Origin of the sequence: Methanolapillus ohkumae (assembly GCF_032594355.1) — an archaeon.
In the GTDB taxonomy this organism is placed as follows: Archaea; Halobacteriota; Methanosarcinia; order Methanosarcinales; family Methanosarcinaceae; genus Methanolapillus; species Methanolapillus ohkumae.
Map to the genome: position 1 here is coordinate 57,672 of NZ_CP131061.1, position 230,686 is coordinate 288,357.

193 protein-coding genes, 2 tRNA genes, 3 pseudogenes and 1 CRISPR repeat array are annotated in these 230,686 nt (G+C 41.0%); of the genes and pseudogenes, 100 read left to right on the forward strand and 98 right to left on the reverse strand.

What is annotated here, in order from left to right:
* Positions 1-225 precede the first annotated feature (225 nt).
* Positions 226-1,224, reverse strand: a complete 999-nt coding sequence (locus MsAm2_RS00200; protein ID WP_338097817.1) for an ABC transporter substrate-binding protein — start codon at positions 1,222-1,224, stop codon at positions 226-228.
* Positions 1,225-1,746: 522 nt separating this feature from the next.
* Here MsAm2_RS00200 and MsAm2_RS00205 point away from each other — a divergent pair.
* Positions 1,747-2,265, forward strand: coding sequence for a transcriptional regulator (locus tag MsAm2_RS00205; protein ID WP_338097818.1), 519 nt, complete (start codon positions 1,747-1,749; stop codon positions 2,263-2,265).
* A 276-nt stretch (positions 2,266-2,541) separates the two neighbouring features.
* On the opposite strand, the gene MsAm2_RS00210 is transcribed toward MsAm2_RS00205, so the two are convergent.
* The 4 genes from MsAm2_RS00210 to MsAm2_RS00225 form a co-directional block, all read right to left on the reverse strand.
* Positions 2,542-6,348: an S-layer protein domain-containing protein gene (locus MsAm2_RS00210; RefSeq protein WP_338097819.1), complete on the reverse strand. Its 3,807-nt coding sequence runs from the start codon at positions 6,346-6,348 to the stop codon at positions 2,542-2,544.
* Positions 6,349-6,589: 241 nt separating this feature from the next.
* On the reverse strand, positions 6,590-7,912 hold the full coding sequence (gene thiL, locus MsAm2_RS00215; protein ID WP_338097820.1) for a thiamine-phosphate kinase: 1,323 nt from the start codon (positions 7,910-7,912) through the stop codon (positions 6,590-6,592).
* Positions 7,913-8,962: 1,050 nt separating this feature from the next.
* On the reverse strand, positions 8,963-9,793 hold the full coding sequence (locus MsAm2_RS00220) for an anaerobic ribonucleoside-triphosphate reductase activating protein (protein ID WP_338097821.1): 831 nt from the start codon (positions 9,791-9,793) through the stop codon (positions 8,963-8,965).
* A 264-nt stretch (positions 9,794-10,057) separates the two neighbouring features.
* Positions 10,058-10,375, reverse strand: a complete 318-nt coding sequence (locus MsAm2_RS00225; RefSeq protein WP_338097822.1) for a ribbon-helix-helix domain-containing protein — start codon at positions 10,373-10,375, stop codon at positions 10,058-10,060.
* Between the two features lie 267 nt (positions 10,376-10,642).
* Between MsAm2_RS00225 and MsAm2_RS00230 the strand changes: the two are divergent.
* The 3 genes and pseudogenes from MsAm2_RS00230 to MsAm2_RS00240 form a co-directional block, all read left to right on the forward strand.
* Positions 10,643-11,374, forward strand: a pseudogene (locus tag MsAm2_RS00230) (4-phosphopantoate--beta-alanine ligase); the annotation flags it as partial.
* A 193-nt stretch (positions 11,375-11,567) separates the two neighbouring features.
* Positions 11,568-12,248, forward strand: coding sequence for an HD domain-containing protein (locus MsAm2_RS00235; RefSeq protein WP_338097823.1), 681 nt, complete (start codon positions 11,568-11,570; stop codon positions 12,246-12,248).
* Between the two features lie 270 nt (positions 12,249-12,518).
* A complete protein-coding gene (locus MsAm2_RS00240) occupies positions 12,519-13,589 on the forward strand; it encodes an endonuclease/exonuclease/phosphatase family protein (protein WP_338097824.1) in 1,071 nt (356 codons plus the stop codon).
* Positions 13,590-13,757: 168 nt separating this feature from the next.
* Here the strand turns inward: MsAm2_RS00240 and MsAm2_RS00245 are convergent, their stop codons facing one another.
* From MsAm2_RS00245 to map, 4 genes are all read right to left on the reverse strand, one after another.
* Entirely contained in the window at positions 13,758-14,480 is a 723-nt protein-coding gene (locus MsAm2_RS00245) for a Bax inhibitor-1/YccA family protein (RefSeq protein WP_338097825.1), read from the reverse strand.
* Positions 14,481-14,637: 157 nt separating this feature from the next.
* Positions 14,638-14,964: a DUF167 domain-containing protein gene (locus MsAm2_RS00250; RefSeq protein WP_338097826.1), complete on the reverse strand. Its 327-nt coding sequence runs from the start codon at positions 14,962-14,964 to the stop codon at positions 14,638-14,640.
* Between the two features lie 120 nt (positions 14,965-15,084).
* On the reverse strand, positions 15,085-15,411 hold the full coding sequence (locus MsAm2_RS00255) for a YunC family protein (protein WP_338097827.1): 327 nt from the start codon (positions 15,409-15,411) through the stop codon (positions 15,085-15,087).
* A gap of 94 nt (positions 15,412-15,505) precedes the next feature.
* The gene (gene map, locus MsAm2_RS00260; protein ID WP_338097828.1) at positions 15,506-16,411 is read right to left on the reverse strand and encodes a type II methionyl aminopeptidase; all 906 of its coding nucleotides are present in this window, start codon (positions 16,409-16,411) and stop codon (positions 15,506-15,508) included.
* Position 16,412: 1 nt separating this feature from the next.
* On the opposite strand from map, the gene MsAm2_RS08330 reads away from it, so the two are divergent.
* Entirely contained in the window at positions 16,413-16,592 is a 180-nt protein-coding gene (locus MsAm2_RS08330) for a pentapeptide repeat-containing protein (RefSeq protein ID WP_420846988.1), read from the forward strand.
* Here the strand turns inward: MsAm2_RS08330 and MsAm2_RS00265 are convergent.
* The 4 genes from MsAm2_RS00265 to MsAm2_RS00280 all read right to left on the reverse strand — a co-directional run bounded on the left by MsAm2_RS00265 (position 16,537) and on the right by MsAm2_RS00280 (position 19,198).
* Positions 16,537-17,247, reverse strand: coding sequence for a M24 family metallopeptidase (locus tag MsAm2_RS00265; protein WP_338098535.1), 711 nt, complete (start codon positions 17,245-17,247; stop codon positions 16,537-16,539). The genes MsAm2_RS08330 and MsAm2_RS00265 overlap by 56 nt on opposite strands.
* Entirely contained in the window at positions 17,248-17,745 is a 498-nt protein-coding gene (locus tag MsAm2_RS00270) for an aminopeptidase P family N-terminal domain-containing protein (RefSeq protein WP_338097829.1), read from the reverse strand.
* Positions 17,746-18,095: 350 nt separating this feature from the next.
* Positions 18,096-18,806, reverse strand: a complete 711-nt coding sequence (locus MsAm2_RS00275) for a nitrite/sulfite reductase domain-containing protein (protein ID WP_338097830.1) — start codon at positions 18,804-18,806, stop codon at positions 18,096-18,098.
* A gap of 128 nt (positions 18,807-18,934) precedes the next feature.
* The gene (locus tag MsAm2_RS00280) at positions 18,935-19,198 is read right to left on the reverse strand and encodes a UPF0058 family protein (protein ID WP_338098536.1); all 264 of its coding nucleotides are present in this window, start codon (positions 19,196-19,198) and stop codon (positions 18,935-18,937) included.
* A gap of 440 nt (positions 19,199-19,638) precedes the next feature.
* On the opposite strand from MsAm2_RS00280, the gene MsAm2_RS00285 reads away from it, so the two are divergent.
* On the forward strand, positions 19,639-20,190 hold the full coding sequence (locus MsAm2_RS00285; RefSeq protein WP_338097831.1) for a ferredoxin domain-containing protein: 552 nt from the start codon (positions 19,639-19,641) through the stop codon (positions 20,188-20,190).
* Between the two features lie 138 nt (positions 20,191-20,328).
* Here MsAm2_RS00285 and MsAm2_RS00290 read toward each other — a convergent pair whose 3' ends face one another.
* Positions 20,329-21,513 carry a tetratricopeptide repeat protein gene (locus MsAm2_RS00290; protein ID WP_338097832.1) on the reverse strand — a complete coding sequence of 395 codons (1,185 nt, stop codon included), beginning with the start codon at positions 21,511-21,513 and terminating at the stop codon, positions 20,329-20,331.
* A 331-nt stretch (positions 21,514-21,844) separates the two neighbouring features.
* Here MsAm2_RS00290 and MsAm2_RS00295 point away from each other — a divergent pair, with 331 nt between their 5' ends.
* From MsAm2_RS00295 to MsAm2_RS00315, 5 genes are all read left to right on the forward strand, one after another.
* The gene (locus MsAm2_RS00295) at positions 21,845-22,693 is read left to right on the forward strand and encodes a fumarate hydratase (protein ID WP_338098537.1); all 849 of its coding nucleotides are present in this window, start codon (positions 21,845-21,847) and stop codon (positions 22,691-22,693) included.
* A 1-nt stretch (position 22,694) separates the two neighbouring features.
* Complete coding sequence (locus MsAm2_RS00300; RefSeq protein ID WP_338097833.1) at positions 22,695-23,315, forward strand: FumA C-terminus/TtdB family hydratase beta subunit; 621 nt, start codon at positions 22,695-22,697, stop codon at positions 23,313-23,315.
* Between the two features lie 161 nt (positions 23,316-23,476).
* Entirely contained in the window at positions 23,477-24,577 is a 1,101-nt protein-coding gene (dinB, locus tag MsAm2_RS00305) for a DNA polymerase IV (protein WP_338097834.1), read from the forward strand.
* Positions 24,578-25,336: 759 nt separating this feature from the next.
* On the forward strand, positions 25,337-25,750 hold the full coding sequence (locus tag MsAm2_RS00310; protein WP_338097835.1) for an HNH endonuclease: 414 nt from the start codon (positions 25,337-25,339) through the stop codon (positions 25,748-25,750).
* Between the two features lie 6 nt (positions 25,751-25,756).
* Positions 25,757-25,888: a hypothetical protein gene (locus tag MsAm2_RS00315; protein ID WP_338097836.1), complete on the forward strand. Its 132-nt coding sequence runs from the start codon at positions 25,757-25,759 to the stop codon at positions 25,886-25,888.
* Positions 25,889-26,009: 121 nt separating this feature from the next.
* Here MsAm2_RS00315 and MsAm2_RS00320 read toward each other — a convergent pair whose 3' ends face one another.
* From MsAm2_RS00320 to uvrB, 8 genes and pseudogenes are all read right to left on the reverse strand, one after another.
* Positions 26,010-26,609, reverse strand: a complete 600-nt coding sequence (locus tag MsAm2_RS00320; protein ID WP_338097837.1) for a hypothetical protein — start codon at positions 26,607-26,609, stop codon at positions 26,010-26,012.
* Between the two features lie 46 nt (positions 26,610-26,655).
* Positions 26,656-27,864 carry a chymotrypsin family serine protease gene (locus MsAm2_RS00325; protein WP_338097838.1) on the reverse strand — a complete coding sequence of 403 codons (1,209 nt, stop codon included), beginning with the start codon at positions 27,862-27,864 and terminating at the stop codon, positions 26,656-26,658.
* A 284-nt stretch (positions 27,865-28,148) separates the two neighbouring features.
* On the reverse strand, positions 28,149-28,484 hold the full coding sequence (locus MsAm2_RS00330) for a hypothetical protein (protein ID WP_338097839.1): 336 nt from the start codon (positions 28,482-28,484) through the stop codon (positions 28,149-28,151).
* 35 nt (positions 28,485-28,519) lie between these two features.
* The gene (locus MsAm2_RS00335; RefSeq protein ID WP_338097840.1) at positions 28,520-28,693 is read right to left on the reverse strand and encodes a hypothetical protein; all 174 of its coding nucleotides are present in this window, start codon (positions 28,691-28,693) and stop codon (positions 28,520-28,522) included.
* Between the two features lie 348 nt (positions 28,694-29,041).
* Positions 29,042-29,374, reverse strand: a pseudogene (locus MsAm2_RS00340) (UvrB/UvrC motif-containing protein); the annotation flags it as partial.
* A 31-nt stretch (positions 29,375-29,405) separates the two neighbouring features.
* Positions 29,406-29,666: a chymotrypsin family serine protease gene (locus MsAm2_RS00345; protein WP_338097841.1), complete on the reverse strand. Its 261-nt coding sequence runs from the start codon at positions 29,664-29,666 to the stop codon at positions 29,406-29,408.
* A 23-nt stretch (positions 29,667-29,689) separates the two neighbouring features.
* A complete protein-coding gene (locus tag MsAm2_RS00350) occupies positions 29,690-30,652 on the reverse strand; it encodes a chymotrypsin family serine protease (RefSeq protein WP_338097842.1) in 963 nt (320 codons plus the stop codon).
* A 430-nt stretch (positions 30,653-31,082) separates the two neighbouring features.
* A pseudogene (gene uvrB, locus MsAm2_RS00355) lies at positions 31,083-33,059 on the reverse strand (excinuclease ABC subunit UvrB); the annotation flags it as partial.
* A 532-nt stretch (positions 33,060-33,591) separates the two neighbouring features.
* Between uvrB and MsAm2_RS00360 the strand changes: the two are divergent.
* Complete coding sequence (locus tag MsAm2_RS00360; protein ID WP_338097843.1) at positions 33,592-33,909, forward strand: ribbon-helix-helix domain-containing protein; 318 nt, start codon at positions 33,592-33,594, stop codon at positions 33,907-33,909.
* Positions 33,910-33,934: 25 nt separating this feature from the next.
* Positions 33,935-39,706: a CRISPR direct-repeat array (repeat unit 30 nt; unit sequence CTTTCAATCTCTCTAAGATCTGATTTTAAC).
* Between the two features lie 190 nt (positions 39,707-39,896).
* Here MsAm2_RS00360 and cas2 read toward each other — a convergent pair.
* From cas2 to cas8a1, 15 genes are all read right to left on the reverse strand, one after another.
* Positions 39,897-40,160 carry a CRISPR-associated endonuclease Cas2 gene (gene cas2, locus MsAm2_RS00365; RefSeq protein ID WP_338097844.1) on the reverse strand — a complete coding sequence of 88 codons (264 nt, stop codon included), beginning with the start codon at positions 40,158-40,160 and terminating at the stop codon, positions 39,897-39,899.
* Position 40,161: 1 nt separating this feature from the next.
* Positions 40,162-41,175: a type I-B CRISPR-associated endonuclease Cas1b gene (gene cas1b, locus MsAm2_RS00370; protein WP_338097845.1), complete on the reverse strand. Its 1,014-nt coding sequence runs from the start codon at positions 41,173-41,175 to the stop codon at positions 40,162-40,164.
* Positions 41,172-41,717 carry a CRISPR-associated protein Cas4 gene (cas4, locus tag MsAm2_RS00375; RefSeq protein ID WP_338097846.1) on the reverse strand — a complete coding sequence of 182 codons (546 nt, stop codon included), beginning with the start codon at positions 41,715-41,717 and terminating at the stop codon, positions 41,172-41,174. The genes cas1b and cas4 overlap by 4 nt, the downstream gene beginning before the upstream one ends.
* A gap of 33 nt (positions 41,718-41,750) precedes the next feature.
* Complete coding sequence (locus tag MsAm2_RS00380; protein WP_338097847.1) at positions 41,751-42,581, reverse strand: RAMP superfamily CRISPR-associated protein; 831 nt, start codon at positions 42,579-42,581, stop codon at positions 41,751-41,753.
* Positions 42,582-42,585: 4 nt separating this feature from the next.
* On the reverse strand, positions 42,586-43,002 hold the full coding sequence (locus MsAm2_RS00385; RefSeq protein WP_338097848.1) for a hypothetical protein: 417 nt from the start codon (positions 43,000-43,002) through the stop codon (positions 42,586-42,588).
* Positions 43,003-43,866 (reverse strand): type III-B CRISPR module RAMP protein Cmr4, encoded by an 864-nt coding sequence (cmr4, locus tag MsAm2_RS00390; RefSeq protein ID WP_338097849.1) that lies wholly within the window; start codon positions 43,864-43,866, stop codon positions 43,003-43,005.
* Positions 43,867-43,879: 13 nt separating this feature from the next.
* Entirely contained in the window at positions 43,880-44,320 is a 441-nt protein-coding gene (locus tag MsAm2_RS00395) for a hypothetical protein (protein WP_338097850.1), read from the reverse strand.
* A 27-nt stretch (positions 44,321-44,347) separates the two neighbouring features.
* On the reverse strand, positions 44,348-45,391 hold the full coding sequence (locus MsAm2_RS00400; protein WP_338097851.1) for a hypothetical protein: 1,044 nt from the start codon (positions 45,389-45,391) through the stop codon (positions 44,348-44,350).
* 192 nt (positions 45,392-45,583) lie between these two features.
* On the reverse strand, positions 45,584-46,771 hold the full coding sequence (locus MsAm2_RS00405) for a hypothetical protein (RefSeq protein ID WP_338097852.1): 1,188 nt from the start codon (positions 46,769-46,771) through the stop codon (positions 45,584-45,586).
* Positions 46,764-47,984, reverse strand: a complete 1,221-nt coding sequence (locus tag MsAm2_RS00410) for an RAMP superfamily CRISPR-associated protein (protein ID WP_338097853.1) — start codon at positions 47,982-47,984, stop codon at positions 46,764-46,766. The genes MsAm2_RS00405 and MsAm2_RS00410 overlap by 8 nt, the downstream gene beginning before the upstream one ends.
* Before the next feature lie 2 nt (positions 47,985-47,986).
* The gene (gene cmr1 / locus MsAm2_RS00415; RefSeq protein ID WP_338097854.1) at positions 47,987-49,096 is read right to left on the reverse strand and encodes a type III-B CRISPR module RAMP protein Cmr1; all 1,110 of its coding nucleotides are present in this window, start codon (positions 49,094-49,096) and stop codon (positions 47,987-47,989) included.
* 125 nt (positions 49,097-49,221) lie between these two features.
* Positions 49,222-51,453: a CRISPR-associated helicase Cas3' gene (cas3, locus tag MsAm2_RS00420; RefSeq protein WP_338097855.1), complete on the reverse strand. Its 2,232-nt coding sequence runs from the start codon at positions 51,451-51,453 to the stop codon at positions 49,222-49,224.
* Positions 51,454-51,540: 87 nt separating this feature from the next.
* The gene (gene cas5b, locus MsAm2_RS00425; RefSeq protein WP_338097856.1) at positions 51,541-52,218 is read right to left on the reverse strand and encodes a type I-B CRISPR-associated protein Cas5b; all 678 of its coding nucleotides are present in this window, start codon (positions 52,216-52,218) and stop codon (positions 51,541-51,543) included.
* Positions 52,219-53,286, reverse strand: a complete 1,068-nt coding sequence (gene cas7i, locus MsAm2_RS00430; protein WP_338097857.1) for a type I-B CRISPR-associated protein Cas7/Cst2/DevR — start codon at positions 53,284-53,286, stop codon at positions 52,219-52,221.
* A 66-nt stretch (positions 53,287-53,352) separates the two neighbouring features.
* On the reverse strand, positions 53,353-54,753 hold the full coding sequence (gene cas8a1 / locus MsAm2_RS00435) for a type I-B CRISPR-associated protein Cas8b1/Cst1 (protein WP_338097858.1): 1,401 nt from the start codon (positions 54,751-54,753) through the stop codon (positions 53,353-53,355).
* A 168-nt stretch (positions 54,754-54,921) separates the two neighbouring features.
* Between cas8a1 and MsAm2_RS00440 the strand changes: the two genes are divergently transcribed.
* The 6 genes from MsAm2_RS00440 to MsAm2_RS00465 all read left to right on the forward strand — a co-directional run bounded on the left by MsAm2_RS00440 (position 54,922) and on the right by MsAm2_RS00465 (position 59,994).
* The gene (locus MsAm2_RS00440) at positions 54,922-56,028 is read left to right on the forward strand and encodes a tRNA dihydrouridine synthase (protein WP_338097859.1); all 1,107 of its coding nucleotides are present in this window, start codon (positions 54,922-54,924) and stop codon (positions 56,026-56,028) included.
* Between the two features lie 659 nt (positions 56,029-56,687).
* On the forward strand, positions 56,688-57,242 hold the full coding sequence (locus tag MsAm2_RS00445; RefSeq protein ID WP_338097860.1) for a pyruvate ferredoxin oxidoreductase subunit gamma: 555 nt from the start codon (positions 56,688-56,690) through the stop codon (positions 57,240-57,242).
* Positions 57,239-57,520, forward strand: coding sequence for a 4Fe-4S binding protein (locus tag MsAm2_RS00450; protein WP_338097861.1), 282 nt, complete (start codon positions 57,239-57,241; stop codon positions 57,518-57,520). Before MsAm2_RS00445 ends, MsAm2_RS00450 begins: the two co-directional genes overlap by 4 nt.
* On the forward strand, positions 57,521-58,735 hold the full coding sequence (porA, locus tag MsAm2_RS00455) for a pyruvate synthase subunit PorA (RefSeq protein WP_338097862.1): 1,215 nt from the start codon (positions 57,521-57,523) through the stop codon (positions 58,733-58,735).
* Positions 58,732-59,625: a thiamine pyrophosphate-dependent enzyme gene (locus MsAm2_RS00460; protein ID WP_338097863.1), complete on the forward strand. Its 894-nt coding sequence runs from the start codon at positions 58,732-58,734 to the stop codon at positions 59,623-59,625. Before porA ends, MsAm2_RS00460 begins: the two co-directional genes overlap by 4 nt.
* A 192-nt stretch (positions 59,626-59,817) precedes the next feature.
* A complete protein-coding gene (locus MsAm2_RS00465; protein ID WP_338097864.1) occupies positions 59,818-59,994 on the forward strand; it encodes a DUF1016 N-terminal domain-containing protein in 177 nt (58 codons plus the stop codon).
* A gap of 22 nt (positions 59,995-60,016) precedes the next feature.
* Here the strand turns inward: MsAm2_RS00465 and MsAm2_RS00470 are convergent, their stop codons facing one another.
* The 5 genes from MsAm2_RS00470 to MsAm2_RS00490 all read right to left on the reverse strand — a co-directional run bounded on the left by MsAm2_RS00470 (position 60,017) and on the right by MsAm2_RS00490 (position 67,787).
* A complete protein-coding gene (locus MsAm2_RS00470; RefSeq protein ID WP_338097865.1) occupies positions 60,017-60,409 on the reverse strand; it encodes a hypothetical protein in 393 nt (130 codons plus the stop codon).
* Position 60,410: 1 nt separating this feature from the next.
* Positions 60,411-60,914, reverse strand: a complete 504-nt coding sequence (locus MsAm2_RS00475) for a hypothetical protein (RefSeq protein ID WP_338097866.1) — start codon at positions 60,912-60,914, stop codon at positions 60,411-60,413.
* 418 nt (positions 60,915-61,332) lie between these two features.
* Positions 61,333-62,988: a TCP-1/cpn60 chaperonin family protein gene (locus MsAm2_RS00480; protein ID WP_338097867.1), complete on the reverse strand. Its 1,656-nt coding sequence runs from the start codon at positions 62,986-62,988 to the stop codon at positions 61,333-61,335.
* A gap of 144 nt (positions 62,989-63,132) precedes the next feature.
* Positions 63,133-65,127 carry a hydantoinase/oxoprolinase family protein gene (locus MsAm2_RS00485; RefSeq protein ID WP_338098478.1) on the reverse strand — a complete coding sequence of 665 codons (1,995 nt, stop codon included), beginning with the start codon at positions 65,125-65,127 and terminating at the stop codon, positions 63,133-63,135.
* A gap of 743 nt (positions 65,128-65,870) precedes the next feature.
* Positions 65,871-67,787 (reverse strand): uroporphyrinogen decarboxylase family protein, encoded by a 1,917-nt coding sequence (locus MsAm2_RS00490; protein WP_338097868.1) that lies wholly within the window; start codon positions 67,785-67,787, stop codon positions 65,871-65,873.
* Positions 67,788-68,498: 711 nt separating this feature from the next.
* On the opposite strand from MsAm2_RS00490, the gene MsAm2_RS00495 reads away from it, so the two are divergent.
* The 6 genes from MsAm2_RS00495 (at position 68,499) to hisS (ending at position 75,186) form a co-directional block, all read left to right on the forward strand.
* Positions 68,499-69,170, forward strand: a complete 672-nt coding sequence (locus tag MsAm2_RS00495; RefSeq protein WP_338097869.1) for a ribonuclease III family protein — start codon at positions 68,499-68,501, stop codon at positions 69,168-69,170.
* Complete coding sequence (locus MsAm2_RS00500) at positions 69,167-70,684, forward strand: radical SAM protein (RefSeq protein ID WP_338097870.1); 1,518 nt, start codon at positions 69,167-69,169, stop codon at positions 70,682-70,684. The genes MsAm2_RS00495 and MsAm2_RS00500 overlap by 4 nt, the downstream gene beginning before the upstream one ends.
* Positions 70,685-70,730: 46 nt before the next feature.
* Positions 70,731-71,579: a DUF5803 family protein gene (locus MsAm2_RS00505; RefSeq protein ID WP_338097871.1), complete on the forward strand. Its 849-nt coding sequence runs from the start codon at positions 70,731-70,733 to the stop codon at positions 71,577-71,579.
* A 292-nt stretch (positions 71,580-71,871) separates the two neighbouring features.
* A complete protein-coding gene (locus MsAm2_RS00510) occupies positions 71,872-72,666 on the forward strand; it encodes a 2-amino-3,7-dideoxy-D-threo-hept-6-ulosonate synthase (RefSeq protein WP_338097872.1) in 795 nt (264 codons plus the stop codon).
* 114 nt (positions 72,667-72,780) lie between these two features.
* A complete protein-coding gene (locus MsAm2_RS00515; protein WP_338097873.1) occupies positions 72,781-73,875 on the forward strand; it encodes an OBG GTPase family GTP-binding protein in 1,095 nt (364 codons plus the stop codon).
* A 45-nt stretch (positions 73,876-73,920) separates the two neighbouring features.
* Positions 73,921-75,186 carry a histidine--tRNA ligase gene (gene hisS / locus MsAm2_RS00520; RefSeq protein WP_338097874.1) on the forward strand — a complete coding sequence of 422 codons (1,266 nt, stop codon included), beginning with the start codon at positions 73,921-73,923 and terminating at the stop codon, positions 75,184-75,186.
* 176 nt (positions 75,187-75,362) lie between these two features.
* Here the strand turns inward: hisS and MsAm2_RS00525 are convergent, their stop codons facing one another.
* Positions 75,363-76,733 (reverse strand): signal recognition particle protein Srp54, encoded by a 1,371-nt coding sequence (locus MsAm2_RS00525; protein ID WP_338097875.1) that lies wholly within the window; start codon positions 76,731-76,733, stop codon positions 75,363-75,365.
* A gap of 234 nt (positions 76,734-76,967) precedes the next feature.
* On the opposite strand from MsAm2_RS00525, the gene MsAm2_RS00530 reads away from it, so the two are divergent.
* From MsAm2_RS00530 to MsAm2_RS00540, 3 genes are all read left to right on the forward strand, one after another.
* Positions 76,968-77,099, forward strand: a complete 132-nt coding sequence (locus MsAm2_RS00530; RefSeq protein ID WP_338097876.1) for a hypothetical protein — start codon at positions 76,968-76,970, stop codon at positions 77,097-77,099.
* A gap of 75 nt (positions 77,100-77,174) precedes the next feature.
* Complete coding sequence (locus MsAm2_RS00535) at positions 77,175-77,372, forward strand: hypothetical protein (RefSeq protein WP_338097877.1); 198 nt, start codon at positions 77,175-77,177, stop codon at positions 77,370-77,372.
* Complete coding sequence (locus MsAm2_RS00540; protein ID WP_338097878.1) at positions 77,369-77,758, forward strand: HEPN domain-containing protein; 390 nt, start codon at positions 77,369-77,371, stop codon at positions 77,756-77,758. Before MsAm2_RS00535 ends, MsAm2_RS00540 begins: the two co-directional genes overlap by 4 nt.
* Positions 77,759-77,826: 68 nt before the next feature.
* On the opposite strand, the gene MsAm2_RS00545 is transcribed toward MsAm2_RS00540, so the two are convergent.
* The gene (locus MsAm2_RS00545) at positions 77,827-78,357 is read right to left on the reverse strand and encodes a GNAT family N-acetyltransferase (RefSeq protein ID WP_338097879.1); all 531 of its coding nucleotides are present in this window, start codon (positions 78,355-78,357) and stop codon (positions 77,827-77,829) included.
* A 273-nt stretch (positions 78,358-78,630) separates the two neighbouring features.
* Here MsAm2_RS00545 and MsAm2_RS00550 point away from each other — a divergent pair, with 273 nt between their 5' ends.
* Complete coding sequence (locus tag MsAm2_RS00550; protein WP_338097880.1) at positions 78,631-79,932, forward strand: phospholipase C/P1 nuclease family protein; 1,302 nt, start codon at positions 78,631-78,633, stop codon at positions 79,930-79,932.
* Between the two features lie 774 nt (positions 79,933-80,706).
* Here MsAm2_RS00550 and MsAm2_RS00555 read toward each other — a convergent pair.
* Complete coding sequence (locus MsAm2_RS00555) at positions 80,707-80,961, reverse strand: hypothetical protein (protein ID WP_338097881.1); 255 nt, start codon at positions 80,959-80,961, stop codon at positions 80,707-80,709.
* Here MsAm2_RS00555 and MsAm2_RS00560 point away from each other — a divergent pair.
* Positions 80,960-81,910 (forward strand): hypothetical protein, encoded by a 951-nt coding sequence (locus tag MsAm2_RS00560; protein ID WP_338097882.1) that lies wholly within the window; start codon positions 80,960-80,962, stop codon positions 81,908-81,910. The two genes, MsAm2_RS00555 and MsAm2_RS00560, sit on opposite strands and share 2 nt — an antisense overlap.
* Positions 81,911-81,965: 55 nt before the next feature.
* On the opposite strand, the gene MsAm2_RS00565 is transcribed toward MsAm2_RS00560, so the two are convergent.
* Both MsAm2_RS00565 and arcS read right to left on the reverse strand, forming a co-directional pair.
* On the reverse strand, positions 81,966-82,118 hold the full coding sequence (locus MsAm2_RS00565; protein ID WP_338097883.1) for a hypothetical protein: 153 nt from the start codon (positions 82,116-82,118) through the stop codon (positions 81,966-81,968).
* Positions 82,119-82,164: 46 nt separating this feature from the next.
* Entirely contained in the window at positions 82,165-84,414 is a 2,250-nt protein-coding gene (arcS, locus tag MsAm2_RS00570; RefSeq protein WP_338097884.1) for an archaeosine synthase subunit alpha, read from the reverse strand.
* Between the two features lie 274 nt (positions 84,415-84,688).
* Here arcS and MsAm2_RS00575 point away from each other — a divergent pair, with 274 nt between their 5' ends.
* The gene (locus MsAm2_RS00575; RefSeq protein WP_338097885.1) at positions 84,689-86,059 is read left to right on the forward strand and encodes an FAD-binding oxidoreductase; all 1,371 of its coding nucleotides are present in this window, start codon (positions 84,689-84,691) and stop codon (positions 86,057-86,059) included.
* A gap of 33 nt (positions 86,060-86,092) precedes the next feature.
* Entirely contained in the window at positions 86,093-87,211 is a 1,119-nt protein-coding gene (locus MsAm2_RS00580; RefSeq protein WP_338097886.1) for a (Fe-S)-binding protein, read from the forward strand.
* Between the two features lie 236 nt (positions 87,212-87,447).
* On the opposite strand, the gene MsAm2_RS00585 is transcribed toward MsAm2_RS00580, so the two are convergent.
* Together MsAm2_RS00585 and MsAm2_RS00590 are read right to left on the reverse strand one after the other, a co-directional pair.
* Entirely contained in the window at positions 87,448-88,695 is a 1,248-nt protein-coding gene (locus MsAm2_RS00585) for an ORC1-type DNA replication protein (RefSeq protein ID WP_338097887.1), read from the reverse strand.
* An 845-nt stretch (positions 88,696-89,540) separates the two neighbouring features.
* Positions 89,541-89,999: a 30S ribosomal protein S15 gene (locus MsAm2_RS00590; protein WP_338097888.1), complete on the reverse strand. Its 459-nt coding sequence runs from the start codon at positions 89,997-89,999 to the stop codon at positions 89,541-89,543.
* 420 nt (positions 90,000-90,419) lie between these two features.
* On the opposite strand from MsAm2_RS00590, the gene MsAm2_RS00595 reads away from it, so the two are divergent.
* The gene (locus MsAm2_RS00595) at positions 90,420-91,931 is read left to right on the forward strand and encodes an MATE family efflux transporter (RefSeq protein ID WP_338097889.1); all 1,512 of its coding nucleotides are present in this window, start codon (positions 90,420-90,422) and stop codon (positions 91,929-91,931) included.
* A gap of 412 nt (positions 91,932-92,343) precedes the next feature.
* Here the strand turns inward: MsAm2_RS00595 and MsAm2_RS00600 are convergent, their stop codons facing one another.
* The gene (locus MsAm2_RS00600) at positions 92,344-94,257 is read right to left on the reverse strand and encodes a sodium:solute symporter family protein (protein WP_338097890.1); all 1,914 of its coding nucleotides are present in this window, start codon (positions 94,255-94,257) and stop codon (positions 92,344-92,346) included.
* A gap of 595 nt (positions 94,258-94,852) precedes the next feature.
* Between MsAm2_RS00600 and MsAm2_RS00605 the strand changes: the two genes are divergently transcribed.
* Positions 94,853-95,524, forward strand: coding sequence for a diacylglycerol/polyprenol kinase family protein (locus MsAm2_RS00605; protein ID WP_338097891.1), 672 nt, complete (start codon positions 94,853-94,855; stop codon positions 95,522-95,524).
* A gap of 212 nt (positions 95,525-95,736) precedes the next feature.
* On the opposite strand, the gene hisB is transcribed toward MsAm2_RS00605, so the two are convergent.
* The 3 genes from hisB to hisG all read right to left on the reverse strand — a co-directional run bounded on the left by hisB (position 95,737) and on the right by hisG (position 98,105).
* On the reverse strand, positions 95,737-96,324 hold the full coding sequence (gene hisB / locus MsAm2_RS00610; RefSeq protein ID WP_338097892.1) for an imidazoleglycerol-phosphate dehydratase HisB: 588 nt from the start codon (positions 96,322-96,324) through the stop codon (positions 95,737-95,739).
* 104 nt (positions 96,325-96,428) lie between these two features.
* A complete protein-coding gene (gene hisA / locus MsAm2_RS00615; RefSeq protein ID WP_338097893.1) occupies positions 96,429-97,226 on the reverse strand; it encodes a 1-(5-phosphoribosyl)-5-[(5-phosphoribosylamino)methylideneamino]imidazole-4-carboxamide isomerase in 798 nt (265 codons plus the stop codon).
* An 18-nt stretch (positions 97,227-97,244) separates the two neighbouring features.
* Positions 97,245-98,105: an ATP phosphoribosyltransferase gene (gene hisG / locus MsAm2_RS00620; RefSeq protein WP_338097894.1), complete on the reverse strand. Its 861-nt coding sequence runs from the start codon at positions 98,103-98,105 to the stop codon at positions 97,245-97,247.
* Between the two features lie 452 nt (positions 98,106-98,557).
* Between hisG and MsAm2_RS00625 the strand changes: the two genes are divergently transcribed.
* Complete coding sequence (locus tag MsAm2_RS00625; protein WP_338097895.1) at positions 98,558-99,763, forward strand: methionine adenosyltransferase; 1,206 nt, start codon at positions 98,558-98,560, stop codon at positions 99,761-99,763.
* Positions 99,764-99,947: 184 nt separating this feature from the next.
* Here MsAm2_RS00625 and MsAm2_RS00630 read toward each other — a convergent pair whose 3' ends face one another.
* From MsAm2_RS00630 to thsB, 5 genes are all read right to left on the reverse strand, one after another.
* Positions 99,948-104,660 carry a beta strand repeat-containing protein gene (locus tag MsAm2_RS00630; protein WP_338097896.1) on the reverse strand — a complete coding sequence of 1,571 codons (4,713 nt, stop codon included), beginning with the start codon at positions 104,658-104,660 and terminating at the stop codon, positions 99,948-99,950.
* A gap of 212 nt (positions 104,661-104,872) precedes the next feature.
* A complete protein-coding gene (locus MsAm2_RS00635) occupies positions 104,873-109,657 on the reverse strand; it encodes a beta strand repeat-containing protein (protein ID WP_338097897.1) in 4,785 nt (1,594 codons plus the stop codon).
* A 414-nt stretch (positions 109,658-110,071) separates the two neighbouring features.
* Positions 110,072-115,639: a beta strand repeat-containing protein gene (locus MsAm2_RS00640; RefSeq protein ID WP_338097898.1), complete on the reverse strand. Its 5,568-nt coding sequence runs from the start codon at positions 115,637-115,639 to the stop codon at positions 110,072-110,074.
* Positions 115,640-116,030: 391 nt separating this feature from the next.
* Positions 116,031-122,084, reverse strand: a complete 6,054-nt coding sequence (locus MsAm2_RS00645; protein WP_338097899.1) for a beta strand repeat-containing protein — start codon at positions 122,082-122,084, stop codon at positions 116,031-116,033.
* 470 nt (positions 122,085-122,554) lie between these two features.
* Positions 122,555-124,192, reverse strand: a complete 1,638-nt coding sequence (gene thsB / locus MsAm2_RS00650; RefSeq protein ID WP_338097900.1) for a thermosome subunit beta — start codon at positions 124,190-124,192, stop codon at positions 122,555-122,557.
* Positions 124,193-124,451: 259 nt separating this feature from the next.
* Between thsB and MsAm2_RS00655 the strand changes: the two genes are divergently transcribed.
* Positions 124,452-124,823 (forward strand): hypothetical protein, encoded by a 372-nt coding sequence (locus tag MsAm2_RS00655; protein ID WP_338097901.1) that lies wholly within the window; start codon positions 124,452-124,454, stop codon positions 124,821-124,823.
* Between the two features lie 193 nt (positions 124,824-125,016).
* Here MsAm2_RS00655 and MsAm2_RS00660 read toward each other — a convergent pair whose 3' ends face one another.
* Entirely contained in the window at positions 125,017-125,475 is a 459-nt protein-coding gene (locus MsAm2_RS00660) for a Zn-ribbon domain-containing protein (protein ID WP_338097902.1), read from the reverse strand.
* Between the two features lie 280 nt (positions 125,476-125,755).
* On the opposite strand from MsAm2_RS00660, the gene MsAm2_RS00665 reads away from it, so the two are divergent.
* From MsAm2_RS00665 to MsAm2_RS00685, 5 genes are all read left to right on the forward strand, one after another.
* Positions 125,756-125,830: transfer RNA gene (locus MsAm2_RS00665), tRNA-Met, on the forward strand.
* Positions 125,831-126,142: 312 nt separating this feature from the next.
* A complete protein-coding gene (locus MsAm2_RS00670) occupies positions 126,143-127,477 on the forward strand; it encodes a tryptophan--tRNA ligase (protein ID WP_338097903.1) in 1,335 nt (444 codons plus the stop codon).
* Between the two features lie 179 nt (positions 127,478-127,656).
* Entirely contained in the window at positions 127,657-129,180 is a 1,524-nt protein-coding gene (gene pheS, locus MsAm2_RS00675) for a phenylalanine--tRNA ligase subunit alpha (RefSeq protein WP_338097904.1), read from the forward strand.
* Between the two features lie 91 nt (positions 129,181-129,271).
* Positions 129,272-129,934, forward strand: coding sequence for a triose-phosphate isomerase (gene tpiA / locus MsAm2_RS00680; RefSeq protein ID WP_338097905.1), 663 nt, complete (start codon positions 129,272-129,274; stop codon positions 129,932-129,934).
* Positions 129,935-130,019: 85 nt separating this feature from the next.
* On the forward strand, positions 130,020-131,093 hold the full coding sequence (locus tag MsAm2_RS00685) for a GTP-binding protein (RefSeq protein ID WP_338097906.1): 1,074 nt from the start codon (positions 130,020-130,022) through the stop codon (positions 131,091-131,093).
* 348 nt (positions 131,094-131,441) lie between these two features.
* Here MsAm2_RS00685 and MsAm2_RS00690 read toward each other — a convergent pair whose 3' ends face one another.
* Positions 131,442-131,621 carry a hypothetical protein gene (locus MsAm2_RS00690; RefSeq protein WP_338097907.1) on the reverse strand — a complete coding sequence of 60 codons (180 nt, stop codon included), beginning with the start codon at positions 131,619-131,621 and terminating at the stop codon, positions 131,442-131,444.
* A gap of 100 nt (positions 131,622-131,721) precedes the next feature.
* On the opposite strand from MsAm2_RS00690, the gene MsAm2_RS00695 reads away from it, so the two are divergent.
* Entirely contained in the window at positions 131,722-132,684 is a 963-nt protein-coding gene (locus MsAm2_RS00695; RefSeq protein WP_338097908.1) for a Pycsar system effector family protein, read from the forward strand.
* A 191-nt stretch (positions 132,685-132,875) separates the two neighbouring features.
* Positions 132,876-133,178, forward strand: coding sequence for a hypothetical protein (locus MsAm2_RS00700; protein WP_338097909.1), 303 nt, complete (start codon positions 132,876-132,878; stop codon positions 133,176-133,178).
* Positions 133,179-133,276: 98 nt separating this feature from the next.
* Here the strand turns inward: MsAm2_RS00700 and MsAm2_RS00705 are convergent, their stop codons facing one another.
* Both MsAm2_RS00705 and MsAm2_RS00710 read right to left on the reverse strand, forming a co-directional pair.
* Positions 133,277-135,178 carry an Ig-like domain-containing protein gene (locus MsAm2_RS00705; RefSeq protein ID WP_338097910.1) on the reverse strand — a complete coding sequence of 634 codons (1,902 nt, stop codon included), beginning with the start codon at positions 135,176-135,178 and terminating at the stop codon, positions 133,277-133,279.
* Between the two features lie 371 nt (positions 135,179-135,549).
* Positions 135,550-140,727: a beta strand repeat-containing protein gene (locus MsAm2_RS00710; RefSeq protein WP_338097911.1), complete on the reverse strand. Its 5,178-nt coding sequence runs from the start codon at positions 140,725-140,727 to the stop codon at positions 135,550-135,552.
* 973 nt (positions 140,728-141,700) lie between these two features.
* Here MsAm2_RS00710 and rpl3p point away from each other — a divergent pair.
* From rpl3p to MsAm2_RS00835, 25 genes are all read left to right on the forward strand, one after another.
* A complete protein-coding gene (gene rpl3p / locus MsAm2_RS00715) occupies positions 141,701-142,714 on the forward strand; it encodes a 50S ribosomal protein L3 (RefSeq protein WP_338097912.1) in 1,014 nt (337 codons plus the stop codon).
* Positions 142,715-142,719: 5 nt separating this feature from the next.
* Positions 142,720-143,493 (forward strand): 50S ribosomal protein L4, encoded by a 774-nt coding sequence (gene rpl4p / locus MsAm2_RS00720; RefSeq protein WP_338097913.1) that lies wholly within the window; start codon positions 142,720-142,722, stop codon positions 143,491-143,493.
* The gene (locus MsAm2_RS00725; protein WP_338097914.1) at positions 143,490-143,738 is read left to right on the forward strand and encodes a 50S ribosomal protein L23; all 249 of its coding nucleotides are present in this window, start codon (positions 143,490-143,492) and stop codon (positions 143,736-143,738) included. The genes rpl4p and MsAm2_RS00725 overlap by 4 nt, the downstream gene beginning before the upstream one ends.
* A gap of 10 nt (positions 143,739-143,748) precedes the next feature.
* Entirely contained in the window at positions 143,749-144,465 is a 717-nt protein-coding gene (locus MsAm2_RS00730; protein ID WP_338097915.1) for a 50S ribosomal protein L2, read from the forward strand.
* Positions 144,466-144,478: 13 nt separating this feature from the next.
* Complete coding sequence (locus MsAm2_RS00735) at positions 144,479-144,895, forward strand: 30S ribosomal protein S19 (protein ID WP_338097916.1); 417 nt, start codon at positions 144,479-144,481, stop codon at positions 144,893-144,895.
* Between the two features lie 10 nt (positions 144,896-144,905).
* Complete coding sequence (locus MsAm2_RS00740) at positions 144,906-145,361, forward strand: 50S ribosomal protein L22 (RefSeq protein WP_338097917.1); 456 nt, start codon at positions 144,906-144,908, stop codon at positions 145,359-145,361.
* A complete protein-coding gene (locus MsAm2_RS00745; protein WP_338097918.1) occupies positions 145,361-146,254 on the forward strand; it encodes a 30S ribosomal protein S3 in 894 nt (297 codons plus the stop codon). The genes MsAm2_RS00740 and MsAm2_RS00745 overlap by 1 nt, the downstream gene beginning before the upstream one ends.
* Positions 146,254-146,457 (forward strand): 50S ribosomal protein L29, encoded by a 204-nt coding sequence (gene rpmC / locus MsAm2_RS00750; protein ID WP_338097919.1) that lies wholly within the window; start codon positions 146,254-146,256, stop codon positions 146,455-146,457. The genes MsAm2_RS00745 and rpmC overlap by 1 nt, the downstream gene beginning before the upstream one ends.
* Before the next feature lie 2 nt (positions 146,458-146,459).
* Positions 146,460-146,762, forward strand: a complete 303-nt coding sequence (locus MsAm2_RS00755) for a ribonuclease P protein component 1 (RefSeq protein ID WP_338097920.1) — start codon at positions 146,460-146,462, stop codon at positions 146,760-146,762.
* 10 nt (positions 146,763-146,772) lie between these two features.
* Positions 146,773-147,105, forward strand: a complete 333-nt coding sequence (locus MsAm2_RS00760; protein WP_338097921.1) for a 30S ribosomal protein S17 — start codon at positions 146,773-146,775, stop codon at positions 147,103-147,105.
* Positions 147,102-147,500 (forward strand): 50S ribosomal protein L14, encoded by a 399-nt coding sequence (locus MsAm2_RS00765; RefSeq protein WP_338097922.1) that lies wholly within the window; start codon positions 147,102-147,104, stop codon positions 147,498-147,500. Before MsAm2_RS00760 ends, MsAm2_RS00765 begins: the two co-directional genes overlap by 4 nt.
* Before the next feature lie 10 nt (positions 147,501-147,510).
* Positions 147,511-147,870 carry a 50S ribosomal protein L24 gene (gene rplX, locus MsAm2_RS00770; RefSeq protein ID WP_338097923.1) on the forward strand — a complete coding sequence of 120 codons (360 nt, stop codon included), beginning with the start codon at positions 147,511-147,513 and terminating at the stop codon, positions 147,868-147,870.
* Positions 147,871-147,875: 5 nt separating this feature from the next.
* Complete coding sequence (locus tag MsAm2_RS00775) at positions 147,876-148,574, forward strand: 30S ribosomal protein S4e (RefSeq protein ID WP_338097924.1); 699 nt, start codon at positions 147,876-147,878, stop codon at positions 148,572-148,574.
* A 2-nt stretch (positions 148,575-148,576) separates the two neighbouring features.
* Positions 148,577-149,095, forward strand: a complete 519-nt coding sequence (locus MsAm2_RS00780) for a 50S ribosomal protein L5 (RefSeq protein WP_338097925.1) — start codon at positions 148,577-148,579, stop codon at positions 149,093-149,095.
* A 1-nt stretch (position 149,096) separates the two neighbouring features.
* The gene (locus MsAm2_RS00785) at positions 149,097-149,249 is read left to right on the forward strand and encodes a 30S ribosomal protein S14 (protein WP_338097926.1); all 153 of its coding nucleotides are present in this window, start codon (positions 149,097-149,099) and stop codon (positions 149,247-149,249) included.
* Between the two features lie 11 nt (positions 149,250-149,260).
* Positions 149,261-149,653, forward strand: coding sequence for a 30S ribosomal protein S8 (locus tag MsAm2_RS00790; protein ID WP_338097927.1), 393 nt, complete (start codon positions 149,261-149,263; stop codon positions 149,651-149,653).
* Positions 149,654-149,665: 12 nt separating this feature from the next.
* A complete protein-coding gene (gene rpl6p, locus MsAm2_RS00795) occupies positions 149,666-150,196 on the forward strand; it encodes a 50S ribosomal protein L6 (protein WP_338097928.1) in 531 nt (176 codons plus the stop codon).
* Between the two features lie 13 nt (positions 150,197-150,209).
* Positions 150,210-150,677, forward strand: a complete 468-nt coding sequence (locus MsAm2_RS00800; protein ID WP_338097929.1) for a 50S ribosomal protein L32e — start codon at positions 150,210-150,212, stop codon at positions 150,675-150,677.
* Positions 150,678-151,124 (forward strand): 50S ribosomal protein L19e, encoded by a 447-nt coding sequence (locus tag MsAm2_RS00805; protein ID WP_338097930.1) that lies wholly within the window; start codon positions 150,678-150,680, stop codon positions 151,122-151,124.
* 323 nt (positions 151,125-151,447) lie between these two features.
* Positions 151,448-153,160 carry a leucine-rich repeat domain-containing protein gene (locus MsAm2_RS00810; RefSeq protein ID WP_338097931.1) on the forward strand — a complete coding sequence of 571 codons (1,713 nt, stop codon included), beginning with the start codon at positions 151,448-151,450 and terminating at the stop codon, positions 153,158-153,160.
* 246 nt (positions 153,161-153,406) lie between these two features.
* On the forward strand, positions 153,407-155,374 hold the full coding sequence (locus MsAm2_RS00815; RefSeq protein WP_338097932.1) for a leucine-rich repeat domain-containing protein: 1,968 nt from the start codon (positions 153,407-153,409) through the stop codon (positions 155,372-155,374).
* A 284-nt stretch (positions 155,375-155,658) separates the two neighbouring features.
* Entirely contained in the window at positions 155,659-157,425 is a 1,767-nt protein-coding gene (locus tag MsAm2_RS00820; RefSeq protein ID WP_338097933.1) for a leucine-rich repeat domain-containing protein, read from the forward strand.
* A 238-nt stretch (positions 157,426-157,663) separates the two neighbouring features.
* Positions 157,664-157,873: a hypothetical protein gene (locus tag MsAm2_RS00825; protein WP_338097934.1), complete on the forward strand. Its 210-nt coding sequence runs from the start codon at positions 157,664-157,666 to the stop codon at positions 157,871-157,873.
* A 63-nt stretch (positions 157,874-157,936) separates the two neighbouring features.
* Positions 157,937-158,131 carry a hypothetical protein gene (locus MsAm2_RS00830; protein ID WP_338097935.1) on the forward strand — a complete coding sequence of 65 codons (195 nt, stop codon included), beginning with the start codon at positions 157,937-157,939 and terminating at the stop codon, positions 158,129-158,131.
* 14 nt (positions 158,132-158,145) lie between these two features.
* The gene (locus MsAm2_RS00835; RefSeq protein ID WP_338097936.1) at positions 158,146-158,412 is read left to right on the forward strand and encodes a hypothetical protein; all 267 of its coding nucleotides are present in this window, start codon (positions 158,146-158,148) and stop codon (positions 158,410-158,412) included.
* Between the two features lie 276 nt (positions 158,413-158,688).
* On the opposite strand, the gene MsAm2_RS00840 is transcribed toward MsAm2_RS00835, so the two are convergent.
* Entirely contained in the window at positions 158,689-159,621 is a 933-nt protein-coding gene (locus MsAm2_RS00840; RefSeq protein ID WP_338097937.1) for a hypothetical protein, read from the reverse strand.
* 589 nt (positions 159,622-160,210) lie between these two features.
* A complete protein-coding gene (locus MsAm2_RS00845) occupies positions 160,211-160,495 on the reverse strand; it encodes a hypothetical protein (RefSeq protein ID WP_338097938.1) in 285 nt (94 codons plus the stop codon).
* Positions 160,496-160,716: 221 nt separating this feature from the next.
* Here MsAm2_RS00845 and MsAm2_RS00850 point away from each other — a divergent pair, with 221 nt between their 5' ends.
* The 9 genes from MsAm2_RS00850 (at position 160,717) to MsAm2_RS00890 (ending at position 168,731) form a co-directional block, all read left to right on the forward strand.
* Positions 160,717-161,235 (forward strand): 50S ribosomal protein L18, encoded by a 519-nt coding sequence (locus MsAm2_RS00850; protein WP_338097939.1) that lies wholly within the window; start codon positions 160,717-160,719, stop codon positions 161,233-161,235.
* 5 nt (positions 161,236-161,240) lie between these two features.
* Positions 161,241-161,870 (forward strand): 30S ribosomal protein S5, encoded by a 630-nt coding sequence (locus MsAm2_RS00855; protein ID WP_338097940.1) that lies wholly within the window; start codon positions 161,241-161,243, stop codon positions 161,868-161,870.
* Between the two features lie 2 nt (positions 161,871-161,872).
* Positions 161,873-162,334 carry a 50S ribosomal protein L30 gene (locus tag MsAm2_RS00860; protein ID WP_338097941.1) on the forward strand — a complete coding sequence of 154 codons (462 nt, stop codon included), beginning with the start codon at positions 161,873-161,875 and terminating at the stop codon, positions 162,332-162,334.
* Between the two features lie 19 nt (positions 162,335-162,353).
* Positions 162,354-162,833, forward strand: a complete 480-nt coding sequence (locus MsAm2_RS00865) for an uL15m family ribosomal protein (protein WP_338098479.1) — start codon at positions 162,354-162,356, stop codon at positions 162,831-162,833.
* Between the two features lie 473 nt (positions 162,834-163,306).
* Positions 163,307-164,788: a preprotein translocase subunit SecY gene (gene secY, locus MsAm2_RS00870; RefSeq protein WP_338097942.1), complete on the forward strand. Its 1,482-nt coding sequence runs from the start codon at positions 163,307-163,309 to the stop codon at positions 164,786-164,788.
* A 1,494-nt stretch (positions 164,789-166,282) separates the two neighbouring features.
* On the forward strand, positions 166,283-166,930 hold the full coding sequence (locus MsAm2_RS00875) for an adenylate kinase (RefSeq protein ID WP_338097943.1): 648 nt from the start codon (positions 166,283-166,285) through the stop codon (positions 166,928-166,930).
* 95 nt (positions 166,931-167,025) lie between these two features.
* Positions 167,026-167,646 (forward strand): DUF106 domain-containing protein, encoded by a 621-nt coding sequence (locus tag MsAm2_RS00880; RefSeq protein WP_338097944.1) that lies wholly within the window; start codon positions 167,026-167,028, stop codon positions 167,644-167,646.
* A 34-nt stretch (positions 167,647-167,680) separates the two neighbouring features.
* Entirely contained in the window at positions 167,681-168,223 is a 543-nt protein-coding gene (gene cmk, locus MsAm2_RS00885; RefSeq protein ID WP_338097945.1) for a (d)CMP kinase, read from the forward strand.
* Positions 168,224-168,407: 184 nt separating this feature from the next.
* The gene (locus MsAm2_RS00890; protein ID WP_338097946.1) at positions 168,408-168,731 is read left to right on the forward strand and encodes a hypothetical protein; all 324 of its coding nucleotides are present in this window, start codon (positions 168,408-168,410) and stop codon (positions 168,729-168,731) included.
* 116 nt (positions 168,732-168,847) lie between these two features.
* On the opposite strand, the gene MsAm2_RS00895 is transcribed toward MsAm2_RS00890, so the two are convergent.
* From MsAm2_RS00895 to MsAm2_RS00915, 5 genes are all read right to left on the reverse strand, one after another.
* Complete coding sequence (locus tag MsAm2_RS00895) at positions 168,848-169,636, reverse strand: class I SAM-dependent methyltransferase (protein WP_338097947.1); 789 nt, start codon at positions 169,634-169,636, stop codon at positions 168,848-168,850.
* Between the two features lie 5 nt (positions 169,637-169,641).
* Positions 169,642-169,944 carry a DUF1894 domain-containing protein gene (locus MsAm2_RS00900; protein WP_338097948.1) on the reverse strand — a complete coding sequence of 101 codons (303 nt, stop codon included), beginning with the start codon at positions 169,942-169,944 and terminating at the stop codon, positions 169,642-169,644.
* A 228-nt stretch (positions 169,945-170,172) separates the two neighbouring features.
* Positions 170,173-171,174 (reverse strand): phosphoribosylformylglycinamidine cyclo-ligase, encoded by a 1,002-nt coding sequence (gene purM, locus MsAm2_RS00905; protein ID WP_338097949.1) that lies wholly within the window; start codon positions 171,172-171,174, stop codon positions 170,173-170,175.
* Positions 171,175-171,272: 98 nt separating this feature from the next.
* Positions 171,273-172,037, reverse strand: a complete 765-nt coding sequence (locus MsAm2_RS00910) for an EFR1 family ferrodoxin (protein WP_338097950.1) — start codon at positions 172,035-172,037, stop codon at positions 171,273-171,275.
* A 54-nt stretch (positions 172,038-172,091) separates the two neighbouring features.
* Positions 172,092-173,480 carry an aspartate kinase gene (locus MsAm2_RS00915; RefSeq protein ID WP_338097951.1) on the reverse strand — a complete coding sequence of 463 codons (1,389 nt, stop codon included), beginning with the start codon at positions 173,478-173,480 and terminating at the stop codon, positions 172,092-172,094.
* Between the two features lie 559 nt (positions 173,481-174,039).
* Here MsAm2_RS00915 and MsAm2_RS00920 point away from each other — a divergent pair.
* Entirely contained in the window at positions 174,040-175,326 is a 1,287-nt protein-coding gene (locus tag MsAm2_RS00920) for a cofactor-independent phosphoglycerate mutase (protein ID WP_338097952.1), read from the forward strand.
* A gap of 344 nt (positions 175,327-175,670) precedes the next feature.
* Positions 175,671-176,129, forward strand: coding sequence for an Hsp20/alpha crystallin family protein (locus MsAm2_RS00925; protein WP_338097953.1), 459 nt, complete (start codon positions 175,671-175,673; stop codon positions 176,127-176,129).
* 41 nt (positions 176,130-176,170) lie between these two features.
* On the opposite strand, the gene MsAm2_RS00930 is transcribed toward MsAm2_RS00925, so the two are convergent.
* Positions 176,171-176,335 (reverse strand): hypothetical protein, encoded by a 165-nt coding sequence (locus MsAm2_RS00930; protein ID WP_338097954.1) that lies wholly within the window; start codon positions 176,333-176,335, stop codon positions 176,171-176,173.
* Positions 176,336-176,397: 62 nt separating this feature from the next.
* Between MsAm2_RS00930 and MsAm2_RS00935 the strand changes: the two genes are divergently transcribed.
* The 5 genes from MsAm2_RS00935 (at position 176,398) to MsAm2_RS00955 (ending at position 181,016) form a co-directional block, all read left to right on the forward strand.
* On the forward strand, positions 176,398-177,561 hold the full coding sequence (locus MsAm2_RS00935; RefSeq protein ID WP_338097955.1) for a CBS domain-containing protein: 1,164 nt from the start codon (positions 176,398-176,400) through the stop codon (positions 177,559-177,561).
* Positions 177,562-177,883: 322 nt separating this feature from the next.
* Positions 177,884-178,240 (forward strand): response regulator, encoded by a 357-nt coding sequence (locus MsAm2_RS00940; RefSeq protein WP_338097956.1) that lies wholly within the window; start codon positions 177,884-177,886, stop codon positions 178,238-178,240.
* Positions 178,241-178,404: 164 nt separating this feature from the next.
* Positions 178,405-179,079, forward strand: coding sequence for a HEAT repeat domain-containing protein (locus MsAm2_RS00945; RefSeq protein ID WP_338097957.1), 675 nt, complete (start codon positions 178,405-178,407; stop codon positions 179,077-179,079).
* A gap of 137 nt (positions 179,080-179,216) precedes the next feature.
* The gene (locus MsAm2_RS00950) at positions 179,217-180,050 is read left to right on the forward strand and encodes a sulfite exporter TauE/SafE family protein (RefSeq protein ID WP_338097958.1); all 834 of its coding nucleotides are present in this window, start codon (positions 179,217-179,219) and stop codon (positions 180,048-180,050) included.
* A gap of 675 nt (positions 180,051-180,725) precedes the next feature.
* Positions 180,726-181,016, forward strand: coding sequence for a pro-sigmaK processing inhibitor BofA family protein (locus MsAm2_RS00955; RefSeq protein ID WP_338097959.1), 291 nt, complete (start codon positions 180,726-180,728; stop codon positions 181,014-181,016).
* Positions 181,017-181,295: 279 nt separating this feature from the next.
* Here the strand turns inward: MsAm2_RS00955 and MsAm2_RS00960 are convergent, their stop codons facing one another.
* The 5 genes from MsAm2_RS00960 to MsAm2_RS00980 all read right to left on the reverse strand — a co-directional run bounded on the left by MsAm2_RS00960 (position 181,296) and on the right by MsAm2_RS00980 (position 185,791).
* The gene (locus MsAm2_RS00960) at positions 181,296-181,445 is read right to left on the reverse strand and encodes a hypothetical protein (RefSeq protein WP_338097960.1); all 150 of its coding nucleotides are present in this window, start codon (positions 181,443-181,445) and stop codon (positions 181,296-181,298) included.
* Between the two features lie 12 nt (positions 181,446-181,457).
* A complete protein-coding gene (locus MsAm2_RS00965) occupies positions 181,458-181,748 on the reverse strand; it encodes a hypothetical protein (protein ID WP_338097961.1) in 291 nt (96 codons plus the stop codon).
* Position 181,749: 1 nt separating this feature from the next.
* On the reverse strand, positions 181,750-182,808 hold the full coding sequence (locus MsAm2_RS00970; protein WP_338097962.1) for a DMT family transporter: 1,059 nt from the start codon (positions 182,806-182,808) through the stop codon (positions 181,750-181,752).
* Between the two features lie 493 nt (positions 182,809-183,301).
* Positions 183,302-184,711, reverse strand: a complete 1,410-nt coding sequence (locus tag MsAm2_RS00975; protein WP_338097963.1) for an APC family permease — start codon at positions 184,709-184,711, stop codon at positions 183,302-183,304.
* 957 nt (positions 184,712-185,668) lie between these two features.
* Positions 185,669-185,791 carry a hypothetical protein gene (locus MsAm2_RS00980; RefSeq protein ID WP_338097964.1) on the reverse strand — a complete coding sequence of 41 codons (123 nt, stop codon included), beginning with the start codon at positions 185,789-185,791 and terminating at the stop codon, positions 185,669-185,671.
* A 591-nt stretch (positions 185,792-186,382) separates the two neighbouring features.
* Between MsAm2_RS00980 and MsAm2_RS00985 the strand changes: the two genes are divergently transcribed.
* Together MsAm2_RS00985 and MsAm2_RS00990 are read left to right on the forward strand one after the other, a co-directional pair.
* Positions 186,383-186,868 carry a helix-turn-helix transcriptional regulator gene (locus MsAm2_RS00985; RefSeq protein WP_476738674.1) on the forward strand — a complete coding sequence of 162 codons (486 nt, stop codon included), beginning with the start codon at positions 186,383-186,385 and terminating at the stop codon, positions 186,866-186,868.
* A 6-nt stretch (positions 186,869-186,874) separates the two neighbouring features.
* The gene (locus tag MsAm2_RS00990) at positions 186,875-187,201 is read left to right on the forward strand and encodes a transcriptional regulator FilR1 domain-containing protein (protein ID WP_338097966.1); all 327 of its coding nucleotides are present in this window, start codon (positions 186,875-186,877) and stop codon (positions 187,199-187,201) included.
* Between the two features lie 276 nt (positions 187,202-187,477).
* Here MsAm2_RS00990 and MsAm2_RS00995 read toward each other — a convergent pair whose 3' ends face one another.
* Positions 187,478-187,810: a hypothetical protein gene (locus MsAm2_RS00995; RefSeq protein WP_338097967.1), complete on the reverse strand. Its 333-nt coding sequence runs from the start codon at positions 187,808-187,810 to the stop codon at positions 187,478-187,480.
* Between the two features lie 21 nt (positions 187,811-187,831).
* The gene (locus MsAm2_RS01000) at positions 187,832-188,014 is read right to left on the reverse strand and encodes a hypothetical protein (RefSeq protein WP_338097968.1); all 183 of its coding nucleotides are present in this window, start codon (positions 188,012-188,014) and stop codon (positions 187,832-187,834) included.
* A 96-nt stretch (positions 188,015-188,110) separates the two neighbouring features.
* On the opposite strand from MsAm2_RS01000, the gene MsAm2_RS01005 reads away from it, so the two are divergent.
* Positions 188,111-188,183, forward strand: a tRNA-Gln gene (locus MsAm2_RS01005).
* A 67-nt stretch (positions 188,184-188,250) separates the two neighbouring features.
* On the opposite strand, the gene MsAm2_RS01010 is transcribed toward MsAm2_RS01005, so the two are convergent.
* The 4 genes from MsAm2_RS01010 to MsAm2_RS01025 form a co-directional block, all read right to left on the reverse strand.
* The gene (locus tag MsAm2_RS01010; protein ID WP_338097969.1) at positions 188,251-188,937 is read right to left on the reverse strand and encodes a class I SAM-dependent methyltransferase; all 687 of its coding nucleotides are present in this window, start codon (positions 188,935-188,937) and stop codon (positions 188,251-188,253) included.
* A 179-nt stretch (positions 188,938-189,116) separates the two neighbouring features.
* On the reverse strand, positions 189,117-191,891 hold the full coding sequence (gene alaS, locus MsAm2_RS01015; RefSeq protein WP_338097970.1) for an alanine--tRNA ligase: 2,775 nt from the start codon (positions 191,889-191,891) through the stop codon (positions 189,117-189,119).
* Between the two features lie 119 nt (positions 191,892-192,010).
* Entirely contained in the window at positions 192,011-192,274 is a 264-nt protein-coding gene (locus MsAm2_RS01020) for a YhbY family RNA-binding protein (RefSeq protein WP_338097971.1), read from the reverse strand.
* A 294-nt stretch (positions 192,275-192,568) separates the two neighbouring features.
* On the reverse strand, positions 192,569-194,278 hold the full coding sequence (locus tag MsAm2_RS01025; RefSeq protein ID WP_338097972.1) for a GLUG motif-containing protein: 1,710 nt from the start codon (positions 194,276-194,278) through the stop codon (positions 192,569-192,571).
* A gap of 678 nt (positions 194,279-194,956) precedes the next feature.
* On the opposite strand from MsAm2_RS01025, the gene MsAm2_RS01030 reads away from it, so the two are divergent.
* The 6 genes from MsAm2_RS01030 (at position 194,957) to MsAm2_RS08335 (ending at position 199,193) form a co-directional block, all read left to right on the forward strand.
* A complete protein-coding gene (locus tag MsAm2_RS01030; protein WP_338097973.1) occupies positions 194,957-195,478 on the forward strand; it encodes a 50S ribosomal protein L16 in 522 nt (173 codons plus the stop codon).
* Positions 195,479-195,858: 380 nt separating this feature from the next.
* Positions 195,859-196,467, forward strand: coding sequence for a translation initiation factor IF-2 subunit beta (locus MsAm2_RS01035; RefSeq protein WP_338097974.1), 609 nt, complete (start codon positions 195,859-195,861; stop codon positions 196,465-196,467).
* Between the two features lie 74 nt (positions 196,468-196,541).
* Positions 196,542-197,786, forward strand: a complete 1,245-nt coding sequence (locus MsAm2_RS01040) for a radical SAM protein (RefSeq protein WP_338097975.1) — start codon at positions 196,542-196,544, stop codon at positions 197,784-197,786.
* A 113-nt stretch (positions 197,787-197,899) separates the two neighbouring features.
* Positions 197,900-198,184, forward strand: a complete 285-nt coding sequence (locus tag MsAm2_RS01045) for a hypothetical protein (RefSeq protein ID WP_338097976.1) — start codon at positions 197,900-197,902, stop codon at positions 198,182-198,184.
* A gap of 300 nt (positions 198,185-198,484) precedes the next feature.
* Positions 198,485-199,084 (forward strand): Abi family protein, encoded by a 600-nt coding sequence (locus MsAm2_RS01050; RefSeq protein ID WP_338097977.1) that lies wholly within the window; start codon positions 198,485-198,487, stop codon positions 199,082-199,084.
* On the forward strand, positions 199,044-199,193 hold the full coding sequence (locus tag MsAm2_RS08335; protein ID WP_420846979.1) for an Abi family protein: 150 nt from the start codon (positions 199,044-199,046) through the stop codon (positions 199,191-199,193). Before MsAm2_RS01050 ends, MsAm2_RS08335 begins: the two co-directional genes overlap by 41 nt.
* A 214-nt stretch (positions 199,194-199,407) precedes the next feature.
* Here the strand turns inward: MsAm2_RS08335 and tmk are convergent, their stop codons facing one another.
* The 5 genes from tmk to MsAm2_RS01075 all read right to left on the reverse strand — a co-directional run bounded on the left by tmk (position 199,408) and on the right by MsAm2_RS01075 (position 202,814).
* The gene (gene tmk, locus MsAm2_RS01055) at positions 199,408-200,022 is read right to left on the reverse strand and encodes a dTMP kinase (RefSeq protein ID WP_338097978.1); all 615 of its coding nucleotides are present in this window, start codon (positions 200,020-200,022) and stop codon (positions 199,408-199,410) included.
* A gap of 129 nt (positions 200,023-200,151) precedes the next feature.
* Positions 200,152-200,808 carry a hypothetical protein gene (locus tag MsAm2_RS01060; RefSeq protein ID WP_338097979.1) on the reverse strand — a complete coding sequence of 219 codons (657 nt, stop codon included), beginning with the start codon at positions 200,806-200,808 and terminating at the stop codon, positions 200,152-200,154.
* 27 nt (positions 200,809-200,835) lie between these two features.
* Entirely contained in the window at positions 200,836-201,495 is a 660-nt protein-coding gene (locus MsAm2_RS01065; protein ID WP_338097980.1) for a hypothetical protein, read from the reverse strand.
* An 86-nt stretch (positions 201,496-201,581) separates the two neighbouring features.
* On the reverse strand, positions 201,582-202,226 hold the full coding sequence (locus MsAm2_RS01070; RefSeq protein ID WP_338097981.1) for a hypothetical protein: 645 nt from the start codon (positions 202,224-202,226) through the stop codon (positions 201,582-201,584).
* 12 nt (positions 202,227-202,238) lie between these two features.
* Entirely contained in the window at positions 202,239-202,814 is a 576-nt protein-coding gene (locus tag MsAm2_RS01075; protein ID WP_338097982.1) for a matrixin family metalloprotease, read from the reverse strand.
* Between the two features lie 477 nt (positions 202,815-203,291).
* Between MsAm2_RS01075 and serB the strand changes: the two genes are divergently transcribed.
* Entirely contained in the window at positions 203,292-203,960 is a 669-nt protein-coding gene (serB, locus tag MsAm2_RS01080; RefSeq protein ID WP_338097983.1) for a phosphoserine phosphatase SerB, read from the forward strand.
* A 109-nt stretch (positions 203,961-204,069) separates the two neighbouring features.
* Entirely contained in the window at positions 204,070-204,924 is an 855-nt protein-coding gene (locus tag MsAm2_RS01085; protein ID WP_338097984.1) for a coiled-coil protein, read from the forward strand.
* A 198-nt stretch (positions 204,925-205,122) separates the two neighbouring features.
* On the opposite strand, the gene MsAm2_RS01090 is transcribed toward MsAm2_RS01085, so the two are convergent.
* Positions 205,123-206,112: a hypothetical protein gene (locus MsAm2_RS01090; protein WP_338097985.1), complete on the reverse strand. Its 990-nt coding sequence runs from the start codon at positions 206,110-206,112 to the stop codon at positions 205,123-205,125.
* A 528-nt stretch (positions 206,113-206,640) separates the two neighbouring features.
* Here MsAm2_RS01090 and MsAm2_RS01095 point away from each other — a divergent pair.
* Positions 206,641-207,627 (forward strand): hypothetical protein, encoded by a 987-nt coding sequence (locus MsAm2_RS01095; protein ID WP_338097986.1) that lies wholly within the window; start codon positions 206,641-206,643, stop codon positions 207,625-207,627.
* Between the two features lie 79 nt (positions 207,628-207,706).
* Here MsAm2_RS01095 and MsAm2_RS01100 read toward each other — a convergent pair whose 3' ends face one another.
* Both MsAm2_RS01100 and MsAm2_RS01105 read right to left on the reverse strand, forming a co-directional pair.
* Positions 207,707-208,255, reverse strand: a complete 549-nt coding sequence (locus tag MsAm2_RS01100; RefSeq protein ID WP_338097987.1) for a sugar O-acetyltransferase — start codon at positions 208,253-208,255, stop codon at positions 207,707-207,709.
* A 162-nt stretch (positions 208,256-208,417) separates the two neighbouring features.
* Positions 208,418-209,167 carry a sugar phosphate isomerase/epimerase family protein gene (locus MsAm2_RS01105; RefSeq protein WP_338097988.1) on the reverse strand — a complete coding sequence of 250 codons (750 nt, stop codon included), beginning with the start codon at positions 209,165-209,167 and terminating at the stop codon, positions 208,418-208,420.
* Between the two features lie 276 nt (positions 209,168-209,443).
* Here MsAm2_RS01105 and ppk1 point away from each other — a divergent pair, with 276 nt between their 5' ends.
* Positions 209,444-211,732 (forward strand): polyphosphate kinase 1, encoded by a 2,289-nt coding sequence (gene ppk1 / locus MsAm2_RS01110; RefSeq protein ID WP_338098480.1) that lies wholly within the window; start codon positions 209,444-209,446, stop codon positions 211,730-211,732.
* A 174-nt stretch (positions 211,733-211,906) separates the two neighbouring features.
* Here ppk1 and MsAm2_RS01115 read toward each other — a convergent pair whose 3' ends face one another.
* The 5 genes from MsAm2_RS01115 to MsAm2_RS01135 all read right to left on the reverse strand — a co-directional run bounded on the left by MsAm2_RS01115 (position 211,907) and on the right by MsAm2_RS01135 (position 218,255).
* The gene (locus MsAm2_RS01115) at positions 211,907-212,527 is read right to left on the reverse strand and encodes a hypothetical protein (RefSeq protein ID WP_338097989.1); all 621 of its coding nucleotides are present in this window, start codon (positions 212,525-212,527) and stop codon (positions 211,907-211,909) included.
* A gap of 16 nt (positions 212,528-212,543) precedes the next feature.
* Entirely contained in the window at positions 212,544-215,357 is a 2,814-nt protein-coding gene (locus tag MsAm2_RS01120; RefSeq protein WP_338097990.1) for a CYTH and CHAD domain-containing protein, read from the reverse strand.
* Between the two features lie 448 nt (positions 215,358-215,805).
* The gene (locus tag MsAm2_RS01125) at positions 215,806-216,114 is read right to left on the reverse strand and encodes a hypothetical protein (protein WP_338097991.1); all 309 of its coding nucleotides are present in this window, start codon (positions 216,112-216,114) and stop codon (positions 215,806-215,808) included.
* Positions 216,115-216,341: 227 nt separating this feature from the next.
* Positions 216,342-217,118: a fumarylacetoacetate hydrolase family protein gene (locus MsAm2_RS01130; protein WP_338097992.1), complete on the reverse strand. Its 777-nt coding sequence runs from the start codon at positions 217,116-217,118 to the stop codon at positions 216,342-216,344.
* A 21-nt stretch (positions 217,119-217,139) separates the two neighbouring features.
* Positions 217,140-218,255, reverse strand: coding sequence for an ORC1-type DNA replication protein (locus MsAm2_RS01135; RefSeq protein WP_338097993.1), 1,116 nt, complete (start codon positions 218,253-218,255; stop codon positions 217,140-217,142).
* A gap of 269 nt (positions 218,256-218,524) precedes the next feature.
* Between MsAm2_RS01135 and MsAm2_RS01140 the strand changes: the two genes are divergently transcribed.
* Together MsAm2_RS01140 and serA are read left to right on the forward strand one after the other, a co-directional pair.
* Positions 218,525-220,237 carry a glutamate--tRNA ligase gene (locus MsAm2_RS01140; protein ID WP_338097994.1) on the forward strand — a complete coding sequence of 571 codons (1,713 nt, stop codon included), beginning with the start codon at positions 218,525-218,527 and terminating at the stop codon, positions 220,235-220,237.
* Between the two features lie 116 nt (positions 220,238-220,353).
* Positions 220,354-221,928, forward strand: coding sequence for a phosphoglycerate dehydrogenase (gene serA / locus MsAm2_RS01145; RefSeq protein ID WP_338097995.1), 1,575 nt, complete (start codon positions 220,354-220,356; stop codon positions 221,926-221,928).
* Between the two features lie 29 nt (positions 221,929-221,957).
* On the opposite strand, the gene MsAm2_RS01150 is transcribed toward serA, so the two are convergent.
* The 3 genes from MsAm2_RS01150 to MsAm2_RS01160 form a co-directional block, all read right to left on the reverse strand.
* Positions 221,958-222,275 (reverse strand): type II toxin-antitoxin system RelE family toxin, encoded by a 318-nt coding sequence (locus MsAm2_RS01150; RefSeq protein WP_338097996.1) that lies wholly within the window; start codon positions 222,273-222,275, stop codon positions 221,958-221,960.
* Positions 222,272-222,607, reverse strand: coding sequence for a hypothetical protein (locus MsAm2_RS01155; protein ID WP_338097997.1), 336 nt, complete (start codon positions 222,605-222,607; stop codon positions 222,272-222,274). The genes MsAm2_RS01150 and MsAm2_RS01155 overlap by 4 nt, the downstream gene beginning before the upstream one ends.
* A 441-nt stretch (positions 222,608-223,048) precedes the next feature.
* Positions 223,049-225,616 (reverse strand): immunoglobulin domain-containing protein, encoded by a 2,568-nt coding sequence (locus tag MsAm2_RS01160; protein ID WP_338097998.1) that lies wholly within the window; start codon positions 225,614-225,616, stop codon positions 223,049-223,051.
* A 226-nt stretch (positions 225,617-225,842) separates the two neighbouring features.
* On the opposite strand from MsAm2_RS01160, the gene MsAm2_RS01165 reads away from it, so the two are divergent.
* Positions 225,843-227,165: a hypothetical protein gene (locus tag MsAm2_RS01165; protein WP_338097999.1), complete on the forward strand. Its 1,323-nt coding sequence runs from the start codon at positions 225,843-225,845 to the stop codon at positions 227,163-227,165.
* Positions 227,166-227,401: 236 nt separating this feature from the next.
* Here MsAm2_RS01165 and MsAm2_RS01170 read toward each other — a convergent pair whose 3' ends face one another.
* The gene (locus MsAm2_RS01170) at positions 227,402-228,703 is read right to left on the reverse strand and encodes a mechanosensitive ion channel family protein (protein ID WP_338098000.1); all 1,302 of its coding nucleotides are present in this window, start codon (positions 228,701-228,703) and stop codon (positions 227,402-227,404) included.
* Between the two features lie 320 nt (positions 228,704-229,023).
* On the opposite strand from MsAm2_RS01170, the gene MsAm2_RS01175 reads away from it, so the two are divergent.
* Positions 229,024-230,610, forward strand: coding sequence for a NosD domain-containing protein (locus tag MsAm2_RS01175; protein WP_338098001.1), 1,587 nt, complete (start codon positions 229,024-229,026; stop codon positions 230,608-230,610).
* Positions 230,611-230,686 lie beyond the last annotated feature (76 nt).

Here is a 230,686-nt window from a genome sequence, read left to right on the forward strand (position 1 = left end):
TAAAACCGTTTCGTTTTTTTCAAAAATGTAAAAGAAAAACGGTCGGTCGTTTTTTTGAAAATCCCAGAATTTGTTGCTGTAACGCGCGCAGGTGGCACCAAAAACAAAAAAGCAATAGAAAAATAAAAAGAAGCAGTAAGGAAAATAGAAAAACAAAAAGCAAATTCAAAAATCTGCTTTTTGCATGCGTTTATTTAATTTTTTTAATTCGATTTTTTTTGGTATTTATTTTTGTTCCGCCATGATTTCATCATAGAAACTGGTGTCAAAGAGGTCTTCTGCCGTCAATGCTCTTGGAATCAATCCTTGGTCGAATTGAGCTTGGGAATAGCTGACAACATAGTTTTCAATCAGATGCGGGTCAGAAACCCATTTTCCATCCCATTCCCCGGTGGATTTCATAACGGTGTCTTTGGAAACGCCGGTCATCTGCGCATAATATTCGGCAGCTTGCTCAGGGTTTTCGTTCGTGTATTTTGTCGCGTCGATGTGAATGCGGACGATTTCTTTGACAATATCCGGGTGCTCGTCAATGAATTTTTGGCTGACGGCAATCACACAGCAGGCATGGTCAGCTTCCATTTGGCCGGAATTGTACACCACTTTGCCGTAACCACCCTGTTCAATGACAGCCGGAGCCGGATGTGGCAAGAAAACAGCGTCAATAGAACCGGACATCAATGCCGCTTCAGCGTCTCCCTGGCTCATGGCTTTGATTTCCACTTTCTTCAAATCCACACCATTTGCGACCAACCATGATTTTAACAAGGTGTCTTGAATGGAACCCGGCGGGAATGTTCCGATTTTTTTGCCGACCAAATCTTGCGGGTCGTTGTAGGTTGTATTTTTCGGAACGACTAAACTGGAACCGTTGATTTGAACGGCGGCGATAATTTTTAAGTCGGAATTGTTTTGGGAAATTGCCGGAATCAACGGAGCGGCGCCAATGTAGGCCACCTGAATCGCGCCGGAAGACAGAGCAATGGATTCGGACGGACCGCTTTCAAAAAGTTTTTTGTCAACGGTTGTGACGCCCAATTTGGACAGATTGGTAGACCACCAGTCCATAGACTGAGCGGATGTGTATGCCATTTGGTGGGTGCTTGGCTGGTAGCCGATGGTGACGTTGGACAGATTTCCGCCGGACTTGTCGCCGATACAGCCGGATAAGATGACAGCGGTCACTAAAACGGATGCCAAGAGTGCAAATATTACTTTTTTCATTGTTAAACCTCCCCTAAATTCATCAGCAGTGATGAAAAACAAATAATAAACTAACGATGACTTGCCACAAACATGGCTGAACCATCGGAAAAATTGAAAATGTTTTGAAAAACATTGGCGGATCTCTCAAAAAAATTCAATCATCAGTCGCGTTTGCAATCACGTTTGGAATCATTCATCACGTTTGGAATCATCAATTCATCAACCGGCCGCTGACCGATTGTCGATTCGGGTGGTGATCAATTATTGATTTGAGTGTCGATCGATTGTCAATTCCTTGAAAACCGATCAGCCGCTTCTGATCATAGATTTGAAATAAATCCGATAACAATCTTTTCCTTAAAATCATATAAAAAACTATCCGGTTTTGAAAAAATAATATCCGTTTTAGGACAAAATAAATAGAATTTTGTCAAATTCGGAAAGATTATATGGGATAAATTTTATTTTTCAAATTCAAGTGATTAGATAATTCAATAAAAATAAAAAACAAATTAAAAACAAATAAAAGCAGAGGATTGCATGAATGTTTCTGACCGTTTGATGAAAGCCGCTTTTGAATCGGATGAAAAATTTCAAATTGTTCTCCAGCGTGCGATGAAAGAAGATTTGAATATGAATGCGGTGGAATTTTCAAAAGAAGCGGGCATTCCGCACAGCACGTTTTACAAAATCCTCTCCGGAAACCGTTCTCCCAATATGAAAACGTTACGCCAAATCGTGGAAACCGTCAAAAAATATGAAACGCCTGCCGAAGATTTCATCGCGGTCATCGCGGCTCGAATGGTTCTGGATACCATTACCGAATCCAAACGAAAAATCGGTGGCCGGTTGATTACGATTAAAGAGTATTCCGCCAATTCCATTGAAGAGGCCATTATTGTTTCCGTAAAAGCGGAGCAAGATGGCGCAAAAGCGTTGGTGTGCGCGCCGATTGTCAGCCACACGGTTGAAAAAATTGTTTCCATTCCGGTCACAACCATCATGCCCAAGGAAAGCATTATTGAAGCGATTGAACTCGCCGCAAAAAAAGTCGGATAAAAAAAGACGAATAAAAAAAGACGAATAAAAAAAGTCGGATAAAAAAAGTCGGATAAAAAAAGTCGGATAAAAAAAGTCGGATAAAAAAGACGAATAAAAACGGTGTGTCTGTTGTAAAATTATTATTTTTAAAAAGCGAATGATTGAGTTTTGTTGAAAATTTTAAAAATATGTTGCCGTAACGCACGCAAGCGGCGGCAAAAAAAGAATTAAAAGAAAAGGTTTGCCTGAATCGGCAAACCCTTTGTTTAATTTTTTCGTTTTTTACTTTAACATTTACTTGTTTCTCTTGAATTTGTTTTTCAAGTCGCTTGTCACCTGACGGCTGACATCTTTGTAGTTGCTGCGGGTCGCGCCTTTCACTCCAAAGAGGTAAGCGACATATCCGAGAACACCCAAGACAATCACAGCGACAATTCCAAGGGCAACATACAGAGCCGTTGAGCCGCCGCCAAATCCGGTCGACGGGCCGGTGGTCATGGAAGAGTAGCTTTGCGGCACACTGCTCACGCCATATCCGTCTTCTTTAAGAACCAAAGAATAGGTTCCTTCGTTTTTCGGTTTGACGGACAAGGTCACCGATTTGCTTTTTCCGACATCTAAGGTCACGGTTTGGGAATCTTCGTCAACAACATTTCCGGACGCATCCACCAATTGAAGCGTCACAGTATGAGAACCGCTTTCGATTCCGTTGTTGGTGATGTCAAAGGACATTTTCGCGGTTTTTCCGGCACTCAACGTTTCCGGCTTTAAGACGAAATTCGAATACACGAAATTCACTTTGGATTCGATAGTGATTGATTTTGTTCCGGGGTTGTAGCTGGGTGCAGTTGCTCGAATCGTAAAAGTTCCGGCGTCATTGAATGTATAGCTGACCTGGCCGTTTGATCCGGTTGTTCCGATGGTGTCGCTTCCAATTGTCACGGTTGCACCGGAAATGTTGGATCCGGACAGGGAATCATAAACCCGGATCGTTCCGGTCGTTCCCGGATAGATGTTGTCCGGCTCAATTGAAATCGACATGTTTCGGAGTTGTTCCTGAACCGTCAAAGAAGCGCTGCCATCTACATAACCGGTTTTGGATGCGGTGATTTTAATCGTTCCGGCGCCGCTTGGCGTGTAAGAAATCATTCCGGATGAGTTGGTTGTTCCGATTTTGGAACCGTTGGCAGTCACCGTGGCGCCTTCAAGGGTTGTTCCGCGGTCGGAAACCGTAATGTCAACCGCCGAGCCGAGAGTCACCGGATTGGGGGACGCCTTGACTTCCAAAGAGGAATTGGAGCCGACTTCACGAATCACAATTGGAGCATAGCGGAGTGTGCTGTTGTCTCCGACTTTAAAGGACATGGTGGTGTTGCCGACTGTCAGGAAATCGACAGTGTTTCCGGAAGACAGGCCAATGGTGTCCCGGTTTTTGAGTTCGATTCCGGTGGATGTGTGAGCGCTGACTTCCATTTTTCCATATCGTGCACCGTCTTCAAGTTTCACGGGGGCATCCGAGATTTGGAAAAGGCCGCGAATGACGACAATGCTGCTTTCCTGTCCTTGGAAAACGGAATCAACGTGTACACGCACAATGATGTAATTTTCGTTTCCGATTTTCCGCTCAAAGGTGGCATCTTGTCCGGATTTGGTGATGTTGGAGTCCACTTCTTTTCCATTCTTTTCAAGAAGCAGTTGGACACTGTTTCCGTTCAGATCGATTTGTGACACTTTTATGGCATAACCATCCTCAAGCGTGATGTATTGTCCCATGTTGGCATTTCTTTTGTCATCGTTGTCCACCAAGACTTTGGACAAGTATCCATCTTTGAGCATGCTTTTGCTGCTGTCATAGCCGGCAAAGTATTTTTCACCCATGAATCCAACGACCTGATAGTCGCCCCAGGAGCTGTAGTTGTAATCCGTTGTCACAACGGTGGAGTTGTAAACCAAATCGTCTTTGGCAATGGTTCTTGTGCTGGTTAAATCAGTTTTAACGGTAATGGATTCGGTGTTGACATTGTCGTCATCGATATCGTAATAGAATCCTTCAAAGTTTTGCGGGGTCCATTTGTCGATGATGTAGCTGGAGCTGTTATAATCGGAAACCGTTCCGCGGATTTCGTATTTTCCGGGGTCGGTGTACTCAATGTAGGGCGCAAACCGCAGGGTGCTGCTGTCGGCCACTTCGATTTTCATCTTTCCCATCAAGGTGACGTTGCTGCCGGCGCTCAAGCTGATGTCGTCATGGTTTTCCATTTCAATCCGGGAAGAGCTGACGCTGGTAATTTCCATTTTGTCAATTTTGGTTCCGGTTTCGAGTTTGGTCACGTTGTCGGAAATTTGGAAAATTCCGTTAATGACAACGATGCTGCTTTCCGATCCTTGGAAGACGGAATCCACGTGAACGCGGACCAAAGTGAAATTTTTGTTTCCGAATTTCTTTTCAAAGGAGGCATTTTCGCCGGAGGGAACAATTGCGGAGTCCATTTCTTTTCCATTCTTTTCCAGAATGAGACGGGCACTGCTTCCTTTCAAGTTGATTTGGTCGACTTTAATGGAGTATCCTTCTTCAAGCGCAATGTATTGTCCCATGTTGGCGTTGGTTTTTTGGTCACTGTCCATCAAGACTTTGGACAAATTCCCTTCCTTCATCATGCTTTCGCTGCTGTTGTAGCCGGCAAAGTATTTGTCGCCCATGAATCCGACCACGTCGTAGCTGCCCCATTTGGTGTAGTTGTATTCGGTGGTGGAGGGAGTTGTCACGTATTTGATGTCGCCGTCGTTGATGCTGCGGCCAATGTTGGAAATGGTCATGCTCTCATTGCCTTCGCCGGTATCCAAATTGTAATAGAATCCGGAGAAACTGCGGGCGTCCCAAGTGTAGGTGGTGGGCATTCCGTCCGACCAGATGCGGTTTCCGGTGGAGCGTTCAGTGACGGTAATTTCCCATTTCAAAGTTTTGTTATTTGCGGGTGTTCCATTTTCAGTAATGAGTAACGTTAAATTGTATTTTCCGGTTGCATTGGTCTTCCAATCGAATTTGCTGGTTTTTGCATCGGTTGCATCACCGTTGGTCTCTGTTCCCGGAACAACTGTACCATTTTCATATTTGAGCGTCCAGTCAAAATCACAATCGACAAGAGTTTTTGCTTCCACCGTTATATTTTTATTGATTTCAACGGAGAAATTTTCCTCTTTGTCTTGTGTTTTATTGTAATGGGTTACATTGTCAATAAGATCAGCGGCTGCGAGAGGTGTTTCTTTTTTAACAAACAATCCATATCCTTCCGGCGTATTTCCTGTTGGATTTACACCCCGAGCCTCAAGAACATAAGTTTTTCCTGGAACTAAATTTGAAACGTTAATTTTATCTGTAGTTGCTGAAATCGTTTTGTCAGATTCTATTAGTGTTTCCGGTGTGGTTTTTTCATAAATATTGTAATTTACTTGGTTCCATCCATCAAAATCAGAAATTGACCAACTGATATTGTATTTGCTGGTGTTTCCTGCGTCTGTGCTGTTTGTTGATGTAATGTTCAAGATGTTTATATTAGAGGGATAATTAACCGTTGCATTCAGACTGGTGTTATTGTTAGTATCTCTCAATCGATACACGATATCGTTTGTTGAAGGAACTGCTGCTCCTACGGAATCTTCGTAAAGAACCCAATTGGTTCCGTCCCAATATTGAAAAGTGGTGGATGGAGATATTTCCAGTTTAAATTTTGTATCGTTGCTTGATGATGTTGACTTAAGAGTTGTTGTTGAAATATCCAATATTTTATTCGTCAACGATGTTGAATCCGTATCAACAGCAGCATCTATTACTGTAATTTTGTAATCTGTACCAACAGCAGCGTCTGTCACAGAATAAGTTAGGGCTGTTATCGGTGAACCCGTAATTTCCACATCGTTAATTTTTACAATATATTTACCATCAACATTATCGCCAGTCCAGCTCCATTTTATTGTTCCTGTACCGTTGTTGTTATCTGTAATGTCATCCAGTTTTAAAACCGGAGCAGCAGCGCTTGCCATACCCGCCATCGCGAATAAAATCAAAAGCGCAATCATTGCTTTAAAGATCATTTTTTTCATATTCGTTCCCTCATTTTTGGTTTAAATCATAATCGTGATTTATAAACACTCAATAGATTATATTAATCTCCTGTTATTTATATATTTTTGATAAGATAGATATGGAATTAAGAAATGACAAAATATTAAATGTTGCCATAATAATTGTGAATTATCAATTTCATTATATTTAAGTTCCCATATTGGAAAATGAAAAGCGGAAATTGAGAAATATTTTTCCAAAAACCGATTTAGAAGAGTGTCATGGGTCTTTCCCGTAACCTCTTTTCAAAAGCGGTATTTGTTGTTCTTTGCCATTTTCATTTGTTTTTAAAAGAATCTCGTTTCCGGCAACCGCTTTTCCTATCACACTGAATAAACAGGGGAAACGGCCGGATTTTCCGAAATTTTGGCCCAATCGGGATTGAGATTGGGATTGAAATTGAGAACCGGAACCGAAACCGGAATCGAAACTGAAATCGGAACCGAAATCAGCATTGAATTTGTCAAAAGCTTCCTCAACCAAATGCAATTTGTCGGGGGAAACCGTAAATAAGAGTTCATAATCGCCGCCGATGTAAAGCGCTTTTTCAAGAAGTTCTTTTTGAATTTTCGCCGGGGACGATGTGGATTTGGATAATAATTGAAACAAAACGTGAAAGGCTTCTTCTTCCATCGGAATCTTGTTCGCGTCCACAATAAAGCCGACACCGGACATTTTCGCAAGTTCGTGAACGGAAACCGCAAGACCGTCGCTTGTGTCCATCATGGATGTAAGGGCTCCTGTTTTTGAAAGAAGCCGGCCTTCAAAAACACGCGGGAACGGCTCGGTTAAATTTTTCAAAAAGGAAGGGCTCGCGTCTATTTTTGGCTTTAATTTTGATTTTGTTTTCCTCTTGTCGTTGTTTTTGGACTTATCTTTTTTGACCGGCGCATCCGATTCTAAAAGAACGTCAAGCGCAACCGCGGCGGAGCCGCAATATCCGGTCACGCACAACAAATCTCCGGGCTTTGCATTTTTGCGGTAGACAATTTGATTGTTATCGGAAACACCGACTACCGTTCCGGTCACCCGGACCTCTTCACAAAATTCGGTGTCGCCGCCGATGACTTCGGCACCAAACAAAGAAACACAGTCTTGAATTCCGGCCGCCAATTCTTTAGCATTTTCTAATGAAGAAACGGGGGGAAGACCAACTGCCGCTAAAAACGCGATTGGGTTTGCACCCATCGCAGCCACATCACTCAAATTAACAGCAGCCGACATCCATCCCATTTGCCAAAAAGTCATTGACGGCGGAAAATCTGTTTTTTGGCGAACGGAATCCGTACTCAAAACAAGAGATTTGTTTCCAAATTCAGGCATAGCTGGCTTTGAATGTGGAGAAAATGGGGAAGATGGAGAAGATGAAGAATTCAAAGAATCGGAAAAAAAAGACAAATCGATTGCTGCGCAATCGTCCGATTCTGAACCGGAAAGAAGGGGCTTTTTAGACATTAAAAAAACGTCGGAAAAAGCATCAATTAATTTTTCTTCGGTGACTTGTTGAGATAAATCTGTTTTTTTAGGGGATTTTTTACTCATATTCATCACCGGCTGAAATAAAAAAGTAAGGAAATAGGAAAATCAGGAAATAAACGGAAGAATTCAAGTGCTGTAAATGTTTTGTAAACTTTTTTTTCAAATATAGTTTACATAAATCCATTTTATTTATATATTGCGTTTTGTGGCATGCCGGCAAATGCAAATAAATCAATAAATAATGCCAGCTGAATGAAGTATTACAATTGATTGAAGAATTATAATTGATTGAAGGTATAATTGATTGAGAGGTTCACATTGAATAAAATATTAATCAAATGAAATAAAGACTTAGATGGGAAAAAACATGTTGTGCCGTTTTTTAAAAGGCAACAGCACAACAATCCGATTAAAATTGTTTTTTCAGCGGTCCACTTATCTTTTTTCCGCCTCATTTCAGCTTTCATATTTTGGGACGTTTTTAAAACCGAAAAACAACAAATTTTAAGATCCCGTTATTAAACGACGGCAATTTTCCCATACGCCATTTTGCCGAATTGTTTTAGTTTTGTTTTGATTTCGTTTTTTCGTTTTTATTTTGATTCGAGGTTTTTGGATGACATTTCATGGATACATATTTAGTAGATACGTATTTGGTGAATACATATTTGGTGGATACGTATTTTAGGTAATTTATTGTGCTATTTTCATAGCAAGGCGTATGGGATTTTTATCCATGTATTTTTCATTTATTCGTCCATATCGTTTTTGTTGAATTGGGGTTTTCGGGGTCGTTTTTGAAAAAAACCGTTTCGAATGGGTTTTAGTAGTTTTATGGAATCGATTCATGAAAAATACATGAATTATTCGGGATAAAAGGTAAAAAGTGTCGATGATATATAGCCTTTATTTTAACTACAATTTTAATTGAAGTCATCTACCAATACTTATTTTTTTAAAGAAATCGGCGGTTGATTTCAAATATATTATTCAAATTATGTAAATTGTATATATTTTATTGTAAAAATGTTGCCGCTTTCAGTTTTATTGATTTCACTCTAACTTGTATCTTGTTGATTTGCTTTTATTTTATATTTTGAAGACAAATCTTTGTTAAAAAATTTCCTTTTGTCCTTCTTCTTCGGTTCGGGTAAAAACAGGAACATTTTTTAAATATTTTTTGGCAACATTTGCCAGGCCGGTCATTTCTTCCGGTTCAAATGAGCGTGTTTTTTTCAAAACAGGATCCGACGCGTTTTTGCCGTTTCCCTGTTGGAGAACGTAAGTCAATTTAGTTTTTCCGTTCAAGTTTTCGTCCATCCACGCCGCAATTTTTGAAATATCCTCCGGGCTGCCGACTAAACCCGGAAAAACGGTTGTTTTGATTTCCAATTCAATGTCGGATTCATCAATTAAACGGAGTGTTTTTTGAATATTCTCAATGACCGGCTTGTCCGATGGAGTATTTTCCAAGGGACCGAGAGTCGATTTTAAAGTCGGGGTTGGAATGGATTTTGTTGGTTCCGGATTCAGACCAATGACTTTCATATAAAAAGCCGGTTCAAACGGTGCCTTGATGTCGACAAAAATTTTATCCGCCAGTTTTTTTTCAAGAAGAGATGCTACAGCCTTTGGAAAATATCCGTTTGTATGAATCCCAACCAAAAGGCCGTTTTCCTTTGCGATTTTTGCAATTTCTTCGACTTCAGCGGCCTGCAATAAAGGTTCTCCCCCTAAGAAAACAACGGCAGAAACAAACGGTTTTGATCCGGCAATTCTCTTTTGAACCAAATCCATGTCAACCGGATTCTTTTTTTCAATCAGATCAAAATTATGACAGTAAGGGCAGCGAAAAGAGCATCCGTTAAAAAAAACAACAACTGACGAACGCCCATGCCAATCCACCGTTGACAACGGGACAATTCCTCCGATATTCGCTTGCATGAAAAATAAATAGGAATCGTTGATATTTGAACATATTTGAAATAAACAATGAAAAAAGGGTTTATGGATTAATTTAATAATCAGAACTTAGGAGATTGAAAGTCTGTATTTTTTTCAAAAACTGTTCGTCTGGCATAAGTTAAAATCAGATCTCAGAGAAATTGAAATGTGGTTTTTTGGTAGTGTCGTGTCAGCTGTACCATTGTTAAAATCAGATTTTAGAGAAATAAAAATGCTGAAAAATCGAAAAGAAAAATAATTTAATTACTTAAATCTCATGCTTTTCATTTTGTTTTGTCTTTCTTTCATTTCGTTTTCTTTTAATTCTTTATCTTTCATTTCCGCATAATACAGAGTGATTTGCTCTCGGACGACTTCCTCGATCATTTCCCGATCCATTCCGAAGGACAAATTTCCCGGAGGTTTCCCCAAATTTTTCAAATAATCGGAAACGGCTTGGTTTAAAAAATCGGAAACACTGGCGAATTCACCGTCCTTAACAAGTTCATCAATCCTCTTTTTGTTGGTCGGATTAATGGTTCCGCTAATGACCGGTTTTCTTCGAGTATATTCTTTTGTCATTGGCACATAATCCGCTAAAAAGATTTTAAATCTGATTGAAACAACTGTCTACTCATTGTATACGTCTTTAAAAATTAAATTGTAAAACAATTTAATTTTTTAAAAATCGAAAATCTCAAAGATTTCAACATTTATCATCAAAACAGTTAATTAAGACGAAACACTTTCTTTTGCAAATAATCCATCACATTTTTTTAATTTTTTCATACATTATTTTTTCAAAATTTTTAATTTTTCAAAAATATCAGAGATCAGGCAAGGAAAAATATGACAGATATTCCCAAAAACCATCCCCGTTACGAATCTTTACTGGCCCGTGAAAAAATCGTTTCCGGAGTTGAGCGCGGAATCACCAGCCCGCAAGGACTGACTGCTCAAGGACGCGGTGAAGCCTTTGATTATTTGATTGGCGAAAAAACAACAGACAGCGCCCGTCATGCAGAAATGGTGGCAACCGCCCTTTTGCTTTTGGCGGAAAAACCCGTTATTTCCGTGAATGGAAACACTGCTGCACTTGTTCCCGAAGAATTAGTACAACTCTCAGAACTGGTCGGCGCAAAACTTGAGGTGAATCTTTTCCACCGGACACCCGAGCGCGTCAAAAAAATTGCGGACGAACTCAAAAAATATGGCGCGACTTGCGTTTTAGGAGAAAATGCTGAACCTCTTTTGAATTTATCTCATGAACGCTCTAAAGTGGAGCGGGAAGGAATTTTTGCGGCGGATGTTGTTTTTGTGCCGCTTGAGGACGGCGACCGCTGCCAAGCACTGACCGACTTGGAAAAATTGGTGATTGCAGTGGATTTAAATCCGCTTTCCCGAACCGCTAAAACAGCGCAGGTGAGCATTGTTGATAACATTACCCGCGTGGTTTCCAATATGATTCAAATGATTCCGGAACTAACCCTTCAAAGCGAGGATGAACTTTGGGAAATCATTGGAGAATTTGACAACAAAGCCGCCTTGGCTGACGCTATGGAAGAAATGAAAGAACATCTTTTCGAAAAACAAAACGAACTCTTGGGAACCACACCGGTTGAGCCGACCCCCGAAGAACTCGAAGAAATGGAAGAGCGGGAAGAAAAAAGAAGAAAAATTATGATGCGTGGCGCAGATTTGATGATGGAATGAAATAAAAGTGAAAATAAAAACAAGCACAAAATGAAATAAAAATGTAACCGTTTGTGAAAATATGACCATCCTATCCGCCACGGAAAATTTTATTATTGAAGACACACGCCATTTTATGGTTCAAATTCTGGGTCAGGAAACAACATCTCATGATATCGGCCATGTCTTTCGCGTTGAAAAAATGGCCCTCCATCTTCAAAAGTATGAAGGCGGAGAAATTTTCACGCTTCGATTGGCATCTCTTTTGCATGATATCGGAACGCCGAAAGAAAACAAATTGGGTGGAGACCATGCTGTTTACGGGTCGGAGATGGCCTTTGATTTCCTGAAAGAGGAACAGCGCAAATATCCGGATGTGCTTTCCGATTTTCAAATTGAGAAAGTTTGCAGCATGATTTTGTCTCATCGGTTCAGTTCCGGCTCAAAGCCGGAAATGATAGAGGCACAAATATTACAAGATGCCGATCGGCTGGATGCGTTAGGGGCTGTCGGTGTTTTTCGATCTATTTATTCTATGGGGTCGCTTCGGATGCTGAAAAATTTGGCCGGAGTTGACAAAGGCAATTCCAAAAAAACAGTTTATGAAAAAGATCCGATCGATGGATTTTATGCGTACATGTGCTACAAACCGCAAGAAATTCCCAACCGGCTGAATACGAATACCGCAAAAGAAATCGCAAGAGAGAGGCTGAAATTTATGGAAAACTTTGAAAAAAAGTTGCGGAACGAAACAACAATTTGAGTTATTTTTTCAAAAATAAAAATTTCTTTGTTGGATTTTTGGGTGGCTATAACTATTTTATTGTGGTAAGGTTGAGGTATCTGTTTGCTGTTTTTGTTTACTGTTTTTGTTTACTGTTTTATTTTTTGAGTCATTGGTTCCATTTATTTCTAAACATATCTAAATATAATTACAAATTCTATCTCCGCTTCTGGAATAATATTAAATATGTTCGGATAGATTTTCTTCACTATGAAGATACGAAATTTGCTCCCTCTTCTTCTTATTTTCATGCTCCTGACAACTTTGTTTTCAGGATGCATCAGCTTGGGTGAAATCATCAACGGAAGTGATGTGAACACCTCTCCCAACACAAGTGACAATCTGACCAACAATTCCAATGTTTCCACAAATGTCTCCAACGAAACAAATAAGTCCAACGGAACAAACGAAACGAATGGAACAAATGATACGAACGAAACAAAAGTTTGCGGCATTTGCGGCGAAGATTTGAGACCGACCACGCGTGTCAACGTTTCCGCATTTAATATTCAAATTTTCGGCGCTTCCAAGGCTTCTAATGCGGAAGTCATGGATGTTCTAGCTAAAACCATCCGAAATTACGACATTATCGGCGTTCAGGAAATTCGCGATGCTTCCGGCGAATCCCTCCCGAAATTGGTACAACTCGTCAATTCCGGAACCGATGAAAACGGAACGCCTTACAATTACGATTATGTTGTCAGCAGCCGGCTTGGGCGCTCTTCCAGCAAAGAACAATACGCATACATTTACAACAAAGACAAAGTTTACGTTGCCAGCGAGCCGATTACCTATCCGGAACCGGATGGCGCCGATCCGTTTGAGCGGGAACCGTACATGGTTACATTCCGGTCCAACATTGGAAACTTCGATGCGGTTTTCATTCTCATTCACACAAAACCCGATGATGCCAAAGCGGAAATTAATGAATTGAATCACGTCGTGGAATATGCCAAAACCATCTATGTCGGACAAGAAAATTATGTCATCATGGGTGATTTCAATGCGGATGGCTCTTATTTCAATGAAAGCGGCAGCTCGGATTTGAAATCTGAAAAATATGTTTGGCTGATTGGAAATAACATGACCACGACCACAAAAACCAACAACACCTATGACCGGATTGTGATTACCAAATCCTTAGAACCGTATGTCACCGGAAACCTGGGTGTTTACAATTACAGTGCGGCGTATGGGCTGAATGCAACGCAGACAACTGCGGTTTCGGATCACTATCCGGTTTATGCCGAGTTTTTCGCATGGGTTGCCGAATGGGGACGGATGTTGTTCATAAAAACAGAATCAGGCGTATCCGCCTGATTTTCTTATTTTATCTATTGTTTTTTATCTATTGTTTTTTGTTATTGTTTTTTGTGTTTTTGCGTGCCGCCATCGCGCGTTATGGCGGCAAATTTTAAAAGACTTCAACAAAAGCAGCGAGTCTGGCTTTTATATTAAAATTAAAGTTCGTTGCAATAGTTTTCTATTTTAGTTGTTTCGACCCATGATTCGAAGCATGTTCAAAAACAGGTTGATGAAATCCAAGTAAAGTGTCAACGCACAAATAATTGCAATGTTTTGGTGTCTTGACGGGTCGTGCTCAATGGATTCGCCGATTTTTTTAATTTTTTGCGTATCGTAGGCGGTAAGTCCGGCAAAAATCAGGACAGCAAGGCAACTGAGGGCAAAACTAAATCCCCATGCCGTTTGCGGCCACCAAATTGAAATGAAAATATTGACCACCATCGCGATAATGAGACCGATGAGCGCCATCATCAAAAACCGGCCCATGCCGCTGAGATCTCTTTTAATGAAATAGCCGATTGCGCTCATTCCGGCAAACATGCCGGCGGAAACGCCAAACGCCATAAAGACGGTCGCTTCCGAGTAATAATAAAGAAGTGGTGTAATCGTAATTCCGGTGAGGATTGAATACACCAAAAAGACGAGAGCGGCTGTTGATGTTTCCATGGATTCCACTTTGCGGGTCAAAACGATCACAAGACCCAGTTCAACAAACATCAAAACCCAAACCAAAAGCATATTTCCAAGGAAAAACGCTTGAAGTGAAGGCGTGCTGAGAATCGCATAAGATGCGAGAGACGTTAAAAAAAGTGCCAAAATCATCCAGCCGTAAACTTTAGACAAAAATTTGTTGCCAAAATTGACTGACAAATCAGATATGTTTTGATTTTTTTGAGAATATTCCATAGAAGTAACCTCTGTGCACAAAAAAGAGTTTGTCCTATTTATGCTTATGGAGGTTGGAAAAAAGGGCAAATTTATATATTGCCGGTAAAATCAAGTTTTAGAGAGATTGAAATGGTCCCTTCAAATCCTGTGATGACAATTCGGCGAGTCGTAAAAATTATCTGCTCAAAGACAGTAATGCTTTTTCTAAAATCCGGCAAACATTCTCATAAGAAATTCCTTCCAGCCGAATTGTTTTTTTGGATGCGGTTGTCCCGTTTTCTAAAAAAATTTGTGAACGCGGGATATCAAAGAGCGCTGCCAATTCCGATAAAAGTTGATCATTGGCCTTTCCTTTTTGAGCATTTTCCGAAAGTTTTACTTCAATTCGTTTCCGCCACTCATTATAACCGCTGGGCACCACAATATTTTTAGACCCCGGCGTCACCTCAATGTCCAAAAATACAGAGGAATCGCGGCAAGAAACCGAATTCAGAAATGACATATTTATTCCCTGTCAAAATTAAGAAATATTAAAACAAAATATCTCAAAACAAAAAATATTTTTAAAATATTTAAAATGTTTAAAACGCTAAAAATATTTATAAATCAACATTTTCGTTACTCAACACTTCATCAAGGCTGTTTTTCCGGTCATTCCAACACTGATTCCTTTCTTTTTGGCCGCTTTGCTGACTTCAACCACTTTCGCTTGCAGCATCTCTTCAAAGGTTTTAACACCTTTGACTTTAAAAGCACAAGAATCAAGAGCATCTGCCGCGGCAACGTCCAAAAATCCGCAACCTAAAATACATCCTTCCTTTGTCCGGATCAATAAAAACGGTGCAACATCAACAGAAATTGAAAAACCTTCAAATTCTTTGTCTTCAATGACTAATTTTTCAGTAAAAGCATTTTCACCAAAAACAATTCGAGATGAAACAAAAACCATAAAAACACCTGAAATTTTGAATTAAAATTTTTAAATAAACAAAATTTGGAAACAATTCGGACGGAAACAATTCGGATTCATTCGACTTATTTGCTCACATTTTTGTTGTGACTTCACAGCCGTCTTCCGTAATAATTAAGGTGTGTTCTGCTTGAGAGACAAGTCCGCCCGCCACTTCCACCAAAACCGGATAACTGGTCAATATGCCTTCCCGCTCCAATTGATTCAAGGAAAAATCCAATTTTTCCGATGTCAGCCAACGTTTGGCAAACGGCAAGCCGTGATAAGCATCAATTTGGTCCAACACCTTTCGAACAATCGGAAGACGTGTTGATTTTTTAGAAATCCGGGAGTAAATTTCCTTAATGCTTCCGTTGTCCACATAACCCATACCATCCGTCGCGAATGGTTCAATAGCAATTGTGTCGCCGGCATTTAAAATAACTTCTCGTGAAAAACGGCAATTTGGAATAGAGGGCTCCGCATGCGTCGTATATTGAGACAGACCGTGTCCCATCAGATTTCGAATCGGCGAAAATCCGAGCGCTGTAATCATGTCTTCAATGGCCGCTCCGATTTGGTTGGTTCCGATTCCAGCTTTTGCCGTGTCAATCGCGGCTTTGAGTGCTTCTTCGCTTGCCTTGACAAGGGCTGCGTTTTTGCCGGATAAATCAATTGTCATGGCGCCATCTGCGATATAACCATCCACATGGACGCCGACATCGACTTTAACCACATCATTTCCAAAAACCCGTGTGTCTTCAAAAAGAGGCGTGTCATGTGCCGCATCCGCATTTAAAGAAATGTTGACGGGAAATGCGGATTGTCCACCCAGTTCAATAATACGCCGGTCAATGTAAACGGCATATTCGTAAAGTGACAAACCGGTTTTAATTTTTTCACGCGCATCTGCCATCACTTGATGATGAATTAATCCGGCTGCCCGGTATTTGTCCAAAATTTCTTCCGTATTTTTGGATTTTTTAATCTGTGAAATCATGATGAACGCCTATTTGTTTCATGTTATTTTATATTTTACTGTTTGTGTTCAAATTTTGATTTTTTCAAACACCAATTTTTCAAACACCAATTTTTCAAACACCAATTTTTCAAACACCGATTTTTTCAAATTTCAAACTTTTTTTCCATCCGATTCAGATTCCGGCAGCCGTCTTTTGTAATGACAATCGTGTCTTCGATTCGAATGCCGCCGATTCCGGGATAATAAAGACCGGGTTCAATGGTGATGACATTTCCGGGTTCCAAAATGTGATCGTTTTCAGAAACGCTTGGCGTTTCATGAATATCAAGACCGACACCATGCCCAGTTGTGTGAATAAATCCGATCTTTGAGCCGCCTCTGTAAGTCAAATAACCGGCTTTTTCCAAATAATCGCAAACAGCATTGTGAACTTCTTTGCACGTGACACCCGGCTTTGCGGTTTGGACGCCGATTTCTTGTGCGCCTTTAACCGCATCATACATTCGTAAAAGTTCGGCCGATGCTTTTCCTTTGATGACTGTCCGGGTCATGTCTCCAAAATAACGGGTTTTTTTGTGTTGCGGGAAAATATCAATAACAATCGGCTGATTAGAATAGAGCGGACCATAAGTTTTTCCATGTGGGTTGGCACTGTCTTCTCCACAGGAAACAATCGTCTCTTCGCCGGCGCATCCGAATTTGAGTAAAACGCGATCAATTTCTTTTAAAACCCTGTCACCGGTTAGAATTTCATCCTCCAAAACAAGCAGACCGGAATCTTGCGAAACACTTCTTTTAATCATTAAAATCGCGGCCTCCATTGCTTTTTCGGCAGCGGCTTGGGATTCTCCGATCTATTCGATTTCTCGGTCCGATTTGACAGAACGGTTTTTTTCAAACGGCGTTTGGATTAAAACGACATCTATGCCGCCATTTTCATCATTTTTGAGCCGATCGAAATAAAATGCCGGAAAATCATAAGAGACGGCGACTTTTTTCACATTTTCTTTTTCCATCATTTCTTTTAAAACAGCGGCATATGCCAATGTTGAATTTTTAAAAGTTTTTATTTTTCCTCGAAAATCATAATCGGATGTCGTTTTGATGTTTTCGGCCGAAATTCGGGATTCGTTGTCCGCCCGTCCTTTTTCCATATCGGAAACCAGTAATATCTCTGACAAATCTTGGAACAAAATGTAAGAAAAGGGGTCTGATGCCAAAAAACGGGTGGCATAATAAATATCCGAATCATGAATATTTCCGTGTAACAGATAAGCATCCGCTCCTTCTTTTTTAAGAATTTCGGAAATATCCGGCGGACTTAATTTTATTGATTTTGAAGAAAGAGTCATATGTCCTTAAAAGAAGGAACGAAAATAAAAATATTGTCTTTTTATTGCTTTTTGATTTCATCTTTGAAATTTTAAATCAAAAAAATCCCTCTTTTGTTTTGTTTGTTCTTATTAAAAGATTTTTAACAAAATCAGACGCGAATCGCGTCTGATTTTGCCAACATTTACATTAAAAATGTAAAAAAAGAATGCAAAAGTTAAAACAAGAATTAAAAAACAAGAATTAAAAAACAAGAATTAAAAAACAAGAATTAAAAAACAAGAATTAAAAAACAAGAATTAAAAAACAAATTAAAGCTTAAAAACACAAAAAAAGAAAAGATTTAAAAACACAAAAAATAAAAAAGGACTCAGATGAGTCCGATTTCTTTTTTAAATTGTTCCATGCCGATTTCTTCAATGACTTTTCCGAGTCGTTTTTTGGAATTTTTCGCTTTTAAAAATTGAATGATTTTTTCCGTGAGTTCAAGAGCGGCGTCTTGTGTTAATTCTTCAGCGATGAGTTCGCCGACTTTTGGATTGGAACTGGCATTTCCGCCGACATAACACTTAAATCCCTTTGTGTCCCCGATAAAACCGATGTCACGGACAGCGGATTCGGAACATGAAAACAAGCATCCGGAAACGCCGATTTTCATTTTGGCTGGCAGTTGCATGCTGTGATATTTTTCATCCAATTTAAGTCCGAGACTCATGGAATCTTGTTTGCCGCGTTTGCAGAAAGTGGTTCCGGGACAGACGCGAACGCTCCGAACACAAATACCAATAGCGGACCCGGGTTTCATTCCCAAATCACTCCAAACATCATCCAAATCTTCTTCTTTGAGCCCGACCAAAACAATTCTTTGAGAGGAAGAGATTTTGATAGCAGCCACATTGTATTTTTCAGCGGTGTCCGCGATTGTTCGAAGAATTTCCGGCGTTAAAAGGCCGGCCGGCGTATGGGGCGCAATTGCATAAGTTTCCCCATCACGCTGAATAATCGCTCCCTTTTCCAAAATATCTTTTTTTTTCTCAGGTTCCATTTTCTCCACCACAGAAATGATAGTATAAAAATCCATGAATGAAGACCTATTTATTCCTTTTCACTTTCTTTTCCGTTTTTTCGTTTATTTTCTGTTTTTCGTTATTTTCTGTTTTTCGTTTATTTTCTGTTTTTCGTTTATTTTCTGTTTTTGTTTTTTCCCTTTCATCTCTCCTTTTCTCTTTCGTTTTCCTTTTTGCCGGGTTTTGTATGGTAACGGCTCTGTTCTTCGACCACAACGGCTAACGCATTACTCAAAACGGAAACGGCTTGCTTATGTTCATTTTTGCTTTTGTGGACATGAACCGGGCTGATGTCTAATTTGTAATATTCGTTGAATTCTTGAACATAGCCGATTTTTTCAAATCGTTTCTTCATTTTTGCCAAATCCGCATGTATTTGCAACAGTTCATCCTTTTGAATAAAAATGCCTCCTTTTCTTCAGAATCAATTTAATTGAATAAAAATCAAATATTTTTGGAAATAAAAACTGATGAAATATTTATAGATAAAAATATTTTTATATCTATTTTAAAAATATATTTTAAAAATAAATACAAATATTTAAATAAAATACCTGTTGACATTTTTCAATTATTTTTAATTAAATCCAAAATTTGATTTTTACAATATTTTCCTTTATTTTTTCTCAAATTTTTGAAAAAAAAAGAATGTTTTTTAAAAATAATGACAGTTGTATACAATAATTTTTGATTTAAATTTCAAATCTTTTTTAGAAAGGATGTCAGGGCAAAAATTAATTATTTGGATAAATTTTTTGAAAAATATTTCGGAAAAATAATCAATCAAAATTTTGAATCTATTTTCAAATCCAAAAAAACTAATACAAAAAAGTCGTTTTTCTTTTTATGAAAGTGGATGTTGAGAAGGAAGCTGTTCTTCAAATGGCGAAAGAAATGTTGGTGGCCGCCAGAACCGCTCCCAAAGGAAAAGGAATAGACAGCCTTGTCACATATATTTTAGACGACAATGAAAAGGAAATATTGGCAACAGATATGGAAAAACTGGCTGAGAAAAACGGTGCGTTTTTTATTCGTGATGCCGGAAACATTCGAAATTCAGACGTTGTTACCCTTATCGGTTTAAAAAATTCAAAACCGCTCGGCCTTAATTGCGGCGCCTGCGGAACAAATTGTGCCGGATTTGCCGAAAAGAAAAATGAAAAAAGCAAAAATCCACCCGCTTCCTTTGACGGACCGATTTGTGCTGTCAAATCGGTGGATTTGGGCATTGCTCTTGGGTCCGCCGTTTCACGGGCAAAAGACATGTGTTTAGACAGCCGGATTTTGTATTCCGCCGGCGCGACTGCCTGCATCACAAAAATGATTGACGCGGAATATGCGTTCGCGGTACCGCTGAGCGTTTCCGGCAAAAACATTTATTTTGATCGAAAACAATGACGGATAAAAAGCGTGTGAAAACACTATCATTTTTAATTTTTTTCCATCATTGATTCTCGTTTTCAGTGCAGCCGATAGTTTTTATTTTTGATGCTGCCGTCAGTTTTTATTTTTGATGCTGCCGTCAGTTCTTATTTTTCAACACCCGGTCTTTTTCATTTGCGCGTCGACCAGTTCTTTATATCTCGGGTCGATTTCATATGCTTTTTCGAATGCGTTTTCCGCTTTTTTCATATCATTTGCGGCAAGATGGCAAATTCCTTTTCCAAACCAAGCTTCCGCCGATGGCTGAATCGTTAAAACCTGTTCGTAAAGCATGAGGGCTTTGTCTGTTTTTCCCATTTGAACAGACGCAAAAGCCGCCTCCATATAAGCATTTTCAAAATCAGGTGCAATCAGAATTGCTTCTTCAAAAGCTTTGACGGCCGATTCAAAATCGCCCAGCATCGCATGCGTGTATCCTTTGTTAAACCAAACATCCGCTTGCTCGCTGTTGATATCAATTGCCCGGTCAAAAGCAATCAAAGCGTCATCGAATTGTCCCATTGCGTTTTTCAAAATACCCAAATTATTCCAGGCATCATCAAAATCGGGATGTTCTTCCAAAATCTTCTCATATCCGATGACGGCATTGGCACCATCTCCAAGAGCATCGTAAGCAAGGGCTTTGTAATACCAAATTTCCACATCATTTGGGTCCAGTTCCAAAGCTCGGTTAAAAAATAAAATGGCCTGTTCATATTCTCCAAGAGCGGAAAGGGAAATTGCTTTTCCGATAAGGGCTTTCGTAAAATCCGGAGAAATTTCAATTGTTTTGTCATAGCACTCGATGGCTTTTTCAAACTCCATCATTTCACCAAAAGCCAATCCTTTTCCAAACCACGATAAAGCAATATCGGGTTCAAGCGCAACACTTTTTTCAAAATAAGAAATCGCTTTCTCCCGATCTCCGGATTCCAAAACTTCAAAACCGGCAAAACAAAGCAATTTGGCATTGTCCGGGTACATTTCAAGAGCGTCTTCATACATTTTCAAAGAATCGTCTTTTTGTCCGGACCGACTGAGCGCATCCGCTTTATTTTTCAACAAATCAAAACTCTGAGGATCCAACGCAAGACCGTTGTTAAACGCAACCAAAGCTTCCTCAACAGCGCCGGCCGACATCAAATCTCTTCCAATTCGATTCCAGTCCCGTGCCGTCATCTCCTTATTTTCATTCGGACAGGAAAACATCGCGTCGTCCTCTTCCGGAATCGAGTTTGAACCGGTTGCATTTTCTTCTGAATTTATATTTTCTTTTGATTTCTCTTTTTTATCTGTCATTTACTTCCCGATCCTTTTTTAATATTTTTTATTTATTCCTTTTCATGATTTTATTTTGTAAAGATGTTTGCAAAAGTAAGGAGCACAACAAACCAATTTATTAAAAACCTATCTATTATTATCAATTTTTTATAAATATAGAACTTTTTCTATGAATTTATTTTCCATAATTATTTTCCATAATTATTTTCCATAATTATTTTCCATAATTATTTTCCATAATTATTTTCCACAAAAATTATTTCCATGAATTTATAAACCATGACGCTGTTTTGAATTTGAGATTATCTTTTCATAAGATCAAAATAAAATCGGTGGTTTTTTGATTTCCATTCCTTCCCTTTCCTTTGGATCCGTTACAAATGCTGTTGTTGAAATTTTGCGCGAATCGGAAATTCATCTTCCCCAAGATGTCGTGTCGGCTCTTCGGGCTGCCGCCGAAAAAGAGTCCAACCCGACCGCTAAAACGCAACTGCATTCTATTTTAAAAAATATTGAAATTGCCGCCCAAAAAGGAATTCCGATTTGTCAAGACACGGGAATCTTCATTTTCTTTGTTGAAATCGGACGTGGTCTTTGCATTGATTTTGATTTGGAAGGCGCGATTCGAGATGGCTGCGCCCAAGCGACACAAAAAATCCCGCTCCGTCCCAATGTCGTAGACCCGCTTTCCCGCCACAACACCAAAAACAATTTGGGTGACGGCCTTCCGGAAATCAATTATGCATTTGTTCCGGGAAAAACACTCAAAATCACGGTTGCGCCCAAAGGGGCCGGTTCGGAAAACATGAGCACGATTCGGATGTTTAATCCGACGGAAGTATCCAAAATCATGGAATTTGTCGCCAAAACGGTTCTTGATGCCGGTGGAAAACCCTGTCCTCCGGTCGTTATCGGAATCGGAATCGGTGGATCTTTTAATCAATGTGCCAAATTGGCCAAAGAAGCGCTTCTTTTCGATATCGGAAAAAATCCGGAGGATGCGCTTTCTCAAATGGAATCGGAAATCCTAACGGCGGTTAATTCGCTTGGAATCGGGTGCATGGGACTGGGTGGAGACACGACCGCTTTGTCGGTCCGAATTAAAAAAGCGTCTTGTCACACCGCATCGCTTCCTGTGGCCATCAACATTCAGTGTTGGGCAAACCGTCATGCAACCGCTTTTTTTGAGGAGGAATAAAATGCTCCCGTCAAATTCATCCAATCCGCCCGCTTCTCAAAAAACATATTATTTGACAACGCCGCTCAAATTTGAAGACATTCAAAAAATCAACACCGGCGACATTGTTTATTTATCGGGAGCAGTTCTAACTGCCCGAGATGAGGCCCATCTTAGAATTATGGAATTTGACAAAAAAAATCAACCCCTTCCCTTTGATTTGGAAGGCGCCGCCGTTTACCATTGCGGTCCGGTCATGGAGAAAACCAAATCCGGCTGGCATGCGGTTGCCGCGGGTCCGACAACCAGTGACCGGATGACCAAAATGACGCCAACGATATTGGATTTTCACAATATTCGAATTTTGATTGGAAAAGGCGGGATGGAAAACATTGCAGAAACGCTCGTGGGAAAATGTATCTATTTATCATACACGGGCGGCTGCGCCGCGCTTGCGGTGGACATGATTCAAAGTGTGAACCGGGTCGATTGGGAAGATTTAGGAATGCCTGAGGCTGTTTGGGAACTCACGGTTAAAAATTTCGGGCCGCTTGTGGTTGGCATTGATTGCCACGGAAACGATTTGTTCGGCGATGTCAAAACAAAAGCCAAAAAGCGGTTTTTAGAGATTGCCGGAAAATAAAAATGACCCGTCGATTTGGTTGATTTTTTAAAAATTTGTTGCCGTAACGCGCGCGGACGGCACCCGAAGCAAAATGCAATAAACAAAATGCAATAAACAATAAAATACGATATTAAGACATTCAAAAGACATAAAACACACAAAAACAAAACCGATGACCTATGCCTGAAAATAACATTGTGATGCATATTGATATGGACAGTTTTTTCGCGTCTGTTGAAATCCGTGACCGTCCGGACCTTAAAGACAAACCGGTGGCGGTTTGTTCCAAAACCTATTCTTTGGAAAAGGACGCCCCCCGAGGCGTTCTCAGTGCCGCGTCTTATCCGGCCCGTAAATTCGGGCTTCATTCGGCGATGCCGCTTTCGGAAGCCTTAAAACTTTGTCCCGATGTCATTCTTCTCCCCATGAACCGTGATTTTTACAAACAAGTGTCGGAAAATATCATTAAAATCATCGGAAAACACACAAAAACCGTTCAGCAGGTCAGCATTGACGAAGCCTATGCGCTTTTTTTGGACAATGTCAAAACATATGACGATGCTAAAGCGGCGGCCCAGCTCATTAAAAATGAAATTTTCGCGGCGGAACGAGTGACGTGCTCTGTTGGCATTGCGCCGAACAAATCCGTTGCCAAAATCGCGTCCGGATTTCAAAAGCCGGACGGGATGACAATTGTTCTGCCGGACCAATTGCTTTCGTTTTTATCACCGCTCTTTGTCACAAAACTTCCCGGAGTCGGGCAAAAGACCAACGAATTTTTCGATCTTTACAACATCAAAACTGTCGGCGATTTAGCCAAAACCGATAAGCGGTTTTTATTTGAAAAACTCGGGAAGCAGGGACTTATTTTTTCCGACATGGCCAACGGCCTTGATGAATCTCCGGTGATTGAAACAGCGGATGTCAAATCCATCAGCCGGTTTTATTCCCTCAGTCCGTTTACGGCGGACCCCAAAGCGTTGTCTCTTGGCTGCCACGCAGTCTGTGAAGAAGTTCACAAACTCCTCAGCGACAAAAAAATGTTTTACAAAACGATTACGGTCAGCCTGCGTTTTTATGATTTTTCAACGGTGTCCAAGTCCAAAACCCACAGCGTTCACACATCAGACGTCAGTACGCTGAAGCGGTATGCGGAGGAATTGCTGTTGGAACTCACCGACGCCAATACGGAGCACAAAAAGGCGCGGCAAATCAGTGTCGGTGTGTCCAAATTGAAAAAGACGGATGCGAATCAGATGCAGTTGTCGGATTTTTTTTGAAGAAAATAAAAAATGAGATTTGAATTGTCTCGACAATGGAATAACTCCCCATTTAGATTCAATTTCATAATATGGAACAAAAAACGTTTCCCCATATACCGTAAACTTCATTATTTCTGGTGAAGGTGGAGGTGAGTCCGGCTTGACACACCGAGCTCTGCCTTGCTATCAAACGTAGTCCAAATTAGCTTTGTGGCACTAATTCCCTCAAAATCGAGTCTGGATGGATGTCTATAGATTATTCGCGATTTTTTTTGTAAACATGAAAATCTTTTTGTATAATGGATTTATATCATGAATGTTTTGTAGTAAAAATATGAATGCGGGTAGCCTGCATTAATCAAAGACGGAGCGGTTTCTGAAATGCAAACCATATTAATTTTAGTCATAGTTTTCGTGTTGTTGGTTTTTATCGGTTATTGCATTTGCATTTCAACGATTAAGAAACATAGCACGTTATATAATGAATTGTTAATCATAAACAATAGATATAGACCTCTTTTTTATACCATAAATGACAAAAAAATTATTGTGCCGTATTCATGCAATAGCTTGCAAAAGTTTAGAAATAACAACAATGCAAACTCCATTACAAATTACTTATGCGGGTATATACGCGAGCAAGAACCGAAGTGGACCGACTTATACAATGAATTAGAGCACAACAAAATCAAATTGAATGAATATTTTAACGAATATGACGTAGCAAAATATAACTTCGCTGGCACAAGTTATTCAGAAATAAAGAGGAAATTCCCGATGACGGTCGCATGGTATAAAAATCGTGAAGAGAGGATTTGCACCCGAAAGCTGTTACGTCCGACTGTACAGGTGGAAATTGTATGCAATATTAGCTATACTTCTCCAAAAAAGAAAAATCATTATGCTGAACGATGGACGGTGGGATTTGATACAATCTTTGCAAAAATAAAAACTCAAAAAGAAGTAGAGCTAAGTGTAGCATATCAGAGATTATTAATGACCGACTCACTGAGGTACGATATTTTGAAACGAGATAACTATAGATGCAGAATTTGTGGCAAGTCTTCAAATGACGGCGTTTTGTTGGAGGTTGACCATATCACCCCTGTGTCAAAGGGCGGCAAAACAGTAGAACATAACCTGCAAACACTTTGCCGTCAATGTAATCAAGGAAAATCCGCCAAGATGTAATAGAGGATGAATCACATTAAATCAAAAATGCAGCGGTTCGCGTGTCAAAAATCAGCACGCTCAAATGATATGCACAAGAGATTACTGGAATTGATTGACAACAATACGGAAATACAAAAAAGTCCCGGCAAATTATGATCGGTGTGTCCAAATTAAAAAGGATGGATGCGAACCAAATGCAATTGTCGGGTTTTTTAATAAGATCGTATGGGGGATGTTAAAACAAAATAAAAAATATTAGGAAAAATTCATTTTACTTTTATTTTTTGTTTCTGATTCTTATTAAAAAGCCGATTGTAACAAAAAAAACAATAGTCGAGTAGATCATTTCATATCCGGGGATTGCATTTGATTTTTCCCCGGGTTCTGATATTGCATTTTGGGGATAGCCTTTCGCAATGACAATTGGTATGTTTTCAATTCCGGCTTCTTCTCCAGCCTCTTGATAAATTCGAATGATTTCATCAGCATCGCTTTTTGATATCTCACAATTCGGACAAATGCTCACTCCGATATAACCAGCCATAGTTGCTCCATGTCCGGTTACGGGCCCATTATTTGATCTTAAATACGGATTTAATAATCCTTCATTGTATACTTTTTCACTAACAGAATCAAGTTGTAAATACCATTCATATGCATCTTCTCCTTCCAGGTCTGGAACTGTTCCGACAGCAATATCTTCTCCATTCTGCTTTATTTTTTCAAAAAAATCATTTTCTGTTTTGATTACTCTTATTTCATTTGACAAACTGTCCGAGTCTGTTTGTCCTGCTGCAAAAAATGGAAAAACCACAAGTGTCAGAAAAAACAAAAAAGAAATTATTATCAAAATTGTTGTTTTATTCGCGTTGTTCATGGACATCACCTCAAAATATAAAATAAGAATAAAATTTATTTTATTCTTATTTAGTCAAAGGAGAAACTCCCAATTTATCTTTAATTTCTCTAAATGGCACGAAAACAGTCATCGTTTCATAACCTGTGGCATTACCCGAATATGTCCCTTGAGTGATTCCAAGAACAAAAGCCCTGTGTCCAACTGCAATATCCATGGTTGAATAAAGTGGTCCACCACTGTCTCCAGCTTGTGCAACTGGTCCTTCCATGAACCCGACCCTATCAAGAAGATTACCGCCACTCATTTCATAGTCATAGATTCTTCCATAATATTGGCCTACTGTCAATCCGGTTGTGACTCCAGATCTATATACATCTATGCCTGAAGAATCTGTATAGCCACCCACAGCAATGGTTTCTCCATTTCCTATATGTAGTTCCGCATCAACATCCGACATTGGAATATAGATTGCATCAACATTTGTATAAGACACAGCAGATGTTCCAACTTGGTTTAAATTCAAGAAGTCATTTGTCGGTTGGTATACTGAATAATTATCGAAATCAACTAAGTGTGCAGATGTTACAAATCCTTTTTCACTTGAATTGTTGTCGCTTACGACCGCATACCCACTTGTTCCGGGTCCGGTGTAATCACTATAAACTTGAATTCCGCCGATAAGAGGACGAACTTTACTTTCATAATCATCATCAATCGCTTTTGAATTTTGTGTATCATCAGCAAATTCCAACTTTGGTTTTAAAGGCTCTCCCATTTCAGAACTTATGATTTTAATCGGGACGTTTTCAATCTTTTTTTCCTCAGCGTATTTATTAATAATTTTATGAATATTCTTTAAATCCTCATCTGTAATCGTATCTTCCAGTTCATCATATGTCATGACAACAATATATCCATCTATTACAGATCCATATCCAATAATAAATCCGTTATTTCTGTAAAGATATTCATCCAAGGCATCGTTTTTGAAAATTAATTCAGACACATTGGAAATTGAAAGTTGCCATTCATATGATTCTACACCTTTTTGTTTTTCAGGAATATTACCATATGTGGCAAGAACCCCGTAGTTTTCAGATTTCCAAATTGAATCTGATTTTAATGGTGGGGTCCTATCAACAATTTCATTGATTTGTTTTGTGGTCAACATTGTATTGGTTCGAATATCTTCTTCGCCATATGTTGCTGATGCGATGCTCATATAGGCAACAGCTATTATTAAAAAAGCAAATATTTTTAGCATTCTTAACATTTGTTATTCCTCCATTTTCAAATATTGTCAGGTACCACACCCGCAAATGAAGGATTTTATTAATATTATTTAAAATATTTTGTTATATATATTGATTTTAATATATTTTAAAAAAAATGAATACACTTTTGTATGTAAATTTTAGCATAGCCAACCTTTTCTGTTTGATATGATCCCAATATAAAAATACAGATTCATTACAAAAAAACAATGATAGATTGTATCAAAAAATTTGATGTCTATTTCATTTTTGTCTATACTATCTTCAATTAGGAAATGATTCATCAATTCCAAAGTTTCTCCCAATATAAAAATTGAAAAATTTCATGTTCATGCGGCTCAATATCTTTTGAAAAAAGCCAATCGGTAATTTTAAAACGAATTACGTTGCGCAAAGTCTTGGGATAAATTATGGGAATAGTTGCGGATTTAAAGACGATCGGGACATCGGAAATATTTTCCTCTAAACCATATTGATCAAAAATAGATTTTATCGTTTCAAAATCATTGGGATCAATCTCTTTACCATAGTCTCTATTAATCAAAACCGTAATGTATCCCTCATAATGTTGACCATACCCGATAATGTCGCCATCCGAATCATACACATAATCATCCAAAGCACCGTTTTTTGAGACGGCGCCCGTGATATTACTTATTGAAATCCACCAATATATGATTCGATGCCGGCATTGGCATCCGGAATGTGTCCGTAGACCGCGAGTACCGTCTCATCGTTTTTTAATTGTTCCAAAACATCAGAATTAAGCGGTCCGCTGTGATTGATTTGCTCGGCAATTTGCTCTTCTAAAGCAAACGGATTTTCCATTAACTTTTCCGCAAAAACGGGACTAAGAAGACCAAAAAAAAAAGAATAACGATTGAAAAAATACAAAAACTTGCATTTTTTAATTTTTGATTTTTCATCCAAAATCCTCTTTTGCCTTCGATTTATTTTTTGTCTTCAGTTTTTGCTTTCGTTTTTGTTATCGTCTTTTCATTTGTTTTTGTTATCGTCTTTTCTTGTTTTTGCTGCCTTTTTTACATCTTTTTTCTCTTTTCCTTCTGTTTTTTCCCCACCCTCTTCCGCTTTCTTTTTTTCTTTTCCTTCCGCTTTCTTCATCTCTTTCCATTCGGCTTTTCTTTTGTCCCGTTTGTCAGCATCCGTTTCTTCTCCTTTCATCTTTCGCTCCAATTCCCGAATCGTATCTCGCAATTGAATCGCGCGTTCAAAATCCAGCATTTCGGCGGTCAAATTCATTTCTGCCTCGTATTCGATAAGTACACCCGGAATGTTGGCTTTGGGGACGGATTTGATGTCGCTGATGTCGGCGACTTTTTCCCGGATTGGCTTTCTGATTGTTTGCGGCACAATGCCGTGTTCTGCGTTGAACGCCAGTTGGAGATTTCTTCTCCGCTGAGTTTCTTCCATCGCTTATTCAATAGACCCGGTTTTTTTGTCGGCGTAAAGGACCACTTTTGAATTGGAATTTGGAGCGCCTTTACTTACTGAAATAAAAAAATAAAATGAGATATTTAAATTATCTCATCAATGGAATAACACCCAACTTTGATTCAATTTCAGTGCAAGGAACAAAATAAGTTTCTCCATTTAAACCATATACTTCATTATTACCGCCATAAACGATTCCAACTAAAGCGGCTTTATTGTTACTCATAATTGTATAAACAGGTGCACCACTGTCTCCCGGGAGGGCAAAAATAACATTGTTATTCTTTATAACACCTATCAAATCGTATGTGCGAGTAACCTTGGTTGAATTGGATAAAGTAACAGTCATTGTTTGATTGGCTCGATAAGAATTTACGATTCCACTTCTAAGTATGTCGTTGATCCGGATTTATAAACTGTAAGATTTGTTGGATTTGTTCCGTAATATCCGCCGACATCTATAAAATTGGAAGAACCTGATGCTGAATTTGAGTATTGGATCCTGGCTTCATTTGTACCTGTAATGTTTCCGGATTTAACAAAAACGGCATCGATCCTTGAGTGAGTAATATTTGAAGTACCTATAAGATTATGATCACCCAAAAGTGCGTAAACAGGTTGGTATACTTCACGGTTATTTGAAAAATCAACAATGTGTCCGGCAGTTATAAATCCATATGTGGTGGTACCGTTTTTACGGGCCGTATATCCAATACATCCGCTGCCGGGAGACAACAAATTAATTATCACGTTTTTAGATGTTCCGATCGTTATTCCACCATATAATGGTCTGTATTTTGAATCGTAAGAACTACCATATGCAACAGGTATATCTGCGGATTTAAAAACAATAGGGACATCTGAAATATTTTCCTCTAAACCATATTTGTCAAAAATTGATTTTATAATTTCAAAATCTTTTGTGTTTATGTCTTTGCCATATTTATTGTAAACCAAAATTGTGATATACCCATCACTTTCAGGTCCAAAACCAATGATATATCCCTCATTTTCGTATACATACTCGTCTAAAGCTCCTGTTTTGGAAACAGACATTGTGGTATTGAAAATAGAAGTCCACCAATTATAATACTCCCCACCATCATTAATTTCGGGGATGTAACCATAAACGGCTAAAACATTTTCCTCTTTTCGAAGTTGATCTAATACACCGGAATTAATTTGTTTACTGTTTTCTATTTGCTCTTTAACTTGTTCATCCAACGTGAGAGGGTTTTCTTTTAACCCGTCATCTGCTAAAACCGAACTGAGAACACCCAAAAAGATAATAGAAATCGCAAGAATACAAAAACTTGTCATTTTCAATTTGTTCATAAAAATATCCTCCAATATCGGTAAAGAATGAATCAAATCTGACAACTAAGATCAAATCTGACAACTAAAATCAAATCTGACTGTTTAATAGATTAAATTTAATTATATATATTTTTTTAATTTTAATAAAAATATATAATTTGCATATAAATTAATTTTTCCATGAGCTAATTAAAAAACAAGCTATTAATTCATTTATATTTTCTAAGTATAATGTTATTGAAAACGATTTCTTATTTTCATATTTAGGACATTCATTTCGATTTTACTTTTTCTTCAAAGTCGATTTTTTCGTTGAACTTTCCGAAATATCATCTGTTTCTTTCTTTTCTTCCGCCGTTTTGTTCTCCTTCCCCTTTTTTTCCGCTTTTTTCATCTCTTTCCATTCGGCTTTTCGTTTATCCCGTTTGTCCGCATCCGTTTCTTCACCCTTCATTTTTCGTTCCAGTTCCCGGATCGTGTCCCGCAACTGAATGGCGCGTTCAAAGTCCAGCATTTCGGCGGCCAAATTCATTTCCGCCTCATATTCAATAATCATATTCGGAATTGCGGCTTTGGGGATTGATTTTGTATCGGATATGTCCGCCACTTTTTCCCGAACCGGTTTTCTGATGGTTTGCGGGACAATGCCGTTTTCTTTGTTAAATGCCAGCTGAATGTTTCTTCGGCGCTCGGTTTCTTCCATCGCTTTTTTGATAGATCCTGTTTTGTTGTCGGCGTACAGAATCACTTTGGAATTGGAATTGCGGGCGGCGCGTCCGATAATTTGAATCAGGCTGCGGGCATCGCGCAGGAATCCTTCTTTGTCGGCATCAAGAATTCCGATAAAACCGACTTCGGGAATGTCTAATCCTTCCCGCAGAAGATTGATTCCGACAAGCACGTCAAAGTTACCGAGCCGAAGATTTCGGATAATTTCAGTCCGCTCGATTGTTTTAATGTCGGAATGCAGATAACGGGTTTTAATGCCGGCTTGCGCCAAATATTCCGTGAGTTCTTCGGCGAGTCGTTTTGTGAGTGTTGTGACAAGCGCGCGGTCTCCCCGGCCGATGACGGCTTGGATTTCTCGAATGATATCGTCCACCTGTCCTTTAATGGGGCGGACTTCGACAACAGGGTCCACGAGGCCGGTCGGACGGATGACTTGTTCGACCACCTGTGCCGATTGTTCCAGTTCATAATCGCCGGGCGTCGCGGAAACGAAAATTGTCTGCTTCATGTATTTTTCAAATTCCTCAAACTGAAGCGGACGGTTGTCATAAGCGCTTGGAAGCCGGAATCCGTAATCAATAAGCGATTTTTTTCGGGCGTGATCGCCATTGTACATTCCGTGAATTTGTGGAAGTGTTTGGTGGCTTTCATCAATCACCATTAAAAAGTCTTCCGGGAAATAATCAATCAAACAGTATGGCGGCTCCCCACGTTTTCGGTTGTCAAAATGCATGGAATAGTTTTCAATGCCTTTACAGCTTCCGGTTTCTCGGATCATTTCCATATCAAAGAGTGTTTTTTGTTTGAGGCGGTGCGCTTCCAGCATTCCGAGTTCCGGCAACCGCTCTTCAAGCTCTTCCAAAATGGCGGCAATCGCACGCTCCTGCTCGGACTCCGGAATCACATAGTGGCGGGCCGGATAAATGGTAAAAGACTCCATGTCGAATTTTTTGATGTTGTTAAGCAAATCAATTTCGGAAATCCGGTCGATTTTGTTTCCAAACAGTTCAATTCGGATAATATCTTTGTAATATCCGGGGATCACGTCAATCGTATCGCCTTTGACACGAAAACGACCGGGAGCGAGATCTAAATCATTACGTTCAAATTGGATATCTACGAGCTTTGAAATAATATCGGCGCGCTTTATGTTGTCACCGACCGCGATTTCAAGTCCCATGTTTTCAAAATTTTCCGGATTTCCAAGACCGTAAATGCAGGAGACGGATGCGACGACAATGACATCGCGGCGAGAGACAAGTGACGCGGTTGCTTCTAAGCGCATTTGTTCGATTTGCGGGTTGATCTGAGAATCTTTTTCAATGTATTGGTCTTTGGCCGGGATATAGGATTCCGGCTGGTAATAATCGTAATAGGAGACGAAGTATTCGACGCGGTTGTCCGGGAAAAATTCTTTAAATTCGTTATAAAGTTGTGCGGCCAGGGTTTTATTGTGGGCGATGACAAGGGCCGGGCGGTTGATATTTTGGATGACATTTGCGACCGTAAATGTTTTTCCGGAGCCGGTCACACCCAGGAGTGTCTGAAATCGTTTGCCGGAATGGACTCCTTCGGTCAGTTGCGCAATCGCCGTTGGTTGAGAGCCTTTGGGCGTCATGTCGCCGGCCAAACGAAACGACGGAGAATTACGGGCTCGGGTTTTGATTTTAAGATCTCTTTTTGCATTGTCGGTCATCGGGCGTCTCCTGAAAAATTTAGTAATAAAAACGAATTATTGGGAACTTTTTCTTTACTTTGAACTTATATTTTAATTTTCTTTTTATGTCAGATTAATAGATGGAACATTTATTTTTAAGTTGTTTTACTTTTATAATATGAACCTTAAGGTGAAAATAATGCCGGGATGGATTATTTTAGAAAGATGCTTTTTTTAAATAGCCGGGTGAAGAAGAATTTGTTAAAACCAGAACTTAGAGAGATGAAAATCTCCATTATATTGTCAAATATTGCTTTTATTTTTTAAAACTGAAATTATATGAAATTTTTCAGCCCGTTGGTTTGAAAATTTCCAAAATTTTAGTATAACATCATTTGATGATTACTACATGCAGCCGAGATGTTTATTTAATTGGTTTAGTATACGTACATGGATTTGAATTTACATTTTAAAAAATTAAATTTTACTCAATTTTATTTTTAAACGTGTATGCAATATATAGACAATTGTTTCAATCAAATTTAAAATCTTTTTAGCGGATTATGTGCCAATGACAAAAGAATACATTCGAAAAAAACCAGTTATTAGCGGAACTATTAGCCCTACCCACAAACGGAAAATTGATGAACTCATCAAAGATGGTGAATTCGCCAGTGTTTCTGATTTTTTAAACCAAGCCGTTTCCGATTATTTGAAAAATTTGGAGAGGCCACAGGGAAATTTTTCATTGAACACAAACAGAGGAATGATTGAGGAAATCGTCCGAGAGCAAATCACTCTGTATTATGCGGAAATGAAAGAAAAAGAATTGAAAGAAAACGAAATGAAGGAAAGACAAAACAAGATGAAAAGCATAAGATTTAAGTAATTAAATTTTTTTCGATATTTTCAGCATTTTTAATTCTCTAAGATCTGATTTTAACTGGATAATTCATCATTTTCTTTTCTGCAGATTCGAGTTTCAATCTCTCTAAGATCTGATTTTAACCAACATTTATGAAACCATCTCCAGTCGAACCTGAAACTTTCAATCTCTCTAAGATCTGATTTTAACATCCACGGAACGGATGGGGACCTCAAAAATGTCATGCTTTCAATCTCTCTAAGATCTGATTTTAACCCTTCTCGTCCCCGCACTCAGAGATTCGGAAAGCCCTTTCAATCTCTCTAAGATCTGATTTTAACAATAAATTGTCGAAATATGCTTTGTATTCGTAAAGGTCTTTCAATCTCTCTAAGATCTGATTTTAACAAGAAAATCTAATCGCAGTCGGAGCCGTCGCCCTTGCTTTCAATCTCTCTAAGATCTGATTTTAACCGGATTGATGTCCGATGTGTATTTTGTGACTAATAACTTTCAATCTCTCTAAGATCTGATTTTAACCGAAAAGAAGAAATTTGGATTGAAGAAACAAAATATCTTTCAATCTCTCTAAGATCTGATTTTAACGATAATTTTATTTCTTAGAAAATATTATCAACTCCCTTTCAATCTCTCTAAGATCTGATTTTAACAATGCGGAAACAATAAGAAGAATCTTAATCATCATACTTTCAATCTCTCTAAGATCTGATTTTAACCAAAAACGTCGGCGATTCTTTTAACGCCGGATACGCTCTTTCAATCTCTCTAAGATCTGATTTTAACTATGATAAAATCATAAAAGCTTTGAATACAGAAAACGGACTTTCAATCTCTCTAAGATCTGATTTTAACAGATTATCTTATCACATCTTATTTTGCATTAACTATCTTTCAATCTCTCTAAGATCTGATTTTAACAACAAATTGAAACGTTTATTCCGCTGTTCCGCAGAACTTTCAATCTCTCTAAGATCTGATTTTAACATATGTATTTTTTTGTGATTTGGAAATGTGTTTTTTTCTTTCAATCTCTCTAAGATCTGATTTTAACTGCATATATTAATGGATATTCGGTTACTTTTTCACACTTTCAATCTCTCTAAGATCTGATTTTAACCGTCATTCGTTGACGACGAAACAGTAAGGATTTTCTCTTTCAATCTCTCTAAGATCTGATTTTAACCGCAATTATACGCCATATCGAAGTCTGTTGTAAATTCCTTTCAATCTCTCTAAGATCTGATTTTAACCATATCCTGGATTGGAATGGAGACATTGGAGCGGCTTTCAATCTCTCTAAGATCTGATTTTAACATTATTGTGTTGAATTTGATGCTGTGATTGCACGACCTTTCAATCTCTCTAAGATCTGATTTTAACAAAATTAAATGTAAATGAAACAGACCATTTTTGTGACTTTCAATCTCTCTAAGATCTGATTTTAACTGAAGCCAAATCGGCAAAACTGTTTATTGACCCGTACTTTCAATCTCTCTAAGATCTGATTTTAACCCGCTCGTGAGATTTTCTAATTTTAACTTCACCAAACTTTCAATCTCTCTAAGATCTGATTTTAACCTTGAAGTTTACCAAAAAGATGTTAATAATTACATTCTTTCAATCTCTCTAAGATCTGATTTTAACATAACCAAAATAAATTGTCTGCGCTTGCCGATTTGTCTTTCAATCTCTCTAAGATCTGATTTTAACTTTGGTTTCATAAATCCGTTGAATAACCACGATTTAACTTTCAATCTCTCTAAGATCTGATTTTAACATGCAAAGCAGATTGGGAAACATTGGTAAAATATGTCTTTCAATCTCTCTAAGATCTGATTTTAACAAAAAATACGGTATTGAGAAAATTCTCTAATGCCGCTTTCAATCTCTCTAAGATCTGATTTTAACTAGACATTTAAGGAGACTTGTTTCCTTGATTGGAGAAATGCTTTCAATCTCTCTAAGATCTGATTTTAACACCCATGCCGGATAATTTGGAGAACCCGGAAAGATTCTTTCAATCTCTCTAAGATCTGATTTTAACGTTTCTTCAATTTCTTGTTCTGTTTCTTCAATTGTCTTTCAATCTCTCTAAGATCTGATTTTAACCATATGCGGGTGCCGTACCGCATACCCGGAATCGTTCCTTTCAATCTCTCTAAGATCTGATTTTAACAGTGTGCCTTTTCTCACACACTTACAATACCTAAACTTTCAATCTCTCTAAGATCTGATTTTAACTAATCAAAAAGTCAAAAAATTAAACTTATAGCTCTTGCTTTCAATCTCTCTAAGATCTGATTTTAACACAATTTTTTACGGGGGAGATTTCCCCTGAACTGCTTTCAATCTCTCTAAGATCTGATTTTAACCGGAATTGACTTGGCTTTGTGGTCCGATAAACCTTCTTTCAATCTCTCTAAGATCTGATTTTAACGATTTTTTTAAAACAATAGTTTGTCTTTTTTGAAAACTTTCAATCTCTCTAAGATCTGATTTTAACACCAGAATTCCCCACATTCGTCTTTTTCGGGAAGCGCTTTCAATCTCTCTAAGATCTGATTTTAACATAGAAAACCAAATTTTTTATCGCGTTCAAAAACGCTTTCAATCTCTCTAAGATCTGATTTTAACTCGGCAGGCGTTGAATCTCCGGAACAAACGTTAAAAACTTTCAATCTCTCTAAGATCTGATTTTAACCAAATAATCGGAGCGATGTCCCAAAGTCGACCAATTTGCTTTCAATCTCTCTAAGATCTGATTTTAACGACTTTGATAAAATCATCTGTAATATTCTTGCTTACTTTCAATCTCTCTAAGATCTGATTTTAACAAGATCTGATTTTAACTTCTCCCATGGGTAAAACATCTTTCAATCTCTCTAAGATCTGATTTTAACTATAAAATTATCGGCGATATCGACTACGAATATTACACTTTCAATCTCTCTAAGATCTGATTTTAACTATTTTAAACCGACCGGGAGAGTCGACTTTAAAGACTTTCAATCTCCCTAAGATCTGATTTTAACCAAAAAAGGCGGTATTGGCCGCTCAAAAGAACGCGTACTTTCAATCTCTCTAAGATCTGATTTTAACTTCATTAGGAAAAGAGAAGCGGGAAACCTCATCCTCCTTTCAATCTCTCTAAGATCTGATTTTAACTTGAGTTCCGCTTTTTCTTCTTCCGTGAGCATAACAGCTTTCAATCTCTCTAAGATCTGATTTTAACAAAGAATTATACGTCTTGAAAGACAAGCAGACACACTTTCAATCTCTCTAAGATCTGATTTTAACTCTACAATAATATCTGTCAACTGCTTCATATTCCCTCTTTCAATCTCTCTAAGATCTGATTTTAACATTTCTTAATTTAAAAACACGTTGTAAAGCACATTCCTTTCAATCTCTCTAAGATCTGATTTTAACTTTTGAGAATCCCAAAATGTATAATTCCTTAAATAACTTTCAATCTCTCTAAGATCTGATTTTAACGCATACTTTAACGTTAGCGGTGAACTCATTCCCGCCTTTCAATCTCTCTAAGATCTGATTTTAACGAGCAATTGATAAAATGACCGGAAAATGCCGTCTTTCTTTCAATCTCTCTAAGATCTGATTTTAACTGTGCTTTTTCGAGGGTCATAAAATAAACATTCAAACTTTCAATCTCTCTAAGATCTGATTTTAACTTCCATATTTCCAACAGCGGCAAGTTTCATTACGGACTTTCAATCTCTCTAAGATCTGATTTTAACTATGCCGGTAATACAATTTTAACAAGGTGAGAAAACTTTCAATCTCTCTAAGATCTGATTTTAACTGGTTTTAGCGAATTGGTGGTTCGCCACTTATAAGTCTTTCAATCTCTCTAAGATCTGATTTTAACCCTTGCAAATTTAGATAAACTCCGTAGGTGAACAGAACTTTCAATCTCTCTAAGATCTGATTTTAACTATGCAAAAAGGTTTTGAACCTGGTCAAAAAGGTTCCTTTCAATCTCTCTAAGATCTGATTTTAACCGTGGTGGTTCGTTTAACGGGACTAGCACAATTTATGCCTTTCAATCTCTCTAAGATCTGATTTTAACATAAAATCCATCAATATCGCAAGGAATCAATTCCTCTTTCAATCTCTCTAAGATCTGATTTTAACGATTTTAATCGAATAAATAGCAACTGTGCTGTCGTTCTTTCAATCTCTCTAAGATCTGATTTTAACCATATCCTGTAAACATGAAACCTGATGTGAAAACTACTTTCAATCTCTCTAAGATCTGATTTTAACAATATCGATAATGTCCCTTCCATTCAAAAATGGAATCTTTCAATCTCTCTAAGATCTGATTTTAACAAGCAGACGGAAGACCATTCGAGAGAATAACAAAACTTTCAATCTCTCTAAGATCTGATTTTAACCGTCGGCTGTTTGAAATGAACGGGTAGCATTGTCAACCTTTCAATCTCTCTAAGATCTGATTTTAACACTCTTGAAAAATTCGTTGAAGTTCTTTGAATAGCTCTTTCAATCTCTCTAAGATCTGATTTTAACCAGAATTTAATTTTTCAAAAAATTTAACTAAAATGACTTTCAATCTCTCTAAGATCTGATTTTAACCATTGACAAATATAAAGAATATCTTTATATTACAATCGACTTTCAATCTCTCTAAGATCTGATTTTAACTTATTTAATTCAATCTCTCCGGAACGGCGGCCCCGGCTTTCAATCTCTCTAAGATCTGATTTTAACTTATTGCGTATAACGAACTAAAATCTTTATATATCACTTTCAATCTCTCTAAGATCTGATTTTAACGATACCCGTGCCGATTATTGCAAAATCCCGTAGCAGGCTTTCAATCTCTCTAAGATCTGATTTTAACCCGCTCAGAAAAACGCTTACATGCTCTTCACAGAGCCTTTCAATCTCTCTAAGATCTGATTTTAACACAGCCTTTGGAATTGTTTGGGCTGACGGGCTTCCCCTTTCAATCTCTCTAAGATCTGATTTTAACAGAATTCGTCATTGCCGGATTCCTGCAACCGCCCGTCTTTCAATCTCTCTAAGATCTGATTTTAACAACTACGGCATCCGCCCAATCATTTTTGCGACACAGCTTTCAATCTCTCTAAGATCTGATTTTAACGAGGATTCTTCCTTCAGAATCCCGGACTGAATTCGCCTTTCAATCTCTCTAAGATCTGATTTTAACCCTCCGGAAAAAGAGGAACGGGAAACCTCATCCTCCTTTCAATCTCTCTAAGATCTGATTTTAACTATTATAAAAGACGTCTAAGTCTATGCGACTGATAACTTTCAATCTCTCTAAGATCTGATTTTAACAAATTACATCCACTACTTCATTTATCACCTATCTGCCTTTCAATCTCTCTAAGATCTGATTTTAACTTGTGGTGCGGATCATTCGAACTTAACTGTGACAGCCTTTCAATCTCTCTAAGATCTGATTTTAACCTATGAAGACGTCGACGTCACGTACGGCGAAAAAGCCTTTCAATCTCTCTAAGATCTGATTTTAACAAGTTTCATGATGTCCGGAGAAGTGATTGCCTTTGTCTTTCAATCTCTCTAAGATCTGATTTTAACCGGACATCCGGGAAGCTTTGCTGATCACATTCAGTTCTTTCAATCTCTCTAAGATCTGATTTTAACTGAAAAGAGTTCCGGCTTTGACGATGATTTTTCCATCTTTCAATCTCTCTAAGATCTGATTTTAACCAAATCGAATTACTAAAAAAGATATGACCTTTCAATCTCTCTAAGATCTGATTTTAACCCAAGAAAAAAAACATCATTTTTAACCCAGATGAATTAGTTTAATAATTTAAAAAAAGGTTAAAAGACGGTGTTTTTTAAAAAAAGACAAAGAACTCATACAATAAAAAATTGCCGATTAGAAAAAATAAAAATCGTGCTTTTTAACATTCGTGAGGTATATATAAAGATCCACGACAAACCAATCAAAGTTATAAAAAATTTGTTATCTCCGATTTCGGAGTTCCAATTTCATCAATTTTTAAATACTTTTTATCCCGCACAATATAACACAAAATATGACCATTTGATTTTTTGATTATTTTTTCAAGGTGGCTCATGATTTTATTGTATTCTGCTTCAGTCAGTTCCCCTTCAAAAACACTATTTTGAACCCAATTGAGATATTGTTTAAGAAAAATTCGAACTTTATTTACGAATTCAACATTAACATCATAAACAACAATAACATACAAATTACCACCACATAACAAGAGGATTATATTCTTTTACATCTATAAAATGTTTGATGAGTTTATATACCTCGTACCGAATCAAACTTTTATAAGAAACCTTTCTTTTTAGATTACGGTGCATAATTGTTGTTTCTAACTTTTCATCATATTCTTTTAGGAATATTTTTTTCCCCTTTTCGCTTAAAAGCATATTTCCCAAACTTCCGGAAAAACAACTATCATCCAGCATGTTTTTATTCACCAATTTGAAAATGATACGGTCAACGATGATAGGTTTAAAAATTTCACTCACATCCAGAGATAAAGAAAAACGGCGTGCAAATGGTTCATGCAGAAACGAAATCGTCGGGTTCGCTTGTGTATTGTAAATTTCGGAAAGAATTGTTGTGTACAAAATCGAATTTCCAAAACTGATTAGGGTATTCATTTTGTTTTCCGGCGGCATGCGCGTTCTTTTGACAATTTGATATTCTTCCGGCACGATTTCGTCAATGGCGCTATAATAATTATTTCGAATATGGCCTTCAACGTTCATGACTTCTGGAATGGTCGCAGCAGCAGGCAAACGCTCCAAATCACGCTCAATTTTTTCAATATAAGGAGAAAGAATCGGGGACATTTCTTCTTTTGAATAATATCTCAGATTGCGGAGAATGTTTTTGCTCCCGCCCTCCACAAATTTTTTGGCCAAAACCATGCGTTTTTCCGAGTCCAAATAATGAGCGGCTTGATTGACTATCACATCTCCACTGACCAATGTTTCGCGCGGGTAAAAACTGCCTTCATAGAATCCGTAATAATTATAGTAATGAATTGGAACGCCATGTTTTGCCAAATAGTCAATGACGCCGGAACTGAGTGTCAGCCGGCCGTAAGCATGGATGCAATAGATTTTGTTGATAGGAAGGGCGCGTTTATTTTTTTCACCCGTCTCCGGATTTGTATTTTCAAAATAAACTGTATTTTCGTGTCTGGTCAGTATTCCATCGCTTGTGATATAGTATTCTGTTTTCATGCGTCATCACCAAAACAAAATTCAAAATAGGAGCATTTGGGACAAATCTGTTTTCTTTCGGGTGCCGGCATTTTTCCCGCGATAATTTTTAAAATATCGTCCATAATTTCCGTCATTTTTTCTTCTTTTTCCGGCGTCAAAAACACTTTTTTTGTTTGGCTGGTCAGCGGATAATTCAGTTCTCCTTCCGCATCCATGCCTTTGGTTTTGAAATAGTAGAGATAGTAAAGCATTTGCCATTCGTGTGCTTCTTCCATGCTTTGTGATTTTTTAATTTCATGAAGAATCAATTTCCCGTCCTCTTTCGTTTTTTCAATAAAATCGACGCTGATGGTTTGGTCAATCGTAATGTCTTTTTTGTCCCTTGAATATCGTTCTTCATGAAGACCTTTTCCAATTTGCACGTTGTCGTTTTCTCTTTCGAACTGAATGTTGTGGGAAAAAAGCCAAAGCTTGGTGCGGCAAATAAAATAGTAGGAGACTTTGACGCCGGTTATGGATGTCGAAGATGGAATGGCTGAATCAGAGATTGACTTTTCCATGAAAAATAATATAAATATAAAAAATATTAATAGTTATGGTTTTTCCCATAATTTTTGGGAAACAAATTTGAATCCCATATCTTTTGAAATTTTGGTTCCCGGTTGCCAGCAATAAATCATTTCCTCAAACGCATTCCCATGCTTGCTTCCGTCCGTAGTTTTGCGGCTGGCAAACATTTCTGCTTTTCCTTCAAAATCTTCAGAATTAAAGCGTACATGAGACATTATTATACAGTCTTTATTCAATTTTATAATTGGATCTTCTGTTTGGTTTAATTGAGTTTCAAAGTTAAAAACTTCTGAACATTCGAGGATGGTTTTTTCATCAACTTTTACTCTGCCCCACCCGTAACCTCTCTCTCCACCCAGCTGAATATTTGATAATTGTTCTTTCCATTTTGAAATTATTTGGTCCGAATTGTCGTTTTTTTCAAAAACATATCCGTTTAAATAAACTTGTTTTCCGTTTCGACTGATTGGTAGTATGAATTCAGTTTCATGTAAAAGCCCATCTTCTGATGACTTTGTTTCACCTTTTATAGAAGTACTCATTTGGCTGCTGATAAATGTCCATTCAAATTCAGATTTTGTATTTCCCCATGGAAACAAATTCAACTTGTTTGATTCTTCGGAAGGATAAAAATAAGAAAATCGTAAATTTTCATCAATTGCTTTTCCTATATCTTCATAATCTTTCTTCTTTGCCGAAGTAAATTCACGGGTCATCTGTGCTGTCAAAGCTCCCCATAAAGTTCTTGCTGGAACATAATATCGGGTTTGTTGCAAATTACCGATTTTACGATAACCTATATGCATGGGAGCCAACATTTGAAATGAGACTTGGTAAGCTGTCCAATCAGTCATCTTTTCACCCTTGGATATGTTCTGCACCCGGAATTTCCGGTTTGGTTGCAGGCTTTCCTTCCTCCACCTTTTTTGATTGAGCAGCTTTTGCACCATAGCGTGCATAAATTAAGGTTTGTTCGTAAAGGTCTCGAACTAAAAATAAATCATCAAGATCAGATAATACTTTTTCTGGAAAATCTTCAGTCTTCTTTACATTATTGATTTTTAAAATCACTAATAATTCGATTAATTCTTTTTTAATATTATTTGCAATTCCTTTTTGAGATGAAAGGTAGAGGATTAATGCATAAACTCCTTGTTCTTGCAGTACTCCCAAAGATTTAGTAATCATGTTTTCTAAATCTTTATTTCCACCGCATTTTTGAACGATTTTTTGGGAACAAGCAGCTGCTTCTTTATCTAAATTCACTAAATCCATTTACATCACCTTAATTTTTCGAAGTCGACCAAATCCTCGTGTTGTCATTCCACCAATCCCAAAAAATTCTAATTTATTTATTCCAGTTTCGACAATATCCGAAGGTTTAATATTACCGTTTTTTGATCGGTAATCATTGCATGTGGCTTCAAAATAAAGTACTGTCGTTCTTGGAATTGCTTCATATGTGAATAAAGCACCTTCTTCTGCTGCTCCTGTTTCAGGGTTGATACTGACTGAAGTTCTAACTTCTAAATTACTATTTACAATCCTTGAAAAGATTTCATCGCTAACAAAAACAAGCCGATCTTTGAATATTTCAAATTCGATCATATTTGAAGGGATAAAGTTTGTATCTGGAAGTTTTTTACAACTTAACAATAACCAACCCAAATTGAGTTCTTTATTTTCATTAATCGTTGTATAAACAATATTTTTATTTTCAAAGGAAATGTTCACATCAATTCCTAATGCATCCTTCAAAATACTCGTTGTAGAAATCCAAACGGGGCCTTTAGATGTACTCACTGGAAAGAAGAGGATTTTTGCATCACTAATACTTACGATTCCAGCCCAGCCACCATCTCCACTCCCATTTGAAGAACCGAATGTATAACAAATTGGGCAATTGTCCTTTCCACAATTTTTTTGTCCGGCACAGGTTTTTTCTTTATTCTCAGAAAAGGCTGCATAATGTCGGATTGCTCCATGTAAACTTGTCCCTGGAAGTTTTGGTAATTTTGTTCCGGGTTCTCGAACAATTGAATTATCAACTCTTCCCAGCCGTTGTCCTCCAATCCCAACATGAATTGGATCAATTGCCATCATAAAATATTTTTTAATATTTGCATTTGTGTCTGCCATTTTGTCACATCCATTAAATCATGTTTAATCTCATATACAAATTAAAAGCATCTTCAAAATAACCTTCTACAGCATAATTTGTCCATTTTTCAATGTCTTTTGGAGAATTTTTCCATTTTGCGGTTTTAATTAAATCGAAACAAAAATTCCAAAAAACCCCTCCATTTTCACAATCTTTTGAAGTTGGATTCCAGTCTTCTCTTTTTGTTTGAATCATTTGAGCTATGTAATAAAGCTGATTTTTATTCAATTGGGCTACTAATTTTTTAAAATCTTCTAATTTATTGAAATCAGAAAGAAGGTATGGTCTGTTTTTATTCATGCCAAACCGCTGTCCTTCTTCATTATAGGCAATTTCAAACCGTGTAGCTGAGCTATCCAAATATTCAAAATCAACCGTTGAAGGGTACAATAAAATCGAATCATTTTTTCTTAGGTTTTGAATATGAACCATCTTTAGTTTACTGTTTTCATCTAAGCCCTATGCCTTCTCTGTTATCCAATCTGGACAAGTTAAGAAGTAAGGATAAAAAACATCTTCTTGCCCATCTTCGAAAGAAACCGGATATTCAAAATTGAAATTAAGGATCCGGTTCATTTCTTTAATTTTGATTTCCTCATTGAGAAGTCCATTTATTTCATTTGAAACAAATTTATCAGATTTAAATTTTGAAATCCATTTACCTTCATCTGGTTTTATATCGACCATTACATCTGCTTTGACCAATGGGGCAGGTCGATCTAACATCCTTTTTCCGGCATCTAAAACAGAACGTAGTGGCGTAAATTTATTTGCAAAAACAACTCCTAAAGAAATAGGCAATCTTTGAGAAACCTTTCCCATTTCTTTTTCATATTTTTCTTTAATTTTTTCAATGATAATCATTGTTTTGTCTGCTGGAATAAGCATCATAAACGTTTTTGGTTCGGATAAAATTTCAGAGATTTGGAAATAACTTGATAATTTTTCAATTTTAAAATCTGAAAAAACACCTTTTGGTTCTTTATTTTTCTTATATTGTCCCGGTTCAAATATTTGGAATACTTGTCCTTCAATAATTTGGTTTATTTTTAAGTCTTTAAATTCTTTTTTTATGGTTTGAAGACGTTTTTCTAATGCTTCTAAGTTTTCAATAATAACAAATCCGTTTTCTGTCCATAAAACCTCAATATTTATATTATCAATTTGAAGTTCATATGTATTATATAAATTCAGTTTTAATGTGTTGTTAATCGGATGAAGTAATATTCGGTCATTTTCAGCTTGACAGATACTTTTTATTTCTTCACCAATTTCCTTCCAAAATTTTCTACACGTTTCAACAATACGGCGGGCTCTTGCAAAAGATTGCAGATGAACCATTTCCCTTTCTTCAGCAGCTGGCAGATAGTCAAATTTCATAAAAACATCAAAATGAATTCGGCCAACGACTAATGATAGGTTGTTGCTCTTGTCAGCAATTTCACTTAACCAGATTGTTTCAAAATCATTTTTTTGAAGATTATCATTCCATTCTTTAGTCACTCTTTTGATAGAAGTAGAACATGGTTGGCAGTTCTCCATATCTTTAATTTTAACTCGAATTCCACAAGAACTGCAAAGGTCGCCCTTTGTTGTATCATTTATGTATGAGTATCTCATAGGTAATTGGCCAAAGATTTCATTTTTAAAAGCACTTGTAATATACTCATCAGGTCCTATTTCTGGGTGAATATACTAATTAGAACTTATGTTTTCATGAAGGCTTAGGTTATATTGAGACAATTTTGAAATTGTTGACTTTAGTTCATCTGCAACTTCTTCCAAATCCGGATAAATAAAAGCACTGCCATTTTCATCTCTGTAAATTTCAGTTGCAATTGGATATCGAAATTCTATTCGATTTTGAATATTATTCAAATCATTTTCTAATGCATTTTTTCGAGTTTTGAAGTCAGATAAGTTTGTAGCATCAAACAAAAAAGACTGACCATCAATTCGATAACTTAATAATCGCCATAATTTAAGATAATTTCTTTCTTTCCCCAGGCATTTATTGAATTCATCATGAGTTACTTTTGGCCATCTGATAGCCAGTGTCCAGATACCCGATTTCAGAAATGCCATTCCTGTGTGGCCGATATCATGGATGGAAATATTATTAATTGGTCTCTGTGTATCAGCAACCGCCTCTTTGAACATTGGTTCAAAAAAATTAATAAACGTTTCTAAATTATTTGCATCAGTTTGTTGAAGTTTTTCTTCTACTGACTTTTTTAGGCACCAATATGTTTTTTCATCTATCTGCTTCTCCCGCCCAAAAGGAGTGGATATGTAAATAAAGTCTCCACTAGGATTTTCAGAGAATATACTTTGTTTTTCTCCTCCGGAGGCTCCATGATGACACAATTTCATTAAATGGGTTAAAAGAGATGTAGAGTCCAGAATTAAATTTAATTTTAATATTTTATCTTTTTTAGCAATCTTTAAAAGATCCGTATCTTTAAAATTTCTGATTTCCTCTCTACCAGCATTGTTGTATAATTTATCACAATTACATTTGTCATGAACGCCCAAAAATTCAAGAATATCCCCCATACAATACGTTCTATCATCGAGTGGGCTCATTAATTCAATTTTGTTGTTAATTAACCATTTTTTTGTTCCTTCTAAAAAAACATGATTAGAAGGAACAGTTTTGAAAATTTCTTCAATAACTTTTATTTTGGAAGGATCTTTAATATTTGATAAAATTCCAGAAATCAGTTGAAAACAATATTTTTCATCACCAAGTGTATTTTTTTGATATTTTATAAATTCTGGTGTAATTTTCCCCAAATTATGCAAATAAGCTCCAGCACAAGCCAAATAAATTGAATTTTTGTATTCATCAATTACAGATTTATCCAGTAAGTTTTCAGTCATTTTTTTCACCCTTTATAAAAGTTAAGAATTTTTCTGGCAAATCCTTGAATTTCTCTTTGTTATCAAATATTAAATCATTCGAGCTTTGACTAGATTCTATGTTTTTATTTGTAAAATTCTTTTTATACCATTCTTTAAATTTATTAACTTGGCCTTGTCTGACACCTTTTTCTTTTCTCAGTTTGTTAAAGGCTTCTTGATATTTTGAATGGTCTATGTCAAAAAGGGCAGATATCAATTCAGGTCCAAACTCAAAAAATGCTTGATATTCCGCAGGGATTCCAATGTTTTCTTCTTCCTTCGGTTGATTTTTATTTTTATATGAACTTATTTTTAAAAATCCACTTTTTATTTCAGCATTACCAAAACCACTAGATGTTTTGGCACCGATTCCATAAAATTCAAATAGATTAATCAAGGAGTTGACGACGGTTTCTAAGCCATGATATGCAAAATCAGTAGTGTTTTCAATTAAATTCATAGGAGAATACAAAATTGTAAGATTACCAACATTGTCTTTTGGTATCACTTCTATGAAAAAAGGATCTTTTCCAGTTCCAGACTCTCTGTTATGTGGATTCATAATTTCAAGTTCAGTTTTTTTATTATCTAAAAAAGTCGGATAAAAAAATAAATTTCCTTTATGGAGTTTAATTTCTCCGTTCTTTAATCCAATCTCCTTTTTTGCTAATTCTGCATATTCTGTTTTAGCATCAGGTCGAATTTTATCAAAATATTTTTCTTCTTGGTTTTCATCTCCAAAAAGAAGACTAAGCTGTAGTCTCTCCTTGGCGAATTCTTTCGACACAATTTCTGTTTTTTCTGCCAAGTTTAATATTGCTGAACTTCGAATCATCCCTTTCCATTGGCTGGGGGAAATATATGGAATTTTAAAAACCTTTTCACGATTGAGGAAGTTGTCAATAATATCATATTTATCCTCACTCCCACTGGTATAAGTTGATGTAAATTTAAAATTTAAACTCAATAACCACGAATTGACGGGAAATTCGCTAATATTGAATTGTTCATCAACGTATTTATCCAACTTTAAATCTTTTAGCAAATCTATTTTCTGTGAATAACTGTTATTTTGCAACCATGATTTTCTTCTAGATTCTTTTTCTTCTTGAATGGTTTTACTATCTCCTTCCTTTTCTTTATCCTTGTATTCTTTTGTTTTTTCAATTAACTCAATATATTCAAATATCATAGTTAATCCTCCAACAATTGTTTAATAAAAAATTCCATAGAATCACAAAATAATGTTGAACTCGATAAAGGACTGAGATTTGTTTTTTCCCACAATCCTCCTTTCTGAGAAGGAAGTGTGGAAATCCATTCTTTATATTTGTTTAAAATTTCATCTTTTTTTTCAAAATCTGATGGAAACCACCCCCAAATTCTGAATTCATATTCGTTTTCATTTAATGGATATGCATTGGATATGCGAATAAGGGATGAGAATTTCTGTTCATTTTCATGGTTATTTGGAACAAAACCCATTAAACGATGCCGTTCATCTTTACTGAAGTTTTTATCTTCCCTAATTAATGAACGCAGATAATATCTCATCTGAGGAGAAATTGGAATTATTCTATTGTCGGTGTACCATTTTGATTCTTTTTCTGGAACTGCATTAATTTGAATTTTTTTGAACTGAATTTTTGTAAAAAAGAAATCATTTAATTTGGGTTTTGAATCGTTGCTAGAAATAGAAACTGGGAAATGATTTTTCAATTTATTAAACCCATGAATTGCAATATTTTTGTCAACTCGGTCACAATCAATATTTAAAACACCATTTCCATAGGATGTGCCCCCTCCAAAAGAACCATTTATCGACATAATTTTAAGGGTCAAAAGTAACATATTTTTAAGTTCTTCAGAAGATAATACTTTTTTTATGGATGTTTCATCATTATTTTCTGATGGAAGCAAATGCTCTTGCTTTGAATAAATTAGTTTAACAGTAGCATTTTTTACAAATAATCCTCTTTTTATATACCATTTACTATTTTTTGCTTCAACTTTCAATGAATTATTACTTTCATCATTTATTAATTCTAAATCCGTTTTCAACCTAAAAAGCCTCTTGTGTCCCGTCGCTCCAAAAACAAAACAGGCAGCACAAAGATCATTGTCTTTACATTTATGCTCCGTCGGATCACAAGCATATCCGCCAAATCCTCTTACAATCGCTTCAAACCACCATCGCATACTTCCGATCAAACTTGTCTCATGCAAACGGTCACAGATGCCGTCAACACCACCGGTAAAAAAAGGCGTTAACGTTGTCAATTTTAATTCCAAAGATTCAGGCATTTTCGTTCTCCACAATTGTTAATCGTTTTTTATTTTAATTGATTTTAAAATTATAAAATCTTTTCTAAAAATTATCAAAAAAATCATTTTATCATTATTATATTTTAAATGAGGCGGTCCGTTTCTCAAATAAAATTCCCCTTCCCCCCGCTCTCTTCTTCTTGAATTAACAACCCCAAATCCGGGCAATACCGTCTCTTAATCACATAAACCGATTTATCCAAATACTTCTCCCCGTTTTTCGCCAAATACGAAAAATAATCCTTTTCAATCCCGCCGTTTTTAAGCATTCCCAAAAAACGCGGCTCGGAAACTTGAATCAATAACCCGTTTGCTTGGACAAATTGCCAACCATCCAAATATTCCTGATATTTTTCCCGGCAACCGGCCGGCAAAACCCGAACCCCTTTGAATTGTTCATAGTACCGGTCTTCGCTTTCCGGACTGTATTTTAAAGGAGATAACTCTTTAAAAACAGAATGTCGAAGGAAGGCGATGGTATCATCAAATATTTTCTGTTCTTTATCGTTCCAACCCGGATAGACAAAATCCATCATTTTTTGAAGTTCTTTTTCTTTCACAAGGCCGGCACATTCCCGTTCGATATTTTCAAGAACGATTCGTGTCCGCACGATTTCTTCTTCCGGATAAATAAACGCATCATTTTTGTTACGCTCACAAAAGACAAAACAATCACAAATTCCTTTCTCACGCCGCCGGTTCACACGGCCAAAACGCTGGATCAGCGCGTCAAGAGGGGCAGGTTCTGAAAATATCACGTCAAAATCAATGTCCAAACTCACCTCAATCGCTTGAGTTCCAACCAAAAGCCTTGTGGAGTCTTTCTTGAGCAATTCTTCTTTTTTAAACCGGTCCTCGGAATTGAAGGAACCATGCAGCAAAATCTTGTTCTTTGAAGTCAGATTTTTGTAAACATTTTGAGATTCCGCAACGGTGTTACAAACAACCAGTACGCGTTTGCCGGCATCCAAATGCTCTTGGATGATTTCCAAATGGTCTCCTAACCGTCCTTCCAACAATTTAATGCGGTGACGGTTGAATCGGTCATAAAGAGAATCTTTTGCTTGAACAAATGAATAATTACCAATGACTTTCTCAATTTCCTTTTTCATAAAAGCCGGCAAGGTCGCTGTCATAATGAGTACTTTTGCGTTGAGTTTCTGGGTGACAAATTCCAGCAACACAACAATTTGAGCAAATACATTCGGATCATAAGCATGGATTTCATCAAAAATCAAATAACTGCCGGAAAGCTCAAAAACCCCTTTCTCAAACCCTTTAATGCCAAAAAAATACTTCAGAAGCTGAAACGGCGTCACAATTTTGACGGGTGTTACCAGCGTTTTAAATTGTTCCAAAAGTTGTTGTTTTTTTGTTTCATCAATTTTTAATTTTTCAGAATCTTCCGAGAATTTTTGCTCCAAATATTCTTCCAATTTCCCGTGAATCATCCCCACTTTATCCGATGATTCTATTTTTTGATTCAAACGCTCAAACATAGCGTTGATCGACGCCGTAAACGGGAGGATATAGTACACACGACCCTGACCAAAATGATCCATTTGGTTTTTCAACCATAAAAAAGCCGCTTCCGTTTTTCCGGAACCGGTCGGAGCATTCAAAATAGCATTTCCCAAAACCATTGAACAATCGGTCTGATGAGAATAAGGCGTATTTATTTTGCATAAATTGTCGAAATCACACGCATTCATTAAATTCAATTTTCGAATGCCGGCCGATGCCAAATGGTCACACTGTTTGACCGCTCCGGTCAATAACATTTTCATGAGAAAATCATCCGATTCGGAATTTAATTCTTGCGTTTGGACTTTATAATTTCGAATCAGTTCATAAATATCAACGGAATCCGCTGGCGAATTTGAAGAAAAACAGATCGAATAATGATTTAATAAAGCAGAAACTTGTTTGAAATTGATTTTATCGAATTCATTTTTAAACGGAATTCTGACATTAAAAATAGAATCTGTCATTGAATCTTCGGGACTTTGATAGTCTTTTGAAACAAGGCCAAACAGATTGTCCAAATCTTTGTGGTGTCCGGCAACGGAAAAAGAAATGTAATCTTTTTGTTCTTCCGGCAAAGCCAAATTCCAAACAAAAGGAAGAGAAAACAATTCATGGCGTTGCAAATGCCAATCATTCTTCCGTTTTTGCAATAATTTTTGAAATTCCGGATGGGACTTTCCCAAATCATGACAAATCATGGAAACCGCAAGCATCTCCCAAAAATCATCTTTGTTTTCAAGGGGAATATTTGGAATTAATTGCTTCAACTGTTCCTGAATATTCAAACAATCATCAATATGTTCTCTCAAAGAGATTTCGGGATTTGATTTAGCCAATAGATTCATTTTAATCTATACTTTTTAATCAATCTATACTTTTTAATTCTAATTCAATTTTTAATCCATATTTTTGAAATTTAAATCATGGAAATAAATATCGATTTCCTGTCCATCAATCGTATCTGTAAAAGCTTTCAGTGATGTTTTGGATGTTTTTGCGTTGAATGGAATGACAGAATAAGCCAGTGTCCCAATGTTTCGTCTTGGAACGGTATCGGTAAAATATTGTGGAAGAGGCTGAATTAATCCCGGCAAAAAGTTTCCTTTAAACGGGACAATTTGTCCTTTAATGTTTGTTGCATTTGTTTTTTCCGTTAATTCAACTTCTTCGATTTGCTCGACCGTTGCCAAATCTCCGCTTCTTCCAAGGAGAAGAGAATAATACGGGTTTTTCAAATAATCCACAATCTGTGGGTCATTTGTGTAAATGAACAACCGGCAGTTGAACAAAAATTCCCGGTTCATCACATTGGATTTTGGAGAATTGATCGGATATCCTTTGTCATGAAGTTCATATTGATAGATTGTCTCAAGATCGACGGCCTTTGCTTCATATTCAAAATAGTACCCGAGCTTCAGCTGCGCGTAATGAATATATTTTCCGGCCGCAGCGTTAATTAACCCCAAAACTGTGCTGATTGGCGGAACATCCAGGGTCGGCTGCCTTCCGGAAATCAAATTCGGATACCGAAAACCAGCCGTCCACGAGCTGATTTTTATGCGATATTGCTTCATTTATTCCACTTGTTTTTTCAATTGTTCACAATATTTGTCAATCGCTTCATTCACCGGCGAAATTTCAATCATATCGAATTCATCTTTCAATGATTTTAATTCGGATTGATAATCTTCAAAAAATCCGCTTCGGGTTCCAATAAAAATCTTGCCGACAAAAGTTTCCTGATAGTCCTTAATAATTTCACGGATTCCGGCAATGTTTAATTCAAATTGTTCATCTTTGTCCCCGGACGTTTTAACAACCCCGGAAAACGGATGGTTGCCGGTTTTGGTGGTGGCCAAGATGATGAATTTCGGTGTCACATCTCCCATATTGTTGGTCTGCATCGCGCCGCCGGAAATGTATTTTAATGCTGAGATCGTCTCCAAGATTCTTTTTTCGCGAATTTCTTTGGGGAGCTGAATTAATTTTGCAGGCTTTCCGTCACTGTTTTTGACATACGGATCTTCTGTCTCCTTGCAACCCTTTCCCAACGCTTCTTTTTTGAGTTGTTCAGAAAGATTTACATATCCGGTCTTGTTGTAATTTGAAAAAGCACCAACCATATTCAAATCCAAACTAAACATCCCTTTCATAATCGCGCAATATTCTTGTTTGCTGTACGGGACCGCATCCCCTTCTTGGCGGGACATACTGGACCAATTTTCCGCCGGATTGACCGACGTCACGGAAATGATGGCGGAGTTTTTCAGCGGTGAAATCCGGGTCACGGTCATGTTTGTGCTTTTGGTTTTGCCTTTGTCGTCGGTCACTTTTTCCGTCGCGGCCCGCATGTATCCGAAGACATCGTCGTCCGGATATTCGATCGGATTTGCATCCGTATAAGCGATTTTACTTTCTCGGGAAATCGGCGACATCACCCAATTCATATTTTTTTGAAGAGATTCACGCCACCAGTAGCGCCAGGCTTGACCGGAAACATAAACATATTTTCGGCCGTTTTTGAAAATTTGCTTTGTTGCAACCGCATTGTCAAAGTTACTTCTTTCATTTTTACCGGCATTGTTAAGTGCAACAACATCGACATCCAAAAGGATAAAACCTTGTGTTTTTAAATTTGCCATACTTTTTCTTCCTGCTTTTTAATTTCAATAAACATATGAATTGAATTTTTATTAACTTTTGTTGTATTATTCTTCCTCAGTTTCAAATCCTTCTTCGTCTGAGCTCTCGTCTTCGATTTCAATGGATAATTTCTGTTCGTGTAATCTTTGATAAATTGCAATTAACAGCACATCACGCATTTCGCTCCAAGAGCTTGTGTCCGGGAACAAGTATTTTGTATACTCTTCCACCGTGACAATGGGTTCATCTTCCGGATTTTTTTCATAATTTTTTGACACAACATCTCTAATGATAAAGCGGCGGAGGTTGTATCCGGACTTGGCGCTATTTAATGTTTTAATGACTTTTTTGATTTGGTCCGCATCATTCATTTTAAAAATAAGGTCGGCCATTTGATCTATTTTATTCACGGTTTCTATTTTCATATTTCTGATTCCAACCTGGTATGTTTTTACAATTTCAAAGTCAAATTGTTTTTCGATACACCATAACCTTATTTCTCGGAGAATGGATTGGTCGTTGATTAATTTCGTATATATCCGGTTACTCCAGAATTGGTAATCTTTTTCACCAATTTTTTGTTCTTCCTTCTTGGTTGCCCATTCAATTTCATTTGTTTCCGGATTGAATTTTGCTCCCTTGTACTCCTTGTTGTTGAAATAATACGAGGAAACAAATCTGTTCCATTGAGATTTATACTTTGAGTTTTGAGTGAAATTATAAAATTCAAATAAAATCGACGGAATCAAATAAATTTTAACTTCGGGCGTCGCTCCGAAATTTGTGAAATGGTATAATGTCAAGGAACTGCTGCTTTTCTGTGCTTTTTTATCCGCAACGGCTTTATCGATAAACCGAAACAAGGCAGTTCCCGGAGACCGGCAGTCAGATTTTAAAATTCCTTCTGATATATTCGCACCAATATTTGACAAATTTTTGGATACTTTATCTTGGGTAAAAAATCGGGTTAATTCATTGTCGCTGCTCTGAATGACTGCAATTCTTCCTTGCAATAATTCGCAGGCGATCGGGACAAAATGAAACCGAATTATGGCTTCCTTGGAGAGCATAATTCCGGGTTCAAAGGTGTGATGAAAATTCACAAAAGTTCCGGATCCGGAAAGAATGGAATTATCACGACCGGCCGGATATAATTCTGTTTTTTCTCCGGTAATTCGGCAAAATCCAAACGTATGTGTTGCCGTTTTGTCTAAAAGAGATTGAAAATATTTGGCAGTCTCTTCTTTCTTTTTATCGGCTTTAAAAGCGGGTTGGGTTATTTTTGAATTTAAAAAAAAGGGATTAATTTTTGCATCCCATTTGTCAACATAAATATCAGTAACCTTCGAAATGAGTCCCATGATATTTTCATTCGGATACCTTTTGGCAAATTCTTCAATCGCATATCCGCCGATATCTGCGAAAGGGTCTCCGGTGGGAACAATATATTTTTCGATTTCATTCATATGGTTCTAAAATAATTTCAAACATATAAATATTATTCGTTGACATCTTCTAAAATAAAATAATATATCCCTCTCTTATTATAGAAATGTTATATTTTTATTTTTAAAATCTAAAAAAAATCCTCTCCTCAACCTTTAACTACTTCCACAGATTTAATAAAAGACCAAATGTCCTTTAATTTCCCCAAATCCCCTCTTTTTTTGGCGCCGATGGCCGATGTGACCAACCCCGCTTTTCGAATGCTTTGCAACGAAAAGGGCGCCGACTTTACGTTTACGGAAATGATCAACGCCGCCGGTTTTTTAAACGGCGAATCTTTTTCAAGAGAACGCGGAGTTTCTTTTGACCAAAAACCCTATGGCATCCAAATTGTAGGTCCCAATCCCGACATGATTCTTAAAACAGCGGTTGGCCTGGAAGAACAACTTCATCCGGCAGTCATCGACATCAATATGGGCTGTCCGTCCCCCAAGATTCTCAAAGACAAATGCGGCGCCTATTTGCTCAACGACTCTACCCTTCCGGCCAAAATCATTGAGGCCGTTTGCAGCGGCATAAAAACCCCGGTGACGGCCAAAATCCGCATTTACCGGGAGGATAAAAAAACGATCCGGCTGGCAAAATCTATCGAAGATGCCGGTGCGCATTGGCTGACCGTTCACGGAAGAACGGCAGCGCAAGGGTATTCCGGAAAAGCGAACTGGGATGTTGTTCAAAAAATAAAAGAAGAATTATCCATTCCGGTTATTCTCAATGGCGATATTTTCACCCCCAAAGACCTCAACGCCGCCATAGGGACCGGATGCGACGGATTTATGATTGGAAGAAGCGCAATCGGAAATCCCGGAATCTTTTCAAAAATGAAAGAAGCACTCAAAAACGGAGGGGATGCCAAACCGGATCGTTTTAACACAACATCCAGTCGTTTTAATGCGGCAAGCAATTGTTTTGATGCGAACGGAAGCAATTTTGAATTTGAACCGGATGATTTTACAGCGGTGTCCCACGAGGAATTCCGGCAAAGAATTTCGGATTTTAAAAGGTATTGTTTTCTTTTGGATCAACACCATATGTATCCTCACGTTAACATCAAATCTCATGCCCAATGGTTTACAAAAGGACTTTCCCACTCCAAAGAAATGCGGCTTGAAATCAGCGGGCTCCAAAAAGAAACACGTCTGAGACATTTGAATGATGAGGAAATCGGTGTTGGACGACAAGTGCTGGCAGGGCAAATTATCCAAGTTTTTGAAAATTATTTTGAAAAAATGTGATATCAAATTGAAATTGATTCGGATAGAGTTCAGATTGAATTGATGGATTGAATTGATGGATGGAATTGATGGATTGAATTGATGGATTGAATTGATGGATGAAATTCGGGACCGTTTGGATTGAAAATTGATGAAATGGTTGGAGCTCAATTTGATTGCAATTGTAAACCTTTTCCTTTTTTAAATTATTGTCCTTTTTTCATAAAAAATTTATTATATTTTTCTTAACTCCATTCCTTAGCATCGTGTTTTTAATTATCGCTCCGACATCTTTATTTTATATGTAAACCGGAACCAAAAGCTTAATATGAAACGATAGAGTTTAGGATTTGTCATTATTATTAGTTAGTACAATTATGACAAAAAAGAGTTGCTTTTCAAAAGAGAGAGGAAGCTTCTTTTTGCAAAAAACGGATCCGTCAAAAACCAAAAAGCGTGCTTTTTGAGGTGTACGCTTTTTACGAAAATCCGGGAATTTGTTTTCCCAATTCATATAATATTTTTGATGGCTTTTGCTGTGTTAAAAGACACTCTCTAAAAATGAAGATAAATCTCATCAAAATTTAAAAAACAACCTTTTAAACCATGAATCTAAAAAATAAAAAAACGGTCCTTAAAAACGATATTCTAAGCCAACTTAATCACTTAGAGGTTACCAAATGAAAGAAATCAGAATTCACGGGCGTGGCGGACAGGGGTCTGTGACGGCCGCCGAACTCCTTTCCATTGCCGCTTTCAGCGATGGAAAATTTTCCCAGGCTTTTCCGGCCTTTGGCGTGGAAAGACGGGGCGCTCCCGTTCAGGCTTTTACGCGCCTGGATAACGCGCCGATTCGAATCAGAAGTCAAATTTATGAACCGGATTATGTGATTGTCCAAGACCCGACGCTTCTTGACGTCGTCAACGTGACCGGCGGCTTAAAGCCAACCGGCGCTCTTATTATCAATACTAAAGAAGCTCCAAGCGCTTTTAAACATTTGGACACCAAAGCCCGGATTTTAACCGTCGACGCGACAAAAATCGCAATCGATATCATAGGTGTTCCGATTGTGAACACCGTTCTTCTCGGCGCATTTGCGGCCGCAACCGGCGAGGTGGCCGTTCCGTCCATCCAAGACGCCGTCAAAGAACGTTTTTCCGGTGAAGTCGGCAAAAAAAATGCCCAGGCCATCCAAGCCGCTTACGATGTGGTCCGACAGGAGATGGAACTATGAAAATAACAATCGGTGCGGTCTGCGATCCCGGAACTGCCATGGAAAACAAAACCGGCGGCTGGCGGACATTTATGCCGGTATTTGATTACGACAAATGCATCCGCTGCGCTATTTGCGAAGTCGCGTGTCCGGACATGTGCATTTATCCGGATCCGGTAACAGCGAACGACAAAGGAAAATGCTTATACAAAGCCAATTATGATTATTGCAAAGGATGCGGCATTTGCGCAAACGAGTGCCCCAAAGACGTGATTACTATGACGCTGGAGGAGAAATAAATGGCTGTCAACCCGAAAGATAAATCCAAAATGGTCGTCGTCGAAGGATCCTACGCGACCGCCCATGCCGCCAAAGTTTCCCGGCCTCAAGTGATTTCGGCGTATCCAATCACGCCGCAGACCCACATTGTGGAAGACTTATCCAAAATGATGGCCGACGGCGAAATTCCGGACTGTGAATACATCAACGTCGAGTCGGAATTCTCTGCGATTTCCGCGCTTATCGGCGCGTCGGCAACCGGAGCCCGAACCTATTCGGCGACAACGTCGCAAGGTCTTCTTTTGATGCATGAGGCCCTCTTCAATGCGGCCGGAATGCGCCTTCCGATTGTGATGACGGTCGTGAACCGTGCGATTGGGGCTCCGATTAACATCTGGAACGACCAGCAAGATTCTCTGTCTCAGCGCGATTGCGGCTGGATTCAAATTTATACCGAAGACACGCAGGAAGCGGCCGACACGGTTCTTCAAGCGTTTAAGATTGCGGAAGACAAAAATGTGCTCCTTCCGGTCATGGTTTGTATGGACGGATTCGTTTTGTCTCACGTGTACGAACCGGTCATTTTAATGGACCAAGCCGAAGCAGACAGATTTTTACCGCCGTTTGCGCCGGACAAATATTTGGACCCGAAAAATCCGATGTCTTTTGGAACGCTGGGCGACCCGTCGGTTTATACGGAATTCCGGTATTCGCAAGAGGAAGCCATGAAGCGGGCGCTTCCGCTGATTGAAAAAGCGGCAAAAGACTTTGAAAAAGTCACCGGCCGTTACCATGGTGGTCTTATTGACGAATACAAAATGGAAGATGCCGAAATTGTCATTGTTTCTTTCGGATCCATTCTTGGAACTATGAAAGATGTCGTGGATGCCTACCGCGCCCGTGGTGAAAAAGTCGGCATTTTAAAAGTCCGTGCGTTCCGTCCGTTCCCGACGGAGGCGATTAACAAAGCGCTTTCCAAAGCTAAAGCGATTGTTGTTGTTGAAAAGGACATTTCTCTTGGCCGCAACGAAGGAATTTTGTTTACGGAAATCAAAGCCGGCATGTACAACACATCCACTCGGATTCCGATGATTGGCTACATGGTTGGTCACGGCGGACGTGATGTGAAGCCGTCTCATATCGAAGAAATCATCGAGGAAACAAAAAAGGTCGCTAAGACTGGAAAAATTACGATTGAATCGCGTTTCAATGAAGTCAAGGAGGAGTTGTTATGAGCGACAACAAACCTTTTAATTTACTCACGCCTGGCCACAACGGTTGTGCCGGATGCTGTGACGCGCTTGCCGCGAAATACGTTTTGATGGCAACCGGACCGGATTGCATTATTATCAACCCGACCGGCTGCTTAGAAGTGATGACAACGCCGTTTCCCAAAACGGCTTGGAACGTTCCATGGATTCACTCGTTGTTTGAAAACGGCGGCGCTGTCGCGTCCGGTGTTGAAGCGGCGTTGATTGCTCTTGGCCGGAAAGGAAACACAAAAGTGATTGGAATCGGCGGCGACGGCTCGACGATGGACATCGGAATCGGTGCCTTGTCCGGGGCTTTTGAGCGCGGGCACGACATTACTTATGTTTGTGTGGACAATGAGGCGTACATGAACACCGGTGTTCAGCGCAGCAGCGGAACGCCGTTTGGCGCGTCGACGACGACCAGTCCGTTTGGAAAACAATCGTATGGAAACAATACGAAAAAGAAGGACATGCCGGCGATTATGGCAGCGCATGGTTCCCCATATGTGGCGACGACGTCGATTGGTTACGCGAACGATATGATTAAAAAAGTCAAAAAAGCGGTGGATGTGAAAGGTCCGACCTACATTCACGCGCATGCGCCCTGCCCGACCGGCTGGGGTTTTGACTCATCCAAAACCATTGAAATTGCGAAGCTTGCCGTGGACACGTGCCTGTGGCCGCTTTATGAAATGGAAGACGGTGTTGTAACCGGCGTTAAAAAAGTGAAGGACCCAAAACCGGTGGTAGATTACCTCAAAACCCAATCCCGTTTCAAGCATTTGTTTAAAATGGAAGGCGGCGACAAGGAAATCGAGAAAATCCAGGCTTTGGCCGACAAAAATATTGCATTCTACGGGCTTGATAAATAATTATCAAGCTCTTTTCTTTTTTCATAGTTGAAACATTTTTTTTATCATGACCTTTATTTTATTATTGTTTCTGTTTTTATTTTGTTTCGTTTATTTTGTTTCGTTTATTGATTTTCAACGTGTCATCATGTATTGGAGATTAGGAGAGCGTATTGTTCTTGAGGAACAACATGGGAAAAGAGCGGGCAGAATATGGAAAGCCGGCTTCTTGCGAATTTGGCACATGAAATTGAACCCGAATACGGAAGTGGTTTTTCGGTTCGAACATTAGAGCAGTGCCGTCAGTTTTATCGGACCTATCCAATTGCGAACGCATTGCGTTCGCAATTGAACGGGTATCCGTACAGGAAAAGCGGTTGGAAATTTTAAAAACATATTTTAAAAATTATGATTATTCAAAATCAACCGGTGAAATTTTTCCATTTATTTTTTCATAAGCTGAGACATCTTTTTCCAGTTGTTCCAACAAAATTTTGGCGGCGGCCGGAGATAAAATCAGCTGTTCATTGGAACATTGAATTCGATTTTCCGGATTTCTTTGTCCCAAATTTGTCAACGCGTATGTAAAGTTTGGGAAATCCACTCTTGGTACAGATATTCCGTTTTTTTGATTTCTTTCTTCCCGTTCTCTTAGAATTTGTTGAGTTAATTCTTTCATTGATTTTCGGGTTTCCTCCAAAAACGCAAACGTGTTGTCCCAATCTTTTTCAGTCATCCAACCGGAGACCGTATTTTCAGAATCAGATATGTCCATATTAAATTTATTTCTGACTTCATGACTCATTTCAAACACCCTTTTTTAATGAATTGATGATATTATTTTGAAAAGATAAAAATCTATTTTTTGCAACTTTTTCATCCCAATTTCGATATTTTACACCATTGACTGTGTTTGGGATTTCGATATGATTATAGTATTTTAAATTTGCTGCAACATATGAATTCAAATTAAATTTTTGTGGGTAAGTATCGTGCAAAAACTCCAAAAAAATAGGAGCGATCATCTTCATACATTTTATTGGGCGAGAAGACAATTTCCTGTAAGCCTCAAAAATATTAATCAATTCGTAATCATTCGATACCAAAATATCTGCATCAAACTCAACCGTCGCCGTCAAGACCCGAAAATCATTATCTTGAATCAAATTGCGGCCAATAAATTGATTACATTCATTTTTTATTTTTTGAAACAAATCCGGATTTACATTCACTTTTTGAATAAAATCTTCTTCTTGAAAAATCCGTTTTGTTCGCTGGTCCAAAACTTCCTCGTAAACTTCAGTTGGCATAATTGCTGTATATTCATTTTCCTGAACAATCGCGCAAAACATCTCCCAAAGATCCACTCGTTCATGGATAAATGAAATTGGAATGTTGACGTCAAGGACAATTTTAGATATCGGACCACACCGGATTGAAATAAAAAAAGCTTTATCCGATTGTATATAAGTTTTTTTAAATGTTTTTGTTTACAATATATCTATATTTTATATAAATCACATGTCGTTGTTTTTTAAAAAAGGAAAAAGAACAAACATCATTTTTATTGGAAAAGTCAAAAAAAGCAACCCCCATTTTGTTGAAAAAAAATCGAAAAATTCACCACCGTAAGGTGTGTATGCCACCGCTCGAAGTGAAGAAAAAAGAAGGAGACGAAAAAAGAAGGAGAAGAAAAAGAACAAACATTCACAGATGTTGTTCATTTTTTTATTTCTTCAGCAATATTTCATCCACACGCAAAATATTTGCCACGCACTCGAAAGCCGCCACCAACCCGTATTTTTTCACCGTCGCGCAGTCAAAAACTTGCGGGTCGTTGGCCATCACTTTTCCGGACACGTCAATCCGGGCATCAATGCCCTCTTCTTGCATCGCCGACAATTGAATCAATGCGTCTATGGAATCCATGCCAATGTTTTGCGCCAAAAATTTCGGGACAGCTTCCACCGCCTTCGCAAATTCCAAGACGGCCAATTGCGCTTTTCCATCGAGAGTGTTGGCAAAAATCCGCAAAGACCGCGCAAGGAAATATTCCGTTCCGCCGCCGCCGGTCACAACACTCGGGTTTTTCAAAAGAAGCGCCGCTGTGTTAAGCGCGTCGTCGGCCGCTTCTTCAATTTTTCCAAGACCGTATTTGACCGGCTCGTGAATCAAAACGGATGTGATCGGACCGGAAACGGCCAGATACGCAAACGTTTCATACCGCGTCTTTTGAATCGTAATTTCATCGGCAAAACCCAAGAGATCCGGGGTTAAGTCTTCTAAAATAACCGAATATTGAGCACCGGTCGCCCGGGCAATGTAGTCTAAATCCGCTTCTTTAAGCCGCTTGAACAACAAAATTTTATTTTTGGCAAACGCTTCTTCGATGACGGCATCCACTTCCCCTTCACAAAAGACAAGGTTGGCACCGCTTTTAAGAACTTTTAACGCGAAGTTTTCGGCAACATCATTTTTTGCGCATTTAAAATCAAATGCGGTCGTCGGATTATCGATCCGAATAAAATGCTCCGGATTGAGATATCCGCTTTTCACTTTCAAGTCATTCCGAAGCAATAAAATCCGTGGGGAAAGGATTTGTTTCGGCATATCTTCCCGGGCCGGAATTTCATCCAAAATGACACCCTGAAATGTCAAAACATCCGGACTTCCTCTTTTTTTCAAAATTTTAACGTTTTCTTCCAAATCCAAAAAGGATGATTCATCCGCATACCGGTCAATTTCAATCACCGTTTGAATCATCGCTTTTGCCAAGGCGGTCGCTTGTTCCCCTTCAATTCCTTTGGAGAAAGCGGCGGCGTAAACTGCTGAAAAAATCATTTCATTGTCCGCCTCTTCACAGACAAATTCCAACATTTCATACGCTTTTCCCATTGCCAGTTCATATCCATCAATAATTGTCATGGGATGAACCTTTTTTCGAAGAAGGGATACGGCATTCAGCAACAAACCGCACGCCAAAATCAGCGCATATTTCGTTCCGTCTCCACATGATTTGTCCATGGATTGACCCAGACGTTTGAGAGATACGGCGACCGGATGCAGCAAATCAATCTCTTTGAGGATGGTTTTTCCGTCGCTTGTCAAATAAACATCGCCGACCGGATTGACAATCATTTTATTCATTCCAAGAGGACCGTATGAAGAGGCCACCATTTTTAAAATATCCGATACAAGCGTCTCAATATGAAACATCAATGAAACATCATCAACCGGTTCGGTCACGGAACGCTCTCGAAGCGTTCGGATCAACTCGTCCGGAATCGGAGAGGGGGACGCCTTTGAAAAACCGGATTGATTGCCGGCAAAACCGGATGGAAGGGATGTGAACAAAACAAAACCTCCTGCATTTGAAATAATCATACATCAAATCAATTTTTGTCGAATTGATTTACTGAATTGATTTACTGAATTGATTTACTGAATTGATTTAATTGAATTGATTTTTTATTGAATAAACATTTTTATTGAATAATTTTTTTAAATCGGATTTATATTTTATTCGATTTAAACCTTTACACCGCTTATATTTTTCTGGTCTTGCTGGCCGTCATTGTCAATGCCGGCTTTTCTCGGTGTTCCGATACCGACGCCGAGCAACCGTATTTCAAGCGGTTTTTCAACGGAATATCCGGTCTTGATTTCTTTTTGTTGAATATCAATTCGGACGGCATCTTGAGTAAGTCCGTACAAGTTCATATGATCATAAATCCGGCATTTGATCCATTCTTTTCCTTTCGCAATGGCTTCTTGATAAGACTCGTCTTCTGTTTTTCCGGATTCGGTAAATGATATATAAACATTGGAGCCGACGGATTTTGGTCGAATTAAAACGTCCGACCGGAAAATGACATCTCCGGTCAACGCGCCGACTGCGTTTCCGACATCGAAATATTGAGGCAAAACCAATTCGATATCCAAAAGATCGCACAATTTTTCGCTGTAAGCCATCACCGGCGCTCCGATAAGAACGACCGGCATATTTATTTTCAATTTTGTATGCGGCGAATCCAGAACCAACGAACGGATTTCTTCCGCTTTTAAAGACGGCAGGAAAAATGCGGCCAAATCCGTGGCCATCTTTTCGGAAACCATTTCCCGAATTCGTCTGCACATTTCTTCCGGTTTTTTGTTCACATAATCCGCCAAAATTTTTGCGCCGATAGTCGCGGCTTCCCTATCCCATTTCACATAAATTCCCAAAACATGAAGCGCGTCCGTTGGCGTAAATCCGATATGGGTAACATATCTTTTTGAGACTAAAGCATCTAACGCTTTGGAGAACATTAACGGGTGGTCGCCGACTTTTTTGGAAATTTCATAAACGGAAACGGGTTCTTTTTCGGAACAAATAGCATCGTAAACCTTTTGTTCGTAGGGACTCAGCGCGATGTCAAGGGAAAAAGACGGCCCAGACGCCGTAAAAAATGAGGTACCTTGAATGACCGGATCCAAAATCCGGTCGGATGGTCTGTCGGCGCATTTCATTTTGGCAGCAAATCCCGGATATTGAAGGGCAGCCAAAGACAGAGGAACGACGCGTCGTGGGCCGATATGAATCTCTTGACTCAACCAAACGTGACTATCGCCTCCAAGGGCGGACGTGCTCATTTGAATGGCCCGAACCATTGTTTTCCAACCGCCGACGATGGCGCCGGAATCACTAATGCTTGGAATTCCGTTTTGAATCATGGAAATATCCGTGCTGGTTCCACCCACATCAATGGTCACACATGTATTTTTTCCGGTCAGGTGCGCGGCGCCGACAAGACTTGCGGCAGGTCCTGAAAAGACTGACTCCACCGGGCGTTTGAGGGCTTCTTCAATTGATACCAACGATCCGTCACACTTCATAATCATCATGCCGGATGAAATACCTTTTTGGTTCATGACCGTTGAAATGGATTTGACAAACTGATGCGTGACCGGAATCAGTTGCGCATTTAAAACAGCGGTCAGCGTCCGTTCATAAACGCCAAGCGCGCGGGACAATTCGTGGCCGCACACGACCGGCAAATTCGTCAATTTCTGCACATATTCTTTGACCGCCAGCTCATGTTCCGGATTTCGAACGCTGAAATAAGAGGAAATAGCATAAGAAGCCACTTTATTTTGGGTGCTTTTCACAAATTCTTCCACGACTTCAAAATCGGCGGAAGGATCATTTAAAGGATTTCCATCGGTATCGTGTCCGCCGCGAATCTCAATGAGGTCTTCCACCGGCAAATCACCGGCAACGGAATAGCCGATTAAAATCAAACCGGTCGGGTACCCTTTTCCTTCCAGAGTCGTATTCGTGGCGAGGGTTGTTGAAACGGATGTAAACTTTATTTTCTGAAGCAAATCGGGCGTCAATCCGTCCATCGCATTTGAGATTCCGAGAATTAAATCCGGATATGTTGTCAAAGCTTTGCTTTTTTCAATGACGGCACCGGTGGATAAATCCATCAATATGGCGTCTGTATATGTTCCTCCAGTATCAATTCCAAGACCAAGATTCATAGAAAGCACATCCTTTCAATTGAAAATGAAATATAAATGAAATATAAATGAAAAATAAATTGAAAAAAAATGAAAGTGGAAATCAAGTTGATAAATAGTGATAGACACTTTTAATGATTAGACCGCTAATAGATATGATAGACACTTTTAATGATTAGATCGCTAATAGATACGATAGACACTTTTAATGACAGAGTCACTGCGATAAAATTAAACGTTGTTAATAATACAAATCATATGATAGCACTTTTAATGACAGGGTCGTTTTTTGTGAAAACAAACAGACAATTTTTGAAAGCCGCCGGATACGGCGGCGACTTTCATTTTTGGAGAGGTTTAGATTTTTGAAGTTTTTCGTTTTTTTGGAGGTTCAGACTTTTTAATCTGTATTTTTTAGGGTTGGATTTAAATGTCTGTATTTTAAATTTTCTTCATTTTACGGAGGTTTAAATTTTTATAAGACTCTTGTTTTTGATTTTTTTGCGTTGGACGGTTTTTGGAAATATAGTTTTTTGGGGGGGTTAAATTTCAAAAACGTCAAAGCATTATGTTTTTGTGAATGTTTTTGTGAAACAAGGATACATTTTTAATTTTCCTTGTTTCACTTTTATTTTTGATTGTTTTTGATTATTTTTGAATGGTCCAAAAAAACGAGTGGTTTTAAATCTTGTTTTCGGATTTTTTCAAAAGTGTGGTTGGTTATGTTTTATGTTTTTGAATTAATGTTTTTGATTTTTTTAAATTTAGCCGATGATCTTTTTATACATGTCTTCACCGACTTCTTTAACAGTGTCCACCATGGTTTTGACACTCATGAGCGAGCCATCCGGCGGCACTTCACAGCCGGTTGACATCACATATTTGGATTGCCGGCCGTTTTCTTTGAGTGTTTTGAGGACGCCGTCCATCAATTTGACAGTGTCGTTTCTGATGTTTTCAAACGTTTTTTCGTCGTTGTTCATGAATTGAATCGGGTCCACTTCTCCCATCATACAGCAGATGTCGGAGTAGGCCGGAATCAAGTCAGCGTAGTTCTTGGAACCTTTGTTTCTGTTCTTTTCGTAGTACGCGTAGCTGTAAAGAGCTGTTCCGAACTTGCGGATTTGAATGTCAAAGTGAACAGCGTCGGCGCAGTTGTGAATCACGTAGGGGGCATTGTGCTTCTTAAAGATCGGAATCTGGCGGTCATAAACGTATTTTCCGTCAAACTCCCAGTATTGATCCGCACTCATAATCACGTTGTTGGACCACAAGTTGTCCACACAAATTGCATCGGCGGCACCTTCATCGAAGAACTCGGTCGAAATGTCACAAACAAAGTCCGTAATTCGGTCCAAGGCTTTGTGAACCTCTTTTGGGTTGTTGCTCATGTCATGAAGAACACGGTCGGCTCCCATGGCTTGTGTCAAAGTCAGGAGCGGTCCTTCGTGGAATGCCACGAAAGGCGCATCGATTTCATCGCGGTGGAGTTTCTCCAATGCCATCTTTCCGGCTTGAATATGGTTGTGGATACGTGTTCCTTTTTTGATTTCCGGAATCACGATGTCATCATATTCGTGCAAGTGACCGGTTGTCGACGGGGTGTCCTCGTCCGGATAGGAAACACCGGCACCAACGTCGGCGCTGGTGATGGACAGGTCGGTCAAGCCAACGTAGGTGTCGACATCCAAATATTTCACGGCGGCATAAGCCGAGTCTGAGAAAATTTTGGGGTTGGTTGCGTAATCCTTGTAGGATGCCGGAATGAATTTACGGGTGATACCACAAGCTAATGGGTAGCAGGGCAGGCGGTCCACTTTTTTGTCGCCCAACGCGCCGAAAACACGTTCTTTGTGAGACATCTTAGATGCTTTCTTGGTTCCGACTTTTTCATACTCGGCAATCACTTTCTTCGCGGCTTCGAGTGAAACGTTGGAACCGGCTTTGGCGGCAGCCTTCTTTTTAAGGATGACGTCTTTGTATTTTGTTTTGGTAATACTCAATTTGGCGTCGCTCCAGCGTTCGTTTGCCGGCGCCAATTTGGATGCTTTTTCCTTGGCAAAAGCAACAGCGGATGCTGCGTCTTTGCAGGTTCCGTCGGCACCAACACTTTTGGCGTATTTTTCCGACACCGGCGCACCGCCGACCATGTAAATTAAAGAGTCGCGGTAACCATTTTCAAGAAGCAATTCTGAAATTTTGTCCATACCGGTCATGGTTGTCGTCATCAAAGCGCTCACGGAAAGTAAATCGGCTTTGTTTTCTTTGGCGGCGGTAATGAAGTTTTCAATCGGAACGTCGTTTCCAAGGTCAATCATCGTAAATCCGGCGGCAGCCATCATTGTTTTGACCAAGTTCTTTCCGATATCGTGAACGTCTCCCTCAATGGTTCCGATCACACCGGTCACCGCACGGTTGGACGGGTCGACTTTAATATGCGGCGTCAAGATGTCCATACCTTTGTAAAGGGCAACCGACGCAATCATCAGGTGCGGCACGAAAGCTTCTCCACGCTCATATTTGTCTCCCATAACGGACATACCTTTGGCCAGTCCTTCGACAATGGCTTCTTGGGGGTCGACTCCGGCTTTGAGTGCTTTTTCAGAGTTCTCAACCGCCGCTTTGGCGTTGCCCGTAATAACGGAATCAGCAAGTGCTTTTAAGATTTCTTCTTTTGTCATAAAATCACCATTTTCTATTTTTTGAAAAACCACAACATAATAATTTGCGACTGTTTTTCTATTTTTGAATATTTTTGAAAAAATGTTGCCTGGCGACCATTTATCTTTGACCGTTTGTCTTGAAAAAAACGGACGCGAAAAACAACAATTTTGTTTTTACGGATATGAATGGAATCATATCAGCACAGAAGAAAAGGCAGCGAGAATATATAACATAAACTTTTTAGATATATCAAAAGCGCAAACGAACGGACTGGTATTAATCGGATTAATTCCACGAATATAAACGAGCATGGTATTTTTATGAACAGAGTTAATTTATACAATGACGTTATAATTATTATCAGATAAATATAAAATTATGTTTCAATTTATATTAATTTTTTTAGACGGATATTTTATTATTCTTTAAATATCGAATGATTCAAAAACAAACTACCAAAAATTTAATATTCAAAAACATAAAGATTTTTAAATTTTTAAATGTTGAAATTTGAAAATTTATATGAAAATTTATTAGAATGATATTTTGAAACTTTAATTGAATTTTGATTGGATCTCAATGATTTTTTGTTGACTGCACGAGCAAGCAGAGCAATTTAAATCGGGACTTTAATTGGAATTTTAGCTTAATTAAAAACTTCAAAAACCTTTATGAACCGAAAAAATCATTTTGAAAGAAAAGATTTCATCTCCAAAAATTGTGATTTTATGAGTGAATTGGAACAAAAGATCGGATATTTTTTCAAAAATAAAGAGTTCATCTATACGGTTACGCATCAAACCATGAACAAAACCCTGGCATTTTTTGGGGATTCCGCTTTGGATTTTGTTGTTGCCGAATATTTGTACCGAAATTATTCTCATCTGGATCAGGGCGGACTGACCCGGCTCAAAGCGATTGTGATTAGTGACAACCGGTTTAATCAAATCGCTAAAAAACATAATCTGGAAAAACATTTGGTTCTCAAAAAAGGAGCGACTTGCGGGCCTCGAAAACGCCATGCCACATTTTTTGAAGCGGTTGCCGGCGCGATTTATTTGGACGGCGGAATGGAACCGTTGCGAGATTTTGTCTACCGGATGATCATCGATCCATCTGAAATCAACAGCTTCCTGTCAAATTTAATTAAAGAAAAAGTCAAACTCAACGAATTTTGCCAGCAAAATTTCAATGGGTTTACGCCAAAATCATATGTGATTCATTCCAAAGGCCGCCCGCATGAAATGACTTTCATTGTCGGGTACACTCTCTCCTCCGAAATTACAAAACTGGAAGACGACATTTCCGGAACCGGAACCGGCAGTTCAAAGTCGGAAGCAGAAGAGTTGGCGGCAAAAGAAATCAACCTGCAGTTAAAACAGTTGGGACGGATGGAATGACGCCGGCGGAAAAAAAAGTCTTCCCACCGGTTTCAGCCAAACAAATCATTCCGTCGGTTCCGACCAAACAAATCATCCCGCCGGCACCCGCCAAACAAATCATCCCGTCGGTTCCGGCCAAACAAATCATCCCGCTGGTGCCTGCCAAACAAATCATCCCGTCGGTTCCGGCCAAACAAATCATCCCGTCGGTTCCGGCCAAACAAATCATCCCGTCGGTTCCGGCCAAACAAATCATCCCGCCGGCGCCCGCCAAACAAATCATCCCGCCGGCGCCCGCCAAACAAATCATCCCGTCGGTTCCGGCCAAACAAATCATCCCGCCGGCGCCCGCCAAACAAATCATCCCGCTGGTGCCTGCCAAACAAATCATCACACCGCTTCCGAAAAATACGGATTATTTTGCGCATACGCACAACATGAACATTTACCGCGGCTGCAATCATGGTTGTATTTACTGTGATTCCAGAAGTGCTTGCTATCGGATTGAAAATTTCAGTCAAGTTTGCGCGAAAGAAAATGCGCTTCTTCTCCTTGAAAAAGAATTGGCGGCAAAAACAAAATCACGCAAAACCCGTTCCAAATCCGGCGTAAAATCTAATTTATCGAATTCCGGCGGCGCAGCAGATGCGGGCAGCAAAATAATTATCGGGACCGGGGCTATGAGTGACCCGTATAATTCCTTTGAAAAAGAATTGTTTTTGACACGATCCTCTCTTGAAATCATTCACCGGTACGGATGTGGAATCAGCATCACCACAAAATCAGCGCTCGTTGCCCGTGACATTGATCTTTTATCCCAAATTCACCAACATTCTCCGGTCAATATCGCCCTTACAATTACTACGGCTGATCCTGAAATTTCCATGCGAATTGAGCCCAATGTCTCCACGCCAAACGAACGGTTTTTTGCAATGAAACAACTCTCAGATGCCGGTTTATTTACGGGGATTTACCTGAATCCCGTGCTTCCCTTTTTGACGGATTCGCCTGAAAATATAATTGAGCTTATCGGCCAGGCAGCGGATTTTGGCGCCAAATACGCCGTCAGTTTCTTTGGCGTAACGCTTCGAAAAGGCAACCGCGAATATTTTTATCAAAAATTGGACCAATCCTTCCCTCCGTTGAAAGAAAAATATCAGGCGAAATTCGGTGAAAAATATGTGTGCGCTTCTCCAAATGCGGAGGATTTGTACCAAATTTTTAAACAGGAATGCAAAAAAAATCACCTTTTGTATAAAATGAAAGATATTTCCGATGCCATCCGAAATAATTCAAAAAACAAATCGACGGATGAATTCGAAAAAAGATCGGACAGCGGATTGAAAAACAGGCGGGACAATGGATTAGAAAACGGGTTGGAAAACGGGTTGGAAAGCGGGTTGGAAAACGGGTTGGAAAGCGGGTTGGAAAACGGGTTGGAAAGCGGGTTGGAAAGCGGGTTGGAAAACGGGTTGGAAAACAAACCGAAAAACAAATCCGAAAAAAAGCAAAAAACATTGGAAGATTTTTAAAAGGGGAGAAGATAGATTTTTAAGATTCAAAATCCAATGGGGATTTATGAAAATATCACTTAAAAATATACTTTTGATTATTTTTCTGTCTTCCGTTGCCGTTTTCCTTGTTTTCGCCGCCGGGTGCATTTCTAACCCATTAGATGACTCCGTCGCGAAGGATACTGATGGAAACGTTTCTCAAATTTACAACATTTCCGCTTTTGTTCCGGTGATCAATAATACATCCGCTGTTGTCGAATCCGGGTCTTATGTCCCCCAAAATACAAAGGAAATTCAAGTGGTTCGGGTCATTGACAACAAAAGTAAAATTCCGGTGATTCAAGAAACCGGACTTTTGGTGCTCAGCGGACCGGAACTGAAAGATGTTTATTTCTTGACGGTTGACAATTTTTCATTGACGGAAGAGAGCCTGAAACAGATCTATGAAAACCCGGTTCCGGCCGACATTTCCTACACGCTCAAAAAAACAAATTCGGGCGCAAATATTGAATCGGATCAGAATTTTTCCGGAATTTTACTGTACACGCTGGTTCAATCTTCCGGTGAAAACACGGTTCTTGTCAACGACAATGCCAAAGCCGTCCAAATTACGCTTCCGGCCGGAACGACAACCGGAAACCGGCTTTTAGGGGTCGCGTCTCCGGAGCCGGATGCGGTTTTGACCGGCGAGACAGGCCAAGAAATTTTTCAATGGAACGCGCCCAAAGGCAAAGTTTCCGTTAAATATTATAACGAGAATGCGCCGATGTATATGATTTTTGTCGGCATCGCCTTGGTTTTGGTCATTCTCGCGATTTACTTTTATTATCGGAATCAGATTCAAAAACTGAAGAAAATTACGGAATCCGTTGACCCGGATGGAGCTAACGGTTTTAGAAAACAAAGAAAATAAAACATCACCGGTCGCCTTTGTTAAAGAATTTTTAAAATTGTTGCGGCAACGCGAAGGCCGCAGCAGCCTCTAATCTAAAAAAACGGGGGCCGATTGAAAAAAAATATCCGGTGAAACACAACCTCTCCGACAAAATCCAATTTATCCGCAAAAAACACAATTTAAATACAAGCAGAAAATATCTCCATCACTTTTTATTTACAATTTTTATTTACAATATTTTTCATAATTCTTTATGATTTAAGATAATAAAATAATCACAATAAACCGCCGGCCGGTCAAGGAGATCTTTATGAGCATAATCGGAAAAGCAATTCGAATGGAAAGGTTTATCAAAAGAGAAAACGGGCGGACAATTATTATTCCGATGGATCACGGCGTCGGCGCGGGCCCCATCAAAGGGCTGACCAATTTGCCGGAAGCTGTGGACAAAGTCGCTCTCGGGGGCGCAAACGCTGTTCTCGGGCACATGGGTCTGGCTAAATACGGTCACCGCAAATATGGAAACGATGTCGGATTGATCATTCATTTGTCGGCGTCCACCTCTCTTGGACCCAACTCCAACCATAAAGTTTTGGTGACAACGGTGGAGGAAGCCATTAAAGTCGGGGCAGATGCTGTTTCCATTCATGTCAATGTGGGTGCCGAAGACGAGCCGGAAATGCTGGAAGGATTTGGAAAAATCGCCAGCAAATGCGATGAATGGGGAATGCCGCTTTTGGCGATGATGTATCCGCGCGGCCCGAAAATCACATCCGAATTCAGTGAAAATGTCGTCGCGCATGCGGCCCGACTGGGAGCGGAACTCGGGGCCGATATTGTGAAGACCAATTACACCGGAGACATCGATTCTTTCCGAACGGTTGTCCGCGGATGCCCGGTTCCGATCATTATTGCCGGCGGTCCGCACATGGATTCCGAAATGTCTCTCCTAAAAATGGTGGCGGACTCTTTAGAAGCCGGCGGTGCCGGCGTTGCAATCGGACGCAACGTATTCCAATCCGAAAACCCGACTCGGATTGTCAAAAGAATTCATGCGATTGTGCACGGCGGATTGACGCCGGAAGAGGCTTTTAAAATTGAGTAAAATTCAAAAACCCATTTCATGGATATTTCAAATATTATCCCCGATTAATCATCGATTAATCACGGATTTATCCCCCCTTTATCACTGATTCATTTTATTTTCGAGATTTTAACGATGGCGACGATACAAGAACAAATTCGAGAGATTGAAGAAGAAATTAAGAAAACGTCTTACAACAAGGCGACTTCCCATCATATCGGCCGGCTGAAGGCCAAATTGGCGAAATTTCACGACGAAGTGGAAAAGAAAAGCGCGTCTTCCGGCACCGGTGAAGGGTACAGTGTCAAAAAATCTGGGGACGCCACCGTCACATTGGTGGGTTTTCCGTCCGTTGGAAAATCGACGCTTTTAAATAAGTTGACCGACGCGCATTCCGAAGTCGGCGCGTACGAATTCACGACGCTCACCGTCATCCCCGGTGTTATGGAATACAAGGGCGCGACGATTCAGATTTTGGACGTTCCGGGCCTTGTGAAAGGTGCGGCTTCCGGCCGCGGCCGCGGAAAAGAAGTGATTGCCGTCATTCGAAATTCGGATTTGGTTCTGTTTCTTTTGGATGTTTTTCAGCCGCTGCACCTGCCGGTTTTGATGGAAGAATTGTATGAAGCGGGCATCCGGGTCGATCAGCATCCTCCCGATGTCGTTATTAAAAAAATGGATCGGGGCGGCGTTCGGATCAACTCGACCGTGGAATTGGATTTGGATGAGGAAACCATCAAAACGATTTTGGACGAATACAAAATCCATAACGCGACAATTCTTTTTAGAGAAAATATCAACGTTGATCAGCTGATTGATGTTGTTTCTAAAAACCGCAGTTATGTGTCATCGATGACCGTCGTTAACAAAGTGGACTTGGCTTATCCGAAAATGCTGGAAGAATCCAAAAAATTGTATCCGGAAGCGGTCTTTATTTCCGCGCACAACAGCCAAAACTTGGAGCAATTAAAAGATGTGCTCTACGAGCGGCTCAAATTTATCCGCATTTATATGAAACCGCAAGGAGAAGCCGCTGATATGGAAGAGCCGATGATTGTTTTGGATGGAACCAATATCGGTCAAATTTGCGAGCGGCTGCATAAGGATTTCAAGAAAAAATTCAGGTTCGCCTACGTATGGGGACCGTCCGCCAAGCACCCGGGACAGCGGGTCGGGATGGACCACAAACTCAAAGACGGCGATGTGTTGTCTATTATTATTCAGAAATAATCATTATTGAGAAATCATCATTATTTTTTTTTCGGAGAATTTTTCATGGAAATTTCAAAGCCGCGCGGGACCCGGGATTTTTTGCCGGAGGAAGTTGCCCAAAGAAGAAGCGTTGAGTCCAAACTCAGAGACGTTGTCAAAAAATGGGGATACGGTGAAATCATCACGCCAACCTTTGAAGAGTTGGAACTTTTTACGCTCAAATCCGGAGAAGGCATTATCGGGGAGCTTTACAATTTCAAAGACAAAGGGGATCGGGAAATGACGTTGCGTCCGGAACTCACCGCGCCGGTGATGCGGGCATATGTGAATGAAATGCAGTCTTTTCCAAAGCCTGTGAAACTGTTCTATTTTGAAAATTGTTTCCGGTATGAACGGCCGCAAAAAGGCCGTTTCCGGGAATTTTGGCAATTCGGGGTGGAATCAATCGGCAGCGCAAAGCCGGAATCGGATGCCGAAGTCATTGCGCTTGCGATGACGCTTCTGGCTTCTGTGGGCGTTAAAGGAAATTTAAACGTCGGGAATTTATCTGTTCTTCGCCACTTGCTTTCTCAGGTGACTGCCGACGTTGAATCACAGGGAAATGTGATGCGTATCATTGATAAAATGACCAAAGATCCGGCGGAAGAACAGAATCTGGAAATGTTGCTTTTGGAACTGAAAGCCTCTTTCGAATTGGTTCAAAAAATCAAAGCAGTCGTCGGATTGGCCGGAAAAGATGGTTTTTCCGCCATTCAAAAAGCACGCGACATTGTGGGGCAGCTTCCTGAACTGGATGCTTTTGAAAAAACGCTCGTGCTTCTGTCCGCTTATGGTATTCATGATTATACCGTCAATTTCGGCGTGGCGCGCGGGTTGGATTATTACACAGGAATCGTTTTTGAAATTTATGCCGACGGTCTCGGCGCCCAAAAACAGGTTTGCGGTGGCGGCTCTTACAAACTCATCAGTCTTTTCGGGGGCGGCGATGTTCCGTCCACCGGGTTTGGAATTGGATTTGACCGGATTATGGAAATCTGCGACAAAACAGTTGATCAAGTTCCAAGCATCGTTTTGGTGTCTAAGCCGGAAACACACGCGGAAAGCTTAAAAATCGCAAGCGGCCTTCGGCAATACGTGCCGGTTCAAACCGATCTCATGGGACGCAATTTTAAAGCGCAGATGGAATTTGCCAACACAACCGGTGCGGATTATGTGCTTATTGTCGGCGAAAAAGAATTGGAATCCGGGTGTTTTTCTTTAAAAAATATGGAATCGGGCGAACAGATTTCGTTGAGTTTGGATGAGTTGATGAAGAAGTTCCGAAACTAAAAAAGCAAACAAAAAAATAAAAAAATGAAACAAAATGAAATTTTGCCGGGTGGCAACGGGCGCGCATGATTGCCATCGTTTTTATTTTATTCGAAAAAACGGGGATGAATTTTTGAATTTATTTTAAAAACGATATCTTCTTTTTTTAAAAAATAAATAAAACAGAAAAGAAGAGATTAAAACGGCATGTTTCCGCCCAAATCTCCCATTCCACCCATGCCGCCTTTCTTCATCATTTTTTGCATGCTTCTTCCGCCGCCTTTTCCGGCAAAATTCTTAAAAGCGTTTTGCATGTTTTTGTGATATTTGAGAAGTTCGCGGATGTCATCCGGGCTTCGTCCGGACCCCATCGCGATTCTTTTAATCCGGGCGGCGCTGATGATTTTGGGATCATTGAGTTCGCCCTCTGTCATCGAATCCATAATCACTTTGTAGACTTTCATTTTTTGGCCGGTTTCATCCAAATCTTTGTCGGACAATTTTGCGCCGCCAAGACCCATAGAGCCGAGCGGAAGCATTTTCATGACCTGCTTTAAGGGTCCCATTTTATTCATGGCTTCCAGCTGCGCATACATGTCGTTGAGCGTGAACCGCCCTTTCATGATGTTTTCGACGTTGAGGTCGGACTCTTTCATGGATTCCTGAACTTTTTCAAGCAAGGATTGCAAGTCGCCCATGCCGAGAAGTCTTGAAATAAACCGGTCGGCGTCAAACCGTTCGAAATCATCCGGCGTCTCGCCGGTTCCGATAAACGCGATCGGAGCATTGATTTCAGATACAGCGGAAAGGGCACCGCCGCCTTTGGCGGTTCCGTCCAATTTTGTAATAATTATTCCGGTGATACCGACCGCGTCATTAAAGGCTTTGGCCTGTACGCCGGCTTGCTGGCCAATCGCGGCGTCCAATACTAAAAACTTCTGGTCCGGATTTGCAATGGCATTAATCGCTTCCATTTCCGCAATCAAATCCGCTTCCAGCGCATGTCGTCCGGCCGTGTCAATAATTTTAATGTCGTATTTTTCGATTTCTTTTAAACCGCGTTTCACAATTCCGACAGCATCCGTTTCTCCTTCTTCGCCGTAGAAATGAACATTGAGTTTGTCACACAATATTTTGAGTTGCTGGTAGGCGCCCGGCCGGAAATTGTCTGCGCCAATCACGGCCGGTTTTAATCCTTTCTTTTGGAACCAACGGGCCAATTTCGAAACCGATGTCGTTTTTCCGCTTCCTTGAAGTCCGACCATCATGATTGTCTGCGGTTTTAAGTCAATCGTCGCCCCTTTTCCCATGATTCCGATCATTTCTTGGTACACGATTCGAACCACGTGTTCGCGGGGGTCGGCGCCCTTTTGCGGTTCTTCCTTTAAGGAACGCTCCTTAATTCGTTTGGACATGTCCATGACAAGCTTGACATTGACGTCGGATGTTAAAAGCGCGCGCTGAATGTCTTTAACAACTTCGTTGACGACATTTTCGTCAATCCGGTTGGCTCCGATAAGTTTTCGAAGCGCGCCTTGAAGCGAATCGCCGAGTTTATCCATCACCATAATTTTTGCCTTGATTTTTGATTGATTTTTGATTGATTTTATGAGATTTTTATGAATGAGTTCAATAATTTAAAACTAAGACGCTGTTTTGATATTTAAAAACCGTGTTTTTGACTCTTTTTTCCTTTTTAAAAACGGCATCAGCAAAAAAATCGAAAGGAATAAATACTGTATTGATTTATTTTGAAATATGACTTCTAAAAATTTTATGCCAAATATCGGAGGAGAATAAAAATGGTGATTGAGCTCGAATTGCAAAATATTTCCACGGAATTCAAACAGAATTTTGTTTTAAACGAACTTGAAAAAGATGAACAGTTTCTTGTGGCTGGCGTGGACGAAATTAAGAAAAGATATTCGGCGTAGCCGAATTTTTATGATATTCTTTGGTACGTCACCCGTGCTTTAAAAGAACGATACGGACACCGCCTTCTTTGGCGGATGAAAATTGAGGTGGAATGTGATTGCTCCTTTTTGGAGATTCAGATTCCGATCTATGAAGAAACGGTTGAATTAAATGCCGCCTTAGATGATGATTTTTTTAATTTGACGGAGGAAGCCGGAGAAATTTATGGGGCGACGGCCCATTGTTTTTTTCCGGTTGCCTGTTATGAAAATTATGAAAAAAGGAGAGGATGACAATTCAATTCAAACCGGCTCATTTTTTGTATATTTCAAGATTTTTGGTCCAGACGGTTAAAAAAGAAGGATCGATGTCGGAATCATTTTACAAAACCGCAATCAGCCGTGCGTATTATGCCGCATTTTTAGAATCACGGATTTATGCGGAAAAACGAATGAATTTTATCGGTTCAAAAACAGGAATAGACCACAAGCAACTTGCGGCTTGTTATCAAAAATCAAAAAATTCTTCGGTTCGGTCCGTCGGTCATAAATTATCTAAATTAAAAAAATGGAGGTCATTTAGCGATTATGAAATCGCGGCATCGGTCCAACCAACAGAAAAAACCGCAAAAGAAGCAATTTATTATGCCCAACAAATATTTTTGATATTGGACAATTGAATAAATAAAAAAAGCAAATAAACAAAGAAAGATTAAGGACGAATCTGTCTTTCTTTGATCTCCCTTCTTTAATTCATTTTCTTTTTGTCCACCGGTTCCTTGTTTTTCCGGCTTTCTAATATCCGAAGCTGCTCTTTTTGATGGAAATAAAAATTCAGGTTGACCATCATCACATATCCGTCTTCGCCGTCGGAATAGTATTTGGACTCTACCCAAGCCGGCAAAAATCCAAGTTTTTTGTACAAATGAATTGCCGGCTCATTACTGATTCGAACTTCCAGTGACGCTTTGGAAAGACCTTTGAGCAGGAAATAGGTGCAGATGTGGTCGACCAACAATTCGGCAATGCCTTGATTGCGGTGAAATTTGCTGACCGCAAGCGAAAAAATGTGTCCTTCCGTCTCCGAAAGCGCATAGCCGACGACAAAACCGACAATGTCTTGTCCGATTGTGCAGACGAAAAATCCGTCATGCAAAAATTCATAAAATTGAATGTATTCGTATGGATTGTGGTCTCCAAAAGCCTCCGCTTCCAGCATGAGAATACTGTATTCGTCATTGGGATGGTAGCGGCGGATGATCGGCGTCGGCGGGTTCATGAAAAGACCTTTTTTTAAAAACGTTTTTTGAACTTTTTTAAAAATGATTGAAAAACAAAACAAATCGGTTTACTAAGGAATTATATAAAAAATTATGGTTTTTTGATTTTTAATAAAAAATCTTGAAAAAAGAATAACAAAAGTTCAACTGATTAATATATATTAAGAAGTTATAAATATGGTTCTGTACAACAAATAAAGTGAAGGTCTGAAAAAGTCAGTATTTTCAAATAATAATTTCATTCAAAAACAAAATTAAAAGGAACGATAAATATGAACAAAAAAATGATGCTTCTTTCAATCTCCTGTGCATGTCTCATATTTATTTTATTGACAATCCCGGCTATGAGCACACCCGCAGAACTTAAAAATGCTGACCTGACCGATGACGAAATATCTTTTAAAGACACCTATTACAACCGGCAAATTTTAAACGGAATTAATGTCCCCGATAAAACGCTCGAAAGCTTCGCTCGATTTAGTGTTTGGCTTGAAGAACAGGGCGTTGATGCTGAAGCTGAAGAAATCAATCTCATTTATATTGACGATGACTTAAAAGCAGTGACGGAATACGCTTGGGTTTTTGCCGCAAAACCGGACACAAAACAGTTCGTTGCGGAGAAAATCGCCGCTGAACAAGCTGAAAGTGAAAGCCTATTCTCAACTGAATCTGATTTTAATAATTTAAATACGTCTTTCGCTTTTTTTGAGCAAAAATATCCGGTCAAATATGTTCACACCGGGCTTGTCACATTCATTACTGTTGAAAATAAAAAGCAATTCGTTGCCGATTTTTCAGAAGAAGATGAACAGATGTTGAAGAAAATTTCCGACATTATTGACAAATCCAATGAAAATATAATCGCACCGAAGTGGTCGTCTTCAAATCCGGATATGCATGGGGACATGGCCAGATGGGCCGCGGAAAAGAACGGGTTGAATGAAAGTCAAATTGATTTAATTGCAGATAACGCAGCTGCACCGGATAATTGGGGATTTCCCTGGTATCAAGAAATTTGGGAAAAAAATTATAAACATTTCTGTGGTCCAATTGCATTAAATATTGGAGGCACGATTATTACTCTAGCTCATGTAGGGGGAGCACCAGGATCCTGTGAAGAGTATGTAAATATCGCAAAAAACTTAAGCAATGATTCGAAATACATCAATTTGGGGTATTCTACACATTTTATGTGCGATATTAGTAATCCATTACATACAGGTTATGTGATTGTTCAAGCTCCAGGCTATTTAAATGGTTTCGAACTCATAGATTATATCACCGAGGTTGAGTTTTCTGACTACCATGCGGAATATGAAACTTATGTTGGAAGCAATTGGACATCCGGCAGAAATTTTAGTGAATATGCTGAAGATGTAAATAATGGGATGACAATATCTGACCCAGAAGAATCTGTAAAAAATTTGTCGGATTATTCTTATGCTTATTCAGATACAGTTGTCAATAAAATAAGCTCAAATCAATATGACAACTCTCTCTTTTATGCAACAGCTTTCTGTATTGATGAAGGACAAAGATACCTAATAGGTCTTATAGAATATGGTTGTGAATAAATAAGATTTAAGTCTTATTTATTTTATTTTTTTATAATTCCTCCTGGTGATAAATATGTTTTCTCTCTATACTAATCTCAAAGCCTGGTCCCGCGAAACAAAAATCGCAGCTTTAGATTGTGCTTTTTTTATTTTGATTATTTTGATGTACTTCTTTTTTGTTTTGCGGCTTTTTCTTTTAGGTTATACCGATACTGAAATTTTTGCAAAACCGGTTTTTGAATTGCTTTTATTGTATACAATTTTAATATTGATTGGACTCATAGTTCCGGGAGTTCTGTATTACATTTTCAAGTCCAAATTCCAGTATTCTCTTTTTGTTTTTTTCCATGGGTCTGTTGCTTTTATGACCGCTCTGATATTTTTTGTTTTAATGAACGGATTTTCCTCTTTTGATAACCCGACACATATTCCTCCGAAATATTTTCTCTTCTATTCGATTTTGTATGTTTTTTTATATTTTGCTTTATTCAATTCGATTTTTGTCCTCCACGAACATTCAACAAATCAAACAAATCCTAAAAAAGCGGATAACGATAAATTTGTTTCAAAAATTCAAATTGTTATTTTGATGTGGATTGTCTTTTTATTCGGAATTTTTGTTTTGTATTATTTGGAAAATCCAGAATATATTGAAGATGTTTGGTTCGATCAATATTTATTCATTCCAATTTTAGCATCATTATTTATTTTCTACAAAATATTTTTCAAAAAGGAAGTTACGACTCGAAATCTTGGATATTTTCCATTATCCGTTTTGATCACGGTTCTTCTTCAAATTCCCATTTCGATCTTTAGCTCTTTTTTTTCAGAAAATTTTAATTTTTCAGGAACTTTAGGGTATGAAACAGAGGCGGCTTTGATTTTATTCATAGCCGGTTTTGCATACATTTTAATTGTTTGGATTTTAACAAAAGTGTATTTGTTTTTGAAAAAAATATTTGTTTCTGAAAAACAGTAATCTTGCTGTTTAAAAATAAAAACAAAAAAAATGAAATACTTGACCTCATAAATAAGAGGCACAGACATGACAGAATCACCAGAACTCGAAAAAAAATCAACAAACGAATCAGCCGTTATTCTTCAAAAAATCAAAACCTGGCCTCATGAAACAAAAATTGCGGCATTTGAATGGACGCTTCTTGTTTTTCTTCCGGTTTTGTTTTCCACCCTGACATTTATTTTTTCGTTGCCGTCTTTGGTTCAACCCGCGACGCCGATACCGGATGAGTTGATTTTAAAAGGTCTTTTTTCTTCCGGTGAATTTATTTTGTTTTTCATTCTTTTCGGGTTAATTTTGCCGGCTGTTCTGTATCTCATTTTCAAATCAAAATTCAACGAGAAGCTATCCGTTTTTTTCTACGGCTCTCTTTTCTTCTTATATTCAGAACTTCTTTTTTCCGCTCTTCGAAACTTTGTTGCCTTTGACCGTTTTATTGAAATCCAATCTGATTTCAAAGTCTTCTACCTCATTCTTTGTGTTTTGTTCTACTTTGCTCTTATTCGTTTTATTTTTCTTGTTCATGAACAAACAAAACGAAAAAGTAAAGGTGAGAATAATTCTTTTCAACTCATCATTTCATTTTTGATTTTAATCTTGATTTTGTGTACAGGCATTCTTTTTTATCATTTGGATGATTCTGTATTCACGGCTTATTTTGGAGAGGTATTTTTCATTATTTTATCGATCTTGTTGTCTCTTTATATGTTTTACAAATTTTTGTTCAGAAAAGAAGTGACTCCACGAAGTCTCGGATATCTTCCTCTTTCCATTCTCATTACATTTTTTATGTCCTTTGTTACCGCAATTATCTTTCTTGAACTGAATAATAGATTTTTTAATTTCGATGCCGGGGGTTTGGTTGAATTTTTAGGCGGAATTGTTGCCGGATTTGTTTATATTCTGACGGTTTGGATTTTAGCAAAAATGTATTCCCTTCTCAAAGGCAAAATTTCGAAAAATAAAACTATAGAATAACAGCAGAATAACAACAGCAGAATACACTCTTCCCTATCAAATAAATCCTCCCGATTCAATCAGATGCGTTGCCGCATCTGATTGAATCGGATTGCTCGTAGGGAATAGATATGTTGATGGAAAATGCAGCAATGCTCAAACCGCAAATAGTCGTGGCAATGCTCAAACCGTAAACAGTTGCAGCAATTCTAAAACAAAAAATGAACAAAAAACAAAAGCAATCAAATGCATTTGTTTTTCATTTTTATTTTAATTTATTTCTTTTCCGGCTCCGCAATCCACTTCGTATGCCTCGGCAAAACCGCAACGCCTTTTGTGGAAATCTTCATTTCTTTTCCGGTCATTTTTGCTTTTCCGACGCCGATTGCATTTTCTCCAAGAATGATGACATCGTCCCCGACCCGAATGTTTTCATCCGCGTCGATGATTCCGGGCGCGAGAAGCGATCCTTTGGGCAGGAAATTATCAATCCGAACCGTGTATTGGCCTGCATAATTTGGCGATTGGATTATTTTTTGGGCGCCGGCGAGGGATATCGCAAACTGTCCGAATTGAGGAACTAACGTTGCCAGCTGCTCATTTTGGTCAAAAATTTGGAATTTCGGAAAATTTCCTTTGATAACCGTTTCTTTTGAAAAAAGAGTGTCTCCGATGGGACCGAATTGGTAGCGGATAATGGCACGCGCTTGATCCCATTTCTCTTCATTCGGATTTCGTTTCAGCAGGGTTGGCTTCTGCTTTTGTTTTTTATTTTGTGATTGGTTTGGCTGGTTTGGTTGGTTTAGTTGGTTTGGTTGGTTTTGATTTTGTTCATCCAAACTATCCGCCGTCAGTTCATTTGCCGGAACGGACGCGTTCACCAAATCATCCAGCGCGGCTCTCAGCTGCTTCAAACTTTCCTGCGACGTCAGGCTTTTTTTGCCGGTCAAAATCATCGGAATTCCTAATTTTTCGGACACGGAGACGCAAATTTCTCGGTAAGGACCTTCCACGTGCGCAATAATATGCTTGTATTGGGTTTTGTTTTTGGACAAATAGGCTTCCAAAAGACCGCCGACCCACGCCCGCTCTTCCAAATCCCAGTGTCCGGTCACGGTGGTGTCGTAGTGTGCCGCCGGATACGTGAGTTCAAGTTCCCGCGGGACGAGTCCGATTGGGGATGTGATAATGATTTCATTCACATATTTGCGGTTGCGCTCAATCGCCTGAATAAACCGCTGGTGGGAGTTGGAAATTGAGTACGGCTTTTTCATGGCACAGGGAAAAATAATTAAAATTTCTTTTTTCGGCGCCTCATAAAGATCGGTCACCCGGTGCGCAAAACGAACAATTTCCGCCCGGGTTTGAGACTCGGCCGTTGTTGCGTACATCGTTTCTCGGCGAAATACCGGCGCGTTTTGTTCGGCAAAGTCGGAAAGGTCACGCCGGTCATACAAACGAAGAAGTCCTGTGAGCCATGTTTTTGTTCGGCACTGTCCTTCTACATATTCCCGGAGTGCGTTTTTGCGGATTTTTTCCCGGACCAATGAAATTTCGGCTTCCAATGTGCCGATGTTGTGGATTTCCAAAAGCCGGGCGCGCTCCGCTTTTTTCATGTCCCGAAGCATTTTCGCCGATTTTCCGACACAAGCGGTACACCGGCACGGAAGCTCTTCTAAGTCATCCAAATAAAAAGTGCCGGCCGTTGTCATATACATGTCATTGTACGCCGCAACTTCCGCCCGAACCGTGTCTAAAATGTCGGCCCCCATCCAAATCAAAACCGCCGCATTTTCCGGCGTCGCGAGATTGGAAAGCCAAAGTGCCGAATCATATGGAATTTTGGATTTAACGCTTAAAAATGCATTAAAAAAACCAATGGCGTCCTCTTCAAAAGTACCGGCACCTTCCATAATGTAAACGTCATATCCCAAATTTTCAAAACCGGAGGATGAATTTAACGATAAACCGGCAGATTCCGCCTCCGAATCGGCAGCGATGGGTTTTGCGACATTGGATGCGCAGCAGTCGCCGGCTTTTTGCTCTTCGGGAATTGAGCGGGCGTCTCTAAAGCCGGCATCTCCACAAGCATTCTCTTCCGTTTCACGCTCAAAATGTTTCAGAGACGTGTTTGGGCGAATCATTCCGGCCAGCGGAATTTTTCCGATCATTTCCGCTTCCAAAACAGCTTCCCGGATTTTTCGATTTCTTTTGACGTCTTCTTTTTCCGGATACGTCAGCGAAAATTGTGCACGCGGCAGAATGAATAACCTTTTATTTTTGTTTTCATTTTCGTTTTCAGCGGCTTCCCCTCTTTTTTTGATGCCAAACACCATGGTTTTTACTTCTTCCGCGTCGTCCGTTCCAAATTCCCAAAGCGTTCCCATATCTTGAATCGGGTAATCCGGGTCAAGCGCCAGCCGGGAAGATTCCACAAGAAGCGGCGTTTTTATATTTTTATCCAACAGAAGTTTGCCAAGGCGGGCGGCACCGTCCCGCTCCTCGACTTCAAAGAATTTCGTCATAGGTCCTTAAACCGCGTCATTTAATAAAAACTCTTTTTATGAAAATTATGAAAACTATAAATAATCTGAAAATCCGAAAAATGAAAACCAACTTTAAGGATTTCCAAAATGGACCAAATTTTCGGTTTTTTTCAATGGGTTGAACAAAAATATATATACGGATTTGACATGAAGGATGAAAACACACATTAAATATTAACCTCAATTTAATAGAATATTCAAAAAAAGGTTTACAATCCGGCCTTTTAAATCATTTCAACAGATGTTGATTTTTATGGACACGTACGAATTACTCAAAAGTATCTTCCGGGACCGCGTGACAAAAGCGTCCTCTGATCTTTGTTGCTACTCCGCTGATGGCTCCCAAGTACGCGGGCGTCCCGAATTTGTCGTTTTGCCTAAAACAACGGAGGAAGTGTCTCAAGTTCTTGCGTACGCCAATACGCATCTCATTCCGGTCACCGCCCGCGGCGCCGGAACCGGGTTGGCGGGGGGCTCCGTTCCGCTGTCTGGCGGCATCGTTTTGGACATGACGCAAATGAATCAAATCTTAGAAATCGATATCGACAATATTCAAGTTGTCGTCGAGCCTGGGGTCGTCCAAGACAAACTTAATGAAGCCCTTAAGCCGTACGGCTTTTTCTTTCCTCCAAATCCCGGAAGTTCCGCTTCCTGCACGGTCGGCGGACAAATCGCAAACAACGCAAGTGGTATGCGCTGTGTTAAGTACGGAACCACCAAAAATTATGTTTTGGATTTGGAAGTGGTGTTGGCGGACGGAACGGTCATTCATACCGGTTCAAAATGCTTAAAATCCTCGGCTGGGTATGATTTGTCCCGGCTCTTCGTCGGCTCGGAAGGAACACTCGGGATCATTACAAAAGCCACACTCAAACTGGCGCCGCTTCCCAAATCCCGAAAACTCATCATGGTCTCGTTTAAGACCCCGGAATTGGCGGGACAGTCGGTTTCTAAAATTTTCGCGGCCGGCGTGATTCCCTCCGCATGTGAAATTTTGGACCGGACTTCTATTCAAGTTCTGACAAAATTGGAGCCGAATGTGATTTTACCCAAAGACGGCGATGTCATTTTGTTTGAAGTCGATGGCAGTAAACAAGCCGTGGATGAATCCGCCGAAATGCTTGCCGCCGCCTGTAAAGATCTTGCAAGCAGCGTGCTTGTCACCGGAGACGCCGCTCAAATGAAAGAGATCTGGGACGCAAGAAGTCTTCTTGGAGCGGCGGTTTCGAAAATGGACCCGACAAAAACCCGAATCTATGTCGGGGAAGACTTAGGCGTTCCGATTCAAAAATTGCCGGAAATGTTGGCCAAAGTGTATGAGATTGCCGATGAGGTCGGTCTTTTGCCGATGATTTATGGACACATTGGAGATGGAACCGTTCATGTCGGACAGTTTATTGACGTTTTGGAAGAAGAGGAATGGAATAAACTCAACACCGCCGCCGACCGGTTACATTTGGCGGCCATTGAACTGGGCGGGACCGTCAGTTCCGAACACGGAATTGGTGCCGCGCGCGGTATGTATCTTCAGCGTCAATGTGGTCCGGCGTTTGATGTCATGAAATCAATTAAAAAATCGTTGGACCCGAATGGGATTTTAAATCCTAAAAAATTGGGTATGTAAAAAATCAATTGGAATTTTGAGGGAAATTTACGAATGTCTTTTTCTAAAATCGATAAGAGAGATTTATATCGCTGTGTCAGCTGTGGGAATTGCCGGTCTGTCTGTCCGGTGTTTGAGCAAAGCGGCTGGGAATCCCAAAATACCCGAGGCCGCATCCTTCTCATTCGTGATTTGTTTGAAGGTGTTGTGCACGACGATGCGGTTTTTGAAAGTTTGAACACGTGTACGACGTGTGGGTATTGTAAAACCACATGCCCAGCCGGTGTCAACCCGCCGGAACTTGTGGAGGCGGCCCGGTATGGTTTGGTGGCGCTTGGAAAAATGACGCCGACGCAAGCTAAAATCCATGACGCTGTGGAAACGCATGGGAATACATTGGCATCGTCGGATGACCGGAGAGCTTGGCTGGCCGGCGAAGCGTTGACAATTCCGAAAAATCCGGAATACGTTTTCTTTGTCGGATGTCTGGATTCCTACCGCTTCCCGGACAACGCAAAAAAGACTTACAAAATTCTCAATAGGCTGGGAGTCGGTCTTTTGGAAGATGAAAAATGCTGTGGGTCTCCGCTTCTTCGAATTGGATTTAACGCGGATGATTTGATTGCGCACAACGTGGAGCAAATCCAAAAATCCGGGGCCAAAACACTTATTGCCGGCTGTGCGGGGTGCTACAATACGCTTTTGAATAATTACAAAGACGTTTGCCAAAAAAATGGCATCCGGACGGATTTTAATGTGGTGACTGTTTCTCAATTTTTAGCGGCGCATTTGGATGATTTAAAAAATGCAGGTTTAAAGCCTCTCGATCTTAAAGTTACATATCACGACCCGTGCCATTCCGGCCGTCACAATGGAATTTTTGATGAGCCACGCCAAATTATCCAAACGGTTGTCGGTGCGAATAATTTTGTGGAAATGGCTTCCAATCGTGAAAAATCCAGGTGTTGCGGCGGTGGCGGCGGGGTTCGTTCCGGCTACAATGATTTGTCGATGGCAATGGCCAAAAGAAGATTGGCGGACATTCCAAAAGGGATTGAATATTTGGTCACCACATGCCCGCTTTGCTACCGGAATTTGAAAGATGCCGGCGGAAATGATGTCAAAGTCATTGATATTGTTGAATTGGTGGAAATGGCGATGGAAAATCAATAATTTTTTTCCGCCGATTTCATTTTTCGCTTTAAAAACCCTCATTTTTCTTGTTTTTTGTTTTAAAAGTCGTCCCTCATTTTTCTTGTTTTATTAAAAAATGTGTCGCATAACGCGTGCGTGTGTCGCCGGCAAAAAAAGGCAAAAAATGAAAAAAGAAGAACGAAAAACAAAAAAAGACGAAAAAAGAATGAGAATAGGATGAAATAAATTTGAAAAAAAGAATGGGAAAGTGAGATTTAGAAGTATCCCACTTTCACGTTGTAGCCCTGAAGCGGGCTGATTTTGTAATCTTCTAAAAGGACATCATAGGTGTTTTTGACGGGGACGGATAACGATATTTCTTTGGTCCGGCCGTAGCGTCCTTTGCTGACGACCATGGCGTTGATGATGCCAAGCATGTCGAGCTCCGACATTAAATCCGTAACACGGCGTTGTGTTAAAATGTCCATATCGATGGTTTTGCACATTTTGCGGTAGATGTTGTACACTTCTCCCGTGGTGATGGCGGACGGCTGCCCATTTTGATTTTGGTTTTGCGTGCTGAGGTTGAGCATGACGATGCTGAATAGAACCAATTTGGATTGCGTCGGCAGGGTGCGGACCACTTCAACAATCCGGTCCACTTCGATTTTGTCTTGCGCAATTCGGACATGGCTTTCCGTGACCTTTTTTTCGTCTTTTCGTTCCGCGATTTCTCCGGACACGCGCAGTAAATCCAGTGCCCGGCGGGCATCTCCATGTTCCTGGGCGGCTAAAGCGGCACACAGCGGAATGACGGAAGTGTCCAGGACGTTTTCATTGTAGGCCATCGCCGCGCGCTGGTATAAAATGTCGCGGATTTGGTCGGCATCATACGGCGGATAGATAATTTCCTCTTCGCCAAGTGAGCTTTTCACCCGCGGGTCGAGGAAATCGGTAAATTTTAAATCGTTGGATACGCCAATGATGCTGACTTTGGCGCGTTTTAAATTGGAATTGATGCGGGAGAGGTTGTACAAAACGTCGTCTCCTTTTTTGACCAATTTGTCAATTTCGTCTAAAATCACGATGAGGACCTGTTCTTGGGCATCCAGAGCTTCTCGGAATTTCTGAAAAACCTGGTCCGTCGGCCATCCGGTCATCGGGATATCTTCCCCAAAGTGGCGGGCCAGATTTGCCAGCAGCCGGTATTGAGTGTCGATGACTTCGCAGTTGACATAAATGACAGAGCATTTGATGCTCATGCGTTCGCTCATGTTTTCGAGTTCTTTTCCAACATAACGCGTCACTGCGGTTTTTCCGGTTCCTGTTTTTCCGTAAATCAGGATGTTTGATGGTGTTTCACCCCGAAGCGCCGACACCAAAATCGTTGCCAATTCTTCAGTTTGAACGTCGCGGTGCACCAAGGCATCGGGTGTGTAAGAGTGGCGAAGAACTTCTTTATTTTTAAAAAGAGATTCATTCTCCAATAAACGTGTAAATAATTGATTCAGGGAGCTGGTCATACTGCTTATTCTCCGGTCTGGAAATCAAGCTCAACAAAGTGAAAGAGCAAATAATTGAAAAAGCAAATTAGGAGACCCCGGCCAGGCGAAAAACAATTTTCGCGGAAGTTTTTTGGGGATTCGAACACAAAAGACGCTGTGGCTGTCATCCTTTGTCGTTTTTGATTTTTGTTTTTGATTGAATTTGATTAATTTGAATTTGATTAATTTGGTTTTTTTAATTTTTTCGAAAAATTAAAATTTAAGAAAAATTGTGTGAATTCATTTTTTTTATTTTGAAATCGGAATGAATCCAATAGAAGTATAGGTGTATAAAGGTTATGGTAAAGCCCCCCTTTGTTTCTTATGGAATAGCAATATCAGTCGCCTTTGCTAATAAATAGGCATTTTGAATGATTTTGAACAAAATAATAAAAAATCAAAAATAAATCTGAAGATAAACACCATCGAGTAACACAATCTATTATTAAAAATCATTCTGAATAGAATTTTTTGATTTCCAATGGAAAAAGAGCGGATTTATCATGAAGGATTATTTCGTTTGGAATTCCCTATAAATGAGGATTTACCGCCCTTCTTTTTATATTTAATAAATATTATAAAATAACAATCGATTTAATTAATTTAAGGTCTGTTTCTTTGGAAAAAGCCAAAACGAAGAAAGCCAAAACGAATCAAACTGAAATCAAAAACAGATACTGATAAAGAAACAGATACTGATAAAGAAACAGATTCTGATAAAGAAACAGAAATTGAAAAACAGAAAATAAATACTAAAAATTGAAATAAAAAGAAAAAGAGAATCGGAAAAATTCCGATTTCTTTTGGGATAACCGCTTTTGCGGTTATCTGGTCAACATCACTTCGGCGGTTTCCGGCTTGTAGACCCAGTCCATCGGCAAAACTTTTGTCTCATGGTAGTAGTTCACAAGTCTTCTGATTTTGGATTCCGTCAATTGAAGGGATCTTTTGTTGTGAAGGTCTTTTTTGTTGGCGGCCAAGTGCTTTCGAAGACCGAGTGCTTTCATAATCAAGTTTGCCAAATCTTCCGGAACGCGTGGTCCGGTTTGGTTTTCTTTAAGAATTTGGGTAATTTTTTTGCCGGTCACAAGTCTGACATCGCCGACACCGTATTGGTCTCTTAAAATCATGCCGATTTCGCTGGTTGGGATGCCCTGTTTCCAGAGGTCCAAAATGATTTTCACAGTGTCTTCGGAAGATACATTCACCCATTCGGGGACTTCGGTTCTGAGCGGCTTTTTTGAGCCGGCTTTACCTTTTCTTTTGGTGTGCATTTTTGCCATTTATTTGTCAACTCCGAATAACCGCTACTTCGAAAAGTCATGTCCAAAAACCAGGCCGGGCAGGCCGCTTGAAACAATTATTTCTTCGCGTGTTATTGTGTCGAAAATGAATCAAAAAAGAAATAAATCAATTTGAAATAAGTCGATATTTGAATCAAAATCGCAACATTTCCAAACAGCGACATGATATATAAACTTTCGGAAAATAAAATGAAAAAAGTTTTGTTCATTTTTTCCTTTTTTTTATTTATTATTTTTTCTTATTTATTTTATTGATTTATTGATTTTGTGTTTAATTTTTCACAAAAATTAAAATAAAAAATACAAAAATCCGTTTGAACAAACTTCAAATATAACCTTCGCTTAGTGAGAACAAAACCCTGGAAAGTATTTTATTTTCAAAAAGCGGAGTCTTATTCTATGGTATCGGATATGGAAAAATCAAATCAAGCGCACGAAACTCAAACAAAATTTTCGGAAAATCAACCGGTTGGCCAAACCGCCAATCCAAAATCCGGCGAAATTCCCCCTGAAAAGATGACAAGGGGCGTTTCCGATCTTCTCGGAAATCCGAAAAAAGCCTTGATTAAAGTTTCTATTCCGGTCATGGTTGCCTTATTTTTCCAAGCTGTTTACAACTTGGTCGACACCTTTTGGGTGGCGGGTCTCGGAGATGAAGCGTTGGCCGCCGTCGGTCTTGTTTTTCCGTTCTTCCTGGGTCTCATGGCTCTTGCGACCGGGGTTGGTGTCGGTGCCGGCTCCGCAATTTCCCGGGCAATCGGCGCGAAAGATAAAGCCAAAGCCGATAATTTCGCGACGCACGCAATTGTTTTGGGGGTTATCCTCAGTTTTGTGTGCTGGCTGGCGGTTCCGTTTATGGAACCGGTTTTTTTACTGATGGGCGCCGACTTATCTTTGGCGGACATGGCGGCCGGATACGCAAATATTTTCATCTTTTTCGTTGTTTTCATCTTTTTGCTCAACATCGGAAACTCGATTCTCAACAGCGAAGGCAATTCTCGAAAAACGATGGCGGCAACAATTGCCGGAGCGCTGCTCAACATCGTTTTGGACCCGATTTTCATTTACGATTGGGGACTCGGGCTTGGCGTCAACGGGGCCGCTTACGCAAGTGTTGTTTCGTTTGCGGTCTCCATGTTCATGATTCTGTATTGGCTGCTCATTGAAAAGAAAACTTATGTCACCATCAGTTTGCGCCGGTTTAAATTCAACACCGGAATCATTAAGGAAATATTGACGGTCGGCATTCCGGTCACCGCCGCGCAGTTGACCATGTCCATTTCCACCATCTTTTTAAGTTCCATTGTTCTTTTTGTTGGCGGGACGTACGGCGCCGCTGTTTACACGACCGGCTGGCGGATTGTTTCCATGGGAATCATGCCGATGCTGGGATTTAGTACCGGAATGACGACAATGGCCGGCATTTCCTATGGCGGGCGCGACATGAAAAAACTCAAAGACGTTTACTATTTTGCCATTATGTTTGGAGTCGGGCTTGAGCTTATTGTCGCCGCACTCATCTTTGTCTTTGCGGAGCCGGTTGCTGCCGTTTTTGCGACAGGGGAGTCCGCATATTTGCATGACGGAATTGTGGAATTTTTAAGATACATGTTCCTCCTCTTCTTGTTCTTCCCGGCCGGTATTTTGACGTCGTCCATGCTTCAAGGACTTAAAATGGGAAAATGGTCTCTTTTCCTGACGCTTCTGCGGACGGTCGGACTTGAAGTGCCGCTGGCTTACCTTTTCAGTATCTATCTCGGAATGGATTTAGTCGGGGTCTGGATCGGCCTTTTGACCGGTGATTTCTTGATTATGATTATCAGTTTCGTGCTTGGAAACTATATTATCTCCAAACTGAAAAAAAGATTTGTTGAGCCGGCATCTGTTCCAACATCTGTTCCGGCGGCTTAAAAATTCGGCAGCAAAAACTCGGCAGCAACGCTATCAGAATTTTTCATTGGCGGAGGATACTAAATTATAAAATTTGCTGCGCAAACCCCCTTTTGGTCGCATAACTGTTGCAACAATGCTACCACAAACCGTTGCAACAGTTGCGAATAAAGTATAAGTGACAACAACGGCAAATCGGTGCAATATTTTTTTTTTAAAAATAAAGGGCAAGATCCTGTTTTTACTTCTTTTTTAAAAGCCAAACCACCCGATTTTAATCATCTTTTAAAATGTGTTGCTTTAACGCGCGGCGGCGGCGCTCAAAATAAAAACCGAAACAAACGACAAAACAGATAATGCAAAAAAATAGAATCGAAAAATAAGAGACAAATGTCTCTCATTTTTCCGTTTTTAAAAACTTTTTTTGTTCATTTTACTTCTTTTTTTTGGGCTCGAGAAAATCGGTAAAAATGCCCATTGATTTGAGAAGGGCGGCAATTTCTTGGTAAGCCAGGAAAATTTCCACATGAGCAATTTTTGTTCCATCGATGCGCGGCTCGGCGGAAATCCAAATTTCTTGCTCGTTTTCTCCGCGTGAAATCACCGGACAGGACAACAAATCGCCATGGGTCAGGCGATAAATATTGTTACGGCCGGTTGAGGAAAACCAAGCTTCGTTGGATTTTTTCAGTTCATCCGTAAAACGTTCCCAGTTCAACGGGGCAGAAGCTTTCAAATCCAATTGCAATTGGTTGCGCTCGCCGGATTTTTCGATTTGGAGGACCTTTTGGAAGGCTTTGTACTCTTCTGAGTTTTCGTTGACGTGCGACACTTCATCGCGTTCCAATTTTTTGGCTTCTTTGGGGAAAAACGGAGCCAAATTGTAAACGGACGACTTTTTTGTCATGAGGGACACAATGACCAATGAAATCAAACTCAAACTCATTCCGATAATCACACCGTGGCCGGTCATAATCGGGCTGAGGCTTTCTAAGTAGTAAACACCATTAGTTGCACCCATATACAAGTCAATGACAACCATGGAAATCTGAGCGACACCGCCGACAATCAAAGAAACAGTTGCGCCTTCCTTGGTGGCACGGTTCCAATAAAGGCCGCCCATTAAGGGGAAGAAGTAGGCTGCGCTTGCAATGTAGGTCGCGATGTGAATGAATCCAATGATGTCGATTGGGAGGAAAGATACAATCACGGCACCGATAATGATAATCAAAACGGTCACCCGGTTCACGACTTTCAAATCCTTCATAGTCGCGTCCGGTTTGATGTATCTTTGGTACAAGTCACGGGAAATGGTGGATCCGCCGGAGGTGGCGAAAGTGTCCGTACAAGACATGGCGGCGGCCGTTAAACCAAGTGCCGCGGCGATGATAACCGGCGCTCCGTAGTTATCGGTGATGAATCTTAAAAGAGCGGTTTCGGCGCCCATCATATCGGTGATGTCCGGATATAAAAATTTCAAACCGAGTCCGAGCAAACAGCAGGAAATACCGAAAATCAACAGCATTAAGAACGAACCCAAGAAGAATCCGTTTCTTGCCGCTTTTTCATCCCGGGTGGCCCACACTTTTTGCCATTGGTCTTGTTCGGAAATCCATCCCGGCATGATGGCGACACAGAAAATCAAAACCATTGGGAGGCCGAGCGCAAACGGATTCCACCAGGAGGAAGGTTGCGATGTGGTGAGGAATTGTGACATTGTAAGTCCACTGACATCGGTTGCGGCGAAGATGACGGCAATTGCCAAAAAGATGGTAATGGCGGCCAAAAGGACATATTGAATCACATCGGTCCAGACGACGGCGGAGAGACCGCCGAGGAGAACATAAACGGAAACGGAAACCGCAATTAAAATCGCGGCCCAGACCGGGTCGATGCCGAAAAAGACGTTAAAAATGAGAGACAATCCGGAAATGTCGGCGGCGGCGAAGAAAATCATCACAATGGTAATGATGATGGCAACCGGGCCGCGAATGGATCCGGCGTACCGCTGTTCTAAAAGTTCGGGCTGTGTAATAGCCGGCAGGCTTTTAATTTTTGTGACCAAAAGGCCGATTAAGAAAAGAGCAATCACGTTGGGCGCCGCGAAGAACCAAATGGAGCCAACGCCGTTGAGTAAATACATCGCGGTGACGGCCAAAATACCGCCGCCCGTAATCCAAGATGCTGCGGTCGCAAATCCGGTCGGGATTGCGCCGAGTTTTCTTCCGGCCAGCCAGAAATCAACGACAGAGCGTTGCTTTTTATTGAAATACCATCCAATCGCCACAAGAATTAAAATGTAGGCGGCAAGGACGATTCCAAAGCCAATCAATAAATTTGTATCCATGAAATCACCTGTAATCTGTAACTGTAAACAAAAACGTTATTCGCTCGTGCTTTTCAATTGTTTTTTTCAATTGATTCTCTCAATCGTTTTTTCCAATTGATTCTCTCAATTTTTTTTCCAATTGATTCTCTCAATTTTTTTTCCAATTGATTCTCTCAATTGTTTTTTTTAATTGCACTATTTAATAGCGTTTTGCATTGCCTAACGGATGCAGCGTAGCCTGTCCGTTTAGATTGTTTTTGTCTCTTTCATTATCCGGCATTTTAAAAACTATAACAAGCATGACAATTTTTAATTTAAAAGCATCCAACAAACTGAAAAAAAATAATTGCCGTTTAATGAATTTTGTTTTTGAGTCATATTTCACACAATATTTTGCATAAAATATGATTTTGCATACTTTGCATTTTTACATAATTATATTACATATTACCGGTTAATACAGTTTAATTTCTGTTCAACTCAAAAATATGCAACATAAAACATCATAAAATCGTTATATAATAATAAATAGATTTTGATGATATCGATTTATTAAATATTTATTATAATATTTTAAAAATAATTATTTTCCCTTGTGAGTATTGTGAGAAATATGTCTGACCGTTCCGTCTCCAAAAAAAGCATACCCGATGCTGAAAAAAATGAGTTCCGTCAGGAAATCAAAAGAAAGTTGCTTCATATGACTTCTTTTGTTTTTGTGATTTTCATTTATTGGGCAACGCAAGAAATGGCTTGTTTTGTTCTCGGTCTTTTGTTTTTAGGTTTGGTCGTTGCCGAATGGTTGTGTAAAATGTTTCCGGCGCTTAACAATATTAAAATTAAATATTTTTCCACGGTTCTTCGGGAAAACGAAAAAACCGGAAACGTCAGTTCCGTTTGGTTTTTACTGGGTTGTTTTTTGTCGGTTTTGTTGTTCTCTAAAGATGTCGCAATCATCGGAATTACGATTCTCATTTTTGGAGACGCGTTTGCCGCGCTGGTCGGAAAACGGTTTGGGAAACACAAATTTAAAAACGGAAAGTCTTGGGAAGGGTTTTTTGGATTTGTCGGCATTTCTCTTTTGTTTCTGACCGCTTATGTTTTTATTTTGGATTTGACCCGAATTTTTACTGTCTTTGCTGCCCTTTCCATTGTTGTTGCGGCACTTGTTGAAATTTATACCAAGCAAATAAAAATCGACGACAATTTGACCATTCCGCTGACTTTTGGAATTATGATGCAGATTCTGATAATGTTTTTTGAAAGCTTGATGCTTGGGCTGTAAAATAGACTCAAAAACCGGACCGCCGAATTTTCATAAGTTCAAAAAAGTTGTTGCTTTAACGCGAGTGGGCGAAACAAAAATAAAACCGCAAACGGATGAGCAATGTTCAAATAAAAAACGATCCGTAATTTTGTTCCTCTTTTCTTAAAAATTGCCGCCATAACGCGCGCGCCGGCGGCCCCCAAGAACAAAAATCAAATAAAAATTAGATTTTAAATGATTCCTTTTGTGCTTTTGATGGTATCACTTTCAATCACAACCGCCCGCTTCATGGCGTACGCGAACGCTTTAAAAAGCGCTTCGATTTTGTGGTGGTCGTTGTCGCCTTGAACTTTCATATTCAAGTTCATTCCGGACGACACGGCAAAGGATTCAAAAAAATGTTTGGTCATCTGCGTGCTGTAATCGCCCACCGCCGGCGCGAAAAAGTCGGCATGAAATACCAAAAATCCACGGCCGCCGATGTCAAGAGCGACTTCCGCCAAGGATTCATCCATCGGAATCCGGGCTTCTCCAAAACGTGCGATCCCGCGTTTATCAGAAAGTGCCTCTGCCATCACTTTTCCAAGAACAATGCCGGTATCCTCCACCAAATGATGACCGTCCACATGCAAATCGCCGGCGGCGTTGACCGTCAAATCAAAACCGGAGTGGCGGGAAAACGCATCCAACATGTGGTCAAAAAAACCAATGCCGGTTTGGATATTGGAAATTCCGGTCCCGTCCAAATTCAAATCAATTGTGATGTCCGTCTCTTTTGTTTTTCGAGAAAGAGACGCTTTTCTGGCTTTTGATGTCATAATAATTCTCACAAAAACTAATAAATTATGGAATTTATGAAAAATAATAAATGAATTATGATAAAAACGGTTATACAAGTATTAAACAATACTTGTAATCCGGCTTAAACATTTGACTTCAACGCGGCAATCGCGTCTTCCAATGTGAATTTGTGTGTGTACAACGCGCTTCCGACCACCGCGCCCCAAGCGCCGATTTTCTTTAATTCAAATAAATCATCAATGGTCGTCACACCGCCGGATGCGATCACCGGAATTTGAACCGATTCAGTCAATTCCTGCGTCGGACGAACGTCTACGCCTTTTAACAATCCTTCCGTATCGATATTGGTAAACAGAATGTATCCGGCACCCAATTCCTCAAAGGATTTTCCAACGTCTACCGCCTTTTTTGTGGAAATTTCCGTCCAGCCTTCCACCGCCACATAACCGTTTTTGGAATCCAAGCCGACAACAACTGATTTTTTTCCAAAACTCTCCGACACGTCCCGGACAATTTTCGGATTTTTTAGGGCGATTGTGCTCAGAATTACCCGGTCGGCCCCCCAATTCAAAAGCTTGGCCGCATCTTCAAAAGACCGGATTCCGCCACCGATTTGGATTTGAATGTCCAGCGGTTTTGCACGGGATATAATTTCTTCGATGATAGACGCGTTTTTGCGTTTTCCTTCAAAAGCACCGTCTAAATCCACCAAGTGAAGCGTTTTCGCACCTCGGGCGACCCAGGAAAGTGCAACTTCCGCCGGATTGTCCAAAGATACCATTTCACTGCCCGGAATTCCTTGAACCAATTGCACGCATTTGCCGTTTTTCATGTCGACCGCAGGCAATATTTCAAAATCCGGATTTATTCGTTTTCCATGTCCGTTTTCGATTTTGTTTTTTTTGTTTTTGGAATCCATTGTTTTTCCCCCCAAACATTATGGGATCAAACGCTCAATCGGCAGGACCAAAATGTCACGGGCACCGACCAATTTTAATTTCCGAATCAGCACAAAAATCATGTCGGCATCCACGACAGCGTGGACGGCAAACATCGGCTCCGGGCCTTCGACTTGCATAATGGTCGGGCCGTTGAGTCCGGGAATGATCCGTTCCACGTCTTTGAGCGCCGGCGCCGGCACGTTCATCATGATGTAGCGCTTGGTTTTGGCCAAAAGAACACTTTCAATCGCCGTGATGACGTCGGATATTTTTTCTTTGCTTTTGACGCTGGTTTTGTTGGCAATCAAATAAACCTTGGATTCAAAAACAGGTGAAATCGCCTTTAATTTGTTAATCATCATGGTGGTTCCGGAGCTTGTGATATCCACAATCGCGTCCGCGACACCGATATGCGGTGTCATTTCGCAGGCGCCGCTGACTTGAATGACTTCAACATCCACTTTTCTGTCCTTGAAAAACCGTTTGGTAATTTCCGGAAACTCGGTGGCCACCCGTTTTCCCGCCAAGTCTTCTACTTTAAGGATTGGGGACGCTTCGGGAACCGCTAAAACAAGGCGAGAGCTTCCATATTTTAAATCTGTCAGGCATTGAACGTCGGCGCTTCGCTCCACAACCAAATCAAGACCGGTAATTCCTAAATCGGCGGTTCCTTCCGCGACGTACAGGGGAATGTCGGCCGCGCGCGCGAAAATAAAGGTAATGTCCGGGTCGGATGTTTTTGCGATCAATTGACGGCTCTCGTTGCCGCCGCCGTAAACCGGAAGGCCCGCGTCTTTAAAAACCTCAAGCGTCGGCTCGTGTAAACGGCCTTTATTGGGAATAGCAATACGAATCATTTTCATTTCCTTTTGAATGAATTATTTCACGCAAAATTTCTTATTTTGCGGTAAAATTATTTTGATAAAATTCACAACGAAAAAACATTGGAAGTCTTGATGAATAGAATCTGTTTTTCATTAAAAACTTAATGATTCTTTTCCAAGAACAATCTTTTTTGTGTTCAAGACAACCAAACTTTACAAAAATAAATTACTACCAGTTATATTCATGTGTAAAGAATATATACTATTGACTCGTACTGTCACGTCCTGTAATTTAACTTTGATTAACTTTGAAAAATCACAAGACGAAACCAAGAATCAAAACAAAAATTAAAAAAAATTAAAAACAAATTAAAAACAAAAATTAAAAAAATTAAAAACAAATTAAAAACAAAAATTAAAAAAAATAAACCCAAGAATAAAAAAATAATCTGATTTTTAAATGAAATAAAAAAGAGGACACATTCATGGCGAGAAATATTTGTGTGGAGCCTTACATGGCGACACCAATTGAAAAACAACAAATTGAATTGGTTGAGCGAAAAGGAATCGGACATCCGGACAGCATTGCCGACGGTCTTGCGGAATCGGTCAGCCGCGCCTTATGTAAAGAATACATCCAAAAATGCGGCGGGGTTTTGCATCACAACACCGATGAAACTCAAATCGTTGCCGGTCGTTCTATTCCGGAATTCGGCGGCGGACAAGTCATCCAACCGATTTATATTTTGTTGGTCGGGCGGGCCACCAAAGAATTTCAGGGAACGAGCATTCCGGCGGACACCATCGCGCTAAAAACCGCGCGCAACTACTTGAAAAACACGCTTCCGAGTTTGGATGTGGATTGTAATGTGATTTTGGATTGCAAATTCGGAACCGGATCCTCTGATTTGATGCACGTGTTTGGCCGCGACTCCAAGGTTCCGGTCGCAAACGACACATCTTTTGGGGTTGGTCATGCGCCGTTTTCCGAACTTGAAAAAATTGTCTACAACACCGAACGTGCGCTTGTGGAAGATCTCAAGAAAAAGAAAGGTCAAAAAGCCGTCGGTGAAGACATTAAAGTGATGGGGCTTCGAAACGGTGAAGATATTACGCTCACGATTTGCAGCGGCCTGGTCGGACAGTATGTGGACGACATTGGGGCTTATGTCAATATCGTTGAAGAAATGAAGGATTATGTTCTTGATTTGGTTCCGAAGTACACGCAAAGAAATGTGACGGTGGACATCAACACGGCGGATGACATTGCCAAAGAGTCGGTCTTTTTGACGGTCACGGGGACTTCCGCGGAAATGGGAGACGACGGCTCGGTTGGCCGCGGAAACCGTTCCAATGGTTTGATTACGCCCAACCGCCCGATGAGTATGGAGGCGACAAGCGGCAAAAATCCGATCAACCACATCGGAAAGATTTATAATTTATTGTCGACGCAAATCGCCCGTCAAATCGCAACCGAGCTTGATGGAATCGACGATGTTTATGTCAAATTGTTGTCTCAAATCGGGCACCCGATTGACCAGCCGCTCATTGCGAGCGCGCAAATCAGTACGAAGCCGGGCGTGAAATTCGATTCCATGAGAAAAGAAGCCGAAGGAATCATTGACGAATGGCTCGCAAATACCCGCAAAATCACCGAAATGGTGGCCAAAGGCGAACTCGATACATTCTGATTTTTAATTTTTTTTGTTTTAAAAAATCAGATTTCTTTTTTTTTAAAAATTAATTTTTGAGTTCATTTTGAGTGAATTGAATTTTAAATAGAAAAACAACATGATTTCTCATGTTGTTTTTTTGAAATTTATTGTTTTTTAGCATTATTTTGTATTCTCTTTTGTTTTTTAGCCAAGACAAAAATTACGGTTCCCAGAACAGGGACGGTTTAGATCCGTTTTTCCAATAGTATGTTCCGGACACCGAGTTGCCCCACCCAAACACCTCTCCATCCCATCCGTCTGCTTGATCTAAACCTTTCTTAGTCCAAGTTCCTGTTCCGCCAACGGTTGCGTAGTTATTACTTAACGTGCTGTCTAGCATCGTTCCGATTATACGGTGAATATTGCTGCCGGATGCGGAAATTTCTGAATTCAACGCATTTGAATTACTGATTGATATGTCGGATCCGTTTCCAATCAAACCACCGACAGAATCGTTTCCGGAAACGCTGCCTGTTGTGTAAATGCGGTTGACCACAATCTTGTAGGTTCCCGATCCCGTTGCTAATCCGATTAAACCGCCTACATTATCACCTGTTGCTGTCACGTTTGCGGTGGAATAACTGTTATTCACATTGTTGTATGTAATACCATTTGCATTCGGTTTTGAAATAAAGTCTATTTTTCCAATCAAACCACCGACATTGTTTTCCCCGGTGACATTTCCGCATGCTTTGGTTGAAATAATGTTCATACTCGATTTGGAATAACCGACCAAACCACCGACATTATCTTTTCCGGTGATATTTCCGCCGGCATTCGTCTCTCCGCTCTTGTAGTATCCGATAAAACGGACCTCTTCTCCTTCATGAAGCCCGATTAAACCGCCGACATTATTGTTTCCGGTAACATCTCCGGATGCGTTGATTTTCGAATTTTGTGGGGTAAAATCATTGGGCGCGATTTTGGCCAAATTATTATTTCCAACCAAACCGCCGACATTGTCACAGTTGGGTGCATGGACATTGCCGGATGCATTGGTATTTCCGTTTATTGTCCCCCGTGTGCTCATTTGGTTTGTGGAGTCTATGTTATTATTTCGTCCGACAAGCCCGCCAATATTTTTACCGCTTCCTGAAATTACTACATTACCACTCGAACTCGAACTTAGGACCTGCCCCTCGCTGTAACCGACAAGACCGCCGATGTCCTCAATATTTACTCCTGTAACATCGACATTACCGGATGATTTGCAAGTGGTTTGAATTGAACCTGAATTATAGCCGGCAAACCCGCCAACCATTGAGATATGGTTTCCACGAACATCGATGTTTCCATTAGAAGTGGATTTTTCAATCATCGTCGTAGCACCCGAATTCTCAATCTTTTGGTCCATATTGCCTACAAAGCCCCCGACATACCGGATATTTTCTGTTGTCTTAATCAAAATGTTGCCCCTTGAAATGGAATAGTGAGTGCCACAACCTGGTCTATTTTGTTTGTTTTTTCCAAACAAGCCACCGATATTTTCAACATCGGATTCACTATCTATTGTAACGTTACTGCTTGAGCCAATATACCACATTTGGCGTGGATGTATATTTGACCCGATCAACCCGCCAACGTAGCTTCCGGTTGCATAAACGTTGCCGCCTGAATAATAATACCGCACATTTTCATTGCTACCTGCATTTTGTCTGTCATTTTCTCCAATAAGTCCGCCGACATAGTTATTTCCGGAAACGTTTGCCGCTGCGTATATATATTCTGCCGGGTTGCCAACAGGTGGCTGTCCTACTGCTGCTGTTTCTCCGACAACACCCGTATTCTTTCCGATGAATCCTCCAACGTAATCATTTCCGGAAACATTCACCAAAGAATTAACGGTTGACGTGTCTTCCATATATTGGAATATATTTGTCGGAACGATATGATCGCTTAGAACAACATTAATAGAGCCGGCGGTTGAAGTTTTTACGGTTCCGGAATTGTTTCCGATGAGTCCGCCGACGTAATCATTTCCTGTAACAGAGGATCCGTTGTATGTAACTCCTGATATTGTTGAAGAAACGGAACAAGATCCGATGAGTCCGCCGACATAATTATTTCCGGCAACGGTTCCATTCACAAATATCGTTTCTGTTGCCGTTCCGGCAATTTCTCCGGAATTGTATCCGATAAAACCACCCACATTATCCAGGCCGATTATATTTTTTGAAAACACCAAGGCTTCGCTCGGCGTAATCGTTCCGCTGTTTTGTCCGAAAACGCCACCAACACTGTTACTGTTTTCGGTACTGGTGATTGCCGAATCGACCGTCGAATTGTCCAAAGTCAAAGCAGCAGAATTGTTGCCGATAAATCCACCGATATTCATTCCTCTTTGACTGTCTGTTCCGGTTCCGACCACTTTGGACACAACGGTTGACATTGTAATTGTACCATTGTTGTTTCCGATGAAACCGCCGACTTCAGAATGACCTTTAATTTCAGCCGGACTGGCCGGGTTTCCTGAATCTACTTTTGAGGTTGAAATAATATCCGTAGCAGGGGTGTTGACAACATTACTGCCGATTAAACCGCCGACATATGTATTTCCTGAAACCAATGTGCCGTTGTAGGTCATGTTTTCAAGAGATGCATTATTTGCACCGATGAGACCACCGACATAACGGTCTCCTTCAACCGTTCCATTCACGGCGAGGGTGTTTTCATTATTGATCTTACCATAATTTGCTCCGATAAAACCGCCGCTGAAATTGAGGGCTTCAATGTTTTTGGACAAAACGGTATTTTCATTTATTGTAATGGTTCCCCAATTTCCTCCAAAAACACCACCGACATAGTTACTGTTTGATGTTGTCAATGTAGAATTAACCGTGGAGTTGGTCAGCGTCAAATCAGCCGCATTGCTTCCGATAAATCCGCCGATGTAATCGCCTTTTGTAGCAGCTGTTCCGGTTCCGGTCACATCTGATACAACTGTTGAAGTTGTAATGATTCCACTCGCGTTATTCACACCGATGAAACCGCCAACAAGGTTTACTCCGGAAACATTAACAGGGACTGCAGAGGATCCGACGGCAGAACTTTCAATTAAACCGCTGTTATTTCCGATGAAACCACCGACTTCTCTTTTCCCTTCAACAGAGGAATTGAGAACATTTGAGTTTTCAATGGCTCCTTCATTTTTGCCGATAAATCCACCTATATAGAAATTTCCGGTGATTTCAACCGGGTTGGCTGAATCTCCTGAATTAACGACGGAATCTGAAATCGTGTCCCCATAGTTGGCACCGATTAAGCCTCCGACATAATCATTTCCTGTAACAGAGGATCCGTTGTATGTAACTCCTGATATTGCTGAAGACGCAGAACAAGATCCGATGAGTCCGCCGACATAATCATTTCCGGCGACGGTTCCATTCACAAATATCGGGTCTGTTGCCGTTCCGGCAATTTCTCCGGAATTGTATCCGATAAAACCACCCACATTGTCAAGCCCGGTTATATCTTTTGAAAATACCAACGGTTCACTTGGAGTAATCTTTCCAGCGTTACTTCCAAAAACACCACCGACTGCTTTGCTGTCCGGTGCTGAAACAGAGGAGTTCACCGTCGAATTATTCAATGTCAAATCAACAGCATTGTTTCCGATAAATCCGCCAATGCCACTGCCGCCGGATGAAGATACTTTTATTCCAAATACATTTGAAACAACGGAAGAGGTTTCAATCAATTCCCAATTGTCACCGATAAATCCGCCTGTCTCATGAATTCCTTTGACCGTAATCGGGTTGGAAGCTGAACCGGCATTAGATTCCTGAATCGGGCCCATGTTACTTCCGATCAGTCCGCCGACACCTTTCTCTCCGATGATTGTTCCGCCGATAATATCCACATTTAATATGGATCCTTGATTGTATCCGACAAGTCCGCCGACATCACTTTTTCCGATGATTTCTTGGCCGGTTAAATCAATGGTAATATTTCCGATTTTAGAACCGGTTTCCGTCGCTCCAAATATTCCGACGTTTGTGGAAGTCGACTTATTTATGTAAAATTTTTCAATTTTTTTGTTGTTTCCGTCAAACTTTCCATCAAATGCATCCGTTGTGTCGTCTGTTCCAATCGGATCCCAGCCGGTTCCGTCATTTCCGGCTCTCTCATAAAGATTGGTTGGTCCGGCTGCTTGGTTCCAGTCGTCCGGATATGTCAAATCCTCATCCAGTTGGAAGAATCTACCGCTTCCATTTCCTTCGGTATAATATCGAAGCGCGTCAAATTGAACAATGTGTTCCATTGTAAACGGATCGGTGTCTGTTCCGGATCCGGCTTCAAACGGATAATTGACACTTCCAAAGGGGTCATTTCCTTTTGATACGGAATAAGTGTATAATTCACCGTCTCCCGGTGTATTTAATTGAGAGCCGCGAATAGAAACCAAATAAGTGAATTGCAGTAATTCGTATTTGGTGACGTCAAAATCTGCCTCCGGAACTGTTCCTTGGTCTGCCGGATCGCTCATGTTTTCAAAAGTAATATTATTGATATCCGCCGCGCTTGAAATTGTATCATTGGACACCAACACTCGAAGGGTGTGCGTTGTTTCATTGTAATCGTAAAGCTCTGTTTTGAATTCAAGCGGCATCGGAGGATTGACCGGAGGATTGGTCGGATCGGTTCCGTTTCCGCCCGGTGTCACAACAACCGGACCCGGAGGTTCCGGGCCGCCGTCGCCCTTGTGAATAAATCCTTCACCGGTTGAACCTTGTCCTGAAACCGTGCATGAGCAAAGCAAATCATTTTCATCTTTAAAACTTAAGCAAGTCGTAAAGAGAAGAGCCAGCAAAATAACAATTAAAATGACAATTGCAATTTTTATGTAATTCTTATTTTTTTCTTGGGTTTTCATAATTTCCCTTTTTTTTGATTTTTTAGTTTTTAATTTTAACCGATTTATAAATCCAAATAATAAAACAAAAGTCAAATAAGTGATAATGAAAAATAAAAACGCAAATTTTTAAAAAATTGTAAAACTAAAAAAGAAAAAACAACATGATTGAAAAATCATGTTGTTTTTTTGAAATTTATTGTTTTTGTTTTTTTCAGGTTCTTTTCGGTTTTTTAGGTTTCCCAAGCTAATATCGGACGGTTTGCACTGGCATCCCACTTCCAAACTCCGCCAGATGAGAAATCCCACGCGAGCGTTGTTGAGGTAGTACCATCAATTGTTCCGGTTCCGTCGAAGAATCCTTGAGTATCGGCATCGTCGCTGTCAACATCCTCACCGTTTTTTCCATTAATCTCATTTGTCCAAGGAACTGGGTTCATTTTGTTCAGACCGTAGTTATTGATATAAGATACATTACTCGGGTCTGTTTCCGGACCTCCTATTCTTCCGATATTTCCGGTTCCCAAAACATTTGGATTTAAGGCGACTGAATTGGATATTTCTCCTCGAATTAACTCGCCGACTAAACCTCCAACATAACCATTTCCTGAAACATCTCCGGATGCATAACACATATCCATTATCAATTGAGTCGTTGGTGTTACGGCTGTACCTCCAACCAATCCGCCGGCATAACTACTGCTGACTGCTGTTCCGGTAACGTCTCCCGTTGCGTAACTATTATTAATTTTAATATCGCCGCCGGAATCGATTGACATGTAACCTACCAAACCCCCGACATTTGATTCGCCTGTCACGGACGTTCCATTGAATTTAGAGTTAGAGATATTACTGCTGATGCCATATCCTATTAAACCGCCGACGCCACTCTTTCCGCCAACAATTCCGGATGCATAGCATTCATCAATTAAAAAGCCATTATCTCCGGGTACGGTTTCTTTTGTGACATATCCAACCAAACCGCCTACTCCCCCCCCGCTTCCTGTAACATCGCCCTCTGCGTGGCTTTTGTTAATCTTAGTGATCCCTCCAGGATTTGGAACGGCCTCGCCAACTAATCCGCCGACAGAGCCGGACCCGAACACATTGCTCTTTGAATAAGATTCTATAATTGTGGATGTGTATGGACGGGGGGTACAATCGTTTCTGCCAAGCGCACCTACTAAACCGCCTACTTTTGTTCCGGAAGGCGCGTTTACTTCTCCGCTTGAGCTGGAGTTCTCAATCACACAACCCACACTGATCGGCGCGAAAACTCCAATAAGACCACCGATACTATTACCGGAGCCGGTGGCGGATACATCTCCAACGGATGACGAATCTTTGACGGAACCGGAAGCATAACCAATCAATCCACCGATACCACTTTCTCCTGTGACGGATGTCCCGTTATAAAGTGCGTTTTCAACGGATCTGCTACTTCCGACCAATCCGCCAACGTTTATCTTACCGATAACGGTTCCGTTCGCATAAATATCTCCGGTTTGAGTAGATACATTACCAACTGCATCACCGATTAATCCGCCCACATCCGTGTTTCCGATAACATTTCCGGTTGTGTAAAAGGTAGAGCCACTTTCGGAAAGTTCATTCCCGCTACCCCCGATCAATCCACCGGTTCTATTGAGTCCCTTTACATCCCCGCTTGCACTAAGGGTTGTGCCTGTTATTGGATCGGTGTCGTTTATTTTTCCGGGGAGTTTTGCGGTGTTCCAACCAATCAATCCACCCGCTTGATTACAATTTTCTGCATCAATTTCATTTGAAGAGGAAACATTGTCTAAGGCCCCATAAGCCGTGTTAAAACCGATTAAGCCACCCACATTGTTTCCACCGGCCATAATCTTTCCTCCGGTAGAAGTTGAATTACGGATTGAGCCGAAATTTTGTCCAACCAATCCGCCGACGTTTGTCTGTAAATTCAAGTCGGGAACCATCATGGTACTTTTAATTTCTTTGCCGGTTGCACTTGAATTGTCGATGAATCCCTGACCCTGCCATCCATTCAAACCGTTTTGCCCGACTAATCCGCCAACATTGGTGTATCCGGTTACGTTTCCAGAGGATGATACATTATTCAGCACCCCGGTGGGGCTGTTCATGCCTATGAATCCACCGATGCAATTGTTTCCAATAACATCTCTGGTCGTTGAAATTGTATATGATGCTGTTCCGGCAACAGTTCCGGTGTTGTTTCCAATGAACCCGCCGACGTTGTCATTTCCTGCAATATATTTTGAAAACACCAAGGTTTCACTCGGCATAATCGTTCCGCTGTTTTTCCCGAAAACCCCGCCGACATTGTTACTGTTTTCGGTACCGGTTACGGTTGAATTCACCGTTGAATTGTTCAGCGTCAAAGCAGCAGAATTGTTGCCGATAAATCCACCGATATTCATTCCTTTTGGGTCGTCTGTTTTCATTCCGGTTCCGACCACTTTGGACACAACGGTTGACGTTGTAATTGTACCATTGTTGTTTCCGATGAAACCGCCGACTTCAGAATGGCCTTTAATTTCAGCCGGACTGGCCGGGTTTCCTGAATCTACTTTTGAGGTTGAAATAATATCTGTAGCAGCGTTGTTGAAAACATTACTGCCGATTAAACCGCCGACATATGTATTTCCTGAAACCAATGTGCCGTTGTAGGTCATTTTTTCAAGAGCTGCGCCATGGTTTGAACCAATAAGGCCGCCGACATAACGGTCTCCTTCAACCGTTCCATTCACGGCGAGGGTGTTTACATTATTGATCTTACCAAAATTTACTCCGATAAAACCACCGCTGAAATTGAGGGCTTCAATGTTTTTGGACAAAACGGTATTTTCATTTATTGTAATGGTTCCCCAATTTCCTCCAAAAACACCACCGACATAGTTACTGTTTGATGTTGTCAATGTAGAATTAACCGTGGAGTTGGTCAGCGTCAAATCAGCCGCATTGCTTCCGATAAATCCGCCGATGTAATCGCCTTTTGTAGCAGCTGTTCCGGTTCCGGTCACATCTGATACAACTGTTGAAGTTGTAATGATTCCACCCGCGTTATTCACACCGATGAAACCGCCAACAAGGTTTACTCCGGAAACATTAACAGGGACTGCAGAGGATCCGACGGCAGAACTTTCAATTGTTCCATTATTGTCTCCAATAAATCCGCCAACTCCTACGAGTCCTACAACAGAAGTGTTGTTGACATTTGAATTATTAATGGGGCCTGTGACTCCAAAATCTTTATTTTGTCCAACAAATCCACCGACATTGGTATTTCCGGTGATTTCAACCGGATTGGCTGAATCACCCGAGTCAACAATTGAGTCTGAAACAGAGCAATATTCATTCGATCCGATTAATCCTCCGATAGAGTTATTTCCGGATACGGAAGAGCCGTTGTATTTCATTCCGGATGTTTCGTTATCATAATTTTCTCCGATTACTCCACCCACACAGTCATTTCCGGTGATTGTTCCATTGACAATAATCAGTTTCGTGGATGTTCCTTCAATTTTTCCTTGGTTCCTTCCAATAAAACCACCGACATGGTCAAGACCGGTTATATCTTCTGAATACACCAATTGTTCCGTGTGGGTGATTGTTGTGTTAATATTCCGTCCGATTACACCACCGACTTCACTGCTGTATTCCGTATTGGTCACACTTGAATTGACACTTGAATTGTTCAAAACCAGATTCCCATCTGAAGTGTAGCCGATAAATCCACCAATTTCCTTGCCCGGATTTGAACTTGTTCCCGTTCCACTGACTTGGGAAACAACAAAAGACGTGGCAATGGTTCCTTCATTGTTGGAGCCGACAAATCCACCAACACTGTCCAAACCGATTACATTAATTCGGGATAAAGGCAAATCGGTAGAACCGGCTGAAGAATCTTTGATAGAACCGGCATTTGCTCCAACCAGGCCGCCGACACATTCATTTCCACGAATTGTTCCGCCAACAACGCTTGAATTTTGGATTGTTCCATTATTATTGAGTCCAACCAGGCCGCCGACGACATCTTTTCCGACAATTTCTTGGCCGGTTAAATCGAGTTTAATGTTTTTAATCTCAGAGTCCTCTGCCACCACACCGAAAATTCCAATTGCGTCGGAATCCGACTCATCAATATAGAACTTTGTTAAAGTATGGCTGTCGCCATCAAATGACCCATCAAAGCCATCTTCCTCATTGATGTTAGAAATATCTCCATTATCTGTTCCAATCGGATCCCAGCCGGAATCATCATTTCCGGCCCGCATATAGGTGTTTGACGCATTATTCCAGTCGTCCGGATATTCCAAATCCGTATCCAATTGGAAGAATAAGCCGCTTCCGTTTCCGTTCGTGAAATATCGAAGCGCGTCAAATTGAACAATGTGCTCCATTGTAAACGGGTCTCCGGCCGCTCCGGTTCCGTCCTCAAACGGATAATTCACGGTTCCCGGGGTTCCGGTTGTCGCTCCATTTGAAATAGAATAAGTATAAGATTCGGCGGCTTCCGGGGTATTGAGCGGAACGCCTTGAATAGATACCAAATACGTTTGTGGTTTTGGTGTGTACGCGACCACGCCGGTTACGGTTCCTGTTCCATTATCTGTTGCATCATTGATGTTTTCAAAAATAACCGTGTTGATTTCCGACGGTCTTGACAGGGTTTCATTGGATTCCACCAAAACCCGAAGCGTACGTGTTGAATTGTCGTAATCGTAAAGCTCCGCCGTAAATTCGCGGGGTTTTGGCGGGTCGACCGGAGGAATATTCGGGTCAGTACCATTTCCGCCCGGTGTCACAACAACCGGACCCGGCGTTCCTGAGCCGCCGTCGCCTTTGTGAATAAATCCTTCACCGGTTGAACCTTGGCCTGAAACAGCGCATGAACAGAGCAAATCACTTTCATCTTTAAAACTTAAGCAAGTCGTAAAGAGAAGAGCCAGCAAAATAACAATTAATATAACAATTGCAATTTTTATGTAATTCTTATTTTTTTCTTTATTTTCCATAATCAGCCCTCATATCGTTTTTTAACTGTTTTTAAATTAAAATATAATTAATAAAATCAACTCATATTTTCCATCTTTCTATATAATACTAATCATTTATTAATTGTTTATAAACAAATCATTTCATTAATTATATTATGATATAAATATAAATATCAGCCTACATGACGCCCTCTATATCTTTTATTTTTGCGAATTTATTTATTGTATTTGAATAAATATAACAATCAAAAATAATCAATCATTTATGATAAAAAACTTGAGAAAATATCAATAATTTCTTGAAAAAAAATGTTCAGATTCTCGACTTTTTAAAAAGCCATGAAATTATGCGCATCCTGTGAAAAATAGAAAAAAACAACATGATCCAATCATGTTGTTTTTTGGAATTTGTTATTTTTTCCTTTAACCTGTTTAATTCTCCCAAGCCAAAATCGGAAGGTCATTTATATCATCCCATTTCCAAACACTCGAAAAATTCCAACGGAGTGTTGTTGAGATGGAATCTTGAACTGTTCCGGTTCCATCGAAGAAACCTTGAGTTTTGGCACAGTCGGTGGCAACATTAGCCCCGTCTTTTGTATATATAATCCAAGCATAAGCCCAATCTTCATAAGTGTTTTCGCCAAGGGCATAATTGTTGGAATAGATCATGGATGGGTCAGGAATGTCGGATGGATCGGGTATGTAGGAGGATGGGTCAGAAATGTCGGGTGGATTGGGTGTGTATGTTGGGTCGAAACTTCCGATTCTTCCGGATGTTTCTCCGGGGACCTCTGTATTCAAATAAACCGAGTTCGAAACAGTTACTCCCCCCGAACCTCGCCCGATCACGCCGCCATTGTAATTTCCTCCGGTGATTTTTCCGGAGGCATAACAACCGTTAATTAAAACAGAGTTCGCTTGTCCGTTGCCTGTGGCATTTCCAACCAATCCGCCGTTTGCCTCTACATTTTCTCCGATCGTAATGTTGCCGGTTGAGCGTGAATTCTCAATAACAACAGGTTTGGATGGTAACGCTGTGATATTTCCGATAAGACCGCCTACGTCTTTTATACGGGGCATGGAGCTTCCCACGTCGGTGACAACAATATCTCCTGTAGCAGTTGAATTTTTAATACTTCCCTTACTGAATCCAACCAACCCGCCGACACAATGAGATTTATTCACATGAATCTCATTGGAAGATGAAACATTATTCAAAACTCCGCCCTCCCGATTTTCTCCAATAAGGCCGCCGACATATCCTCCTATATCGGCTGTAACAATCCCGCCGGAAGAAGTCGAATTGCTGACCGTTCCATTATTCATTCCAATCAATCCACCAGTCCAAACCGTCACGGTTCCCGAGGCGGGGATTTCCGTTGACTTAATTTCTTTGCCGGTTGCGGTTGAGTTGTTAATCATTCCGGTGTTGATTCCAACCAAACCACCGATGTTCCCCTTTCCGGAAACATTTCCGGATGCGGATACGTTTTCCAATTTTCCGCTATTCTCCCCAATTAATCCGCCCGCACGCTCAAAACTCCTTATTGTTCCTGTGGCGGATATTGGTTTGTCTACGGTTCCGGCAATTACTCCACTGTTATTTCCAATAAATCCCCCGACAGAAAATTCACCGGTCACGTCTTTTGAAAATACCAACGGTTCTTCCGGTGTTATTTTTCCACTATTCCTTCCGAAAATGCCGCCGACAAAATGACTTTTTTCGGTGCCGGTTATTGTCGAATTCACCGTGGAATTATTCAACGTCAAATCAGCTGAATTGTTTCCGATAAATCCTCCAACATAAAGACCCGCGGACAGTTCGTCTCCGGTTCCAATCACATTGGATACGACATATGAACCTGTAATTACGGCGGTATTGTTCCCGATGAAACCACCAACGGATTCTCGGCCAGCGATTTCAACCGGATTTGCCGTTTCGGAATCAACACATGACTCAACAATAAGCCCTGTATTTTTTCCAATAAGTCCTCCCACATGTTTGTTTCCTGTTACATTTGTTCCGTTATATTTGGCATTAGATATATTTTTTGTATTTTCCCCAATCAACCCGCCGACGCTTTCACTACTTTTTGCTAAGATCTTGCCGGAAGATGAGGCGGACTGAATAGAACCGGATTTTGTGGAACAGCCAATCAAACCACCAACGTAATAACTACCAGACCCGTCTACGGTCACATCACCGGATGAAAAAACAGTTTGAATCGCACCGGTTTGATTATCTAAACCAATCAACCCGCCAATCTGTCTTCCGGAACCGGTTACCATCACTGAGCCGGAGGAGAAAACAGATTGAATCGCACCGGATTGATTATTCAAACCGATGAGCCCGCCGACATTATTTGCATTGGTTATTATGGTTACAAGTCCGGTCGAATTAGAATTTTTAATCGTTGATGGGTTCGATGAAGTCTCGTCCTCGACAGCGCCAATGAGCCCGCCGACATTTTTTCCGAATCCGCTCACGGTAATGCCGCGGCTTGAATTGGAATTTTCCACCGTCGCTTTGCTGAATCCAATCATTCCTCCTACGTTGGTTCCGGTTCCGGTAATCTTAATTGTTCCGCTTGAATTGGATGCTTGAACCACGGTTTTATTGGCGGCGGTTGTATTGTTGTTGATTCCAATCAATCCTCCGACATTTAATCCGTTTCCGTTTATGATAATCGGTCCGCTTGAATAGGAGGATTGAATTGTGGTTTTATAGGGGCCGGTTGTGCCCTCTCCATTACTGTTTCCGATCAATCCGCTCACATTTTTTCCGTCTCCGGAGATGGTGACCGTGCCGCTTGAATTGGACAAATTGATGTAAATATCATTCTGTGTAACAAGGCTGTTTCCAATGAGTCCGCCTACATTTGATTTTCCCCCAAATGCGTTGACGTCTCCGCTTGAACTTGAATTTTTAACAGAATTGAAGTTTGTACCAATTAAACCACCGGTATCGTTTCCGCCGGTTACCTTGGATCCATTGTAAACAACGTATTCCAAAGAGCCGCTGTTGCTACCGATCAATCCGCCTGTGCTACTGCTTCCGGTAATATTTCCGCTCGCATAAATTTTATTTGTATTCGTTCCTTGGATATTTCCGGAATTGCCGCCCATTAATCCGCCGACAAATGTGTTTCCGATTACGTTCCCCGTCGCAAAAACAGATGAATCCGCATCCAAAATAAATGCGACGGAATTCGAACCGATGAGTCCGCCGACTTTTTGATTTCCTGTCACATTTCCGGTAGCTGAAACAACACCTATAAGGCTCGGTCCCGCATAAGCTGTCGGCCAGACGTTGTTTTGTCCAATCAGGCCGCCCGTTGTCTGTCCGGAGGGAGCGCTCACGTCTTTGGAAGAGGAAACGTGGTCCAAAAATTTACCGGAAGCTCTGGATGTATTCATTTTATTCCATCCGATAAGTCCGCCAATACCGCCGCCATCCGCTCCTGTCACTTTTCCGCCGGATGCCGATGCGTATTTGACCGGGCCCTCATTGTACCCGATGAGTCCGCCGACATTTCCCCCTCCGGTCACATTTCCGGTTACTGAAATTGTATTTGTTTCTGTTCCTTCAATGGACCCGGTGTTGTTCCCAATAAAACCGCCAATGGACGTATCACCGGTAATATCCTTTGAAAACACCAACGCGCTGTTTGGCATAATCTTCCCGCTGTTTTGTCCGATGAGTCCGCCGACATTGTTGCTGTTTTCCGTACCGGTGAGTGTTGAATTCACCATGGAGTTGTTTAACGTCAAAGCAGCGGCATTGTTTCCGATAAATCCGCCGAGGTTCATTCCTTTTGGCTCGTCTGTTTTAATTCCGGTTCCGACCACTTTGGACACAACGGTTGATGTGGTAATGATTCCGCTGTTATTTCCGATGAAACCGCCGACATTGGAATGCCCTGTCACTTTGACCGGGGCGGCAATGGCTCCGACGACGGCGTCCGAAATATGACTTTCAATATTGTTTCCAACAAGTCCGCCGACATATTCCTTTCCGGTTACGTTTCCGGTGAAGGATAAATGAGAAAGCTCGGCACTTACGCCCCAACTGTTTCCGGCCACGCCGCCCACATTTTTGTTTCCGGTTATGTTTCCGGAGGAAGACATGTAAGCTAAGCTTCCGGAGGGTGTATCTCCGACGGCATTTGTTCCGGAATTGTTTCCAATAATGCCGCCGACACTGTCGTTTCCTTCGACATTTCCGGTCACAAGAATCGGAGCGGATGCTGTTCCTTGAATGCTGCCTCTGGTATTCACCCCAATAAAGCCACCGACATCATTGTGGCCTTTGATATTTTTTGAGTATTCCAATTTTTCATTGGCCTTAATTGTTCCACCCGTATTCGATCCAAATACACCGCCGACATAATTGGAATGCTCGGCCGAAACATTGGAATTCACAGTCGAATTGTTCAGTGAAACATTTGTATTTTCATTTTGACCGATAAATCCACCGATATGAACTCCCCATAAAACATTATCCGGATCCTCAATTCCAATTACATTTGCAAAAACAGATGAATTAAAAATTGTTTCGTCACGGCAACCGTCAATCAAAATGTTTCCATTTATACCGATTAAACCGCCGGTATTTTGAATGCCGGTTACGTTGACCGGAGCGGACGCAGACCCGGCAGTTGCATTTGAAATAATTCCTTCTTCGGGGGCATGGAACAGATTACAACCAACCAACCCACCGACCGTATTTTTTCCTGTCACGTTTCCTCTAACGGTCACCGGATTAGTTGCTGTTCCGATAATGTTTCCTTTGAAGTTATAACCCACCAAACCTCCGACCTCAAAATCTCCGGAAACATTAATGGGTGCAGAATCCGAACCGGTACTTGAACTGATGATATCTCCTTGATTTTGTCCGACTAATCCACCGACATTTGATCCATCCCTTATATTAAAAGGTGGATCTATTGTGGGATTTATGTAGGATTTTCCAATGACGGATCCGCCAACGACAGTTGCATTTCGAACGGTTCCTTGGTTGTAACCCAAAAGGCCGCCGACGTTTTCATTTCCGATAATTTCTTGGCCGGTTAAATCAATTTTAATATTCTCAATTTCAGAATTGGGGGCGGTTACCCCAAAAATTCCAATGTTTGCGGAAGTCGGTTCATTCATGTGGAAATTTGTTATAATGTGGCGGTTGCCGTCAAACTTTCCATCGAACGCATCTGTTATGTTGTCTGTTCCAATCGGATCCCAGCCGGTTCCGTCATTTCCGGCCCGCATATAGGTGTTTGACGCATTATTCCAGTCGTCCGGATATTCCAAATTCGTATCCAATTGGAAGAATAAGCCGCTTCCATTTCCATTCGTGAAATACCGAAGCGCGTCAAATTGAACAATGTGCTCCATTGTAAACGGATCTCCGGCCGCTCCGGTTCCGTCCTCAAACGGATAATTCACGGTTCCCGGGGTTCCGGTTGTCGCTCCATTTGAAATAGAATAAGTATAAGATTCGGCGGCTTCCGGGGTATTGAGCGGAACGCCTTGAATAGATACCAAATACGTTTGTGGTTTTGGTGTGTACGCGACCACGCCGGTTACGGTTCCTGTTCCATTATCTGTTGCATCATTGATGTTTTCAAAAATAACCGTGTTGATTTCCGACGGTCTTGACAGGGTTTCATTGGATTCCACCAGAACCCGAAGCGTACGTGTTGAATTGTCGTAATCGTAAAGCTCCGCCGTAAATTCGCGGGGTTTTGGCGGGTCGACCGGAGGAATATTCGGGTCAGTACCATTTCCGCCCGGTGTCACATTTACCGGACCGATGGATCCACCGTCGCCTTTGTGAATAAATCCTTGTCCGGATGAACTTGGACCGGAAACAACGCAGGCGCATGAACACAATAAATCCTGTTCATCCGTACTCAAACAAGTCGTAAAGAGAAGCGCAAGCAAAATAACAAGTAAAATAACGATTGCAATTTTTATTCGCTTCTGTCCATCATTTTTCATAATAAATCCTTCTATTTTTAAGTAAAAATCTACGAATTATATTTTCTAATACAAATACACATATATAATATTGGTCTCTTATTACTATCTCTTTAATATATATTTTTCTCAATATATTCTTTGTTCGACAATATTTTCAAAGTGAAAATTCTTTTTGATTAAAATAAAAAAATAAATGGAAAATCATAAAATAAAAAATGAAGAAAAAAAATGAAGAAAAAAAGTAAAGAAGAAAAGTAAGAAAAAATAAAAAATGAAGAATAAAAATAAAGAAGAAAAGTAAGAAAAAATAAACTAAAAACCATAAACTAAAAATGAAAAATGAAAAGAAACAACATGAATCATGTCATGTTGTCTCAAATTGTTTTACTGAAAAAAAATGCTCATCCGGTCAAGATTGCCAAGCCAAAACCGGGATATTATTCGTCACATCCCATCTCCAAATCGGCGGGTTTCCGTCCGTATCTGTAAAATCCCATCCAAGCGTCGTGTTGTAAAACGCGAGGGTTGCCGCGGTTGCCGCGGTTACATTAGCGCCGTCTTTTCCATTTAAATCACTGGTCCAAGAACCGGTTGGCAAATTGGTTAAACCGTAATTGCCGGAGTAGGCGACTCTTCCGGCTTGCGGTGCCATTATTCCAATCCGCCCTTTGTTTCCGCCGGCAATTTCGGCATTGAGCGCCACACTATTTTGGATAATACTGGATCCGATAACGGTATGCATAAACGCGTTAATTCCGCCGACGGTTCCTAAGACATTTCCATTGGGGAACACTCCTCTGACACGTCCCGTCGCATAACAATTTTTAATTGTCGTGTTCGTACAGCCACGGACCAAACCGGCGGCTTCGGACGCTTCCACATTGCTTTTGGAATAACAATTGGAAACATTCACGGGAACGGAATTGATGATATTATCTATCAGGCCGCCCGCGGAGTTATCTCCTTTCACAAGTTCGTTGTCCGAATATGAATTATAAACCGAACCGGTTGCATATCCTATCAAGCCGCCGACCGCTTGGTAACCGGTGACGTTTCCGCTGGCATTGGATTCATTCACCCAGCCGCTTGTTGCGTTTCCGCTGTGGTATCCGAGAAGACCGCCGACATTTTCTTTTCCGGAGACGGTGTTATTTGAAAAACAGCGGGTAATATTTCCGGAATTGTAACCGATAAGACCGCCTGTGAAATTTCCGGTATTCCCGTAAGTGGAATCATTTTTAATGTATTTTCCTTCGATTGTAAATCCAACCGAACTCGAATTTTGAATCGCCCCATTGGTATTTCTTCCAATCAGGCCGCCGGTGCTGTTATTTTGAGAAAATATTTTTGCGCCTGCGCCGTCTCCAATGGTTTTAGAGTCCTCAATCTTTCCATTGGTGTTGTTGCCGACCAGCCCCCCTGTATTATTCGTTCTTCCGGTCACGTTTGTCCCGTTGTACAAAACGCCGGTCAGATTTCCGGAATTGTTTCCAATCAGCCCGCCGACATCCAATCCGGTTCCGGTGACTTCCGAATTGGAATAAATATAATAACCGGAGCCACCCAAACCGTTTAAATTCCCGGAATTGGTTCCGATAAGTCCGCCGACTGCGGCGATTCCGGTCACGGTCCCGTTGCAAGACAAAACACTGCTTGCGTTCGCGGTTAAACCCGCCGCGTTATTTCCGATGAGTCCGCCGGTGCTGCTACCGGTTCCGGTGGTGGTCACGCGGCTTTCGGAAGACACCGACGAAAGAGCGCCGGAGAGACCATTAAATCCGATGAGGCCGCCGACATTATTACCGGTTGCCGTTACCGTACAGTTGGAACTGAAATTTTGAACGCTGTTGTTGTTGTTTCCAATGAGTCCTCCGACAATTGTTTTTCCGGAAACGGTTCCGATTGTTGAAACACTGGTGGGGGTCGCATTCAATGGTCCGGTATTGGTCCCGATCAGGCCGCCAATACTCGTTCCACCGGTTGAGGAAATATTGACCACAACCGGAGTGGATGATTTTATGGTCAGCACAGCGCTGTTTTGTCCGGCCAAACCGCCGACACTTATCCCATTGTTTGCGGTAATGGAACAATTTACCGTGTTGTTCTCAAAAACAGCGGTCTGCGTATTATTGCCGACAATTCCACCAATGCTGTTTCCGGTGACGGAGTCCGAAATTTTTGCGAACACGGAAGAATTGTTGATGGAGGCACCATTATTTCCAATCAGTCCGCCGACATCTGTTTTCCCGGACACGTTCACCGGTGATCCCGAAATGCCCGCGGAAACATTAAAAATCGGGCCCCGGTTGTATCCGGCAATTCCACCGACATTGGTATTTCCAAAAATAACGAGGTTTGTTCCGGCAACGGAACAATTCATAATCGAGCCGTCTGTTGCCGTATTGGATCCGACAAGGCCGCCGACATTGCTGACGCCGCTCACCGACGAGGCGGAGCTGATATTCAAAATCGTTTTATTGTTTTCTCCGATAAAACCGCCGACAACATCATTTCCGGCAACACCACCCGACATTGAAATGGAATAGGTGTTTAAACCCGACAGCGTTCCGGTATTGTTGCCGATAAAACCGCCGGTATAATTGTATCCGGAAACGTATTGGGTGAAGCTCAAATTTTCAAGAATTGTTATGTTTCCGGAATTGTTTCCAATGACGCCGCCGACATAGTTGCTGGTTTTTGTGGTCAAGGTAGCATCTACGGTTGTATTTTTAAGTGAGATATTTCCACGAGCGCCGTTGCTGCCGATTAAACCACCGATATAATTATTGGTGGCAACAGTTCCACTGGTTCCGTTTCCGGTCACCTCGACCGAAACGGATGAATTTGTCACATTTCCATTGTTTTCTCCGGCAAGACCGCCGACATACATTTTTCCGGTAATGTTTCCAACAACCGTTGAATTGTTAATACTCGCGCCGGCTGAAAAATTGGTGGAGTTATTTTGCCATCCATTTTCGCCGACAAGGCCGCCGACATGGGAATATCCGAGAACGAATACCGGTTTGGAAACTGAACCGGCCGACGTTCTTAAAAGGGCGGAGGTCCCATTCTTTTTCCCAATGAGTCCGCCGACATTTAAATTGCCGGTGACGCTGCTTCCGTTAAATTGTGCGTCTGAAATCGTTCCCGGGCCGGAATTGTTTCCAATAAGTCCGCCGACATTGTCGCTTCCGGGTGCGGAAACGGTTCCGGCGGCGAACACTTGAGCGGTTTGTCCGGAATTAATATTGGATCCGATCAGTCCGCCGATTTCATTTCCGGTTCCGGTCACCGTCACCATTCCGCTGGCATTGGAATTATTAATTGTAATGGCGTTGGGAGAAAACGAATTGCTGCAATTTCCTATGAGTCCGCCAATTTTTTTCCCGTCTCCGGTCACCGTTACGGTGCAGTTGGAAGTGACATTTGTGATTGAATATCCGCTCAGACTAATTCCACAAACGCCGATTAAGCCGCCGATGCCTTCCGGATTTCCGGAGGCGCTGACGACGCCGCTGGATTTTGAATCACCGGTTTTATTGCTGGTCTTGCCGATGAGTCCGCCGACAGAGGTGTTTCCGGTCACGGTTCCCCCGCTGTAAGAGGTGTTCTCGACAATTCCAGCGTTGTTTCCGATGAGTCCGCCGACCGAGGAATTTCCGGTCACATTTGAGGACGCGTAAATTTTTCCGGGGGTTGAACTTTTCACGTCGACGAGGGTATTATTTCCGATAAGTCCGCCGACAGAATCGTTTCCATTCACGTTTCCGGTTGCATAAAACGTTGCGTTGTTTCCGGCAATTTCTCCTTGGTTTATCCCAATAAGTCCTCCTACATTTGTTTTTCCGGAAACATTGCTTGAAGCGGATAAAACCGTGTCGGAAAGTCCGGTTCCGGGGAGCAAAACGGTGTTATTTCCGATGAGCCCTCCGACATTGATTCCATCCGTTGCCGTAATATTTCCGGCGGCAGTTGCGGCTTCCATTTTTCCGGAATTGTAGCCGACAAGACCGCCGACATTTGTCGCGCCGGCCGCCGTTACATGGCTTTGAGAGGTGACGGATGAAAGGTTTCCGGTGTTGATTCCGGTAAAGCCGCTGATGTTGCTTCCGGTGGCGGTGACGGTTCCGTTAGATTTGGAAGTGCTGATATTTTTGTTGTTGATGCCGGCAAGGCCGCCGACGATTGAAATTCCGGAAATGTTTCCGGACGCGTAGGAGGGAGCAAAACTGGTTCCGTTAATGGTTCCGGCATTATTTCCCACCAAGCCGCCAATCCCATTTGAATTTGCGGCAATGATGTCGCTTGTTGAATAAACGGACAGAAGCGTTCCGGTGTTGGACCCGGACAAGCCGCCAATCCAGTTTCCGGGGCCGTTTATAGTGATGGTTCCGGTTGAATTGGAATCCTCAATTCGGTCGTTATTATAACCGGTCAGGCCGCCGATATCGCTGATGTAGGGCGCCGTAATGGTGACAGAGCTGGTGGAATGGGAGCTGTTGATTTTGTAGTTATTACTTCCGATGAGTCCGCCAACGCTGTAAATGTTGGGTCCGGTCACGATCACCGCGCCGCTGGAATTTGAAAAGCTGATGGAATTGTTGTTGTACCCCAAAAGGCCGCCGACCATCACGTTGGTGGCCGAAACTGTTCCGCTGGCTTGTGCTTTTGAAATGACGGCATTGTTATACCCAACAAGCCCTCCTATGCTGTTTCCATCTGTGGAAATCACATCCGCGGTCGTAGACACGGATTCCAGTGTTCCGGGCAGGTAATTGGACCCGATCAGGCCGCCGACTCGGTTTGCATTTGCGTAAATTGTTCCGCTTGATTTGGAACCGGTAACCAGCGCATTGTTGTGTCCGCAAAGGCCGCCGACGTTGTAGGATCCGGTCACGGAGCTGCCATTGTATACGACATTTTCAAGGACCCCGCTGTTGCTTCCGATAAGTCCGCCGACAGAACTATATCCGTTGATGGTTCCATTGGCGTAAATGTTTCCAAAATTAACGCCGGTCATGTTTCCGAAATTGCTTCCGATGAGTCCACCGGTGTAATAGTTTCCGGTCACGTTTCCGGTTGAAAAGTAGGTGCCGGATGAGCCGGTAATATTGCTTTGAGAGCTTCCGATCAGACCGCCGACCGATATATTTCCAATGACGTTTCCGGTTGCGAATATTTGTGTACCGGTGATGCTCTGTCCGATTGTGGCGGAATTGGCTCCAATCAGGCCGCCGACGGAATAACAGTTGGGTGCGGTGACGGTGTTGGAGGAGGAAATGTTATCCAGAGAGTTTGATGCGGAATTGGCTCCGATGAATCCGCCGACATCTTGGCCGTTGTCTTTATTGTTGATGACACTTCCGTCACGGGTGGTTGAATTTTTGATAGAGCCCAGGTTTTTGCCGACCATTCCGCCGGTTGTGGCATTGGTTCCGGTGATGGTTCCACCGGTTATTCTGGCGTTGCTGATGGCTCCGCTATTGTTCCCGACAAGTCCGCCGACAGAATCGTAGCCGGTAATTTCAAGGCCGGTCAAATCAATTTCCAGATTTGTTATTTCAGAGCCGGACGCGGTCGCGCCAAACAAACCGACGTCACTGAAGGTTGGGCGGTGAATGTAAAAATGTGTCATGTTTTTGCCGTTGCCGTCGAGTTTTCCGCCAAAACCATCCCCGGCGCCGGTTCCAATTCCGGTACCGATCGGGTCCCAGCCAAATCCGTCATTGCCGGCGCGGGCGTAGCTGTTGGATATGTTGTTCCAGTCGGCGGGGTAATCCAAATCCGTATCCAGCCGGAAATGCCGGCTGCTACCGTTGGTGCCGGAATAGTATCGTAGGGCGTCAAATTGAACGATATTTTCCATTACAAACGGATTTGTGTTGCTTCCATTTCCGCTTTCAAACGGATAGTTCACGGTTCCGGCATCTCCGGTCACGCCGTTTTGAATGGAGAATGTGTAAGATTTCGCGGTTCCGGGGGATCCGGATGGCAGATGGGTGATGGAAACCAAATAGGTCAATGGGACCGAGGTGTACTCTTCGACATTTGAAATGGTTCCGGTGCCGGTTTCCGATGGTGTGTTGATATTTTTGTATGTCAGGGTATTGATGTTGTTTAAATCGGGAAGGGATTCGTTGAGAGTAATTAAAACGCGAAGCGTTTCGGTTGTTGAATTGTAGTCATAAAGTTCCACGGGAAAATCTCCCGGTTCCGGCGGTTCCGGCGGGACAGGGGTGTTGGAAGAGGTGCCGCCGGTTGTCGGGATGACTGGAACAACGGTTGTATTATTGGTTGGGCCCGGGTCGGGAGAGGATGAATTGGTTGAATGGGTTGAATTTGAAATTGAACATTTGTAGGAATCCGACATGGTTTTGGATTGAAGGCACGTCACAAAAAAAAGGGCAAGCAAAATAACAATTAAAATAATAATGGCAATTTTAATGTAATTTTTAGAATCCATGAAAGAATACTCCGGGTATTAATTTATTTATTCATAAATAATATATTTTTATAGTAATCCTTTTAAAAAACGACATCCATCGTTTATCATATTTACAAAATGAGAATCAAATCATAATTATATTCATATCAATAAATATTATAAAATATATAATATTATCTCACCATCGAATATCTTTGTAATAATACAGACAATTATATACAAAATATTTTATGATAATTATTCCGGGGCAGCCATTTAAAAACAGTCAATAACTTTTTTTGGGTTGTTTGACTTTTTTTAAAAAAAGGATTGTCTTTAGACGCCCGCCCTCAAAAACTGTAAACTTAAAAAGAGAAATGCGGCAAATTATGAAAATAAAAAAAGGGTGCAGCATTTTAATGCTGCAAATTATGAAAATAAAAAAAGGGTGCAGCATTTTAATGCTGCAAATTGTTTTTATTTTATTTGAATTTTTGAGGACCGGACACTTACATGTCCATTCCCATGTCGCCCATTCCCGGCATGCCGCCCGGAGCTCCGCCCGGCGCGCCTTGGGATTTGGTGGTGGCGATCACGTCGTCAATCCGAAGAATCATAACGGCCGACTCGGTTGCGGCGTTGATGACTTGGGTTTTGACACGGAGCGGCTCGACAACGACTTCTTTCCACATGTCGACAACTTCTCCCTTGAACACGTCAAGGCCTGCTGTTTTCATGCCTTTTTCGTGTGCGGAGCGAAGTGCCATGAGCATGTCAATCGGGTCAAGACCGGCGTTTTCCGCAAGGGTCTTCGGGATAATTTCAAAAGCTTCGGCATAAGCCCGAACCGCCAACTGTTCCCGTCCTTCCAGGGTCGAAGCGTATTCGTTTAACCGCAGAGAAAGTTCGACTTCTGGAGAACCGCCGCCGGCCACCAATTTCTTGTCTTCAATCGCCACGCCGACGACGCGAAGCGCGTCTTCCAGAGCGGTTTCGACACTGTCAATCACGTGGTCGGTTCCGCCGCGCAAAAGGATGGAGACGGATTTTGGGTTGTTGCATCCGGTCACAAAGACCATCGGTTCGCCCGAAATTTTCTTTTCTTCCACAATGGCGGCGTATCCCAAATCCTCTTTGGAGATTTCGTCAAAGTTGGAAATAAGGTTGGCGCCGGTGGCGCGGGATAATTTTTCCATGTCGCTTTTCTTCACCCGGCGCACGACAAAGAGGCCGAGTTTGGTCAAGAAGTGCTGGGCCATGTCGTCCACGCCTTTTTGGCAGAAAACAACACTTGCACCGCTTTTTCCGACTTTGTCCACCAAGTCTTTAATCATTTTTTCTTCTTGGTCGAGGAAGAGTTGGAGCTGGTCCGGAGACGTAATGGAAATTTCGGCATCGACTTCTGTGTTTTTGAGTTCGATGGCTTCGTTGAGGAGCAAAATCTTGGCATCCTTGACAACTTCGGGCATGTTGGGGTGGACCCGTTCTTTGTCAATAATCATACCGGCGATAAGTTCGGAATCTTCCACACGGCCGCCGACCTTTTTAATCACGTTGATTTGTTCGCGGTCGACTACTTTTTTGCCACCGATCTCATCGACGACGCTGGTCACGGCTTTTACGGAAATGCCGGCCAAGAGCGCTTTTGCGGATTCGGCACCTTTTCCGGTGATGGCGGTGGAGGCGATGCTGGTTAAAAGTTTCTCATCATCAATTTTCACATCTTTGGCAAGACCGTTGACGATTTCAATGGCTTTGTTGGCCGCAAGGCGGTAGCCGGACGCAATGACAGTTGGGTGGATTTCCATTTCAATCAGGTCTTCCGCCTTCTTTAAGAGTTCTCCGGCAACAACGGCCGCGCTTGTGGTTCCGTCGCCGACTTCTTCGTCTTGGGTTTTAGAAACTTCGACGATCATTTTCGCGGCCGGGTGTTCAATGTCCATTTCTTTTAAGATTGTAGCACCGTCGTTTGTGATGGTGACATCGCCCATGGAGTCGACGAGCATTTTGTCCATGCCTTTGGGGCCGAGGGTGGTGCGAACGGCTTCCGCAACGGCTTTTGCAGCCATAATGTTGTTGCTTTGAGCGTCGCGTCCGCGGGTGCGTTTACTTCCTTCCTTTAAGATAAAAATAGGTTGTCCTGACATTTTATTTGTTCCTTAATTTTATTATTGTAAATTTGATTCGAAATGTAGAAAAAAACCGGTTTTTGAAAAATTGCACTTGACGCATCCCAAAATAATCTTTTTATTCCTGCGGCCCAATGTCTAAGGCAGCTTCCAAAGATCAATTTCATTTCCTTCGCCGGACAAATGTCTAAAGCCGGGTCGGTTTTTTAAAAACCCGCGCTTATGATGGATCATTTTAAATTTTTCCGGACAATTTTTCAAAAATAACAACAATCCTATGACAGATATTCTATATATATGTTTTGACTATATCCTTTGTGATGATGGCTGCCGATATTTAAAATGGAAAAACCATCCGGCGGTTTTTTTGAAATTAAAAATTTGCGGCCATTACGAGCGTGTGGGCGGCGCGGCACAAAAAACCATACGGCAACACCATACGGCAACACCATACGACCTCAAAAGCAACGATTATTCCAATTCAAGCAAACCTCCCCGAAAATTCGGACGCGTACCGCATCCGAATTTCTCGGATTCCAAGTATAATAAGAAATATGTGGATAAATGGAACGCAGCAATACAGAAAAATAGTTTAGATGCAGCAATACAGAAAAATAGTCTAGATACAGCAACACAGAAAAATAGTTAACAACTGCATCATCTATGAATTTAAAATAAAATCCGACCCGGGGATTTTAAAGATCATTCTTAAAAATTTGCTGCGATAACGCACGGCGACAGCGCAAAAAACAGGATTAGAAAAATCGTAAAAAAAGTGAAAAATAAGAGAAAATCAGAAAAGTGAAAAATAAGAAAAAATAATTTTTTTTATTTCATTACTTTTATTTTCTTTTGGATTTTCCTTTTTTGGCGGATTGCTGAAGAATCACCGGCAAATCAATGGCATACTGCCCTTCTTCTTTGATTCCGACGACGATTTCTTCTTTATCCATAATGGATCCCAAGTTGAGTTCATACGATCCGGAATCTAAAATTCGGATGGAATCGACGCGGTTTCTGTCCGGTTCTTGTTTTTTCATTTCGTCCGAATCCAAAACATTGTCGATGTTTTCCAAAACACGGTTGATGGAATCGGATTGATCGATTTTTGCATCCGGCCACTTTGTTTTTTCAATTTCGGAAAAGCCGGAACTGTCGGCGTCCGCACGTGAACTGTCTGCCGCAACCACCTCTTCTCGAACGTAAAGGAATTTTCCCCATTTGCATTGAGGACATCCGGTCAAAATGACAGAGTCTCCGTCACTGAAAATTGCACCGCATTTCGTACATCTGTGTGGCATTTGGGTTTCACCGGAAATGAATTGGAATAATGATTAAAATAAAAAAATTAAACAAATAATTGTAGTACAGCCTTACGGTATTTAAAGATTTATTCTTTTTTGTTTCTTTTTGTTTCTTTTTTTGATTTTTTCAAATATTGAAAAATTTCCCGTGCCTCCAATCCATAACTATTTATAAAATCAATCTGTTTTAGGATTGCAAATCAGCCAGGTCTTGAAAGATTTGAGCCGGTTGCATGCTTTTATTGTTTTAATTTTGAAATACTTGGCAAAGCGATAAAGCGAGGTAGGGTAGCCAGGAGATCCCGACGGGCTCATAACCCGTAGACCGATGGTTCGAATCCATCCCTCGCTACTATTTTTATTTTATATTTGTTTTTATTTTATTTACATCTGTTTTTATTTACATCTGTTTTTGTTTTCATCATTTTTTCTATTTTTTCTATTTTCTATTATAATATGTATTTTCTTGTTTTTTGAGGAGCCTCCTGCGTGCGTTATAGCGACAAATTTTTAATTTTGTTCAACAAAAACAGCGGTCCGGCTTTTATTTAAATTTGAAAAATTACAGCGTCTGTTTTTTGATGTGTTCCATTGTTTGATTTTCATAAAGAACATATATAATGAACGAATTAAGGAAATCAGAAATCTTGTTTTATGTGATGATATGACTCAAAAATTAGACCCGTGGAAATCTTCTGAAATCAGTGATTACGCCAAACTTTTTGAAGAATTCGGCATTTCGCCGTTTGCGGACGTGCTTTCGCACATTCCAAATCCGCATAAATTCATGAGACGTGGCGTAATTTTCGGACACCGTAATTTTGAATCCATCGTCCACGCGCTGAACGCAAAAAAACCCTTTGTTGTCCTGGATGGATTTATGCCGACCGGGCGGGCACATTTCGGCCACAAAATGGTGATGGATCAAATCATTTGGTATCAACAAAACGGGGCGATGGCCGTTGTTGGGATTGCGGATCGGGAAGCGCATGCTGTCCGCGGTCTTTCCTGGGCGGAATGCAAACGAATCGGCGTTGAAGAATATCTTATCAGTTTGATCGCGCTCGGTCTTGATCCGAACCGCTCTCGCTTATATTTCCAATCGGAATGCCTTCCCGTTATGAATTTAGCATTCGAATTGGGGACAAAGGTGAATTTGTCGGAATTGTCCGCAATCTATGGTTTTTCCGGGGAAACACATCTGTCCCATATGGTCAGCACGGTGACGCAAGGCGCCGACATTTTACATTCCCAACTTTTGGAATTCGAAGGACCGATTCCGGTGGTCGTTCCGGTGGGGGCCGACCAAGATCCACACATCCGGTTGACACGGGATATTGCGTCTAAAATGAATCTTTTTTTGATTGAGGTGCGAAAAGACAAAGATGGGAAGAATTATTTCAGCGTCCGCGGTAAAGGGGCGCCGGAAGACTCATTTTTGCGGATTGAGACTCAATTAAAAGCGCGGATGAAAACAAAATTTACGGCAAAAGTTTCCAAGGAACATATGGATATTTTCGGGATTTTTGAGGAGGCTGATGAGGAAATTCTTCGTACGGCGGTTCAGGAAATTGAATTGGAATTAGGCGGCTACGCGTTTATTCCGCCGTCCTCCACTTACCACCGTTTCATGAGCGGTCTTACCGGCGGAAAAATGTCGAGCAGTATTCCGGAAAGCAATATCGGGCTTTCAGAAGACCCCAAATCGGCCGCCAAAAAGGTGATGCGCTCCAAAACCGGTGGGCGGGCAACCGTTGAAGAACAAAAAGAACTCGGCGGAGAGCCGAACAAGTGTTCCGTCTATGAGTTATTTTATTTCCATTTGGTGGACGACGACAACGAACTTCTCCAAATCCAAAAGGAATGCGAAAGCGGAGAACTTTTGTGCGGAACCTGCAAGAAAAACGCGGCGGAAAAAATTGAAGCGTTTTTGACGGACCACCAGGAAAAACGAAGAATCGCACGGGAACGGTTGTGTGAATTCGGCATTCAATATTAAATTTATAATCTGTTACACAAATTATACAATAATAATTATCAAATTACTTAATAACAATCCATACAATTATTATTCATTCCATTACAATTCAATAACAAATTACAATTCAATAACAAATTACAATTCAATAACAAATCACATTTAAATCCATAAACTCTTAAAAATGAATTAAATAAGAAATGGCAATCGGTATTATGACGGATTATGACTTAACCAATAATGAAAAAAAGGTTCTCCTGGCGTTAAACGAATTGGGAACGGCCGAACTCAAAGACCTTGTTGAAATTTCCGACCTCAACGCGGACGCGTCCATGCAGGCGGCCTTTTTCTTGGAAGAAAAAGGTCTTTGTAAGGTGACCGAAACGTCTTTTGAACTCTACGGTTTGTCCGAGGAAGGAAAACTGTACGCAAAAGAAGGTTTGCCGGAACGGCAAATTATGGACAACATCGACGGTCCGACGCCGCTTGAAAACTTGAGAAAAAAGTTTTCGCCTCAGCTGGTCGGAATTGCGACCGGTTGGCTGATTAAAAAGAAATGGGCAAAAATCGATGACGGCATTCTGATTCCTCTTTCCGGTGTTTCAAAAGGCGAGGATGAAAAAGTATTAAGCGGCCTTTATGAAAATTCTTTGGAAAATGACACGTTTGATCCGGTTTTTGAATTGCCTGAAGAAGCAGCCTCCAAAAGTACGATTCAAGAGCTTTTGAAGCGGAAATTGCTTGAGAAAGACGACTATGTCACTCGGGAAATTGAGATTACCCCGGCCGGAAAAAAGCTGGCGGGCGCGGGGATTATCATTGCGGAAGAAATTGCGCAAATCACACCCGAGCTTTTAAAAAGTGGAGAATGGGAAGGAAAAACCTACCGCCCGTACAAGATTCAAAAACCGGTCAAACCGGTTTACGGCGCGAAAATTCATCCCTACCAACGCATGATCGACCAAATGCGCCAGATTTTTTTGGAAATGGGATTTACGGAAATCAAAGGCAACATCGTCCAATCTTCTTTTTGGAACTTTGACGCCCTGTTCCAGCCGCAAGACCATCCGGCCCGGGAAATGCAGGACACGTTTCACTTGGGAGAACGCTCGCCGCTTCCGGAAGAGTTTGTCGATAAAGTGCGGGCTTGTCATGAAACCGGCGGAAATACGGGTTCATCCGGCTGGGGCGGCAAATGGAGCGCCGACATTTCCGAAAAGAACGTGCTTCGGACGCATACGACCGCTGTGACGATTAAATATTTGGCCGACCACCCGAAAGGTCCTGTCAAAGTGTTTTCGATTGACCGTGCCTACCGCCGGGAAACGATTGACCCGACCCACACGCCGGAATTTGAGCAGCTGGAAGGCATTGTTATGGACAAGGACATGAGTTTTTCCAATTTGCTCGGCTGTCTCAAAGAATTCTACAACCGCATGGGATTTTCCGAAGTGCGTTTCCGTCCGGGCTATTTCCCGTACACGGAACCCAGTGTCGAGCCGGAAGTCTACATCGAAGGAATGGGCTGGGTAGAACTCGGCGGTGCCGGAGTTTTCAGAAAAGAAGTGACGGAGCCCTTTGGAATTTCCGAACCGGTCTTAGCGTGGGGTCTTGGCGTCAGCCGAGTGGCGATGCTCAAACTCGGGCTGAAAGATTTGCGGGAACTTTACCAATCCGATATCGACTGGCTTAGAAAAAGTGAAATCGGAAATGATATTCAATAATTTCCGGATGAATCTCCTCTCTTGCTTCTAAAAAATCATAACCCAAATCCTAACCCAAACTCATAACCCAAAATCAAATTCAGGTGAACAAATGGTTTTTATTTTACTCAACTGTAAAACGTATGACGAAGCCACCGGGACAAATGCGGTTTCCATCGCCAAAGCTTGCCGGGATGTTTCCGAGTCGTCCGGACTTGAAATTGCGGTGGCGCCCCAATTTCCCGATTTGTTTCGGGTCGCTTCGGCGGTCAAAGTTCCGGTTTTCGCGCAGCATGTCGATGGTTCCGGTGCCGGAAGTTATACGGGAAGCATTTATGTCAAAGGCATTAAAGAAGCCGGTGCGGTTGGCAGTTTAATCAATCATTCTGAAAAACGCCTGACTTTGGCGGAAATCGAAAAATCACTGTCGGTCCTTCAAGAAAATAAAATGCGCAGTGTCATTTGCACGAACAACGTGGCAACCACGGCGGCGGCGGCGGCGCTTTTCCCGGATTATGTCGCCATTGAACCGCCTGAACTCATCGGTTCGGGAATCGCGGTTTCAACCGCCAACCCGAAAATTATTTCAGATTCGGTGGACGCGGTGAAAAAAATCAACAAAAAAACGGTTGTTTTGTGCGGCGCGGGAATTTCCAAGGGAGAAGACTTAAAAGCGGCGCTTGAACTTGGGGCGGGCGGCGTTTTGCTGGCCTCGGGAATTATCAAATCCAAAGATCCGAAAGCAGCTCTGGAAGGATTGGTCTCTCTCATTTAATCTCTTAAATTCAAAATTATATTCAAAAAATCATATTCAAAAAATCATATTCAAAAAATTCATTTCAAAAAGCGGGGAATTTGCGATGCGTGTCATTATTATCAGCGGATTTTTGGGTAGCGGAAAAACAACATCGGTTTTAAAAATGTCTAAGATGTTGACCGATGCCGGAAAAAAAGTCGCGATCATCGTCAATGAAATCGGAGAGGTTGGCATTGACGGGGAAACTCTGGATATTGCCGGAATTCCATCCAAACAAATCACAAACGGATGCATTTGCTGTTCTCTTAAATACAGTCTCGGCGTGACCGTCTCCGAACTTGCGGATGTTTATCATCCGGATGTTCTTATTTTAGAGCCAACCGGTCTTTCTTTTCCCCGGCAGATTCGAGATGAGCTTTGCGAACTCAATGTCATGATGACTTTTTCTCCGATTACCGCATTGGTTGACGCCTCCCGCTTTTCCACCGAAATGTCCCAGATTCCCAAATTCATTACGGAACAACTCATCGAAGCCGAAATTATCGGCATCAACAAAATTGATTTGGCGGATGCCGAAAAAATAGGGGAAGTCGAATCGTTCATAAAAGAACTCAATCCAAATGCTTTGCTTCTTCAAATGTCCGCGGTCCAAGATGCTCAGTCCGTGAAGCGGCTTTATGACATCCTCTTGAAAAGTGACAATCAAAAGTGTGCGTCCGAAATTGAAAAAAGTTTCGAGACGCTCAATTCCGTTGAAATTTCCAACGTTTCTACGTATTCCGGTGCCTATGATTTTTCGGCGGACGGGTTCACCGACAAAGCCGCCGGCAAGCTTTTGGAAGACATCATTTCCGGGGCCGGCGGGGATTTATCGAGAGTGAATTATTATTTTGTCGGCCATATCAAAATGGCCATTAAAGTCGGGGATGTTTTGGTCAAAGTCAGCCAAACCGCCGGTCCGGATGACAAAAAAATAGAAGCGGAATACATAGTTCAAGAAAAAACGGACAACAACGGCAAATTTGAACTGATCTTTTTATCGGCGGTCACCAATGTTCCAAAAGACAGGCTGATTGTGATTATAGATCAAGCCATCACGTTATTTTTGAAAGCAAACGGTTTTGAATTTGAAAAGCGAAAAAGCGAAAGCGGCAAAAAGAATATCATTGAGTTGTAAATTTATTTAAAAAAACGTTTTTTCAAATCAATTTTTTTCAATTTTCTTTTCTATTTTTTCATTTTTTTCTTTTTCATTTTTTTTGGCGCCGCTCCCGCGCGTTATGGCGACAAATTTTTAGAAAAAAATCAACAAAACCGTGGATTGGTTTTTGTTGAATTGTATAAAATTGTTGCATCCGTTTTTTTTTCAATTTTTATGGTTTTGGGATTGCTGCATCTCGGCAGCGGTTTTCTGCATCCGGGTTCAGTTTTATGATTTTAGGATTGCTGCATCTTAGCGGCGGTTTTTTGCATCTGCTATTTTTCAAAATTTTTATTTTTATGAATTTGCCGCAAAATACAGACGCTAAACGCGTCTGTTTTTGCGGGCGGGCTTGCTTGTGTTTTTTAAATGGGTTTTTGTTTTTTTGTTTTTTTGTTTTTGCTCGGCTTTGGGCTGTTTTATTTTTTTGCGCCGCCGCCGCACGTTACAGCAGCGAATTTTAGAAACTTTAACAAAACGACCGACTGTTTTTTCTTTTTTCATTTTCTCATGTTTTTATTTTTTTATTTTTTTATTTTTTTCAAATCCACTATTTTTAGATTTTATAAAAAAATATATATTCTTATCAGCCTTATTTTCATGCATGGAAGAGAATCATTTCAGAGAATTTTTGTATCAAACGTATGACATGGTTCTTGAGCGTTTGAAATACGCGGAAGCGAAAAATACGATTATTGTGACTCTTCTTGGAGCTTTGGTGGTCGGCGGTTTTCGTATTTACAATGAGACGCCTTACCGTCCGGACATCGCTACGTTTTATTTTTGGAATTTCATTCTTTTTGCGGTCATTGCCATTACGGTGTCGCTGTCTTCGTTTATGCCCAATGTCAAACTGCAATATCTTTACAAAGGAAAAGATCCGGCTGAATCGGATAGTTTGGTTTATTACGAACACATTTCCAAATACGATGTCGAAAGTTATTTGACCGCTATCAATCGCCGCTATTTTGATTCGGAAGCGACGCCCGGAAATTTGGATTTTGATGTTGCCGCCCAACTGATTATCAATTCACGCTCAGCTTATCGAAAATATTCTATTTCTTATTATGCGATTGTTTTTTCCATTTTTGCGATTCTCACGCCGGTGGTCGGAATTATTTATTTCTTTTTAAATTCCCGTATCCATCTGACGGTTCAAGACGGAAAAACCAAAATTCAGTACGGCAAAATCAAGTTCATTGAAGATATTCGTGAGCTCAGCAAAACCAAAAAAAGGAGCCGACGTCCGGAAAATAACACCTCCGCCAAAATCCCAAATGCTTACAATTCCAAATTTTTCACGCCCGGCATTTCCTCAAAACCCGTTCCGGCACCTAACGCATCCGGATCAAAAACAGAATCTGGCGTGTCCGGATTAAATACGGCACCAAAATCGGATGAAATCGGTCCGGAAGTTTCTTGGCCGACCGATTTATTTTTAGAAAAAAATAATCAAAATTCAGAATCGGAAAACATGCAAAATGCGCAAAACACAGCGGATCGGAACGATTCTGTTAAAGATTTGCCGCTGGTTTCTTCTCACCGGCCGGACGACGATGAAATATAAAGTTCCGGCAAATCTTTTTTGATTTATTCTTTATTCTCTTTACTCTTTATTCTTTCTTTTTTTCTTTTTTTTCTATTCCAAGCCATCATTTCCGATTCAATCCGATGTTCTATACTTTCGCATTTGGTCGACTTGGATTTCTGATATAAATAGGCGAATGAAAAAGGCGGCAATCTTAATACAATAAATGAATGGTTGCAATACAAAACATAAAAACAAACACAATGGAATTGTTTAATCTAAAAAACCGTCCATCGATTTTATTCATTTTTTTAAAAATGGGGTGCCATAACGCATGCGTGGGCATTATCCTAAACAAAAGAAATAACAAAAGGCAGAAAAAAACAATAAAAGGCAGAAAAAAAACAATAAAAGGCAGAAAAAAAACAATAAAAGGCAGAAAAAAAACAATAAAAGGCAGAAAAAAAACAATAAAAGGCAGAAAAGAAATAACAAAAGGCAGAAAAAAAACAATAAAAGGCAGAAAAAAATAACAATAGAACGAAAAAAAACAACAATAGAAAGAAACAAAAAAACAAATCAAAATATGAAATTCCGGTGATTTACCGGAGTTTCATATTGAATTGAAATATTATTTTTTCCGAATGACAATCAAAAGCCCGGCCACCAGAATCAGTAAAATAATTGCGATCAGGCTGGTTCTCCTCGGCGTAATATCGTTTTCTTCTTCGGGAATAAATCCGGAAACGGTTTCCTTTAATACGAACAATCCGGAACCTGTGGCAATTTCGGTATTTGTGTATTCCTCAACCGGCGGCAAAACTCTTGCATTGCCTATTCCGCCACTGCCTCCATTTTGTCCGTTTCCTTCATTTTCATTGTCGTCGTTATCCTCATTTCCGCCGTCATCGTCTTCGCCGTCACCATTGCCGCTATCGTCTTCACTCTTTTCCTCGACGTTCATCACCAAAATGTTGGAATAAATTTCGTGGTCATTGATTTTGATCACTGCGGCATATTCAAATCCATTTTTTGAAAGCGGCATGCTTGTGATTTCATATTTTTTGCCGGTTTCCCCGCTGATTGAAGTTAAGTCATCGATACCGTTTCCTTCAAACCACATATATTCCCATCCCTCTTCGCCGGCAATTTCTTGCCCGTCTGTTCCGACAATGGAGAATATGACCGATTCCTCTTCAGTGACCGGATTGGGCGTGGCGGCGAGTTCAAAAACCGTCAGTTTCGCAACCTCGGATGTCACGGAAATGAATTTTTCGGTGTCATATTCTTGAGTCACGACGACAAAATAGTTTCCTTCATCTTCTTTTTGAATCGGGTTTATCGTGGGATCAAAGGTCAATTCGGAGCTTGTCGCGCCGGCAATGAGTTCTTCGGATTCCGGGGTTCCTTTAAACCATTGGTATTCCATTGTTCCGGCGGTTTCGTCCAACTCCGGAAGTTCAACTTTTAAGGACACCGGTTCATAATTGTTTATAAAACCATAAGTGTCCGACGGCTGGGTTTGAATGAACAACACCGACAGCGAAACCGGTTCGGATGTTGCCTTGGCGCCGCTGGCGGTATGTGTGGCTTCCACGTAATAAGTTCCGGCCGCATCTTGGCCGGCGTTTTCTATGATGAAAGTTTTTCCGGTTTTGCCGTCTATTTTTTCTCCGGAAGCGGGTGTTCCTTTGTACCATTGATAAGTGAGTCCGTCACTTCCGGTTGCGGTAAATGTGACGCTGTCACCCAAAACAATGTGTGAAGCGGTTGCGGTTACAGTCGGCAGGTCCAAAACTGTCAGTTGGGCGGAGGCAGACGCGGTATTTTCAGGACCTGCCACCGGTCCGGTGACCACAAATGTGTAAGTTCCGGCATCTGTTTTTTGGACGTTTTCAAAGGCCAGAATTTGATCCGTCTTTCCAGCCAATTTATTTTCGGAAGAGACACTTCCTTTGTACCATTGGTAAGTCATGCCTCCGGTTGACGCCGGTTCGGCAGAAAACTCGGCATTTTGTTCTTCAAAAACAGTCACATCTTTCGGATTTGTTTTTATGGCAACCCGGTCATAAACATAAAGGTCGGCAACGTTTGAATAGACCGGAGTTTTGCCGACAGAAGCCCGAAATTGAATACCGTCAAGGCTGGCCGGCGTATTTTCAATAATCAGGGTTGAAATCCGGTTGTTGCCTCCGGCCGATGGACTTCTCATGAATATTTTTGCATTGATTCCATTTATTTTCACCGGGATGGGCTCGGAAGACAATGAATTCAATCTTTTATCCGTCATTGAAATCCATTGGTCTGTTCCTGACAATTTATACTCCCACAAAATGCCGTTGGTGGCATTCCAACTGGCAGGGGCTCCGGAAAATCTCATAGTGGTTGTTTCTCCGGGGATTACCTTGTAGTTTTTATTCAAGTCCATTCCAATCGTTGCTTCCGCGGCACTCGCCATGGAAACACTTGTCAAGACAACCAACACGAAAATCAATAATAAAATTGCTGTTTTTGTGTAACGTTTTTGAATCATTTTTGTTCCTTCTTATTTTTTAGATAAATGACTAATTTGATATTAAATCAAAAATAAAAATATCAAACTGCATTATTTCATCAGTCAATCAAACACTGGAACAAATCTATTTATATTTTTTTAATATAATATAAATAAAACAAAAATTCAAATTTGGATATTAATATTTTATCTTTTAAAAAATGAAATATTAATAAAAATCCTTTTCAAAATATATTTTTAAAAAAATTCGGTCAATTCTTTTGCTCGAGTCCAATCAAAAAAAGCCGGCGAAAGATATTCGCCGGCAAAGCCGTTTTTTAAAAAATATTTTTTTTAGTTGGATTGTTTTTTGATTGTTTTTATTTATTGGATTTTTATTTATTGGGTTTTTATTCTTCCCCTTCCTTTTGTTTCTTTTTCCATATGAAGAAGTACCAATATCCGATTCCGGCCGCAATCAGGAGCAGCAAGACAAGCAAAATCCACCAGGGGAATGTGCTTTTTTCTTCAAGGCTTTTGCCGTCTCCGGCCGGCGGTTCTTCCGCCGGTTCAAATCCTTGGCTGCCCGAACTGTCGTTTGTTTGGTTTTGGGTATTGTTGTTTTGTCCGCTTGTGTCAATGATTTTTGCTTCGCCGGTGGAACCGCCGCTGCTGCCGCCGGTTCGAACCGTGACAGTGGCTTCTCTTGAAATCGCCATCTCATTTGCATTGACGGAACCGGTTACAATGACTCTGTAAATTCCGGCATCATCCGCACTTGCACTTGTAATCGGCAAGCTTGAAGAATCTGTTCCGATATTGTCCCAAACGGTTCCGTTTTTCTTCTGCCATTGATAAGCGGCGGCATTTGTCGCAATGACGCTGAGTTGTGCATTGTTTCCGATCGTGACAGTCACATCGTCAGGTCCCGTGATGGAAATGGTTGTTTCTGGATTTGCCGAAATGACAGTCACAGTTGCATTGTTTGAAATGGCGGTGTCTGTTTCCGTTCCGGTCACAATCACTCTGTACGTTCCTGCATCTGTCAGCTGGGCACTTGCAAATGATAATGTCGGATTTGTTTCTCCAGTCACATCTTCCCAAATTGCTCCATTTTGTTTCTGCCATTTATAAGATACTGCGTTTTCCGCAACCACAGTCAGTTCCGCATTGTTTCCAACGGCTACGGTGACATCTGCCGGGTGTTTGGTGATGGAAACAGTTGCTGGACCTACATCAATAACGGACACAGTTGCACTGTTTGAAATGGCAGTATCCCCTCCGGTTCCGGTAATGGTAACTCTGTACGTTCCTGCATCTGTCAGCTGGGCACTTGCAAATGATAATGTCGGATTTGTTTCTCCGGTCACATTTTCCCAAATTGCTCCATTTTGTTTCTGCCATTGATAGGCGGCGGCATTTGTCGCAACCACAGTCAATTCCGCATTGTTTCCAACGGCAACGGTGACATCTGCCGGGTGTTTGGTGATGGAAACAGTTGCTGGACCTACATCAATAACGGACACAGCTGCACTGTTTGAAATGGCAGTATCCCCTCCGGTTCCGGTGATGATAACTCTGTACGTTCCTTCGTTGTCCTCAACCGCACTTGTAATTGAGAATATCGACGCATTTGTTCCGACATCTTCCCAAATTGCTCCATTTTGCTTCTGCCATTGATAGGTGTTGGCATTCGTTGCAACCACAGTCAATTCCGCATTGTTTCCAACGGCTACGATGACATCTGCTGGCTGTTGTGTAATTAAAACAGTTGTCGCATCCGCTGCATTGACCGTCACGTCTGCTTCATCTGAAATGGCGGTGTCTCCTGCGGTTCCGGTGATGATAACTCTGTACGTTCCTTCGTTGTCCTCAACCGCATTTGTAATTGAGAATATCGACGCATTTGTTCCGACATCTTCCCAAATTGCTCCATTTTGTTTCTGCCATTGATAGGTGTTGGCATTCGTTGCAACCACAGTCAATTCCGCATTGTTTCCAACGGCTACGATGACATCTGCTGGCTGTTGTGTAATTAAAACAGTTGTCGCATCCGCTGCATTGACCGTCACGTCTGCTTCATCTGAAATGGCGGTGTCTCCTGCGGTTCCGGTGATGATAACTCTGTACGTTCCTTCGTTGTCCTCAACCGCATTTGTAATTGAGAATATCGACGCATTTGTTCCGACATCTTCCCAAATTGCTCCATTTTGTTTCTGCCATTGATAGGTGTTGGCATTCGTTGCAACCACAGTCAATTCCGCATTGTTTCCAACGGCTACGATGACATCTGCTGGCTGTTGTGTAATTAAAACAGTTGTCGCATCCGCTGCATTGACCGTCACGTCTGCTTCATCTGAAATGGCGGTGTCTCCTGCGGTTCCGGTGATGATAACTCTGTACGTTCCTTCGTTGTCCTCAACCGCATTTGTAATTGAGAATATCGACGCATTTGTTCCGACATCTTCCCAAATTGCTCCATTTTGCTTCTGCCATTGATAGGTGTTGGCATTCGTTGCAACCACAGTCAATTCCGCATTGTTTCCAACGGCTACGATGACATCTGCTGGCTGTTGTGTAATTAAAACAGTTGTCGCATCCGCTGCATTGACCGTCACGTCTGCTTCATCTGAAATGGCGGTGTCTCCTGCGGTTCCGGTGATGATAACTCTGTACGTTCCTTCGTTGTCCTCAACCGCATTTGTAATTGAGAATATCGACGCATTTGTTCCGACATCTTCCCAAATTGCTCCATTTTGCTTCTGCCATTGATAGGTGTTGGCATTCGTTGCAACCACAGTCAATTCCGCATTGTTTCCAACGGCTACGATGACATCTGCTGGCTGTTGTGTAATTAAAACAGTTGTCGCATCCGCTGCATTGACCGTCACGTCTGCTTCATCTGAAATGGCGGTGTCTCCTGCGGTTCCGGTGATGATAACTCTGTACGTTCCTTCGTTGTCCTCAACCGCATTTGTAATTGAGAATATCGACGCATTTGTTCCGACATCTTCCCAAATTGCTCCATTTTGCTTCTGCCATTGATAGGTGTTGGCATTCGTTGCAACCACAGTCAATTCCGCATTGTTTCCAACCGCTACGATGACATCTGCCGGGTGTTTGGTGATGGACACAGTTGCTGGATCATCAATAACGGACACAGTTGCTTCATTCGAAGTTACAGTTTCTCCATAAATTCCTGTGACAACAACTCTGTATGTTCCGTCATCATCATCATCTACAGCTCCCGTAATTGGGAATATGGAGGAATTTATTCCGACATCATCCCATGCCGTTGTTGCTGTGTTGTATTTCTGCCATTGGTACGAAACCGCGCCGGTTGCAACCACAGTCAGTTCTGCGTTGTTTCCAACAGCGACAGTCACGTCTGTTGGCTGTTGTGTAATTGCAACGCCTTCTTCCGGATTCAGATATACGGTTAATATGACCGGATCCGAACTCACGGCAATATTTGCATCTCCAGAGACGGTCGTAACGGAAACGGCATAGGTGAATGTTCCGACGGCATCCAACGGCGCATTATACATGTTGCTGTTGGTGCCAACCGGTGTTAAAACAGGGGTTGTCGGGTCGGTATTGTCAACCAAATACCATTGATAGGTGACAGTTGCACCAGCCGGAAGTGTTGTGTCTTGAACAACATTGGCCGTGAATATAAAAGTTCCTCCAATGGCAGCGTGTTCATTACTGGAAGTTGGAGAAACCGTTACCGTCGGTTTATTGTAAACCGTCAGCGAAATTTCGCTTGATTTCGATGTTGTGAAATCTCCATTCGAAAGTGTTGTCGTCATGACCACATAATATTCATTCGCCCCGGGGGCGGTCGGAACAAGGGTATCGGTTTCTCCAACCGTTCCAAGAGAGATGTCATCTCCTCCGCTTGAATTCACTTGGAACAATTCAAAAGCGGTCGTTGTTCCCGCAGCCGTCGGAACGTTTCCGGGTGTGACCGTCACGCCGATTTCTTGTTCGGCAAAGGCGGAAGTTTTGTTCAAGTCCAAAGTGACGGTTGGTTTTGAATAAACCTTTAAATTAAACGGTTTTGAAGTATCGCTCTTTAGTTTTGTGCCGGTTCCAACGCTGGCCGTAACGGTATAATTTCCTGCATGATTTGTTGTATCAGCATCTAAAATGACATATTGATATGAATTTTCGCCAACGGGTGAGCTTTCCAATTTCCAGTTATATGTTATTTCGGCAATATTTCCGTTTCCAACGGACAACGTTGTCGGTTTTCCTTCAAAGACAGGATTTGGATTTGCTGCGGGTTGGTCAAGGACAATGAGTTCAATGAAGATGGAATCTGAACAACATCTATGACCATTTTCAATTCCAAAAATTTTGAATTCGTAGGTTCCACCATTTGCGGTGCCAGACGTTCTTATAAGTGTACTTGTCGTTTCACCGGAAATCTGGCTGCCGCCAAACCACCATTCCATCTCATAAGATTCAATCGGCGAAGCTACCTCTTTAACATTCACCGTCATAGAAACATCGTTACTGCCCAAAAATACAACATATTTTTCCGGCGTTTGATCTTCATCAATAAGGTCGGCCGAATAAACAGTCAAATAAAATGGTTTTGAAGTAATTTCTTGACCGTTGTAAGTCATTGTCAATGTGTATGTGCCGCTTTTGTCAACGGTGACATTATCTTGATCGATATAATATGTATTCGAAGTACTTGTATAAACAGGACTCATTTCCCCGGCTTTATTCCATTTATAATTTGTACCTTCTGTAGGTCCGGTAAAGCTAACACTCTCTGTCTGTTCAAAAACATTTGACGGAACTACCGTTGGCGTTGGGAAAACGGTGAGTTCTACCGGAGCGGATTCGGCATAATTGTTGAGAGATGCCGGACCGGCACTGGTTTTCACTTTGTAAAAATGGCCATTATCCGCCAATGTTACCTGCGGGGAATATGTAGAAGTTTCTCCTCCTTGTTGCGTATGGACTAACGAGAAAGTATTGCCTGTCGTATCATTCGATCGGTACCATTCATATTTCATGTCATCCGGGGCGGTTGTTGTAAATGACGGGTCGGTTGTTTCAACAAAAACGGCGGTACTTTGCAGTTCAGAAACCATTGCTCTGTTGTAAACATTTAATGTTGCAGTGTTTGAGTATAATTCATTTTCTCCAACACATACCCGAAATTGATAACCGTTCAAATTCATCGTAGATTGAAATTTTAAAGTTGATGTTCCGTTTTGTGCAAACATACCTGAAGGGGTTACGGTTGTTATTTTAACTGTAACATTATTATTGTCCAATCCCTTAACATTGAATGAAACGTCGGTCCCGTTATAAAGTTTATTCGCATTAATTTTAGTCCACGAACCGGATGGTTTTTTATATTCCCATGAAAATCCAGTATCATCCACCCACCAGAATGCGGGTTTTCCTTTAAATGTTAGGGTTGCTTCATCTCCGGTTAAGTATGAATATGTCCCATTCAAATTTGTTTGAATGCTTGCCGCCATCGCCGTTCCCGGCACCATCGCAAACAACAACAAAAGTGTTAAAAAAACGATCCCTATTTTTTTGTAAACTTTTCCATTCATTATTCCACCTCAATTCACTACAAAAATCTCTTAATTAATATATTTTATAACAAATCCACATCATTCATTTTTTCAACACTCATTATTTCTTTAATCATATATAATTTCATCTATATTCTTTTCACAATTAATTATACATTATCTAAAATCATAATTTGATAGATCCTAAAATAATATTATATAATTTATTTATTGACAAAAATCAATAAATTCATTTAATGATAACAGTTCCTATTTATCGAATTTTAGAATTAAGGAAAGATTCCTGATTCGAAAATCTTTAAATATAACTTATCACATTGTCCATCCGTCTTACTTAAGAACCGTTTTTAGGAAAAATCCTAAAACCGTTGTTAATCCGGTGAGAAGTGTAGGAACAACATAAGTGTCAGGGCCAATTCAATTCTGAACGCCCGTTTTTCGGTTGCATACAAAATTGCGCTACTGTGCAAGTAGCCGGAAAAACACGAAAATGTTATTGATTTCATTGATTTTTCATGATTTTCAATATTTTTCGTTGTCGATGCCGCAGACGGATTAAAAAAGAAAAAGGAATTGAAAAAAAAGTAATTTTTCAATGACGACCAGGATAATTTGCTTAAATTTTTGGGTACTCTCTCGCGAAAAAGGCCGAAAAATTTTCAAACTATTTTTCAAGTTATTGAAATTCGTACATATTTTTTCAGGAAAACTTTATTGGTTGCCATCGCTATTTGCATTTTGGCACATACAATGCACATATAATATAAGGGCATAAATATTTCGGGCCTATCCTCTTTCGTATGATTCCCGTTTTATGTTTTGTTTTTTATGTTTTATGTTTGTGTTTTTTGTGTCTTTTCAAAAATGCGGCGGTTGAGCCGGTTTGGTTTTGCTTTTGCTTTTTAATCGTGTCGCTTTAATCGCTTTTTTGACCTTGTTGTTTTTGCTCCCGTGATTTTAAGATAAAAATCAAACCAAAAGGAGTCAAAAAATGTCAAGCATACACAGACCCGACAGGGGTTCCCGTGCTTTTTCCCCTCGCAAGAGAGCAAAAAGCCACATCCCGAGATTCAGGTCATGGCCGGAAAAAGAAGGCCAGCCCAAATTACAGGCATTTGCAGGATACAAAGCCGGTATGACTCACGTTATCATGATCGATGATGTAAAAACCAGTCTTACCGCCGGCACGGAAATTTCAGTCCCCGTAACGGTCATTGAAACTCCCGCCATCCACGTGGCTGCGATTCGTGCTTATGTCAAGGAAACCGGCGGAGAAGCCGCAGGTGCCGAAGCATGGACCACAAAACTCGCACCCGAACTCAGCCGCAGATTGCGTGTCCCCAAAGCCGACAAATCCGCAGACAGCCTCGCGAAAATTGAAGAACTGATTTCCAAAGGAGAAGTCACCGACATCCGGGTCGTCACATACACCACCCCGAAATCGGTTGTCAGCATCCCGAAGAAAGTCCCCGACGTCATGGAAACCGGAATCAGTGGCAAAGACGTCAAAGCCAAATTCGAATATGCGAAATCCATCCTCGGCGCGGAAATCCGTGTCACCGACGTTTTTAAGAACGGAAACATCATCGACGCTGCCGCCATCACCACCGGAAAAGGAACACAAGGCCCGGTCAAGAGATGGGGAATCGCCAAAATGAAAGGCAAACACTCCCGTCAAGGCAGTTTGAGACAAATCGGTACGCTTGGACCCTGGCACCCTGACCACGTGATGTGGCAGACCCCGCAGATGGGACAAGTCGGATACCACCAAAGAACCGAATACAACAAACGCATTTTAAAAATCGGAACCAACGGAGTAGATGTTACTCCGGCCGGCGGTTTTATTAACTACGGTTTGGTCAGCGGCGAATACATCCTTGTCAAAGGAAGCGTCCCCGGCCCCTCCAAAAGATTGATCCGCTTCAGAGACCCGGTCCGATTCCACAAGGCTCAGCCCGGAGAACCACAGATTCTCCACGTCAGCGTGCAGTCTCAACAAGGGTGATATCCATGGTCACAGCAAAAATTTTAGATTTATCCGGTCAATCCGTTGGGGAAATTGAACTCCCGTCCGTCTTTTTTGAAGACTACCGGCCTGACCTCATTAAAAAAGCCGTTTTGGCCGCCCAAGCCAACAGAAGACACCCGTACGGACCGACGCTTTACGCCGGTATGCAAACCTCCGCGACAGGCTGGGGTTCCGGACGCGGCGCATCCCACGTCCCAAGAATCGTAAACGGCTCCCGCGCAGCCAGAATTCCGCACGCGAAAGGCGGACGCGAGGCACACCCGCCAAAGCCGGAAACCGATTACTCCGAAAAAGTGAACAAAAAAGAAAGACGCTTGGCGATCCGCTCAGCGATTGCAGCGACTTGCAGCGAAGATTTGGTCATCACACGCGGACACATTTTCATGACGGAAGAGCTTCCGATCGTTGCCGACAACGCCTTTGAAAGCTTGTCCAAAACCAAAGATGTCATCTCCTTCTTTGAATCCATCGGCGTTTACGAAGATGTCATGCGCGCCAAACTCGGACGCAACATCCGGGCCGGCCGCGGAAAAATGCGCGGACGCAAATACAAGAACAGAAAAAGTCTCTTGGTCGTCACCGGTGACAATGCCGCCGTTTCCTTGGCCGCAAGAAACCTTTCCGGTGTGGACATCGCAACCGTTTCCGAACTCAACGCCGAACTCTTGGCCCCCGGAACACATGCCGGACGCTTAACCGTTTGGACAAAATCCGCGATTGAGAAACTTGCCGAAAAAGAAGGTGTTATGGAATGATGTCGGTTCAGTATCCGTTCATTACAGAAAAGGCCATGCTTCACATGGAAGACAGCAAACTCCAAGTCATCGTTGATTTTAGAGCCAACAAGCACCAAATCAAAAGAGACATTGAGGAACTTTACGGTTTTAAAGTATCCAATGTCAGAACAATGACCACCATGAAGGGGCAGAAAAAAGCAATTATTACATTCGAGAAGTCTGAAGCCGCGAACGAAATCGCAACCAGACTCGGACTCGCATAAGGTGGTAATCATGGGTAAACGAATTATCGCACAAAGAAGAGGTAAAGGAAGCCCGACTTTCACCGCCCCTTCCCACAAATTTAAAGCAGAACTCATGCATCCGGTTGTGGCCGCAGGCGCAACCCTCAAAGGAACAGTCATCGACGTTGAACACGACACCGCACGGGCCGCACCGATTATCAAAGTTTTCTTTGACAACGGCAAACCCCAATTGATTATCGCAACCGAAGGCATCGCCGTCGGCCAAGTGGTCGAATGCGGACCTGAAGCCGAAATCAAAGCCGGCAACATCCTCCCGGTCGGAAAAATTCCGGAAGGTATTTTGGTGTGCAACATCGAAGGAAAACCCAACGACGGCGGCAAATTCACCCGGTCTTCCGGAACATACGCAACCGTTGTGGCGCACGAGGACACAAGAACCTCCGTTCAAATGCCGTCCGGGCAATTGAAATGGTTCCACCCCGATTGCCGCGCCACGGTCGGCGTCGTCGCAGGCGGCGGACGTGTTGAAAAACCGTTCCTTAAAGCCGGAAAAGTTTTCCACAAAATGAAGGTTCGTGCCAAGAGATTCCCGCGTGTTCGAGGAGTCGCCATGAACCCAAGAGACCACCCATTCGGTGGCGGTAACAGACAGCATCCGTGCCGCTCTACAACTGTCAGTAGAAACGCACCGCCCGGCGCGAAAGTCGGCCATATCGCCGCACGCAGAACCGGAAGGAAACGTTAAGGGGTGATTCAAAATGGCAGCAAAGAAAACAGGTTCATCAAGATTACCAAAACGCAAGGGTGAGTTCACCTACCGCGGAAAAACCATTGCGGAACTTCAAGATTTAAGCATCGAAGAATTCGCGCAGCTCCTTCCGTCCCGGGAGAGAAGATCGATTGTCAGAGGATTAACCGAAGTCCAAAAGAAAGCCCTTGCGGACATGCGGGCCGGAAAAGAAGTCAGAACCCACACACGGACTATGATTATCTTGCCGGAAATGGTTGGAAAAACAGTGTCCGTCTACGACGGTAAGAAGTTTATCGCTGTTGAAATCCAGCCGGAAATGGTCGCTCACCGCTTTGGTGAATTCGCGCCAACACGCGGACGTGTCAGCCACGGAAGCGCCGGTGTCGGAGCAACCCGTTCCAGTAAATTCGTTCCGTTGAAGTGAGGCAGATAACATGGGAAGACTTAATTACTCAACAGTCGCCATTCCGGAGAATAGCTCCAAAGCAATGGCTTCCGAACTTCACATCTCTTTTAAAAAGACACGTGAAATTTGCCATCACATTCAGGGAATGAAAGTTCCGCAAGCACGCGCGTTACTCGAAAACGTCGTTCTTCAAAAGCAAGCGATTCCGTTTAAGAGATTCGTGGAAGGCGCCGGTCACAAAAGAGGACCGATGGCCGCCGGACGCTATCCGGTCAACGCGTCAATTGAAATGCTCAAGCTCCTCAAAAACGCTGAAAGCAATGCCGAATACAAAGGCTTGGAGCCGGCACGCATGTACATTTCAACCGCTCTTGCCAACCGTGGAAGAACCATTCGAGGTTATTTCCCGCGCGCACGCGGACGTGCGTCCCCGAAAAACACGGAAACGGTGAACATCGAATTGATTTTAAGCGAGGTGCAATAATGACAGTCGAGAAAAAATTCGTCAAAGACGGATATGTAAAAGCCTCCATGGATGAGCATTTCGCGAAACAACTCGGACGTTCCGGTTACGGCGGAATGAATATCAGCCGGACGCCTATTGGAACCCAAATCACGATTTACTCCGAAAAACCGGGAATGGTTATCGGAAAAGCCGGAAAAGTGATTCGCAAATTGACACAGGATGTCACCGACATGTATGGAATCGACAACCCGCAAATTGACGCTCAGGAAATTAAAAAGACCGAGCTCAACGCGCAAATCATGGCGAACCGCTTGGCTTCGTCCATTGAACGCGGCTGGTACTTCAGAAAAGCCGGAACCAACACCATCCGGGCCGTTATGGCCGCCGGTGCGCTCGGCTGCGAAGTGGTCATCTCCGGAAAATTAACCGGTGCCCGCGCCAGAACCGAAAAGTTCGTTGACGGATATGTGAAACACTCCGGCCACCCGGCCGAGCAGATTGTCCACACCGGCTACGCCGTTGCCATCAAAAAGCTTGGAACACTTGGCTGTAAAGTGAAAATCGTTCAACCGGGCGCTGTCCTTCCGGACGCGTTTAAGATTGTTGAAGGATTGCCGGTCGAAGTCAAGGAAAAAGAGCCGGTTGCTCAAAAAACCAAAACCGTCGTTGAAGAAAACGTGATTGTCATTGAAAAAGAAGTGAAGGTCACGGAAGATGAAAACAGTGTTGTTGTCGAATCGGTTGAAACCATGGTGACCGCAACAGTCACCGACGAATCCGACGAAATCATTGTCGAAGACTCCGACATCAACGAAGTCCGGCGCATTGTCAGCGATGTTTGGCAACACAAACACGACGGCATTTCCGGATGGCACCCGATGGCTCGCGTTCACAAGGAGGCGAAGAAGTAATGGCAATTTTAAGATCCGGCGACATTCGCAAAATGTCCCCGATAGAAAGAATTGATGAGATCAAAAAATTAAACAATGAACTCATTCGCGAACGCGCGTTGACCTCGGCCGGAGGCGCCCCCGAAAACCCGGGACGTATCGGCGAAATTACCCGGACCATCGCACGCATCAAGACAATTCAAACCGAGATGAAAGATAACTAAACATGACTGAAATTGAGATCACACCGGACACCTTGCCTTTTCATGAACTGATCGGGCTTTCTGTCTTGGTGGAAAGTTCTTGCGACCCGACAATGACAGGTCTTTTCGGAATCATCCTCGATGAATCCCGAAATACATTTCAGATTGAGACCAAACAGGGAATGAAAACGGTTCCAAAATCCGGATCCGTCTTCGTTTTCACCTGGGTCTCGGAAAATGGCCGCATATCCGCAAAAATTAATGGAAAAACTATGCTCTCACAACCCCAAAATCGGATAAAGAACTTAAAGAAATCAAGAAAATGAGGTTAAATTTATGACAAGAGATATTGGAATTGATGTTCCGGAGCCCTCCAAAGAGTGCAATGACGTTCATTGCCCGTTCCACGGTAAATTATCCGTTCGCGGTCAAATCTTGGTGGGAACCGTTATCAGTGCGAAGATGGACAAATCCGTCGTCATTGAAAGAAGATATGAAAAAATGGTCTCCAAGTACCAAAGATACGAAAAGCGCCGCTCCATTATGCACGTTCACAACCCGCCTTGCATCAACGCAAAAGTCGGGGATGTCGTGACCGTTGCTGAATGCCGCCCGCTCAGTAAAACGAAGTCCTTCGTTGTGATTCAGTCCGAGGGGGTCCAGAAATGAAAGCGATACGATCAAACATTCCGCGTGCTTTAAACACAGGTGCCCGTGTGGACTGTGTGGACAACACCGGCGCGAAAGTGCTTCAAATCATTTCCGTGAAAAATTACCGCGGTGTCAAAAACAGATACCCCAAAGCGGGTGTCGGCGATCTTTGTATCGTGTCCGTCAAAAAGGGAACGCCTGAAATGAGAAAGCAGGTCCTTTTGGCGGTCATTGTCCGGCAAAAGAAAGAAATCCGAAGACCTGACGGCATGCACGTGTCCTTTGAGGACAATGCCATGGTTCTTGTGGACGAGTCCGGTGTTCCGAAAGGAACCGACATTAAAGGACCGGTCGCAAGAGAAGTCGCGGAAAGATTCCCCAAAGTCGGCACGACCGCATCCATTGTGATCTGAGGTGACAAAAATGGTAACATCAATTCAGCCCAGAAAACAAAGAAAGGCCAGATACAACGCGCCGCTTCACATGCGCCAAAAATATATGGGCGCTCGCTTAAGCGATGATTTGTCGAAGAAATACAACACCCGGTCCGCTCCGGTCATTACCGGTGATACGGTTTTGGTTATGCGCGGCGACTTTAAGGGTGTTTCGGGAAAGGTTGAAAAAGTCAGCCTCTCGGATTGCGTTATTCACGTGACCGGCGTTGTTTCGACGAAGGTCAACGGTGAGGAAGTTCCAAGACCGATTTATCCATCTAATGTGATGATTACAAAATTGGAACTCAAAGATAAGACACGGGAAGCACGTATCCGTGGAAAGGAGTGAGTCACATGCACCAGAAACGAATGTCCATGCCGACCAGCTGGAAAGTCCCCAAAAAGACCAACAAATGGATTACAGCGACAAGCCCCGGTCCGCACAACAAAGATGCCAGCCTTCCGCTTGTTGTGATCTTACGCGATCTTTTAAAGGTCGTTGACACCTCCAAGGAAGCCACCCGCATTCTTCAAGAGAAGCAGGTTCTTGTTGACGGTATTGTCCGGAAAAATTTGAAATTCCCGGTCGGTATCTTTGACGTGGTTTCCATTCCGGCCAACAATCAATATTACCGCATGCTTCAAGACAACAAGGGACGGCTCTATCTCAATCCGATTGACGCGGACCGTGCCCAATGGAAAATCTGCAGAATCAACGGTAAGACCACCCTTCGGGGCGGCAAAGTCCAGTTAAACCTCCACGACGGCACCAATATTTTGGCGTCGAACGCGTACAAAACCAAGGACACCTTAAAGATTTCACTTCCGGACAAACAAGTTTTGGCCCGGTTTGAATACAAAATCGGCAACACTGTCATGATCACAGGTGGTCAGCACAGCGGTGTCGTCGGACAGATCAAGGAAATCGAAACCATCCGCAGTTCTAAGAACAACTTGGTTCGGGTTTCCGGCAAAAATGAAATTGAAACCATCGAGAACTATGTTTTCGTAATCGGTGAGGACAAACCAGAAATTAAAGTAGGGAATGAATAACTATGAGCAACTCGGAAAATCCAATGAGAACTCCCGTTATTGAAAAAGTAATTGTCCATATGGGTGTTGGCGAAAGCGGCCAACATCTCGTTGATGCAGAAAACATACTTGAGGAAATCACCGGACAGACCGTGATTCGGGCATTTGCGAAAATGACCGTTCCGGCATTCGGTATTAAAAAGAAAGAGCCGATCGGCTGTAAAGTCACTTTGAGAGGAGAAAACGCGGAACAATTCCTGACGACCTCTTTGAAAATTGTCGAAAACACCTTAAAGAGCTCCCAATTCGACCAAACGGGCACGGTTTCGTTTGGTATCGAAGAACACACGGATTTCCCCGGTATGAAGTATGACCCAAACATTGGTGTGTTTGGGATGGACGTTACGGTCGTCTTAAAGCGCCCGGGAAGCAGGATCAGTAAAAGAAGAATCGCGCAAATCAAGGTTCCGAATTCACACAAAATGAACAAGGCCGACGCGATTGCGTTCTTAAAAGACAACTACAGTGTGGAGGTCATTTAAAATGGTACAGACAAAAAAGAGATTCGGACGGGGTGCCAGCTGTTGCAAGCGTTGCGGTCAAAAGCAATCGCTTGTCCGCAAATATGACATCTACTTGTGCCGGCACTGCTTCAGAGAAATTGCTCCGAAGATGGGCTTTAACAAATACAGCTGAGGTGAGGAAATATGGTATTATTTGATCCTCTTGCTGACGCTTTGTCCGTGATTAAAAATGCGGAGAACGTCGGAAAAACATCATGTGTCATTCGTCCGGCTTCCAAAATTATCGGAAACGTCCTTAATGTGATGAAGGAAGGCGGCTACATCTCGTCGTTTGAGTTTATCGAAGACGGTAAATCCGGTGTTTATGAAGTGAAATTGGCGGGCTCGATTAACGACTGCGGCGCGATTAAACCGCGTTACTCGGTCGGTGTTGAATCCTTTGAAAGATGGGAAAAATCCTACCTGCCGGCAAAGAACTTCGGCGTCTTGGTTTTGACCACTTCTTTGGGTGTTTTATCGCACAACGAAGCGCGTGAAAAGAATGTCGGCGGAAAGCTTTTGGCTTACGTGTACTAAGGAGTGAATAAAATGGCAAAAGAAATTAAAGAAATTGTCGAAATCGCTCCGAAAGTGACCGTCTCTTATGAAAATCACATCTTGACCGTGAAAGGTCCGAAAGGCCAAAATGTCCGCGAACTTTACTTCCCGGGAATTGATATTTCCATTAACGGAAGCGAAATTGTCGTGGACACGGAAAACCAAAAAAAGCAATTTAAGGCCATGGTTGGAACGTATGCGTCCCACATCACGAACATGATTCAGGGTGTTACGGATGGGTTTGAGTACAAAATGACCATTGTGTACTCTCACTTCCCGATGCAGACGAAAGTCAACGGCAAAGAATTCGTCATCAGCAATTTCCTTGGGGAGAAAAAGCCGCGTATCGCCAAAATTGTCGGCGAAACAACGGTGAAAATTTCCGGAAACAGCGTGACGGTGACGGGTATTAACAAGGAAGATGTCGGACAGACGACCGCAAACATTGAGCAAAAAACCAAAATCAAGAGATTTGACCCGCGTGTCTTCCAAGACGGTATTTACGTGGTGAATAAATCATAAGGGGGGGAGAACAATGGCAAAAGAAAATAATGTAGAAAATGCCGGAGATGCTCCGGTGGATGCGCTTTGTGCAACCAACCTTTTGGATGCGGACCCGGAGTTCAGACGTTTGTTTAACGTGCGTAAAGTTCAAAAAGCCAGAAAGCCGGGCTTTAGCCGGCAGTGCTATCACAAATTCAAAAGATTGGATACGAGATGGAGACGCCCGCGTGGTGTTCAAAGCAAGCAAAGAGCCGGTATTTACGGCAAAGGCGCGATGGCGACGGTCGGATACGGCAGCCCTGTTTTGATTAAAGGTCTTCACCCGTCCGGTTTTGATGAAGTTTTGGTGAACAACGCCGATGATTTGGTCATGGTGGACCCGGAATTTGAAGCGATCAGAATCGCGGCCGGTGTCGGCGGCAAAAAGAAAGCGGTCATTGTCGCGAAGGCGGCGGAATTTGGCATTAAAGTTTTGAATCCGGGAAAGGGGGAAAACTAAATGTCTAATTTAACCAACCAAAAGAGAATGGCTTCTCAAATTTTGGGATGCGGTTTGAACCGTGTTTGGCTCAACCCGGAAGAAGCGGAAAAGATCGGGGAAGCGATTACCCGTGAAGATGTGCGCGGACTCATTTCCGAAGGCCACATCAAAGCGAAGCGCATCCAAGGGGTCAGCCGCGGACGTGCAAGACTTGTTGCCGAAAAGAGAAAATACGGTCACAGAAAAGGACCGGGTTCCCGCAAAGGTAAGAAGGGCGCGCGCACCAACAGCAAAGAACTTTGGATTAAGAAGATTCGGGCGCTCCGGAAAAAATTAAAAGAAATGCGCGCCAACGAAACGCTGGACAAGAAAACCTACTGCCGCTACTACAGAAAGGCAAAAGGCGGAGAGTTCAGAAACGTGTCTCACTTAGAAGCGCACATTCAAGCCGAATTGAAAAAGTAATTCTTTTTCAATTCTTTTTTTATTTTTCTTTTTTTTTCTTTTTTCGATTTTTGTTTTTTATTTTCTGATTATTTTTATTTTTCTGATTTTTGTTTTTTACTTTTCAATCTTAGTCTTTTTCGGTCTTTTCCATTTTTTTCCATTTTTTTCCATTTTTGTTTTATTTTTAAATTTGTCGTTCCCTTTGATTTTATCAAAGATATTATTATATCATTATTATAATTTAATGTGTTCTCCTAAATCATTATATAGTTTCTTTCCTATTCATCCAGAATGATTTCTATTAGAATTATACTTTTTTTAAAAAGCCAAAGGAAATAATCATGCGAAAATCAATTATTCAAAAGGCAGCCGTTCTGCTTTTTATCTTGTCCGTTTTGGTGTCATCCGTTCCGGTTGCGTTTGCTATTCCGTCAACTCCTGTTAATATCCCCGATGCAGGTTTAAAAGCGGCAATTAATTTTGGAATAAATCCTTCCAGGCTTCCCGATCAAGTCATTTACGAATCAGAAATGCAAAGCTTGACATTTTTAGGCGCTGGTAATAGAGGAATTTCGGACTTAACCGGGATTGAAATGGCGACGAATTTGACTTCTCTTTTGTTGTATAACAATCAACTGACGAACGTTTCCGGTTTAGAAGACCTGACGAATTTGACTGGTCTTTGGTTGGATAACAATCAACTGACGAACGTTTCCGGTTTAGAAGACCTGACGAATTTGACTTTTCTTGATTTGTCTTCCAATCAACTGACGAACGTTTCCGGTTTAGAAGACCTGACGAATTTGACTCGTCTTTATTTGTCTTCCAATCAACTGACGGACGTTTCCGGTTTAGAAGACCTGACGAATTTGGAAAATCTTTATTTGAATAACAATCAACTGACGAACGTTTCCGGTTTAGAAGACCTGACGAATTTGACTTCTCTTTATTTGTCTTCCAATCAACTGACGAACGTTTCCGGTTTAGAAGACCTGACGAATTTGACTTTTCTTGATTTGTCTTCCAATCAACTGACGAACGTTTCCGGTTTAGAAGACCTGACGAATTTGACTCGTCTTTATTTGTCTTCCAATCAACTGACGGACGTTTCCGGTTTAGAAGACCTGACGAATTTGGAAAATCTTTATTTGAATAACAATCAACTGACGAACGTTTCCGGTTTAGAAGACCTGACGAATTTGGAAAATCTTTATTTGAATAACAATCAACTGACGAACGTTTCCGGTTTAGAAGACCTGACGAATTTGGTGTATCTTGATTTATCTCATAATCAAATAGATCAAATTTCACCGAATGTTTTGGATAACCTTGACGCTTTGTATGGCTTGGATTTGGCTCAAAATTCGGTCTCCGATGTTTCCGCACTAAATGGATTATCCTCCCTTGCAGTTTTGGCTTTGTCCGAAGACCAACTGTCGGATTGGACTCAATTAGAAGATTTATCGGCATTGAAAATTTTGGTTTTATCGGATGAATTGGATTATGTTTTTAAATCCGACAGTACTTATTATCTCTATTTCATAACACAAAAAAGGGACCCGCTTGTCATTGTCAATCCGGTTCATGACAAGCAAAAGCAAATTCTTTCACCGACAGCCGGAACAATCAGTTCCAACGGCGTCTATGACTCGGCAAACAATACGCTTACATGGGATTATTCCGACATTTCAGACAACAACGTTTCCTATGGATTTGCAGGAACCGGTTTTTCAGGAGCAGTTACCTATAATATAAGTGTCCCCAAACCGGCACCGGCAAACAGCAGAAGCGGCGGCGGTTTTGGCAGCGCGACGGTTTTGAATACATCTCTTCCGGCTCCAAACGTTTCTGAAAATGCGTCTCAACCGTCACAACAAGAAAACATGAAACCGGTTGAAAACACGTCTGGTTCCCATGGAAACGGATTGGGTCCGGCTTCCAATTCCGATTCTCAGCCGGCCGGTTCCAATCTTTGGATTTATGTGGCGGCAGCCGGAATTGTTGTTATTTTGGCGGCCGGCGGATATTGGTATTTCTTCCGGATGAAAAAGTAAAAGAAATTTTAGAAAAAATAAAAATAGGGTTTTAATTTTTTTAAAATGAGAACCAAAGTCCGTTCTTTGGATTTTTTTCAAAGGAACGGGCTTTTTTATTGATTTTTTTTCAATTTTTATTTTTCAAAAAATATTATTTTAATTATACGATTTCCTCTTCTCAATCCTTATATAGTTTCTTTCCTATTCATCCAGAATGATTTCTATTAAAATAATACTTTTTTTAAAAAACCAAAGGAAATAATCATGCGAAAATCAATTATTCAAAAGGCAGCCGTTCTGCTTTTTATCTTATCCGTTTTGATGTCATCCGTTCCGGTTGCGTTTGCGGAACCGGCTTATGTCACCATTCCCGACTCCAATTTAAAAGCGGCAATTAGGAGTCAGTTGGGTCTATGTTCCACCGCAGACATCACAGAAGTACAAATGCAAAGCTTGACGAGTTTAAACGCTGGTAATAGAGGAATTTCGGACTTAACCGGACTTGAAACGGCGACGAATTTGACTTCTCTTTTGTTGTATAACAATCAACTGACGAACGTTTCCGGTTTAGAAGACCTGACGAATTTGACTTTTCTTCGGTTGGATAACAATCAACTGACGAACGTTTCCGGTTTAGAAGACCTGACGAATTTGCAGACTCTTTATTTGAATAACAATAAACTGACGGACGTTTCCGGTTTAGAAAACCTGACGAAGTTGGTGATTCTTGATTTGTCTTTCAATCAACTGACGAACGTTTCCGGTTTAGAAGGCCTGACGAATTTGACTTTTCTTCGGTTGGATAACAATCAACTGACGAACGTTTCCGGTTTAGAAAACCTGACGAATTTGAGAGAACTTTATTTGAATAACAATCAACTGACGAACGTTTCCGGTTTAGAAAACCTGACGAATTTGTGGTATCTTAATTTGTCTTCCAATCAACTGACGAACGTTTCCGGTTTAGAAGACCTGACGAATTTGGAGATTCTTGATTTGTCTTCCAATCAACTGACGAACGTTTCCGGTTTAGAAGACCTGACGAATTTGACTCGTCTTTATTTGTCTTCCAATCAACTGACGAACGTTTCCGGTTTAGAAAACCTGACGAATTTGGTGACTCTTTATTTGTCTTCCAATCAACTGACGGACGTTTCCGGTTTAGAAAACCTGACGAAGTTGGTGACTCTTTATTTGTCTTCCAATCAACTGACGGACGTTTCCGGTTTAGAAAACCTGACGAAGTTGCAGACTCTTGATTTGTCTTCCAATCAACTGACGGACGTTTCCGGTTTAGAAAACCTGACGAATTTGACTGTTCTTAATTTGTCTTCCAATCAACTGACGAACGTTTCCGGTTTAGAAGACCTGACGAATTTGAAGTTTCTTTTGTTGGATAACAATCAACTGACGGACGTTTCCGATTTAGAAACCCTGACGAATTTGTGGTATCTTGATTTATCTCATAATCAAATAAATCAAATTTCACCGAATTTTTTGGATAACCTTGACGCTTTGTATGGCTTGGATTTGGCTCAAAATTCGGTCTCCGATGTTTCCGCACTAAATGGATTATCCTCCCTTGCGGTTTTGGCTTTGTCCGAAGACCAACTGTCGGATTGGACTCAATTAGAGAGTTTAACGGCATTGAAAATATTGGTTTTGTCGGATGAGTTGGATGTGGTTTCTAAATTAGGGGACATTTATGTTCTCTCTTTCACAACACAAAAAAGGGACCCGCTTGTCATTGTCAATCCGGTTCATGACATGCAAAAGCAAATTCTTTCACCGACAGCCGGAACAATCAGTTCCAACGGCGTTTATGACTCGGCAAACAATACGCTTACATGGGATTATTCCGACATTTCAAACAACCAAGTTTCCTATGAATTTGCAGGAACCGGTTTTTCAGGAGCAGTTACCTATAATATAAGTGTCCCCAAACCGGCACCGGCAAACAGCAGAAGCGGCGGCGGTTTTGGCAGCGCGACGGTTTTGAATACATCTCTTCCGGCTCCAAACGTTTCTGAAAATGCGTCTCAACCGTCACAACAAGAAAACACGAAACCGGTTGAAAACACGTCTGATTCTCATGGAAACGGATTGGGTCCGGCTTCCAATTCCGATTCTCAGCCGGCCGGTTCCAATCTTTGGATTTATGTGGCGGCAGCCGGAATTGTTGTTATTTTGGCGGCCGGCGGATATTGGTATTTCTTCCGGATGAAAAAGTAAAAGAAGTTTTAGAGAAAACAAAAAGGGTTTTAATTTATCTTTTTTCTTTTCTCTATTTTTTCTCTATTTTCCTTTTTCTCTATTTTTTTTCAATTTTCTCTACTTTTCTCTATTTTTTTCAATTTTCTCTTTTCTCTATTTTTTTCAAATTTCCTTTTTCTCTGTTTTTCAATTTTCTCCTCATATTTATATAGTTAAAATATTATATTATTCTATATATTTATGTCCGCTTTTGACATTATTTTAGAATTCATTTTTCTCAATCATGCTTTTGGATGATCTTCATGACAAAATCAAATTTTCAAAAATCCATTCTTTTACTTTTTATTTTTTCGTTTGTTTTGTCCTTTGTTTCGGCTGCGCTTGCGGCGCCGGATGACCTTGTACCAATTCCCGACCAAAATCTCAAGGCCGCCATCAACGAAAATCTTGGACAAAGCCCGGATGCCGACGTGAACGAATCTCAAATGCAAAGCCTTCAATTTTTAGACGCGTCCGGCCGGGGAATTGCAAGGTTGGACGGACTTGAATACGCGGTTAATTTAACAGATTTAAATTTGTCGCACAATAACCTTTCCAACCTTTCCAATCTTTCCGCCCTGTCCGGTCTTTCGCGTTTGGTGTCTTTGGATTTGTCCAATAATTCCATTTCAGACGTTTCCATGCTGTCCGGCTTGTCCCATTTAATTCATCTCTATTTGTCCGACAATTACATTTCTTCGGTTTCCGGTTTGCCGGCGAATTTGCACAACCTGTACATGTCCAACAATTCTGTCTCCTCTCTTTTTGGATTTCCGGCCGGATTAAGAATTCTGATTTTGTCCAACAATTCCGTGTCTTCTGTTTCCGGATTATCCGGCCTTTCCCAGTTGACAATAGCGAACTTGTCCAATAATTCCATTTCTTCCGTTTCCGGCCTGTCCGGTCTTTCTCATTTGCAAACGCTTCTGTTGTCCGATAATTCCATTTCTTCTGTTTCCGATTTACCCTCCGGATTAGAGACACTTGTTTTGTCGAACAATTCCCTTTCCGATACTTCCGGCTTGTCCGGCCTTTCCACTTTGGCGGTTCTGAATCTGTCGAACAATTCCATTTCTTCGGTTTCCGGGTTGCCGTCCGGTTTATTGTATCTGGATTTGTCCCACAATTCCATGTCCTCCGCATCCGATTTGCTGCCGGCTTTCCCATCCGGTTTGCAATATCTTTTTCTGTCCGATAATTTCCTGTCTTCCCTCTCCGGTTTGCCGTCCGGATTTCCAGCCGGCCTGAAATATTTGGATTTGTCCGGCAATTCTCTTTCTGAAATTTCGCCGGGAACGTTTACGGGGCTGGACAACCTCTACGGTTTGGATTTGTCGGACAATCCTGTTTTTGACATTTCCGCCTTGGAAGAGCTAAGCCATTTACAAATCCTGGTGTTGTCCGAAAATCAGCTGCCGGATTTTGATACTTTAACCGTCCTTTCCTCTCTTCAAATTTTGATTTTGTCGGACCAATTGGACCGGGTTTTCTTAGACAGCGCATTCGATCTCTTTTTTTCAACCCCTTATCCGGATAATACGGATATGATTTCGGTGACCAATCCTGTTTATACGCCGCAGGGAGATGCGATTTTGCCGGCCGGCAGCTCCATCAGTTCCAACGGCGTTTATGATTCGGATTCAAATACGATTTCGTGGATGCGCTCGGATATTTTGGGGGATTTTGTTTCTTATTCCTTTGAAGGGGACGGTTTTTCCGGAAATATATTCTATACCCTTTTGTTTTTCACTCCGATTCCAGGCAGTAGCGGCGGTTTTGGGACAGCAACGGTAATGAACGACAACAATTCTTCTGAATTGCAAAATTCGTCCGCTTCTTCGGAAAACAACTCTTCCGGTTCGCCTTCTTTGCAACCGTCGGCCGTTCTCCCTTCTGAAAATATTTCAAACCCGGAACCGGAATCTTCTCTTTTTTCCCAATATGTTTGGGCTTTCATATTCATGTCCGGAATTTTGATTTTTTTGGCGGGTGGGTATTGGTATTATTCCCAAGGGAAGAAAAAGGAATGAAAAAATAAAATAAAAATAGAAATAAAAACAGAAATGAAAATAGAAAAACAAAAATAAAAACGAAAAACAAAAATAGAAATGAATTGCCGGCAACGGCAATTTCAATCTTTAATCAATCATTTTCAATCATTTTCAATCATTTGTCGGTATTCCTGATTCAATCCATTTTTATGGTTTTATAAATTTTATTTTCATCTTATTTTCAATATTTAATGACGGGTCCCCTGAATCAACATCCGTGAAAAAATCGGCAAGTTTATCTATAAGTGGTTTATTTCAAAAAGTAATGAAATATTTAAAACAGGGATGTGATTTATTGGCGATGGATATTGAAATTTTAAATTTGCCGGAGAAATTAAAGATGAATTTTGTTTTGGAAACACTTGAATGTGATGACCGATTTCTTGTTGTACGGGCGGATAAAATCCGTCGGCAGTATTCAAAATAGATTTATTTCTATGACATTCTTTGGTTTATCACACAAGAGCTGAAAAAGAGATACGGTTCTCGTTTGCTCAGAAAAATAAAAATCGAAATAGAAGGGGATTGGAGCTATTTGGAAATTCAAGTTCCTGTTGCTGAAAAAACTATTGCGCTCAATGTTGCTTTGGAAGACGAGTTAAATGGTCTTTGTGAAGAGGCTCAAAAGGCATACGGGAATACTGCAAATTGTTTTTTCTTAATCACCCGATATGAAAATTATTGAAAAGGGGCATTCGTATGGATTTTAAACCGGTTTATTTTTTGTCTCTTTCAAAGTACTTGGTTAAGATTGCGGAACAATCCGGCCTGAATTCGGAATCTGTTTACAGGGCTGCAATCGGACGGGCATATTATGCGTCCTTTTTAAAAGCCCGGGAATATGCGTTGGAAATATGGGTTTTGCCGAATCAAAAACCGGAAAAGACCATTCCTTTTTGGCGGCATGTTATAAAAAATCAGACAAGGATTCCGCGAAAACCGTTGGCAAAAATTTATCCAAATTAAAAAAATGGAGGACGGTCTGCGATTATGAAATCTTCGTCGAATTTGACATACCTCTTGAAGATAAAGCAAAAACGGCCATTTCTCATGCCGAAAAAATATTTTCGGAATTGAAAGGAAACTGAAAAAAATAATGAAAAATTATGATTAAACGAAACTAAAAATAAAAAACAGAAACAAAAAATAAAAAACAAAAAACAAAAATAGAATAAAAAACAGAAGCGAAAAACAAAAATAGAAATGAGTTGCCGGCAACGGCAATTTCATTTTCCAAATATTTTAATTCTTTTTACTCTTTCTTCCAAGCACGAAAGCAAACAATCCCACAATTACCACCGCCGGTAAAAAGCCGAATCCGGGCATATCATTAATTTTAATGCGAAGTTTTGATAATTCCACATCCAAGTCCGGACGTGCTTTGACAGTGTTTGCCGAATTTTCGAGTGTTTTTATCACATAATCAAAATTACTCAATTCTTGCTTTACAATGTAATTATAATTTGTTTTGGCGGTTTGCATTTGAGTTTTATTGACTTGATAAGGTCCTTCAATCAAAACATCATAATAAACATTCATTCCGGCAGCGGTTTTTTCATAAACCGGTTTGATCTCCTTTAATTTTGCTTCTATCCGGTTTACCTGGCTCATCATCAATTCCGCATTTTCATACGTTTTGTTTCCATGGGCAACATCTGTTCCGGTAACAGCTGCCTCGTCGTAAATCGCACTCAATTCCGCATAGAGACGGGAAAGTTCACGGAAATCTTTGTCCACGGATCCAATTTTATTTTGGTCGGCTGTGGTGTAAAGTTTCAGTTCGGCGGCAAGCAAGTCTGCCATATCGGCATTGGATGTTGAAATAATTTTATAATTCTGAGCGGTGGTTTTGTAAATTTCTGCCGTTTCCATCGTAAAACCCATCAAAACGGCATTTGTATAGGATACTTTTCGAATGATATTTTCATCTTCAACAACCGCCCCCGTCATTGAATCCGTAATCAATACGCCGGATAAATTTCCATCCATGGAAAATTCCGTGTAATCGTATTCATGGCCGGCATAAATATACGGCCCATATGTCGTAGCATTTTCACCGCTGACTTTGTACGTGTTGATTGTTTCCATCGTTTGTTCCGATGCGGCTGTAATCGGTAAAATCAGTAGTATTAACAGGACCAACAAGCAAATTCCATGAAATTTCTTCTGATTCAATTTAAAACCTCTTTGTCAAAAACACAAATCTCTTTTATAATAAAAAGAAAGAAAAATATACGGTAAACGTATATTAATCCACTGATTAAAAATCAATATTTGTAAAATTTAGTTGTTTGAATGGTAATTTTACTTTATCGAAATTTTATTCCTCTTCAATCTTTTATTTCTCAATAATTCCATTTTCAATAATCATTTTCAATAATCATTTTCAATAATCATTTTCAAATAATTCCTGTTGATAAAATCACAAACCAAGGATGAACAAAAGCGAACTTTTCACATTTTTCACATTCTTATTCCAACTTGAGCACATTCATTTTTCCCCGGCATTTCGGACAAATCGGGTTTATGCTTTCTCTTGAAAATTTAACAAATGCGGCAATGCCGATATTCGACAATATGTAAATCCATAACCAAAATTGAATTTGAAACGTTGTGGGAAATTTGGTTCAATCCAAAATTTCGTAAGAATCAAACATCAGCAGCAATGTCAAAAAAAATAAAAACAAAATTCCGGCTGTCTCAATTCAATATTTTCTGTTAATGATCTGATTGAAAAGTTGGATCCCCTCCGAAATTTCCGAAATCATTTAAAACGTCCTCCACAAAACATGCAATGCGTTTCCCCTAAATAGCTGCGGTTTTTACATTTTTTGCATTTTTTAAGCGGCGTTTTCAGGATTTCAGCTAAGCGATTCCTCCGGTCATTCCAAGAATAACGGCAAGAATATTTGAAAAAATATTTTCCATTCGGCTCATCATTGTATCTTTCCTTCCTTTTTTCTTCTCTTTTTCCCTTTCTTCTCTCTTTTTTCTTTTTTCCTTTCTTCTCTGATCTTATATTTTTGAAAATTATATCTATTTCAAACATATATAACTATTAAATTTATTTCAATATGTTCTAATTCTCCTTTCCTTATATTTCTTTTGTTTTTTTCAATTTTCAGAATCTTTATATACAACTAATCTGTATATAGCAACCCTTTTGATAGGCAACCTTTGAGCATTTGTTTTCGAATAGATGCAGTCGGATGCTTGTGAAAAGAAAATCATACTTTTAAACAACCTTAAAAGAATGTTGAGGAGCTAGTTATGGCAACAGGACCAAGATATAAGGTTCCGATGAGAAGAAGAAGAGAAGGACGGACCAATTACCATTCCCGTCTTGCGCTTCTTTTATCCAAAGAGAACCGTATCGTCGTGCGCAAAAGCACACGAAACATGCAAATACAGCTTATAGCCCCAACACCGGTTGGAGATGTCACTTATTCATCCGCCATCTCCACTGAACTTGGAAAATACGGCTATAACGGACCGACCGGTAATACAACCGCAGCATATTTAACAGGCCTTTTGTTCGGCCTGCGCAGTATCCAAAACGGATACGAGGGCGGCATTTTGGACATCGGACTTCATGCGTCCACACCGGGTTCTCGGGTTTACGCAGCCTTAAAAGGCATCGTTGACGCCGGATTTGAAGTTCCGCACGACGCATCCATTTTCCCATCGGACGAACGCATCCGGGGAGAAATCGCAGCCGAATACAACAACTCGGATTTGCCGGCACAGTTTGACGCAACGGTCAAGAAAATTAACGCTGAGTTCAGGTGATGAAAATGGCATACGATGAAGTAGAATGGGTACCCAAAACAAGACTCGGAAAGCTTGTTGCGGACGGACAAATCACAACCATGGAAGACGCCCTTAAATCCCGCCTTCCGTTAAGAGAACCACAAATTGTGGACCTTCTTTTGCCGGGCCTTGAAGATGAGGTTTTAGACATCAACATGGTTCAAAGAATGACTGACTCCGGACGGCGTGTCAAATTCAGAGCGACCGTCATTGTCGGAAACGGCAACGGCTACGTCGGACTTGGTCAAGGAAAAGACGTTCAAGTCGGAAACGCGATCAAAAAAGCAATTGAAGCGGCCAAATTGAACATTCAACATATCACACGCGGCTGCGGTTCTTGGGAATGCGCTTGCGGAAACGAACACACCGTTCCGTTTGAAGCCACCGGAAAAATCGGCAGTGTTGTCGTAACATTAATTCCGGCTCCGAGAGGTCTCGGTATTGCCGCCGGAAGCACCGCAAAAAAAGTGCTTGAAAAAGCCGGAATCCGTGACGTTTGGACACAAACGGAAGGAACCACCCGGACCACGCTGAACTTCGCGAAAGCGACTTTCGTCGCGCTCAACAACGTCAGCACAATGAGACTTCCAAAGAAAGGAAACGGAGGAGTCTAAACATGTATGCAGTTATCAGAGTCAGAGGATGTGTCGCGGTCAGAGACACCATTGAAGACACCCTTCGGATGCTTCGTTTAAACCAAGTGAACCACTGTGTTTTCCTGGAAGAAAACGACATCAACAAAGGTATGATCCAAAAATCAAAGGACTATGTGGCTTTCGGAACGGTCGGCGCCGAACAAGTTGCCGAAATTTTTGAAACCCGCGGACGTTTGGAAGGCGGCGACCGTTTAACGGACGCATATGTTGCCGAAAACACCCCCTATGGTTCCATTAAGGAATTGGCGGAAGCGTTTGTCGACGGCAAAGTGGCCATTAAGGATGTTCCGTTGATGAAACCGGTGTTCCGGCTTCACCCGCCGAGAAAGGGACACGCCGGCATGAAAAGAACCGTTCAACAGGGCGGCGTTCTTGGAAACCATGGCGAGGAAATTGCCGTGTTGCTTCACAAAATGAGGTAAGGTGGATACTATGGGACACATCAGAACTAAAAAATTCAGAGGATCACGCACTTGCGGCGGCGGTACCCACAAGAACAGAAGAGGAGCCGGAAACCGCGGAGGCCGCGGACACGCCGGTGGGAATGCCCACCACTTTATCCGGGCCATGCGCGAAGGATACCGGCCCGGCTACATGTACAAAGGATTCACCCGCCCCAAAGTGGTCGATCAACCGGTTTTCATTGTGAACGTCGGCGAATTGGACGAATTGGTGGATTTCCTTTATGAAATGGAAGCCGACTACATTGGATTTGAAGACGACACGTTTGTTGTTGACCTTTACAGCATCGGAATTAACAAAGTTTTGGGATCCGGACGGGTCACCAAAAAGATGATTGTTAAAGCCGAATCCTTCTCCGAATCCGCCCGTGAAAAAATCGAAGCGGCCGGTGGAGAATGTGTTGAAGCGGACGGGTGCGAATGCGATTGTGACTGCGGCTGCGAAGAAGACGAAGAATGAGCCGATTGAATCGGTTCATTTTTTTGCAAAAAATGCAAAAGCAGCGGACGAATCATTGAAAAACTTAAGTTGAAAAATTCAAGTTGAAGAGTTTAAAATCAAATTGAAAAATTCAAGTTGAAGAGCTTAAAATCAAATTGAAAAATTCATAGATTTAAATCAATGAATCGTCTGTGATTGAAAAAAATCAAATTGAAAAAAACCGCGATTCCTTTTTTTCGGTTTTTCTTTTCTTTTTGATTCTTTCCTTTTTCAATTGATATTGCCGTCTTTGCAATTGGATTTTTCCGCCGAACCCTTTATTTAATTTTTCAATATTCTTCCCCTTTATTTTATAAAATTTGATTACATACAATAATTTATTAATACTATGAATCGTTATCACTATCAATCTTTATTATGTTCTTACGATGAGTTCTTCCATTCTTAAAATGAGTACTCTCACATCTATTTCAAAGTCAAGGTGTATTTGAATGAGCTTCAGGAGTGTTTTGGAACCTTTTTTTAGCAGGTTACCCTCTGTCGCCAGACCTGAAAAACAAGTTTTGTTTAAAAACAAAGTAATGTGGACGATTGCGATTCTTGCACTTTACTTTGTTTTGTCAAACGTTCCCTTGTTTGGTATGTCGGCCGAATCGATCGATTTATTTGCGCAATACCGTGCCTTTTTCGCGGGGGCCACCGGTTCATTGATTGTTCTCGGTATCGGTCCGATTGTGACGGCTTCCATCATTTTGCAGTTACTCGTCGGCGGCGACATTATTCATTTGGATCTTTCCGATCCCAAAGACCAAGCCTACTTCCAAGGCGCTCAAAAATTCCTTGTCTTTGTGATGATTGTTCTCGAAACGCTTCCGCAATTATTCGGATATATCAAGCCCGATCCGGCATTGGCCGCAACACTGGGTGTTGACCTCTGGGTCGTTACAGCTTTCTTGTTCATTCAGATTTGTATCGGCGGCATCCTCATTATGTTCATGGACGAAGTGGTGTCCAAATGGGGTATCGGCTCCGGTATCAGTCTTTTCATCGTCGCGGGAGTTTCCCAGCAGATTGTCACCGGTTTAATCAACTGGCTGCCGGGCTCGGACGGTTTGGCCATCGGTATTATTCCGAAATGGTTCCAATTAATTACAAGCGGTGAACTTGGCGCACTCTTTTCCAGTTCGACCGGCATTATGTATCTTCTCATCAATGCGGGAATTTTGGCATTAATCTCTACGATTGCGATTTTCATCATCGTCGTTTACGTGGAAAGTGTCCGGATTGAAATTCCGCTCGCCCACACCTCTGTTCGCGGCGCCCGCGGAAAATTCCCGGTCAAATTGATTTATGCGTCCGTTCTCCCGATGATTTTGGTACGTGCCCTTCAAGCCAACATTCAGTTGGTCGGCGTTCTTTTAGCCGGCCGAGGAATTACGATTCTTGGAGAATATTCCGGCGCAACGCCGGTGAACGGCATTATGTATTACTTATCCGCCATTAACAGCCCGTCGGACTGGATTCCGACTTATGTGCAGCAACATTTTGCAACCCTCGGATATCCGGCGCCGGCCACCTGGCAAATCGGACTTCACGTGGGAGTCGACGCGTTTTTGTTGATTGCGGGCGGTATTATCTTTGCTCTGTTCTGGATTGAAACAACCGGAATGGGGGCCAAACAAACGGCCAAAAAGATTTACAATTCCGGTATGCAGGTTCCGGGATTCAGAAACAGCATCGCGTCCATTGAAAAATATATGCAACGCTACATCCCCAAAGTCACCGTCATCGGTGGAGCTTTCATTGGCGCGCTTACGCTTTTTGCCAGTTTGCTCGGAACGGTCGGTGGCGCCGGCGGAACAGGACTTTTATTAACGGTCAGCATTGTTTACCGTTTGTATGAAGATTTAGCCTCCGAACAAATGATGGAAATGCATCCGATGCTTCGGTCTTTCCTTGGAAAAGACGATTAACGTCTTTTCTTTTTTAAATTTTTAAAAAATAATTGGCGTTGATAACAACGCCTTTTTCATTTCTTTTTTTTTGTTTGATGGCCGCCACGCGCATTACAGCTGCATTCGGTTTTTTTCAAAAAACAGAAATGATGGAGTGAAATGCTTTATTTTTTAATTTATTCACTCTTTATTTTTTGCTTTTATTTTCCATCTTGTTCCAAAACTTTCAGAATAGTTTTCATTCTATTGATCTTGAATTTTTATTTTTTAAGTCCGATGACCCGGCTTTTTAAAATTTTAATTATGGGGCACCACTTATTCTTTTTTCTTAAAACCTTCAAATTTATATATTATTTGCTTTATTTTTAAAATTATATATTAATCGGAGGTGATATGAAAAACAGAGAAAAGTAATTGTTTCAATTCAGTAAACTACAGTTTGAATAATATTTAAAAAACGGTATACGAGTCAACCAATCAAAAAACGAACAAATCTGCCATAAGATTCAAGAAGTTCTTATGTGAAACCTCTTTTGTATCTTAAAAACAGAAAAAATGAGGAGCCATGTCCCTTATGGCTCCTCTAATTTCTATCTTTCGGCCGGACTTTTATTTCATAATTTTGATTTTCGATCATTTCCATTATTTTTCAGTTTTTCATTACTTTTCATTTTTTCATATTTTTTCCTTTTTTTATTCAGATTTGTTTTATTTCTGCTTTCCATCTTTTTGATTGGCATTTGTTTATAGCTTATTTTTTAACCACAAATTTATATATATTAAATATATTATTATTTTTATATTTTAAAGGGGGTGAATTGAAAATGGCAATGAATCAACGCACAGACGCCAAAGGCGCAAGTACCACATCCAAAAAACCGGCAGACCCTAAGAAAAGTCCGGCTGCTCCGGCAAAGAAAAAATAATCCGGATTCATGATTACTATTTTTTCAAATCCGGCTGCCTGGTTTTTGGTTGCCGGATCATTTTTTATTTTTTATTTCTTTTTTAAATTCTTTTTTTATTTTTTTTGATTTAATTTGTCGCCTATTTTTAACAATAAATATATAATCCACTAACACGGTTGGTATTATTACAGGAGGTGAATCGAAAAATGGCAACCAACCAACGCGCAGACTCCAAAAATCCAAACAACGCTTCCAACAAAGCAACTGTGGACAACCGAGCTAATCAAAAAAACCCGAACAATGCGGCAACAAAGAAAAAATAACGATGTCTCTTTCCTTTGATTTTTTAAAATCCGGTGGTTTAAAGTAACCGCCGGATTCAAATTTATTATTTTCTGTGTTTTTCAATTCTTCTGTGTTTTTCAATTTTTCCGATTCCGTTTTTTTCAATTTTTTTGATTTTGTTTTTTTCAATTTTTATTTTATAATTTTATGATTTTTGCCTTTTCATGCAATTCTTTTTATAAGAAAATGTCAATTTGTCTATATTTCGTGATTACATATTTATGACAAATCGTTATTGTTTTTACAACAGGTGGTTATGATGAACATTATTCTATTCGGTCCTCCCGGAGCTGGAAAAGGGACGCAGGCGCAAAAGTTATCCAAAGAATTCGGTATTCCTCAAGTTTCAACCGGCGACATTTTGCGTGCCAATGTCAAAGAAGGAACCCCGCTCGGCCTTGCCGCCAAAAGTTACATGGACAAAGGTGCGCTCGTTCCGGATGACGTTTTAATCGGAATTATCAAAGAACGTTTGATTCAAAAAGACTGCAAAGGCGGTTTTTTGCTCGACGGCTACCCACGCACCATCCCGCAAGCCCAGGCGCTTGATAAAATTTTGACGGAAATCGAAAAGCCGGTTGAGTGTGTAATTAATATTGTCGTTCCGGAAAAAGACCTGGTCGAACGTATTTCCGGACGATGGATGTCCGCGTGCGGCGCCAGCTATCACATCCAATTCAACCCGCCCAAAAAAGCCGGTGTCTGTGATGTCTGTGGCGACCAATTGTATCAACGAACGGACGACACGGCGGAAGCAGTCACCCAACGCCTGAAAGCTTATCAATCTCAAACAGCGCCTCTCGTGGACTATTATCAAAAGAAAGGCATTTTAAAAGATGTGGACGGAACAAAGGATATCGATGTTGTTTTTGGTGAAATCAAAAAACTCGTCCATAAATTCAAATAAAGAAAGAATCTTTTAAATTTTCAGATTAACCTTTACGAATTGTTTTAAAATCACTATCAATCATCTATCCAATAATCAATATCAAAGGGATCGTTTTGGAAAAAACACAAAGTATCAAAGATATCATCAGTAAAGCGGTGCTGGTGGTGGGTATTTTCTTATTCATCGGCGTGATGTTTCAGAGTGTCCGCGACGGCATCGGTCAAGTAATGGATGTTATTATGTCTCCCGTCCTTCTTTTGGTTGGGGAGTCCAACTTCTTTTTGCTTTTATCGGCCATGGCCATCATTACCGCCATTTATTCTTCCCTCATTCAGAAGTATTTGGTGGACCAAAATCAAATGCGTGACTTCCAAGAACGCATGAAGGTTTACCAAAGAGACATGAAAGAAGCTCAAAAGACACAAAACACCTATTTGCTCAAAAAGCTCGAAGAACAGCAAGCCGGCATGATGGAAGAGCAAATGAACATGATGAAACAGCAATTTAAGCCAATGTTTTACATCGTGATTATCTCACTCCCGCTTTTGATGTGGGCGTATTACTACATTGGCGGGCATCCGGATGCCACACTGGTTTTTCCATTTTGGGGAACTCAGTTTTTGAGTGACAAATTGTTTATTTTCACCTACTGGCTCTATTGGTATATTCTCTCTTCCTTTGCGTTCAGCCAAGTCCTGCGTAAATTTATGAATATTACAACAGCCGGCGCATAACTATTGTGAATCAAAAGAGGATAATGAGACAGTTATGCTTATTACAATCAGCGGTCTTCCGGGAACCGGCACGACGACGGTTTCCAAAATATTAAAAGAGCGTTCCGGTATGGATTTTATTTCTTCCGGCGAGATCTTTCGGGGTCTTGCGGAAGAGATGAAAATGTCTCTTGCCGAATTTGGAAAATTTGCCGAGTCCGACCCGTCGGTGGATTTAAAAATTGACCGGCGCCAGCAGGATTTATCTCAGACACGTGACAATCTGATTTTGGAAGGGCGGCTGGCCGGTTACATGTCGGTGGACGTTCCTCCGGGAAAACCGGTTCTTCGGATTTGTTTAAAGGCACCGATTGAAACCCGGGTCCGGCGGATTATGACACGGGAAGGCACCTCTTCTTTTAAATTTGAAATGGACAAAACGATGACGCGGGAAGCCTCCGAAAGCATCCGATATAAAAATTACTACAAAATCGACCTCAATGATATGTCCATTTATGATTTGGTGATTGATACGAACCGCCTGTCTCCGGAAATCATTGCCGATATTATTTTAACGGCGGCAGATGAACTGAAATAAAATATTTATTTCTTTTGTTTCTCTTTTTCATTTTTTGGTTTTTCTCCTTCATCTTTTTTTTCTTTTTATTTTAGTTTTTTCTCCTTTTCCTCTTTTTTTTTACCAAAAAACATTATATAATTAAATTCCAATTTATTCATGGAGCAGCATTCTTTTCAAAAAAGCTGTGACAGGGGAAAATAAAATGATCAAAAAAATATTGCCTGTTTTCGCATTATTCGTCCTTCTTGTTGGGGTGACCGCCGCCGGTTGTATGGGCGATAAAGTCGTCGGAACATGGGACGGACAAAAGACAAAAGCCATTGCGACCTTTTCGGACGATAAAACATACACCATCTCCGCAGGACTCGTTGAATTCTCCGGAACATGGAGCAAAGATGGATCGGAATATATCCTTTATTCAAACGATACAAAAATCGGAACCGCGATCTTTGTTAACAAAGATCTCCGCATCACAATCGGCTCAGGTATTTTGTCCATCACGGATGATTTCGTCAAAAGATCTTAACTTATCAAAATTAAATCCTTAAAAATTGAGTCAAATCGGCTCAATTTTTCATTTTTTTTCCGGTTTTGTTTTTTCGCGTCGGTTTTAAAATTTAAAAATCAGTCGGTTGTACGTTTTTATTTGACCGCATAAAATCCGGCTTCCAAATATGAATACCAAAACAATTCCACGGTTTTAAATCCCGCGTCTTTGAGCATATCCATGTGTTGCGCGACCGTAATCGGAAAATATTCTTTTCCATAGCGGTTTTTGTAGTTCTCAATGTCCTTCTCATTTTTGCCGGAATCGGCTTGAAAATTTGCAACCATCCGCTGACCGATTTCTTTTCCTAAAGTTGTCACAGGAGCTGTGTGTTCAAAAGTAATGTAAATTCCGCCGGACGTAAGCAGCCGGAAACAGTTTTCGGCGGCAACAATCCGCTCCTCTTGAGATAAATAGTGATGAGACAATACAGCGGTGACGATGTCAAACAGCTGCCCGGAAAAAGTCCGGATGGGGTCCAATTGATTGGTTTTGAGGTTGACAAATCTAAAATCCATTTCAAAATTCGGTTCAGATTCCGCCGGCAACAATTTCTGTTTCGCGATCTGCAACATTTCAACAGACGGATCCGCAAGCGTAAATTTACAATCCGGATAGATCGTTCTCGCTTTTAAAATCAAGTTTCCGGTCCCGCAACCGGTATCCAGCCATCGGGCCGGAAATAAAATGTTATCGTCCGCTTTTCTTTTTTCTTTTGCGTAAGCGGCAGCCAATTGAATGGTTTGACAATGAAACAAATCATAATTTGGAACGGTGACACGGACATTTGTATCATACCCAAGAGCCGGCGGCGCTTTTCCAGGAGAGTCTTTCTCAGGCAGGCTCTTTTTTGTGTCTTCACATTTTTGTTCCTTTTGTGTCATTGGAATCACTTGATTTTTTCGAAATTGTTTTGAATAAAATCTTCCCGCAGCAATGTGATATCTTTGTGGCAATTTTCAATTTGCAACGCAAAAATTCCAAAACAAGGCTTTACATATTGAAAAAATAGGTTTCCGCCGGAAAAACCGACCGGAAACGGCCTTGATCCTTTGAGCATAATTCCTTTGATTTGATAACCGCCCGGAATCAAATAAACCTCATCGGAAACATCCGTGATGAGTTTTTTGCAATCGGAAAGAGTCATCTCATTTCCGATAATGATGCAGTTGGTGTTTTTGATACAAACCATAAAAACTCTCATCCGGATTTGATTTTTAATTCATATTCACTCAAATGATTTTTTAATTTATCTTCACTCAAATGATTTTTTAATTCATATCTCACTCAAATTAAAAAACAAACCGGTCAAAATTTTTCAATTTCGGCCGGTTTTCTTTTCTAATTTTTTCTTTTCTCGGGTTGAAATATAAGAAAAATAAGAAAAGGAAATAAGACCGGAAAAATAAGAAGAGAATAATTATTCAATCGCAAGTCCTTTGACGAAAATTCCGGATGAAATCATTTTTCCGACAACTTTTCCGCCGGTCATTCCAACAACATACGGCGCGACTTCGGGCGGAACAATAATGACAAAGCCCATGCCCATATTGAATGTTTTGTACATTTCAAGATCGCTGACCTTGCCTTGTTCTTGAAGGAATTTAAAAATCGCCGGCGGCTCAATCGGATCGGAAATGTCAAACCCAAGTTTTGTGATGCGGTGAAGCTTCAAAAGCCCGCTTCCGGTGATGTGGGCAAGTCCGTGAACTTCATATTTCCGGATGACATCGAGCACTTCCATATAAATGGCGGTCGGCGCTAAAAGGTCGTCTCCGATTGTTTTTTTGGGATCGTACGGGCAATAATCATGATAATCATAAGGAGAATCCTTGATAATTTTTCGAACCAAAGAATAGCCATTGCTGTGAACACCGGTGCTTTTTAAGCCGATAATCACATCGCCCTCTTGGATTTTTTCGCCCGTTAAAACTTCGCCTTTTTTCACAAAACCGATACAAGTTCCGGCCAAGTCAAATCCTTTGATGATATCGGGAAGTGTTGCGGTTTCACCGCCCACAATCGACATCCGGGAAATTTCGGCGCCTTTGGCCAAACCTTCTCCGACCTCGGCGGCAAATCCGGGTTTGTGTTTTTCAAGTGCCAAATAATCCACAAAAGCAACCGGTTCGGCACCAATCGCAAGTAAATCATTGACATTCATCGCAATACAGTCGATGCCAACCGTATTCCATTTGCCCATTTCATTCGCAATCAATACTTTGGAGCCGACTCCGTCGGTCGTCATCGCAATCGCATATTCTCCAAAATCAATCAGCCCGGCATAGTGACCGATTTCTGTCAGCGGCGCACCGATTCCTTCCCTCTTGTAGGTCATTTTTTTGGTCAGTGATTTAATCGTGTCTTCCTCTTGCCGAATATCCACGCCGGACGCAGCATAAGTATGTTCTTTTTCCGTCATTTTTTTAATCTCTGAAATTTTTTAAACATAAATCTTTTTTCAAGAATGAACAGATAAATAGAGATTCAGGGGTATTAATCCTTTTTTGTTTTCGCTTTTTAAGGCAAATCACGATGGCGATTGTTTGAGTTTATTATTTCGGTTGTCGAAACATCCGGGTTGCGCCAACGTTTACCGCTTTTTTCTTTTTTTAAATGAATCGCGTTTTGCGGGCAGAGATGCGCGCACGCAAGACAAGCTTCACAATGATTGCCAAATTCCACTTTATCCGCAACCGCAATATTTTTTGCCGGACAGACTTTTGCGCAAATGCCGCAGGTTGTGCATTCCTCATTGACGGTATATTTTTGAGCATTTTTGTCGGTTCGGATGATGGCTCCCAAAATGCCGGAAATTATCCGCCATCCCCATGAGGCAGGGGTTTGATTACGTTTTCGAAGAGCAATATCCTCCGCAATTTTTGCGTTCATCTCTTCTGTTTTTTTTGCCGGCAATTTGGCGATTTCCGCATCCATCTCAAATATCGGCAGATAGTTATCAACCATAAGGATTTGATTCGTGTAATCAAAACGGAAGCCGTTTTTTGTGGCAGTTTTTTGCAAATTAAACATGCAGGCGCCGGGAAGGTTGCCGTAAGTACCGACCGCAAAGATATAATCGGCTTCCAGCCGGGCGTTTTCCAAAAACCGGCGTACCATTTTTGGCGGAGCGTTGCTGTAAATCGGAAAAACAATCCCAATCACATCATCCTTATAGTGCGGATTTTGGGTGTCGATGACTTGCGGAATGGCAATCAAATTACCTCCGATACGCTTTGCTACGGCCAATGAATTTCCAGTGGCGGTAAAATAAAAGGTGATCATAAGGGTCTCTTGTTTCTTTATTTCTGCAAATTTCTTCTGTTTTTTTGGGATTGATCATTTTTTCCCGAGCTCAAATTCGTTATGAAGCGCCAAAATTGCCGTATTGACGCATTCGCTGCTGATAACGCAGGAAATATTGTATTCGGAAGAGCCCTGGCTAATCATAATGATATTAATGTTTTCTTTTCCAAGAGCTGTAAAAACGCGGCGGGCAACACCGGGCGTTCCGGCCATTCCGGCACCGACAACGGCAACCACAGCGACATCTGTTCTGAAATCAACATTGTAGGATTCTCCAAGGTCCGCTTTGATGGCTTTAACAGTTTTTACCCGGTCCGATTCGTTGACAATGAATGAAATGCTGGATTCGGAGCCTTGGCTGATTAACCGCACGTTCACGTTTTTATCGGCCAAAACCGCAAAAATCCGTGCGACTTTTCCGGTCGATCCGACCATTTCCACACTGGAAACGTTCACAAGAGCGATTTTTTTAATCATGCTGACGGCTTTCACGACGTTTTTGGATGTTTTGTTTTCGGTAATGACCAACGTTCCTTCAAAGTCCGGCTTAAATGTACTTTTGACACGCACCGGAATGTTGTTGTGCATGGACGGCTCAATCGCGCGCGGGTGCAGAACTTCGGCGCCCAGAGATGATAATTCCATGGCTTCCTGGTACGAAATAAATTGAATGGTTTGCGCGTCTTGGACGATTTTAGGGTTGGCGGTCATGATGCCGTCCACCTCTTTCCACAGCCAAATTTCGTCGGCTTTGACACCGACACCGATAATAGATGCCGTATAGTCCGAGCCACTGCGGCCCAGGGTCGTAATGTTTCCGTCTTCGTTTTCGCCGATAAAGCCGGTGATCACTTGGATGGATGTTTTAAAATCCGGGGTCAATCTCTCATGAATCAACGCATAAGATTTCGGAAGCGGTTTGGCGTTGCCGAAAGAGTCGGTTGTAATGACACCCGCTTCTCCGCCGGTGTAGTATTTGGACGGTATTTTCAAAGAACGAATCGCGCCCGAGACAATCGGTGCCGCCAAGCGTTCGCCGTAAGAGGAAATGTTGTCTTTGGACCGGCTGGTAAGTTCTCCCAAGTAGCAAATGCCGATGAGTGCTTTTTCCAGTTCGTCGATTTTTGTTTCCAAATGCTCAATGACTTCCGCTCGGATTTTTTTGTTGTCAATCGCGTCGTTGACGGCATTGAAGTGTTTTAATTTCAAGCCGGCGATAAATTCCGAAATCATAGACACTTTTCCTTGCTCGCAGGCGGCCATCGCTGTCTCTAAAAGACCGTCAGTCACGCCGGCCAATGCGGAAGTGACCATAATGACTTGATTTCCTTTATCAAAGTAGGATTTTAACAACTCCGCGACATGGCGTATTCTTTTTCCGTCTCCGACCGAGGTTCCGCCGAATTTCATCACAATTTTCATTTTCAATCATCCGAATTTTAAAACAATATCAATAGAAGATAATCCCAAAGATAACAATAAAATGACACAACAAAACGACAACAACAATATGACAATAATAAAATGACAATAATAAAATGACAACAACAATATGACAACAACAAAACGACAATAATAAAATGAATAAAAACAATAACTGTTCCAATGATTCTATCTGAATATTTTTTAAAGTTTTCGATTTTTTGTTTTATTGATTTTTTCGATTTTTTGAATTTTTCGTTTGATCAATAAAAATAATTGTAAAGAGCCATCCTAAACTTTTATCCGGCTCTTTTTGTAAAATCTTTAAGTCTTGTTTTTTCCAAGGGAGCGGATATTTAAATAAGTTATGACGCTTATTTTGACATACTTACAACGGAACAAATAAATACGTCACGATTAGAAGAGATGTGCCGACATTTTACGATGTTGTTCCATACAATTGTTCCATACAATTGTTCCATGCAATTTATTCAATGAATTTGTCCTACGATTTATTCAATATTCATTAACTCTAAAAAATGATGAAGCCGGGTTTTTCATGAAATACGTTGTTATTATCGGTGATGGAATGGCGGATTTGCCCATTCCCGAATTGAATCACAAAACTATTCTTCAGTACGCCCAAAAGCCGAATCTGGATTTTTTGGCGAAAAACGGACAATGTGGTTTAGCGGTCACGGTTCCGAATGGCTACTCTCCGGGAAGCGATGTTGCCAACATGTCTATTTTCGGCTACGATCCCGCGGTTTATTATACCGGCCGCTCGCCGTTAGAAGCGGTCAGCATGGGCGTTTCTCTCGTTGGCAATGATTTGGCGTTTCGGACGAATTTAATCACAATCGGGAACGCGGACGGAACGGTCAGTGCCAACGGCCCGGATTTAGAAAACGCTTACATTTTAGATTACAGCGGGGGGCATATCACATCCGATGAAGCCAAAGAGTTGATTCGAGCGGTGGAGGCCGGTCTTGGGACCGCGCAGTTTTCTTTTTATCCGGGAATTAGCTACCGGCACTTGCTGGTTGCAAAAGACAATTTCGGGAAAAATTGTGTGTTTACGCCGCCGCACGATGTTACCGGTAAAAAAGCGTCGGATCATTTTCCAATGGCAAAAGAGGGGGATTTAGAATCCAAACGGGCGGCTCAAATCTATTTGGACATGATGAAAGCGTCTTATGAAATTTTGAAAAATCATCCGATTAATCAAAAACGGGTTCGTGAAGGAAAATCTCCGGCTAATTGCATTTGGTTTTGGGGGCAAGGAAACGCGCCGAAGTTTGAAAAATTTGAAAAAATTCATCAAAAGACCGGCGCGGTTATTTCGGCCGTTGACCTTCTCAAGGGAATCGGTATCTGTGCGGGGCTTGAAGTGATTGAAGTTCCCGGCGCCACCGGATTTTTGGACACGAATTATGCCGGAAAAGCAAGTGCCGCCATTTCAGCGCTAAAATCCAAGGATTTTGTTTTCGTTCATATCGAAGCGCCGGATGAATGCGGACATTTGGGGGATTACAAAAAGAAATTGCAAGCGGTCGAAGATTTGGATTCCAAAATTATAAAACCGCTTTTGGATTTTGCCATCGAATCTCAAAAGAAGGGCGAATCCATTGCTATTTTAGTGATGCCGGACCATCCGACGCCGGTTGCACTGAAAACGCACACAAGCGATCCGATTCCGTTTGTTTTGTATGATACGCGGGAACTTTTGATTGATTCCGTTTCCGTATTTGATGAAAAATCTGTTGAATCCGGAGCGTTTGGAACGGTTTACGCGCCCGATTTAATTTCGGTCATGCTCAAATTTGAACAAAATAATAAGAAATGATTGAAATAAAGTTATATATTTCAAATTCATTTTTATTTACAATTACGTTTCTGGTTTTTGAGAAATCCCTTAAAACATCTTTTTATATCTTTATATTTTATATTTAAATATGAATTTGTTGCAATAAGTAAAAATAAAAAATAATAATATAATACAGCTATTGAAAATATATTGAAAAAATTATTGAAAAAATTATTGAAAAAATTATTGAAAAAATTATTGGAAAATTATTGGAAAATTAATTAAAAAATTATTGGAAAATTAATTAAAAAATAATTAAAAAATTATTGAAAAAACAGTCAATCTCCGTTTATTCAATGCCATTTCATGTGGGTGTGTTATTCATGAATCCGTTTCAAAAAAAGCAATCCAAAGAAGAAGAATTTGAAGAAGAAGAGGCTGAACCAAAGTCTCAAAAGTTGAATCAAATTTTCAGCAAGATTACATCTTTCGGGAAAGGTCCAAAGGAAGATTCTTTCGGTGAATTCCGCCAAACGCCGCTCATGGATTTGATTGAGCGCCGCAATGACATTGTTGTTAAAGCCGATTTGCCGGGCGTGACCAAAAAGGATGTGATTTTAGAAATTCAAGATCGGTTGCTGACGATTCGGGCTGAGTGCTTGAATGAAATCGAAGAAGGAAGCTATATTCGGCGGGAACGTTTCTACCGCAAATATGAAGGCTCCGTCAACATTCCGGTTCAAATCGATGAAGAAAGAGCAACGGCAAAATTAGCCAACGGTGTTTTGACAGTGACGCTTCCTAAAAAAACAGATCCCAGCATTGTTGATGTGGATGATTAATTTTAATTTTCCATAATTTATTTTCATTTTTTGAATTGCTTTTATCGATTTTTCTGTAATTTATTTTTTCTCTTCTTTTCTCTTCTTCTTTTCTCTTCTTTTCTCTTCTTTTCTCTTCTTCTTTTCTCTTTCTTTTCTCTTCTTTTCTCCTTTTGGGCGGTGCTGCCACGCGCGTTATTGCGGCGAATTTTAATTGTTTTTAACAAAATGAAACCTGAATATTTTATATATAACATATTTTATATTTGTTGAGGACCCTTTACTTTTCATGGCATTTAAAATTGCGACAATCAAAGGAATTCCGATTTACATTCACATGACCTTCTTTTTGGTCTTTTTACTTTTTGCGTTTATTTTTGACATCACGCCTTTTCCGTATGGTTTTCGTGGCGTGGATCCGGCTTGGCTCCGCTATGGATTTTCAGCGGCGGCCGCGATTATTTTCTTTGTCACGCTTCTGCTTCATGAGCTCTCTCATTCTTTTTTGGCAATTTCCAATGGAATTAAAATTCAAGGCATTACGCTGTTTTTCTTTGGAGGGGTTTCCGTTCTTGAAAATCCGGATGACAAAGCCGCCGTTGAACCGTCCAAAGAGTTTAAAATCGCGCTCGTCGGTCCGCTTTCCAGCATCCTCATGGGGCTTTTGTTTTTGGGACTCAATTATATTTTGTTTGGAACATTTTACGGTGCGGCATTGATTTCCGGCTCGATTGAAGTCGGAAACTTGGAAATTATGTATGGGTGGTTTTCCATCTTATTGTTCCTTGTCGGTGCTCTGAACTTGTTTTTGGGTTTATTCAATATTTTGCCGGTCTTTCCGATGGATGGCGGACGTGTTCTTCGCGCATGGCTGGCCACCCGCTATCCGTTTCAAAAAGCGACGGAAATTGCCGTATCCACCGGGAAAATATTTTCGATAGTGATGGCGATTATTGGGATTGTGTTCTTTAATTTTTGGCTGGCGCTCTTGGCGGTCTTTCTCTATATTTCAGCGGCTGAAGAAGGAAAAGCGGTTAAAACAAGTTTTTTGCTGGAAAATGTATTGGTCGGCGAAATTATGACGACGGATGTCATCACGGTGGAAGAATCCATGAAGTTGTCGGATTTTGTCAACTTTGTTTTCCAAAAAAAGCATCCCGGCTATCCGGTTGTCAAATCCGGGCAAGTGGTCGGTCTTGTGACGGTGGATGATGTCAAAGCCATCAATGAAGCTGAACGGTATGCTTTTTCCGTCAAAGACGTGATGCGGCAAGATGTTCTTTTTGTCCAACCCCAAACGTCGGCACTGTCGGCTTTTGAAAAAATGAATACAAATGGAGTCGGCCGGCTGGTTGTTTTGGATGGCAACCATCATCTGGTTGGAATTCTTTCCCGAACCGATTTGATGACAGCCGTCAATATTCGAAGCGGGCTCCATGGAAATAATTCTTAAATCATTTCAGCCACGGATTGTTCATTTTTTTATCCGGCCGCTCTCTTTAATTTAATATTGTTTATAATATATAATTATGGATGAAAAGTATTATATGGTTTTAAGAACTGTTTAAGACGTTTCTGTTAAAACTGTTTTAATTAAAGTTCTAAACGCACTATTATCTATATATTTTTATATATTGTGTTATATCCAATATACTATTTAATATAAAATTTAATGTAATATTTGTTGTATTATTTGAAAAAGATATGTTGTACGTTACAATTGTTGCATTCGGGCTTTGATTTAATTGTGTATCGATTTGGTAGGGCATGGTTTTATGAAAAAAATATTGTTGGTTGAAGATAATTCAATGAACCGTGAACTCATCAAAGACGTTTTAGAGACTTTTCAATTCAAGGTCGTCTGTGCCGAAGATGGGTTTGAAGCTCTTCTTTTCGTGGAAAAAAGTGAATTTGATTTGGTTTTGGTGGACCTCAATCTGCCCAAAATGAGCGGGGTTGAATTCGCCCTTAAAATCAAAGCAGGTTCTTACAAATGCGGAAAATTAATCGCGCTGACGGCAAACGAATATTCTGAAGTCAGTGACAAAATTCAAGGGGCCTTTGACGGATATATTCACAAACCGTTTCAAATCAACGATTTCAGAAACAAGATTTACGAATTGATCCAATAATTTTATAAATTTTAAAGGATTGGATTTAGGCAATTAATCTCGGTATTCCATTTCATTATTCCGTTTCATTATTCCGTTTCATTATTTTGTTTCATTATCTCATTTCATTATCTCGTTTCATTTTTTAGTTTTGTTTTCATTAAAATTCCTTTCTGAGATACTTTATGTCTGATGATTTTTCCCAATCTTGGCAAAAACTGAATCAAATCCGGTCTCTTCCTTCTCCTCCGGAATCGGCGGCCATTTCTTTTTTGATTTTCATTTTATCCTCTCCGGATGAAAATGAATTGGTGCAAACAGCGGCGGTTCATGCGTTAATCCGGTTTGAGGACTCTTCCAGCTCACCGCTTCTTTCTTTGTTTGACGAAACGTCGGATACAGCCATCCAGTCGCGGATTTCTTTTGTGCTTTCCCGCTTTAAATCCGTTCCCTCTTCATTTATTGAAAAAAATATTTGCCACCCGAATTCGTTTGTCCGAAAAAATTGTGTGTATGGGGCCGGTCAAATTCAAAACCAAATTCAAAATCCGACGCAGATTCTTGTTTCTTCTTTGATTCAAAAATTAACCGTTATTTTGTATGAAGATCCGGATCCGACGATTTCTTTTGAAGCGGCAGAGACTCTTTTTCGTCTAAATCCGGACCCGTCTTTTTTCAATAGGATTTTGCAAAAAAGAGTGCCGGATATTCATGTTCTGAATAAAATCATTGAGATTTCCGGGGAAATCGGGGATTTGTCGACGGCTGAAGTTTTAAAATCTTATTTATCCGATCCGGATGACCGGATTGTAGGAACCACCTGTTTGTCTATTCAAAAAATTCAAATGAAAAAGAAATAAATGAAAAAGAAACAAATGAAAAAGAAATAAATGAAAAAGAAATAAATGAAAAAGAAGAAATAGCAAAAGAGTCTGAAAAAGAAAAATATGAATTATGTTTAAAAACGAAAAAAGCGAAGAAATGCGAAGGAATTGGCATGGAATGGGTTTATTTTTTTCTTTTGTTTATCGGCGGTTTGATTGCCGGCGGATTTGCCGGGATGCTGGGTCTTGGCGGTGCCTTTTTGATGGTTCCGCTTCAGCTTTTTGTTTTGACAAATATGGGATATTCGCCGGATATCGCCATTAAAGTCGCGATTGCCACTTCTTTGGCCGTCACCCTTCCGACCGCTTTAAACAGCTCTTACCGCCACTCCAAAAAAGGAACCGTCTACTGGAAATATGCGGCCTTAATCGGTACATTCGGATTTATATTTTCCTTCCTCAGCTCTTTTGTTGCGAATTATCTGCCGGAATCGTTTTTGTCCGTATTTTTCGGAATTGTGGTTTTAATTGCGGCACTTAAAACTTCTTCTTACAAAAATGTCAATGAAGATCCGTCCCAAATTTCCAAAAACTATCTATTGTATGCGGTTTGTGGCGCGATTATGGGCACCGTTTCCGGATTGACCGGGATCGGCGGTGGAATTGTTGTCATCCCCCTCATGATTTTTATTTTGCGTTTCCCTTTCATCAACGCGGTTGGAACATCTTCGGCAACCATCGTTTTCACATCAATGGGTGGAATTATCGGCTACCTCATTAACGGTTTTGGAGCCACAGGACTTCCGCCGTATTCTTTGGGCTATATCAATCTTTTATTTTGGTTTATTTTGTTAGTTCCGAGTTTGATTATGTCCGGCATTGGGGCGTCTATCACGCACCGTGTCAACCAAAAATATATCCGTTACACTTTTTCCATATTGACCTTTATTATCGGTGTTTTGATGATTTATAAAAATTTAGAGTTTGATATCTTCGCTTTTATATAATTATATTTATTATAATATTTATAAATTATTATAGGTCCTTCTCTTTTTTTATTCTAATTACCGGAAATAAATTAAACAAAAGCATAAACCAAATAAAATACATAAAAACGATTCAAAAAAACGATTCAAAAATAGGAAATGAAATTAATATTTAAATTCAAATAAATTCTGGCGGAAGAATAAATTTGTTGTTATCGTTTTTTCTTGTCCTGGTGGCAATTATTGCCGCTGTTCTTTGATTAAATTATTGAAGAATCCGCGGAAATATCATTTTAAATATTGTTTTGGGTTACATCATTGTCATTGTCGTCAATTCCATTTCAGGCACCCGCTTCCCTACGATTGGTTTTTCTTTGTGGTGACAACGTTAACCGGCGTTTTTGGCGCGATTCTTTTATAGATTATGAATATGATTACTTAATGTTCTCTGATTGAATTGAGAATATTTTTTTCTTTTTTTTCTTTTTTCTTAGATTATTTTATGTCTTTTTGGATTCATTTTATGATTCATTTTATTGCTTCTTTTATGATTCGTTTTTTGGATTCATTTTATGCTTCTTTTTGGATTCATTTGGATGAACTGTTTTATATAGTTTTAAGAAGGAGTAATTCAAAAACGGACAAAATGGACGTTTTGCATACAGGGTTATTTATGGAAAATACATGGGTGATTTTATGGATATTCAAACAATGATTATGTACTTGGTTTTAATCGTTATTGCAGTAGTTGTTGCGTATTTCTTGTACAAAGTTTTAAAAACTGCCAAAAACATTGCCATCAATATTATTATCGGTTTTATCGTTTTAATTGTTGGAAACTGGATTGTCGGCAGTTACATCACACAATATGTTTCAAGCGCCGTTCCAGTTAAATACGACTTAATGGCTTTGATTATCACGGCATTAACCGGCGTTTTCGGGGCTCTCGTGTTACTTATTTTAGCCATTTTCGGAATTCAGATTTAATTCCGATCCATTTTTTTCCTTTTTTCTTTTTCATTTTTTGCGGCGCTGTTCGCGCGTTATGGCAACAAATTTTAAAACTTTTTCAACAAAACGGTGGGCGATTTTGTCAAAACTTTAAATTTTTAAGGGTGCTGCGACTATTTTGAAAAATTGAATTCTAAAAGAATAAACCAAAAACAAGAGCAACCAGAGCTGCAAAAAATTCAAAAATTCAAGAGCCAATAAAAAAAGATGAAAGAAATTATAATAATTTCTTTCATTCGATTATGTTTTTTATATTTAGAATTTTGTAATAAATGTCCGGGCTTCGTAAAGAGCAATGATGCCAAGAATCACAATCAGAATCATCCAGAAATAGGATGAGTACGGAATGTATCCTGCGGCCCAAAGCGCATTGTAAGCTTCCATCGCAGCTTGCGTTTGTGTCATTTTCTTTCCTCCTTATCCGATGCAGACATTTTTCACTTTCTCTTTTCCAAAGTCGGTGATGACATAGCGGTGCATCAAAAATCCTTTTTTGCTGACGCCTTTGTCGTCCACAGCTTGCTCAACGTCTTTAATCATTCCGCCGGACGCCAATTCAATGATATCAAAATTGATGATATCACGGTTGTAGTTCCCGGAGAGTCCGTATTCTTTGTGAATCCGGTCAATGATTTCGTAATTCCAATGCGGCTTTTCATCTTGGAAAAGTTCAAGCAGCCGGATTTTTGTCGGTCGAAGTGCAGCCATTTTATTCACCTCTCAAAGATTCCATGTCGCCCGTGCTTTCTGTAAACATGAGGAAACTTCCGGCAACACACAAAATACCGCCGATAATAATCGCCCATCCCGGAGAAGTTCCAAAGAACAAAAAGACGAAAATCACAGCGAAAAGTCCGTACAGATTTCCGATTCCCTGGCCACGGCCAACGCCGATGAGCGGGAAAGATTTGTACCATGTCACATAACAAAAACCAAACGTAATGCCGGCAAACATGAGGACGAGCAAAACGAACGGGTCAAAGATTAAAGCGGCGTAGTGAAGCATGGGGAATCCCAAAAGCGCTAAAACCGGAATGACAACAATCCACCAGACCATGGATTCGCCGATAAAACGAATCGTAATCGCAGCGTCCGGCTCCGCCAAATCCAAACCTTTTCCGGCGACAGCGCCTTCAAGACCCCAGCCGAGAGCCGCCATCAAGCCGCCGAGATATCCAAACCATTGGACTTCTCCGGTTGCGATTTCAGACACCAGGCCGCCGGCATAAATGGCAATTCCGCCGCAAACGATGATTAAAATGCCCGCAAGAGCGCGCTTTGAAATTTTTTCACCGTACCACAGACGGGCAACGGTTGAGCCGACCACCGGATACAAAAGACCGGCAACAGCCGAAAAAGCGGCGCCGATAAATCCCATGGCCAAATAAGAACCAAAAACCGCAATCAACCCGCAAATGGATCCCAAAAAAAACCATTTGGAGCAATGCTTAAATTCCATGATGGTGCGTCCAAGCTCTTTGACTTTGTGTTTTCCAAGAACAACATTCCAAAGCAAGAGCGCAATAACGACGGTTAAGGCGTTAAACGCGGTAATCAAAACAGCGACAACCACAAGAGAAATCGATTCCCCGTGCGTTGCGGCAATTGCCGCCGACATTTCGTCAAACGGATTCAAACACCAGACAGCTGTTCCCGGAAGATACCAAATTCCCCAAAAAACAGCGCAGAACAAGGCCCACATATATCCGTAGCGGACCCTTCTTTTATTTTCCATGACTTTTAAGTCATTCAGATTTAAATTTTCCATTAAACTTTCCTCCAAAATTACCTTTGGATTACTAAAACTAAACACCTGTTTGACAAATTTTTGTCTTTTTATGCCGTTTTTTGGACCGTTTTTTTTGGACCGTTTTTTGAATTCGTTTTTACCCAAAATCCTTAATGAGTGATTTAACCAATTTCGATTTTTTCAATCATTTTATGATTTTTGTTTGATCGGAGTTTTTGATTTGTATTGATAATTGAATCGATTTTTTGGACCGATTACATTTTTTTTGGTTTGTTGACCGATTGTATTTTCATCAAATGATTGTACCGGCAATGTTTTGCAGCTTTTCCAGGGGGGAAAGAAATTTACAAAACAATGACGGTCCAGTCAAAAAATGTTGTGGAATCAAGAATAATAAAAAATGATAAAAACACAATGAAAGCGAAAGCAAAAACATCAAGAAGTTCCTTGATTTGTTTTTGCCTTTCTTTTTTTCATTTTTTATTATTTTTACCTCAGCCAGATTGTTCTTTTAAGCGGTTTTCTTTTTGACTTCTTTTTGAGCGTACCACCAAAGCGGCGCAAACGCAGCCAAAACGACAAATCCGAGAAGAGTTGGTCCCCAGCCGGAATCCAAACTGTTGAGGTAGACAATTCCGATTAAGTAGAACGGAATGTTGACAATCGCGAAAAGAATCGCGACAAACTTCCATCCTTTCGGGGCTTTGAACGGTCTTTCCAAGTTCTTGAATTTCGGGTCAGTTGCCGCTTTGTAGTAAGCAGCCAAGCTGATACCATTGGCGACGACATATCCAATGGCAGACGCGGAAAGAATTGCGGCAGGACCTGCAGCTCCTCCGGCCATCGAGAACAAGACAATTAAAATGACGTTAAAGACAGCGATAACGGCCATTGCGGTCATCGGAACGCCGTTTTTGTTCAATTTTCCAAAGAAGGACGGCAAGTTTCCTTCGGCAGCCATGGAGTGCATGGACCGGGCGGAACCGTTGAATGCCGTTTGGATGATTAAAATCATCGCGGCAATGAGCATCACAATCACAATCGGACCGCCGATGTCACCGAAAATCATGGTCGCCATTGGGAGGAGCGGAGAAACACGGGATGCGATAATTCCGTCAACACCGAGAGTTCCGGTCACGGATGCTTGAACCAAAACGTAGGTAATCAAACAGATAATTCCACAGCTGAAGAGTGCTTTTGGAACATCTTTCTTTGGGTTCTTGTATTCCGGTCCGTAAATCGCAGCGGTTTCCCATGCGCAAGCGCTCCACTGTGCGGTTGCCATAATACCGAGGAACACCAAAATGCCGGCCATATCCCAGCTCCAGTCGGTTGGGAACCAGCTGTTTGTGATGTTTTCGATATGGAACGCGCCGGTGAAGAACGGGGCGATGGTGATGATGATGAGCGGGATTAAGGCAAAAATCGCCAAAATGTAGCCCACAGTTGCGCCGCTTGAAATTCCGCGGGAGTTAATCAGCATTAAAAAGGCGAAAATGATAATTCCCGCGCCGAGGGAGAGCCACATCGGGGAAATGCCGGCAAAGGCCGGAATGAGTCCGTTTAAGTAGCTTCCGATTAACACGGAGAAAATGGCCAACACGGGGTTCCAAGCAAACCAGTAGCCCCATGCCGAAAATCCGCCGAGGAATTTTCCTTTGTCAGTACCTGAGCCGAAAACGGCTTGTGCGAATCCGGGAAGCCCGGACACATCTTGGAAGGTTGACGCCATTTCACCATAGGCCAAGTTTTGAAGGAATCCTTGCAAAACGGAAAGAGCCCAGGCGATGATGGCAAAAGCCCACAAGTAAGTCGCAAATGTTCCGATTGACGGTAAAATCAACAGGGGAACACCAAGCGCAATGGCGAGGCCTTGCTTCCAGTCAATTGTTCTTTGAAGAGTATTACTATCGTTATCCACTGAAAAAACCACCTTTTCAAATTATAAATCAAAAATAAACGGTTGCAAAAACCAAAAAAATGCATAAAAACATGTTAAAAGTCTCTATACAAGTCCCCGGCTTTTGAATTATTTCTGAAAAACAATTTTAAAAATATCAATAACAAAGACGGCAAAAAATGTCAAGGCGTATCGTGGGGAAGGAAAAAAATAACCGCAAAATTCAAAAAAACGAATTTTTTCAAATTCGTCCGTTTTTTTCCCGGAAATTCTATTATTTAATTGTTCATTAAATATTTATTAAATATTCATTAATTTTTATTCATCAATTTTATTCAATTATAATGAATTTTATTAATGATTTTATCATCAATTTTATTCAATCATTAATGAATTATTATCAATTGAATTTTATTATTTATTTGAATTTTATTAATTATTTGAATATTTAATTTCTTTTTATTGTTTTTTCCGGCAGGCGAATTTTATTTTTTTCAAAGCATACGCTGTTTAACGTTTTTCGCTTGTCTAACATATACCTCCGTATTCATATTTTTTCAAGTCAACCTTTCTTTTCAAGTTTTTCAAGTCAAACCTTACGGTTTAAGTGGCTTGTTTTAAAATATGTTTTTGATTTTTCACCGGTTCTTTGGCAAAAGCGTCCGGTTTTTGAAAAACCGCAAATTCAAATGACACCCCGTTTTTATTGGATACCCCCATATCCGAAATGATTTATCCCACGAAAATGTCATTGTTCGTTTCAAAATCATCCGTATCATTTGTTTCAACTTCCCCTCATAATATTTGCCTGAGGAGAGAATTGTTTGCGGAGTATAAATAGTGAGAATCGTATATAGCATAACCGTTTGTCATAATTAATAATTCATAATCTTATATGGTGTAACAAGCAGATTCAATTGCCATCTCTAATTTAAAGTCAAGATTAAAATTACAATGTTATTAAAATATATTGCCGAATCAAAAATCCATCATCTTTTTACTATTACAAATATATCCTTTTGCTATCGTTTTCATTTTTTGTCCTCTTTTCTTTTTGTCAATTTTATTCATTGCAAATCCATTTTTTTTTGCGGCACTCAATTTTTTTGCTCAGTTTTTAAAAATAATTATGCCTCTCGTGTATTTTATCTATAATTTTTTAAAAAAAAAACTTATACTTTTATATATTAGAAACGGATAGTTATCCCTATTGCAGGATAATGACAAATTATAAAAAAACGATTTAAAAACGAAAAATGAGATGGAGAACTTTTTCTGATTGTAAATCCGTAAAAAATTGACTTTTCGGATTTTTGGAAATGTTTGATTAAACTCATTTATAATTCGGATGGTATTTATTTATCAGCAGCACGCTTTTTCAGATAAGTGTTGCCGTTACAATCAAGGGAATACAAACGAAAACAGTTTGGATTTTCATACTCCTATAAGTATGGATTTGTAATGTTGTTTTGGTTTTGTATTGTTTTGGTTTTGTAACAAAAACGCTGTTTGCAACAGATTTAACTTTACAGGCGGCCGACTCGTACAGATTTGACTTTACAGGCGGCCGGTTCGTACAAACATGGTAGATTTGCAGAGATTGTCGGATTGTTGATTGTATATATTTGTTGATTTGTTTACAATAAAATAATATAATGTGGTAAGTATTGGTTATGAAAGAAGGTGATTCAAGTGACGTTACCGGCATCATTGAGTCTGAGTGATATTGTTTGTCTTTCGGAAAAACGGCGAAGCATTCTTTTGCTTTTGAAAGATAAAAGTTGCAAAATGGAAGAGCTCACGGAGAAAACCGACATGTCGGCTCATTCGTTGGCACCTCAATTAAAGACGCTTCGTGATGAAAAAATTATTATTTTTAAAGACGAGCGCTATGAGTTGACGCACATCGGTCAGGTTTTGGTCAAAAACATGTATCCGTTGTTTGAAACAATTGCGATTTTGGAAAAAGACCGGAAGTATTGGTTTGACCGGGATTTGTCGGTCGTTCCGCCGGATTTGTTGAATCGGATTGGGGAAATCGGTTCTTACAAACTGTTGGAATACAGTATCAGCGATTATATGTTTGATGTTCCGGCCGAATTTTTGGACAACCTCAAAAAATCCAAGCATTTCTTGTGTTTGTTGTCGGTTTACCATCCGGTTTACACGGATGAATAGCTCAAGATGGCGGAATCCGGAAAAGATATGACGATGATTGTGACGCCCAAAGTGTTTGACCGGATTAAAGGCGAATATGGAAAACGTCTTGAAAATGTGCTGACCCAAGAGAATCTGTCCTTTTTGGTTTACGAGGAAAAAGGAAAATCTATCATCCCCTCCATGTTGATTACGGATGTGTTCACTTACACGTATCTTTTCAACAACGACGGAGTTTATGATAATAAAATGCTCATCAGCTTCGATGATTCCACCAAATCCTGGACCAAAGAAATGTACAAGCATTTCAAAAAACAATCCATTGCGGTGGAGCAATACTTGTCTCAAAAATAAAAAATTATTTTTTTGTTTTTCATTTTTTGTTTTTCATTTTTTGTTTTTCATTTTTTGTTTTTCATTTCTATCTTTTTCATTTTTTGTTTTTCATTTCTATCTTTTTTATTTCTTTTTTTTTGTTTTTTCTTTTTGTTGGGGGCCGGCATGCGCGCATGTTATGGCGGCATATTTTTAAAAAAGTTGAACAAAAACCGCAGGTCGGCTTTGATAATTTATAATTAAAAGTCCGTTGCAACAGTTTCTAATTTTGCAATACTGCGACTGTTTACTGTTTTAACATTTGCTTGCGTTTGCTGCATTTGCTTGCGTTTGCTGTATTTGCTTGCGTTTGCTGCATTTGCTTGCGTTTTCTGCATTTGCTTGTGTTTTCTGCATTTGCTTGCGTTTGCTGTATTTGCTTGCGTTTGCTGTATTTGCTTGCGTTTGCTGTATTTGCTTGCGTTTGCTGTATTTGCTTGCGTTTGCTGTATTTGCTTGCGTTTGCTGTATTTGCTTGCGTTTGCTGTATTTGCTTGCGTTTGCTGCGCCTACTACACACTTTTCCCAAAGTAGTATTCCGAGAAAATCAGACGCGAATCGCGTCTGATTTTTCGGGATGGATTGCATGTTATTTTCAAAAAAAGTATTTCATTTCATTATTTTGATTTTGGTTTGCAGCTTTTGATTTTGGTTTGCAGCTTTTGATTTTGGTTTGCAGCTTTTGATTTTGGTTTGCATTTTGATTTTGGTTTGCAGCTTTTGATTTTGGTTTGCATTTTTGGTTTGAGTTTGCAGTTTTGATTTTAGTTTTGTTGTTTTTGATTTTTTCATCTTATTTTTTATTTTGCCGAAGTTTTCATCAAAAAACCGCTGTTTCATCAAAATCTTTTTATGCTACTTTTTCCTTCTCTAAGACGTTTCACGCATAGTCCCGTAGTGTAGTGGTCAATCATGTCGGCCTTTGGAGCCGACGACAATGGTTCGAATCCGTTCGGGACTATTTCTTTTTTTGTTCTTTATGTTTTTTATTTTGTTCTTTATGTTTTTGTCCTTTTTTCCGCAATCTTTCATTCTTTTTCAAAAATGCCACGGATATGATGGCGAACAAATACGTTTCCATCATATTTCTTTTCCTTTTTAACCGACCGGATCTCACGAATTTTAAATCCGTTTTTTTCAAAAAGCTCCTGAACTTCGTTTTCATCAAAATAATGATAAAGGATTCCGTTTTTTCGGACAAATGAATTCGGCTCCGGACTTGTATCAGCTTCCTGTTTTTCCGTGCCAAATCTCATGTCGTCGCACCCAAACGCCTCAAAAAAAACGCAGCCGTTTGGCCGAAGAACCCGGAAAAATTCAAAAACAGACTTCTCCCGGTCCGCTTTTTGGAGATGCTGCAAAACGCCTAAGCATAAAACAACATCAAACGACGCTAAAAACGGAAGGTGGGTCACGCTCGCAGTAACAAAAATCGGATCTGAAATCTTAACACCCGCATTTTTCCGCCGACTTAAATCTTTGACGGGCTCCATCCGCTCCCGGGATTTTAACAAAGCCTGCTTGGAAAAATCAAGAGCGACACAAGGATACGTCCGGAAAAGTTCCTTTAAGTAACGTCCGGTTCCGGAACCGGCATCCAAAATTTTCCCGCCGGCCGGAATCTCTTTTCGAATCCAAGATAAATCGGAACCGGCCCCCCATTCCAAATGAGCGTATTCCAAATCCCAAGCATCCACATCTTTTTTTTCAGGCATTTTGCACCACAAAATCCAAAATATAAATCTCAAAATTAAAATTTCAAAATTAAAATGATTGACCTTCTTCGAAATGAATGAAAAACGAATACAATAGGCAGTAAAAATAAAAAATGAACCAAAAATAAAACGAAAAATAAAATGTGAAAAAGAAATGCAAGAGAACAAAAAGTGAAAAATTAAGCGGATAGAATCCGCTCAATTTTTAAAACGGCAGCATCTTTTGCTTTTTCAATATTTTGGACATTCGGGCCGCCGCCCATGGCCAAATCCGGCTTTCCGCCGCCGCCGCCGCCAACGGCGGCTGACATTTCTTTGACCAAATCTCCGGCACGGATTCCCTTGGAAATCGCATTTTTGCCGCATGCCGCAACCGCTTTGACCCCGTCTTTGTCACTCAACAAAACCGCGGCCACATTCTCATTTTTCAAAAGCTCAACGGCTGTCATTCTCAGTGCGTCGGTGTCATCTCCTTTGCTGACAGCGGACACGACCAAGACCCCGTTGATTTCTTTGGCGTTTTTAAGCATTTGAATCACACGGGCACCAGCCACTTCCGTTTTTAAACGGTCGTTTTCCTTTTGCAAGTCTTTCCATTCTTCAAAGAACCGATCCACCGTTGCCGGTAAATTCTCCTGCGGAATGCTCAGCGTCTGAGACGATTTTTTCAGCAGCGATTCCATATTCTGAATTGCTAAAACAGCAGCGGTTCCGGCCGCGTATTCCAGCCGCTCCACCCCATCCTGAATGCGCTCGGTTTTTAAAATTTTAATCGGTCCGATCACACCGGTATTTTGGCAGTGCGTTCCACCGCACGCCTCAATGTCGGTTCCGACTTTGACAATCCGAAGTGTTTTTCCAGCCGGAACACCGCCTTGGTAAAGACCAAAACCATATTTTTGTTCGGCTTCCGTCCGGTCCAAACTTTCAAACCCGACTTTTTTGTTCTCCATCACCATTTTGTTGGCCAGAAGTTCGATTTCATTAAGTTCTTCTTGGGTGATGTGTTTATAGTGGGAAATATCCAAACGGGCGCGGTCTTCCGTTTTTTGGGCACCGGATTGCCAAATGTGGTTTCCAAGAACCTTTCGGGCGGCATCATTGATAATGTGCGTTGCCGTATGGTGACGGGAATGCGCCATCCGCCTGTTTTTGTCGACCTGACCGATAATCATATCGCCACGGTTGATCAACAATTCCTTGTCGGTAACATCCAGGGCATGAATCACAATTCCGTTCATCATTTGAACATCGGTCACGTCATAGACAAAAGCGCCGGCCATCATCATTCCATGATCCGCCTCCTGTCCGCCGCCTTCCGGATAGAAAAGCGTGTTGTCAAGAACAACAAAATTATCAAAAACATCCAAGACGACCGCTTCAAATTCCATGCGCTCCGGTTCATCATAATACAAACGTTTTGTCTGCGGCAACCGTTCCAGTTTATCCGCATACTTGAATTCTTCAACTTCTTTTTCCCCGGCTTCGCTGTGCATGTCGGCAATTAAAGAATAGAAATTGTCCGGAAATTCCACTTCCACACCGACTTCCTTGGCAGCTTCCTTGGCGATTTCAGGCGGAATGCCGTGACTGTCGTAAATTTCCATCAATTCTTTCAGCGGCAGTTTTTGTCCCTGCTCTTTGTATTTGACAGCGGATTTTTGAATAATTCTCTTTCCACGTTCAATGGTTTGGCGGTATTTTTCCTCTTCTCCGGCCAGAATCTCTTGAGTGATTTCAAAGTTTTCTTCAAATTCGGGGTATTCCGGCATGTTTTCGATATGCAATCTGACAATGTCTGACAGCGGAACCGTAATGCCCAAATCGCTCATTAAGCGGATGGTCCGGCGAATCACAAGGCGTGCCAAGTATCCGGCTTTGACGTTGGACGGAATAATACCGTCGCTGAGCATAAATGTCAGACAGCGGGTGTGGTCGGCAATGGTGTATACTTTTTCCAGCGGGTCCATCATCTTGTTGAGCGTTTCCACATCCATATCAATGGCAGAGGCGACTTTTTTCCGAAGTTCCATTAAATTCGCGTTGCCGCTCACATCCATCACGCCGGCAAACCGGGCGTTTTGGGAAAGAATTTGAGCGTATTTCGGGTCATGGATTTCGTGTTTAATGCCGGCCAAATTCATGATTTCTTCGACGATTTTTGGGAAAATGGCGTCATAAATGGTCGGCGATCCGGTTGACGCCCAAACAAAGCGTTCCAAACCGTATCCGGTATCCACGATGTAATTGTCCATTTTGACATACTTCTTTCCCTTCACTTCAATGTCGCCGTTTTTGGATTCTTTTAAATTCATGAACACAAGCGTCGCGAGTTCAAGACCGCCCACCATGACTTCGACGGACGCGCCGGCATTTCCGCCGCCCGCCCACGGATTTTTAATGTAGGTGACATCTTTGGGGTCAGCGCCAAGACTGAGCAGAAGTTGGTCGCACAGCTCAATCGTTTTGTCTTTCCAGTAAATTTCTTTTCCGGTTTTGTTAAAAACGTGATGCGCCATCATCTCAAATGTCGTCAAATGGCGGCCGGTACGGCCGACGGAATCCAAGTCATTGAGCCGGATGCAGGGCTGAGAAATCGTCAGCGGGTTGGCCGGCGGCGGAGCAAGTCCCGAGGTCACGAACGGCTGAAAATCGGCGATTGACGCGATGGTCAAGTAAATATCATCCCGCCAGCGGGCGATGACCGGGTAGCGGGCAATTCTGGCATGTCCCCGTTCTTCGAAAAACCGGAGGTAATATTCCCGCATTTCCGGGAGTGTCATCGGATTTTTAAAAATCGGCTTTCCGATGAAAGAATAATAATCACACGGAGCGTCGCCGCAAGTTTCTCTTTGCGCGTCGCGTGTCCAAAAAATGTTATTGCATTTGACACATTTTTTTTGCACGAATCCGTTGTTTTTGAAATAATCTATGTTGTACTCGTCGTCGAGCATAATCATTCCACCTGATCTTCTTTTTGTAAATTCATGAATGTACGGTTTTTGTTTTTGATTCGATTGTTTTTTATTATATTTGTTTTTATTTTATTGTTTTTGATTCGATTGTTTTTATTTTATTGTTTGTAAAGAGTGACGGTACGTCCGCGAACATCAATTAAAGACGCGTTGCATTTTTGTGCCAGAGCCGCCCCCGCTTGTTTAATGTCGTCGGATTCATCTGAATTTTTGTGAATTCTCACTTTCACCAGCTTCTTCACTTTCAGTTGTTTTTTCAGTTCGTCAATGACCGCGTCCGACATCCCGTTTTTTCCGACGCTGATGAGCGGGTCTAAATTGACAGATTCTTTTTTGAGGGTGTATTGCTTGATTTTATCCATATATTATTCACATCGGTATTCTCAAAATTTAGTCCTTGAAAAGTTCTCAGGGATTATAAACTTTCCTTTTTTAGGTGGAATTTTATTTTTTGAAACATTTGAAAAAACAAACATTTACAAAACTAAAAAATAAAAATAAAAAATGAAAAAATAAAGACAAAACTAAAACAGAAGCAATCGAAACTAAAACAGAAGCAAATGAAGCTAAAATGGAAAGTAAAAATGAAAAGAAGACGAATTAAAGAGAAACATCTTCTTTTTGAAAATTTTTATTTCTGAACAATCTGTTATGTGTTAGGGCTTTTCAGCATTTTTCTTTTGCTTGAAATTTTCATATGTCAGATAGCTGAGGAACATCGCTGCGAGCATTATGGCAATCAGCATCCACCAATTAAATCCTTTGTTTAATTCAAAGGGAGCGCCGCTTGTGTAGTTTTGACCATTTTGTCCGTTCCCTCCATTTTGATTTTGTCCGGCGCTTTCGGATTCTATGTACACGTATTTTGTTTCCGTTATTGTTTTCGGATTGTCAATGATGGTCACGTCGGAATCTCCCGAGCCGCTTCCGCCTTCACCGCCGGTTGTTTCCGGGGTTGGCGGTTGGTAATCTAAGTATTCAAAATCACCAGTGAGGGTTGAATTTTGGATAAACACCGGCAGCAAAAGGGAGGTGTCTTCGTTTAAAATCCAAATGTTGGTTGAAAAATTATTCCACATGTCAGGGGTGTTGTAAGTATCCCAAAAAACGTCTTTGGAAATAGAGGTTATCTTCTCGGGAACAAGGATGTTTCCTTCACCGTCCCGGACAAATTCCCAAACAATCGGATTGTTTACGGTGAATGATGCCGGCGCGATAAGTTTTCTGTCATTGGACGGAGTGTCGGTTTTAGTCGTATTTGCCGTATGGATTGTTTTTCCAAAGTAATAAGCATCGTTTAAAATCACGGCTCCATACCCGTTGGAAATAATTCCGGCGCCGTCCCAAGACGAATAAATAGAGGAGGTTGACCACATGTTGGAATAGGTTCCGGCGGCCGCGTATCCGGCAATGCCGCCGGCATGGTTCCAAGTCGCGACAATATTTCCGGTGGAAAAAGCATTGGTCAATGTGCCGCCAAGTTGTCCGGCAATTCCGCCGACATATTGCTGTCCGGAAATGTCCCCGGTCGCAAAGCAGTTTTCAATCGTTGAGGGGGATTGTGCGTTTCCGACAATTCCGCCGACCGCGGTTTCACCGTTTATGTACATATTTGAGGAGCTGTTTGAGATTTCTCCTTTGTTGATTCCGGCAATTCCGCCGGCGCTTGAGAAGGATTTAATGATTCCGTCGGTTGTACAATTTTCAATCAAACAATTGGACTGGGCAAATCCGATAATGCCACCGGCCGGACCGTTTTCTCCGGTGGTCGTGATATTTCCGAAGAAGGATGAATTTTTAATGGTTAAAATATTGTTTCCTTTGTGTTCTCCGATCAATCCGCCGACATCTTGGGAACCTTTTAAAGCGCCGGCTTGATTTTTGCCGATTACGTGAACATTTTCAAGGGTTCCGCCGTATGCCATTCCTGAAATTGCGCCGACGGTATTATTTTGGAAGTAGGCAATGGATGAAATTGAAACATCTTCTACAATCAGATTTTTAATAACGGTCGTTGTTGTAATGTTTCCGAACATGCCGATGGGTTTGTCATTTGGGTGGGCGGTCGATGATGTATTGTAATTCAAGTTAGAAATGGTAAAGTTTTGTCCGTCCAATGTGCCTTTAAATGTATCGGCAGTGGTGAGGCTTTCTTGTCCGGATTGTACCGGCCGGGTGTATCCGTTTGACAGCGCGATGTCGTTCATTAAAATGTAGTGGCCCGACATATTCTTTTTAATATCCAAAAAGTCGACTTCTGTTATGACTTTGTACGGATCCGCAGCGGTTCCGGTTCCTTCCATTCCGTAAACTGTACCGGTTAAGGCAAAAATTGCCAAAAGTGTTAAAATAATTTTCCCATTCATGTTTTTCCCCGAAATTCCTTTTTAATTTTTTTCCATTTTGGTTTTTTAATTTATTTTAAAAATCCGTAAAAGCCAAATTAAAGCGCTTGATCTCTTTTTTTACGCTTCCAGACTTTTTAGAACGTTTATACTATTCTTTTTTTCAAACATTCATATAGTCACAAACTTATGTTAGTGAACGAGTATATCTTTTTAAATGAGGTTATATATATCATTATCTAAATAAATTATTTTTATATAAAATTCTCTACACATCGAAAAACAAGTATTCGGCGAATTAATATATTTTCTAAAATTATATATCATTGAAAAAAATAAAAATGAAAAATGAAAGTTTAGATAAAAGTAAAATGAATAAAATGAAAAAGAGAATGAAAAAGAAAAAATGAAAAAAATGAAAAAAAGAATGAAAAACCAACCTATGGATTTTGTGATAAAATTTATAAACCCGGAGGATATTACACCTACCAAAATCGTGCTTTATTGTTTTAAACCAAAATCCGTGCCATAATGGGCTAACCATCATACATAGGATACTTCGCTTAAGATTTGGGTTAGGCAAGTAATGATGTAAAAAGCGGGTAATCCCCAAGTGTTTTTCAGTTGAGCCGTTTATTCATCTATCTATAATCTATTAAATTTGTTACATTTATTTACAAAATTATTGGAGAAATTATCATGGTTAGAAAGCCGGCAAGTATGTACAGAAACATCAGGCAACACTCTTTCACCCGCAGAAAATACATGGGCGGTGTTCCCGGTGTCCAAATTATTCACTACGACATGGGCAACTTGACAAGACAGGATTACCCTGTCAAACTCTCTCTTATGGTTGAAGAAAAGTGCGCAATCCGCCACACCGCCCTCGAAGCGGCCCGTATTACCGCCAACAGATACATGACCAACAAAGCCGGCCGCGGCAACTTCCACATCAAGTTGAGAATTTACCCGCACGAAGTTTTAAGAGAAAACAAGCAAGCCACCGGCGCCGGAGCAGACCGTGTTTCAAGCGGTATGAGAGGAGCCTTTGGTAAAAACGTCGGAACCGCGGCGCGTGTTGTTCCGCTCCAACGGGTCTTTACGATTTCCGTGGACAAAGAACATTTCTTAAGCGCAAAAAAGGCACTTCAAAATGCCGGACAAAAACTTCCGACACCGACCCGCATTGTCATTGACAAAGGGGCCGAACTCGTAATGTAATTTTAAAAAATAGAATTTTAATTTTTGAGGAAATCTTCTTGATTTCCTTGTTTCTTTTTTGTTTCTTGATTTTTGTTATTTTTGTTTCTTGATTTTTGTTATTTTTGTTTCTTGATTTTTGTTTTTACATTTTTTAATTTTCATATTAGCTGCCGCGCGCGTTATGACCGCGGATTTTTGAAACACAATCACAAAATCGGATGGTTTTTTTCTGGAAAAATTAGAATAAATCCAGATATCTGTTTAATTTGCCGTTTTTTCCCGTAAACCTTTTTATAATATCTCGGTTTTTACAAACTCTAATTTATTATACTTTCAGACTCTTACTTCATTTCACCATTTCATATTGATTCTATTCTTTTTCAATTCGAGGGATATTTATGGACAATTACGAAAAACTGTTAAACCGCGCCATTGAGCAACTGCCGGAAGAAGAAACGTCGGATGAGCGTTTTACCGTTCCGGAAGCCAAAACCTTTTCCGAAGGAAAAACCACCGTTCTTGAAAATTTCGCAAACATCGCAGGCGTCCTTCGGCGGGACCCCGACCACGTCATGAAATATTTGACGCGCGAACTCGGAACGGCCGGAAAACTCGAAGGCGGGCGCGCGATTTTTCAAGGCCGCTTTACCCGCGACCAAATGAATGCCAACATCCAAAACTATGTCGATGAATATGTGATGTGTTCCGAATGCAACCGTCCGGACACGTCTTTGGAGAAAAACGAACGCGTTTTGGTTCTCAAATGCGCGGCTTGCGGCGCTCACCGTCCGGTTAAAAAGAGACAAACCACCACCGCAAAAGCGGCGTTGACGCTCGAGGAAGGCGGAACCTACGAAATCCACATCGAATCGGTTGGATCAAAAGGGGACGGCATCGCCAAGTTTGACAAATTTACGATTTTCGTTCCGGGAACCGTGAAAGGACAAACCGTGAGCATCAAAATCAAAAAGATTACCGGGTTTTTGGCTTTTGCCGAAAAAGCATAAATTCAAGTGTGCCGGAATTTTAATCCCGGCATTTTTTATTTTATTCAATGAATCAAAAAATCCGAGTGATATTTGTGGCAAATGATTCTGTTCCCGTTTTTCAAATGCCGGGGTTAACCGTTTCTCTGTCTAAAAACAGTGCGAACACTGCATCAAATAAGGCGAACACCGCATCAAACCGTGTGAATGATACATCAGACAAAGTATCGAAAATTCATCTCAAAAGCAGTGGACCGCTTCAATTTATTGCCCGCCCATTTTTATCGCTCATGAACGGGCGGCTTGAAAATGAAAAGCCGGCAAAGGTGGAAGAAGAGATTGTTTATCCGTCTGCTTGGCTGCCTCCGATTCCAAGTCCGGTTTTTAACCGCCTCATTCAAGACGAAGTGCGCATTGCAACCCGCCGCTTTGTTCCCGAAACGGTCTCCATTGAAGTGACCAACAAATACAATCCGCATGTTCATTTGAATTACGGAAGTGTCAAAAAAGATATTCGGCAAATTGATCCGCCCGACCCGGAAACGGCGCAAATCAAAAAAACGATTGATCAGGCGCTTGACATGGGGGCGGTCGTCATTACGTTTACGGAAGGCGACCCGCTTCTTAATAAAGACATTTGCGAGCTTGTGGAATATGTCGATAAATCAAAAGCGGTTGTCATGGCTTACACATGGGGATTGGATTTTTCTTTTGAAAAAGCCCGGCAGCTTAAAGAAGCCGGCCTTCAAACCCTTTTGGTCAGCCTTTATTCGACCGATCCGGTTATTCATGACAAAAAAAGAAACATTCCGGGCGCATACGAAAAAGCAGTGGCGGCGATTCGTACCGGTTTAAAAGCCGGACTCTTGGTCACGCTTGCGACACATCTGGACCAAACCCGAATCGGGGAAATGGAAAAGCTTTACCATTTGGCGGAATCGCTGGGCGTTCACGAATTCTCAATTTGGGAATCGGCGCCGACCTTAGAAGGTAAAAAGCAAATGGGGGCCGAAGGCCGCAAGAAAATCAATGAGTTTTACAAAAAAATCAACTCGGAAAGCAGCGGGCCGCGTATCTTTTCCAACACGATTTTTGAAGGACAAATGTTTGGCGCGATGGCCGGACGGCGCTGGCTGCATGTGACGACGACCGGGGATGTGTGGGCGGACCCCTACATTCCGATGTCTTATGGAAATATCAACAACGAGCCTCTCAAAGAAATTTGGAAAAAAATGCGCAAGGAGCCGGTTTTTCAGGAAAAGAGAGAAACACATGCGCTTTATGATCCGAGTTACCTTCAAAAAGTTCGCGTGGCCAACGATTGGGATTTCAGGGATTAATCAGGAGGCAGCAAAATATTCGTTTGAATTTATTATGTTTATTATGTTTTATTGAAAAATGGTTTTTTTAGTAATTTGTAATTTTGTAACATTAATCAACAGGAGAATTAAATATGGCAAAAGAAGATAATTTTGAAGAAGTCGTCGCCGATGTGGACGACGGCGAAAGAACCGCTTATTCTGAAATTAAAATGGGTGGTGGCTGGTACATGGCAATTTCCTTAGAAAGAAGTGAGCGTTTCGACAAAGAATACGTGGAAATTTCCAAGGAACGCGCCGGCAAGAAGCGGTCACGCTTTAATCTCAGCCCGAAACACACCCGAATTTTAGGGGAAGCGTTGATTAAATTCGCCGACGAGAACGATTTGGATAATTTCGGCAGCGATGAAAAAGAGTAAAAGGAAAATTTATTTATTTTCTTCAATACATTTTACATAAATTTATATATGTTAATGGCGTGATTGATTTTAATAATGCCTACCATGCTTAGCAGTAAGATTAATTTTTCTTACTGACGCCCACTCGGTAGGCCCTTCTAATTATCTATTTTTGAAAAATTGAATCTCTATGATTCCTCCCTTTTATTATCTTTTAATTAAATTCTCATAGATTTTCATTGATTTTTTTATTTTCAACTTTTAAATAAAATTATATTTTTTATAAATAATTTCAACAAGGTTGAGTTTGGAGCGGTTTAAGTGCCTCAAAATATTCCATTTTGTTTGCCTTGCCAAATTTTTAAACTCATGGAAAGAGGGTTAACGCTATCAGATAATGAAAAAATATTTGCAGAACATTTTCTTTTGAATAACAACTATTATCGGTTTAGAGGTTATACTCAAACATTCCAAGAAAATAACAAAAAAGGGAAGCCGTTTGTTGATGACGTTTGTTTTAAAAATATTGTTGCTGTATACAATTTTGATAGTGAATTAAGATCATTAATTTTCAATGCAATTGAAAAAATCGAAGTTTCTCTAAGGGCTCAAATAATTTACTATTATTCCATTCAACATGGTCCTTTCTGGTATTTAGATGAGTCTTTTTACAAAAATAAAAATGTTTATTTTAATTTTGTAAACATTTTTAAAAAAGAATTTGCTGATAGCCGTGAGGATTTTGTTATTCATCATAAGATCAAACATTCATCCTTGGAACCAGCTTGTTGGATTACATTGGAAGTCATAAGTTTTGGTCAACTCTCTAAATTGTTCCAATCTCTTTTCCTTTCTTGGTCCTCAAAGTGGCAAAGAAAAAATAAGAGATTATTTCGGAATTCCATCTTTGAATATTCTTGAAAATTGGTTTCATGGAATTAGCATTATCCGAAATATATGTGCTCATCACGGAAGATTGTGGAATCGAACCTTTTCCAAAAAAAATATAATTTTGCCAAACAAGTGTTAAGTTTTCATTTATTCAAAACACGAATGTTCAAACTGATAAATTATATTCTTATATTTGCTGCATCCACTATCTATTAAACATCATTGATCCGCAGAATGATTTTAAGGTCAAAATGTATAATTTGTTGAAAAAATATCCTTTTGTAGATTTGAATTTAATGGGATTTCCGAAAGATTGGGCTCTTGAAATATTTTGGAAAATCAAAGAATAAGCCTCATAAAATTGATAATATTTTTTCAACAATGATTTTTTCATTTTCTTCCGCCGGCCGTTTGGCATCCAAAATCACAAACCGACCCGGCTCCGTCTTGGCGATGGTCATGAAATTTTCGCGCACCTGCGTGAGAAACTCAATTTTTTCAAATTTTGTTTTTTCCCCGCGGTTTTTGCAGCGTTCGACCGAGTCTTCCGGGGTCAGGTCAAAAAGAAAAGTCAAATCGGGAACAATCGTCCAGCCGACATGTATGTTTTTAATAAAATCAAGCGCGTTTGGGATGATTTTGTCCAGCGTCGCGCCTTGGTACGCACATCGGCTGTCGGAATAGCGGTCGGAAATGACAATTTTTCCGGCGGATAGATTTGGGCGGACTGTTTCTGAAATGTGGGCGGCATGGTCGGCCATGAATAAAAAAAGTTCCGCCATCGGGTCCACATCATTTTCAATGGCGGCATAAACGGCTTTTCCCGTAAGCGTATTTTGCGTCGGCTCGCGGGTAAAAACAATTCCGTCGTCCGGCTTTTTTAAGTCTTTGTTTTCCTTCAGAAGGGAAAGCATTGTGCTTTTTCCGGAACCGTCGATTCCTTCAAATGTAATTAATTTTCCAGGCATGCTTTTTCATATTGCTTTTTTTTAATAAAAAGGATTGCTTTGGTTTTTTGGTTTTGTTTAGTTTTTGTTTAGTTTTTGGGTTTTTAGTTTTTGTTTAGTTTTTGTTTAGTTTTTATTAAGTTTTGGATTTTAATTTTCTTCATTGATAACCTTTTGAATACCATTTGGAGCTCTTAATTCATAAGCTTCCGAATAATACGTTAAATAAAGAAGGTATTGTCCTCCCTCTTTAAAATCCCAAGGAGACGGCCACATTTCTCGATATTGTACGACATTGTTTACTTCTCCCCCGATCAGACGAACAGTTATTTCGTCTGAACTGTTACCTTTTGCCCAATCGTTCACGGTGAAAATGATATCCGTATAAATTGTTATGTTATCCGATCTTGCGATTGGTCCGTCCTGGCTATAATTGAAAGTTAACTGTGATAATTTCGTTCCATCATTGGAATCCAAAAAAGATGGTTTGATTTCTTTGACAGTTCCATAGACAATAAGGTCTGATTTTTCAAGAGTTTCCGGTGAAGCATAAACATACGTGTAAAAAGATTCTGTTGTTAAATATTTTGCATTTTGATCCTTTGGTATTTTTTCGCGTCCGCCATATTCAAACTCGGTCGTTTCATAACTCGTATTATATTGAATATTTGGATTTTGTTCTGTTGGGATGTCCTCTGTTCCTGAACTATTTTCATGGATCGGTTCCGTTTTTTCATATTCCACGCAGCCGGAAATGAATATGAAGATGAGTATCATCCCGAAAAACAGAACTGTTTTTGAGTTCATCATTTCCTCCTCCAAAATACAAAATAATTATGGTTCATTGGAGGTAACCGCTCGAACACCGTTTATGGCTCTGAGTTTGTAAGTCGAGGTATCTTCCCTGTAATCCAAATATAGAAGGTACTGCCCTCCTTCTTGAAAGTCCCAAGGGTCCGGCCATGAGTAATTCACAAAAACGATATCTTTGACTTGCCCGCCAAAAACACGAACCGTAATTTCATCGGAACTGTTTCCTTTTGCCCGGTCATCTACTTTGAATAGGATGTCCGTATATATTTTTTCACCATTTGCTTGGCCGGCAAGATGTTTCCTTTCCGCAGGATTATCAAAAAATATTAAATTTTCAGGCTGTTCTCCGGTCGGCGTTGTCCAACGGGCCGGTTTGATTTCTTTTGCCGTCGCATAAACGATTAAGTCAGAATTTTCCAATCCTTCCTGCGTGTAAGGCATAAATGTAACATTTTCCCCAGTCATTAAATATACGTTTTCAGTTCCGTTGGGGATATTCTTTTTTGAGATAAATTCCGTTGTTGTATAACTTGAATTGTATTTTACGGCGGATTGTTGTTCTGACGGGTTTTCAGAATCTGTTGTTTTATTTTCAGCAGAAGTTGAATTTATGTTCAGGCATCCTCCGGCAAAAACCGAGACAAAAAAAATAAAACCTATAAAGTAAATTTTTGTTTTCATGACATTCACTACCCTTGATAATTTATCCATAAAATCAAAAAATATGCAAGTATTTTTTTACTTGCATTTATCAAACCTTTTGCATTTTATTTTTTCAATATTTCATCAATGTTTACTTTTTTCCCTTCAATATCAATTAAACTTTCATGTTTATATGTCAATTTACCAAGGGGCGCTAAGAACACGTAGTGCTCAGGTCCAATATGGCCGGTTGTACCATTATCTTCAATCAAATACAACAAAAGTTTGTCTCCTTCTTTAAAATTTTCAGGATTTAGTGTTTCAGCATCGTTCATTTTTAATCCATTAATCGTTCCGCCAAAGGACCGGATTGTAATTTCTTGTGATTTTACTTCTCCTTTGTAACACTTTTCTACTGAAAATATTATGTCGGTGTAAATGGTTTCGCCTTCTTTAAGGTCAAAAGAGTAATAAACATACTTTTTTCCTTCTTTCATTACTTCTTCTACAACGACTCCTTCCGGTTGTTTTTCATCTTCTGTGCTCCATTTTGGATTCTGAATATTAACAATTGTTCCGGAAACGATTAAATCACTTCTTTTGTTCATCCCTTCGTAAGTTGAGTATAGTACACTTGGAGGAGAATTTATCTCAATTGTATGTTCTCTATCAGAAGAATCCGAAGATACTGACAGCATTGACCCAAATAAAACAATTCCCAACAATAAAATAAAACCTAAAACAATCGGCTTAACGGTTCTTGATTTCATATTGAATCACCCTTATGTTCCATATATGGCAATTATACCATCTATATCATCAGAAGTCAGAATTCGTTTATCTGCTCGATATTCCCCTTGCATAACAGCGGTTGAATATTCTGAGTGGCCCAATCCCAAGGAATGGCCAAGTTCATGAAGAACAACACTTTGCACATCGGCAACTGAAAAATTTTGTGTTGTTGAAGTGGACCATATTATGTTAGGGTTCATATTTATTTGAATAAGCGAGGATGTTTTTTCACGATGACCGTTTGGCATTATAACTCCGGTTGTTCGGGTTTCTTGTGCAGCCCAATCAGTATGAGATAGATTAAATTTGCCGATAGTAACAATATTTGTTGAAGAGTTTTGCTTGTTAATATAGGTGAAATTAGCTCCCACTCCATTCCATGTATCCATAGACCTGTTACAAGCACTTCTCCAATCAAAGGCCATTGTCGTTGTATCTACTTGTACTGGTTGATCTTCCCACGATTCAATTTCATTATCATCGTTAGTTATGTCATACGCACTTGCGGTCCCCCATGTCATTGAAATAACAAGGATTGCAAACAAAACCGTTATCATTTTTCTCATTTTTTTTCAGCTCCTGTTATTTATGAATCCGATACATGAATTGTAACGAATTCAAATCCAATCCCTATTTTAATATTATTTATAATATATTGTTTTAATAATATTTTTAAAAATATAATTAAAACATTTCTTTAAATTTTACAATTTTATTTTTTTGTCCGGCACTTTATTTTTTTTCAAATCAAATTTCCCGCTCAGCACAAACTTTAAAAGCATTGGGTTGCATTCATCCAAATCAACTGCAATCCCAAACATCGTGTTTTCGTCTTATGATTGCTTTATCGAAAAATCACTTTTTCGACCATTCTGGGGGCGGATATAGATGTTTTTGTTTTGCGCCTAAGCCAAAAACCGGTGAAAAACCGTTTAAAAATTGTTTTTGAAACTTTTTTGACACGTCATAATGGGATATGGTTTAATTTATATAATTTAATAAATATTGTCAACTCAACCATTCATTGGAAAGGTCCGATTTTTGTGAACTGTTCTTCAAATTCGCATACGAATCCGCGTTTTAAGCTGTTTGTCTTTGATATGGACAGCACGCTCATCGATGCGGAAGTCATTGACGAATTGGCCGATGCCGCCGGCGCCGCCGGCGAAGTTTCCAAAATCACGGCACTTGCGATGAACGGGGAAATGGATTATACGGAATCTTTCCGAAAAAGAGTCACGTTTTTGAAAGGGCTTTCTTATGAAAAAGCGATGGCTACCGTTGAAAAGATTCAAATTATGCCGGGCGCCCCGGAATTGATTGAATTTATTCATTCCATCGGTGGGAAAACAGCTATGGTTACATGCGGTTTTCGAATCGCCGCCGACCGTGTTCAGCACGATTTAAATATTGATTATGCATTTTCAAACGAACTTGTCGTCTCCGACGGAATTTTAACCGGGGAAGCAACCGGGCCGCTTCGGACCACAAATTCAAAAGAAAAAGTCTTTGAAAAATTGGTTGTTGATCTTGGAATCAAATTTGAGGAATGTGTTGTCGTCGGAGACGGCGCCAACGACATCTGCCTGTTTAAAAAAGCCGGCTACTCTATTGCATTTAACGCCAAACCCCTTGTTCAAAAACATGCGAACGTCGCGGTTCTTGAAAAAGATTTGAGATGCGTGATTCCGATTCTTGACAATTTATTGTAAAGGCTGATGTGTCCGGTTTTTATTTTTCGCGACACAAATTTATAGGAAACCAAATCCAAAAAAAGCCGCTGCTTTGCGGTGTATTTTTTGGAGAGGGGGGACCCTGGTAATGATGAAAGAACTGCAAACAAGAAAAACAGAGTTAAAAGATATCTCTGAAGAGGCTAAAGAAAAAAGAAACCAGTTGAATGCTGAAGCAAGCAAGTACGCTGCGGAAAGAAATGAACTGAACAACAAGACCAAAGATTTGATTTTAGTTGCCCAAGACTTAAAAGTCAAACGCGACGAAGTCAACGTGAATGTCAGCAAGTACAAAGACCTTCGGGACACAACAAATGCCCGCGCGAATGAACTTTTCGCCAAGGCCGACGGCTTAAAAAAGGACAGCAGCTTAGACGGTCCGTCCATCAAGGAAATCCGCAAACAAATCGACGCTTTGGAATTCCAACAACAAACCAGCGTGATGTCCCCGAAAAAAGAAAAAGAACTTGTGACCAAAATCAAGGAACTTGAACTTGAATATTCCGAAAAGAAAAAGTCGTTGGACAACAACAGCGAACTCAAGGAAATTCTGGACCAAGCTCAAGTCATCCGGGACGAAGCCTCCGAATATCATGCTCAGCTTTCTGTTTATGCCGAACAGGCGCAAGTGTTCCACGAACAAATGATTGCCGCTTTTAAGGACGCCGACCGTGTCCGTGCCGAATCCGACGTCGCCCACAAAAATTTCATCCGTGCTCAAGAAGCCGCCGACGAGCAGCACAAGGTTTTCATTGAAGCCCAAAAGGAAATCCGTGAAATCGACAAAGAAACCGGAAAATCCAAGAAGAAAGACAAGGATTCCAAGTCCAAACAGGACAAAGAAGAACTCGAAAAAGATGCGCAAGGCATTATGGACAAGTTCAAAGATGGTGGAAAACTCACCATGGAAGACTTAATGGCTCTTCAAAGATCTAAATACTAAAACTAAAATTACAATTTGGAAAAAAGAGAAACAATTTTTCTCTTTTTTCTTTTTTTACATCTTTTAAATTATTTTCAAAATCCGGTTTATTCTGGTTTTTGTTTTCTGGTTTATTTACTTTTTATATTTCCATTCTTCTGCTTTTTATTCTGGGGTTTATATTTTCATTTGTTTTATTTTTTATTTTCAATTTTGTTTTCACTCTTCATTTAAATAGGGTTTTATTTTATTCAAAATCACTTGCGAGATGGTTTGGTTTTTCAAAACAATACTTTTTTTCACGTCGGTCATGTTCACGTTTTTGCCGTCATTATCCACAGCCGTTCCATTCTTTTGAATCCAAATCTTTCCGGCCGGTTCTTCGATAATATAATATTTTTCACCGGCAATGGACGTCTCAAAGGGTTCGGGAGCTTGATTTAAAAATAAAAAATAAGTCTCTCCTATTTGAAAATCGGTTGATCTGATTTCGTGTCCGGGCTCTAAATCCCCGCCGGACTTTAAATCTTCCTTTGTTTCCACGCCGGTCCGAATGATAATTTGATTGAAAATGGTCTCTCCTTTATGTATTTCCTCGACGTTTACAATGACATCGACACCAATTATATTTTTTGACGCAAAATCCGATTCACGGTTTTCGCCGCCGTCGCCGCTGTTGCTGTCGCCGCTGCCGCCGCTGTTGCTGCCGTCGCCGCTGTTGCTGCCGTCGCCGCTGTTGCTGCCGTCGCCGCTGTTGCTGCCGTCGCCGCTGTTGCTGCCGTCGCCGCTGTTGCTGTCGCCGCTGTTGCTGCCGTCGCCGCTGTTGCTGCCGTCACCGCTGTTGCTGCCGTCGCCGCTGTTGCTGCCGTCGCCGCTGTTGCTGCCGTCGCCGCTGTTGCTGTCGCCGCGGCCGTCGATACGGCTACCGGATGCGTTTCCAAATGCGGGGCGTATCTCCAAAACCGTTCCGGTCAGGATCAAGTCCGATGTCCTTCCAAGGCGGACATACACATATCCGGAAACAGCTTCTTCCTCCATCCGGATTCTTTCTTCCGTGACGGTGGGAGTTATTATCTGAACCGAAATGTCTTCGGGTTTTTGTGAGTCTGCCTCAGTTTGATTGTGAAAATTGATGTAAACAAGACTCACCGCCATGATTATAAAAACAATAAACAATACGGCGACCAGTTCAATATTATTTTTTTTCATTTCAACGCTCTATTTTTCAATGACACAATTTTAAAATATTCACTCTTCTCCACAGGTTTTTTCATAGAGGCGGTCGCACATCTTTCTCCGGCCGACTTCTTTGAATAATTAGTTTTTTAGAACGAATATGTTTTTATATAATTAAGTTTATTTTAAAAATTGTATTTATATGAATTAATCATTTTAAAATCCGGTATTCATTTAAACATGAAAAACGTGTGCCTGCCAAAACTCGGGTCCATTTTAAAAACACCTTTTTCCGGTTCCTCTCACGCATCTGACTATCTGACTATCGCCTGCCAAACAAAAAGGGGTCGCATCAGGATAATTTTTTCCTACAATTATATTAACGCGCCCAACAAATATATAATAATATTTATATATCATTTAGACTATTTATAGAATTCTCAAAAATTACTCAATTTCCAAATTACTCAAAAATATCCAATTTATGACTCAATTCCAAATTATTCAATTATAACTCAATTTCAAAAATAATAAACTCAATTCCCTAAAAACAGGTGACACATGATGACGATATACGCTCAGCTTACTGAATCCGTAAAAAACATGTCACATGAAACTTCGGTTTCTTTATGGGATTGTGCAATTTTTTGCACACTTCCGATTCTCCTCTTTGTTTACTTAAAAGGAGTTGCAGAGACATCCCTATCGGATGTTTTCCATTTTATTTTGTTGTTTTCCGTTCCGTACCTTTTCATATTCTTGCTTGCCGGGGCTTTTTATTTTGCGTTTCGGATCGAATTTAACTACCGGCCCAATGTTTTATTCCATGGCGTTATGTTTTTCACCTACCTGGATTTCTTCGTCAGCGGAATTATCTTTGGCCTCTATCTCGATAACGCGCCGCTCGGGCTGATGGTCAATTTGTTGATTTCATTTTTCTTCATGTTCCTTTACTTTACCGCCATCAACTTTTTGAACGTCATGGATGAAATTTCAGGCCTGCGCACCCACAAAAGTTACACGGACAGGATTGTCCATTCACGGAAAAAGTTGTTTGCCGTCAACATTTCCTTTTTCATCCTGATCTCTTTGTTTTTGCTTATCAGTTACCTGGCGGTTCAATTAAACCAATTCAATTGGGATGACATCTTTGAACTTTCCGTCACAGCCACGGCCGTTACGTTATTTCTCTATCTGAGCTACCGTTTTTTCTTCAAAACCTGGACTCTGACGTCTCGAAACATCGCTTACTGGCCAGTTTCCGGATTTTTGCTGATTCTGAATTTCCTGGTCCTTTTGAATTTTTACGAACCCTTCGGAATTCATGAATTTCTGCCGTCAGTGGACACGGTCATTCGGTTTTTGGTTCCGGACTTTATCATGACAACTTGGTTGTCTTTCTTGATCCTGTGTCTGACCGATGTTATTTTCATGATGTTTTGGATTTGGCTGTCCTCCAAAATCTATTCCTTCCTCAAAAAAACCGTCTCTTTGAAAGAAAGCCTCTTCTTCCAAAACAATGGGGAAAACAAGGACGTAAGGAAATAATCGAAAAACAAAAAAAGTAATCGAAAAACAGAAAAATAATAATAACAATGAACTCCGGCAGGAAAATCTTGCCGGTTTTTTAAATTTTTCGAACAATCCGGCACGGGTTTCCGTATGCTAAAACATTATCTGGAATATCTTTTGTGACAACGCTTCCGGCACCGATAATGACACCGTTTCCAATGGTTACACCCGGCAAAACCACAACATTTCCGCCGATCCAAACATCATTTCCGACCCGAATCGGGTGCGAATAAATCATGCCTTTGTTGCGTTCTTCCACATCTGTCGCATGCCCAACCGTGTAAAACCCACAGCTTGGCGCCACAAAAACATTATCCCCAAAAGTGACTTGCGCGCAATCCAAAACAATGCAGCCGTGATTCATGTAAAAGTTTTCGCCGATTTCAATATTGTATCCGTAGTCACAATAAAATGGCGGCTCAATCAGAAAATGGTTTTTTGTTTTGCCCAGCAATTTTCTTAAAATCAAATCTCTCTCTTCTGTTTTTGATGGATGCAACTGATTGTAGTCATAACACAACCCTTTCGCATACGCACGCTCTTGATTGAGTTTTTCTCCGCCTGAATAATATAATGAGTCTGCCTCCTTCTCTTTATGGGTCATTTTTTCCCTCCGATCCATTCTTCATTTATTTGATTCTTCATCCGACGATTTATTTGATTCTTCATCCGACGATTTATTTGATTTATTCATCCGACGATTTATTTGATTTATTCATCCAACGATTTATTTGATTTATTCATCCGATTTGTTTTATTGGATGATTTATTTGATTTGTTTCAAAAAATCAACCGTTATTTTTGCGTCTTTCGCCGTTTTATTTTCGGCAATCAAAACCGCTTTTTCTCTTTTGGCTTTTTGGACGATCTTTTGGAGAACCGGCTCGCCGATGCTTCCGTCTCCAAATGCCAGATGCGCATCTGTTTTTCCGTCGTTGTCATGAATATGATAATGCGCAATCTGTTTTTTCAAAAATTCAGCTGTCGTTTTTGTGGTGTTGGAATGCCCGATATCTAAAACAATCGGATGGATGGCGGTCTCCCACTCGATCTCTTCCGGAGAACGGAAAAGATAAATGTCGCTGTTGGGCATATTTTCCACGCAAATTTTGATGCCTGCCTCTTCCTGAATTTTTGCCAAAACCGGCAAAGACTTCAAAAGCGCCGCTTTGCATGAATCGTACATGTCCCGGCCGGTCATATATCCCGGGTGAACGACCAAAATTTTGGCGCCGATTTCTTGACAAACCCGTGCGCTTTGCTGAATTGTTTCAAGTGCCGCCACACGTAGATTCTCCCGCGGATTTGCCAAATTCACATCTTGAGTCGGCGCATGGACCGAGTAGGAAAGCGTATGTGAAAAAAGGGATTCCGTATTCGGATTGTTTTTAAAATCCTCAACAATGTCGTGCATTTTTTCCGAAAAAATTTCCGCATGGGAACTTATTTTTTCAATTTCCAAAAGGGCAGACTCCAAATCTTGGTCCGCAAAAGCCAAAGTTGAAACGCCAATCATAGTTCTTTTTAAAGCGTTTTTGAATAAAAAAGTTTACATCATTTTTCAATAATTATGTAAACATTTTTATATAATCATGAAAAACAGATAATAAACATTTGAACGAATAATTCTTGTCATCTCTTACCGAAATTTTATATTATGGCAATGTTCATATCCAAAATTAAATCCTAAAATCAAATCCTAAAATTAAATCCTAAAATCAATCCAGTTCAAATCTATTATAGTTTTCTTTCATTTCATAAAAATGAACCGATTCCTTCAAGCGTGATTCTTATGACCGACCCGATTCAGCAAAACACATCTCCGCCTTTGGAATTTTCTCCTTTGGATTCCGATTCTTTGGAATCTTCCTCTTCGAATTCACACCCTTTGGAGTCTTCCTCTTCGAATTCACACCATTTGGAGTCTTCTCCTTCCGATTCTTCTCCGCCGCTTCATCTCAATTTAGAGGACCCCGCTCTTTACATTGAGCGCGATTTCAGCTGGCTCTATTTCAATATGCGTGTCATGGAAGAAGCCTTGGATGAAAGCATTCCGCTTCTTGAACGCGTCCGGTTCCTTTCGATTTATGCCGGAAATTTGGATGAATACTACATGGTCCGAATTCCCGCTGTCCACCGCCTTGTTTTGGAAGAAGGCATGAGCCTGGAGACCGCCAACAACGCGTATTTTGAAATGCAGCGCATTTACTCCGAACTCGCCGTCATGCTTAAAAAAATGGAAACATGCTGGGAAAACATCTTGGTCCCGGAACTCAAAAAACACAACATTCACATTTTACAGTACAGTGAACTGGAAAATTATCAAATCGATTACCTCAGTGATTATTTCCGGCGCAATATTTTCCCGCAGCTGACACCGCTGGCGTATGATTCCAGCCACCCGTTTCCCTACATCACCAACCAGAGCATTAATTTTGCCGTCATTTTGTCCGATGCGCTTTACGGCGATATTTTTGTCCGGGTCAAAATTCCGACCAACGTCAAGCGGCTGATTCTCATTCCGAATCGGGAGGATTTGCAAAACTCAAATCTGGACGCGTCCGGACCCACGCCGTTGAGCCCCGGCATCCGAAAATCAAAGTCGGATACTTACAATTTCATTTGGATTGACGACGTCGTTTTGGCGAATTTGGACATGGTGTTTCCGGGACAAAAAATCAAGGAAGCACATGCGTTTCGGATTACACGCGACGGTGATTTGGGCATTGATGAGGATGGTGACTTTAGTTTGATGAAATCCATTGAGAAAAAGTCTGGCGTTAACTACTTCGGCCCGCCGCTTCGGATCGAAATCAATGACGGAATGTCGGATTTCGTTTTAAAAACATTGCTTGAAAACTTAAAACTCCGCTCGTCTCAAGTCGAAGCACTGAAGTCTCCGGTCGGGCTCGTTTCCATTTCCGAAATTTGCAGCATTGATCGTCCCGATTTGAAATATCCGCCGTTTACGCCTAAAAAGAAAAAGTATTTGGAGCCGTCAAGAAACAGTGACATTTTCTCCAAAATCCGGAAAAAAGATGTTTTGGTTTACCGTCCGTATGACAGTTTCGACAGCATGATTGACTTTGTGCAAGCCGCATCGGTAGATCCGGATGTTGTGGCCATTAAAATCACATTGTATCGGGTGGATCGCAATTCCCGAATTATTCAATTCCTCAAAGACGCCGCCGATAATGGAAAACAAGTGGCGGTTCTCATCGAGCTCAAAGCCCGGTTTGATGAAGAAAACAATGTTTCCAAAGCGAAAGAATTGGAACACTCCAACATCCACGTGGTTTACGGCGTTCCAAACCTGAAGACGCATGCGAAAATGTGTTTGGTTTTGCGCCAGGAAGAAGACACGATTGTTCCGTACATGCACATGAGCACCGGAAATTACAATGCGGGAACGGCAAAAGTCTATTCCGACTTTGAATATTTTACAGCGGACCCGGTCATTGGACAAGACGCGGTCGACTTGTTCAACAGCCTGACCGGCTATTCCCGAAAAACAAAATACAGAAAACTGTTGGTGGCTCCCAATTCCTTGCGGGATGAATTTATTCAAAAAATCCGCCGCGAAGTTCAAAGCCACAAAAATTTCGGAAACGGCTACATGTTCTTTAAGTTAAATTCACTGGTGGATCCGGAATGTATCAAGGAATTGTATTTGGCGTCGATGGCCGGCGTTAAAATTGATCTTCAAATTCGCGGAATCAGTTGCATCCGTCCCGGACTTCCCGGAATCAGCGACAACATTTCCGTCACATCCATTGTCGGACGGTTCCTTGAACACAGCCGGGCGTATTATTTCTTCAACAACGGAAAAGAAGAAATGTATCTGGGAAGCGCTGATTTGATGCAGCGCAATTTAGACCGCAGGGTTGAGATTCTGTTTCCGGTCAATTCGGAATATTTGCGCAAAATCAAAGACGTCATTCTCAAAAAGCATCTGGAAGACAATGTCAAGCTCAGAATCAGCCTGTCCGACGGCTCTTTTAAACGGTGCGAAAAATCGCCGGGTGCCGAAGCTTTGGATTCACAAATGTGGATGATGGTCAATCAAGACAAATGGGAATGAATGTAAAATAACGCAAAAATATAACGCAAAAATATAATGCAAAAATATAATGCAAAAAAGAAACGAAGAGGCCGTTTTTAAAATCTTTTTTTTTAAAAACGGTATTTCGGTTTTTTATTTTTTCACTCCTTTCCAAAATTACCATTTCTTTTATTTCCAAAATTACCATTTCTTTTATTTCCAAAATTGGTACCATTTCTTTTTATTTTCAAGGATGGGCGCAGTCATTTTTTTCGGTTCGCCGGGCAGGTTTTCGAAAGGTTCGGCATCCGGTTTTTTATTGGAATTCTCAGACTCCCCCTCCGAATTTTTGTTTTCTTCCTCCGGTTCGGGGGGTGCTGATTTTTGTTCCATGGGATAATATCCCGGTTTTGCCGCATCTATTTCCGGTCTTTTCGCATTTTCAATCAGCGGCTGCACTTGAAGCATGTACGCTTGATGAATTTTCATGAGTTCTTCATAATTCTTATTGGATGCAGCCAGCTGTTCCTTTAAATCCGAAATGTGACGGCGTTGAACTTCGATGATACTGTTGTCGATTTCTCGCTGAATGATATTTTCTTCCCGGCGCCGGTTGCCGGCGTAGTATTCCAAAAGGGCGGCGGAAACAATCTCATCCGGCTTTCTTTCGCTTTTTATCCGGGATTTGAGTTCCTTGGAAAGACGGAAATTCACTTTCCCAAGCTTATTTTTGTCTTCACTCTCTTTTACTTTTTTGGAATTTTTTTCCTTTTTGAAATTCTGATTCTCTTTTGAATTCTCTTTTTGATTCCGATTCTCTGAATTTTGAGACACTGTCGTTTCCTCTCGCTTATGATTCAAATGATTCTTCCAACATTTTTGAAATCCGGGTCTGGAAATATTTTCCGTCCATTTTCTGCCAAACTTCTTGGAATTTCGGCAGCAAGATTTGAATTTCTTCTTCCCGATACGCTTTGTATTTTAAAAGTTCAAGCCGCAGGATTGTTCTTTCTCCCGGTGTCGATTTAAAATATTCTTTTTCGTCTTCCGTTTGCCGGATATACCGCCTGATGGATTCGATGGCGACGACCGCATCATGAAAATCGCCGAGCAGATCTTGCAATTCTTTAAATTCTTTGAGCAGCAGGTCGGCGCTTTCGCCGAGATTTTCCTTAAAAAAGTCCAAAGTGTACCGAAAATTTTTGGCGGCGATTCGAAGCCGGTGAAGCTTGTCGATTGGAATCCAAGCCCCCGCCATCCATTCACGGTAGGCGGTCATTCCGGCGGCTTTTTCATACAAAATGACCGGCAAAACATCTGAAATCCGGGATGGGTAAACATCTCCTTTTTTTCCGATAATGGTTTTTCCAATGAATTTTCGTTGAGCGTAGGTTTGACGCGTTTCTTTTTTGAACTTTTTGTAGGCGGGCGAATTCAAATAATTCACAACATCCCGCTGAGATTTTTCAATATCGGCGGCAACCATTTCATAAAACAATTTCATGCGGCTTGGGTCCGTTTTTTGCGTTTTGACATAAATGTCTGTTTTTTCCAAAAGCACATCCAAATCCCGCTTTTTTCCAAGCGGCCGGAGTGTTTTTTGAATGCCGGATTTGGCGTTTGCCGTAAATTCCGGGTCCAAATAATTTTCAAAAACAACCATTAGCGCATTCATTTTTCGAAGAGCGACCCGCATGTCATGAACCGCTTCAATGTCCTTGCCGGCGATGACGCCGCTTTCCGTTCGGACCATTTCTTTAAGCCGAGCGAATAGGATTTTTTCAGCGGCGCTTGCAACTGTGTTATTCAAATGGATTTTTCCGAAATCAGCTTTTTCTTGGTTTTCGCCGGGGTTTCCACACTTTTCCGATTCCGGGTCTGCATTGTCTTTTTCCCGGATAATTTGAACCGGAATTTCAAAAACAAATTCAAAAAAACTTCCTTGTTTTTTATTTTGAATTTTTCGGGGCGGATGGTCGGATGTATAATATATCCGAATTTCCGGTTTTTCAAAACCGTTTTCCTTTTCAAAACCGTTTTCCAATTCCGTAAGGGCTGTTTTTTGTTCCAAGATTATTTTTGAAATGGTTGCATTTTTCTTTTCCAGCTGTCCGATAATTTCTAAAAATGCCGTACAGACAAGTGCTTTTCTTTGAAGGGCGGGCGGGATAAAAATTCCGGCATCGAAGAGAGCGGCTTTTATTTTTTCCGGCGTCGGATTTTTAAGAGCGACCCATTCCAGGGCCAGCCCGATTATTTTGAGTTCGTCGGAAGAAACGCCTTTTAGCGGATGTGTCCATACGATTTCTTTGGAAAGATTTGCATTGTTTGCCGCAAATCCTTTTCCGATTCCATAGAGAAGCGCCGCGTTTTTTAAAATCCGGCCGGATTCAAAGTGAGGCTCATCGCCGAAATTTTCTTTTTCCTCTTTATGGAAAAAGCCGGCCAACATTTTCATATTTTCCAGACGCATTTTTCCAAATTCATCATCGGCAGGTCCCGCTCCATACAAAAAAATCAGATCTTTCGCGGTCCATGTCTTTTGGTCCGGCCCGAATTTTTGCCGGGAATATTTCGGATTTGGCGGAATTTGAAACACAAACGGAAAAACACCCAGCCGCATCATTAAAAATTCTTGGTCAACCGCGTTGATCTCGGCTGGTGTTTTTTTGTATTTTAACGCCGCGAACTTTGGCGAAAGACCGCTGTCCAGCGCCAGTAAAATAGAAGCTTTGGTTTGAAAAATATCTGCGATTTCAGCCTTTTCCCTTCCGCCGTCCAGTTCCTTTTCAAATAGTCCACGGCTTCCGAAAAACTCAAAAAAATCAGTCGTCCAATCTTTTTCGCAGATTTGCATAAGCGCCGCTTTTTCAGACGGTCGCAGGAAATGAGCGCCGGCGGACTCAAATATAGATTCGGAGTCCAACCTAAAATCCGGAACAGTATCGGCTTTTTCATCAAAAGCGGGGTTGATCCGGCCTTCAATTTGGTCACGGTTGAAATAAAGAATCAGGGCCCGCTCAAATTTGGATAAATAATTCGGAGAGATATTATTTTTGACAGCATTTTCTTCTTTGAGACGATTTACGAAATCTTCTAAATCCGCTTCGGATCCATCTTTAAGCTCGATTTCCAGTTCAAAAAATGAATGGGTTTGTTCGGAAATTTTAAAATAAACAGTGTCTACCGACATTTCAAAGAGAACCGGTCCTGTCATTTTTTCATCAGTTGTTTTGTATATATTTCGAAAAAAGCGTTCCTGTTCCATCATAATGACAGGAACCAATTCAAAATCGCCGGCAATGTCCATGAGTTTTCTTTTAAAATCAGGGAGGCGGATGTCTTTGTAAGTTTGGCCTTTTTGCAAGGTGGTTTTGCTTTCCGTCCGTTTAAAGATACCGTCAATATTCTTTTTTTGACCGCCTGCGCCGTCCAAGCTTTTGAGAGTCCATTCGGTTTTTTTCCCCTCTTCTTCCCGGGCCCGCAGATAGCAGCCGGTTGACAAAAGAAGCAGGTCTGGCGTGTCGTAAAATGTATCGGAAAAAACAACCTGATTTCCTTCGTCAATAAAATAAGAAATAGAATCGGAATTGATGGTGTTGATCGTCTTTAAAAAGGTGTGTGTTTTTGGGTTTAAAACACTCAATTTGCATTCGACTTCCATTTCTTTTCCCGATTCATTTGAATTAAAATTTAATTTTTTAAATATTTATTTAGTATCACCTTTTTCGTATAAATATTCCCTCTTTTTTGGTTTTTATGTTTTATGTTTTATTAAATAGGTTCCTCAATTAAAGGGGTTCTACGGTTGGGACAATGTATTTTTTGACTTCTTCAATATCCACAATATTCCCCTTTTGATCGATGTATTTTCCATCCTCTCTATGTTGAATTCTATTTCCAATGTGTCATTCTCCGAGGAATAAAAAATAAACAGGAACACAAGCAAGAATAAGGCAAAGAGCAAAAAATAAAAAAATTATTATATTTTTATAATTTTGCAAAAATATTATATATCCGATAAATAAAATTGAAGATCATTGCTTTCGTCAAAATAATATTTTCAAAAAAGTACAGTTTTTGACTAAAACTTTCGACTAAAAATTAAGGCATTATTTTTGAATGATGGAATTTTCTATTTTTTCAATATCATCCATCATTTTTCGAATGGAATCATATCGTTCATCACCGGTGTTTAAAAAATGAGTGACGTTATCTCCGGCAATTGCACCCTGTTGCGATGGTTTAATCAAGCCGTTTTGTTCCAAAACACGCAACGAATACCGGACTTTGTGGGCTTGCATTCCCGTCTCTTCAGACAATTTTAAAATACCGATGGGTCCCCGCTCAATTACATACTTCAGGACAAGCATATGCCGTCCAATCAATTCCAATTCGTTATTCGCTTGCTCAAACAACATTTTAGGGACACAACCATTTCGAATTCTTAAAAATAAAGTGTAAACATTCTCTATTTATAACTATCTTGTTTGTTTGTAAACAATTGTATAACAAACAACAACAGCCGCCTAAATATTTTTTTCTTGTTCGCTCTTTTTAATTAATATCTTTATTTTTTAAATATAAATCTTTTTATTATTTTATAAGATATATTTTTATCTCCTTTTTAATACAAATCTTGCAAAAATCAAATCACCGTATTTTTCAAACATCCGACTCCTTTTATTTCCACTTCGACACACTCCCCGGGAATGAGACGCCCGACACCGGGAGGTGTTCCGGTCGCAATCACATCGCCCTTTTGCAAAGTCATGATGTTGGAAATAAACGCAATCAAATCCGGTATTTTGAATATAAATTCCGACGTGTTGGAATTTTGTCCGGTCCGCTTGCTTTTTTCATTACCGACTTCCCAAATCCGGGTTTGGATGGATAAATTATTCGGGTCCAAGTTCTTTTGTTCGAGTTCTTCCGGCGTTACGATGAAAGGACCGAGCGGCGCGAAAGTGTCAAAACTTTTGGCACGGGTCCATTGCCCGTCCTCTTTTTGCAAGTCCCGAGCGGTTACGTCGTTGAAACAAGAATATCCGGCAACATGGGTGAATGCTTTCTCTATCGGAATATTTTTGCCGGCTTTGCCGATAATGACCGCAAGCTCCGCTTCATATTCCACCTGCCGGCTCTCTTTGGGACAGACAATTTGTCCGCCGTCCGGCAAAAGTGCGGTGGGCGGCTTTAAAAAAAGAATCGGGTTTTTTGGAAGCGGCATGTTCAGCTCTTTTGCGTGGTCGGCGTAATTTAAGCCGACACAAATGATTTTAGACGGCAAAACCGGCGGCAAAACCGTTACGGCCGAAAGGGAATACTCGTCATCCAATTCCTGATACGCGGGCGCGGGGTAGACGGTCCCGTCAAATACCTCTCCTTCAAAATCAGTCGTTTGATATCGAAATCTTCCAAACATTTTGTCCCCCAAAGTTTCGCATCATTTCAATAAAGCATCAACTTCTTCTTTTTTAAATACCGAGCGGATGATTCGGGTTCTTCCTTTGGACCCTTTTCCGGAAAAATCAGCAGTGACTACGTTTGCGGAAATCATTTTATTCATAATTTCATAAAACCGGGTGTAGCCCAGGTTTGTTTGCGCATTGAATTTTTCGTACAAGTCGCCGGCTGTGATTTCTTTGGATTCGGCAACCAGCCGAATGATCAACTTTTCATGGTCGGTTAAATTGGACAATGTTTTGGAAATGTAAAGCGACCGGGATGCCGTATATGCTTTTTTCACATCTTCTTCGTCCACTTTTTTTGACGCGCGCTTTTCGGCGTTTAAACCGGAGCGTTTGAGCAAATCCACGCCAACCCGCAGGTCTCCGCTTTCGCTGACAAACTCCGCCATCATTTTTTGCGCGCCGGCAGTCACGACATTTGGAAAAAATCCGCGCCGAATCCGGTCCGCCAAAATGTCGTCAATTTCCGAAAATTCGTAACGGGGGAACTCAATTTCTTCAGGCAGAAATACGGAGCTGACGCGCTGGTCAAACCCATAAATGACTTCGGGGTCGTTGACAATCGCGATGACGGAAATTTTGGAGCCCGGATATTGTTCGTGCGCACGCAACAGCGAATACATCACTTCATCGGCGTGGCCTTCGTAAAATAAGTAATTGATGTCGTCTAAAACCACCACTAAGACTTTATCGAGGTCGATGAGTTTTTTAGCCAATTTGTCAAAAATCCGGTTAAAAGAAACGCCGGATGCCGGCGGGGCAACGCCCATGACAGATTTGTAAATCCGGGAAATGACGGCAAAGCGGGTGGAATCGATCTGGCAGTTCACTTTGACGGTCAGGACCTTGTCGGTGTATTCTTTAAGCTCGTCAAAAATTTTTAAGGACGCGCTGGTTTTTCCGGTGCCGGGCGGACCAAACAATAAACAGTTCAGCGGACGCCCGCCGCGCAGGGCCGGCTTGAGCGCAAACCGAATCGTATTGAGTTGAGCATCCCGATGCGGGAAATAATCCGGCAGGTAATCCAATTCGAAAATGTCGGATTCTTTAAAAAGAGTTTCATCCCACATCAGCATGTCTTTTTCTTTCATGAAAAAACTCCGGTAGACTTTATTGACGTTGTATTGGCATTTTATGGACATGTATTGATTTTTACATTTTGTTTTTCTTTTACTTTCAATGAGATATTATGATATAAAAGTTCAATGATTCGCTCCATCCGGAACATTCGCATTTTTTTAGAATTCATTATGATGTTTTTCGTTCATGATATTTGGAAAAGCAGATTTTAAATACCAAGATATCAATCGTTCTTCTACTTTTTTCTGATATTTTGATTTTTGAAAGGTTGAGAGAAATTATGGCATTGGATCCGGAAGATCAAAAAACGATTGAGAAGTATGCGCTTCAAAACGCCGTCAAATACGAAGCGGTTCCGCAGGCGAAAGCGGTGATGGGAAAAATTATGGGCGTCTGCCCGCATTTAAGGGCACGGGTGCCGGAAGTCTCCGACACGATTGCCGACATCACCGCGCAAATGGAAAAGGAAACACCGGCACAGTGGGAAGAACGGTTGATTGCGCTTGCGCCTGAACTTTTGGATGAGCTCTCTGTTAAAAAAGAGCCGGACAAGGGATTAAAGCCATTGCCGGGAGCCGATACCGGAAAAGTGGTGATGCGGTTTGCGCCCAATCCCAACGGGCCGCCGACAATCGGAAGTTCCCGCGGGATGATTGTCAATTCCGAATATGTCAAAATGTACGACGGCCGGTTTATTCTTCGGTTTGACGATACGGATCCGGAACAAAAACGTCCGATGCCGGAAGCGTATGACTGGTATGTGGATGATTTCAAGTGGCTGGGTGTTACTCCGGACCAAGTTGTGATTGCATCTGACCGGCTGGACAAATATTATGAAATTGCTTTTCAGCTGATTGATTTGGAAAAGGCGTACGTTTGTTTCTGTGAGGGGGAGACGTTTAAAAGTTTAAAGGATAAAAAACAGGCGTGTCCACACCGAGAGACCTCGGCGGCTGTCAACCGGGCGCATTTTGAAAAGATGCTGTCCGGCGGATTTGAAGAGCGAGAAGCGGTTCTTCGGATTAAGACCGATATTATGCACAAAGATCCGGCAATGCGGGACTGGGGAGCTTTTCGGATTTTGAAAAAATCTCACCCCAGGCCGTCGGTCGGCTCCAAGTATGTCGTGTGGCCGCTTTTGGATTTTGAGGGCGCGATTGAGGATCATCTTTTAAAAACCACGCACATCATTCGGGGAAAAGATCTTCAAGATAGTGAAAAGCGTCAGAAATACATTTATGATTATTTGGGCTGGATTTACCCTAAAACCATGCACTGGGGACGGGTGAGAATTGAAGAATTCGGAAAACTCAGCACGAGCGGAATTCGGGCATCGATTGAAGCGGGAGAATACACCGGTTGGGACGATCCGCGGCTTCCGACGATTCGGGCGATTCGCCGCCGCGGCATTTTGGCGGACGCTTTACGCAAATTCATTGTGGAAATGGGTGTCGGGGAGACCGATGTCAGCATCAGCATGGATTCTTTGTATGCGGAAAACCGCAAATTTGTTGACCCGATTGCGCACCGTATGTTTTTTGTCGAAAATCCGGTGGAAATGAAAATCGAAGGCCTTGGAAAAACGGTTGCAAAACCGCCGCTTCATCCGGACAACCATGCGGTGACGCGTGAAATTTGTGTGGATGGCAAGGTTTTTGTGACGGCTGAGGACGTGTCGGCGATGGCGGCAGGCTCTAAAATCCGGCTGAAAGATTTGGCAAACGTTGAAATTGTTTCTACAACTCCGTTGGTCGCGAAATTTTTGGACACAAGTCCGGAATCGGCGAAGAAGAGCAAGATGAAAATTATTCATTGGGCGCCGGTGGATGGGGTTTGTGTGACGGTTCTTGGGCCGGAGAAAAATTCCGGCGGAATCGGGGAGCGTCAAATTTTAACGGAATTGGATCATGTGGTTCAGTTTGAGCGGTTCGGCTTTTGCCGGATTGATGCCATTGACGGCGACCGGGTGACGGCTTATTTCACACACAAATGATTTTTAAATCATTTGTTTTTCGGGTCATCAGATTTATTTAATCATGCGTGAATTTAGGTTTTTGAATTGTTTCGTTTTTGAATTAAATTTTTGAATTAAATTTTTGGAGAATCCATATGAAGATTTTAGTCAGTGATTCGCTCTCGGAAGAGGGTCTTTCGATTTTAAAGGAAAGCGGTTTTGATGTTTTGGTCAAAACGGGTCTTTCCGAGGATGAGCTTGTTGTCGCGATAAAAGATGTTGATGCGCTTGTGATTCGCAGCGGAACCCAAGTGACCGCCCGTGTCATTGAGGCGGCCAATAACTTAAAAATCATCGGACGCGCCGGGGTCGGCGTGGACAATGTGGATGTGGATGCCGCGACGAAAAAAGGAATTATCGTGTCCAACACGCCGGATGGAAACACGCTGTCCGCTGCCGAACACACGTTTGCGATGCTGATGTCAATGGCAAGAAACATTCCGCAGGCGTGCGCGTCTCTTCGGGGGGACAAATGGGAGCGCAACAAGTTTATGGGAGTTGAACTCAACAAAAAAGTCCTTGGAGTCGTTGGTCTGGGACGCATCGGCGCCGAGGTGGCCAAACGGGCGCAGGCTTTTGGAATGGTGATTCTCGGATACGACCCGTTTGTTTCGGAGGAACGGGCGAAATCCATGGGTATTCAGTTGACGACGGTGGAAGACATCTGCCGGCGCGCGGACTTTATTACCGTGCACACGCCGCTCACAAAGGAAACCATGAACCTCATCAACAGAAATATGTTTGATGTGATGAAGAAAAACGCGCGTATCATTAATTGTGCCCGGGGCGGCATTATCAATGAAGAGGATTTGGCGGACGCGGTCGAGTCCGGCAAAATCGCGGGCGCCGCCATTGATGTTTTTATCAAGGAGCCGCCAACCGGATCCCGGCTTTTAAAATCTGACAAAATCATCGTGACGCCGCACTTGGGGGCGTCGACGGTGGAAGCGCAAATCAATGTGGCGATTGACATCGCGCATGAAATTCTCAATGTGTTGCGCGGAGAAGGGGCAAAAAGTGCGGTCAACATTCCGGCGGTTCGGGCGGATGTGATGGCGGTCATTGCGCCGTACATTAAATTGGCGGAGACGGCCGGCAAAATCGCGGGAACGTTGATTGGCTCAAGCTATGACAAAATTGATTTGTCCTACCGGGGCGAAATCGCCGGCAAGGATACAAGAACGGTGACGCTTGCCGCTTTGAAGGGTTTGCTTCAGACGGCGGTCGGCGCGGGCGTGAATTATGTGAACGCGCCGGGTCTTGCAAAGTCGCGCGGCATTGAAGTGAGCGAGAAAAAGTCGGATACGACGGATGAATATTCTTCCGTTTTCACCCTCACGGTTTTTGGGGGCAACAAGACGACCAGTGTTTCGGGAACGGTTGTGGGCAATGACATTAAGATCATTCAGATTGACAAGAACCGGATTGATGTTTTCCCGTCCGCCTACATGATTTTTGCCGACCACATCAACAAGCCGAATGTGATTGGCCCGTGCTGTCAGATTCTTGGGCAAAACAACATCAACATTTCCGGCATGCAAGTCGGTCATGTGAAAATCGGCGAGCCGACGATTATGGTGATTAGTGTGGACAGCGACGTTTCGGAAGCCGTCCTTAAAAAATTGATGACGGTCGACGGCATTTTGAGCGCGAAAATCGTTGCGGTTTAAAAAAGTATTTTTCAAAATCGTGAATGAATTCATTCACGATTGATTCTTTTATTTGCGATATCATATACAGTTCCATCGTCTCGCACAGCAACCACAACAATTTTCATTGTTTCTTCTTTTCGAACGAGACCGTAAACAATTCTGAATTTTCCCGACCTTATTTTGAAATAACCGGAAAGTTTTGTGTATTGATAATTTTCAAGAGGCTTTCCATATCCGCCTTCAACTCGTGGCAACGGATTTTCAGATACTTTTTCGATGACTTTTAAGGCTCGGATTTTTACGGATTTATCCATTTTTTTGAGATCGTCTTGTGCTTCTTTGAAATATTCAACTTTCCAAGTCATTCTTCAATCTCCACATCATCCATATCTTCCAGATCTGCTTTACTAATTCCAAGTTCCAAAAGCATTTCTTCGTGGGTAATTGTCTTTTTGCCTTTCGAATTTTGTATTCTTCTTTCTGCTTCGATCAAAAGAGCTTGGTTTTCAATGATTTCTCTCATTTCTTCAAATTGTTCAATGGATAGAATGACACCTATTGGCTGATTATTTTTAAAAACAAATTTCATACCGACATCATTTACATTTTCAAAAATTTTATTTGCACCGCCTTTGTTAAATTCTGAAATCGGAACAAATGCTTGAGATAAATTTTTTGGAAAAATTTCTATGTTCATATTTTCACCTTCTTTTTAATGTCTTATTATTCCAATACATATAAATTCATCTATAATTTTATCTATAAATTCATCTATAGTTTTATCTATAAATTCATCTATAATTTAATAGGTATGTTTAATAACATAAATCAATAAAAAGTCGATTTTTCCTTTTTTAAAAATGAAATCCCAAAACTTCTATATTTAGACGATCATTTTTTGATTTTGTTTTATTTGCTTTGATTTGTTTTGATTTGTTTTTTCATTTCGGTATATAATTGCATATACATCGTTTGTAAAATACTTGTCTGCAAAAAGTCAATAAAAAAAGCCGGCATTCCTGCCGGCTTTTTCATTTTTTTCCGTTTTTAAAAATGAATCCCCGGATTCATTTTTTTGATTATCGTTTTTTTGTTTTGGTTTTGTTTTTTACATATTTTAACTCTTTTTTTCAAATATTCATTTCTTCTTCAAGACGAAATACCAATAAGCAATTCCGCCGACAAGAAGAACCGCCAAAACACCCGCGACAATCCAAATCCAAGTGTTTCCGCCGGATAAGCCGGAACCGTTTCCGTTGCCGGAACCGTTTCCGTTGCCGGAACCGTTTCCGTTGCCGGAAACATTATTGTTTGGAGTTTGGCTGTCGCTTTGGTTATTGTTTTGATTGTTTTGATTATTTTGGCTGTCGTTTGAACTTCCGATTTGCGGCGGTTCGCTTGAAACATTTCGGCCTCCGGTGATTCTCACGTTTTCACCGCCAAACCCGCCGCTTGAACCGATTTTGTTAACCGTCAAAGCTGCGGCATCGGATTCAATAAAATCCTCAATTCCGGTACCGGTTACCTGAACTTTAAACAAATAACCATCCATATCCAGCGTTGACGTGAAGCTCAAACCAGCATCTGTTCCATCCGGTGTCCATTCTTGGAAGACTCCACTGCCATCGTCATAGAACCATTGGTAATCAAATCCGATGACATCCGTTGTTTCAAAGGTTGCCGTCTCTTGTTCTTTAACCGTGACATCCATCGGATTTTCAAAAACCATCAGCGAAGCAGATTCCGAAGACGTGACGATTCCTTCATCCGAATTTACAACAACTCTATATTCTCCGGCATCGCCGCTTGTCGTTGTCATTGAAAGGGTTGCTTCGTCTTTGCCGGAAATGTCTTCAAAAATTCCCGAATTGTTTTTCTGCCATTGGAAAGAGAAAACGGTCGGCAGCGTTCCTGTCACAGAAAAAGTGGCTTGTTCTCCAATAAAAGCAATCGTGTCTGTTGGATTTGAAACAACGGTCAGCGAAGCAGATTCCGAAGACGCGACGATTCCTTCATCCGAATTTTTGACAACAACTCTATATTCTCCGGCATCGCCGCTTGTCGTTGTCATTGAAAGGGTTGCTTCGACTTTGCCGGAAATGTCTTCAAAAGTTCCTGAATTGTTTTTCTGCCATTGGAAAGAGAAACCATCCGGCAGCGTTTCCGTCACGGAAAAAGTTGCTGTCTTGCCAACAAAAGCAACTGTGTCTGTTGGATTTTGAAGAACATCAATTGTATTGGAATGTGTTGTGTTGGAATACAGGTGCAAGATACCGCTTGAATCTGTTCGAGAACCAAAGAGAACCGGTGTTGTCAATTGGTTGTTGACCAAATAAATCATTTTATTATTGGAACCTACAATTGTTATCGGGTCATATGATACAATTTTATCGTCACTGTTTTTCAAAACGGTACCGTCTTTAAACAAATTTTCGCTTGTCGCATAAATGCTTCCGCCATCAATGACAATATTCGAAGTTCCGTCGTTTCCGGGTCTTAACCCGCCGCCACCTTTTCCACCGCCAATTGCGTAATCTCCGGATGAGGTGACTTTTATGGTTCCGCCTTGGATGGTTATACTTGCGGTGCCGCCGCTGCCGCCGCCGCCGCCGCCGATACCGCCGCCGCCGCCGCCGATACCGCCGCCACCGCCGCCGATACCGCCGTCGCCGCCGCCGATACCGCCCGTTGCTGTAATCTGTGCAGAATTCGATACTGTCATTGAGATAATACTACCGCCACCGCCGCCGATGCCGCTACCGCCACCGCCGCCGATGCCGCCGCCGCCGCCGCTACTGCCGCCACCGCCGCCACCTGTTGTATCAATCTGTGCTGAGCCGGATATTATAATTTCTGTGAGGCTGCCGCCGTTCATGCCGCCGCCGCCACCGATACCGGCGCCACAGCCGGCGCCACCGCCGGCGCCACCGGTCGCTTTAATTTTCGCGGAATCGGATATTACTATTTTTGAGACGCTGCCACCGTCATAGCTGTAGCCGGCTTGCCCCCCGCCTCCACCAATGCCGCTGCCGCCATAGAAATCTCCCCCCGCTGCTGTAATATTTACGATGCCATTGATATGAATGGTGCCGGCCGTTTCTCCGTCTAAACTTAGAGTTCCAACTTGTCCGCCGATTCCGGCACTGCCTTGTCCTCCGGAAACGGTAAGAGAATTTAAGGAGTCGGTGGAGGTGATTGTCAAAAATTTATCTGTGCCGACATGGATTCCGGTTAAACTGTAAGGATCTATGGTATTTGCGATAATGTTATTTGTTCCTTCCACGAAAAGAGTTGAACCGTCTGTGCTGTCAATGTCAATTCCATGTTCTCCGGTGGGAGGAGCGATGTTTAAATCTTGGATTGTCAAATCAATATTGTTTCCCGATTTTGTTTTAATGCTTAGGTTCAGAGATTTTGATTCGTTGTTACTTCTTATTTTTAAATTTTTTATTTCATCCGGAATAAGGATAATCCGATTGCTTTCATCATCCGTCCAATTATTTGCATCAAGGATTAATTCATGCGGACCCGGTGACGCCCAATTTGTTAAATTTGAATTTGCTTGCGCTGTGGTTGTCACTTCTGCCGAAACGGCCAATGCCACGCTTGGGACAAATACGAAAAAAATCGCCAAGGCGATGAGAATTATAAAAAGCGGGTTTGCTGATTTATTTATTTCTTTATTTTTATCTCTATTCTTATTCATTTCTTATTCCCCCGATTTTGATTTTTTAATTTTTTTAATTTTTTGATTTTATTATGTTCATCTGATTATGTTTTTTTAGGGTCAAATGATTTAAATGTAGCAACTACGAACACTATATTTATCAATCATGAACAATTATAAACTTTATTGATTTAATTAAACAGAATTTATATAATTTTTTTTAATAATAATTATATTGCAAAAAATAAATTCGCAGGTCTTTTTTATGACAATCGGCTTTCATTTCCAATCCAATCCTTGTTCCCCGGAATCTGTTTTCAACAATTTTTCCCTTCTGAAAAAAATCGCGAAAAAACACGGGGTTGATTTTTATGATGAAACCGATTGGAAAAACATCCTCTCCACGGAAAATCCCGGGGAGAATCCCAAAAACGCCGAAATTTTTGCCAGCGTCCATTTCTTTAAAACGGCCAATATCTTTTTTTGGTATGAGGACGGCTGCCTCATTGGAGATTGTCAAACAAATATTGCCGGCGCCGGCTTTCATGCGGCGGCCATTGAGTGGATGGACGATTTCTTGAAAAAAACAGAGTTGGATATCACCATTGAAGATGAAGCTGATTATTATTCCCGCCGGGATTTTGAGCGGATGCGGCAGGAATGTTTCTATCCGTGGCTGGACAATTTGGTGCAAGGAATTTTTGAACAATTCCAAGGCGGCGATACGGTCAGCGATGCCGGCGGCGATACTGTCGGAAATGTTTTTGTGGGCTGGGGACTGAAAAACTATGAACCGGCCGACATTCCCAAAACCGTCGTCACAACAATGGGACGCTTTTCCCTTCAAAATATGTTAAAGGGGGCCGAAAACATTGAAGAATTCGCAAACAATTTTTTCATTTGGAACAACCCCAAAAAAGATGCTTTCTTCTATCGGAATTTAGCGGTTTCTCATCTTTGGGAAGACTGCCGCTTTATGCCCAAAGACAGAAGTGACAACGACAAAAAAATCAACGAAGAAATTCTGTCGCTTTTGGACAAAGCCGTAGCACTCGACAAAACCATTCCCATTCCCATTTCGGAGTACAAAGAACTTTGCGCGCTGATGGATAAAAAGAAACGATTGACATTTTCGCCGGTGAATTACACGTCCGAATTTCAAATCGGATTCCGGCGGGAAATGATCCACTGGCGGCTGGGATACCTTCTTTTGTCATTTCCCGGACACTATTTGTTCACCCAAGAACGAGGCGAGCAAGATCACATTTACTACGACGACGCCTCCGAAAATTGGTTTACCTACAGGATGACCGCACTCGTCGGTCATTCCCAAGAAAAATTTGACGAAGATTTGTTTGAAAGCGCCGTTGAGCCGCCGGAAACATTTTTGATCCAAAATGGAAAAGTCAAGGCGGCATTTGTCGGAAAAATCCCGGAAGAAAAGGGCGGCTACTATCAAATTGTCGCGGAAATTTTATCCGACAAACAAGTGACGCTGGTTACGGTTTATTGGGACAATCCGGACAATAAAAAAGAAGTGATGGACCGGCTCCGACAAATCCGGGCCGTCACGTTAGAAGATGATTAATTCCATCGGTTCTATTTTGTGTCCGAACTATGACATAAAATTTAGTTGACCGCGCAATGCCGGCTTGCGAAAACAGCAGCCAAAGCATCGCTGACCATTTTCCTGATATCAGGAAAATGATTGATATCGGCAGCGGTACACAGTGAAAAGTCAAAGATTTCGAGCTGTCTCGTTAGCGCCCGTTGCGGCACTCACTCTTTCTATTTATTCAACAAAAACAGCAGGCGTTTACACAATTATCCGGATGAAATGTCATCTTCATATTCGATTTTTCCGTACGGTCCGACAATCCGGCTCACTTTGTTCGGGTTTTGAATTTCATGCTTTCGCTGCATGCCGGCATAATATCTTTTTTTGGTATTTTCCGGCGTTGCGCAGGTATCTGTGACGGAATTTTCCGATTTTTGAGATTTGAGCGCGGCCGGATTTTTTTGGCAAAAAGCGGAGTCCTCTAAAAGGACCCGCAAATCTCTTTGACGACATGGAATTTCAATGCCTTCTTCCCGGAAACGGCGCAAGACCGTGGAATTGATGTAGTCGCGGGATTCCCATTTCCGGTCAAACCGGTTGGTCCAAAATGTGACCATCAAATCCAAACTGGATTCTCCAAATGTCAGGAAAAAGACTTCCGGGGTTGGGACTTCTAAAATGTAATCAAAATTCCGGGCGGCTTGTGTTGCGACTTCCATGAGGATTTCTTTCACTTTGTCGATATCTGAGCCGTAGCCGACGGAAAACGGCAGGCGAACTTTTAATTTGATGTCCGGCATCGCGTAATTGGTGATGATGCTTGTCGAAATAGTGGAGTTCGGAATTGTCATCAGTTCGTAGTCCAGCGTCCGGATGCGGGTGCTGCGGGAACCGATGTCGAGAACATCGCCGACGAATTCTCCGATTTTGACACGGTCGCCGACTTTAAACGGGCGGTCGGCATAAATCATGGCGCCACCAAAGAAATTGCCCAGCATGTCCTGAGCGGCCAGCGCGACGGCGATTCCAAGAACACCCGCGCCCGCCAAAAGCGGCGTAATATTGACTTTATAAATCTCCAAAATGACCAAAATCGCGACGAACCAAATGATATATTCGGCGAGAAGGTCCAAAAGACCCAAAATCCTGGAGGTAATATCGTTTTTGGAGCTTTGGATGATTTTTCGGCCATAGAATTCCATGATGTTTTGGACAAGAGCCGACAAAAACCAGGCGCTGACAAGGACTATGACGACTTCGTTCAGCTCTGTCTTCATGAATTTTTCAACGCCTTCCGGCGTTAAAAGATAATGAACAATGCCGTAATAAGTCGGAATTAAAAAAGCGATAATCGTCACCGGTTTTCCGACCGATGCCAACAAGATGTCATCCCATTTCGTTTCGGTTCCCGACACCTTTTGAATCAGCATTTTTCGAACGCGCCGGATTCCGAAAAATACAATCAATCCCAAAATAATATACAGACAGCCATAAACAAAGTTGATGTTGTCATAATTAAAGTATTGTAAATAATCCGCCATAATTCCTGTCACTCTTAAATATCGCATTTTTGCAGATAAAATTGTAAAAATAAACAATCATTTTTTGAAAGTCCGTTCGTTTTCGTTTTTTAATTTATTTTTTGCAATAACCGAACAAAACTATATAATCCTGAATGGTTATTATCCTATCGTCTTTTTCATTTATTTTATCTATTATATAAAAAATATAATAAACATTAGATAAAATTATGATTTTGTAAAAACGGTCAATTCACATTAAACTTCGGGGAAACGATATGCAAAAGGCATTTAAATATTTATGGACGGCGGAATTGTTAATTTTTTGTTTTTTTTGTTTGACGGGGACGGCATTTGCAATTAATTCAATGACGGAAACAAGTCCGGGTAATTATACGATTGTTTTGGATCCGAATGATAATGATGACCGTATTTTTTCGGATGCAAATATGAGCTTTATGTTTGATTATGGAAATACCAGTTTTAACATAAATGCACAGTCTTCCGCGCCGGATTTGAATTTAACTCTCAATTTAATCGGCGGGTTTTCTCCGGCTCTACAAGATGCTCTTGTCATATCCACGATGAACATGAACGTAACGAATGTCACCTTAAATGGAAACGGCCACAACATTGAAGATGGACGGATTTATTTTCAATCGGGTAATTTTGGCGACATTGTTATTTCAAATGTCAATCTTTCGACATCCGGTTCTGGAAATTTGATTGAATTTGAAGGTTCAATGGAGTCAGAGACGACAACCATTCAAAATTCAAAATTAACGAACGGAAGTATCCATTTCAATTCTTCAATGTCGAAAAATGCAGTTTTTTCCGGTTTGAATATCACAAATGGAAGTTTGGACCTTTCAACAAATCCTTTTTCAGAATTAAGTGTTCACAATAATGTCATTTCAAATCCTTCCTCTTATGTTCTTATTCTGCCGCTGGCGAATCCGGATAATTCGTCTTACATTTACAATAACAAGTTTATTTCAGATTCTGATTACATTGGCGGGTCCAGTTCCCTCCCGAATGTTTATTTTAACAAAATGCCTTCTTCCGGAACCAGCATTGTCGGCGGTCCGTACATTGCGGGAAATTATTGGAGTGATTCTCACGGGACTGGAATTTCCGATCTTATGGATGCAACACCGACCGGCTACTCCGAAAGCAGATATTCTGCAAACCCCTCTCTTGAGTTTATTGATTACTATCCCCTCACAAAATACGCAGCTGGCGGTAATTCCCCGATTATTTTGAGAGACACCAATGAATCCAATGAATCCAATAATACAAACGAATCCAACCAAACCAACCAAACCAATGGAACACCGAGTTCCCCCTCTCCTTCCGGAAACAGTGTGAGCAATACATTCCGGCATTTGAAAAATAACAACACATCCACCGAAGAAGTCATTTCCGATTACATCATCCCCGCCTCCGTCGTGATCGGATCGGTGATGAGTGCCATTCTGATGATTTTCCTTAGTTTGCTTGACACGTTCTTTGACGTCACCTCTCAAAAAGTCCGAGAAACGGCGAAACACAAAAAATTGACGTTTGAATTCAACCCGCCGAAATGGTCTGAAATTTTCAGTGCCCGTTCCGCTTTAATGGTTCTCATGTTCTTCATCGGAATTCTCGTCGTCGATACGCTTCTTGGGGACACGGTTGACGCGGCTATGAATGGTGGGCTGCTGAGTTTCCTGACCGCGATTATTCCGCCCATTTTTGTCGCGTCCCTCATAAACATCGGCGGCGGACTTTTGCTGGATGAACTCATGGATTTCGTCTTGGAAAAACTCGGCAAATTCACCCGGGAAAAATCAGGCATCTTGGACTACATCGAAACCAACCGGCATGTCAACATCGCCGTGTTCTTTGTAACGATTGCGGTTGCTGTCGCGCTCATTTCATTCTTCATCTTCTTCATGGAATGGACGCTGATTTAAAAATAAATAGGAAGGAATCGGAATTTTTTTCGATTCTTTTTTCTTTTTTTGTGCTGCGCCGGCGTGCGCATTAAGA

Excerpts from the sequence above, each read along its gene's own strand:
- MsAm2_RS00250 (WP_338097826.1), bottom strand. The coding sequence starts at position 14,964 with ATGTCATTTCTGAATTCGGTTTCTTGCCGCGATTCCTCTGTATTTTTG.
- MsAm2_RS00515 (WP_338097873.1), top strand. The coding sequence starts at position 72,781 with ATGGCGACGATACAAGAACAAATTCGAGAGATTGAAGAAGAAATTAAG.
- MsAm2_RS00990 (WP_338097966.1), top strand. The coding sequence starts at position 186,875 with ATGGCGGAATCCGGAAAAGATATGACGATGATTGTGACGCCCAAAGTG.
- MsAm2_RS00950 (WP_338097958.1), top strand. The coding sequence starts at position 179,217 with ATGGAATGGGTTTATTTTTTTCTTTTGTTTATCGGCGGTTTGATTGCC.
- MsAm2_RS00290 (WP_338097832.1), bottom strand. The coding sequence starts at position 21,513 with ATGACAGATAAAAAAGAGAAATCAAAAGAAAATATAAATTCAGAAGAA.
- MsAm2_RS00690 (WP_338097907.1), bottom strand. The coding sequence starts at position 131,621 with ATGAAAAAAGAAAAAACAGTCGGTCGTTTTGTTAAAGTTTCTAAAATT.
- MsAm2_RS00685 (WP_338097906.1), top strand. The coding sequence starts at position 130,020 with ATGCGTGTCATTATTATCAGCGGATTTTTGGGTAGCGGAAAAACAACA.
- MsAm2_RS00380 (WP_338097847.1), bottom strand. The coding sequence starts at position 42,581 with ATGACTGATTGGACAGCTTACCAAGTCTCATTTCAAATGTTGGCTCCC.
- MsAm2_RS00835 (WP_338097936.1), top strand. The coding sequence starts at position 158,146 with ATGGATTTTAAACCGGTTTATTTTTTGTCTCTTTCAAAGTACTTGGTT.
- cas4 (WP_338097846.1), bottom strand. The coding sequence starts at position 41,717 with ATGGAAAAGTCAATCTCTGATTCAGCCATTCCATCTTCGACATCCATA.
- MsAm2_RS00335 (WP_338097840.1), bottom strand. The coding sequence starts at position 28,693 with ATGGAAAATCCGTTTGCTTTAGAAGAGCAAATTGCCGAGCAAATCAAT.
- hisA (WP_338097893.1), bottom strand. The coding sequence starts at position 97,226 with ATGGATTCCAAAAACAAAAAAAACAAAATCGAAAACGGACATGGAAAA.
- MsAm2_RS00710 (WP_338097911.1), bottom strand. The coding sequence starts at position 140,727 with ATGAATGGAAAAGTTTACAAAAAAATAGGGATCGTTTTTTTAACACTT.
- pheS (WP_338097904.1), top strand. The coding sequence starts at position 127,657 with ATGGCAATCGGTATTATGACGGATTATGACTTAACCAATAATGAAAAA.
- thiL (WP_338097820.1), bottom strand. The coding sequence starts at position 7,912 with ATGAGTAAAAAATCCCCTAAAAAAACAGATTTATCTCAACAAGTCACC.
- MsAm2_RS00255 (WP_338097827.1), bottom strand. The coding sequence starts at position 15,411 with ATGGTTTTTGTTTCATCTCGAATTGTTTTTGGTGAAAATGCTTTTACT.
- MsAm2_RS00510 (WP_338097872.1), top strand. The coding sequence starts at position 71,872 with ATGAGCATAATCGGAAAAGCAATTCGAATGGAAAGGTTTATCAAAAGA.
- MsAm2_RS00495 (WP_338097869.1), top strand. The coding sequence starts at position 68,499 with ATGAGTGAATTGGAACAAAAGATCGGATATTTTTTCAAAAATAAAGAG.
- tmk (WP_338097978.1), bottom strand. The coding sequence starts at position 200,022 with ATGCCTGGAAAATTAATTACATTTGAAGGAATCGACGGTTCCGGAAAA.
- MsAm2_RS00940 (WP_338097956.1), top strand. The coding sequence starts at position 177,884 with ATGAAAAAAATATTGTTGGTTGAAGATAATTCAATGAACCGTGAACTC.
- MsAm2_RS00315 (WP_338097836.1), top strand. The coding sequence starts at position 25,757 with ATGAATCACATTAAATCAAAAATGCAGCGGTTCGCGTGTCAAAAATCA.
- MsAm2_RS01100 (WP_338097987.1), bottom strand. The coding sequence starts at position 208,255 with ATGACCCATAAAGAGAAGGAGGCAGACTCATTATATTATTCAGGCGGA.
- MsAm2_RS01010 (WP_338097969.1), bottom strand. The coding sequence starts at position 188,937 with ATGCCTGAAAAAAAAGATGTGGATGCTTGGGATTTGGAATACGCTCAT.
- MsAm2_RS00275 (WP_338097830.1), bottom strand. The coding sequence starts at position 18,806 with ATGGATTTTTATACTATCATTTCTGTGGTGGAGAAAATGGAACCTGAG.
- MsAm2_RS00585 (WP_338097887.1), bottom strand. The coding sequence starts at position 88,695 with ATGACCAGCTCCCTGAATCAATTATTTACACGTTTATTGGAGAATGAA.
- MsAm2_RS00725 (WP_338097914.1), top strand. The coding sequence starts at position 143,490 with ATGATGTCGGTTCAGTATCCGTTCATTACAGAAAAGGCCATGCTTCAC.
- MsAm2_RS00645 (WP_338097899.1), bottom strand. The coding sequence starts at position 122,084 with ATGGATTCTAAAAATTACATTAAAATTGCCATTATTATTTTAATTGTT.
- MsAm2_RS00485 (WP_338098478.1), bottom strand. The coding sequence starts at position 65,127 with ATGAATCTTGGTCTTGGAATTGATACTGGAGGAACATATACAGACGCC.
- MsAm2_RS00920 (WP_338097952.1), top strand. The coding sequence starts at position 174,040 with ATGAAATACGTTGTTATTATCGGTGATGGAATGGCGGATTTGCCCATT.
- MsAm2_RS00910 (WP_338097950.1), bottom strand. The coding sequence starts at position 172,037 with ATGATCACCTTTTATTTTACCGCCACTGGAAATTCATTGGCCGTAGCA.
- MsAm2_RS00780 (WP_338097925.1), top strand. The coding sequence starts at position 148,577 with ATGAGCAACTCGGAAAATCCAATGAGAACTCCCGTTATTGAAAAAGTA.
- MsAm2_RS00525 (WP_338097875.1), bottom strand. The coding sequence starts at position 76,733 with ATGGTGATGGATAAACTCGGCGATTCGCTTCAAGGCGCGCTTCGAAAA.
- MsAm2_RS00965 (WP_338097961.1), bottom strand. The coding sequence starts at position 181,748 with ATGGCTGCACTTCGACCGACAAAAATCCGGCTGCTTGAACTTTTCCAA.
- ppk1 (WP_338098480.1), top strand. The coding sequence starts at position 209,444 with ATGACCGACCCGATTCAGCAAAACACATCTCCGCCTTTGGAATTTTCT.
- MsAm2_RS00395 (WP_338097850.1), bottom strand. The coding sequence starts at position 44,320 with ATGGTTCATATTCAAAACCTAAGAAAAAATGATTCGATTTTATTGTAC.
- MsAm2_RS00775 (WP_338097924.1), top strand. The coding sequence starts at position 147,876 with ATGCACCAGAAACGAATGTCCATGCCGACCAGCTGGAAAGTCCCCAAA.
- MsAm2_RS00810 (WP_338097931.1), top strand. The coding sequence starts at position 151,448 with ATGCGAAAATCAATTATTCAAAAGGCAGCCGTTCTGCTTTTTATCTTG.
- hisG (WP_338097894.1), bottom strand. The coding sequence starts at position 98,105 with ATGATTCGTATTGCTATTCCCAATAAAGGCCGTTTACACGAGCCGACG.
- MsAm2_RS00820 (WP_338097933.1), top strand. The coding sequence starts at position 155,659 with ATGACAAAATCAAATTTTCAAAAATCCATTCTTTTACTTTTTATTTTT.
- MsAm2_RS00860 (WP_338097941.1), top strand. The coding sequence starts at position 161,873 with ATGTATGCAGTTATCAGAGTCAGAGGATGTGTCGCGGTCAGAGACACC.
- MsAm2_RS00535 (WP_338097877.1), top strand. The coding sequence starts at position 77,175 with ATGAAAATTGAGGTGGAATGTGATTGCTCCTTTTTGGAGATTCAGATT.
- MsAm2_RS00800 (WP_338097929.1), top strand. The coding sequence starts at position 150,210 with ATGGCAAAAGAAAATAATGTAGAAAATGCCGGAGATGCTCCGGTGGAT.
- hisB (WP_338097892.1), bottom strand. The coding sequence starts at position 96,324 with ATGACATCAAAAGCCAGAAAAGCGTCTCTTTCTCGAAAAACAAAAGAG.
- serA (WP_338097995.1), top strand. The coding sequence starts at position 220,354 with ATGAAGATTTTAGTCAGTGATTCGCTCTCGGAAGAGGGTCTTTCGATT.
- MsAm2_RS00630 (WP_338097896.1), bottom strand. The coding sequence starts at position 104,660 with ATGAAAACCCAAGAAAAAAATAAGAATTACATAAAAATTGCAATTGTC.
- MsAm2_RS00970 (WP_338097962.1), bottom strand. The coding sequence starts at position 182,808 with ATGGAAAATTTAAATCTGAATGACTTAAAAGTCATGGAAAATAAAAGA.
- MsAm2_RS00475 (WP_338097866.1), bottom strand. The coding sequence starts at position 60,914 with ATGCCAACTGAAGTTTACGAGGAAGTTTTGGACCAGCGAACAAAACGG.
- MsAm2_RS00765 (WP_338097922.1), top strand. The coding sequence starts at position 147,102 with ATGAAAGCGATACGATCAAACATTCCGCGTGCTTTAAACACAGGTGCC.
- MsAm2_RS00790 (WP_338097927.1), top strand. The coding sequence starts at position 149,261 with ATGGTATTATTTGATCCTCTTGCTGACGCTTTGTCCGTGATTAAAAAT.
- MsAm2_RS00540 (WP_338097878.1), top strand. The coding sequence starts at position 77,369 with ATGACAATTCAATTCAAACCGGCTCATTTTTTGTATATTTCAAGATTT.
- MsAm2_RS00815 (WP_338097932.1), top strand. The coding sequence starts at position 153,407 with ATGCGAAAATCAATTATTCAAAAGGCAGCCGTTCTGCTTTTTATCTTA.
- MsAm2_RS00350 (WP_338097842.1), bottom strand. The coding sequence starts at position 30,652 with ATGAACAAATTGAAAATGACAAGTTTTTGTATTCTTGCGATTTCTATT.
- MsAm2_RS00960 (WP_338097960.1), bottom strand. The coding sequence starts at position 181,445 with ATGACACAAACGCAAGCTGCGATGGAAGCTTACAATGCGCTTTGGGCC.
- MsAm2_RS00360 (WP_338097843.1), top strand. The coding sequence starts at position 33,592 with ATGACAAAAGAATACATTCGAAAAAAACCAGTTATTAGCGGAACTATT.
- MsAm2_RS01060 (WP_338097979.1), bottom strand. The coding sequence starts at position 200,808 with ATGAACTCAAAAACAGTTCTGTTTTTCGGGATGATACTCATCTTCATA.
- MsAm2_RS01085 (WP_338097984.1), top strand. The coding sequence starts at position 204,070 with ATGATGAAAGAACTGCAAACAAGAAAAACAGAGTTAAAAGATATCTCT.
- dinB (WP_338097834.1), top strand. The coding sequence starts at position 23,477 with ATGCCTGAAAATAACATTGTGATGCATATTGATATGGACAGTTTTTTC.
- MsAm2_RS00220 (WP_338097821.1), bottom strand. The coding sequence starts at position 9,793 with ATGCAAGCGAATATCGGAGGAATTGTCCCGTTGTCAACGGTGGATTGG.
- MsAm2_RS01155 (WP_338097997.1), bottom strand. The coding sequence starts at position 222,607 with ATGAACATAGAAATTTTTCCAAAAAATTTATCTCAAGCATTTGTTCCG.
- MsAm2_RS01030 (WP_338097973.1), top strand. The coding sequence starts at position 194,957 with ATGGTTAGAAAGCCGGCAAGTATGTACAGAAACATCAGGCAACACTCT.
- MsAm2_RS00205 (WP_338097818.1), top strand. The coding sequence starts at position 1,747 with ATGAATGTTTCTGACCGTTTGATGAAAGCCGCTTTTGAATCGGATGAA.
- MsAm2_RS00805 (WP_338097930.1), top strand. The coding sequence starts at position 150,678 with ATGTCTAATTTAACCAACCAAAAGAGAATGGCTTCTCAAATTTTGGGA.
- MsAm2_RS00465 (WP_338097864.1), top strand. The coding sequence starts at position 59,818 with ATGGAAAGCCGGCTTCTTGCGAATTTGGCACATGAAATTGAACCCGAA.
- tpiA (WP_338097905.1), top strand. The coding sequence starts at position 129,272 with ATGGTTTTTATTTTACTCAACTGTAAAACGTATGACGAAGCCACCGGG.
- MsAm2_RS00210 (WP_338097819.1), bottom strand. The coding sequence starts at position 6,348 with ATGAAAAAAATGATCTTTAAAGCAATGATTGCGCTTTTGATTTTATTC.
- MsAm2_RS00590 (WP_338097888.1), bottom strand. The coding sequence starts at position 89,999 with ATGGCAAAAATGCACACCAAAAGAAAAGGTAAAGCCGGCTCAAAAAAG.
- MsAm2_RS00310 (WP_338097835.1), top strand. The coding sequence starts at position 25,337 with ATGACGGTCGCATGGTATAAAAATCGTGAAGAGAGGATTTGCACCCGA.
- MsAm2_RS00935 (WP_338097955.1), top strand. The coding sequence starts at position 176,398 with ATGGCATTTAAAATTGCGACAATCAAAGGAATTCCGATTTACATTCAC.
- MsAm2_RS00625 (WP_338097895.1), top strand. The coding sequence starts at position 98,558 with ATGGCGAGAAATATTTGTGTGGAGCCTTACATGGCGACACCAATTGAA.
- MsAm2_RS01095 (WP_338097986.1), top strand. The coding sequence starts at position 206,641 with ATGATGACGATATACGCTCAGCTTACTGAATCCGTAAAAAACATGTCA.
- MsAm2_RS01170 (WP_338098000.1), bottom strand. The coding sequence starts at position 228,703 with ATGCGATATTTAAGAGTGACAGGAATTATGGCGGATTATTTACAATAC.
- MsAm2_RS00735 (WP_338097916.1), top strand. The coding sequence starts at position 144,479 with ATGGCAGCAAAGAAAACAGGTTCATCAAGATTACCAAAACGCAAGGGT.
- MsAm2_RS01175 (WP_338098001.1), top strand. The coding sequence starts at position 229,024 with ATGACGGAAACAAGTCCGGGTAATTATACGATTGTTTTGGATCCGAAT.
- MsAm2_RS01035 (WP_338097974.1), top strand. The coding sequence starts at position 195,859 with ATGGACAATTACGAAAAACTGTTAAACCGCGCCATTGAGCAACTGCCG.
- MsAm2_RS00600 (WP_338097890.1), bottom strand. The coding sequence starts at position 94,257 with ATGGATACAAATTTATTGATTGGCTTTGGAATCGTCCTTGCCGCCTAC.
- MsAm2_RS00855 (WP_338097940.1), top strand. The coding sequence starts at position 161,241 with ATGGCATACGATGAAGTAGAATGGGTACCCAAAACAAGACTCGGAAAG.
- MsAm2_RS00670 (WP_338097903.1), top strand. The coding sequence starts at position 126,143 with ATGACTCAAAAATTAGACCCGTGGAAATCTTCTGAAATCAGTGATTAC.
- rpl4p (WP_338097913.1), top strand. The coding sequence starts at position 142,720 with ATGGTCACAGCAAAAATTTTAGATTTATCCGGTCAATCCGTTGGGGAA.
- MsAm2_RS00955 (WP_338097959.1), top strand. The coding sequence starts at position 180,726 with ATGGATATTCAAACAATGATTATGTACTTGGTTTTAATCGTTATTGCA.
- MsAm2_RS01160 (WP_338097998.1), bottom strand. The coding sequence starts at position 225,616 with ATGAATAAGAATAGAGATAAAAATAAAGAAATAAATAAATCAGCAAAC.
- MsAm2_RS00595 (WP_338097889.1), top strand. The coding sequence starts at position 90,420 with ATGGTATCGGATATGGAAAAATCAAATCAAGCGCACGAAACTCAAACA.
- MsAm2_RS00755 (WP_338097920.1), top strand. The coding sequence starts at position 146,460 with ATGACTGAAATTGAGATCACACCGGACACCTTGCCTTTTCATGAACTG.
- MsAm2_RS00945 (WP_338097957.1), top strand. The coding sequence starts at position 178,405 with ATGTCTGATGATTTTTCCCAATCTTGGCAAAAACTGAATCAAATCCGG.
- cas5b (WP_338097856.1), bottom strand. The coding sequence starts at position 52,218 with ATGAAGCAATATCGCATAAAAATCAGCTCGTGGACGGCTGGTTTTCGG.
- MsAm2_RS00450 (WP_338097861.1), top strand. The coding sequence starts at position 57,239 with ATGAAAATAACAATCGGTGCGGTCTGCGATCCCGGAACTGCCATGGAA.
- MsAm2_RS00635 (WP_338097897.1), bottom strand. The coding sequence starts at position 109,657 with ATGGAAAATAAAGAAAAAAATAAGAATTACATAAAAATTGCAATTGTT.
- purM (WP_338097949.1), bottom strand. The coding sequence starts at position 171,174 with ATGACGGAAAAAGAACATACTTATGCTGCGTCCGGCGTGGATATTCGG.
- porA (WP_338097862.1), top strand. The coding sequence starts at position 57,521 with ATGGCTGTCAACCCGAAAGATAAATCCAAAATGGTCGTCGTCGAAGGA.
- MsAm2_RS01000 (WP_338097968.1), bottom strand. The coding sequence starts at position 188,014 with ATGAAAAAATCAAAAACAACAAAACTAAAATCAAAACTGCAAACTCAA.
- MsAm2_RS00730 (WP_338097915.1), top strand. The coding sequence starts at position 143,749 with ATGGGTAAACGAATTATCGCACAAAGAAGAGGTAAAGGAAGCCCGACT.
- arcS (WP_338097884.1), bottom strand. The coding sequence starts at position 84,414 with ATGACGAAATTCTTTGAAGTCGAGGAGCGGGACGGTGCCGCCCGCCTT.
- MsAm2_RS00995 (WP_338097967.1), bottom strand. The coding sequence starts at position 187,810 with ATGCAATCCATCCCGAAAAATCAGACGCGATTCGCGTCTGATTTTCTC.
- rpmC (WP_338097919.1), top strand. The coding sequence starts at position 146,254 with ATGGCAATTTTAAGATCCGGCGACATTCGCAAAATGTCCCCGATAGAA.
- MsAm2_RS00325 (WP_338097838.1), bottom strand. The coding sequence starts at position 27,864 with ATGTTAAGAATGCTAAAAATATTTGCTTTTTTAATAATAGCTGTTGCC.
- MsAm2_RS00385 (WP_338097848.1), bottom strand. The coding sequence starts at position 43,002 with ATGGATTTAGTGAATTTAGATAAAGAAGCAGCTGCTTGTTCCCAAAAA.
- MsAm2_RS00895 (WP_338097947.1), bottom strand. The coding sequence starts at position 169,636 with ATGACACAAAAGGAACAAAAATGTGAAGACACAAAAAAGAGCCTGCCT.
- cmk (WP_338097945.1), top strand. The coding sequence starts at position 167,681 with ATGCTTATTACAATCAGCGGTCTTCCGGGAACCGGCACGACGACGGTT.
- secY (WP_338097942.1), top strand. The coding sequence starts at position 163,307 with ATGAGCTTCAGGAGTGTTTTGGAACCTTTTTTTAGCAGGTTACCCTCT.
- cas7i (WP_338097857.1), bottom strand. The coding sequence starts at position 53,286 with ATGGCAAATTTAAAAACACAAGGTTTTATCCTTTTGGATGTCGATGTT.
- MsAm2_RS00550 (WP_338097880.1), top strand. The coding sequence starts at position 78,631 with ATGAACAAAAAAATGATGCTTCTTTCAATCTCCTGTGCATGTCTCATA.
- MsAm2_RS01090 (WP_338097985.1), bottom strand. The coding sequence starts at position 206,112 with ATGAAAAAAAATAATATTGAACTGGTCGCCGTATTGTTTATTGTTTTT.
- MsAm2_RS00580 (WP_338097886.1), top strand. The coding sequence starts at position 86,093 with ATGTCTTTTTCTAAAATCGATAAGAGAGATTTATATCGCTGTGTCAGC.
- alaS (WP_338097970.1), bottom strand. The coding sequence starts at position 191,891 with ATGCTCGACGACGAGTACAACATAGATTATTTCAAAAACAACGGATTC.
- MsAm2_RS00240 (WP_338097824.1), top strand. The coding sequence starts at position 12,519 with ATGCTCCTGACAACTTTGTTTTCAGGATGCATCAGCTTGGGTGAAATC.
- MsAm2_RS00695 (WP_338097908.1), top strand. The coding sequence starts at position 131,722 with ATGGAAGAGAATCATTTCAGAGAATTTTTGTATCAAACGTATGACATG.
- MsAm2_RS00785 (WP_338097926.1), top strand. The coding sequence starts at position 149,097 with ATGGTACAGACAAAAAAGAGATTCGGACGGGGTGCCAGCTGTTGCAAG.
- MsAm2_RS00745 (WP_338097918.1), top strand. The coding sequence starts at position 145,361 with ATGACAGTCGAGAAAAAATTCGTCAAAGACGGATATGTAAAAGCCTCC.
- MsAm2_RS00700 (WP_338097909.1), top strand. The coding sequence starts at position 132,876 with ATGGTTGCAATACAAAACATAAAAACAAACACAATGGAATTGTTTAAT.
- MsAm2_RS00200 (WP_338097817.1), bottom strand. The coding sequence starts at position 1,224 with ATGAAAAAAGTAATATTTGCACTCTTGGCATCCGTTTTAGTGACCGCT.
- rpl3p (WP_338097912.1), top strand. The coding sequence starts at position 141,701 with ATGTCAAGCATACACAGACCCGACAGGGGTTCCCGTGCTTTTTCCCCT.
- MsAm2_RS00560 (WP_338097882.1), top strand. The coding sequence starts at position 80,960 with ATGACAGAATCACCAGAACTCGAAAAAAAATCAACAAACGAATCAGCC.
- MsAm2_RS00480 (WP_338097867.1), bottom strand. The coding sequence starts at position 62,988 with ATGATTATTTCAAATGCAGGAGGTTTTGTTTTGTTCACATCCCTTCCA.
- MsAm2_RS00530 (WP_338097876.1), top strand. The coding sequence starts at position 76,968 with ATGGTGATTGAGCTCGAATTGCAAAATATTTCCACGGAATTCAAACAG.
- cas1b (WP_338097845.1), bottom strand. The coding sequence starts at position 41,175 with ATGAAAACAGAATACTATATCACAAGCGATGGAATACTGACCAGACAC.
- MsAm2_RS00760 (WP_338097921.1), top strand. The coding sequence starts at position 146,773 with ATGACAAGAGATATTGGAATTGATGTTCCGGAGCCCTCCAAAGAGTGC.
- MsAm2_RS01025 (WP_338097972.1), bottom strand. The coding sequence starts at position 194,278 with ATGAATGGGAAAATTATTTTAACACTTTTGGCAATTTTTGCCTTAACC.
- thsB (WP_338097900.1), bottom strand. The coding sequence starts at position 124,192 with ATGTCAGGACAACCTATTTTTATCTTAAAGGAAGGAAGTAAACGCACC.
- cmr1 (WP_338097854.1), bottom strand. The coding sequence starts at position 49,096 with ATGCCTGAATCTTTGGAATTAAAATTGACAACGTTAACGCCTTTTTTT.
- MsAm2_RS00555 (WP_338097881.1), bottom strand. The coding sequence starts at position 80,961 with ATGTCTGTGCCTCTTATTTATGAGGTCAAGTATTTCATTTTTTTTGTT.
- MsAm2_RS00875 (WP_338097943.1), top strand. The coding sequence starts at position 166,283 with ATGAACATTATTCTATTCGGTCCTCCCGGAGCTGGAAAAGGGACGCAG.
- MsAm2_RS00345 (WP_338097841.1), bottom strand. The coding sequence starts at position 29,666 with ATGACTGTTACTTTATCCAATTCAACCAAGGTTACTCGCACATACGAT.
- MsAm2_RS00285 (WP_338097831.1), top strand. The coding sequence starts at position 19,639 with ATGAAAGTGGATGTTGAGAAGGAAGCTGTTCTTCAAATGGCGAAAGAA.
- MsAm2_RS00440 (WP_338097859.1), top strand. The coding sequence starts at position 54,922 with ATGTCCTTTAATTTCCCCAAATCCCCTCTTTTTTTGGCGCCGATGGCC.
- MsAm2_RS01070 (WP_338097981.1), bottom strand. The coding sequence starts at position 202,226 with ATGAAATCAAGAACCGTTAAGCCGATTGTTTTAGGTTTTATTTTATTG.
- MsAm2_RS00900 (WP_338097948.1), bottom strand. The coding sequence starts at position 169,944 with ATGGTTTGTATCAAAAACACCAACTGCATCATTATCGGAAATGAGATG.
- MsAm2_RS01120 (WP_338097990.1), bottom strand. The coding sequence starts at position 215,357 with ATGGAAGTCGAATGCAAATTGAGTGTTTTAAACCCAAAAACACACACC.
- map (WP_338097828.1), bottom strand. The coding sequence starts at position 16,411 with ATGATTTCACAGATTAAAAAATCCAAAAATACGGAAGAAATTTTGGAC.
- MsAm2_RS01130 (WP_338097992.1), bottom strand. The coding sequence starts at position 217,118 with ATGTTTGGAAGATTTCGATATCAAACGACTGATTTTGAAGGAGAGGTA.
- MsAm2_RS00640 (WP_338097898.1), bottom strand. The coding sequence starts at position 115,639 with ATGAAAAATGATGGACAGAAGCGAATAAAAATTGCAATCGTTATTTTA.
- MsAm2_RS01105 (WP_338097988.1), bottom strand. The coding sequence starts at position 209,167 with ATGATTGGCGTTTCAACTTTGGCTTTTGCGGACCAAGATTTGGAGTCT.
- MsAm2_RS00925 (WP_338097953.1), top strand. The coding sequence starts at position 175,671 with ATGAATCCGTTTCAAAAAAAGCAATCCAAAGAAGAAGAATTTGAAGAA.
- MsAm2_RS01125 (WP_338097991.1), bottom strand. The coding sequence starts at position 216,114 with ATGTTGTTTGAGCAAGCGAATAACGAATTGGAATTGATTGGACGGCAT.
- MsAm2_RS00705 (WP_338097910.1), bottom strand. The coding sequence starts at position 135,178 with ATGATTCAAAAACGTTACACAAAAACAGCAATTTTATTATTGATTTTC.
- MsAm2_RS00470 (WP_338097865.1), bottom strand. The coding sequence starts at position 60,409 with ATGAGTCATGAAGTCAGAAATAAATTTAATATGGACATATCTGATTCT.
- MsAm2_RS00850 (WP_338097939.1), top strand. The coding sequence starts at position 160,717 with ATGGCAACAGGACCAAGATATAAGGTTCCGATGAGAAGAAGAAGAGAA.
- MsAm2_RS01045 (WP_338097976.1), top strand. The coding sequence starts at position 197,900 with ATGGCAAAAGAAGATAATTTTGAAGAAGTCGTCGCCGATGTGGACGAC.
- MsAm2_RS00915 (WP_338097951.1), bottom strand. The coding sequence starts at position 173,480 with ATGAAAATTGTGATGAAATTCGGCGGAACCTCGGTCGGAGACGGAAAA.
- rpl6p (WP_338097928.1), top strand. The coding sequence starts at position 149,666 with ATGGCAAAAGAAATTAAAGAAATTGTCGAAATCGCTCCGAAAGTGACC.
- MsAm2_RS00655 (WP_338097901.1), top strand. The coding sequence starts at position 124,452 with ATGACAGATATTCTATATATATGTTTTGACTATATCCTTTGTGATGAT.
- MsAm2_RS00505 (WP_338097871.1), top strand. The coding sequence starts at position 70,731 with ATGAAAATATCACTTAAAAATATACTTTTGATTATTTTTCTGTCTTCC.
- MsAm2_RS01165 (WP_338097999.1), top strand. The coding sequence starts at position 225,843 with ATGACAATCGGCTTTCATTTCCAATCCAATCCTTGTTCCCCGGAATCT.
- MsAm2_RS00320 (WP_338097837.1), bottom strand. The coding sequence starts at position 26,609 with ATGAACAACGCGAATAAAACAACAATTTTGATAATAATTTCTTTTTTG.
- MsAm2_RS01140 (WP_338097994.1), top strand. The coding sequence starts at position 218,525 with ATGGCATTGGATCCGGAAGATCAAAAAACGATTGAGAAGTATGCGCTT.
- MsAm2_RS00500 (WP_338097870.1), top strand. The coding sequence starts at position 69,167 with ATGACGCCGGCGGAAAAAAAAGTCTTCCCACCGGTTTCAGCCAAACAA.
- MsAm2_RS01020 (WP_338097971.1), bottom strand. The coding sequence starts at position 192,274 with ATGGATAAAATCAAGCAATACACCCTCAAAAAAGAATCTGTCAATTTA.
- MsAm2_RS00460 (WP_338097863.1), top strand. The coding sequence starts at position 58,732 with ATGAGCGACAACAAACCTTTTAATTTACTCACGCCTGGCCACAACGGT.
- MsAm2_RS01075 (WP_338097982.1), bottom strand. The coding sequence starts at position 202,814 with ATGAGAAAAATGATAACGGTTTTGTTTGCAATCCTTGTTATTTCAATG.
- MsAm2_RS00270 (WP_338097829.1), bottom strand. The coding sequence starts at position 17,745 with ATGACTCTTTCTTCAAAATCAATAAAATTAAGTCCGCCGGATATTTCC.
- MsAm2_RS00245 (WP_338097825.1), bottom strand. The coding sequence starts at position 14,480 with ATGGAATATTCTCAAAAAAATCAAAACATATCTGATTTGTCAGTCAAT.
- MsAm2_RS01065 (WP_338097980.1), bottom strand. The coding sequence starts at position 201,495 with ATGAAAACAAAAATTTACTTTATAGGTTTTATTTTTTTTGTCTCGGTT.
- rplX (WP_338097923.1), top strand. The coding sequence starts at position 147,511 with ATGGTAACATCAATTCAGCCCAGAAAACAAAGAAAGGCCAGATACAAC.
- cas8a1 (WP_338097858.1), bottom strand. The coding sequence starts at position 54,753 with ATGAATGAAATCGAAAAATATATTGTTCCCACCGGAGACCCTTTCGCA.
- MsAm2_RS00405 (WP_338097852.1), bottom strand. The coding sequence starts at position 46,771 with ATGACTGAAAACTTACTGGATAAATCTGTAATTGATGAATACAAAAAT.
- MsAm2_RS00300 (WP_338097833.1), top strand. The coding sequence starts at position 22,695 with ATGCTCCCGTCAAATTCATCCAATCCGCCCGCTTCTCAAAAAACATAT.
- MsAm2_RS00545 (WP_338097879.1), bottom strand. The coding sequence starts at position 78,357 with ATGAACCCGCCGACGCCGATCATCCGCCGCTACCATCCCAATGACGAA.
- cmr4 (WP_338097849.1), bottom strand. The coding sequence starts at position 43,866 with ATGGCAGACACAAATGCAAATATTAAAAAATATTTTATGATGGCAATT.
- MsAm2_RS00225 (WP_338097822.1), bottom strand. The coding sequence starts at position 10,375 with ATGACAAAAGAATATACTCGAAGAAAACCGGTCATTAGCGGAACCATT.
- MsAm2_RS00410 (WP_338097853.1), bottom strand. The coding sequence starts at position 47,984 with ATGATATTTGAATATATTGAGTTAATTGAAAAAACAAAAGAATACAAG.
- MsAm2_RS00740 (WP_338097917.1), top strand. The coding sequence starts at position 144,906 with ATGGGAAGACTTAATTACTCAACAGTCGCCATTCCGGAGAATAGCTCC.
- MsAm2_RS01150 (WP_338097996.1), bottom strand. The coding sequence starts at position 222,275 with ATGACTTGGAAAGTTGAATATTTCAAAGAAGCACAAGACGATCTCAAA.
- MsAm2_RS00490 (WP_338097868.1), bottom strand. The coding sequence starts at position 67,787 with ATGACAAAAGAAGAAATCTTAAAAGCACTTGCTGATTCCGTTATTACG.
- MsAm2_RS00445 (WP_338097860.1), top strand. The coding sequence starts at position 56,688 with ATGAAAGAAATCAGAATTCACGGGCGTGGCGGACAGGGGTCTGTGACG.
- MsAm2_RS00575 (WP_338097885.1), top strand. The coding sequence starts at position 84,689 with ATGGACACGTACGAATTACTCAAAAGTATCTTCCGGGACCGCGTGACA.
- MsAm2_RS01135 (WP_338097993.1), bottom strand. The coding sequence starts at position 218,255 with ATGAAAGAAAAAGACATGCTGATGTGGGATGAAACTCTTTTTAAAGAA.
- hisS (WP_338097874.1), top strand. The coding sequence starts at position 73,921 with ATGGAAATTTCAAAGCCGCGCGGGACCCGGGATTTTTTGCCGGAGGAA.
- MsAm2_RS00845 (WP_338097938.1), bottom strand. The coding sequence starts at position 160,495 with ATGTTTGAAATAGATATAATTTTCAAAAATATAAGATCAGAGAAGAAA.
- MsAm2_RS08330 (WP_420846988.1), top strand. The coding sequence starts at position 16,413 with ATGAACGCCTATTTGTTTCATGTTATTTTATATTTTACTGTTTGTGTT.
- MsAm2_RS00605 (WP_338097891.1), top strand. The coding sequence starts at position 94,853 with ATGTCTGACCGTTCCGTCTCCAAAAAAAGCATACCCGATGCTGAAAAA.
- MsAm2_RS00660 (WP_338097902.1), bottom strand. The coding sequence starts at position 125,475 with ATGCCACACAGATGTACGAAATGCGGTGCAATTTTCAGTGACGGAGAC.
- MsAm2_RS00890 (WP_338097946.1), top strand. The coding sequence starts at position 168,408 with ATGATCAAAAAAATATTGCCTGTTTTCGCATTATTCGTCCTTCTTGTT.
- MsAm2_RS00235 (WP_338097823.1), top strand. The coding sequence starts at position 11,568 with ATGACCATCCTATCCGCCACGGAAAATTTTATTATTGAAGACACACGC.